The sequence below is a fragment of the Rhizobium sp. RSm-3 genome, from assembly GCF_001854685.1.
Lineage (GTDB): Bacteria > Pseudomonadota > Alphaproteobacteria > Rhizobiales > Rhizobiaceae > Rhizobium > Rhizobium ecuadorense.
This window is the reverse complement of the sequence record NZ_MAWZ01000013.1, coordinates 55,288-281,275: the sequence shown is the minus strand read 5'-3', so window position 1 is coordinate 281,275 and position 225,988 is coordinate 55,288. Positions and strand designations below refer to the sequence as shown.

The window sequence follows — 225,988 nt, the reverse complement described above, 5'->3', positions numbered from 1 at the left end:
TCGGCATCTCGCTCAAGAGGGTGCAAACCTTCATCTCGGCTGAGGGATGGTCACCGCGCCGGCTGATCGACCGCCCGGATCTTCGCGCCATGTTCGAGCCGAAACCCGAACAATTGTCGTTGCTATGATGCGCCGGGTCGTGCTTGCAGGACGCGGCGATCTTGCCGAATGGCGCGATGCCGCACGCGCCTTCGCGGCCGCCGGCATAGTGCCCGAGGAGATCGACTGGCGGGAAAAAAGCGCAGAGGCGGATCTTGCGTTCCAACGCGACGCCATGCCGCCGGCGCCTGTGACACGCAAGCCGATGACGGTGCCGCCGGCCTTTATCGAGCTTGCGGAGACGGTGCTTTGCCATTCCGACCCGGCGCGCTTCTCCCTGCTTTACCGCCTGCTCTGGCGGCTGCAACTGGACCGGCAACTGCTGGAGGTGGCCTCCGACGAGGATGTCGTGCGTGCTCGGCTGATGGCAAAAAATGTCCGACGCGACGCCCACAAGATGACGGCCTTCGTCCGATTCAAAGAGGTTGGTGCGGCAGCGGCGGGCCGCCGAAAATTCATCGCCTGGTTCGAGCCGGACCATCATATCGTCAGGCGTGCCGCACCGTTCTTCCAACGCCGTTTCACCGACATGGACTGGCTGATCGCTACGCCCAAGGGATCGGCGGCCTGGGATGGCGAACGGCTGACGATGAACGATGCGCCGTGCGAGAAGCCCAATCTCACCGATGCCACCGATGAACTCTGGCGCACCTATTATGCCAGCATCTTCAATCCGGCGCGGCTGAAGCTGAAGGCGATGCAGGCGGAAATGCCGAAAAAATACTGGAAGAACCTGCCGGAGGCCGATCTCATCCCGGGTCTGATCGCCGCTGCGGAAAGCCAGGTGCGGGCCATGGCCGCGCGCGAGGCGACGCAATCGCTGCCTTTTCACGACCGGCTGCAGGAGGCGGCGCGCAATATCCCTGCCGAACCCGAGGCGCCGGCCGGCACGCTCGAAGCCCTGCGCGCCGAGGCTGCCGTCTGCACCCGCTGTCCGCTGCACGCCAAGGCGACGCAGACCGTCTTCGGCGAGGGGCCGCGTGATGCGGCGGTGATGTTCGTCGGCGAGCAGCCGGGTGATCAGGAGGATATTGCCGGGCGCCCCTTCGTCGGTCCGGCCGGCAAGCTGCTCGATCAGGTGATTGCCGAAGCCGGCATCGACCGCTCGGCTCTCTATGTCACCAATGCGGTCAAGCACTTCAAATATGAGCCGCGCGGCAAACGCCGGATCCATCAGAAACCCAATATGGGCGAGGTGAAGCATTGCCGCTGGTGGCTGGATCTGGAACTGGCGCTCATCAAGCCGAAACTGATTGTCGCCATGGGGGCGACGGCGGTTGCGGCGCTGACAGATGTGAAAGAGCGCCTGCAGGACGTGAGGGGAAAGGCGATGGCGATCGAAGGAGGACGCACGCTCTTCGTGACGGTGCATCCATCCTATCTGCTGCGCATTCCCGACGAACGGCTGAAGGCGGAGGAAATGGTGCGCTTTCGCCAGGATATGAGGAAAATTCAGCGGCTTATGACGTCAGCCGAATAGATAGATTCTGCTTGAAGTCGCGTCACCGCTTGGCGAGCGGTGACGCTTTCTCTTTGTTCTTACGCAATTCCGGACGCAAAACCGCGGCACACTTTTGCTGGAATTGCTCCAATCTCAGGCGAAGTAGCTCTGCAGCGGCCGCACTTCGAGATTGCCGGCTTTCAGCGCCTTGATCGCCTGGGCGGCTGCTTCGGCGCCGGCCATGGTGGTGTAATAGGGCACCTTCTGCATCAGCGTCGCGCGGCGCAGCGATTTCGAATCCGAGATCGCCTTGTTGCCGTCGGTGGTGTTGATGACGAGCTGGACCTGGCGGTTGCGGATGGCGTCCTCGATATGCGGACGGCCTTCGAGCACCTTGTTGATCTTGGTGGCGGTGATGCCGTTTTCGCCGAGGAAGCGGGCGGTGCCGCCGGTTGCCAGCACCTTGAAGCCCTGTTCGACGAGAATGCGGATCGCCGGCAGCACACGCGCCTTGTCCTCGTCGCGGACGGAGACGAAGACGGTTCCGTCACGCGGCAGCTCGACGCCGGCGCCGAGCTGCGACTTGGCAAAGGCTAGCGCGAAATCGGTATCGAGGCCGATGACTTCGCCGGTCGAGCGCATTTCCGGGCCGAGCAGCGTGTCGACGCCGGGGAAGCGGGCGAAGGGGAAGACGGCTTCCTTGACGGCGATGTGCGTGAGTTTGCGCGGATCGGGCTTCTGGCCGTAGGCGGCGAAGGTCGCATCGAGTTTTTCGCCGGCCATCACGCGGGCGGCGATCTTGGCGATCGGCGCGCCGATGGTCTTGGCGACGAAAGGCACGGTGCGCGAAGCGCGCGGATTGACTTCGAGAACGTAGACGGTGCCGTCCTTGATGGCGAACTGGACGTTCATCAGGCCGCCGACATTGAGCGCCTTGGCCATCGCCTTTGCCTGGCGCTCCAGCTCGTCGAGCAGTTCGACGGGCAGCGAGCGCGGCGGCAGCGAACAGGCGCTATCGCCGGAATGGATGCCGGCTTCCTCGATATGCTCCATGATGCCGGCGACATAGACGTCGGTTCCATCAGAGAGGCAGTCGACATCGACTTCGATGGCATGGCTGAGATAGCTGTCGAAGAGCAGCGGGTTCTTGCCGAGCAGGGTGTTGATCTGGCCGGTCTTGTCGTTGGGATAACGCTGCTTGATGTCTTCGGGCACCAGTTCCGGAACCGTGTCGAGCAGGTAGGTCTGCAGCTGGCCTTCCGAATGCAGGATCTGCATGGCGCGGCCGCCGAGCACGTAGGACGGGCGCACGACCAGCGGGAAGCCGATTTCGGCGGCGACCAGGCGGGCCTGCTCGACCGAATAGGCGATGCCGTTGTTCGGCTGGTTGAGATCGAGCTTCATCAGAAGCTTCTGGAAGCGGTCGCGGTCCTCGGCAAGGTCGATCATATCGGGAGCGGTGCCGAGGATCGGGATACCGTTTTTCTCGAGCGCCTCGGCAAGCTTCAGCGGTGTCTGGCCGCCGAACTGGACGATGACGCCGACGACTTCGCCCTTTTCCTGCTCGGCGCGCAGGATCTCGATCACGTCTTCGGCCGTCAGCGGCTCGAAATAGAGGCGGTCCGACGTGTCGTAATCGGTCGAGACGGTTTCCGGGTTGCAGTTGATCATGATCGCTTCATAACCTGCATCCTTCAGCGCGAAGGCGGCATGGCAGCAGCAATAATCGAACTCGATGCCCTGGCCGATGCGGTTGGGGCCGCCGCCGAGGATGACGACCTTCTTGCGGTCGGATACTTCGGCCTCGGAGCGGGCGGCGCCGACGAAGGGCGTCTCGTAGGTGGAATACATATAGGCGGTCGGCGAGGCAAATTCGGCCGCACAGGTATCGATGCGCTTGAAAACAGGGCGGACGTTCAGGCCGTTGCGGAGTTCGGCGACCTGCTTGGGGCGCTTGCCGGTGAGCGTCGCCAGACGGGCGTCGGAAAAGCCCATGGCCTTCAGCATGCGCAGGTTCGCGGCATCCTCCGGCAGGCCGTGCTCGCGGATGCGGGCTTCCGTGTCGACGATGTTCTTGAGTTCGGCGATGAACCAGGGATCGATCTTGCAGCCCTCATGCACCTCTTCGATGCTGAGGCCCATGCGCAGCGCCTGGGCGACCATGCGCAGGCGATCCGGAGTCGGCGTGCCGATCGCAGCGCGGATCGCGTTATGGCTGGATTCGCCTTCCTCGGAATCGGGGATTTCGATTTCGTCGAGGCCGGTCAGGCCGGTTTCGAGGCCGCGCAGCGCCTTCTGCAGCGATTCGGCGAAGGTGCGGCCGATCGCCATGACTTCGCCGACGGATTTCATCGCCGTCGTCAGCACCGGTGAGGCGCCGGGGAATTTCTCGAAGGCGAAACGCGGGATCTTGGTGACGACATAGTCGATCGACGGTTCGAAGGAGGCAGGCGTCGCGCCGCCGGTGATGTCGTTGTCCAGCTCGTCGAGCGTATAGCCGATGGCGAGTTTGGCGGCGACCTTGGCGATCGGGAAGCCGGTGGCCTTGGAAGCCAGCGCCGAAGAGCGCGAGACGCGCGGGTTCATTTCGATGACGACCAGGCGGCCGTCCTTGGGATTGACGGCGAACTGGACGTTCGAGCCGCCGGTCTCGACGCCGATCTCGCGCAATACCGCGATCGAGGCGTTGCGCATGATCTGGTATTCTTTGTCGGTCAGCGTCAGCGCCGGAGCGACGGTGATCGAATCGCCGGTGTGGACGCCCATCGGGTCGATGTTCTCGATCGAGCAGATGATGATGCAGTTGTCCGCCGTGTCGCGGACGACCTCCATCTCATACTCCTTCCAGCCGAGCACCGATTCTTCGATCAGCACTTCGGTCGTCGGCGAGGCATCGAGGCCGCCGCCGACGATTTCGAAGAATTCCGAGCGGTTGTAGGCAATGCCGCCGCCGGTGCCGCCGAGCGTGAAGGACGGGCGGATGATGGCGGGCAGGCCGACATGATCGAGCGCCTGGGCGGCAATCGCCACGGCGTGGTTCATGTAGCGCTGCTTGCGATCGCTCTCGCCGAGGTTCCACTGGTTTTCCAGTTCGTCCAGCGCCTTGTCGAGGTCGGGGCCGGAGAGGCTTTCGCGCAGCTTGCTGCGCTCGGCCTCGTGCGTCTTGCGGTCGAGGTCCTTGATGTCGGTGGCGTTCGCCAGCATCGAGCGCGGCGTTTCCAACCCGATGCGGACCATCGCCTCGCGGAACAGCGCGCGGTCCTCGGCCATGTCGATGGCGGCGGGCTTGGCGCCGATCATCTCGACATTGTAGCGGTCGAGCACGCCCATGCGCTTCAGCGAAAGCGCGGTATTCAAAGCCGTCTGGCCGCCCATGGTCGGCAGCAGGGCGTCCGGGCGCTCCTTGGCGATGATCTTGGCGACGACCTCGGGGGTGATCGGCTCGACGTAAGTGGCATCGGCAAGGCCCGGATCGGTCATGATCGTCGCCGGGTTGGAGTTGACGAGGATGACGCGGTAGCCTTCCTCCTTCAGCGCCTTGCAGGCCTGGGTGCCGGAATAGTCGAACTCGCAAGCCTGGCCAATGACGATCGGTCCCGCGCCGATGATGAGGATCGATTTGATGTCTTGGCGCTTCGGCATGGGCGATATCCATTATCTAGCTGCGCAAAAAACCGGCCAGGGTGGGAGATCACCGGGTCGGGTCGCGCATTGAGGTCTTTTCAGGCTAGAAGCGGCTTATAGGCAAATGTATTTGCAAACGGAACCCCATAAATCGCGGAATCGACAGGAATCCAACACGGCATGGAAGACTATTTTCGTCAGGCACGACCATCACCCCCCGATGAACTCGCTGGAATTCCAGCCGTCGACGGATATATAGATTCTTTAGGTGCAATCGCGGGCATTGCCGGGGAGAACGAAGATGGAATGGAGAGGCCGGCGTCAGTCCGACAATGTCGAGGATCGCCGCGGCGACCCGAGCAGCGGCGGTTTCGGCCGCGGCGGTGGCTTCAACTTTCCCTCCGGCGGCGGCGTTCGCCGCGCCGGCGGCGGCTTGAGCATCGGCACGATCATCTTCCTCGTCGTGATCTATTTCATCTTCAAGATGATGGGCGTCGATTTGCTGCAGGTGCTCGAAGGCGGCGGGATGTCGAGCGGTCCGGGCTACGAGCAGAGCGAGTCACAAGGCACGCGCACGCCCGCCAATGACGAGATGACCGCCTTCATGCGCACCGTGCTTGCCGAAACCGAGGATACCTGGACGGGCATCTTCCAGGCGCAGGGCCGGGATTACGAGGAGCCGCGCCTCGTGCTGTTTTCGGGCTCGACGGCATCGGCCTGCGGCTCCGCATCGGCGGCAACAGGCCCGTTCTACTGCCCCGGCGACCACAAGGTCTATCTCGACACGGATTTCTTCCAGGAACTCTCCGACCGGTTCGGCGCTTCCGGCGATTTCGCCGAGGCCTATGTCGTCGCCCACGAGGTCGGCCACCACGTGCAGAACCTGCTCGGCATCCTGCCGAAGTTCAACGAGGCCCGCCAGCGCATGAGCGAGGAGGAGGCCAACAAGATGTCGGTGCGCGTCGAGCTGCAGGCCGATTGCTTCGCCGGCATCTGGGGCAAATTTACCCAGCAGAAGGGTCTGCTGGAGTCGGGCGACCTCGAGGAAGCGCTGAACGCCGCCCAGCAGATCGGCGACGATACGCTGCAGAAACGGTCGCAGGGCTACGTCGTGCCCGAAAGTTTCAACCACGGCACCTCGCAACAGCGCGTCAGATGGTTCAAGCGCGGCTTCGACAGTGGCCAGCTGTCGGCTTGCGATACGTTCTCGGGGCCGGTTTGAGGGCTCCCTCTTCTCCCCAGCGGGGAGAAGGTGGCCCGAAGGGTCGGATGAGGGGGCCGCACGGCACTCCCTTCATGATTGCCCTTCGCTTGCGCTCAGCGCATTCGCGGCTCTGCCGCTCACCCCCTCATCTGCCTGCCGGCACTGACCGGGGTCGAGCCGCGGGTCTCGACCCGTCCTTCGGACCCCCGCTGGGGAGAAGAGAATCGTGGCAATCGCCGCGCCCGCCGTTGAGGCATCTTCAAAATTTCCCGTTCTGCATCATCAAAAACTTTGAAATGTTCACGGATTGTTTCGGTTTCTTTTCTGAGCTATGTCACTTTCTCGGCGACGAGATCGTCTTTTCAGAACCAACCGCTGTAGAGATGCCTCATGCTTGACCCCAAATTCGTGCGTCGCGGCCTTTTCCTGGTCTTCATCATCCTCTTCCTCGACATTATCGGCATCGCCATCATCATGCCGGTGCTGCCGGCCTATCTGGAGCAGCTGACCGGCGGCGGCGTCAGCGATGCGGCGATCGACGGCGGCTGGCTGATGCTCGTCTATGCCGGCATGCAATTCCTGTTTGCGCCGCTGCTCGGAAACCTCTCCGACCGGTTCGGCCGCCGGCCGATCCTTCTGCTTTCGGTGCTGACCTTTGCGATCGACAATTTCATCTGCGGCATTGCCACCAGCTTCTGGATGCTGTTTGTCGGCCGCGTGCTTGCCGGCATCAGCGGCGGCAGCTTCGCCACCTGCTCGGCCTATATCGCCGATATCAGCACGGAGGAGAACCGGGCGAAGAATTTCGGGCTAATCGGCATCGCCTTCGGCGTCGGCTTCACCATCGGCCCTGTTATCGGCGGTGTCCTCGGCGAATTGGGCCCGCGTGTGCCGTTCCTCGGTGCGGCAGCACTCTCGCTCGTCAATTTCATCGCTGCCTGCTTCCTGCTGCCGGAAACGCTGGAGGCTAGGAATCGCCGCCGCTTCGAATGGAAACGCGCCAATCCGCTCGGCGCCTTGCGGCAGATGCGCCATTATCCGGGCATCGGCTGGGTCAGCCTCGTCATGTTCCTGTTTTTTCTCGCGCATGCCGTCTATCCCTCGGTCTGGTCCTTCGTTTCGACCTATCGCTACGGCTGGAGCGAGGGGCAGATCGGCTTGTCGCTCGGCATTTACGGCATCGGTGCAGCGCTGGTGATGGGACTGGTATTGCCGCGTGTCGTGCCTCTGCTCGGCGAATGGAAGACAGCGCTTCTCGGCCTCTGTTTTTCGGCCGCAGGGCTTACCGGCTACGCCTTCGCCTGGGAGGGCTGGGTGGTCTATGTCGTGATCGTCGCGACCGTCATGGAAAACGTCGCCGACCCGCCGCTGCGCAGCATCGCCGCCGGCAAGGTGCCGCCCTCGGCGCAGGGTGAACTGCAGGGCGCGCTGACCAGCCTCAGCAGCATCACCACCATCGTCGGGCCGCTGATTTTCACGCAATTGTTCAGCTATTTCACCCGGCCTGAGGCGCCGGTCACCTTTGCCGGCGCGCCCTATCTGACCGCTGCCCTGTTCATCCTGGTGGCCGCCGGCGTGTTCCTCGTGCGGGTTCGTGTCCGTCAGCCGGCCGATGCGCTTGAGGCGGCGGGCTGATCAATCAGGAATGCTGATGCGATGATGAATTTTTCATCATCTGCCTGTTTTGGGGTAGTTCTTCGCCGGGCTTTGATCTAAGTCCGGAATGATATTTTGCCGCGAGCTGCGGCGATGCGATTTCAATCACAGGACTAGTGTCATGGACACGCCGATCGACGCGCGCAGGCTTGCGCCGACAACCGATAATCGTTGGGGCGCACATTTCCGTGCAACGCTGGCGCTCGGCATTCCGCTGATCGGTGCGCAGCTCGCCCAGCTCGGCATCAATACCACCGACGTGATGATCGTCGGCCGGCTCGGCGCCGAGCATCTGGCGGCGATGGTGCTTTCGGCGCAGTTCCTGTTCACGATCCTGATCTTCGGTTCGGGCTTTGCCATCGCCGTCATTCCGATGGTGGCGCAGGCCTATGGCCGCGGTGACGTCGTCTCCGTGCGCCGGGCGCTGCGCATGGGTCTCTGGGTGGTGATCGCATATTGGGTCGTCATGCAGCCCGCCTTCTTCAATTCGGAGCAGATCCTTCTCTTCGCGCAGCAGAAGCCCGAGGTGGCCAGGCTCGCCCATGGCTACATCATGATCGGCCAGTTCGGCGTGCTGCCGGCGCTGCTTTTCAATGTCATGCGTGCGCTGGTCAGCGCTATCGGCAAGGCGGGCATCATCCTCAATGTCACCATCGCCACGCTGGTGCTGAACGCGATCTTCGCCTATGCGCTGGTGCTCGGCCATTTCGGCCTTCCGGCGATGGGGCTCGAGGGCGCTGCGATCGTTTCGGTCGTCGTGCAGACGGCCGGCTTTCTCTTCCTTCTCGCCTTCGTGCAGAAGCGGGAAGAGACACGCCGCTACGAGATCTTCGTGCGGTTCTGGAAGCCCGACTGGCATGCGCTGCTGGAGGTCCTCCGGCTCGGTTTTCCGATCAGCGTCACCGTGCTTGCCGAGGTCAGCCTGTTCACGGTGGCATCGCTCTTGATGGGTTATATCGGCACCATAGAGCTCGCCGCTCACGGTATCGCCCTGCAATGGGCCTCGATCGCCTTCATGATCCCGCTCGGCCTCAGCCAGGCCGCGACGGTGCGCGTCGGCGTCGCGCACGGGCAGGGGGATTATCGCGGACTGGTGCGGGCTTCGATCGTGGTGCTCATCCTTGCCTGCGCCATTTCTGCGGTGGGCTCGGTGCTCTTTGCCACCATGCCGCAATTTCTCGGCAGCTGGTTCCTCGACGTCAACTCGCCGGAGGCGCCCGCAGTGCTTGACTATGCCGGGCCGCTGATCGTCGTCGCCGGGCTTTTCCAGCTCGTCGACGGGCTGCAGGTGGTTGCCAACGGATTGCTGCGCGGCCTGAAAGATGCGCGGGTGCCGATGATCATGGCATTGATTGCCTATTGGCCGATCGGCTTCTTCCTTGCCTGGGCCTTTGCCTTCCCGCTGGGCTTCGGCGGCATCGGCATCTGGTTCGGCTTCCTCGTCGGGCTGGCGGCGGCTGCCGTCATGCTCTGCTGGCGCTTCTATCTTCTGCTTCGCCGGGAGGAGGCGACTTCAGGCGGCTGATCGGCCGTCTTTACCCTCAGGCCGCTACAGGCTTGTAACTGGCGATATCGGCTCGAATGCCGAGACGTGCGAACATTTCTTGCGGATCGAAATTTGCGGCCTTATGGGCGGCCGCCACGGCTATTCGCGCGCGTTCGACAACCTCGGTATTTTCCCATTCGGCAATCGTTACGAAATTGAATTCGCCGGGACCGGCGACCTGCTCCAATACCCTATGATCGATGAAATCTTCCTGCGCTTCCAGCAGCTTGTGGGTCATCATCACCTTGACGAGAAACTCCTCACGCGCCGCAGCCGGCACGACGAATTTGTCGACACGAAAGAAAGCTCCGCTCATCCATTTTCCCCTGCATCAGATGTCTGCCGGGAGTTTGTAATTCCTCAAGTACGGTTGAGGTCAACATGGAAGCGAAGACGTCCGGTCACTAACTTGGAATCGCGGGGCGACCACTTCCTGAAGCCGTCGTGTTCCAGAGTGACGGCATTACCTCTTAACCACTTATTGACTCACCCGCAGTTGAACAATAACTTGCTAATTTGGTCGTTGGGCTTGTCCTCACATGACGGATCAATCTCTTCAGCGTCGTCTCGCTGCCATCGTCGTTGCCGATGTGGTGGGATATTCACGCCTGATGGAGGCTGATGAAGTCGCAACGCTGGCGAACCTTAGGGAACTCCGTTCAGGCGTTATCGAGCCGGCCGTGATGCGCCACAACGGTCGCATCTTCAAGATCGTGGGCGACGGCTTCCTGATCGAATTCGGTAGCGCGGTGGATGCGGTCGAAGCAGCGCTGGAAATGCAACGGGCCAACACTACTGTCGAGGCTTCCGGAGATCGACAACTACTTTTGCGTGTAGGCGTCAATCTGGGAGATGTCATTGACGATGGTCCAGACGTCCTCGGCGACGGGGTCAATGTCGCGGCGCGCTTGGAGACGCAGGCCGCGCCGGGAGGTATCTGCATTTCAGCCGGCGTTCACGGCGAGATCGTCGGCAAGATCGGCGACCGGTTCTTCGACGCAGGCGAACGCTACCTGAAGAACCTGACCCGCCCTGTCCACGTGTGGCATTGGCCCGATGCGCTGCCGAGCATATTGCCGCTGCCCGACCGTCCCTCGATCGCTGTATTGCCGTTCACGAATATGAGTGGGGATGAAGCGGACGCGCCTTTCGTCGACGGCCTGACTGAAGACCTGATCACCGACCTTTCCCGTACGGCCGGCCTGTTCGTCATCGCGCGGAATTCCGTGTACGGCTACAAGGGCAAGCCGGTCAACGTAAAGCTGGTCGCTCAGGAACTCGGCGTCCGCTACGTTCTGGAGGGCAGCGCCAGACGCGCAATGGGCCGTGTCCGCATCAATGCCCAATTGATCGACGCGCTTGCCGGCGGGCACTTGTGGGCTGAAAGGTTCGACAGGACGGTGGAAGATGTTTTCGAATTGCAGGACGAAGTCAACGCCAAGATTGTCGAAGCCCTCGTCGGCCGGCTGACCATCCCGACGCCGCGCAATCGGCCGAAGAACTTTGAGGCGTACGATCTGTGTGTGCGCGCCCGCCTCCTGACGGAAGAGTCGCCGCAAACCGAGCGTGAGGCCTATATGCTGCTCCAGCGCGCGGTCAAGCTCGAGCCATCATATGCCGAGGCGCTCGGTCTGCTTGCCTATAACCGTTGGCTGGCCTGGACCCATTTCGGCGAGCCCGAAGATCCAAACCGTAAGATGGCGACGACATCAGCGCAGAAGGCGGTCGAGCTTGATCCCAACGATGCCGGATGCCGTTACGTCCTGGGGACTATTTTGGCCTATGAGCGGCGATGGGAGGAATCGGAGGCCGCCTTCGCCAAGGCCCTGGAACTGGACCCCAACCACGCCGACACCTGGGCCGCCATCTCTGACATCTCAGTGCTGGACGGCAGGGTTGCCGACGGACTGGCGCAGATCGAAAAAGCTCTGCGGCTCAATCCCCGTCCAGCCTGCTGGTATCTTTGTCATCTTGGACAGGCGCAATACGCCGCGCGTGACTATGAGGCGGCAAGCGCTACCCTGCGCAGGGAAGACACCTATCGTACCAACTCACGCAAATTCCTGGCTGCTACGCTTGCGCAGTTGGGCCACAGTGAGGAGGCGCGGCGAGAAGCAGAATTGTTCCTGATCGCCCACCCTCATTTCACGATCGGCCATTGGCTCAGCTCCCAGCCGCTGCGCGATGCATCTGTACGAGACCACTTTGTCGACGGCTTTCGAAAGGCAGGCCTGCCGGAGATGTGACAGCGGGTGGGAACAATCTCGACGCGTTCGAGGACTTGATCAACGGATATGCGCTGCGCGAAACGGCGGTCTGGATCGCAGTGCCAAGCTTCTTCAGACGCTCCACAAAACGCGTCAACCAGCCCGAGTCTCGCATGACTTTTCCGCTGGACCGCCTTGCATCATGGTGGCGATGAGCCCGTAGTCCAGAATGAAGACAGGATGCTTTGCGAAACATTTAAGCAGCTTCGTCGAGACATGAAGGCGACGACGCTTACTTCCGCTATCGGCGGCGCAAAGATGCCGTTACCTTGAAACTAGACAATGTCTGCTTTCCGGCAGGTGCAAGGTCTGCTCCAACGGCTGAAATGAGGGCGCGAGGCGGACGGTGTGATGGCTCCGAGTTACTCACCAACGGGTCTTTGACCCCAGACCGCCACTCCTCCGCCGCCAAACGACCAGAAGGTGGGATCGGAAAGCAGTCGCATTGACCTTGCAAACGTCGAGGGATCGATTGTTCCGGCGTCAAACATTCGCTCCTTCATCTGTTCGGCAGTGAGCTTAAAAAATTCAGCAACCGGGGATCCGCCCTGCAATATCGAATAATCGCCCTCGGCACCGACATTGGATAGGCCCATTCCCGCAATTGTTTTGGGGAGCGCCCTAGCCCAGAAGCAATCCCGTCCGGAGGCTTTGACGACTGTGTTCACCAAGGCGGTCATGAAGTCACTGTAGTCGGCGGAAGGTGATGCGTGGACTGGAAAAAAGTCGACTTCCTCCACCAGAAGCCATCCGCCGGGGCAAAGCGCTTCTACCATTCTTCGCAGCGCCTTCTCGGGGTCGGGGAGGTGATGGAGCAGCCATCTGGTATGGACAATGTCGAACCCCGTCTCAGGCAACGGATCATTCAGGATATCGTGCTGCAGCGTAACGAGGTTCGGCCGTCTGAGGTTGTCGAACAGGGCCGTGTTGATATCCGTCGCAACAACTTTGCCGGAAAGGCCGACCTTCTCGCTCAGCCAAAGGGCAATCGATCCGCCTCCGGCGCCGATCTCCAGACAACTCAGTCCGTCGCGGATGCCCAGAGCTGCGAAACGCCGCCGTGTGAAGGGGTCCAGATAGTGCTCCAGCAGTTCAAGTCGGCGTTTTGCCCTGTCCCAGGAATTGTCCAATGCATATCCGGTCATCGGTGTTCCTCCTTTGTTTCGCATGATTGCCGGCGTGCCGGCCAGCATTTTCACCGGGCTTTTTCCGAATCCTCAAAATGCCAAAGACGGCGTCATGAGCCTGCCAGAGTTTAACCCACTCCGGGTCCATTCTTGCCACAGGCGGGATGCTGCATTTCGGGATAGGCTGTCGAGATGCGTGGCGATCGCGTCATAAAATGCTGTGGAGACTACAAAGCCAAAAACAGCCAACGCTCAGAACATGCTGAGCCAAACGGCAAAGGCAATCTACTTGCGCACTGGATCACGGCATTAAGCGCAGCCATGCCCGAGTTTCAGTCCAGAGGGGTGGTCCGCTACCGTTTCTCGGCTTCGCTAGAACTGTCGGCAATATGCGATAAGTACAATCACAGGCTACCCAGTGAAATAATTCACCTAAGCTGGCACAATTTATACGGAAGTCAATATTTCGATCAGCGGAATACTGCCTAAAGCGATGTCCGTATTTAGCTGCAACACCGATTTCCGCAATTGATGCTGTGGACGGCTCCTCCGCCGGCATCGCGATGTGCCATGATTGCGGTGTTGTCAGGAACCACATGCGGTGCGAACGACCAAAACGGGGGCGCAAAGCAGCCTTGTTCTTCTATAACGAAAAAAGACCGCTATCGGCAGATAGCAGTCCTTCCTCTCATTGCTGCCTTTCAAGATTCAAGGGATTCCACATCACGCTAGCGGCTGCCGGTTTGGCGGGCACTTGCGAAATCGGCAGTTCTTGAAATCAGCGTTCGGCGAGCGCCGGTTCGCCCTTCTTCTCGCGCACCATGTTGATGAAGCGGCGGAAGAGATAGTGGCTGTCCTGCGGGCCGGGCGAGGCTTCCGGGTGGTGCTGGACGGAGAAGACCTGCTTGCCGCGCACGCGCAGGCCGCAATTGGTGCCGTCGAAAAGCGAAATGTGAGTCTCTTCAACGCCATCGGGCAGCGACTTCGAGTCGACCGCGAAGCCATGGTTCATCGAGACGATTTCGACCTTGCCGGTCGTATGATCCTTGACCGGGTGGTTGGCGCCGTGATGGCCCTGATGCATCTTCTCGGTCTTGGCGCCGAGGGCCAGCCCCAGCATCTGATGGCCGAGGCAGATGCCGAAGACCGGGATATCGGTCTTCACAAGTGTCTTGATCACGGGCACGGCATATTCGCCGGTTGCCGCCGGATCGCCCGGGCCGTTCGACAGGAAGATGCCGTCGGGCTGCATGGCGAGCACGTCTTCGGCGCTCGTTGCTGCCGGCACGACGGTCACCTTGCAGTCGAGACCGGCAAACAGCCGCAGGATGTTGCGCTTGACGCCGTAGTCGAGGCAGACGACGTGGTATTTGGCGTCCGCTGCGGCGAGTTCGCCGTAACCTTCGTTCCAGACCCACGGCGTCTCGGTCCATTGCGAGGATTGGCCCGAGGAGGCAATCTTGGCAAGGTCGAGACCTTCGAGGCCGCTCCAGGCCCTGGCTTCGGCCTTCAGCGCCTCGATGTCGAAGACGCCGTTCGGATCGTGGGCGATCACCGCGTTCGGGGCGCCGTTCTCACGGATCCAGGCGGTCAGCGCGCGCGTGTCGATGCCGCAGAGGCCGATGACGCCGCGCGCCTTCAGCCATTGGTCGAGATGCTTGGCGGCGCGGTAGTTCGAGGGTTCGGTGATGTCGGCCTTGAAGATGACGCCGACGGCGCCGTGGCGGGCGGCAGGCGTCAGATCCTCGATGTCTTCATCATTGGTGCCGATATTGCCGATATGCGGAAAGGTGAAGGTGACGATCTGGCCGAGATAGGAAGGGTCGGTCATGATCTCTTCATAGCCGGTTAGTGCCGTGTTGAAGACCACTTCGGCCTGGATCTTGCCGGTGGCGCCGATGCCCCTACCTTCGATCACCGTGCCGTCGGCAAGAACGAGCAGGGCGGTCGGCTTTTCGATTGTCCAGGGTGCTGTCGCGGTCATCTTCATCCCGTTTCCGGCGGTGGGCGCGCGTTGCCGCGCTCGTCGCCATTTGATCTCGCAGGCGTGTGGACGCGGCAATGCCGCGCGCTTCAGGCCTGATCACGAATTTTGGTGCAGGTGGCGGTAAATAGCCACGCAATCGCTGAGCGTCAATCTTTGTAACCGGGATTGCCGCCGTTTTCCTGCGCTTTATCGCGGCGACCGCGCAATTTATTTGATCCGCCGCATCAGCGTGGTTTATGAAGCGGCATCAAAACAGGAGTGAAGACCATGCTGCGCGATCAACTCGCCACCCAGCTGAAAGAGGCGATGAAGGCCAAGAATGCGGAGCGGCTTTCCACCGTCCGGCTGATTCAGGCCGCGGTCAAGGATCGCGATATCGCCAATCGCGGCACCGGCAAGGAGCAGGCGAGCGACGACGAGATTTTGCAGATCCTCGCCAAGATGGTGAAGCAGCGGGACGAATCGGCAAAGATCTACGAGGAGAATTCCCGGCCGGAGCTCGCCGCCAAGGAGCGCGCCGAAATCACCGTCATCCAGGATTTCATGCCGAAGCAGCTTTCGGACGGTGAAGTGCGCGCCAATGTGTCTGCGATCATCGCCGAAACCGGTGCTGCGGGCGCTAAGGACATGGGCAAGGTGATGGCCGCGCTAAAGGAGCGTTATGCCGGCCAGATGGATTTCGCCAAGGCGTCGGCGACCGTCAAGGAACTGCTGAGCTAACCTCAGACCACCCGTCTCGCCTGCGGCTCCTCATGGACCGCAGGCCCGAGCGCCGCTTCGGCTGCGGCATCGATAATGGCGAATTTCGCCGCCTGATAATTCCAGTATTCGAGAATGAAGCGGCGCGACAGCCAGAAGTCGCCCTTGCGGGAGGGGGCTGTCCAGCCGACGCTCTCCATGGCCGCCGCCTGGGTCAGTAGCCGCTTCAAGTGGGTGTTGGAGATCATGAACTGTTCGCGGATTTCCCTGAGCGACAGGGGGCCGACCGCGACGCGCTCGGCTGTGCGGGGAAATTCCGGAAGGCGCGAAATCAGGTAGTCCATCACCAGCCCGCCGGTATTTGCCCAGTTGAAGAGGTTGAAGGTCGGGCCGGGATTGCGCACCGCTTCGCTCCCGATGATCGCCCTGGCGATCCGCGGCTGGATCGCTGCCATCATCGCCGAGGGGTCGGCACTGACCTTGCTGGCGCGTTCACCGCCGTCGAGGTTGTCGAGGATCATCAGATGGGCGACGAGCCATCGGGTGAAATGCTCCTCGGCGGTTTCCGTGGGCTCCAGATAGCGCGTGCGTTTGTCGGGGCCGGGAACCGGCCGCAGAAAACGATAGGCCAGCATTTCCTGCATGAAGGCCGCGGCCGTATTGCGGCTGGCGATGTCGTTCCTGACGGCGAAATCGATGAAGCGGCCGGAATAGAGACCGCTCTTGCCGTCGCCGGGATGGCCATAGTGAAGCGCAAAGCCGGCATGGGCCATCAGCCAGCGCTGCTGTGCGGCGAAAATCGAGGCGATGCGCGGGCTCTCCCGATAGATCGAGAGCATCTGATCGGCGCAATGCAGGATCGCAGCGAGAAAGCGATCGTCTGCTGCAAGAGTTTCAGCGGTAAAGGCCATGTGGAAGGGGTCCAGGGAGTTCGGCGCATACTTCTTTCACGCAAGCGCCGCCTGTCAACGGTTTTGTCAATAATCGGTTAATTTCAAAAGAGAATTTGTATCAGGGGAAGGCAAAATTTAAGAAGGCAGGAGCTGGGGGCGCTCCTGCCTTCTTGCTCTTTGCTTCCGCCGGCAAACGCAGGGCCGAGGCCCAAGCCGGAGGGTATTTGCAAAGGCACCCTTGCGAAGCGGCGCCGGGGGTAGGGATGGTGCTTCGCTCGGGGATCGCTTTGTTGAGATCGAACCTATTGCGGGGCGGCGGCTTATTCAAATTACAAAAAAATAATGATTGCCGAAAATGTCGGTTTTGGAGAGGCAGAAGCGAAGACTCTGTAGGCGCCGCGACGATCGGGCCGTGCAATCGATGCACAAGACAAGCATTTGTTTTAAAACGGTTTAATTCAACCCGGCTAAAGGCCTTCACACTTGCCGAGGCAGTTGCAGCGGTGGAAATTCAGCGCTTGAACGACAATAATGTCGCACCCTGTCGCAGGGGGCGATAACGCGTTTTTGATTGGATAACCGACGCCACTGCGGACCGGTGCACTTGCCTGTGAATAGCGGGTTTTCATGACAAGTTTCGTGGCGTGAAGCGGTAAAGCAGCTTATATGGAGGCTGGCCAAGAGGTATAGATGCGCTTTTCCAACACCTTTCTCGATGATATTCGCGACCGCGTTCCGATTTCGAACGTGATTGCGCGCCGTGTCAGCTGGGATAAGCGCAAGACCAACGTGTCGCGTGGCGATTACTGGGCCTGCTGCCCGTTCCACGGCGAGAAATCGCCGAGTTTCCACTGCGAGGACCGGAAGGGCCGCTATCACTGCTTCGGCTGCGGCGTCACCGGTGACCATTTCCGCTTCCTCACCGAGCTGGAAGGTCTGAGTTTTCCCGAGGCGGTGCAGCAGATCGCCGATATGGCCGGCGTTTCGATGCCGCTTGCCGATCCTGTGATGGAGAAGCGTGAGAAGGAACGCGGCTCGCTGATCGACGTCATGGAAATGGCGACTCAATTTTTCCAGGATCAATTGCAGACGGCGAACGGGGCGAGGGCGCGCGCCTATCTGCGCGATCGCGGGCTGACCGGGCGCACCATCGAAACCTTCCGTCTCGGCTATGCGCCTGACAGCCGCAATGCGCTGAAGGAGTTTCTCGCCGGCAAGGGCGTACTCAAAGAGCAGATCGAGGCCTGCGGCTTGGTCGTTCATGAAAACGTACCGGTTTCCTATGATCGCTTCCGCGACCGCATCATGTTCCCGATCCTCTCGTCGCGGGAAAAGGTGATCGCCTTCGGCGGCCGCGCCATGTCATCAGATGCGCCGGCGAAATATCTGAACTCCAACGAGACGGAGCTCTTCCACAAGGGCAACGTCCTTTATAATTTCGCTCGCGCCCGCCGCGCCATCCAGGGGCCGGGCCGCAGCGATGCGCAAGACGACAATGCGACCGGCACCATCATCGCCGTCGAAGGCTATATGGATGTGATCGCGCTCTATCAGGCCGGCATCGAGAATGCGGTGGCGCCGCTCGGCACGGCACTCACCGAAAACCAGCTCGAGCTGCTCTGGAAGATGGTGCCGCAGCCGGTGCTCTGCTTCGACGGCGACGGCGCCGGTATCCGCGCCGCCAATCGTGCCGCCGAGCTGGCGCTGCCGCATCTGAAGCCCGGCCGTTCCGTCCGCTTTGCGCTTCTGCCGGATGGCAAGGACCCGGACGATCTCGTGCGCGATGACGGCCGCGCCCCCTTCGACAAGGTGATGAGCCAGGCAAAGCCGCTGTCGGAGATGCTGTGGAGCCGGGAGATCAACACCGGCAAGTTCGACACGCCCGAGGCGCGCGCCGAGCTCGAGGCGCGGCTGAAGCAGCTGGTCGCCGTCATTGCGGACGAGAATGTGCGCCGCCATTACCAGCAGGATATTCGCGACCGGCTGAACACCTTCTTCCAGCCGCAGTTCCAGAACCGCAGCAATGGCGAACGCCGCGGCTTCAACGGCAACGGCAATTCCCGGACGGGCCGCGACAATGCTGTCAAGGCCGGGCCGAAAAGCCCCAGCGTCATTTCCGACCGGCTCGCCCGCTCGGGCCCCGTGCGTGGCCACCGGGACAATACGGCGCTGCGCGAAAGTGTGCTGGCGCTGACCATCGTCAATCATCCGGCGCTGATGATCGACGATTATGACGAGATCGCCGCGATCGACTACGACAGCCGCGAGCTGCAGCGGCTCTGGTCGGCCATGCTTGGGGCAGCCGCTGCCGTCGCTGGCCCGCATCTGACGCGCGACTATCTGACCGAAAGGCTGGAATTCGAAGGATTCGGCCCTCTCATCAAGAGCCTCGACCAGCAGGTGCGCAATGCCAGGCTCTGGACGGCGACCGAGGAGGCGGCGATGGAGGATGCGCGTGAGGGTTATCGCCAGGCGCTCGCCTTCCACAAACGGGCAAAGGCGTTGCGCCGGCAGAAGATGGAGCTCGAACGCGAGATTGCGCTGGCGACCGAAGCCGGCGACGGCGAGGCGATCGTTCAGCTGATGCGGGCGCAGCAGGAAGTGCATTTCGAAGGAGTGCGGCTTGAGAACCAGGAGGCGATCATCGACGGCTTCGGCGTGCTTTCCGGCCGCGTCAAAGGGGCGGCGAACCACTGATGCCGCAGACCGAACGGAACGAACCGGGCTTTTCCGCCTCCGTTGCGCTGTTTTCCGCCGGCCGCGCGCCGCTCGATATTCTCAAGCAGGTCTACGGCTATTCCTCCTTCCGCGGCAAGCAGCAGCAGGTGGTCGAGCATGTGGTGTCAGGCGGCGATGCCGTGGTGCTCTTCCCCACGGGCGCGGGTAAATCGCTGTGCTTCCAGATCCCGGCACTCTGCCGTGACGGCGTCGGCATCGTCGTTTCGCCGCTGATTGCGCTGATGCGCGATCAGGTGGAGGCGATGAAGCAGCTCGGCATTCGGGCGGCTGCGCTGAATTCGTCGCTGTCGCGCGAGGAATTCGTCGAGGTCCGCCGCGCGCTTTCGGCCGGCCGGCTCGATCTTCTCTACGTCACGCCCGAACGCATCCTCACCGATGGTTTCCGCGAACTGATCGCCAACGAGAAGATCGCGCTGTTTGCCATCGACGAGGCCCATTGCGTCTCGCAATGGGGCCATGATTTCCGCCCGGAATATCGTGCGCTCGGCCAGCTTGGCGAGCAATATCCCGGCGTGCCGCGCGTGGCGCTGACGGCGACGGCCGATCCGCATACGCGCGACGACATTATCGAGCGGCTGGGGCTCGACGCTGCCCGGATCTTCACCACCAGCTTCGACCGTCCGAATATCGCTTACGAAATCGTCGAGCGCGACCAGCCGCGCCAGCAGCTGTTGCGCTTCCTGTCCGGTCACAAGGGAAACAGCGGCATCGTCTATTGCCTGTCGCGCGCCAAGGTCGAGGACACGGCCGACTGGCTGAACGGCCAGGGCGTGCGCGCGCTTGCCTACCATGCGGGCATGGACCGGGCGGTTCGCGACGCCAATCAGGATGCCTTCCTGAAAGAAGAAAACCTCTGCCTAGTCGCCACCGTCGCCTTCGGCATGGGCATCGACAAGCCGAACGTGCGTTATGTCGCCCATCTCGATCTGCCGGGATCCGTCGAGGCCTATTACCAGGAGACCGGGCGTGCCGGCCGCGACGGCCTGCCGTCCGAGGTCTGGATGGCTTATGGCATGGCCGATGTCATCCAGCGCGGCCGGATGATCGACGAGGGCGGTGCCGCCGCTGAGATCAAGCGGGTCGAGCGCGCCAAGCTCAATGCATTGCTGGCGATCTGCGAGACCGCCTCCTGCCGCCGCCAGGCGATCCTTGCGCATTTCGGCGAGGCGCATGCGGGCCAATGCGGCAATTGCGACACCTGCCTGAAGCCGGTCGAGACCTGGGAGGGTACGGAAGCGGCGATCAAGGCGCTGGCCGCGATCTACCGCACCGGTGAGCGTTTCGGTGCCGGCCATGTCGTCGATGTGCTCGTCGGCAACGTCAATGAAAAGACCGAGCGTTTCGGCCATGTCGATATGCCGGTCTTCGGCGCCGGCAAGGATATTCCGTCGCGCATCTGGCAGTCAGTCTTCCGCCAGCTGCTCGCCATGGGATTGGTCCGGGTCGATCACGAGGCCTATGGGGCGCTGAAGCTGGAGCCGGAGGCGCGCGCCGTCTTCAAGCATGAACGGCAGGTGTTCTTCCGCAAGGACCGTCCGGCCTCCGAACGGCGCACGAAGAAGGCGGAGCGCAGCGAGCGCAAATCGGGACTGTCGGGCGCCGACGGCGCTCTGTTCGAGGCGCTGCGGGCCGAGCGCATGGCGATCGCCAAATCCCTCGGCGTGCCGCCCTATGTCGTCTTTCCCGATACGACGCTAATCGCCTTTGCCACGGAGAAGCCGAGGAGCCGCAAGGAATTGCTGGCCATATCGGGCGTTGGCCAGGCGAAGCTCGAGCGTTACGGCGACGCCTTCCTGGAGATCATCCTGGCGCAGGATGGCTGAGCGGATCGGCCGATCTTCCTGCTGATCTCGGCCCAGCGGTGAAGAAGACAAGCCGGCGGCGATATGCTAACCCGAGTGCTATAAAAAACATCAGGAAGGGCCGCCCATGACTTCGCCATTTCTCTCCCATCTCAGGACCGAAATTTCGGCGCTGAAGGATGCCGGCCTCTATAAATCCGAGCGGGTGATCAGCTCCAAGCAGGCAGGCGAAATTGCCATTTCGACCGGCGAGCGGGTGCTGAATTTCTGCGCCAACAACTATCTCGGCCTTGCCGACAACGAGGAACTGGCCGCGGCCGGCAAGCAGGCGCTCGACCGCTATGGCTACGGCATGGCCTCGGTGCGCTTCATCTGCGGCACCCAGGAGGAGCACAAGCAGCTCGAGGCTCGTATCTCCTCCTTCCTCGGCATGGAAGACACGATCCTCTATTCCTCCTGCTTCGATGCCAATGGCGGCCTGTTCGAGACTCTGCTCTCCGAAGAAGATGCGATCATCTCGGATGCGCTGAACCACGCCTCGATCATCGACGGTGTCAGGCTGTCGAAGGCCAAACGCTTCCGCTACGCCAACAACGACATGGCGGCACTCGAAGAGGAATTGAAGAAAGCCGAAGGCAGCCGTTTCAAGCTGATCGCCACCGACGGCGTCTTCTCGATGGACGGCATCATCGCCAATTTGGGCGGCGTCTGCGATCTCGCCGAGAAATACGGGGCCATGGTCATGGTCGATGACAGCCATGCGGTGGGCTTCGTTGGCAGGAACGGCCGCGGCTCGCCCGAACATTGCGGCGTCGAGGGCCGGATCGACATCATCACCGGCACCCTCGGCAAGGCGCTTGGCGGCGCGTCCGGCGGTTATACCGCGGCGAAAGCCGAGGTCGTCGAATGGCTGCGGCAGCGCTCGCGGCCCTATCTGTTCTCGAACACCTTGGCACCGGTCATCGCCGCCGCCTCGCTCAAGGTCTTCGACCTCATCGAAAACGGCGATGCCTTGCGCAAGCGCCTCTCCGACAATGCTGATCTCTTCCGCGCCGAGATGACGAAGCTCGGCTTCACGCTCGCCGGCGAAGGCCATCCGATCATTCCTGTCATGCTGGGGGATGCCAAGCTCGCCCAGGACATGGCCGGGTTGATGCTGAAGAAGGGCATTTACGTCATCGGCTTCTCCTTCCCCGTCGTGCCGAAAGGCCAGGCCCGCATTCGCACGCAGATGTCGGCGGCACATTCCAGGGCTGATGTTGAGCGGGCGATTGCGGCCTTTGCTGAGGCTGGGCGGGAATTGGGTGTGATTTGAGAATGGGGGATTGCCCCTCACCCTAACCCTCTCCCCGTAAACGGGGCGAGGGGACGTGCCCTGCGAGAGGATGGTGGGGACGGAGAGGTCGCCGCGTGTCCCCTTCGCCCCGCCTGCGGGGAGAAGGTGCCGGCAGGCGGATGAGGGGCCGAAACAGGCACTGACCAAGGATACAGATATGTCGAACATGATGAAGGCGCTGGTCAAATCAAAACCCGAAGTCGGGCTGTGGATGGAGAATGTGCCGGTGCCGGAGGTCGGGCCGAACGATGTGCTGATCCGGGTGAGGAAATCGGCGATCTGCGGCACCGACGTGCATATCTGGAACTGGGACCAGTGGGCGCAGAAGACCATTCCGGTGCCGATGGTCGTAGGCCATGAATTCTCCGGCGAGATCGCCGAGATCGGTTCGGCGGTCACCCGCTATCACGTCGGCGAGCGGGTTTCCGGCGAGGGTCATATCGTCTGCGGCAAGTGCCGCAACTGCCGGGCGGGCAGGGGGCATCTCTGCCGCAACACGCTCGGCGTCGGCGTCAACCGGGCGGGTTCGTTCGGCGAGTTCGTCTGCATTCCCGAAAGCAATGTGGTGGCGATCCCGGAGGATATATCAGATGAGATCGCCGCAATCTTCGATCCGTTCGGCAATGCCGTGCACACCGCACTCTCCTTCGATCTCGTCGGCGAGGACGTGCTTGTCACCGGCGCCGGGCCGATCGGCATCATGGGAGCGCTGGTCGCCAAACGTTCCGGCGCCCGTAAGGTCGTCATCACCGATATCAATCCGCACCGGCTGGCGCTGGCGCGCAAGCTCGGGATCGACCATGTCGTCGACGCCTCCCGGGAAAATCTCGCCGACGTGATGAAGACGATCGGCATGACCGAAGGTTTCGACGTCGGGCTGGAAATGTCGGGGGCGGCGCCCGCCTTTCGCGACATGATCGACAAGATGAACAATGGCGGCAAAATCGCCATTCTCGGCATCGCGCCGGCGGGCTTCGAGATCGACTGGAACAAGGTGATCTTCAAGATGCTCAATCTCAAGGGCATCTATGGCCGCGAGATGTTCGAGACCTGGTACAAAATGATCGCCTTCGTCCAGGGCGGCCTTGACCTTGCGCCGATCATCACTCATCGCATCGGCATCGACGATTTCCGCGACGGCTTCGAGGCGATGCGCTCGGGCAACTCCGGCAAAGTCGTGATGGATTGGATGTGAGGAGGAAGACATGCTCTATGAAGGAAGCTGCCATTGCGGCAAGGTCGCTTTCGAGGTCGAAGGCGAATTCACCGAGGCGCTGGACTGCAACTGTTCGCTCTGCCGCCGGCGGGGCGGGCTTCTGGCCTTCGTGCCGCGCGACAAGCTGGTGCTGAAGACGCCCGAAGAGGATCTCTCCACCTATACCTTCAACCGGCATGTCATCCGACATCACTTCTGCGCCAAGTGCGGCATTGCACCGTTCGGCGAAGGCGTGGCCCCGAATGGCGCCGCCATGGCGTCGGTCAATCTGCGTTGCATTCCCGCAGTCGATCTCGGCGCGCTGAAGGTGACGGCCTATGATGGCGAGGCAAAGTAGCCAATATTTGGCAGGGCAGAGGCGGAATAGAGCAACGTCCGGACTGCAAAAATGGCGCGAACAACTGGCTCGGCGGGCAAAATCTTTGCTGCCCTTGTCTTTTGTTCGCCGCATCTTAAATAAGGCTTCGCAATCGCTGCCGCGGTTCAAAGCCTGTGGATAAGGCTTTTTCCGAGCTTTCGTGAGCTTTTTTTGTAGAAAAGCTTGACGAGAACAAAAAATGTGGGAATCACCGTTCGACTTGTTGAAACGGTGAACTGGGTCAAGGCGGATCGCGCAACCATGGCCGGAAATCCAAAAGCAAAAAAGCTTTGCTGTCCGATGCCGGCGATCGTGGTTAATCAGGCTTTAAATGTCATCCCGTTAGGTGGGCAAAGGTGATTCGAGGGCGGCGCGAGCGACGCGTCAGGCCCTGAGACGGCCCATTCACCGTAGCGAGATTGGATAGCGTCAGGAAGGCGACGATATAAATGGCAACCAAGGTCAAAGAGAACGAAGACGCGGAAGTCGAACGCGACGGCGCAAGCGACGGCCCTCTTCTCGATCTTTCCGACGACGCGGTCAAGAAGATGATCAAGGCCGCCAAGAAGCGCGGCTATGTGACGATGGACGAGCTCAACGCGGTCCTGCCGTCCGAAGAAGTGACATCCGAGCAGATCGAAGACACGATGTCGATGCTGTCGGACATGGGCATCAACGTCATCGAAGACGAAGAAGCCGAGGAAGCCGGTGCTTCCAGCGGCGGCGATGACGACGACGCCGGCGGCGACGAGGAGAGCGAAGGCGGCGAACTCGCACCCTCGAGCGGCACGGCGCTCGCAACCGCCAAGAAGAAAGAGCCGACCGACCGCACCGATGACCCGGTGCGCATGTACCTGCGCGAGATGGGCTCGGTGGAGCTTCTTTCCCGCGAGGGCGAAATCGCCATTGCCAAGCGCATCGAGGCTGGCCGCGAAACGATGATCGCTGGCCTCTGTGAGAGCCCGCTGACCTTCCAGGCGATCATCATCTGGCGCGACGAACTCAACGAAGGCACGACGCTGCTGCGCGAGATCATCGATCTCGAAACCACCTATTCCGGTCCTGAAGCCAAGGCTGCGCCGCAGTTCCAGAGCCCCGAGAAGATCGAGGCCGACCGCAAGGCCGCCGAGGAAAAGGAAAAGACCCGCCGCGCCCGCTCCGGCGACGACGACATCACCGATGTCGGCGGCGAGGGACTGCCTCCCGAGGAGGAGGAAGAGGACGAGGACGAATCCAACCTTTCGCTGGCGGCGATGGAAGCCGAGCTTCGCCCGCAGGTGATGGAGACGCTGGATACGATCGCCGAGACCTACAAGAAGCTGCGCAAGCTGCAGGACCAGCAGGTCGAGCAGCGCCTGTCGGCATCCGGCACGCTGTCTTCAGCCCAGGAGCGCCGCTACAAGGAGCTCAAGGACGAGCTGATCAAGGCCGTCAAATCGCTGTCGTTGAACCAGAACCGCATCGACGCCCTGGTCGAGCAGCTTTACGACATCAACAAGCGCCTCGTTTCCAACGAAGGCCGCCTGCTGCGCCTGGCCGAATCCTACGGCGTCAAGCGTGACTCATTCCTGGAACAGTATCAGGGCGCCGAGCTCGATCCGAACTGGATGAAGTCGATCGGCAATCTGGCCGCCCGCGGCTGGAAGGAATTCGCCCGCGGCGAAAACACGACGATCCGCGACATCCGCCAGGAGATCCAGAATCTCGCGACCGAGACCGGCATTTCGATTTCGGAATTCCGCCGCATCGTGCACATGGTGCAGAAGGGCGAGCGCGAAGCGCGCATCGCCAAGAAGGAGATGGTCGAAGCGAACCTTCGCCTCGTCATCTCGATCGCCAAGAAGTACACGAACCGCGGCCTGCAGTTCCTCGACCTCATTCAGGAAGGCAATATCGGCCTGATGAAGGCGGTCGACAAGTTCGAATACCGCCGTGGCTACAAGTTCTCGACCTATGCGACCTGGTGGATCCGTCAGGCGATCACCCGCTCGATCGCCGACCAGGCCCGCACGATCCGCATTCCGGTGCACATGATCGAGACGATCAACAAGATCGTCCGCACCTCGCGCCAGATGCTGCACGAGATCGGCCGCGAGCCGACGCCGGAGGAACTGGCGGAAAAGCTCGCCATGCCGCTCGAAAAGGTCCGCAAGGTCCTGAAGATCGCCAAGGAGCCGATCTCGCTCGAAACCCCTGTTGGTGACGAAGAGGATTCGCATCTCGGCGATTTCATCGAGGACAAGAACGCGCTGCTGCCGATCGACGCCGCCATCCAGGCGAACCTGCGCGAGACGACGACCCGCGTTCTCGCCTCGCTGACGCCGCGCGAAGAACGTGTTCTGCGCATGCGCTTCGGCATCGGCATGAACACCGACCATACGCTCGAAGAAGTCGGCCAGCAGTTCTCGGTCACCCGCGAACGTATCCGCCAGATCGAGGCGAAGGCGTTGCGCAAGCTGAAGCATCCGAGCCGCTCCAGGAAGCTGCGTTCGTTCCTCGACAGCTGATTTGGACAACGTCGTTCTGATTGGAAAGCCGGGCCTCGCGCCCGGCTTTTGCGTTGTGATTAGTACCAATGATCCCGGCGGCTTTCTTGTCGCTGCCTGGTGACAGGCCTATAATCCGGCCACGGGGGAAGAGATCGATCGCGACGCGCGAGCGAGGGTCGACGTATACCTGCGTAGACCGGTCCTCCGTTAGGAGGTGCGACATGACCACTTACATTCTTTTGATCAACTGGACGGACCAAGGCATCCGTACTGTTCGCGACTCGACAAAACGGCTGGACGCGGCGAAGAAACTGCTCGCCGGCGTCGGCGGCTCCTTCAACCAGTTCTATCTGACGATGGGCGGACACGACATGGTCGCCGTCTGCGAGGCGCCCGACGACGCGGTGATGGCGCATTTTACGCTGTCGCTCGCCATGGGCGGCAATGTCCGGACCGAGACGCTGAAGGCCTTTCCTGAGGCGGCCTATCGGGATCTCATCGGTTCGCTCGGCTGAATGCAATTAAAGATTGTGTATTTTATTTGTTGCATGGCTTCGGCTGTGCTGACAGTGTCGCACCGTGCTTCAATTTCCGCGGCAGGGCACCCGGCCCGATTTTAGGGCAAGCTCCATGATGAAAGCGCTCCCCAGTTTCATGATCACCGCCGATCGTCCGACGGCTGCTTCCTGACCGATGGAACTGGCGGCGGGCAAATGGGACGATGGGATCCAGCGGGGCGCGGCGGCGTCCTTCGCCTTGCATGCCGCGGCGATCCTCCTTCTCCTGCTGCTGTTGCCGAAGGCCGAGCCGCCGCTGCCATCGCCCGATGACGGTCTCTTGGTGGAGATCGTTCCGCAGCCGGTGGGAGCAGTGAAGACGGCCGAGCCGGTCAAGGCGCCTTCGCTTGAAGCGGCAAAGCCCGAAGCCGCGGCGCGCCCAGCAGAAAGGCCTGCGCCGGTTGCCAATAATGCGCCTGCTGCGGCAATCCCGTCTGTGACGCCGATCGCTCCGCCGGCGCCGAAGCCGGCTGAATTCGTCGCCGCAAGCCGGCTGTTTTCCGACAAGGTGCTGGCCGATCCGCGCAGCCGGCGCGCCCGCGAGGCGCTGCGCGGCCTTGCCGGCAGCGAGCGCAATCTGCAGCTTTGCGACCTCGAGGCGCTGGAGCAGGTCCGCCACGCGCGGCCGGATATGCGGCCCGATCTGCTCGCCCCCTATGCGATGGCGCCGGAGAAAATCAGCGGCAACAGCGTCGAGGTGAGGGGCGGGGCGTTGCGCAGCAACAGGGCATGGTACAACATCCAGTTCAAATGCGGCCTCGATGCCGGCTCCGGCAAGGTCACCTCCTTCGCCCTTCTCGTCGGCGATGCCATTCCGCAAGGCGAATGGCAGGCGCATGACCTGGTGGCCGATGACGGGGCTGCCGACCAATGACGCCGATCACGCAGTTTTTTTCCTTTGTGGCTTGATGCTGCCGGTTTTAAAGGCCACATCGCTGCTGTGACAGAAGAAGACGTGGCACCGGCGGAAACGCAGCACGAAACGGGAAAACAGCGGCCTGAAATCCGCTGGGGTGTTGTCGTGTCCGTGCTTCTGCATGTTCCCCTAGTCGCGCTTCTGATCTTCGGCCTGCCGAAGATCGAGCCGAAGCCTGCCGAAGAAGAGAGCGTGAAGGTCGAACTCGTTCCGCCGCCGGAGGAGAAGAAGCCGGAGGAAAAGCCCAAGGAAAAGCCACCGGAGCCGAAGCCGCCGGAACAGGCGAAGAAGCAGCCTCCACCGCCTCCACCTCCACCACCGCCACCACCACCGCCTCCGCCGGCGGCGGCGGCTAAGAAAACTCCCGCGCAAACGAAGCCGATGCCGACCCTGCGCCCGGTCATTGAGTTTGGCGATAAGAATAGCGGCCCCGAAAAGTCGCTGACGGGAAATTCTTCGCAAGGTGAAGCCAAACCTGCGACAACCCCGCCGCAGCAGGATTCCGAAACGGCGGAGATGCCGGCAAAGGCGGCGGCCGATAAACCTAAAACTGAGGAGCCTCCATCAAAACCCCTGCCAGATGACGTGAAGCTTCCTGAGGTTGCGACGGCGGACGTTTCGCCGGAGCGTAATGGGCCGCCGACAGACGTGTCTGGCGAAACCAATACGACGATCGAGCAGGCCAAACCGCCTGAAGAAAAGACCGCTGAGACGGCTAAAGCGATTGCTAAAAACAGCGATCTACCCAAGGCAAAAACGCTGTTTTCACAGACGGACGATGGCAGCCCGTTTGCGCAAACTGCGATCAATGGGCTTCCACGTAAAAATCGAGTGGCCACGCTTTGCACCACCGAGCTTCAGGCCCAACTTGTTCACGGTTCGCCGCGTTATTTCCCCATCTCGTTGCCCAGTTTTGGATTGCGAGCCGGCAGCATTCTCAACGTCGACGATGCGGCCTTTAGCACAGCCAAAGGCTGGTACCACGTTCGTTTCCGGTGCGAGTTGGATGAGGGAGCGACGAAAGTCGTGTCGTTTGCCCACGAAGTCGGCGGGTTGATCCCCCGCAGTCAGTATGCGAAGTATGATATTCTTGACTAGGCCTTGCGATGGGATTGCGTCTCACTGGCAACAAGCCACACGCAAGGAACCGCATCTAGCCTCTCCTCATGGCCGTGATGATACGGTGACGAAGAGGACAATGATATGTCGAACGAGATCGAGCATTTTCTTGAGCGTCAGGATGAAGCCGTGAGCGCGCTGTTCCTGGAACACAAGGGCGACGAGCTGACCGATATTCTGGTGGCGGCCCTGGAAGAGGCGTTCGAAATCCTTCTCGAAGCTGCACCCGCCGAAACCGTTCATTGACATTTTCCAAAACATTGCCGGGAGCGCTTGCGGAGCGGCTGTCCGGCTACCGGTTCGAACGCGATACGCTCGGCCGTTCCACCGCCAGCGTCTTCCGGCTGGAAGGCGAGGGGCTGCCGGTCCTCTACCTGAAGGTCGAGGCGGCGGGGCCGTTCGGCGAGCTTGCCGATGAAGCCGTCCGGCTCGGCTGGCTGAAGACAGCCGGCCTGCCGTGTCCCGAAGTGATAGCCCGGGAAAGCGACGGCCGGCGTAACTGGCTGCTGATCGGCGCCCTGCCGGGCAATGATCTTGCCAGCGCCTCGGCGCTGACGCCGCTGGTGCGGGTGGAATTGCTGGCAGCAGCGCTTTCCCGTCTCCATGACCTGCCGATCGCCTCCTGCCCCTTCGATCACCGGCTGGAGAACCGTGTCGCCACGGCCAAAGCGCGCATGCAGGCCGGCATCGTCGACGAGACCGATTTCGACGAGACGCGGCTTGGGAAAAGTGCCGCGACCCTGTTTGCCGAGCTCAAAAGCAGAAGGCCGGATCGCGAGGATCTCGTCGTCACCCATGGCGATGCCTGCCTGCCGAATTTCGTCGCTTCGGCAGAAGGGTTTTCCGGCTATATCGATTGCAGCCGGCTCGGCGTCGCCGATCGCCATCAGGATATCGCGCTCGCCTGCCGCAGCATCGCCTATAATTTCGGCGAGGTCCTGGTGCAGCCCTTCCTCGATCGTTACGGGCTGACGATGCCGGATCCGGCAAGGCTCGATTACTTCCGGCTGCTCGACGAGTTTTTCTAGCCATTGCCCCATTACCATCCGGCTGGCAGAGTGGCCGGCGATCGGAGCTGCAGGCAGATGACGGCGAAAAACCAGTTCAGGATGTTGCGCTGTCTTCTGGCGGGCGTCGAAGCGGTGGAAGCGGAAACGCATCACAGTTTTTCCAGGCACACGCATGAGCAGTTCGGCATCGGCCTCGTCTCATCAGGGGCGCAGAAATCGCTGAGCGGCCGCGGCATGGTGGAGGCTACAGCCGGCGATATCATCACCGTCAATCCGAACGAGGTGCATGATGGCGCGCCGATTGGCCAGCGGCGGTCGTGGCGCATTCTCTATTTCGATCCCGAGTTCGTCGCCGGCCTGGCGCGAGAGATCGGCGACGGCGGGGCAGGGCGATCGGAAATCCCGCATCCGGTCATCCGCAACAGGGCGATCGCCGCCCGCTTCGAGATGCTGTTTCGTGCGGTCACCGGCGATGGAGCGGCCGATTGTCTGCTCCGCGAGCAAATGCTGCTGCAGCTCGTCGCCGATGTCATGCGCGAGCGCGGCGGCAGCGACGAGCGGCCGCCGGTGCCGGCCTCGATCCGCGTGGCCCGGGATCTGATCGACGACGATCCGCTTGCCGCCGTCTCGCTCGCCGATCTCTCGCGGGAAAGCGGGCTCAGCCGCTTCCAGGTGCTGCGCGGCTTTGCCAAGGCGACGGGATTGACGCCGCATGCCTATCTCGTCCAGGCCCGCATCCATATCGCACGGCGGCTGATCGCTCAGGGAACGCCGCTTGCGGAAGCGGCCTTCGCCAGCGGCTTTGCCGACCAGAGCCACATGACGCGTGTCTTCGTGCGCAAATACGGCCTGTCGCCGCGGCTCTATGCCGGCGCTTTTCTCTGAGCGCCTGCAATTTCGTTCAAGACCCGATCCGCTCCCTGCTGTTTTCTCGCCGCGTCCAACAGGAGGCGCCGAATGTCGAAGCAGGTTCAAGGCTATCTCTATCTGGCGCTGGCCATGCTGACCGTCGGAAGCACCGTCATTGCCAGCAAGCTCATCGCCTCCGGCCTGCCGGCGTTCACCGCCACGGCATTGCGCTTCGCGCTGGCTTTTCCCGTCTTGCTGGTGCTGATGCGGGCGAGCGGCGTGCGGCTGCCGAAACTCTCCCGGCATGACCGCCTGATCCTCGTCATCCAGGCCGGCGCCGGCAGCGTCGGCTATACGACGCTGCTGATCTCCGGCCTCAGCCTGACCTCGGCGGCCGATGCCGGCGTGGTCATCGGCACGCTGCCGGTGGTCTCGGCTGCGATTTCCATTCTGCTGCTCCGCGAAAGGCCGAAGCCCGCTTTGCTTGTTGCCGTGGCGCTGGCGACGGCAGGCGTGCTCTCGATTGCCGTCACCCCGGACGCGGCCGGCGGGTCGCTCGCCGGCAATGCGCTGATCTTCTGCGCCGTCGTCTGCGAGGGGCTGTTCATCCTGCTGAACAAGAAGCTGAAGACGGAGATCCCGCCGCTTGCCCAGTCGACGCTGATGGCCGGCATCGGCTTCGCCGTCGCCGTCATCCCGGCGGTGTTCGAAGCGCCTCTCGCACCGGATATGTCCACAAGCGCCGTCGTTGCCGTCGTCTATTATGCGCTGGTGCCGACGGTCGGCGGCTTCCTGCTTTGGTACGCCGGGGCGGCAAGGGTGAGCGGCACGGAGGCTGCGCTCTTCACTGCGGTCGCGCCGGTCTGCGCCGTCATGCTGGCTTTCCTCATCCTCGGCGAACCGATCGGGCTCAACCAGATCGCCGGCATCGCCTGCGTATTGGCGGCCGTGCTCGGGCTTGCTGTTGCCGGCAACCGGGCGGCAATGAATATATCCGGAGGGAGGTAGGCCATGCAGTTCCGTCATTCCAATGCGATATGGCAGGCGTTTCCGGAGCTGCGCGCCGGCGCGCTTCATGTGGACGCTATCCATGCGGATGCCGATGTCGAGACGGCGATTGCGCGCTTCAGTGGGATTGCCGAGGCCCGGCTGGCCGCGGCGCAGGAGGGCGAATTTCCGGAAATCCAGGCGTGGCGGCGCGGCTTTTCCCGCATGGGGCTGAAGCCGACGCAATATCGCTCAGCCTCCGAGGCGCTGCTGCGCCGCTTCCGCCAGGAGCATGGCCTGCCGCGCCTGCATCCGCTCGTCGATCTCTGCAATGCGATTTCGCTCGCCTTCGCCATTCCGATCGCCGTCTTCGACACGGAACGGATCACTGATGATCTCGAGGTTCGGCGGGCCGGCGGCCACGAGACCTATCTGACCTTCGGCGGCGAAATCGAGCATCCTGAAGCAAACGAGGTGATCTTCGCAGACGGCGAGGAGAGGGCGCATGCGCGACGCTGGACGAACCGGCAGAGCGGGCTTTCGGCCGTGCGCCCGACGACGCGCTCGGTGCTGATCGTTGCCGAGGCCCTGCACACTTCTGCCGGCGAGGATATCGCCAGGCTGATCGCAACGGTCGAAGACGCGCTTGTCCGTCATTGGCCGGCGGCGCCGAAAAAGGCGATGCTGAGCCTGGCATCGCCGCGTTTCAAATTCTAATGCCTGTCGTCCGCAAAGGTCTTGGGCCGGGGGCATGCCCGCCCTATCTCGGTGAGATCGATATCTCCTGGAGACGAATCTCATGTCAGACAAATCGATCAAGATTCCCGGCCCGGATCATCCGATCACCGTCGAGCACAATCCCTGCCGCGTCGTCGTCACGCTTGGCGGCAAGGTGATTGCCGACAGCCGCGATGCGCTGACGCTACGCGAGGCCTCCTATCCGCCGGTGCAGTATATTCCACGCAAGGATGTGGAGATGTCGCTGCTGCAGCGCACCGATCATGCCAGCCATTGCCCCTATAAGGGGGACGCCGCCTATTACAGCATCATTCCGGGCGGCGAGCGCTCCAGGAATGCCGTCTGGACCTACGAGGCGCCGAATGCCGCGGTCGGCAACATCAAGGACCATCTCGCCTTCTATCCCGACCGCGTCGACGCGATCGAGGAAATGGCCTCGCCGGAGGCCGGCACCTTCTGACGGTGACAATAGCCTCGGGTGGAACCTGTTGGTTGCGGGATCGTTGACTTGATCTAGCGGGGGATGTGTCGTGCCGAAATTCTACTTTCAGCTCCTCGATCGTGATGGCGTCGGGGCGACCGAAACCGGATATGAATTCGCCTCCATCGAGGCCGCCAAAGCGGAGGCGCGCCGCGTGCTTGCGGAGATGGCCGCCGAAGGACTGCCGGCGGAACCGCTGAACATGCTGTCGGTGGAACTCTTCGACGAAAGCCGGCGGCCGCTGGCGGAAATCCGGCTGATTCTCGAGGAAATCGCCAAATAGCTTCAGCCGGCATGCCGCCTCCGATCTCGCTCGGAGCAATGGCGCGACTATGTCAAATTTAATTGCCGGCTATGAAGGCGGGTCCTAATGCATGCTGCGACATGCATAAACGAAGAGCCAAAGCCGCGTCGCGGCGACCGCTATCGCAGGACGTCGAGCCATTCATTGTTGAAGACGAGGCTGGCAACCGTCACCGGATCGCCGCTTTCGTTGCGAACGGTGACGGCGATGATGGTGCGATCCCCCGCGGGCAGTTCGTCACGGGCCACATCCAGCAGGATGCGGGTCACCTCTTTGGGAATGTCCGCGCGCGATCTGAGCTCGGTGCCATGCTCGTCGCGTGTCGGACCTTCGCCGTTATGCAGATCGAAAAAGTAGCGAGCCATGTTTCTTCCTGTGGGTCACAGGGGAAATTACAGATGAAGACAATTGTTCCCGAGGCTAGGCATTGATTCTTATAGAAAATACAGGTCGCATCGTCATGATCACCTCTTGTGCTATCGGCGGACAAGCCCGTGATTGAAGCCCTGCTGCTCAACCTTGGAAGCCGCGATGTGCTGTCGGCAGAGGAGGAAAACCTTCTCCGGTCGATCCTGGTCAAGGACCGGCACTTCGTTGCCGGAGAGGATATCGTCCCCGAAGGCAGCCGGCCGCCCTACAGCACGCTGCTGATCGATGGTTTCGCGGCGCGCTACAAGGTGATGGCCGATGGCAGCCGCCAGATTACCGCGCTGCATGTCGCCGGCGATTTCGTCGACCTGCACGCCTTTCCCGTCAAGAAGATGGATCACGGCATCGTTGCGCTGTCGGCCTGTCATGTCGCCTTCGCCGATCATGCCGATCTCAGGGCGATCACCGAGCGCATGCCGCATCTGACCCGTCTTCTCTGGCTCGACACGCTGGTCGATGGCGCCATTCACCGGGAATGGATCGTCGCCATGGGCCGGCGCTCCAAACGCGCCCATATCGCTCATCTCGTCTGCGAGCTTTTCGTGCGGCTGCAGGTCGTCAAACGGACGCGGGGCGAAAGCTTCCAGTTTCCGTTGACGCAGATCGAGATGGCCGACGTGCTCGGCGTTTCCGTCGTCCATCTGAACAAGACACTGCAGGCGCTGAGGCGCGAGGGGGTCTTCACCTGGGAGAACCGGACGATCACCATCGTCGACTGGGAGCGCCTGCAGGAAATCGCCGAATTCGACCCCGCCTATCTGACCATCGTCAAGGAGCCGCGCTGATGCCGGCCGGTGCGCCGTCATCACCGCGCGTTGCAATTGACAAACCGCTCATCGGAGCAGAACACCGTTTTGACATTCACGAAAACCTCCTGAAGGCCGCGTCTCCCATCGCCGGCCGGTGACATCGCAATGGACATATCCCAAGCCCCGCGGAGCGTTCTTCGCCACCCCGGCTATCTGAATTTCGCTGCCTCCCGCGTCTTTTCCTCGCTTGCCTTCCAGTCGATCGGCATCGCCATGGGCTGGATGATCTACGACCAGACGCACAGCGCCTTTGCGCTCGGCCTCGTCGGCCTCTGCCAGTTCCTGCCGATGGCGGTGCTGACCTTTGTCGTCGGCCATGTCGCCGACCGCTTCGACCGGCGGCGCATCGGCCTCATCTGCCAGTTGATCGAGGCGGTGACGGCGCTGGTGCTCGCGGTTGCCACCTGGCAGCAATGGCTGACGCCTTCAGGCATCCTTGTCGCCGTCACCGTGCTCGGCGCCGTCGTCGCCTTCGAGCGGCCGACCATGGCGGCGCTGCTGCCGAATATCGTGCCGGCCTCGATGCTGCAAAAGGCGGTCGCAACCTCCACCTCGATGATGCAGACGGCGCTGATCATCGGTCCCTCGCTCGGCGGCCTGCTCTACGGGCTGAACCCGGTGGCGCCCTTCGCCGTGTCGGCGCTGTTCTTTGCCGCCGCCAGCGTCAACGTCATCTCGATCCGCATGCAATGGGCGCCCGGCAAGCGCGAGAAGGTAACGCTCGCCTCGGTCTTTGCCGGCGTCGCCTTCATTCGCAGCCGGCCGGTGATGCTCGGCACGATCTCGCTCGATCTCTTCGCGGTGCTGCTCGGCGGCGCTACCGCGCTCTTGCCGATGTTTGCCCGTGATATCCTCAATGCCGGCCCGTGGGAGCTCGGGCTTCTGCGCGCCGCACCGGCGATCGGCGCGCTCGCCATGTCGATCGTGCTTGCCCGCCGGCCGCTCGAAAGCAATGTCGGGCGCAAGATGCTTGTTGCTGTCGCCGTGTTCGGCCTCGCCACCATCGTCTTCTCGCTCTCCACCAATATCGTGCTTTCCGTCGCGGCACTGCTCGTCGTCGGCGCGTCGGATACGGTCAGCGTCGTCGTGCGCAGTTCGCTGGTGCAGCTTCTAACGCCGGATGAGATGCGGGGTCGTGTCAGTGCGGTCAACTCGCTGTTCATCGGCACCTCCAACCAGCTCGGCGAATTCGAATCCGGCATGATGGCGGCAGCCCTCGGCCCGGTCGCCACCGGCATCGTCGGCGGGCTCGGCACTGTTATCGTTGTGCTCCTGTGGATGCGGCTCTTCCCGGATCTCACCAAGGTCAAGACGCTGCAGGGGTGATGCATGCATGGTGCGTTGAAAGCGGCAGCGGCTCCCGTTAGGGTCCGCGCAAATCATAATTCGGCGGGGCCGCGCGTGACGAAAACCTTTCTACCCTATGTATTGGCGGCGTTTTTCGCATCGGTGCCGGCCGCCGCACGGGCCGATTGGCAGGCTGTGGAAGAGGTGCGGCCCTATTCGATATCGGGAACGACCGGCGCCGAACTCTACGAATCGATCGGGGCGCGGGGGCCAAAGGCCGGGGTCACGGGCCGGGTGATCGCGCATACGACGTTCAAGCTGACCTGGACCCGGAAATACGAAGCGCAGGGCAATGCCTGCGTCATCACCACCAACCGGCCGAAGCTGATCATCACCTATACGCTGCCGAAACCATCGGCCGCGCTGCCGCCGGCCGTCGGCAGCAGCTGGGAGAGCTTCATCACGGGCGTGCAGACGCATGAGCGCGTGCATGGCGAGACCATCAAGGAGATGGTCAAGGAAATCGAGACGATGAGCATCGGCCTCACCGTTGCCGACGACCCCGATTGCAAGAAGATCCGCATCGAGCTGACCCGCCGCCTCGGCGAGATCTCCATGAGGCAGCGCCAGCGCGGCCGCGACTTCGACAAGATCGAAATGGGCGACGGCGGCAATATCCAGCAGCTCATCCTCAAGCTGGTGAATGGGCCGTGATTGCCTCTGCCCGGCGCTTCCTCCCTGGACCTGCCCGGCCGCTCTCCTATTTCTCTCCCCAGCGCGAGATGGATGGAGGAGGCGTGTTATGTCCTATGTCGACGGTTTCATCGTGGCGGTGCCGAAGGAGAATATCGAGGCCTACAAGAAATTCTCGACCTTCGCCGGCTCGATCTGGAAGGAATATGGTGCGCTCGAATATGTCGAATGCATCGGCGACGATGTGCCCTATGGCGAACTGACCTCCTTTCCCCGCGCCGTGCAGGCGAAAGAAGATGAGGTCGTGGTGTTTGCCTGGATCGTCTACCGGTCGCGGCAGGAGCGCGACGATATCAACGCCAAGGTGATGGCGGATTCCAGGCTCAAGGGCGACCAGTGGCAGATGCCCTTCGACGGCAAGCGGATGATCTATGGCGGCTTCGAGACGCTGATCAAGCTCTGAACCGATCCAGGCATTGACTTGGCCGTCACGGCGCGCCAACTCGCGGCGATATATTCCGAGAGGGGAGAGCGCCTTGCCACAGACGATCCTGACCCTGTCCACACGCGGACAGGGTCTCTACGAATTCACCGACCAGGCGGATGCCTTCGTCAGTGCCTCGGGGCAGGGTGAGGGGCTTCTCACCGTCTTCGTGCGCCACACCTCCTGCTCGCTGCTGATCCAGGAAAATGCCGATCCCGACGTGCAAGCCGACCTTCTCTCTTTTTTCCGCCGCCTGGTGCCGCCCACCTCCGATCCTGACATGGGCTGGGTCGTGCATCGGGCCGAAGGGCCGGACGATATGCCGGCGCATATCAAGGCGGCGCTGACGCAGGTCTCGATCGGCATTCCCGTCGCAGGCGGTCGGCTGCTGCTCGGCACCTGGCAGGGCCTCTATCTCTTCGAACACCGCGACCGGCCACACCGGCGCGAAATCGTGCTGCATCTGAGTTCGTGAAAGGATTAATCCTTCTGAATGAAAACTGAATGCCTGGTTCGAACCCCGTTCAGTTTGCAGCGTTTACTGTCGAGACAATCCCTGAAGGGAGCTTAAGCATGGCGCGCGAAAACGGCATGCGAGAGATAAAGATCAATCGACGGAGACACTTATGACGCATTTCCTCACCAAGGCTTGCCTCGCCGCAGTGCTCGCCCTCGGCGCCATTCCCGCCACCGTTTCCACGGCCGCAGCCGCAGGGCCGCAGACGAATTTCGTCGTCGAGGCGCAGTACCACCGCCCGATCCGCGGCTGCTCGCCGATGCGCGCCGTGCACAAGGCACGTTATCTCGGCCTGCGGGATGCCCGCATCACCCGCATGTCGCCGCGCGTCGTCGTCGTTGCCGGGCGCGACCGCCGCGGCTGGGACAGGATCACCTTCGCGAATGTCCGCGGCTGCCCGCTGATCCGGCGCTGAGGACTGCGCCGGCAAGCGCCGACACGGCGCTTGCCGGCCCTTTTGCCTTGACGGCGACACTTTCAGCCGCTTCTTCTCTAATCCGTATGAGTGATTCCCGGGCGGCTCGGCCGCACCGACTTTGAAACGAAAGGTTTTTCGATGATGCAGTTTTTGGCAAAGGCGGGTCTTGCCGCCATGCTGACCGCCGGCACCCTTGCCGGCACGGTGGCGCCCGCCGCCGCGCAGTTGAATATCATTATCGGCGATCAGGACCGTGACGCGCCGCGGGACTACCGCCGTCCGGCTCCGGGCTACGACCGTCCGGGCTACGACCGCCGTCCGCGCGGCTGCGATCCGCGTCTGGCCGAAGACATGGCCCGCGATTACGGCTTCCGCCGCGCCCGCGTCGTCGACGTCACCCCGCGCCGCGTCATCGTCCAGGGCTGGACACGCCGCGGCCCCGGCGAGATGAGCTTCGGCAACGTCCGCGGCTGCCCGGCTCTGCGCCGCTGATATAGATTAGAATACCGCCCCGTCTCCCCGACGCGGCGGCTACTGCATAATTCCTTAGATCGGAAACGATCTAAGGACAAAATTATGCAGTAATTCAAAGTGCTGCAGCGTCCTTTGCACGTCTGAAAGACGTGCGGCGCTGCAGAACCGCCTTTGCCCGTCTCCCCGGATCGGCAAGGGCGGTTTTGTTTTTGTGTTCGGTTTGATGACAGTTGCGCTCTTACCTGGCGCGATGCTTCGGAGCCACAAGGTTGCCCCTCACCCTAGCCCTCTCCCCGTAAAAACGGGGCGAGGGGACTTGCCACGCGAGACGTTGGTGAGGGACGGAGAGGTCGCGTCATATCCCCTTCTCCCCGTTTACGGGGAGAAGGTGCCGGCAGGCGGATGAGGGGCCGACGCGCGGCACTTTCTCATTTACTGCTCGATCGCAAACGTCACGGTGACGCTGACAGTATAATTGTTCTCGCCGCCCTGGACGGGAACCGCCGCATCTGAGGCCTCCTTCATCATCGTGGCGCGATAAACCGGCTGCGGCATCGGGCGGGGCACATTCTCGTTGATCTCGATGATGCGGCCGAGCTTGACGCCGGCGGCTTCGCTCAGCGTCTTCGCCTTCTTCACCGCTTCGGCGACGGCGTTCTTGCGCGCCTCTTCGAGGGCCGTTTCCGGCTTGTCGTTGGTGAACTGGATATCGCCGCCCTGGTTGATGCCGAGGGTGACGGACTGGTCGATCACCTGGCCGAGCTTGGCAAGATCGCGCAGCCGGACGGTGACCGAATTGATGGTCTGGTAGCCGATCAACTGCGGCGGCGGCTGCTGGCCATCGACTGGCTGCGGATAATTATATTGCGGCTGGATTGAGAAGCCGGAGGTCTGCAGATCGCGCTCGGCAATGCCGCCGTCCTTCAGCGCCTTCAGCACCTCGTTCATCGCCTTGTTGTTCTCGTCGAGCGCTTCGCGGGCGGTCTTCGCCTGCTTGACGACCGCAAGATTGACGACGGCCATGTCGGGCGCAAGCGCCGATTCGCCATCCCCCGTCACCGAAATCACCGCCTCGCGCGGCTTTGCCTCCTGCGCCCATACAGGCGCCGCACTGCCAAGCGGCAGGGCCAGAAGGGCAGTCATCAGAATGGTCTTGGAAAGCATCGGCGCCATGTTTCATTCCCTAGTTGTCGTTTCCCGGATGAACGTTCTGTCGGTTGATTGTGAAGCTATTGCGGCGGAAGAGAAGGGCGAGTGCGCATGGAGAGAAAAATGTGCGGGGGCGGGAGGAGAGGGTGTGCCGTGCCAGACCCCTCTGCCAGGCTGGGGTGAGGGTCTCCGCCTTCTCCTCCCTCATTCCTGTGCTCGTCACAGGAATCCAGTGCGCCCAAGTCTTTGGGCGCGGAAGACTCTGCTTCAGCGTAAAAAGTCATTCACCGCGCAGACGCGCGGTGGCTGGATTCCTGTGACAGGCACAGGAATGAGGGAGGAGAAGGTGACGCTCTCAGACGCCGGTAACGGCAGTGCATGACGCGTGGAGGCAGGGCAGAGGGGGCGGCCACGGCACGCCCTGACCATTCCTGCGTCTTCCCACCACCTTCCCAAATCCCCCAAACCTGCTAGCAAAGACGGCGGGTTAAGAAACAGGGGCGGACAGGCTGTGTCCGGCAAGGGGGCAGCATGCGCTTCATGACAATTCTTTCGCTCGGCTTCGCCATCGGCTTGGCGGGCTGCTCCCAGGTGGCGGAAAAAGCGGAGAATGCCGCCAACCGCTCCTACACCAGCTATGCGCTCGGCAAACCCTATGCGGAGATCGCCAATCTCGGCCAGTCGCCGATGGCGCGGCTTTCCGGTTCCGACGCCACCTATGGGCCGATGATCGGCGCGACGCCGCTGAAGAACGGCATGACGATCTACCGGCATATGGCGCCCGCCGCTAAGACCGAGACCGGCACGAATTTCGCCGGCCTGGTCGGCAGCTCCACTGTGTCGCAGAACAACCGGCTGTCCTATTTCCTGGTGGGCGCCGATGGGATCGTCAAGGATTGGGCGACGGGCTCGGCGCAGGGTAGCGCCAGCGACTGCGTGCAATATATCGGCGGCATCATCAACCGCTGCAACGACATGCGGCAGCTGCAGGCTTCGCTGGCGCTCTACGACATCAGGGTGGCAACCAAGGCCGGCCAGCCCATATCAAGCTGGGGCGAACCGGCAGCGCCCGCGGTGAACTGAGGGCGGCCGCCGACGACGAGGAAACAATGTTCGAAACGCTCGACCCCGTGCCGGCCGAAATCTCCAACGCGATATCAGACGGTATCAGTGCCATTAACGAAAACGCGCAGATCCGGCGCGAGGCCTTTGCCATCGTCTGGCGGGAGAACGGACGGCTTCTCGGCGGCATAACGGCCTCCGTTTCCTTCTCGGTGCTCTTCATCGGCAATTTATGGGTTGCGCAATCTGAGCGGCTCGGCGGCATCGGCACGAAGCTGATGGCGGCGGCGGAAGAGGAGGGACGCCGCCGCGCCGCCGTCACGGCCTGCGTCGACACGCTCTCGACCCAGGCGCCGGCCTTCTACCCCAAACTCGGCTACGTCGAATTCGGCAGGATCGGCGGGCGCGCCGAAGGCAGGCCGGTCGACAGGATCTGGTTCCGGAAGGAATTGTCCGCCGCCGCCTGATCGGAGCCGTCAGTGGCGGCTTTCCGGCGCGTCAGGCGCCGAAATCGTCCATGAAGGAGGGATGGATCGCAGGCTTGCGCTCTTCGCACGCGTCGCGAAAGCGCTGGGGAACCGCACCGAGACCGGTGACGAAACGGGTCAGGAGATTGCGGTTGAAAAGTTTCTGTATGGCACTCATGGCAGTTTACTCATTCTTTTTTTTGTTAGGCGGCAGCATATATTTTGCCCAGGCTGCCGTCGCAATGGGCAATTTTGCATGACAGTTATGTGACGGTGCATGGCTTGAGTGCAGGCCGAAAGCCAATCACATTGGCGTTAGGAGGGCGTGCCAAAGCGGGTGATCTGCTATAATTCCCCACAAATGCGCGTGATCGCGTGGTAAATTACCCCCTTCGGGCAAACCCATGTCCTCCGAAGGAGAAGCTCAGATGAACCGATTTTTCGCACTTATCGCGACCGGAACGCTGATCAGCCTTGCCACGATCACTTCGGCCTGCACCTCATCCGGAAATCTCGACCAGACCTCGTCGATCGGGGGCGGCTATTATCGGGAAGAGCTGCCGCTCAACCCGGCCTGCGGGGGTGGGTTCAGACCGAGCGACGGCCGCTCCTGCAGCTATTAAAGGCCTGCTCGGTATTGATCTGGCTACGACGTCTTCTGGATTGGCGACCGCAGATGAAATCGGGATAGCTGCCGTCACGGCGGCAGCCGATGGACGAGCAAGCGGATTGCAGTTGAGCGGTTACGACCAACTGCCTGCATCACCGCTTTGGACACTTGCTTGGCATCCAAGGTCAACACTCAGTGAAGCCCTTGCAGTCTGTTTCGCCGTTCTGCCAGCAGTTCGTTTCGAACCAAATCCCTGGCATTGTCGGAAAGACCATTCGGCCCCAACAGACCAAGCTCGGTAAACCGCGCTTCGATTTCCTTCGGAATGCTATCCGCTTCGTGTTGGCAAAGGCGCACAAGCCACTTCCATTCGTCGCTCGTCATATCCCTGTGCACGACCATGAATTGCTACCCCCTCCCGAGAACAACGACATCCACTAATAAGTACCACAACTTCTATCGAAAGGCAGGTGGCTAGGCCCTCCACCAAATCTCTACTGGTAAAAGATATTGGCTCCGCCATTCATGGATCAATCTCGCCTTTTCATGGACGAGCAGCGGGAATTTCTCCATGGAACTGCATGCTGCGTAGCAGGCACGATCTCTCACTCAACCGGATGATGGCAATCACTGGTTCGGTCTATAGTTTAAAGCAGGTTTCCGGCGGCTCCACGCGAAATAGTCGTCGATTGTAGCTCGATCCTTGATCGCTCCTATAGGTCCATGCCATCGGATGATGATTAAAAGGTAACGAACACGCGCAAAACGCTGGCAGTCGGCCTGGCCGCCATGATCGCCATGTATTTTCTCGGCGGGATGAGTGCGAGACATGAGATCTTTCCTTGGCCGCAACTTTCCGCGCTGAAGAAAATGGTTGGCGGAGGGGGGCGGTGGCTCCAAGCCGTTATACTTTCGACGACAAGCAACGACTCATCCACGGGTATCCGCGAGGGCGCAAATTCTGACGCGTTACTCATGGAGACGACCGCTTCGACGATTGCCATATCGGGGGCACAGGTGCTGAGAAAGTGTCGCGGGCCTGGCTGAACCTTCTGCGCGGCGATCCCCGCCTGGAAACCTCGCGATAGTATTCCCTGAACCGATTTTTGCGCCTTCGCGATATGGCTTTAGGCCCAGCGATGGGCGTTCTTCTAGTTATTAGAAAGTCTTTGTGTGCCGGACTATGTCGCTGCCCTTCGATCAGGGCGCTCCGGTTGGGCGAGCAGGTCCAAAAGGCTCAGAAGGCGCTGTACGACATTGCTTCAAAGAGCTGCTCAGTCGTTGTGGAGACAATCGCGGAGGATTGCAAAATCACCGGGATGACGACGCGGCAACAATCACGATGGTTTCATTTCTGTGCGCAGCCAGATCAACATGGCGATCAAGCTCAAGCCTTCAATGTAGACGGCTGCGAGCGCCAAAGTCGTACGATTGTCGTCCAGCGGGGGCAAGTGTCCGTATCAACAAACCGTGGAATTTCGAGCCTGGTGGGCCTCCTTTTCCCCGAAGTACGACCGTCGCTCATCTCACGGCATTGTCAAGAATTTCATCCAAGCGCTGCTCTCGGCGCTCTTCGGTCGAGTATCCCTTTAGGGAGCCATAAATCTCGCTCTTTAGTATCTTCCAATCCTGCATTATGATTTTGTCGGCGAAAAGCCAATCCTGAGCCATTAGAAACGCTAGCTGGAGACGAGTGACAAGGCCGTCCTCTTCCTGAATTTTGCCGGCTTGGAAGTCTTTCCGCACCGCGCGCTGCCTTTCTATTTCCTGCGTTGTAGGGGGGAATGAGGAAAAGCTGGCCCAATCCGACAGCCGATCATAGATTTGCTGCCGGCGCGGCGCATCGATCCGACTGATTATCTCAGCAAACAGGGACGCAGCAATGTGCGTGGTTGCCACCTCCTTCGGTACGCCTTTACGTCCATTGTCTCGGATCGCATCGCGGACAGCTGGGTCATTGGGAAGATGATTATTCTTGAGGAGCAAAGTCATCGCCATGACTTTGGCAAGCACTTGGTTTTCGTACGAACGCTGTTTCCACCATCGCAGGATCATCGGGTTATCTTTCGTCCGCAGCTCGTCGCTAATCGTCGCGTCTCCCAATGTTGAGCGACGACCGTAGATATTCACATATTATATGTTGCTTCCACGCGGACAAGCGGGACCGGATGTAGGGTTTGGTGAATCAACTGATTTTGCCTCGTCAACAGTCCCCAAATGGCGGCGTCCGCGCCCTCCAATAATTTTTTCGGCGGACCATTAGCGTCCAAAATCCCTCGCTGATATCCGTGATATTGGCGTAAATAGTTGTTTTGTTTGTAAAATTGGTGGGCCCGGAGGGAGCGCCCACCACAGATCAAAGGCCCTTAGAGGCGGGCTCTCGGGGACTACGAGGGGACACGATGTCCCCCTTTCTTGCCTTTACATTGCATATGAGTTTGAAAGTCTCAATAGGCGCGAGTGCTCCCCCAACTATCGTCTTCTATACAATGGCGATGATCGGTGCCGCCCGCTGAGGCTGATCATTCCGCTCAATGATTGAGATTATCTGGCCAAATAGAGGTGAAGCGTTCTTCCCGCTTTTAAGTCTATTAGAGCGGCGGGGCGTATTGTATCAATGTTTACATTGGGCATGGCGGCTGCCTGATCTAGGTGCTTCGAGGACCAATAGGGCTGGTGGACAAGTGCTGGCAGATCGACGAGTAATTAAACCAATCTTTGATTGACGCGGAGATAGAGGTGCTGCCCAAACCTGTTCATGCGTCTAATTGAGGTAGCGCTCAAGCGAACCCGGTGACATAGGCACCCAGCGCAGGTGATGTAGAGAGCCGTCATTTAAAACCTTGCTGCTGAGCCGGAAGTCGGGTCGCATTCCAACAGTTGCTACGCATCGTTGTGAGGAACCTCCCTATAGCGGGCGGTCAAAGAGCGGGCGGTGATCTGAGTTACGCAAGGGCCACACCAAGCCCACTACGCTAGATTGCTTTCTGTGGGCGATTGCCGAGCCGGCAATACGAGAAACGTCTTCTCTCGTGGAGGTTCACCACGCTATAGACACGTAGCAGTTCTTCGCACCGATTCTTTGCAGTCCGTTAATGCGAGAACCTTTATGAATGACTGGGTGACGTGACGCGCGGAGGGGCCGATGGCGAAGAATGAGCGTAGGACCGAAAACGTCGTTCGTGAAGAACTTCGTCGGTTCGGCTACTATGATCCGGCCTCTGACATACAGGTGGAAGAACAGAAAACTAACATCGCGTTGCTCCGTCGAGGGTTTAGGGTTGCTAGTAAGTCGGGAAGGGGCGGAGCGGGCTCACCCGAGTTCATAATCTCATCCCCGAGTACGCCAGACTTCGTTATCCTCGTAGAGTGCAAGGCCAGTACAAAGGACCATAGCAGCGGTGTAGATGAGGCAACCATCGCTAGCGGGGACGCCATAATCGAGGCACCAGGTGCGAAGGTTCGTCGCATCCAGCGTTACGCTGTAGACGGGATACTCCACTACTCAGCCTTAGTTGCAAAGGACATCAATGTAATCGCGATAGCGGTGAGTGGTGAGACTTTAGCCTCGTCCCGAGTCTCTGTGTTTCTTCACTCGAAGGGTGCGGTCTCACCTAAAGCGCTGGTGACGGACAAGGGTGCTTCTATCTCAGGTTTTCTGCCTTGGGACGAATTTATCAGGCACGCCTCCTTTGATGAGACGGTTCAGAGGCTTCGCTTTGAGGAGCTGATGTCCTTCTCCAGAGAGCTTCATGACTTCATGAGAGACCACGCAAAACTCACTGAGAGCGAGAAGCCACTGCTCGTCAGTGGAACACTACTCGCACTGAGAAACAGTGCGTTTGCGAAAAGTTTCGATGAGTACAAGCCTGATGAACTTCAAAAAGAGTGGATACGGGTTATCACCACTGAGATTGAGAAGGCAAAAATACCTCAGGCGAAAAAGGACAATCTATCGCAGCCGTATTCGAGCATCTCTGTTCATCCCGAACTCGGAAAGCCCACCAAAGCTTATCCTAAAGGCGTTCTTAACGAACTCATTACTCAGTTAAATGAGAAGGTGTGGCCATTCTTAGGTATTTACAACGACTACGACGTCGTGGGTCAGTTTTACGGCGAGTTTCTGAAATACACGGGTGGCGATAAAAAGGCACTCGGTATCGTACTTACTCCCCGGCATGTGACTGAGCTTTTTTCGCTGCTGGCGCACGTAGGTAAGGATGACGTGGTCCTGGATATTTGCGCTGGCACCGGAGGCTTTCTCATCTCCGCTATGCACCAGATGATGAGAGCAACGAACACACAAGACGAGCGAGACCTGATAAAAGCGCAGGGCCTTGTAGGCTGCGAGCAGCAGCCGAATATGTTTGCGCTTGCCGCTTCCAACATGATTCTCAGAGGGGATGGAAAGGCGAATCTTTATCAGGGGTCCTGCTTTGATGCGGCTATTGCTGACGCGTTGAAAAAGCACGACGCAAATGTGGGCATGTTAAACCCGCCTTTCTCACAGTCGGATGAAGATTTACACGAGCTGTACTTTACCAAACACATGCTGGACTGCCTCCGCCCGGACGGAGTAGGTATTGCTGTCGTGCCGATGTCCTGTGCGATTGCTCCTCACGCCGCTCGTTATGAAATCCTGAAGTATCATACCCTAGAAGCCGTAATGTCTCTTCCGGATGAGTTGTTTTACCCCGTTGGCACTGTCGTATGCATTATGGTCTTTAGAGCCCATAGGCCCCATGAACAGCAAAATACAAAGACATGGTTTGGCTATTGGAAAAACGACGGTTTCGTTAAGACCAAAAAGAGAGGCCGGGTTGATCTTGCCGGCCAGTGGTCAGCTATTCGAGATCACTGGGTTGATACGTTCCGAAATCGCGAAGTTCATGTCGGCGAGAGTGTAATGAAGCGGGTGACCGCCGCCGATGAGTGGTGTGCGGAAGCTTATATGGAAACAGATTATTCAAACTTAGGTCCAGAGACCTATAAGAACACCGTTAAACAATATCTCATTTTCCAGCTTATGAACGATATTCTACCCCTGCCGGAAGCTGATGAGGAGGAGCTGGCGTGAAATTGGTGAAGGTTTCGAAAATATTTGAGGTTTTTTACGGGGTAAATCTTGAGCTGAACAAGCTGACGATTGATCCAAGCGGCGTAAACTTCGTCTCGCGGACAGCTAACAACAACGGTGTGTCAGCCAAAGTGGAACTCATCGACGGATTGGAACCTATCGAAGCTGGAGTTTTGACTGTAGCGGGTGGGGGGTCCGTTCTAGAGACCTTTCTTCAGCCAGAGCCTTTCTACAGCGGGCGCGATCTCTACTGCCTTCGGTCAAAGGTAGAGCTCAGCGTCGAGCAAAAAATCTTCTACTGCATGTGTATTAGGGCGAATAAATACCGGTTTAACTACGGGAGACAAGCTAACCGCACGCTCAAGGATCTTCTAATTCCCGACGTGTCTGAAATCCCTAACTGGATCGGTGAAGAGTTTGATGGCGTTCTACGGAACTGGCACCGCCGTCTAGATGGTGCTGTGAAGCAATCGTAATCCGGACCGTAGTTCCTGACTCTCCGTTCATGTTCTGTCTGCACGCCGACGTACATATCCTGCGTCGTATGAGTATGTCCTTCCAGCTGAGCTTTGAAGGGCTCTAAGGCATGTCTAGCTGCGAGGTAATCGGGCAAGCTATATTGCCGTCGACGCCACAGCGTGTAGATGGGCAAGCTCAGGCTTCTTTATTAACCGCCATTTATTTTTCCCATCCTGTTTTATTTCGTCTGGGTTAATCTACCCAGGGTTATACCAATAGCGATTCGCAAGTCGGGGCAAACTTTGAGTGTAATTTTGAAATTTGCGCTTTCGTTCGAGGGCAACGATGCGGACGACCATCTACTTGACTTCTATGATGCTGCTGAGGCGCTGAGAGGTTTTCAGCGAAGCCTTGCGCTCACTGCTCATCTGGTCCTCAATGGAGAAATCATAACTGAAGCGCCATCCCTCAAAGGCGCGCGAGTCATGATCACTTCTCCTGAAGCGGGAAGTTGGAAAGTGATCGCTGCTATCGGAATGCTAATGTCAGGTGTTTCCGTAGTCGGTACTGCCTCGCGAGACTCTGTCTACGGTCATCTTGCCACCTCGCTATATGACTATGTGATAAATGAAAGCCTCGGTTTCCATGTCGACTTTGATAAGACTTTGGGAATGCAATACGAGGAAGAGGTGAAAAAGCGGAAAAGCATCGTACCTGTGGTCACCCAGTCACAAGCTGACTCTTTAATTGAGAAGGTTGAGCGGTCTGTAAAGCAAATGCATAGGCCGATCTATGCATCCAAAACAGCTGAACAGGCTCGCGTTGTTTCCATCTTTAAGAAACAGAAGTACCCGATCGCGGTACTTGATGCCAGTAGTTATGATTATCTTCACCTCACAACTGCGAGTCCCCACACAGAATCTTTTATCGGCAAAGTCAGCAGTTACAACATCAACACTTTCAAAGGGCGAGTTTATATCCCGAACGAACAGCGACCTGTCCCGTTCGAGCTGGACGAACGAGCAAGAGATGTCGTTACGGTTGGCCGTATAACCGAAAGCCTTCGACTGCATGCGCTCAACGCCGGTCAGCAGTTCGGACTAATAGCTTTCACCGGCCACAGGCTGGAAAGCAGTTCGGGACGATTGAAACAGGTCCTAATCACGAGTGTCTCGCAGTAAGGAGACTATTAGGCGCACTCGAATTTTGAAACTGAGAAAATTTCCGCGGAGGCATCTAACAGGTATCGCGAGCAAGTTTACCCCCATGGCCCCTCGAATCTGAGCCTTGAAGCATAGTTTGCCGATGTTGATAAAGCACTTTAGTCTCGGCATATTGCCCACAGTGGACATAAGCCCTCCAGTCCACCCCTTCGGCTCAAGAAGTAGTCAGGCAACATATTCCTGCCTATTAGGATAAAAAACTGTAGGTATCAGTCGAGCTCCAGATAGCAAAGCAGGCCGATATCAGTGGATAGTAAGTAAGTATACATAAAAATATGATCAAGAGCTTATAATAATAGTAGATAACAGGTGGAATCTGGACTGAATACTAGATATAACACTAAGTATCCTACTGGATATGTGCTAGATAAATTATTATGTGTATGACTGAGTGGTATATCATATAATATAATATACACAGTAATAGAGGAAATGACAGGCACAAGGTAGATAGATAAATTGCATAAAAATTAGAAATAATTGAATAGATAACAGCAGACTTATAAATCATAGATTTTGATTAATAGACGATATAGTATGATGTTATAAATTAATTATTTGCGGTATTTTAGTATATATTATTATGATGAGCGTATTCAAAGGCTGTCGGTAAGTCTGTTTACTAACTCAATAGTGTCCATATGGGCATAGCCTAGTTGACAACTCAATTCGGCTTAAAGCCGTGTCCACTAGGGTTGACATTGCAATGTGGACATAAGTATGTATGGACAGTACCCTAGTGAACAATGGTGATGTCCATGAAAACAGTTCTCTATGCCAGAGTGTCAACGGCTGACCAGACAATTGAACATCAGAAAGAGCAGGCTATTAGAGCTGGCTTTAAGATCGATCAGGTAGTTGCTGATCATGGTCAGTCTGGCGTAACCAGCAAGCTAAGAGATCGTCCGCAAGGCCGGAGATTGCATGATATCCTAAGGGCAGGGGACGTGCTCGTAGTACGTTGGGTGGACCGGTTAGGAAGAAATTACAGAGATGTAACAGATACCATTCGGCAGTTCATGGAAGCTGGTGTGGTCATCAAAACCGTGATCAATCAATTGGTCTTTGATGGCTCTACCGAGGATCCGATACAGCAAGCCATTAGAGATGCCATGATTGCTTTCATGGCTGCGACGGCGGAGGCTCAGGCTGAAGCGACAAAAGAAGCTCAGAAGGCAGGGATTGCGTACGCAAAAGGCGAAGGTAATCAGAAGTATAGAGGCCGAAAGCCGCAATTCAATAGAGATCAGTTTGATCGAGTGCTGGAGTTAGTCGGTAAGCATTCGGATACGGAGATCTCTAGGATGACAGGGGTCACGCGGCAAACTGTGATCCGAATTCGGGCGAAACCGGAAGAAAACAGCGCGATACTGGCGAACTGGGGAATGTGAGAGGGCTGGATGGCCTCTAAATCGGCCAGGGCGACTCATGGGCTCGTTTTTTTGCGGGAATGGGATGTTGGATGGCCTGGGCGCAGTGGAGCCACTCAGCGAGCGATTTTGGGAATATTCATAGAAACTAAAATTAAGGCTAAGCTGTTGATCAAAACGATAATACTTAGTCTTGGTCTACCGGCTAGATGCTTAGTCACAGATGTCAGCGCCTATACTTGCGCCGGCCTCCTTGGACGGTAGCGTTGATGGGATGTCGGTGACAGCTGGTTTACAACATATCTGCGTTTCGGAAATTCTATGCCGACATCGTCGGAGCCAAATTCCTAATTGATACCCGCGTTCTCACGTAAGTTTGCGAGCGGCTGTTGATAGATGCTTTTGATCGCGGCAGTTGCTGGTGCCTTCGTCACAAGATCCCGATACCAGTTTGGCATTAGAGGCGTCAGCCCGCGTCGATAGGCTTCTGCCACAATCGGAGTGCTTTTACCGTCATGTAGTGCCCGGATCTCGGTATTGACGCGCTGAATATCCTCGGTCGAGCCCATGCTTATAGTGACGTGGGCATACCTATTTGCGTTTAATTGGTCGTTGCCGTTCAACAGGGCTTCGAGAAAATAGTAAGCTCTAACAGCTTCGGTACCTGCGCCAGTGTTTAGGCGGAAGGCCTTATACGCAGCCCAACCCAAGACGGCTACGACGATAAGGGTCATCATGCGGATTGTCTCCTAGGGCGTTGGTCGCGGTACGTCCCCGCGAAAAGGCCCTTCGATCTCTGGTGATCGGGGAGGTAGTAAACCGCACAACACGGCCCTACGGCCTTTAGTTCGGAGAACCTGGACATACGCCGCAGGCTCCCCGACCATAAGGTCGAAGAGTGGTGCTGATTTGGCAGCACGATCCTAGTTGTGCGGGGTTACTACACCCCAGAGCCGCACGTACGGCCCTGCTATCTGTTTGATTCGTCGGCGGGGCTCTGTCAATAGGCGTGCAGCAAGGACACGATCCCTATATTGTTAATCTACCCAACCGAAATCGAGCTTTTGAAGAGCCTCGTTTCGTTGGGCTAGGGTATATCCCTCTTTGAAATATTGCTTCTGCGTCATTCCTTCAGGTTCGTGGCCAATAATCGCCTTCACAAGAGGGTCTGGTACATTGAGCTGCAATAGTCGCGTATTTACAGTATGCCTCAAGCTGTGGAACACCCGGGTCTTCGTCTTCAAGTTCAGATGGACAAGAAGTCTCTCGTTGAACCATCTGCTCTGCTGGCGCCCCCATCCATTTTTTATGTCATAGGTGAAGTCAGGGAACAGTTTATCAGCCTTGCGGCTGCGCAGTGCCTCTACATATTCCAATATCCCTGCTTCGATTAGACGATTGTGAATAGGCACCTGCCGTTTCGCGGCGTGCGTTTTCACACTCTTCCTGTCTCCCTCATCGTTGATGTCGAAATACCAGATGTCTGACTCTTGGCGAATGTCGCCTAAGTGTAGTTGCGAAATCTCACCCAGCCGGGCTCCGGTGTAGATACCAATGAGCGTTGCCCATTTCTGATATGGCTTGCTGACTATTCCATCGGGATTGAGTATGACGGCTCGTAAGATCGCCCCGACATCTCGGTCGGAATATGGGTCACGTTTAGAGTCGTTACTTTTCTTGCCTTGGCGAACTGACAGGCCGGCAAACAGATTGCTATCTATGTGATTGTTATCTTTGGCCCATTCAAAAAAGTCGTTGTAAGTTTGGAAATACTTGTTGAGCGTTGCAGGTTCAAGTTTCGCCACGCGGGGGAGGTTCAGGATATCGGCTAAGGGCTTGCCTCGGGTTTCTGGGTTCTTAGTTCGATTCTTAGGATAAGCTAACAGTGTATCCTTTACCGTCTTCGCGTCCCCTGCAGAGATAGCACGTGCGTCCTTCTTGGAACCTAATATCTCTTCAAGGAGTGCAAAGTGTACCGACTTTTCATATGCCGTCTTCTCCGCCCAGTTCTTCCCCACATTACGCTCTTTAGTATACGCCTCTCGTAGTTCAGCCAGCGTAAAGCCTTTGACGATTTGTTGCGCTTCCGGCAGCGACGTTTCCGTGAAGTTGAAATTTCGCAGACGCTCGTCATGCTGCAAAAGGTCAGCTAGTGCGCTTCTGTATGCATGTCGATAAGCCCTCTCCAGCAGAGTGTATCCGCTAGTGCCTGTGGTCATTTCCACACCATGCTTGGCGAGTATCGCCTGTAACTCTTCGCTGTCATCTTGCCCGTACCAGTCGGCCAACGGTACATCTTGCTCGATAGCCCGATCTACCTCGACCAGTTTGTCTTGAGCGTTTCTCAACTTGGCTGGTTCCATAGGGCCATGCGAATCAAGCTCACTCTTTCTGGTGGCTAACTGTTCGGCAAAGTGCCGCTTTAACAGCGTCCGGATATCGGCATAGTTCATTGCTGTGGCACGTCCATGATCATTAAGTCTTTGGCCTATCTGGCTTAAATATCGCGACAAACGCAACGCCTTCTGTGGCTCTCTAGTCCCCAATGAAAGCTTGATGGTGGTGGGCGTTCGTGAAGGGTGCAGCTCTTTGGGGATCGGCCAGCGAAAGAAAAAGATGCCGTTCCTTGACTTCAATAGATATGCCGGATTGAACAAACCGGTGTCTCCCTTGGATGTTTCCCCAAGAAAACCGAAATCTAAGCCTTTGATTTTAAAGGAAATGGTGGGCCCGGAGGGACTCGAACCCCCAACCAAGCGGTTATGAGCCGCCGGCTCTAACCATTGAGCTACAGGCCCTTGGCGCCGGAGGCCGGCGCCGTGATGCCGGGGCAATGGTTCCCGCAGCATCGGTTCGCTCTAACGCAAATTGCAGGGAGCCACAAGCGCAGAGCGCAAGCATCTGTGGACGATGCATATTTCATCGGTGCGGGCACTGGAACCTTCTCGCGCGGGCGACAATTACAGGGATTGGATTCGATGAAGAGGGCGATCGCAGATGGTGGCGTTGAACAGTGCCGTGGTGCTTATCGTCGAGGATGAGCCGGTGATCCGGTTCAATGTCCTCGATGTGCTCGAAGATGTCGGCCATGTGGCGCTGGAGGCGGCGAATGCGGATGAGGCGATGGTGGTGCTGAAAGGCCGGCCGGACGTCGATATCCTGTTCACCGATGTCAACATGGCGGGGTCGATGGACGGGATCCAGCTTGCCAAACGGGTGAGGGCGATGCGGCCGAATATCGGCATCATCATCACCTCGGGCATGGTGCGGCTCGACCCCATGGCGCTGCCCGCCAATACCGCCTTCCTGCCCAAGCCCTATATGCACGACGCGCTGATCTCGACGATCGATTCGCTGATGACGTGAGTTCCCGGATGATGTGACTGGCAATGCCCGATGACATGACAGGGGCGCGCAGCCGCAAAACGGGGACTGGTTTTGCGGCTGCGCGCGAGGCGCCGGGAGACATGCTCGTCTTCAGGCGTGCGGAGGGGGTCGCGCCCTCAGCTGAAGCTGCTCTTCAGCGCCTCATTCTCGTGATGAGCCTTCTTCTCGTAGATCGTGAACAGCGCCATCGAGAGGAGATAGGAGAGGAAGGGATCCCCGATCTGCGTGGCGATGTCGCGGGAGGCGAGCACATGGCGCTCCAGGGCCCCGATATCTTTCTGTATTGCGGTTTCAGCGAGGCGGTTCATGCTGCCATCTCCAGGAATTGGGTCACGACCGAGCGGGCCGGAACATGTCTGATGTAAAGGGGTAGGGTCAGGCCGAGGGCGGTGCGCATCTTGCGCAGCACACGGTCCGACACTTCGAAGGCGCCGCAGCAGACGGGGTACTTGCCGTAGCCGTCTGCGCGGCCGAGTTCTTCCACTTCGGCGCCGGCGCGCTTGTAGACGCGCTTGAGATAGGGCTCGTAGTTGGAAATCATCGTGTGGATGCCGTGATCGAGCGCGCATTCGCAAAGCGCCAGCAGCATCATCGAAAAGGCGCGGCCGGCGTCGACATTGGGGAAATCCCTGGCGATCGCCTCTTCGTCGATGCACATGCGCGTGCCCTCCCAGATGCCCGGCGCGATGAGATCGGCGGCATCCGGAAAAGTCTCGCGGAAGACATCGTAGAGAAGGGTCGGGCCGGTCGTCGGCATCAGGCGCATGCCGCCGTAAAGACGGGTGCGGCTGTCGTTGCACCAGACGAGATAGGCCGGAGCCAGCGCATCGTAGCTGTCGCGTTCGTAAGGGCCGACGACGGGAACATCCCAGCCGAGCGTATCGGCGAACACCTTCTTGCGCAGGCGAAACATCTGATCCAGTACGGCAGCGTATTTCTGGTACTCATGTGCCTGAATGATAACGAACATTTTGCCCTCCAGCGTTTGCAAGTCCGTGGAGAGCAGAATGGTCCAGGCGGGCCGGATCGAAAATTCCCTCAGATGGGCCCCCTCAGATGAGGGGATTAGCCCAAAAGTATGAGGGCTGGCGTCACGAGATGCGCCGGCCGAAGACTATGGATTGATGATGCGCAATTGCACGGCCCGCGAGGCGGCGGCCGAAATCGTGGCGCAGCCGAGCTTGAAGCGGGCGGTCTTCAGATAATCGCGGGTCGTGTGCTCGGAAATGCCGAGGATGACCGAGATATCCTTGTAGTCCTTGCCGAGTGCCGTCCAGTGCAGGCACTCGATCTCGCGCGGCGACAGGGTCGGCACCGGGTCGTTCTCGCCGTGCAGCTCGTAGACGGCCTTGCGATGGATCAGATGGGCGATCTCGATCCATTCGTTGCGGCAGCGGCGGACAAGCTCGTTCCATTCGTCGACCGGGATGCGGGCATTCACCGACAGCAGCGCGCGGCGCTGCGCCTTGTCGGCGACGGGAATGGAGTAGCCGTTGCCGCCGATGCCGTGCTTCTGCGCGTCGACCAGCATGGCATAGGCCTCCGGCGTCGGCTCGACCTCGCTCCAGTCGAAGGGCAACTGGCGTTCGAAGCCCTGCTTGACGATCGGGTCGACCTTCACATAGCTGTTCAGCAGATAGCGGGAGACCCAGGCATCCGGATAGGTGGTGCGCACGAAGGGCGAATCGATCTTGCTGGCGATCGTCTGGGCGAGGTGGTAGGTGACGAAATCGAGGCCGTATTCCGCCTGCAGAATGCGGATGGCCGCATCCACATTGGCCGCCGCCTTGATCTGTTCGAAGGCGGGTTCGAACTTTTCGCTATAGGTATTCTCGGTCATTTCCACTGCCCCAATTCCCTCAATCCTACCGTGAGGACCGTCACAAATACAAGGCATCCCCACATATGCGGGGAATGACAATCCCGGCTCCGCCTGCTAGCGCCTTTCACGAGGAGACCTCATATGGACAGCAAGAGACCCTTCGAGATTGCCGAATGCCAACAGGCCGCCAAGGGCCTGAAATCCAGCTGGCAGGACATGGCAGGCTCCGAAGCGCTGATCCGCGCCCTCGTTGCCGAACGCAACGGCGACACCCCGCTAGCCCTGTTCTGGACCGAGGTCCACCGGGCGCTTTGCGTTGATAACAACGTTTTCTGACATGGCCCGCCCCGGCGGGTGTTTCAGGCTTTTCCCGATATTGACTGGATCGGCTAGGCACCAGGATCGGCCACGGCAAGATGAAATCCGTGTCCCCTTTTCATTCTCATCCGTTTCCGATTTTGCGAAGAAAGTGTCGAGCGGCAATGCTGCGGCCGGGTAGAGGGAAAGCCGCTACTCCCTGGATTTGTGCCATTATGCTTGATGAATGGTTTCCAATGCCGGCGCTGGTGTCTCGGGAAACGGCTAGACTGTGCCATTGCTGACGCCCGCGAGCCGCACGCCCCAAGCGGCAACCTCTCTCCGACCCCATCGTGAGGTGCCCCTCAGGGGCCTCGAAGGACGAGGTCGGCCACCGGCCGCTCACTCCACCTTGATCGGCCCGCGCTTCGACAACTCCGGCAAGGCCTCGTAATCCATGGCAATCAACGCCTCCTTCTTGCGGCGCGACCAGCCCTTGATCTGGCGCTCCCGGGCGATGGCGTCGATGATGCGGTCAAGGTTTCGGTGAAGACGAGTTCGACGGGCAAGCGCTTGGCGGTGTAGCCTTCCTAGCGCCCGGCATTGTGCTCCCAGACAAGCGCCTCGATCTCCTGCTTGGTCAGCCCGGTGTAATAAGAGCCGTCGCTGCAGCGGAGGATGTAGACGGTGACTTCCATGGCGGGAGGCTAGCATGGGGGGCGAGTGGGCGGCATTTGTGCAGCCGCTAGATCGCCGAGCCACCCGTCCTCGTGGTTCGAGACGGCCCTGCGGGCCTCCTCACCATGAGGGCTAGTTGTTGTGCCGCGTGGCTGGTGGGCTGATCGGCGTGCCGAGTTTTGCAGACTGGGGCTCTGGCGTGCTGCTCCGCTCTCCGATGAGCCACAAGCCGCACCCTCTCTCCGCCCTCATCCTGAGGCGCCCCGCAGGGGCCTCGAAGGAGGAGGCCGGCCAACGGCGCCAAAGCCGATATGAGATAGAGATCAGCCAACCTTGGTCGACGGGTTGATCCAGTCCTGGCGCGGCAGTTCGGGCTTCGGCTGCTTCGGGCGAAATTTCACCAGGACCTCGCGGCCGTCGATGGAGGCCTTCGTGCGTTCCAGTGCATTGCGTTCGGCAACCGCCTGGCGCCAGTGATCGTCACCGCGCCCGTCGGGACGGCCCTGTTCTTCCCAGATCGCGTAGGCCCTTTTGCTGATCCATTCGTGGCGTCTGTCGCTCATCTATCCATTCCATGTGTGAAAGGTGTTATTCGGCAATTCTGTCCTGCGGAAGCGGTCTGTCCTGCGGAAGCGGTCTGTCGTGGCGAACGGGCAGGCGGCGCTTGGCGGCCATCAGCAGGTCGAGTTCGATCGAGGAGGGCCCGAAACGGGTGAACAGGCTTTCGGCCTGCTCGCCGCCCAGGCCGTATTTGGAAGCGAATTCGTCAAGGCTGTAAGGGCGGCCGCGCACGACCCTGCTTCGGCGCTCCGATTCACGGATTTGCGTCATTGGTGATTCCCCAGACTGTTTTTCGAAGTGTGAGAACAAAACAGATTACAGCGGCAAAAGTTCCGTGATTTTTCAGGGTTTTTTCGCCACTGCAGGGCGGTCCAGAGGCTGTGGCATGGAATTTCACGAACGGCTGCTGGTTGGAAAATTTCGCCTAAAAGACGCAAGAAAATCAGCGCGTTATGGAATTGGCTTCCGCGAGGGCCGATAAATGGGCTTTACCCCGGCGCGTTAGTCTATAGAATCAATCGTGTTAATCGGTTCGCAGGGGCAGCAAAACGCTCCGTTCCCGCGTTGGCGCGACCGATACCGGAGGACTTTGGCTTCAACCCATCAAGAGGAGACAGACATGATGAATGCCCTGCCGCCACTTCATGACGGCCACGCGCCGTTTACCCTCCAGCAGCTGTTTCGCGAAGCGCTTTATGCCTTCGAGGAATGGGACAGCGAATTGACCGAACCGATCGTGACCTACGAAGGACGGGTCGTCCCCATCGGCTTCGTTTTCGAAGCCATGCGCGAATGCACCGACATCGTGCCGATGAACATCGTCGGCGCTGTCACCGAGCGGCTGACCAAGCCGTGGGAGGGCGAAGGCCCGCTCGACCAGATGACCTTCTCGACGGCGGCGCGCGTCATGCGCGTGCTGGTGCGCAAGCGCCTTCTTGCCAACGGCACGGTCGATCTCGTCGCCGTTTCGGCTCACGCAGCCGAAGACCAGAGCCGCGACTGACGGGAAAAGGATCGCGGCCCTGGCTGCGATCCTTTTCCGCTTTCCGGCGGAACCTCGCCCCTTGCCAGCCGTTTACTGGCATGCCCGCCGCCAGTGCGGGTGAGGAATGAGCACCATGCTGAAATCCATCGTTCAAGAAATCATCGGCACGCCGCGGCGTGAGCCGGAACTTCCGCAATCGCTCGAGCAGTTTCGCGACAGGAAGCGGGTGCTGATCATCTTTGCCGATGCGCAGGACGACCGTGCCGTCATCCAGGACGAATGGCTGCGGAACGCGCATATGCGTCTCATCGAGGAAGACATCGAGGTTTTCATCATCGCCGGCGGCGGCGCTTTCTCGCTGCTCGACGACGGCTCCGAACTCGATGCCGACGATGTCAGAGAGCGGCTGCAGGGGCCGCCATCCGGTGAGTTCGGGCTGATCCTGATCGGGCGCGACGGAACCGTGAAACTGCGCTCGAGCGAGCCGAGGCCCGCGGAGGATATTTTCGCGGCCCTCGAGATGCTGCCCAAGCGGACGCCCTGGTAGGGTTCGGAACACCGCGGACGCGCGTCCGACGTCTCCTGCTTCTTAAAGCTCGAAGGCTTCCTTGAGGCCGAGGCTCTTGCGCTCGCGCAGGTCGAGATCGGTCTCGATATGGGCGATGTGATGCAGCATCAGCCGGCAGGCGCGGTCGAGGTCGCTGCTTTCGATCGCCGAGATGATCTCGCCATGTTCGGAATGGCCGCAGCTCGATGCGGTGGATTGGCCGTAAAGGGCAATCACCAGGGAGGAGCGGGCAACGAGCTCTTCCATGAAGCGCTGCATGATTGCATTGCCTGAGATCTCCGCCAGCATCAGGTGGAAATCGCCCGACGCCTTGATCTCGGCGCGGCGCGCCGTCTGGCCGCGTTCGCTCATCAGCCGCCCTTCCTCCAGCAACAGCTGTTTCAGCTGGCTGATATCATCCGCGGTCATCCGCGCCGCCGCCTCACGCAATATGCCGGGTTCGACCAGGCGGCGGGCGGAAAAGATCTGGCGGGCCTCCTCCGGCGAGGGATAGGCGACGAAGGCGCCGCGGTTCTTCTCGACGCTGACGAGGCCCTCATAGGAGAGCGCCTGCAGGGCGGCGCGGGCGAGCGTGCGGCTGACGTTGAAGAGATTGCCGACATCGCTTTCGGAAAGCTTGGTGCCGGGTGAAAGCCGGCGCTCGACGATCGCCTCGCGAATGGCGTCGCGGATCTGTTGCGCGCCGGTTTCGGCGGAGTCTTCGGCCTGCATAGCCTTGGCGGCGGATTTCATGAAATCATTCCCTGATGGCGGGCAAACCATATCCGGCTTCGCGGCAAAAGTTAAACGGAATTTGTGCCCGAAACGCCGGCGGAATTGTATACGATTTTCTGCACAAATTGAGCACGAAAGCCTAAATCATGTGCAGACACTGCCTAGCCCATAATTTTACCTCGCGGATGGATCGTCGATAAAACCGTTTTTTCACAATGGTTTGGTCGGTGAAACGGAATCTGGCACGGCAGATGCATCGTCTTTTCCAAACAGGGGAAGGCATGATGTCGAAAGCGGCAGAGATCGATATAGTATCCGTTTCGAAGGTCTATGGGGCGACAACGGCCGTCCATGCCATCAGCCTGAAAATTCCGGCCGGCGCCTATTGCTGCTTCCTCGGCCCATCGGGCTGCGGCAAGACCTCGACGCTGCGCATGATTGCCGGCCATGAGAGCATTTCGTCGGGCGATATCCGGCTCGGCAATACTGTTGTCACCGATTTTCCGCCGGCCAGGCGCGGCACGGCGATGATGTTCCAGTCCTATGCGCTGTTTCCGCATCTCGATCTCATCGACAACGTCGCCTTCAGCCTGAAGATGAAGGGCGTCGACAAGGCCGAGCGGCGGGCCAAGGCGCTCGACCTGCTGAAGCTGATGCAGATGGAGCCCTATGCCTCCAGGCGCCCGGCCCAGCTTTCCGGCGGCCAGCAGCAGCGTGTGGCGCTGGCGCGCGCGCTGATCACCGATCCGGAGGCGCTGCTGCTCGACGAGCCGCTGTCGGCGCTCGATCCATTCCTGAAGATCCGCATGCGCGCCGAACTCAAGAAACTGCAGAAGTCGCTCGGTATCACCTTCGTCCATGTCACCCACAGCCAGGAAGAGGCGATGGCGCTCGCCGATATCATGGTCATCATGAATGACGGCCGGATCGAGCAGGCGGCTGCGCCCCGCGACGTGTTCGAGAAGCCGGCAACCGCCTTCGTCGCCCGCTTCATGGGCGATCACAACGTGCTCAGCGGCCGGGTGACCTCAAGCGACAACGGCGTGCTCGTCATGACCGTGCCGGAGGGGCAGAGCTTTTCCGTGCGCGGGGCAGGCAGGGAGGTCGGCGAACCGGTCGATATCGGCATCCGCACCGACCGCGTGCGCCTGCAGGTGGCGACCGAATGGACGCTCGGCTTCAACGGCGCCGTCTCCAACGTCGAATATCGCGGCTCCTCGGTGAAGATCACCGTTATCGGCGCCGGCAGCGACGACTTCACCGTCATATCAGACGACAGCGACTATTTCGCCCGGCCGGTTTCTGTCGGCGATGCCGTTGCGCTCAGCTGGGCGCTCGAGGATGCCGTGCTTCTCGGCCGCTCTTCCGCATGAACCATCACCAACCATCCTTCCGCATCAACAAAAAGGGGAACTGACATGACGACTGAAACCACATCGACCAAGGCTGGGAAGGGTCTTTCCCGCCGCACGCTGCTGAAGACGGGTGCCGCCGCCGTCGGCGCCATCGCCGGCTCCGGCGCGATCACCGGCTTCCCGACAATCTGGGCGAAGACGAACATCACGCTTCGCCAGTTCGGCACCGGCGTCTCGAACATCAATGCCATCGCCGAAAAGTGCAAGGCCGATCTCGGCATCACGCTGGAGATGACGGCGACCGATTCCGATGCCGCCGCCCAGCGCGCCGTCACCCAGCCCGACAGCTACGACATCGCCGACATCGAATACTGGATCGCCAAGAAGGTGTTCCCGACAGGCGTGCTGCAGCCGATGGACGTCAAGAAGCTGAAATATTACGACAAGATCGTGCCGCTGTTCATCAACGGCAAGCTGAAGCCGGACAGCGTCATCGCCCAGGGCACGGCGCCGCACACGGTCGGCTTCGTCGAGGCGCAGGATTCCAAGAAATTCGCCAAGGAGCCGACGCAGTGGATGACGATGGTTCCGACCATCTACAACGCCGACACGCTCGGCATCCGTCCCGATCTCACCGGCCGTCCGATCACCAGCTGGGCCGATATTCTCGATCCGGCCTTCAAGGGCAAGACCGCTATCCTCAACATTCCGTCGATCGGCATCATGGATGCCGCGATGATCATGGAAGCCTCCGGCAAGATCAAGTATGCCGACAAGGGCAACATGACCAAGGAAGAGATCGACAAGACGATCGAATTCCTGATCAAGACCAAGGGCGAGGGCCAGTTCCGCGCCTTCTGGAAGTCGTTCGACGAGTCGGTCAACCTGATGGCCTCGGGCGAAGTCGTCATCCAGTCGATGTGGTCGCCGGCCGTTGCCGCCGTCCGCTCCAAGGGCATCGCCTGCACCTTCCAGCCGCTCAAGGAAGGCTATCGCGCCTGGGGCGGCGGTCTCGGCCTTGCCTCGCATCTGAAGGGCGCCGAGCTCGACGCGGCTTACGAGTACATCAACTGGTACACATCAGGCTGGGTCGGCGGCTATCTCAACCGCCAGGGTTACTATTCCGCCTGCATGGACACCGCCAAGAACTTCATGTCGGCTGACGAATGGGGCTACTGGATCGAGGGCAAGGCGGCGCAGGGCGATATCCTGTCGCCTGAGGGCAAGGTCATGGAAAAGGCCGGAGCCGTCCGCGACGGCGGTTCCTTCGAAGCCCGCATGGGCGCCGTCGCCTGCTGGAACTCGGTGATGGACGAAGACCGCTACATGGTCCGCCGCTGGAACGAGTTCATCGCCGCCTGATGCAGGTCGGCGTGTGCCGCTTTCCCCTCCCACAAGGGGGAGGGAGCCCGGCGAGGTTGCGGCAGAGAAACTCCCTCCCCCTTGTGGGGAGGGTTGTGGAGGGGTCTTTTTTTGAGCCCTCCCTATCCGACGCAAGGTCCGCGGTAGCCAAGGCGCTGCCGCGATTCCCTTCTCCCCGCCTGCGGGGAGAAGGTGCCGGCAGGCGGATGAGGGGCATCCCTCGTCTGCCGGAATATGGATAAAGGGAGAACCGGATATGGCAACCATCGCAGCAGATACGGAAGAGGGCAGCCACGGCGCCCGCGGCGGCCGCGCCTTCCGCCTCTCCCCCTCGGCCATCTCCTATCTCCAGGCGACGCCGCTGATCGCCATTCTCGGTTTCTTCTTCCTGCTGCCGATCGCCATGATCGCGGTCGTCAGCTTCTGGGATTATGATTTCGCCGGCCTCTATCCCGATTTTCTCACCATGAACTACACCGATACGCTCGGTTCGTGGGTGACGTGGAAGACCTATCTCAACACGCTGAAATTCACCGCCATCGTCTGGGGGCTGACGCTTCTCATCGGTTTCTGGGTTGCCTATTTCCTGGCCTTCCACATCCGCAAGACCTCGACGCAGATGATCCTCTTCCTTGTCTGCACCGTGCCGTTCATGACCTCGAACATCATCCGCATGATCTCGTGGATCCCGGTGCTCGGGCGCAATGGCCTCGTCAATTCGTCGCTGATCAAGATGGGTATCATCCCGCAGCCGATCGAATGGCTGCTCTATTCCGATTTTGCCGTCGTGCTTGCGATGGTGCATCTCTATACGCTGTTCATGGTGACGCCGATCTTCAACACGCTGATGCGCATCGACCGGTCCCTGTTCGAGGCGGCGCGCGATGCCGGCGCGTCGGGCTGGCAGGTGCTGTGGAACGTCGTCATTCCGCTCGCCAAGCCCGGCATGGCGATCGGCTCGATCTTCGTCGTCACCCTCGTCATGGCCGATTTTTCGACGGTGCAGGTGATGTCCGGCGGCCAGAGCGCCTCGGTGGCGCTGATGATGAAGAACCAGATGTCGCTGCTGCAATATCCGGCGGCGGCCGCCAATGCGGTGGTGCTGCTTGCCGTCGTGCTCTTGATGGTCGCGGCCATCCTGCGCGTCGTCGACATCCGCAAGGAGCTTTGAGATGAACCACGAAAAACGCGGCCTCGAATTCTATCTTCTGGCGATCTTCTTCGCCGTCTTCGTGCTGTTCCTCTACGGCCCGCTCTCGGCGATCCTGATCCTCTCCTTCCAGGGGCCGGACGGCGGCCTGACCTTCCCGATGAACGGCGTTTCCACCCACTGGTTCTTCAACCTGTTCGAAAAGCAGGCGGTCGGCGATTTCGGCGCCTCTTTCCGCCGTTCCTTCACCCTCGGGCTGATGGTGATGGTGGTGACCGTCACGGTGTCGCTGCTCGCCGGCCTTGCCTTCCGCCGCCGTTTCCGCGGCTCGACCGCGCTGTTCTATGCCACGGTCGCCAGCCTCGTGGTGCCGTCGATCATCGTCTCGCTCGGCATCGGCGTCGTCTTCCAGGAGGGAGGGCTGAAGCCCGCCTGGTATTCCTCGGCCTTCGGCGCGCATCTCACCTGGACGCTGCCCTTCGGCGTGCTGATCATGTTTGCCGTCTTCAACCGCTTCTCGCCGGCCTATGAGGAGGCGGCGCGCGACCTTGGCGCCAGCTCCTGGCAGACCTTCCGCCATGTCGTGCTGCCGATGATCGCGCCAAGCCTGATCGGCGTCGGCCTGTTCGGCTTCACGCTCTCCTATGACGAATTCGCCCGCACGCTGATGACCTCGGGCAGCTACAACACGCTGCCGCTCGAAATCTACGGCATGACCACCAATGTCACGACGCCGGTGCTCTATGCGCTCGGCACAGTGACGACACTGTTTTCCTTCACCATCATTCTCATCGCGCTCGGCATCATGATCATGCTCGGCCGGCGGCAGGCAAAGATCAACTGACATGCGCATTCTCATCGTCAATCCGAACACCACGGCCTCCATGACCGAGAAGGCCGCCACCGCCGCGCGCGCGGTGGCCGCGTCCGGCACGGAAATCATCGCCGCCACTTCGCAGATGGGGCCTGTTTCCATCGAAGGCCATTACGACGGGGCGCTGGCGATCCCCGGCCTGCTTTCCGAACTGAAAGAGCGGCAGGTGGCGGGCTATGACGCAGCCGTCATCGCCTGCTTCGACGATACCGGCCTTGAAGCGGCGCGCAGCTTTGCCGACGTGCCGATCCTCGGGCTTTGCGAATCCGCCGTCGCAACGGCCGGCTTCCTGGCGCAGCGTTTTACCGTGGTGACGACGCTGGAGCGCTCGCGGGTGCTGATCGACAATCTGGTGCGCCGCTACGGCATGGGCGAGCGCGCCAAGGTGCGCGCCTCCGACATTCCGGTGCTGGAGCTCGAAGATGCGGCATTGGGCGCAATCGGCAAGCTCAGGGCCGAGATCGAGCGGGCGCTTGAAGAAGACGGTGCCGAGGCGATCGTGCTCGGCTGCGCCGGCATGACAGATCTGGCGAGGGAATTGCAAGATATCTACGGCGTGCCCGTCATTGACGGCGTCGCAGCCGCCGTCAAGCAGGCCGAGGCGCTGGTCTCGCTCGGGCTTTCCACGAGCAAGCGCGGCTCCTACGCCTCGCCGCTGCCGAAAACCTTCACCGGCGCGATGAGCGCCTTCTCGCCGGCCGGCTGAGCCATGGCCGTTTCCTTCGACTTCACAGAGCTTTCCGAGCGCCAGCGTTACAAGCTGATGATCGGCACGATCATTCCGCGACCGATCGCGCTGGTGACGACGGTCGATGAACACGGACGGATCAACGCCGCCCCCTTCAGCTTCTTCAACTGCCTGTCGGCCGATCCGCCGATTCTGGCGATCGGCGTCGAGAACAATGCCGACATGTCCTTCAAGGACACCGGCCACAATATCCGCATGACCGAGGTTTTTACCGTCAATATCGTCTCCTTCGCCATCGCCGAGGCGATGCATGTCTGTGGCGCCAAATATCCGCGCGGCGTCGATGAGCTGAAGCAAGCGGGTTTGACGGCGATGCCGGGGGAGAAGGTGGCATCGCCCTATATCGCCGAGGCGCCGGCTGCCTTCGAATGCCGGCGGCATGTGACACTGGAGCTCGGGCGCTCGCGGCAGATCGTCATGGGCGAGATCGTCTATGCGCATTACCGCGACGGTGTCGTCGATCCGGAACGGCTGCATGTTGATCCGGCCGCCGTCGATGCCATTGCGCGGCTCGGTGGCGATACCTGCGCCACAACGCGCGACCGTTTCGAGATGCTGACGCCCAAGCTCTGAGCTGGGGCAGATCCAAGTTTTGCTTTACTTTTTCGCCTCTCGCGAGAATGGTCTGCAACGGATCATTGCGGCAGAGGAGCGCCTTATCATGACACTCGACGACGATCTCAACCGGATCGCGGAGCAGGAAAAAGCGCTGAGCTTCGATGCCTTCGACCTGACGACGGCATGGCAGCTCGGCAAGCTCCTGCAGGAACTCGCCACCGAGCGCGGCCTCGGGATTGCGATCGATGTGACCCTGCATTCGATGCCGGTCTTCTATGCCGCGCTGCCGGGGGTGACGCCCGATAATGTCAATTGGGTTCGCCGCAAACGCAATATGGTATTCCGCTATTTCCGCAGCAGCTATGCCTCGGGCCTGAAACTGAAAAAGGACGGCAAGACGGTCGAGGATAACGGGCTTTCCGGCGCCGATTATGCGCCGCATGGCGGCAGTTTCCCGATCAACGTTAAGGGCACCGGCTGCATCGGCGCGGTCACCGTCTCCGGCCTGCCGCAGCGCGACGACCACAATCTCGCGGTCGAGGCGCTGGCGCTGATGCTGGCGAAAGATCTGGATACGCTGCGGCTCGCGCCGCTCTGAGTGGGTTTCTGCCGTAATTTCGACAGAAAAAAGCCATGAAAAGTGCAAAATCGCGGCACCGCTCCGGTGACGCGGCCTTGTCCTGTGGGTAAGGTGCGGCATCGCCCTCCCTAACCTTCCCGGGACGCCATGATCCGCCTCTTCCTTGCGCTTGCCGCTGTTGCCGGCTTCGGCCTTCTCCTTGCCTCCTGCAACACGCTCTCCAAGGAGGAATGTGTGGCCGCCGACTGGCGGGTGATCGGCGAGAGCGACGGTGCGGCGGGCTACGAGCCGCAGCAGCGCTTTGCCGCGCATGCGAAATCCTGCGAGCGGGTGAAGATCGTGCCGGATCAGACAATCTGGTTCCAGGGGTATCAGTCCGGGCTGGTGCGCTACTGCACGCCGCTGAGCGGCCTGGCGCGCGGCCAGGCTGGCAGCGGCTACGCCAATGTCTGCCCGCCGGAAACCGCGTCAGGCTTCCTGCGCGGCTTCAATCTCGGAGCCAAGCAGCACGGGCTGCAGGAGCGCTTCAACTCGATGCAGAACGACTACAGCACCAAGGAGGCTGAGATCGACCAGCTTTCCGACAGGCTGAAGGATGCGAAGGACGGCGACAGGTCGGAATTGCGCCGGCGGATCGAGGATCTGGAAGACGACATGCACGACATCCGCCGCGACCAGCGCGACGTGCAGGACGAACTCGACCGCGTCAACGAGGATGTCGAATGGTTCCAGCGCAACCCGAGCGCCGAACTGCGGGCGCCGGGTTACTGAGCCTCAGAGCATGTCTCGCAAAAGTGTGCAGCGGTTTTGCGATAAAGACATGCGCACACAAAGACCTAAAGCGTGACAAGCGATCTGAAAGATTGCGACACGCTTTAGAGCTTGCCGCCGGCTTCGGTGATGCCCTTCGTCAGGCTGCCGGTTGCCGGGAAAAGCGGGATGAGGCAGGCCTGCAGGGCATGGTAGATGTCGCCCTTGCCGGGGAAGAGCGAATGGGCGGGAACGAGGTCCTCCGTCAGTTCCTCGTGCCAGCCGCCATTCTTATGGTCGATGAAGGCGCGTTCGATCACGTTCCAGATCTTGCGGTAGCATTCCTCGTGGTCGTCGCTCGGCAGATGCTCGTTGAGGAAGTGGGCTGCGGCAGCACCCTCGCAGGCCGGCCACCAGAGCTTGTTACGCTTGGCGGGCTTGTCGTTCCAGTCGAGCGTATAGAAGAAGCCGCCCTTGTCATTGTCCCAGCCGAGCGCCATCGACTGCTCGAAGAGCGCCTTGGCCGCATCCGGCATCCATTCGATGCGTTTGCCGCCGAGCACCCAGAGCTGCAGGATGAGGCGGGCCCATTCCAGCCAGTGGCCGGGCGTCGTGCCGGCCGGGCGGAACATTTCGTTCGGATGATAATATTGCTTGTCGAGCTTCCAGTCGGCGTCGAAATGCTCGGCGACGCGCCAGTCGACCGAGCCGGCGGCGCGGCGGATGACGAGATCGGCGATGCTTTCGGCCTTGGTGAGGTAGTCCCGGTCGCCTGATGCTTCGAAGGCGGCCATCAGCGCTTCGGTCAGGTGCATGTTGGAATTCTGGCCGCGATAGGCGCCGCCGTCGAGCGGCTGCCAGTCGGCGGTGAATTCCTCGGCGATGGCGCCGTGGCGCGGTTCCCAGAACCTGCTGTTGAGGATCTCGGTGATGTCGGACAGCATGCCGTCGGCCAGCGGATGGCCGATCGTCTTGGCGGAGGAGGCGGCCAGCAGCACGAAAGCGTGGCCATAACCCTGCTTGTTGGTATCGACCGGGCCGTCATTGTTCAGCGACCAGAAATAGCCGCCGTTTTTGCGGTCGCGATGATGGTTCCAGAGATAGTCCATGCCGTGGTCGACGAGGTCGCTCGCACCCGGGCGACCGAGCAGCGTGCCGATCGAGAAGCAATGCACCGCGCGCGCGGCGATATGGATGCCGCGCACCTGGCCCTCGGCGTCAAGCGGCCTGCCGCTGTCGTCGAGATCGTAGAAGCCGCCCTTGGGGTTCAGCGAATTATGCTGGAAGAAATCGAAGAGGCCGTTTGCCTGGGCGAGCAGCCAGCCGCGGTGATAGGCGCGGCTCGTCCAGTTTCCAAGCACGGGTGCCATGACATTTCCTCCGATTTCGTGGGCGATGCTTTTGAAATGCCTATATAGAGGCCATTCGAGTCTGTCATGGGGCCAGGCTTGCAAAGCACGAAATCGACAGGCATATATTGACATAAAGATATCTTTATGTGATTTGAACTGTCTGGTCTTACGACGTCAAGGAGCCCTCCCGTGTTCGATACTCTCTTTGGTCCGGAAACGGGCAAACGTGACGGCAATGAAGTCTTCGCAGCGCTGCGCAAAGCCGCGAGCGAACGCATCCTCGTCCTCGACGGCGCCATGGGCACGCAGATCCAGGGGCTCGGCTATGACGAAGACCAGTTCCGCGGCACCCGCTTCATCGGCTGCGCCTGCCACCAGAAGGGCAATAACGACCTTCTGATCCTGACCCAGCCGGATGCGATCGAAGAGATCCATTACAAATACGCCATGGCCGGCGCCGATATTCTCGAGACCAACACCTTCTCCTCGACCCGCATCGCGCAGGCCGATTACGCGATGGAAGGGGCTGTCTACGACCTCAACAAGGAAGGCGCCGAGATCGTCCGCCGGGCAGCACAGCGTGCCGAGCGCGAGGACGGCCGCCGCCGCTTCGTCGCCGGCGCCATCGGCCCGACCAACCGCACCGCCTCGATCTCGCCCGACGTCAACAATCCCGGTTTCCGCGCCGTCACCTTCGACGATCTGCGCTCCGCCTATGGCGAACAGATCGACGGCCTGATCGACGGCGGCGCCGACATCATCCTGATCGAGACGATCTTCGACACGCTGAACGCCAAGGCGGCGATCTTCGCCTGCGAGGAGCGCTTCGAGGCCAAGGGCGTGCGCCTGCCGGTGATGATCTCCGGCACGATCACCGACCTTTCCGGCCGCACACTCTCCGGCCAGACACCGTCGGCCTTCTGGAACTCGGTGCGCCACGCCAATCCCTTCACGATCGGCCTCAACTGCGCGCTCGGCGCCAATGCGATGCGCCCGCACCTGCAGGAGCTTTCGGGTGTGGCCGATACTTTCATCTGCGCCTATCCGAATGCCGGCCTGCCGAACGAGTTCGGCCAGTATGACGAAACGCCGGAACTGATGGCGGCCCAGATCGACAGCTTCGCCCGCGAAGGCCTGGTCAACATCGTCGGCGGCTGCTGCGGCTCGACGCCGGAACATATCCGCGCGATCGCCGAGACCGTGGCGAAATACAAGCCGCGGCCGATCCCCGAGCATCGTCCCTTCATGTCGCTGTCGGGGCTCGAACCTTTCGAGCTGACCAAGGACATTCCCTTCGTCAATGTCGGCGAGCGCACCAACGTCACCGGTTCGGCGAAGTTCCGCAAGCTGATCACCAATGCCGATTACACGGCTGCACTCGATGTGGCGCGCGACCAGGTCGAGAACGGCGCGCAGGTGATCGATATCAACATGGACGAGGGGCTGATCGATTCCGAAAAGGCGATGGTCGAGTTCCTCAACCTGATCGCCGCCGAGCCCGATATCGCCCGCGTGCCCGTGATGATCGATAGTTCAAAATTCTCGATCATCGAATCCGGCCTGAAGCGCGTTCAGGGCAAGCCGATCGTCAACTCGATCTCGCTGAAGGAAGGCGAGGAGAATTTCCTCGCCCAGGCGCGGCTGTTGCACAATTACGGTGCGGCCGTCGTTGTCATGGCCTTCGACGAGACGGGGCAGGCCGACAGCTATGAGCGCAAGGTGGAAATCTGCACGCGCGCCTACAAGCTTCTGACCGAAAAGATCGGCTTCCCGCCCGAAGACATCATCTTCGACCCGAACATTTTTGCGGTCGCGACCGGCATCGAGGAGCACAATAATTACGGCGTCGACTTCATCGAGGCGACGCGGACGATCCGTGAGCGCATGCCGCTCGTGCATATCTCCGGCGGCGTCTCGAACCTGTCCTTCTCGTTCCGCGGCAACGAGCCGGTGCGCGAGGCGATGCATGCCGTGTTCCTCTACCACGCCATCCAGGCGGGCATGGACATGGGCATCGTCAATGCCGGCCAGCTGGCGGTCTACGACAATATCGATCCCGAACTGCGCGAGGCCTGCGAGGACGTGGTGCTGAACCGCCGTGCCGACGGCACCGAGCGGCTGCTCGAAGTCGCCGAGCGCTTCCGTGGCGCCGGCGCCAGGGAAGGCCGGGTTCAGGATCTCTCCTGGCGCGAATGGAGCGTCGAGAAGCGTCTCGAACATGCGCTTGTGAACGGCATTACCGAATATATCGAAGCCGATACCGAAGAAGCGCGCCAGCAGGCCGCCCGGCCGCTGCATGTCATCGAAGGGCCGCTGATGGCCGGCATGAACGTCGTCGGCGATCTCTTCGGTTCGGGCAAGATGTTCCTGCCGCAGGTGGTCAAATCGGCGCGCGTCATGAAGCAGGCGGTCGCCGTGCTGCTGCCCTACATGGAAGAGGAAAAACGCCTGAACGGCGGCGAGGAGCGTCGCTCGGCCGGCAAGATCCTGATGGCGACGGTCAAGGGCGATGTGCACGATATCGGCAAGAATATCGTCGGCGTTGTGCTCGCCTGTAACAATTACGAGATCGTCGACCTCGGCGTCATGGTGCCGGCGACGAAGATTCTCGAAACGGCGATCGCCGAGAAGGTCGATGTCATCGGCCTTTCAGGCCTGATCACGCCGTCGCTCGACGAGATGGTGCATGTCGCGGCCGAAATGGAACGGCAGGGTTTCGACATCCCGCTGCTGATCGGCGGGGCGACGACCAGCCGCGTGCATACGGCCGTCAAGATCCATCCCGGCTACAACAAGGGCCAGGCGATCTACGTCACCGATGCGAGCCGCGCTGTCGGCGTCGTCTCGGCGCTGCTCTCGCCGGAAACGCGCCAGGGCTATGTCGACGATACAAGGGCCGAATATGCCAAGGTGGCGGCCGCCCATGCCCGCAGCGAAGCCGAGAAGGTGCGCCTGCCGCTACCGCGGGCTCGCGAGAATGCGCATAAGGTCGACTGGCCTGCCTACAAGCCGACAAAGCCGCAATTCTTCGGCACGCGGGTGTTCGAGGATTACGATCTGGCCGAGCTTGCCAGATATATCGACTGGACGCCGTTCTTCCAGACCTGGGAACTGCGCGGCCGTTACCCTGCCATCCTCGAAGACGAGAAGCAGGGCGAGGCGGCGCGTGCACTCTGGGCGGATGCGCAGGCGATGCTCAAGAAGATCATCGACGAGAAGTGGTTCCGCCCGCGCGCCGTCATCGGCTTCTGGCCGGCCGGCGCCGTCGGCGACGATATCCGCCTCTTCACCGACGAGAGCCGGAAACAGGAGCTTGCCACCTTCTACACCTTGCGCCAGCAGCTTTCGAAGCGGGACGGGCGGGCGAATGTGGCGCTCTCCGATTTCGTCGCCCCTGTCGCAAGTGGCGTGCAGGATTATGTCGGCGGCTTCGTCGTGACGGCTGGCATCGAGGAAATCGCCATCGCCGAGCGCTTCGAACGTGCCAATGACGATTATTCCTCGATCCTCGTCAAGGCGCTGGCCGACCGCTTCGCCGAAGCCTTTGCCGAGCGTATGCATGAGCAGGTGCGCCGCGAATATTGGGGCTATGCGAGGGATGAGCACCTCAGCAACGAGGATCTCATCACCGAAGCCTATGCCGGCATCCGTCCGGCGCCCGGTTATCCCGCGCAGCCGGATCACACCGAGAAGAAGACGCTCTTCAAGCTGCTCGATGCGGAACATACCGCAGGCGTGAAGCTGACGGAGAGCTACGCGATGTGGCCCGGCTCATCCGTCTCGGGTCTCTATATCGGCCATCCCGACTCCTATTATTTCGGCGTCGCCAAGGTGGAGCGGGACCAGGTGGAAGACTATGCCAAGCGCAAGGGCATGGAGGTTTCCGAAGTCGAGCGCTGGCTCGGACCGGTGCTCAACTACGTGCCGCGCAAGACCGAAGACGAAATCGAAGATGCGGCCTGATTTGGCGAGTCTTTGCAGTCGCTTGAGGCGGCGCGCTCAGGAACTGATTCAATGAATGAAAGCCGGGAAGTGATTCACTTTCCGGCGCATTTTGATGACAAATCTCGTTACTCGGCGTCATCCTCGGCCTTGTGCCGAGGATCTGCTGCCCTATCGACCGGAGGCAGATGCTCGGGACAAGCCCGAGCATGACGAAGGAGAAGTTGGCGGGCTTTGTCAGCAGTTTCCGACTTCATGCTTTTGGTACGGCTCGATAATTGCCGCGGTCAGGCTGTTTGAATTCGATAGCGGAAATGACGATGGGATGGCATTCTTAAGCCAAGTTGGCAAATGAGGCCGCCATGCAAGTGACCATCCGGGCCGCAAAGGCCAAGCTATCGAAATTGATCAATGCTGCTCTTTCCGGTGAGGACGTGGTGATCGCCAGGGGGCGCAAACCCGTGGTGAAGATCATTCCGATTGGACGGTCTTCCTTCAAAATCGGTCTGCTCGAGGGCCAAGTCACCGGAAATGGACCGGACTTTTTCGCGCCTATGAACGAAGGCGAACTCGCGGTCTGGAAGGGGAGTGAGTGAATTCGCTTCTGCTCGACAACGCTTTATTTCAGCAGTTCGCTGACGAGTTTGCGGCATCCATCTCAGCTTTCTCGACGGCATCGATGACGACGGGCAAGGCGTCGACGGTTTTGTGCGCTCGTTGCGAGGCGGCTTTCAGCCAATCATATTGCTCGGCCGACATCAGCACGAATTCGCGGCGGCCATGACAGGTGATCTCGATGGGCTCATGCCGTGCCTGACGCTGAAATTCCAGAGACGTGGTCTGAGCCATGATAGGTTTCCAGCCTTCGACATCCAAATTAAACGTATAATTCGCATAGGCTCAAGCCATCAGGTCACCCCGATCGTCAACTCCGCGACGAAATCATAGGCGTCGCCGCGATAGAGCGAGCGGGTGAATTCGACGGCGCGGCCGGAGCCGAGATAGGAGATGCGCTCGATCGACAATCCGGCGGCGCCGACGGAGACGCCGAGAAGCTGGGCGTCGGCTTCCTTCATATTGGTCGCCGAGATGCGCTGCACGGCGCGCACGGGGCGGACCTGGAGGCGTTCGAGTTCGGCGTAAAGCGAATTGGTGACGACTGAGGGATCGGGCAGGAATTCGCCGGAGACGCTGGCGTTCTCGATTGCCAGCGGCTGGTCGTCGGCAATGCGCAGGCGCGAGAGGCGCGAAACCTTCACGTCGGTGCCGAGGCCGAGAATCATCATCTCATCGGGCGAGGGGGTGTGGACGCCCTTATGCAGCCACTCGGAGCGGGAAGACATGCCGCGGCGCGCCATATCCTCGGTGAAGGAGGTGAGCTGCGACAGGCGCTGCTCGACCTTCGAGACCGGCTTGGCGACGAAGGTGCCGGAGCCGTGGCGGCGCACCAGCAGGCCGTCGGCGACCAGCTCATCGATTGCCTTGCGCACGGTGACGCGGCTGACGGCGGCAAATTCGGCGATGTCGCGTTCCGGCGGCAGCGCATCGCCGTGACCGAGCGTGCCGGTGCGCACCGCCTCTTCGAGCGTGCGGCGCAGCTTGACATAGAGCGGGCCGGTGCCGGCGGCCTGCAGGCGCTGCAGGGACAGGAGAGTGGCGAGGTCGTCGGTCATGCCGCACCTCTCTGCCCGTTGTTGAGGAGTTTCACCGCAAGTTCGACTGCACCCTGTAGCGCATCGCCCTTCGGCCTGACGAGTCGTGAGTTATAGCGTTCGGAAAGCCACGGCGCATAGGCTTCCGCAAGCCCGCCGAGCAGGCAGATCGACGGGCATTCCGGCCAGAGCAGCGCGTCAAGGCTTTCGCCGATCGCCGTTGCCGCATCCCTGACAATGCCGGCCGCGACAGCATCACCCTTGGCCGCATGTTCGAAGACGACAGGCGCGTAGCGGGCAAAATCCGTCGGTCTTGCCGAATGGGCAAATTCAACGATGCGTTCAGGATCGTTGCCGTATTCGGCCAGGATCGCTTCGGTGATTGATGAAGCCGGGCGTACGCCGTCATGGGCGAGCAGCGATCGCTCCATCAGGTCGCGGCCGAGGCGGGCGCCGCTTGCCTGGTCGCCGACGATAAAGCCCCAGCCGCCGATGCCGTTCAGCCGGCCGTTCCTGCGGGCATTATAGACCGAGCCGGTGCCGAAGGCGCCGACGATGCCGTCGGCATCGCCGAGTGCGCCCTGCAGGGCAATCAGCGCATCGGTGACAACTAGGCCTTCGGCAAAGGGCAGGGCCTTTTCGATTCGCTGGCCGTTATCGCCGACATTGGCGCCGGCGACGCCGACGACTGAGGCAACGGAGGAAACGGCTTCAGCATCGAGCCCCGCATCGCGCAGCGCCTGTCGGGCGGATTCGACGATGTTGAGAAGCGAGTTTTCCAGATCCGACAGGATGTTGGCAGGGCCTGATTTGCCGCGGCCGATGATGTTGCCGTTTCTATCCGCGACCGCTGCCCGGCAGCTCGTTCCGCCGCCGTCTATGCCGATTGCAAGCTCTGTCATCGGGCCTCCGAATACGCCGTTCCCCATGGTTTTTATTACAATACCAAAAAAATACCATTTACCAAGTGGGAATGACGGAGAAAATCAATCTTTTTATCATATTGATTTTGTTAAATAAAATTTTTAAATGAATTTTCGGAGGCTAAAAAGTTAAAATCGGCTGGACAATTGGTATTTTTTTGGCCTTAATTCGGCAAAAGGGAACAGCGCATCGAGGCCCACGAAAACCGGCAGCCAAGCCAAGCCGGAGCCGCTTCGAGGATGATCGAGAAACAGCCCGCCGGCCCGTCAGGCTGGGGGTGAAGTTCAGGTATCCATCGGCCTTTCCATCGTTTGCCGCGCCCGATGCACGTCACCGGGAGGCGGCCCGGCCGCAGGCAATCTGCCTTCGCGGTCATCGAGCTTTCGGGACCGGCAGTTGTTGGCGGTCCTCCAAGGGGCATTGGGTGTTTCCTCAGGCACGCCAACGCTTGTTTCAGATCGAAAACAGCGCCTTGTGGCGCTCAAAACACAGGAGAGGGAAATGAAAAACACTGCTCTGAAAAGCTTTCTGCTTGCCTCCAGTCTGCTGACGTCGGCAGGTCTCGTCCATGCCGCCGACGTCACGCTGACTGTGGAAAGCTGGCGTAACGACGACCTGCAGATCTGGCAGGAAAAGATCATCCCGGCCTTCGAAGCCAAGAACCCGGGCATCAAGATCGTCTTCTCGCCGACCGCGCCGACCGAATACAACGCGTCGCTGAACGCCAAGCTCGATGCCGGTTCCGCTGGCGACATCATCACCTGCCGTCCGTTCGACGCTTCGCTCGAACTCTTCAACAAGAAGCAGCTCGTCGACATCACCAGCCTGCCGGGTATGGAGAACTTCTCGCCGGTCGCCAAGGCCGCCTGGACGACAGACGACGGCAAGTCGACCTTCTGCGTGCCGATGGCTTCGGTCATCCACGGCTTCATCTACAACAAGGATGCCTTCGACAAGCTCGGCATCTCCGTGCCGAAGACGCAGGACGAATTCTACGCGGCGCTCGACAAGATCAAAGCCGACGGGACCTATATCCCGCTCGCCATGGGTACGAAGGATCTCTGGGAAGCCGCCACCATGGGCTACCAGAACATCGGCCCGAACTACTGGAAGGGTGAGGACGGCCGCGCCGCCCTGATCTCCGGCAAGCAGAAGCTGACGGATGCCGACTGGGTCAAGCCCTACGAGGAGCTTGCCAAGTGGAAGCCTTATCTCGGCGACGGTTTCGAAGCCCAGACCTATTCGGACAGCCAGAACCTCTTCACGCTCGGCCGCGCCGCGATCTATCCGGCCGGTTCCTGGGAAATCGCGCTCTTCAACACGCAGGCGCAGTTCAAGATGGGCGCCTTCCCGCCGCCGGTTCCGAAGGCCGGCGACACGGGCTACATCTCCGACCATCCCGATATCGGCGTCGCCTTGAACGCGAAGAGCACGCATGCCGAGGAAGCCAAGAAATTCCTCAGCTGGGTCGCTTCGCCCGAGTTTGCCGATATCTACGCCAACGCGCTGCCGGGCTTCTTCAGCCTGAACTCCAACCCGGTCAAGATGTCCGATCCGCTTGCTCAGGAATTCGTTTCCTGGCGCGGCCCGTACAAGTCGACCGTGCGCTCGACCTATCAGATCCTGTCGCGCGGCACGCCGAATCTCGAAAACGAGACCTGGGTGGAATCGGCCAACGTGATCAACGGCACCGATACGCCGCAGGTCGCTGCCGAAAAGCTCCAGAAGGGTCTCGACAGCTGGTACAAGCCGGCGAAGTGATGTGATGAGGGGCGGCGTGTGCTGCCCCTCATCCGGCCTGCCGGCCACCTTCTCCCCGCTCGCGGGGAGAAGGAGACTCGCAGCGACCTCTCGGTCCGATGGCATCCCAGCAGGGCGTTGCCTCTCTTCCCAGGTGGCAGAGAGTTCGGGTGAGGCGCAACGTTTTCCACCTGTGCACGCAAGCTTGCGGCCAGTGACTAGAACAGGCAAAAGCCATGAGCCCAACCGACAACGCGGCCGATATCGTCCCGATCAAGCGCCCGGTACGCTGGCACATCTTCGTTTTCATGCTGCCGGCGGTGATCGTCTACTCCGCCGTCATGGTGCTGCCGCTGATCGAAACGCTCAGGCTTTCGCTCTACAATATTGTCGACGGGCAGCCGGCCTTCGTGGGCTTTGCCAATTTCAAGGTGCTGTTCGGCGATCCACGCTGGGCGCATGATTTCTGGAACGCGCTGGTCAACAACCTGGTCTTCTTCGCCATCCACATGTGCGTACAAAACCCGATCGGTATTGCGCTTGCCGCCCTGCTTTCGGTGCCGAAGCTGCGCGGCGTCGCCTTTTACCGCACGGCGATATTCCTGCCGACGCTGCTCTCTTTCGTCATCGTCGGCTTCATCTGGAAACTGATCCTTTCGCCGATCTGGGGTGTGGCGCCCTGGATGCTCGATCTCATCGGGTTGAAATTCCTGTTCGCGCCCTGGCTCGGCAAGCCCGGCTCGGCGCTGATCGCGGTGTCGCTGATCTCCAACTGGCAATATATCGGAATTCCGATGATGCTGATCTATGCGGCGCTGCTCAGCATTCCCGAAGAGGTGATCGAGGCGGCCGAATGCGACGGCATCACCGGCTGGGCGCAGTTCTGGAAGATCAAGCTGCCGCTCATCCTGCCGGCGATCGGCATCATCTCGATCCTGACCTTCGTCGGCAATTTCAACGCTTTCGACCTGATCTATACCGTTCAAGGTGCGCTTGCCGGCCCTGATATGTCGACCGATATTCTCGGCACGCTGCTCTACCGCACCTTCTTCGGTTTCCAGTTGCAGCTCGGCGACCGCTCGATGGGCGCGACGATCGCCACGGTGATGTTCCTCATCATCCTCGCCGGCGTCTCGCTCTATCTCTTCGTCATCCAGCGGCGCATGCGTCGCTACCAGTTCTGAGGAGCGCGCATGTCCAAGGCACGCACATCTCCCATCCGCACCGGCCTCGTGCATCTGGCGCTCGGCGCCTATACGCTGGTCGCGCTGTTTCCGGTTTTCCTGACCGTGGTCAACTCATTCAAGGATCGCGCCTCGATCTTCCGCGAGCCGCTGATGGTGCCGACGCCGTCGACCTTCAGCCTCGTCGGCTATCAGACGGTGTTGGGGCAGGGCGATTTCGCCACCTATTTCCAGAACAGCTTCATCGTGACGATCGTCTCGATCCTGCTGGTGCTGCTTTTCGGCGCCATGGCGGCCTTCGCGCTTTCGGAATACCGCTTCCGCGGCAATACGCTGCTCGGGCTCTATATGGCGATCGGCATCATGATCCCGATCCGTCTCGGCACGGTTGCGATCCTGCAGGGCATGGTGGCGGCAGGTCTCGTCAACACGCTGACGGCGCTGGTCCTCGTCTATACCGCACAGGGCATACCGCTGGCGATTTTCATCCTGTCGGAATTCATGCGCACGGTTTCGGACGATCTCAAGAATGCCGGGCGAATCGACGGACTTTCCGAATATGCGATCTTCTTTCGCCTGGTGCTGCCGCTGGTGCGCCCCGCCATGGCGACAGTCGCCGTCTTCACCATGATCCCGATCTGGAACGATCTCTGGTTCCCGCTGATCCTCGCGCCCTCCGAGGCCACCAAGACGGTGACGCTCGGCTCGCAGATCTTCATCGGCCAGTTCGTCACCAACTGGAATGCGGTGCTGGCGGCGCTGTCGCTGGCGATCCTGCCGATCCTCATCCTCTACGTCATCTTCTCGCGGCAGCTGATCCGCGGCATCACGTCAGGAGCCGTCAAATGAGCCAGGATAAACCGATCCGCGTCCTCGTTGCCGGCCTCGGCAATATGGGCCGCAGCCATGCGCTCGCCTATCACAACAATCCGAGTTTCGAGATTGTCGGTCTCGTCAATCGTTCAACGCCAAAGCTGGAGCCCGAGCTGCAGGGTTACAAGATCCATCCCGACTTCACGACGGCGCTCGCCGAGCTGAAGCCGGATCTCTGCTCGATCAATACTTATTCCGACAGCCATGCCGATTTTGCGGTCGCCGCCTTCGAGGCCGGCTGCGACGTTTTCGTCGAAAAGCCGCTGGCGACCACCGTCGCCGATGCCGAGCGGGTTGTTGCGGCAGCGAAAAAGGCGGGGCGCAAGCTGGTGATCGGTTATATCCTTCGCCATCACCCGTCCTGGACGAGGCTGATCGAAGAGGCGCGCAAACTCGGCCCGCCTTATGTCTTCCGCATGAACCTCAACCAGCAATCCAGCGGCCCGACCTGGGCGACGCACAAGTCGCTGATGCGCACGACCTCGCCGATCGTCGATTGCGGCGTGCATTATGTCGACGTCATGTGCCAGATCACCGATGCGAGAGCCGTCGAGGTGCGCGGCATGGGGCTGCGGCTGTCCGACGAGATCGCCGCCGACATGTATAATTACGGCCAGCTGCAGGTGCTCTTCGAGGATGGTTCGGTCGGCTGGTACGAGGCCGGCTGGGGACCGATGATTTCGGAGACCGCCTTCTTCGTGAAGGATGTGATGTCGCCGAAGGGCGCGGTGTCGATCGTCATGGATCCGAACGCCAAGTCCGATGATATCGATACGCACACCAAGACTTCGGTGATCCGTCTGCATACGGCGGATACCGGCCCGGACGGCAAATTCATCCGGCCCGACCAGGACATGACGATGACGGGCGAGCCCGGTCATCAGGAACTTTGCGACCTGGAACAGGCCTTCGTGCTGAGGGCGATCCGCGAGGATCTCGACCTCGATCGCCATATGGCGGATGCGGTGGCGTCGCTGCGCATCTGCCTTGCCGCCGACGAAAGCGTGCGTACCGGCCAGCCGATCAGATTGTAAGGAAAAATCAGTGGGATCGCTTCAACTCAAATCCATCCGCAAGACCTATGGCACGCATGAGGTGCTGAAAGGCATCGACCTCGAGGTGAGGGATGGCGAATTCGTCATTTTCGTCGGGCCGTCGGGCTGCGGGAAGTCGACGCTGTTGCGCAGCATTGCCGGCCTCGAGGACGTTACCTCGGGCGCCGTCGTCATCAACGGCCGCGACGAGACACTGACGCCGCCGGCCAAGCGCGGCATCGCCATGGTGTTCCAGTCCTATGCGCTCTATCCGCACCTGACGGTCAAGGACAATATGGGGCTCGGCCTCAAGCAGGCCGGCACCGCCAAAGACGAGATCGACAGCCGAGTCGGCAAGGCATCGGGCATGCTGTCGCTCGCCCCCTATCTGGCGCGACGGCCGGCCGAACTATCAGGTGGCCAGCGCCAGCGCGTCGCGATCGGTCGCGCCATCGTGCGCGAGCCGGAACTCTTCCTGTTCGACGAACCGCTGTCGAACCTCGATGCGGCGCTGCGTGTCCAGACCCGCCTCGAAATCGCCCGGCTGCACCGCAGCCTGAAGGCGACGATGATCTATGTCACCCACGACCAGGTTGAGGCGATGACGCTCGCCGACAAGATCGTGGTGCTGAATGCCGGCGCGATCGAACAGATCGGCTCGCCGATGGAACTTTACAACCGTCCCGCCAATGTCTTCGTCGCCGGCTTCATCGGTTCGCCGCAGATGAATTTCATCGCGGCCGAGAAGGTCGGCGATCACAGCGCCAAGACGATCGGCGTGCGTCCCGAACATATGACGCTGTCGCGCGAACAGGGGACTTGGGCAGCGAAGGTCGTACATGTCGAACATCTCGGCGCCGACACGATCATCTATCTGGAATCCGACCAATGCGGCCTGCTGACGGCACGTCTGTTCGGCGAACACCAATATGAACCTGATGAAATCGTTTATGCGACGCCGGATCAGGCCCGTGTGCACCGCTTCGATGTGGACGACCAGGCGATCCGCTGAGCGCATGACAGAAGGAAAAGCCCTGCCAGCGCGCGGGACTTTTCGCTTTCAGTCGGCGCGCGGGCTCGATCAGCCGAGGACGGGTCGCATGAAACTCCGTTCATAGCTGACGATACTGCGGTTGCGTTTGTCGAGTTCGAAAGCGGCCTGACATTCCGGATCGCTTGCCATCCGTGTGCGATAGTCCTCGTAGGCGGCAAGGCTCGGGAATGAAAACAGCGCAATGGCAATGTTGTTGGCGCCTTCGGATGGCAGGAAATAACCGTGATGGGTGCCGCCCATCCTGTTGACGATCGGAATCCAGAGCCGGGCATATTCCTCGAATTCGGCAAGCTTGTACGGATCGATCAGATAACGCAGGTGGCAGGTAATCATTGACATATCCCATCGCTTGAAACGCCGGGCGAAGTACTGCCCCGGCTCATTTGGTTTGCGCAACTTCTGGCACCGAGCTGGGAGAGTTCAAGCGCATTGTAGTGATGGCTGCATCACGTTTGCTGACAGTTCGGCCGGTCGAACTGAAAAAGGCGCCGTTTTGGCGCCTTTTTCATGAGTGGCTTGTCAAACTTAGTCGCGGATGACCAGAAGATCGGCCGCCATGAACCGCAGGGTCACCGTTTCGCCGGCCTGCGGCGGGGTGACGCCGGGCTATTGAACATGTCGAAGGAGATGACGTTGCCGCCGACGTTCATGCGGGTGCGGATGACCGACTCCAGGAAATGGGCCGAGACGACCTGGCCGGTGATGGTCAGGATCATACCTTCGCTGCGCCGCCGGAATATCGTCGCCGCTGCTTACCGCAGAACAATTTCCTTTCTGCTCGCGTTCCGCGTCGCCCTGAGGCGGCTCTCACTTGACTCCGATATCGTAGATCGTATACGTTATTCCAAGCTCAAGAGTGTGGCGTCCCCAGCTTTGCTTTCCCGCAATTTCGGCCGCAAGATTGCTGTACGGTTTTGTCGGACTGCTCCAGCTTCGAAGAACAGGTGCGGGGAACATCAAATGCGTACATCCAAGATCGTGCATATCGTCAGCTGCCATGCGGAAGGTGAGGTCGGCGACGTCATCGTTGGCGGCGTCGCGCCGCCTCCCGGCGCAACGGTGTGGGAGCAGTCGCGCTGGATTGCCGAGGATGAGACGCTGAGAAATTTCGTATTGAACGAACCTCGCGGTGGCGTGTTCCGCCACGTCAACCTGCTCGTCCCGCCGAAGAACCCCAAGGCGCAAATGGGCTGGATCATCATGGAGCCGGCCGACACGCCTCCGATGTCCGGTTCAAACTCCATGTGCGTGTCAACAGTGCTGCTCGATACGGGCATCATTCCGATGCAGGAACCCATCACCCGCATGATCCTCGAACCGCCGGGCGGCCTGATCGAGGTCGAAGCCGAGTGCCGCAACGGCAAGGCCGAACGCATCCGCGTCCGTAACGTCCCTTCTTTTGCCGACAAGCTCGATGCCAGGATTGAGGTCGAAGGTATCGGCACGGTCACGGTCGACACGGCCTATGGCGGCGACAGCTTCGTCATCGTCGACGCGGCTTCGATCGGGCTCAGCCTTCGACCGGATCACGCGCGCGATATCGCCCGCATGGGAGTCAAAATCACCGAAGCCGCCAACGAGCAGCTCGGCTTCAAGCACCCGGGCAATGATTGGGGCCACATCTCCTTCTGCCAGATCACCGATCCGGCCGAAAAGAGGGATGGCGTGTTCTGGGGTAAGAACGCGGTCGCCATCCGTCCGGGCAAAATAGACCGTTCTCCCTGCGGCACGGGATGTTCGGCGCGCATGGCCGTGCTTCACGCAAAGGGTCAGATGAAGGCAGGCGAAAAATTCGTAGGCACCTCGCTGCTGGACACGGAGTTCCACTGCAGCATCGATAGCGAAGTCGACATCAACGGCAAGCCCGGCATCATCCCGATCATCTCGGGTCGTGCATGGGTCATCGGCACGAAGCAGGTCATGGTCGATCCGGCCGATCCGTTCCAGGCCGGCTATCGCCTCTCCGACACTTGGCCCATGGATCTCTAAAGAGACGGGGATGCCGTTAAGTAATGCAAAAGGCGCCGTTTTACGGCGCCTTTTGCGTGAGTGGCTTTTCAAACTCAGTCGCGGATGACCAGCAAATCGGCCGCCATGAAGCGCAGCGTCACGGTTTCTCCGGCCTGAGGCGGGGTGACGCCTGGGCTATTGAACATGTCGAAGGAGATGACGTTGCCGCCGACATTCATGCGGGTGCGGATGACCGACCCCAGGAAGTGGGCCGAGACGACCTGACCGGTGAGCGCGGTATCGCTTCTGACGCTGTCGGAGAGCGAGCCTGCTTCAGGGCGCAGCGCCAGCGAGATTGTCTCGCCGGCATTGTGGGCTGCGACCGACTGCTTCAGCGTGATGGCCTGATCGCCGATCTGGATGCGGTTGGCGTCGGGATCGACGACCTTGGCTTCGATGAGGTTCAGCGTGCCGACGAACGAGGCGACGAAGCGCGTTGCCGGCGTGTTGTAGATCTCGAAGGGCGAACCGATCTGGTCGGCCTTGCCGGCATTCATGACGACGATGCGGTCGGAGATCGACAGCGCCTCTTCCTGGTCGTGGGTGACGAAAACCGTGGTAATACCGAGCTGCTGCTGGATCGCGCGGATTTCCTCGCGCAGCGACACGCGGATCTTGGCGTCGAGTGCCGACAGCGGCTCGTCGAGCAGCAGCACCTGCGGCTTGACGGCGAGCGCGCGGGCAAGCGCGACACGCTGCTGCTGGCCGCCCGACAGCTGGTAGGGGAACCGGTCGGCCAGGTGATCGAGCTTGATCAAGCCGAGCATTTCCTTGACGCGGGCATCGATCTCGGGCTTTGGGGCACCGGCGACCTTGAGGCCGAAGGCGACATTGTCGTGCACCGTCATGTTGGGAAACAGCGCATAAGCCTGGAAGACCATGCCGATGTTGCGCTGGTTCGGCTTCAGCGCGCTCTGGTCCTTGCCGTTGATGGTCAGCGTGCCGCCGGTCGGGGTTTCGAAGCCGGCAATCATGCGCAGAACGGTCGTCTTGCCGCAGCCCGATGGCCCGAGAAAGGAGATGAACTCCCCCTTCTCGATATTCATGTTGAAGTTTTTGACGACCTGCACCGGGCCGAAGGATTTTTGAATGTTGTTCAGTGTGAGAAAGGACATGAGCCAGTTACCTTAAGCCTTTGCCGGGCGGGCTTTGCCGAAGCGGGAAACGAGGTTGAGCAGGCCCATGCTGAGCCAGGTGATCGAGAAGGCGATGACGGCGAGTGCCGATGGCTCATAGGCCTTGTTGGCGCCGACAAGCTGCAGGTAGGGGCCGAAGGCCGGGCGGTTGAGCAGGGCGGCGAAGGTGAATTCGCCCATGACGATCGCCAGCGTGATGAAGGCGCCCGACAGCACGCCGCTCATGACGTTCGGGAAAATGCACCTGAACATGATCGTCGTCCAGCGAGCGCCGAGGCTCTCGGCCGCTTCCGTCAGGGTGCGGACGTCGATGGCGCGCATGGCGGTATCGACGGCGCGGTACATATAGGGCAGAGACAGGGTGATGTAGGAGAAAACCAGCAGGATGTTGGTGCCGGTCGTCGAACCCGTCAGCGGCAGGTAGGAAGACGAATTGTACATCCTGAGATAACCGAAGACGATGACGATTGCCGGAATGACCAGCGGCAGCAGCGTGATGAATTCGACGACCGGGCGCATCTGCGGCAACCGCAGCCGCACCCAGTAGGCCGTCGGCACGACGAGCAGCATGCCGAAGACGATGGTCAGAAGCGCCATCATCATGGAATAGCCGAAGGTCTCGCGGAACTGGGCATCTGAGAAGACCGACTGATAGGCATCGAGGCTGTATTCACCGCGGCGCATGCGCAGCGAAAATTCAATGGTACCGATTAGCGGAATGATGAAATAGGACGCGCCCAGGATGATGGCGATCCAGGCTCCGAGACGTTGCGCTTTCATTTCTGCCACCGTTCGGCGCGCATGCGCAGCATGAGGTACAGGACATTGGAGACGCCGGTTATGACGATCATTCCGAGCGCGATGGCGTAACCGAGGTTGGCATTGTGCAGAACGTCGCCGCGGATCTGCGCATAAAGCAGGATCGGCACGATGTTCAGCGAACTGCCGGTCAGCGCGAAGGCGGTGGCGATGGCGCCGAAGGCATTGGCGAAGAGCAGCAGCGTCGTGCCGAGCAGGCTCGGCCAGAGGATCGGCAGCGCAACCATCGTCCAGTACTGGCGGTTGGTGGCGCCGAGGATTTGCGAGGCTTCGCGCCATTCCTTCTTCATGCCGTCGAGCGCAGGCGTCAGGATCAGCACCATCAGCGGGATCTGGAAATACATGTAGGTGATGGTGAGGCCGAGGAAGGACAGCAGGTTGAAACCGGTGCTGTAAAGGTTGAAATCGAACCATTCGCGCAGGAAGACTGTCACGAGGCCGGTGCGGCCGAGCGTTGCCAGAAAGGCGAAGGCGAGCGGGACGCCGGCGAAATTCGAGGCGACGCCGGAGAAGGTCAGAAGCGTCGAGCGGACGGAGGCGGGCAGGCCACCGAGCACGACGGCCCAGGCGAGAAAGAAACCGATCAACGCACCGCCGAGAGCCGACGCCACCGAGACGCGGATACTGATCCAGTAGGCGCTGATGATCGAGGGGGTAAAGAGATCGCCGATATTCTTCAGCGTGAGGTCGCCCTCGGGGGTCAGGAACGCGCCCGCCACAAGATAAAGCGTGGGGATGATCAGGAACAGCAGGGAGAAGATAATGAAGGGTGCAATGCCCAGCCAGTCGATCACGCGATCTCTGTTGATCAAGGGGGCGCTGCTCACCATAGGCGTTGAAACCGTGCTCATGGAAAAGGCTTATCCTGGGGCGTCGGAGTGAGAGAACCTCCCCGCCTTTGCGGCGGGGAGGCAGGATCGGATATTACTTGACGCTGGCGCCGACGACGGAATCCCAGTTCTTGGTGATGGCTTCCTTGCCGGCGGCCTGCTCTTCGAGCGTCGGGAAGACGGCCTTTTCATAGGCTGCTGCCGGCGGCAGCTTGTCGAGGAGGTCCTTCGGGATCTTGTTGTTCTTGGCAAGATCGTTGAAGCGGATCGGGTGGCAATAGCCCTTCAGCCAGCCGAGCTGACCTTCGTCGGAATAGAGGTATTCCATCCAGAGCTTGGCAGCGTTCGGATGCGGAGCGAAGGCTGAAATCGCCTGGACGTAGACACCGGCAACGACGCCCGTTTTCGGAACGACAACCTCGAACGGAGGATTGCCCTTGAGGCTCTGGCCCCAGGACAGGGCGTTGTAGTCCCAAGCAACGATGATCGGCGTTGAGCCCTGAGCGAACGGAGCCGCCTTGCCGACGACAGGCACGAAATTGCCGGCCTTGTTGAGTTCGGCAAAGAACTTCAGGCCTTCTTCGCCTGCCTTGGCCGCGTCACCGCCGGATGCGGAAAGACCAGCGGCATAAACGCCCTGGACAGCCTGGTTGGCGGTGCGCGGATCGCCTGCGAGAGCGACGGTGTTTGCGTAGTCGCTCTTCTTCAGGTCGGCCCAGTCGACCGGCGATTCCTTGACGAGATCCTTGTTCACGAGGAACGAGAGAACGCCGTAATAGTCGCCATACCAATAGCCTTCGGGATCCTTGGCCGTATCCGGGATCGAGTCCCAGGTGGAAACCTTGTAAGGCTGAATCAGTCCGTCCTTCTTGGCGGACGGACCGAAGGAGAGGCCGACGTCGATGACGTCAGGCGCCTGCGGGCCGGTATTGCCCTTGTTGGCCTTGATGGCTTCGACTTCATCACCCGAACCCGCATCCGGGTTCAGTTCGTTGACCTCGAGACCATACTTGGCCTTGAAGCCGGCAATGACGTCGCCATAGCCGCACCAGTCGTGCGGAAGAGCGATCGTCGTCAGCGTGCCTTCCTTCTTGGCGGCGGCGATAAGTTCAGCGCTCGGCTCGGCGGCGGCAATCGCGGTCGAAGCCACGATCATCGCAGTAGAGAGCGACAGAAGTCGAGAAATGTTAGAGATCACTGTTGTTCTCCTTCGGGTTTTCAGTGTCTGGCGATGCTGTTAATCAGCTTACATGAAGCTTGTGTGACGGCTGGATGACGTTAACTTTGCTATGAATAGCAGGCGTTTGCGACACGTGTTTTATTTGCGACGGCACTACCTGTTTCCGCGAAAATCCGTCCTTGTTTCCCCTCTGTTTGTCTTGTCCCTCCTAACCCGGTTTGCGGAAAAGTTTGGTCTGCTCGAACAAGCCCTCAAGCGTCTTCATGCGCTCCTTCGTCTCGTCCCAAGTGGAATTCTGAACGGCCTCGATGAGCGCTTCGACGATGAAGAGGGTGACGACGGAGGAATCCCAAGCTGATGGCGCCTCGATCCGGACGCGGAAGGCATGCCGGGCGAGCTTGGCGGCGGGCGAGCTCCACTGGTCGGTGAAGACGACGATTTCTGCGCCGCGTTTGCGGGCGGCAGTGGCAAGGCTCACCATCTCCTGCTCGTAGCGGCGGATGTCGAAGATGATCAGGATGTCGCCGGCATTCATGTTGAGGGCATATTGCGGCCAGCTGCTGGAGTTCGACGACAGCAGTGTCGTCGCCGGTCGAATCACCTGCATGTGGGTGAAGAAATACTCGGCAAGTGCGCCGGTGATGCGGCCGCCGACAAAATAGAGACCGCGCTTGCGATCGGACAGCAGCGAGGCGACGCTGTCGAAGGTCGCGGTGTCGAGATCGGTCAATGTCTGGCGCAGATTGCCCATGATGGCATCGGCGAAACGGTTGAGGATATGGGTGCCAGGCGCGTTCTGGGCCCAGCGGTCGTGCTTGGCGATCGGGTTGGAGATCGTCGCCTCCACCTCCAGATGCAGATGCGCCTGAAAGTCCGGATAACCCTTGAAACCGAGCTTCTGCACCATGCGCACGACGGTCGGCGTGGAAACGCCGGCATTCTCGGCGATCGTCGTGATGCTGCCGAGACCGGAAACCGGATAGTTGTCGAGAAGGCTTTCGGCCAATTGTTTCTCGGCACGCGTCAAGACCCCGAAATGCGAGTGTATGACGTCCGAAACCGTCTTCGACGCAACTGTCACTTCAATGCTCCCCGGGATGGTCTGGCGCCACTTTCCCAACCAAAGTTAACAACGCTGTCATAATCCATGTCAACTGCTGTCATGAAAAGAAATTTTCAGAGGGCGCTTGACACTGACCGAAACCTGAAGAATTCTTTTCTATAAATATTTTATTAATGGATAAGGAGTGGCGCCTTTGGTGCTGGCCCGGCCGAAAATCCTCAGCGAAGCGGACGGCGACTGCGTCGGGATCGAGCGCATCGACGGCCGGAGCCCGGTGTTGATCGTCTGCGAACACGCCTCGAACACGCTTCCCGCATCTTTCGGCGATCTTGGCTTGCCTGACGAAGCGCTTTCGAGCCACATCGCCTGGGATCCGGGGGCTCTCGCAGTCGCGCGCGGTATATCGGACGGCCTCGACGCGACGCTCGTCTACCAGCGGTTCTCACGGTTGATCTACGACTGCAATCGGCCGCCCAGTTCGCCCGGCGCCATGCCGGAGACGAGTGAGATTTACGCCATTCCCGGCAACAAGGATCTGACCGCCGAAGAGCGTCTTGCCCGTACCGACGCGCTCTACGTGCCCTTCCACGACGCCATTCGCGGGCTGATCCGCGATCGCCGGGCAAGGGGGCAGGACAGCGTTATCGTGACCATGCACAGCTTCACGCCGGTCTATCATGGCCGCGAACGCGCCGTCGAACTCGGCATATTGCACGACGAGGACAGCCGGTTTGCCGATCGCATGCTGGAGGCTGCGGCCGAAGCGCCGCTTTACAGGACGGAACGCAATCAGCCTTACGGGCCCGAGGATGGCGTGACCCACACGCTGATCCTGCACGGGCTTTCGAACGGCTTGCGCAATGTAATGATCGAGGTCCGCAACGACCTCATCACAGACGATGTCGGCCAAGGGGTCATGGCCGACTATCTAAAAGGGTTGCTCCAGCAAAGCCTGGACGCCTGACAAAAAGAAGACCCGAGGGAGCAGTCTAACTGCGAGCGTCCGCACGGCGAAAATGCCGCGGACAATTTGGCACTGAACCGGCCCGCAATCCCGCGGCCGATCGTGAACAGGGGGAAGTCATGTCTGACTATACCGATCAGGATAAGACGCAGGACGTCCATGTCCTGCACTCGATGGGCTACGCCCAGGAACTCGAACGGCGTATGAGCTCGTTCTCAAATTTTGCGATTTCGTTTTCGATCATCTGCATCCTTTCGGGCGGTATCAATTCGCTCGCGCAGGCGACGTCGGGCGTCGGCGGTGCCGCGATCGGCATCGGCTGGCCGGTCGGCTGTATCATCTCCCTGTTTTTTGCCCTCGGCATGGCGCAGATCTCGTCGGCCTATCCGACGGCCGGTGGTCTTTATCACTGGAGTTCCATTCTCGGCACCCGCTTCACCGGCTGGCTCACCGCATGGCTGAACCTGCTCGGCCTCATCACCGTTCTCGGCGCCATCAATATCGGCACGGCCCTGTTCCTCGGCGGTACGTTTGGCGCTCAGCTCGGCATCGCCGATGCCAGCGGCGTCGTCTCGCCCGGCATGCAGGTCGTTCTGGTCGTGCTCTTCACGATCGTGCAGGCTGCCATCAACCATTTCGGTATCGGCCTGACGGCAAAGCTCACCGATTTTTCGGGGACGCTGATCCTTGTGACGGCCGCCGTGCTGACGATCGCCTGCTTCTATTTCGCCCCGACCCATGACTTCTCGCGTCTATGGACGTTCACCAATTATTCAGGCGATGCCGGCGGCGGGGTTTGGCCGCAGTCGGACAGCATGTGGTATATTTTCGGCCTGGGCCTGCTTCTGCCGATCTACACAATCACCGGCTACGACGCCTCCGCTCACACCTCTGAGGAAACCAAGAAGGCAGCGCTGTCGGTGCCGCGTTCGATGGTGTCCGCGGTTATCTGGTCGTCGCTTGCCGGCTGGGTAATGCTTTCGGCCTTCGTCATCGCCATTCCCGATATGGCGGCGGGCGCAAAGCAGGGCTGGAGCGTGTTCTTCATGACCATCAACGCCATCATGCCGGCCTGGCTGGTGACGCTGCTTTACGTCGCGATCTTCATCTCGCAGTTCCTGTGCGGCCTTGCGACTGTTACGTCCTGCTCGCGCATGATCTTTGCCTTCTCGCGTGATGGCGGCATTCCGGTGGGCTCGAAAACGCTTGCCAGCGTCAGCCCGAAATTCCGCACGCCGGTTGCGGCGATCTGGACGGGTGCGGCTCTCGAAAGCCTGTTCGTCTGGGGCGCGCTGTTTATCTCGGTCGGCGAGGCAAGCCTCTATGTCACCGTGGTCAACGCGACGCTGATCTTCCTCTTCCTGTCCTTCCTCTTCCCGATCGTGCTCGGCATCTTCGCCTACGGTACCAAGAAGTGGCCGGCACCCGGACCGTGGAATCTTGGCGGCGGCCTCTACAAGGTGGTCGGCGTTCTCGCGACGCTCGGCATGATCCTCATCGTCTATATCGCGATCCAGCCGCCGAATGACAAGGTCTTCGGCATAACCGTCGCCTTTATCGTGCTGGCGATCATCATCTGGTTCGCCGTTGAAAAACGTCGCTTCCAGGGCCCGCCGATCGGCGACATGATCGCCAAACGACGGGGCGAAATCGCCGCCGCGGAAGCTGCTGTCGGCGAAACCGGCGCCGTCGCCGTCCCGGCGAATAGTTAGGCATATTGCAAGGAAACGGGGCCGCAGCCTGCGGCCCCATCACCGGTTCAACGAAAAGGCATCAGGCCCAAATCCGGCCGAGCGCATGCGATTTCGTTGCCCCGATTTTCTCAATTCCAATGTCAGGCGGATCAATCATGAGCAGCTACACATTCGACGATCTCAAGAAGGATGTTGCCGAAGGGCGCATCGATACGGTTTTGGCCTGCCAGGTGGACATGCAGGGCCGGCTGATGGGCAAACGTTTCCAGGCGGAATATTTCGTCGAAAGCGCCTGGAAGGAGACGCATAGCTGCAACTACCTGATCGCCACCGATATGGAGATGGAGACCGTCTCCGGCTACAAGGCGACGAGCTGGGAAAAGGGTTACGGCGACTATACGATGAAGCCGGATCTGGCGACGCTGCGCCGCATTCCCTGGCTCGACGGCACGGCGTTGGTGCTCTGCGACATGCTCGACCATCACACCCATGAAGAGGTTGCCCATTCGCCGCGCGCGATCCTGAAGAAGCAGGTGAAGCGCCTCGAAGACATGGGCATGAAGGCCTACATGGCCTCCGAACTCGAATTCTTCCTGTTCGACCAGAGCTACGAGACGGCGCAGGCGTCCGGCTACCGCAACCTCAAGCTCGTCAGCGCCTATAACGAGGATTACCACATCTTCCAAACCACCAAGGAGGAAGAGGTGATGCGGGCGATCCGCACCGGGCTGCAGGGCGCCGGCATTCCGGTCGAGAATTCCAAGGGCGAGGCTTCCGCCGGCCAGGAAGAAATCAACGTGCGTTATGCCGATGCGCTTGCCATGGCCGACCGGCATGCGATCATCAAGAACGGCTGCAAGGAGATCGCCTGGTCGAAAGGCAAGGCCATCACCTTCCTGGCCAAGTGGAATTACAACGCTGCCGGCAGTTCCTCGCATATCCACCAGTCGCTCTGGAGTCTCGAGGAAAAGCCGCTGTTCTTCGACCATACCGGCAAATACGGCATGTCGCCGCTGATGCATAATTACGTTGCCGGACTTCTCGCCCATGCGAGCGAAATCACCTATTTCCTGGCGCCTTACATCAACTCCTACAAGCGCTTCATGGCCGGCACCTTTGCGCCGACCAAGGCGATCTGGAGCAAGGACAACCGCACTGCCGGCTACCGCCTCTGCGGCGAGGAGACCAAGGGCATCCGCATCGAATGCCGCGTCGGCGGCTCCGACCTCAACCCCTATCTCGCCTTCGCCGCGCTGCTTGCCGCCGGCATCGACGGGATCGAGAACAAGCTCGAGCTCGAAGCCCCCTTCGTCGGCGATGCCTATGGCGGCAAGGATATTCGCGAAATTCCGCGCACGCTGCGTGCGGCAACGACCGCAATGACGGAATCGTCAATGCTGCGCAAAGCTTTCGGCGACGATGTGATCGACCATTATACCCGCGCGGCCGAATGGGAGCAGGAAGAATACGACCGCCGCATCACCGATTGGGAAGTGGCGCGGGGGTTCGAAAGAGCTTAATACGCATTTGCGGGCTTGCCCCTCACCCTAACCCTCTCCCCGTAAACGGGGAGAGGGGACGTGCCCTGCGAGACGTTGGCGAGGGCCGGAGAGGGTGCGGCTATCCCCCTTCGCCCCGTTTACGGGGAGAAGGTGCCGGCAGGCGGATGAGGGGCTATGGCCCTCGACCGAATTTTTGATCAATACGAGGACGGAAATCGATCATGGCAATGATCCAATGCATTTCACCGATTGACGGGTCGGTCTACGCCGAACGCGCCGCACTTTCGCTCGACGCTGCCAAGGATGTGGTGGCGCGGGCCCGCAAAGCGCAGAAGGCCTGGGCGAGACGGCCGCTTGAAGAGCGTGTTCAGCTTGTCCTGAAGGGTGCTGCACGGCTGAACGAGATGTCCGACACGGTTGTGCCGGAGCTTGCCTGGCAGATGGGCCGGCCGATCAAGTACGGCGGCGAATACAAGGGTTTCAACGAGCGCTCCAACTATGTCGCCTCGATCGCGGCCGATGCGCTGGCGCCTTTGGTGGTCGAGGAGAGCGACCGTTTCGAGCGCCGCATCGAGCGTGAGGCGCATGGTGTCGTCTTCGTCGTCGCGCCGTGGAATTATCCCTATATGACGGCGATCAACACGATCGCGCCGGCACTGATGGCCGGCAATACGGTGGTGCTGAAACATGCCTCGCAGACGCTGCTGGTCGGCGAGCGGCTGGTACAGGCCTTCATCGAGGCCGGCGTTCCAGAGGACGTGTTCCAGAATGTCTTCCTCGATCATCAGACGACTTCGGCGCTGATTGCCGCCGGTAGCTTCAATTTCGTCAACTTCACCGGATCGGTCGAAGGCGGGCGCTCGATGGAGCGGGCCGCCGCCGGCACCTTCACCGGGCTCGGGCTCGAACTCGGCGGCAAGGACCCGGGTTACGTCATGGAAGACGCCGATCTCGAGGCGGCCGTCGATACGCTGATGGATGGCGCGACCTACAATTCCGGCCAGTGCTGCTGCGGCATTGAGCGCGTCTATGTGCACGAGTCTCTTTACGACGCCTTTGTCGAGAAATCGGTCGCCTGGGTGTCCAACTACAAGCTCGGCAATCCACTCGATCCCGATACTTCGCTCGGGCCGATGGCGAACAAGCGCTTCGCCAAGGTGGTGCGCGAGCAGATTGCCGAGGCGGTTTCCAAGGGCGCGAAGGCGCTTGTCGACCCGAAGCTTTTTCCGCAGGATGACGGCGGCGCCTATCTCGCACCGCAGGTTCTCGTCGATGTCGACCATTCCATGGCCTTCATGCGCGAAGAGACCTTCGGTCCGGCGGTCGGCATCATGAAGGTGAAAAGCGACGAGGAGGCGCTCGCTCTGATGAACGACAGCCAGTACGGGCTGACGGCCTCGCTCTGGACCAAAGATGTCGAGCGGGCAGCGCGGCTTGGCCGCGAAATCGAAACCGGCACCGTTTTCATGAACCGCGCGGATTATCTCGATCCGGCGCTCTGCTGGACCGGCGTCAAGGAGACCGGCCGCGGCGGCTCGCTGTCGATCATCGGCTTCCAGAATCTGACCCGTCCGAAATCCTTCCACCTGAAGAAAGTCACAGCATGAGCAGCAACATCACCGCAAACTGGAGCTATCCGACATCGGTCAAGCTCGGCCGGGGCCGGATCAAGGAACTGGCCGACGCCTGCAAGAGCCTCGGCATCAAAAAGCCGCTGCTCGTCACCGACCGCGGCCTCGCCGCGATGGCGATCACCAAGAACGCGCTCGATATCCTCGAAGATGCCGGCCTCGGCCGGGCGATCTTTGCCGATGTCGATCCGAATCCGAACGAGAGGAATCTCGAGGCCGGCGTCAAGGCTTTCAAGGATGGCGGCCATGACGGCGTCGTCGCCTTCGGCGGCGGCTCCGGCCTCGATCTCGGCAAGTGCGTCGCCTTCATGGCCGGCCAGACCCGGCCGGTCTGGGACTTCGAGGATATCGGCGACTGGTGGACGCGTGCGAGTGTCGAGGGCATTGCCCCGATCGTCGCCGTGCCGACAACGGCGGGCACCGGCTCGGAAGTGGGCCGCGCCAGCGTCATCACCAATTCCGTCACGCATGTGAAGAAGATCATCTTCCATCCGAAGTTCCTGCCAGGAGTCGTCATCTCCGACCCGGAACTGACGGTCGGCATGCCGAAAATCATCACGGCCGGCACCGGCATGGACGCGTTTGCCCATTGCCTGGAAGCCTATTCCTCGCCCTTCTATCACCCGATGTCGGCCGGCATCGCGCTCGAAGGCATGCGGCTCGTCAAGGAATTTCTGCCGCGCGCCTATCGGGAAGGCACCGATCTCGAAGCCCGCGCCAACATGATGTCCGCTGCCGCCATGGGCGCGGTCGCCTTTCAGAAGGGGCTCGGCGCCATCCACGCGCTGTCGCATCCGATCGGCGCCGTCTACAACACCCACCATGGCATGACCAACGCGGTTGTCATGCCGGCGGTTCTGCGCTTCAACCGCAAAGTGATCGAAGAGAAGATCGGCCGGGCGGCGGCTTATCTCGGCATATCAGGCGGTTTCGACGGCTTCTACGACTACGTGCTGAAGCTCCGCTCCGAACTCGGCGTGCCGGAGACGCTGACGGCGATGGGAATCGCTCCAGACCGGATCGATGAATTGTCGGCCATGGCGATCGAAGATCCGAGCGCGGGCGGCAACCCAGTTGCGATGACGCTCGAAAACACCAAGGCCCTGTTCAGGGATTGCTTCTGAACTCATAAGAGCGGACCCGCAGATTGTCCCGGAAAGCCTTTGGCTTTCCGGGCTTTTTTATTTTGGGGGACATCCCCAATTTTAGGGATGTGAAAAATACCGGCTGCAATTTCGGCGCGCGTGTTTGGAATTTGTTAACCATGATTAGAAAGGATGGATTAACCGCACGATGCTCCGATGGTGCGTAAGAGAGCGATTCCGGCTCGCACCATTTCCTTCCGAGGACTGACCATGCCTGTCATCACATTCGCAAACACCAAGGGCGGCGCCGGCAAGACCACCGCTGTTCTCCTGCTCGCCACCGAGCTTGCCCGCAAGGGTTACCGTGTCACCATTCTCGACGCCGATCCGCAGCACTGGATTTCGCGCTGGCACGAGATCTCAGGTCATGTGCCCAATATTTCGGTGATCGATTTCGTGACCACCGCCTCGCTGCCGCTGCATATCAGCGAAAACAAGCACAATACCGACTATTTCATCGTCGACCTGCCGGGTGCGCGCAATCCGCTGCTTGCCACTGCCGTCGGCCTTTCCGACCATGTGCTGATCCCGATCCAGGGCTGTGCAATGGACGCGCGCGGCGGCGCACAGGTGCTCGAACTGCTGCAATATCTGGACGAGAAGGCAGGCATCAAGATCGGCCATTCGGTGGTGTTGACCCGCGTCAACTCGATGGTGACGACAAGGGCGCTGCAGCTCGTCAAGTCGCTGCTCAGCGAGCGGCACGTGCCGGTACTGGATACCGCTATCATCGAACGCTCGGCCTTCCGCGACATCTTCGACTGTGGCGGCACGCTGCACACGATCGATCCCACACGCGTCAGCAATCTCGACAAGGCGCGTGAGAACGCCACCTGTTTCGCCGAGGAAATTATGAGCAAACTGCCGGTCAGGCTGACGGCATCGCCCCGGATGGCGACGGCGGCCTGACAGGTTCCGCATCCTCAGACGAAATGCGTCCGGTTCGCCAGCGACGCATTTCGTTTTCAGGGGCTTGCGGTGCGGACGCCATTATTGAGAGAATGCGCCAGAAGGTCGGAAAGACGTCTTTTGACTCCGGCCAATTCGTCCGACATGCGATTGCGTTGCCGGGGCAAGCCGACATCGACCACTTCGAGAATGCGGCCCGGCCAAGGGCACATCACGACGACGCGATCGGCGAGAAAAGCAGCCTCTTCGATATCGTGGGTGACCAGCAGCATCGTCGTGGCATTCAAACGCCAGAGATCGATCAGATGATCCTGGAGTTCAGCGCGCGTCATCGCATCGAGTGCTGAGAAGGGCTCGTCCAATAGAAGCACGGACGGTTTCGTTACGAGCGCGCGCGCCAAGGCCACACGCTGAGCCTGCCCGCCGGACAATTCCTTGATCCAGCGGTTCTCATAGCCGGCAAGGCCGATCTTCTCCAGGGCTGCCGATACCTGCTTTTCGCGTTCGCCGCTTGCCAGATGACGCAGGCCGAAACCGATATTACCCGCGACCGTCAGCCAGGGAAAAAGCCGGGGCTCCTGGAAGACGATATTCACGAGCGCGTCCGGCTCCGTCAGCCGCTGTCCCTCCAGGCTGATCTCGCCTTGGGTGGGCGCCTCCAGGCCCGATAACAACCGCAGAAGAGTGCTCTTGCCGCAGCCCGACCCGCCGATGACTGCGATCAGTTCCCCCTTTCCGACCTTCAGGGAGAAATCTTGCAGCGCGTGCGTTCCGTTGGGATAAATCTTGGAGAGAGAGCGGATATCGAGCATGTCAGATCCCGCCCGCATGGCTGTCACGCCAGCGCAGAAATGGCGCCGTTGCGATCAGAAGCAGGCTGTCGGTCGCCTTGCCGACAATGGCAAAGATCAAGATAGCGGCAAGGATCTGATCCGGCTTTCCGAGCTGCTGACCGTCCACCAGGAGATAGCCCAGGCCCTCCGACGCGCCCATGAATTCCGCCGCGACGACGAACATCCAACCGAGACCCAGGCCAGCGCGCAGGGCAAGGATATAGTCGGGTAGAACTGCCGGCAGCAGGATCAGGCGAACGAGGTCGAAGCCGGACAGCCGGAAGACGCGGCCGACCTCGACGATGCGCCTGTCAACGCCGACGACGGCGCCATAGACCCCGAGATAGACCGGGAAGAAGACGCCGACGCCGATCAAGGCGACTTTGGAGGCTTCGAAAATACCGAACCACAGGATGAACAGCGGCACCCAGGCAATCGACGGAATGGCTCTGAGGGCCTGCAGGGTCGGATCGAGCAGGCGTGCGAGCAATCTGGAGTAGCCGGTCAGGGCCCCGAGCGCAGTCCCCGCCAGGGACCCGAAGGCAAAACCGATCGCCACTCTGCGCAGCGTCGCACCGACATGCGTTGTCAGATCTCCCGATGCCGCCAGCGTATAGACCGTATAGAGAATTTTCGAGGGCGGAGGCATCAGACGACCCCCGACCACTCCCGTGCGGACGAGGATCTCCCAGGCGGCAAACAGCGCAACCGGAAACACCATCCCAACGATCGGATGATCGAAAGGCGAGACCCGGCGCTGCCGGGTCTCCTTTGTGGTTTCGGTGTTGCGCCATGACAGCGCGATGTCCACCAACGACATGGGAATGCCTTTAGTTTTTCGTTTTGATGCATGTCGTTCTCCCGGAACCGCTGCACACTTCCGGGCGACATGCATGATGGCTTTATTGGCCCAGCGCTGCGGAGGCATAGCTGGGGTCGATCAGCGCCGACACGGTCTGTTTGACATCGACGTCGGCTTTGATGACCTCCGCCTTCTGAAGAGCAAGACCCGCAGCCTCGATCGTTTCGCGCTGGGCATCGCCGATCACGGAATAGCCGAGGTTAGTGCGCTCCAACTGGCGCTCGATCACGCTATCGGGCAGCTTGGTGGCGGCAACGAGGGCGGCTTTCAGCTTGGCCGGGTCTTTCAGAGCTTCGGTGCGGGCCTTCTCGTAGGAGGCAAGAACGCGTTTGACGATATCGGGATGCGCGGCGGCAAACTCCTCGCGCACGTTGAGAACGCCCCAGCTGTTGTTTTCCGGCTTGCGATAGAAGAGCACATCGCCGTCTTCGATCTCGGCGGAGGCCATGATCGGATCGAGGCCGGCCCAGGCATCGACGTCACCGCGCTTCAATGCAAGGCGGCCGTCGGCATGCTGGAGCAGGACGAGCGACACGTCCTTTTCAGTGAGACCCGCATCGGCAAGCGCGCGAACCAGGAAAATGTGCGGATCGGTGCCGCGCGTCACGGCGATGGACTTGCCCTTGAGGTCCTCGACCTTGGCTATGCCGGTATCCTTGCGTGTTACCAGCGCGGTCCATTCCGGACGCGAATAGACGTAGATGGATTTGATCGGATTGCCGTTGACGCGACCGATCAAAGCGGCGGCACCGGCGGTCGAGCCGAAGTCGAGAGAACCGGCATTCAGAAATTCGAGGGCTTTGTTTGAGCCTGCGGACTGGACCCAGGTTATCTTGATCCCATCCTTTTCGAACTCCTTTTCCAGGATGCCTTCATCCTTCAGGATAAGGCTGACCGGGTTGTAGGTCGCCCAGTCCACGCGAATTTCCGAGATATCGGCAGCCCGCGCCCCCGTGCCGACTGCGACCAAACCCGCAAACAGGCTCAAAGCCAGGCGAACAAACGATTTCATACGACCTCCAAAATTGTTATTTTGTTAAATCTACAGATTTAATGTCTTTTTGCGCGCTTTCAGGTTCCAAACTTTGAAACGGGGGAGCAAATTTGAACTGCCGCAGCGGCTCCCGCTAGATTGTTGTGTCAAAAAGGAAGGGCCGGGATCGACCGCGCTGCGGTCGATCCCGGCCCTTCGATATGGTTCCTCACCAGGCTTCATTCCGCCTGGAGACGCATTCCGATCAATCGACGAATTCGACCGTCACCCCCGGCTTGACCATCTTGGCAAGCTCGGTCGCGTCCCAATTGGTGAGGCGGATGCAGCCGTGGCTCTGGGTGCGGCCGATCTTGGAGGGCTCGGGCGTGCCGTGGATGCCGTAGGTCGGCTTGGAGAGCGCCATCCAAACGGTGCCGACGGGGCCGTTCGGGCCTGGCGGAATGTTGAGGATCTTGTCGTTGGCGCCCTGCTGGAAATTGATCTTCGGATTGTAGGTATAGCCGGGATTGAACGCGACGCGCTCGACCGTCACGGTGCCCGACGGCGAGGGTGTGTCGGTGGAGCCGATCGATGCCGGATAGGCGGCAACGAGATTGCCGGCGTTATCATAGGCAAAGACCTGCTTGCGGCCCTTGTCGGCGATGATGCGGGCAACCTCGCCGCTTTTCGGCTCGCCCGGATTGACGACCTTGATGACGGTGCCAGCAACGCTGAAATCGGCACCGGGGTTCATCTCCTTGAGGAAGGCCTCGTCCATGTGGAAGCGCTCGGCCAGCATTTCGGTGGTCGAGGTAAAGGCCAGCGACGGCAGCAGCGCCTTATGCGAATAGTCTTCCGGGATCTCGGCGACGTAGGGGCCGGCGGCATCGGCCGGCGTGATCGTGTAGCTGACGACCGGCAGGCCGCCGTTCATGCGCAGCTCTTCCAGAATGGCGTCGGTGTCGTTCGGGTCGAGTTTCGAGCCGGTCATCTGGTCATAGGCATAGATCGATTTGGTGACGTTCGAGCCCATATGGCCATCGATGACGCCGGGAGAGATGCCGGCGCGATCGAGGAAGACCTGCAGGGCGACAATCTCCGGCTTCGACTTGTTTTTCAGTGTGATGACGGGTTCATCAGGCGCGGCCTTGGGCGCGTCGGCGGGCGGGAGCTGCTGATCGGGATCGATCGAGGCATAATCGTCGCCGGCCTGCGGATTGCCGATGCTGTTGTCCTCGGGATAGGCTTGGCCGTCGAGCGGCTGGCGTTCGATCGCCGCATCGCGCGGGATGCCGCCGGTGACCGCGCCGCGCTCGGAATAACGCGTGTCGCCAGAGGTGTTGTCGTCGGCATAATAGGGATCGTTGCCGTTCTGGTCTGCATTGACCTCGCTCGGGCCGGGCCGCGGCGGATAATAGCCGCGGGCGCGCATCTCGGTGGCGACGACATTGCCGTAGTCGTCGATCAGCACGCGGTTGCCGCTGCGGTCGCGGGCGTAGATATAGCCGCGCGGGACATAGTCGAGGATTTCGCCGTTCGGCGTCACCAGCACGACATCGCTCTGGCGGCGGTCGCGGAACTGCTGCGCGCTTGCCTGCGGCGCTGCAGCCGCGATGGCTGCCAGCACGGCCGCAAGCGAAAATGCCGACTTCAAAAAGCGATTCACGTCTCACACCTCGAACAGGGACTGGGCCGACACACACCTGCGAATTTTGACGCTAGTGTGGAATTTATGAAAGCGTGCTGAACAAAATATGAAAATCACTAAGATTTCCTTTTACTCATAAACGTTTGCGTCCCGGTGTCAGTTCCGCAAAATCCACGGTTGTGGCAAAAGCGCAAGAGAGGAAAAGGGTTCGATTGACGAAAGACGGCGCAAAATCTAACGCTACTCGGCCGATAAGCCCCTGAGGAGACTGCGATGATCGAATTTGCCGCTGCAAGCTGGCCGCGCCTGATGCTCGATGAAACATCGGTGCTGGATATCGGCGGCTGCATCGTCGAAGGCGTCGATATCGCGCCGAAGCGCGCCATTCCCGACGATGGCGACCCGCGAATCGATCACTCGCTCGAAGGCTTCCTGTTCACCTGCGGGCCGGACCATATCCGCCACCGCCAGCCGATCGCCGGGCGGACCGACGGCAAGGTCTATCCGCTGCACGGATCGGCCTCCGGCCATGCGGCCAAGGTGCTGTGGACGAAGTTTGAGAACGGCAATGCCGAATGCCGCGCCGATATCGACATCATCACCGTCGAGGGACTGCCGCAGCGCATCGAGCGGCTGTGGCGGATCGATGGGGCGACCGGCGAGGTGCGGCTCGACGACCGGGTCGTCAATACCAGCGACCGGACGGTGCCGACCTTCCTGATGTATCACATGAACACCGGCGGCAAATGGCTGGACGAGGGCACGCGGCTGGAAGGACCGATGTTGGAGAATGGCGGTTTCCCCTGGACGTTCGGCGAGGAGCCGGGCAGCATCTTCTGCGTGCCGGCGCCGGCAACGGAGGAGGGCTTGGCGGAAATCCGCCTCGGGCCGATCGCCGCGATCGGCGGCAGGACGCTCCGCGTGCGCTTCCGCGCCGATACGCTGCCCTATCTGCAGGTCTGGCGGAACCAGAAGGCGCCGGCCCATATTATCGGCATCGAGCCGGTTTCGCATCGCTGGGTCACGCGCGACGAGCTTCAGGCGGCCGGCGAATTCAACATGCTGGCATCAGGCGAGAGCCGCAGCTATGGGCTGAGCTTTGCCTTCCTGTGAGCGAAGTGTTGTTGACGCTTGCCAAGCTGCGTCGTAGACCTTCAGCCCACCATTTTTGAGGAGACAGGACGATGGATATTCGCCAGATCGACGATGAATATTCGGTTTCGGGTCAGATCACGCCCGAGGACCTCGACGAGATCAAGGCGCTGGGGTTCAAATCGATCGTCTGCCACCGCCCGGATCATGAAAGCCCCGATCAGACGTCGTTCTCTGTCATTGAGGCGCGCGCCAAGGAGCTCGATCTCGATATCGCCCATGTGCCTGTCGGGCCGATGGGCGTGACCGAGGAAGCCGTGCAGGGTATGGTCGATGCGCTCGACGAATTCCCGCGGCCGATGCTCGGCTATTGCCGCTCCGGCGCCCGCTCGACGGCGATCTACCAGAAGACCCACCATATCCGCAGCTAAGGTCCCGTCCGGCTGCCGATTTTCCGGCGCTGCACCGCAGCGCCGCCACCTTCCATTCACTCAGGAGACTATGATGAGCATTAAGCGTATCGACGTCGGCGCGCGCATGAGCGGCGCCGTCATTCACGGCAACACGGTCTATCTCGCAGGCCAGGTCGGCGAGGGCGAAAGCGTCACCGATCAGTGCAAGTCCTCGCTTGCCGAAGTCGACCGCCTGCTGGCTGCTTCGGGCAGCAACAAATCGAAGATCCTGCAGACCCTCGTCTATCTCTCCGACATCGCTTATTTCGCCGAGATGAACGCCGCCTGGGAAGCCTGGATCGATCCGGCCAATCCGCCCGCCCGCGCCACCAGCGAAGCCAAGCTCGCTGCGCCGAAATACAAGGTCGAGTTCATCGTCACGGCCGCGATCGACTGATCGTCGCGGTAATTCTGCCTTTGAAAGCCGGTGGGGAAACCTACCGGCTTTTTGTTTGCGCGATTTCCGAGAGCGTGCGTGTCGGCGTGATCGCCTCGGGATCGAGTTTGACTTCGATAATTGCGGGCTTGCCGCTTGCGCGCGCCCGCTCGAAGGCCGGGGCGAATTGCTCGGTGCTTTCCACCGTCTCGCCATGGCCGCCATAGGCGCGGGCAAGGGCCGCGAAGTCAGGGTTGGTCAGGTCGGTGCTGCTGACGCGGCCGGGATATTCACGCTCCTGATGCATGCGGATCGTGCCGTACATGCCGTTATTGACGACGATTGCGATGATCGGCAGGCCGTAGCGGATGGCGGTGGCGAATTCCTGGCCGTGCATCAGGAAGCAGCCGTCGCCGGCAAAGCAGATGACCTCGCGCTCGGGAAACAGCTGCTTGGCGGCGACTGCGGCCGGCAGGCCGTATCCCATCGAGCCGGAGGTGGGAGCGGCCTGGGTGTTGAAGCGGCGGAAACGGTGGAAGCGGTGCAGCCAGGTGGCATAGTTGCCGGCGCCGTTGGTGAAGATCGTTTCCGGTCCGGTATTGGCTTCCAGCCACTCCATGATCGGTCCCATATGAACGGCGCCAGGACCTGTCGCCGGCGGCTTCGACCAGGAAAGATAGGCCTGGTGCATGCGCTCAGTGCGCTCCGCCCAATGCGGCTCGGCCGGCGCTTCCAGATCGGCGAGTGCGGCGACGAAATCGGCAGGAGCGGCGCAGATCGCAAGATCCGGGCGGTAGACGCGTCCGAGTTCAGAAGGATCGGGATAGACGTGCACCAGCGATTGCTGGGGGTAGGGGATATCGATCAGCGTATAGGATGAGGACGGCATTTCCGACATGCGGCCGCCGAGCAGGATCAGCAGGTCGCTCTCCTTGATCTCCTTGGCCAGAACAGGATTGATGCCTATGCCGACATCGCCGGCATAGGCGGGATGGAGATGATCGAACAGCATCTGCCGGCGGAAGGAGCAGCCGACCGGCAGTTGGAAACGCTCGGCGAAGATGGCGAAATCGGCGACGGCATCGGCATCCCAGCGCGTGCCGCCAAGGATCACCAGCGGCCGCTCGGCCTTCAGCAGTCTGATATAGAGATCGTCGATCTGGCGGCGACCGGGATGGGCCTCGACGCTGACATAGCGCTTGGCGCGGGGTGCCTCGACCTCGTCGCGCAGCATGTCCTCCGGCAGCGTCAGTACGACAGGGCCGGGGCGGCCGGAGGTGGCGATCGCGAAGGCGCGAGTGACGAATTCGGGAATGCGGGCGGCATCGTCGATCTCGCCCACCCATTTGGCGAATTCGGTGAAGGCGCGGCGGAATTCGACCTCCTGGAAGGCCTCGCGCTCGCGGGCTTCGCGCTGCACCTGGCCGATGAAGAGGATCATCGGGATCGAATCCTGCTTGGCGATGTGCAGGCCGGCGGACGCGTTGGTGGCGCCGGGGCCGCGGGTGACCATGCAGATGCCGGGTTCGCCGGTCAGCCGGCCCCAGCAATCCGCCATCATTGCCGCCCCGCCCTCCTGGCGGCAGACGACGACGTCGATCTCGCTGTCGCGCAGCGCGTCGAGGACGGCGAGGAAACTCTCGCCCGGCACGCAGGACAGACGCTTGACGCCGTTCGCCTTCAGCGCCTCGACGATGAGTTGCCCGCCTGTTCTTTTCATGACGATGCCTTCCTCTCGCGCTCGGCGAGTTCCGCCAGAATTTCTTCGGTGTGTTCGCCGAGACGCGGGCTCGGCCTGGTGTAACGCAACGGTGTCTCCGACAGCACCACCGGCGTCCTGACCCCCGGGATGACGGTGCCGGCGGCATCCGCAAGGTCGATGCGCAGGCCGCGGGCTCGTACCTGAGGGTCGGCGAACATCTCTTCGATCGTGTTGATCGGGCCGGCGGGAACCCCATTCTCCTCGCAGGCCTTCAACAGATCCGCCTTCTGCCATTTCAGCGTCTCGGTGGAGATGAGACGGCGAACCTCGCCGCGATTGGCGACCCGGGCCTTGTTGGTGGCGAAACGTTCGTCGCCGGCAATCGCATCCAGGCTGAGAATGCTGCAGAGGCGGCGAAACTGGCCGTCGTTTCCAACTGCGAGGATAAGATAACCGTCCGCCGCCGGCACGACCTCATAGGGCGAGATATTCGGATGGGCATTGCCGAGGCGGGTGGGTGCTGTGCCGGAGACCAGGTAATTCATGTTCTGATTGGCCAGCACGGCCGATTGCACATCGAGCAGGGCCATGTCGACGAGCTGGCCTTCGCCCGACTTGAGCGCGTGGATCAGGGCGGCCTCTATCGCCGAGACGGCATAGATGCCGGTGAAGATATCGGCGATCGCCACGCCCGCCTTCATCGGCTGGCCGTCCGGCTCGCCGGTGATCGACATGAAGCCGGACATGCCCTGGACGATGTAATCATAGCCGGCGAGGCTGGCGTAAGGGCCGGTCTGGCCGAAGCCGGTGATCGAGCAATAGACGAGTTTCGGGTTCACCTTGCGCAGGCTGTCGTAGTCGAGCCCGTATTTGACGAGGCCGCCGAGCTTGAAATTCTCGATCACCACATCGGCTGACGCAACCAGGCGGCGGACGAGCTCCTGGCCTTCGGGGCTTCTCAGGTCGGCGGTGACGGAGCGTTTGCCGCGATTGGCGGCGTGGTAATAGGCGGCCGAAAGATTGTCGCCGTCGGCGCCTTCGACGAAGGGCGGACCCCATTGGCGCGTATCGTCGCCGCCGTCGGGGTTTTCGACCTTGATGACGTCGGCGCCGAGATCGGCGAGTATCTGCCCCGCCCACGGGCCGGCCAGCACGCGGGCAAGCTCAATCACCCGGATGCCTGCAAGCGGGGGCCTTTTCGTGGTCTGCGTCATATTCCCTCGTCGATTTTTACGGCACCAGCGTCGCCTCAGATGTATCGGATACAGGCTTTGAAGCAAAGCGGCGCTCGCGCCAGATGATGTACAAGCCCGATGCCATGATGATGGCGATGCCGAGCCATTTGATCGCATCCGGAAAGTCGCCGAAAACCAGCCAGGCAAAGATCGTCGCCGAGACGATTTCGAAATATTGCAGCGGCGCCAGCGTCGAGGCGGGTGCGGCGCGATAGGCATAGACGCCGAAGATGCCCGCAATTGCGGCCATGGCGCCGACGCCGGCGACGTAGAACCAGGCGCTGCCTTCGGGCATGACGGGATCAAAGAGATCGGAGCCGCTTCCTTCGCCGGCAAAAAGCAGGATGGTGCAGAAGAGGAGGCCCCAGATACCCATCTGGAACTGCATCGCCCAGGGATCTTCCCGGTGCGACAGGACGCGGGTCATCAGTACGAAGGTCGCGATGCAGAGCGCGCTGACGACGGGCAGGAGGGCGATATAGCCGACCTCCTGGAAACTCGGCTGGATTATCAGCATCGCCCCGAAAAAGCCGACGCCGCAGGCGGTGTAACGCCGCCAGCCGATCGTCTCCTTGAGAAAGATGCCGCCGAGGATCGTCACCATGATCGGCTCGACGAAAAAGATCGCAATCGCGTCGGCGACCGCCATGTATTTCAGCGTGGTGACGAACGAGATCATCGAGACGGTGATGATCAAGCCGCGGATGGCATGGAACAGGCTCTGGCGCCAGGAGAAATCGGCAAAGCTGCGCCGCCATATGACGATCGGCAGCATGCATAGCGCCTGCACGACGAAACGGCCGGCGGTGACTTCAGCGGAGGGGATGGTGACGACGGCGAGCTTGGCGAAGATATCGATCAGCGGCGAGAACATCACCGAAAGGAACATCAGCGCAAGCCCCGTCGTCACCTCGGAGGCTGAGGAAACGGGGCGGGCGGAGGTGTTGCTCATGATGAAATCTCTCTGGCTCAGAATCTTGCCGTTTGCAATCTGGCGACGGCCTCGTCGCACCAGTCCGCGAAGGCGGCGGTTGCAGCATCCGCGCCGATCTCATTCAGCGTTTCGTGCCGCATGTCCTGATATATCTCAGTGCTGATACGAGAGAAACCGCTGGCTTTCAAATGGTTTGACAGCCAGAGCACGGCTTTTCCGCGCTCCGTCGCCGGGTCTTCTCCGCCGCCGACGAGGTGGATCGGCAGGTCGCGGGGCAGCCGATCCAGATGGAGCTTCTGCGGGGCGCGAAACGTCAGTTCGAAGAGGTCGAGCCAGAGCGAGACCGAGGCGTCGAAGCCGCAGAGCGGATCGGCGATATATTTGTCGACTTCATCGGGACGGCGCGACAGCCAGTCGAACTCGGTGCGGTGGGCGGGGATCGATTTCCCCCAGGCTGCGAAGGTGAGTTTCGGCAACAGGCCGCTCGGCACGTCGGAGCCCTTCAGCATGCGTTCGGCAAGCAGGATCGCCTGGGCGGCGCGGCCGGCAAGGCCGACGGCGAAATTCGAATTCCAGACGGCGACGGCGTCGAAATCGGAAGGCGCCGTGACCGCGGCATTGAGGGCGATCAGGCCCCCCATCGAATGGCCGAAGAGGATCACCGGCAGGCCGGGATGGCGCGAGAGCGCATGGGCGCGCATGGCAAGGACGTCGCCGATCACTTTTTCGACGCCGTCCCGCCGGGCGAAGCAGCCGATCGGCGCGTCGGGCGCCGTCGTCTCGCCGTGGCCGCGATGATCATGGGCGTAGACGTGATAACCGCGCGCCGCCATCGCCTCGGCAAAAGCGCGATAGCGTTTCGAATGTTCGGCGAGGCCGTGCGATATCAACAAGATGCCGCGTGCCGGGCCGGCGGCCTCGGCATGGTGATAGGCGAGCGACACCCCCGGCGCAGCGAGCCTCTGCGTTTCAGAAAACATCTGGATCCTCCCTGCCGCAACAGACCAGATCGTCGCCCAAAAGCAACATCGGTTCCTGACTTATCCGATAACAAATTGCGTTCCTGCTGCGATTCAGGGTTGCGGGCTTTTAATCTTCGTGCTTATTTGTTCCTGTATTGTTCTTTTTTGGGGGTTGAAATGAGCAGCATGCAGTTGCGTACCGCGGCGTTCGCCGTATCGATGGTTCTTGCCGGCGGCGCTTTCGCGCAGGAGGGCAGTGGGGCGACCCGCTTTATTCTTTCGGCAAGCTGGCAGCCGGCCTTTTGCCAGACAAACCAGAAGAAGGCCGAATGTGCGAGCCAGACCGGCGAGCGCCCCGACGCGACGAATTTTTCGTTGCATGGGCTCTGGCCGATGCGACAGAATTATTGCGGCGTGAGCGCCGAGCAAAAGGCCGCCGACAAGGATGGCAAGTGGAGCACATTGCCGGCGGTCACGCTGTCGGCCGAGACGCAGGCGGCGCTGGCAAAAGCGATGCCCGGCACGCAATCCGGCCTGGAACGGCATGAATGGGTCAAGCACGGCACCTGCACGAAAATGAGCGCCGAAGATTATTTCGGTGTCGGCATGCATCTGGTCGGCGCGCTCAACACTTCGGCGGTGCGCGATCTCTTCGCTGCCAATATCGGCAAGCCTGTCAAGGCCGAGGCGATCAAGGCGGCTTTCGACAAGAGTTTTGGGCCGGGTGCCGGCGACCGCGTCAAGATGAGCTGCCGACGGGTCGGCAATGTCAAGATGGTCAGCGGGTTGACGATCGGGCTTTCGGAGGCCGCCGGGGCGGCGTCGGCGAAAGGCACCGGGCTTGGCGATCTGATCCAGGGCGCGGGAAAAACGACGTTCGGCTGCGACGAGGGCGTCGTCGACGCTGCGGGCTTCTGACCGGAAATCCTGCGTAAACCGGGTTTCGGCGTTGCCCGCAGGCGCTGTTTCGCCTACATAGCGGCACGATCGAAGTTTCCCGCCCGGAGCAGCGCAGCATGGCACGTCAGTTCATCTATCATATGTCCGGCCTCAACAAGGCCTATGGCAACAAGAAGATCCTGGAGAACATCCACCTTTCCTTCTACCCGGATGCCAAGATCGGTATTCTCGGGCCGAACGGCGCCGGTAAATCCACTGTGCTGCGCATCATCGCCGGCCAGGACAAGGAGTATACCGGCGAAGCCTGGCTCGCCGAGGGTGCCACGGTCGGTTATCTCGAACAGGAGCCGCACATCGATCCCAACAAGACGGTGTTCGAAAACGTCATGGAAGGCGTTGCCAAGAAGACGGCGGTGCTCGAGCGCTATAATGAACTGATGATGAACTATTCCGACGAGACGGCGGAAGAGGGAGCCAAGCTTCAGGACATCATCGACAGCCAGAATCTCTGGGATCTGGAAAGCCAGGTCGAGATGGCGATGGAAGCGCTGCGCTGCCCGCCGCGCGACGCCGATGTCACCAGCCTTTCCGGTGGCGAGCGCCGCCGTATCGCGCTCTGCCGCCTGCTGCTTTCGCAGCCGGATCTGCTGCTGCTCGACGAACCGACCAACCATCTCGACGCCGAGACGATTGCCTGGCTCGAAAAGCATCTGCGCGACTATCCGGGCGCCGTGATGATGATCACCCACGATCGCTACTTCCTGGACAACGTCACCGGCTGGATCCTGGAACTCGACCGCGGCCGCGGCATTCCCTACGAAGGCAACTACTCCGCCTACCTGCTCGCCAAGGCCAAGCGCATGCAGCAGGAAAACCGGGAAGAGGCCGGCCGCCAGAAGGCGATCAGCCGCGAGCAGGAATGGATCGCCTCCAGCCCGAAGGCCCGTCAGGCCAAATCCAAGGCGCGTATCAAGTCCTACGAACAGCTGGTGGAGGCGGCCGAAAAACAGCGTCCCGGCGACGCCCAGATCATCATCCCGGTCAGCGAGCGGCTCGGCCAGGTGGTCATCGAGATGGAAGGCATCACCAAGGGCTTCGAAGGCCGCACGCTGATCAACGACCTGTCGATCAAGCTGCCGCCGGGCGGCATCGTCGGCATCATCGGCCCGAACGGCGCCGGTAAGACGACGCTGTTCCGCATGATCACCGGCCAGGAAAAGCCTGATGCAGGATCGGTCCGCATCGGCGAGACGGTCCATCTCGGTTATGTCGACCAGAGCCGCGATGCACTTGACGGCAGCAAGACCGTCTGGGAGGAAATCTCGGGCGGCGCCGAAGTCATCAAGCTCGGTAAGTTCGACATGAACTCCCGCGCCTATTGCGGCGCCTTCAACTTCAAGGGCGGCGATCAGCAGCAGAAGGTCGGCAACCTCTCGGGCGGCCAGCGCAACCGCGTTCACCTTGCCAAGATGCTGAAGGCCGGCGGCAACGTTCTGCTGCTCGACGAACCGACCAACGACCTCGATACGGAAACCCTGGGTGCGCTCGAAAGCGCGCTTGAGGCGTTTGCCGGATGCGCCATCATCATCAGCCACGATCGCATGTTCCTCGACCGCCTGGCGACGCACATCCTGGCTTTCGAAGGTGAAGGCCATGTCGAATGGTTCGAAGGCAACTTCGAGGATTATGAGCAGGACAAGGTCCGCCGCCTTGGTCCCGATGCCCTCAACCCGGGCAGCCAGGCCCATAAGCGCCTGACACGCTGATCGCCGCCGTTTTGCCGTCGAGAAGCCCCGGTTCTACCGGGGCTTTTTCACATTCTGTCCTGTCGCAATTTGAGCAGGCAATTTCGCTCGCGTGCGAATTGCCGCTTGTCACCGTCATCCAAATCACATAAAGATATCTTTATATCTTGATTGGATCGAAGATGAGCGAACCCTTGAAGCTTGGACTGGATGCGCTGGTGGACGTCATGAAGGCGGCCGGCGAGCCCACGCGCCTGCGTCTTCTGGCGCTTCTCGACGGCGGCGATCTGACGGTGACCGATCTTACCGAAATTCTCGGCCAATCCCAGCCCCGCATCTCCCGCCACCTGAAGCTGCTCGGCGAGGCCGAACTGATCGAACGCTACCAGGAAGGCGCCTGGGCCTATTTCCGCCTCAAGCAGGAGGGAAAGGCGGCCATGCTGGTGCGGGCCTTGCTGAAGCATGTCTCCGAGAACGATCCGACCGTGCTTCGCGACGGCGAGCGGCTGTCGCAGGTCAAGCGCCAGAGGGCCGAGCGGGCACAGGCCTATTTCAGCCGCAATGCGGCTGAGTGGGACGAGCTTCGCCGCCTGCATGCCGCCGACGAAGAGGTCGATGCCGCCGTCATTCGGTTGCTCGGCAGCCAGCCGATCGATTCGCTGCTCGATCTCGGCACCGGCACCGGCCGCATCCTCGAGCTTCTTTCCGGGCTTTACCGCCGGGCGATCGGTGTCGATGCCAGCCGCGACATGCTGAGCGTGGCGCGCGCCAATCTCGACAAGTCCCGCATCACCAAGGCCACCGTTCGTCACGCCGATATCCTGAACCTGCCGTTCGAGGCCCAGGATTTCGACCTGGTGACGATCCATCAGGTGCTGCATTTCTTCGATCAGCCGGAGATTGCGATCACGGAAGCGGCGCGCATGCTGCGGCCGGGCGGCCGGCTCGTGGTCATCGACCTTGCGCCGCACGCGCTCGAATATCTTCGCGACGAGCATGCGCATGTCCGTCTCGGCTTCTCGCACCAGGCGATATCCGACTGGCTGCACAGGGCCGGGCTCGACGTCGAGCAGGTCGTCGACCTTCATCCGGGTCAGCAAAGCGGGCAGGGGTTGACGGTCACCGTCTGGCTCGCGCGCGATCCGAGGCGCCTGATGGCTTCGCAACTAAGCGAAGGCGCCGAACCTACATTTGCCGGGAGAGTATGACATGGCTTTGAATAACGAGGCACGCGGCCGCAACATCGGGATTTCCTTCGAATTCTTCCCGCCGAAATCGGAGGAGATGGAAGGCCAGCTCTGGGAGACGGTCAGCAAGCTGCAGGACTGGGACCCGGATTTCGTCTCGGTGACCTATGGCGCCGGCGGCACCACCAAGGCCCCGACGCTAACTGCCGTCACGCGTTTCCTGTCGCAGACGCCGCTCGCCACCGCTTCGCACCTGACCTGCGTCGGTGCGACGAAGGAAGAGACGCACCAGATGATCGAGACGTTCCGCAAAGTCGGCGTCACGCATTTCGTGGCGCTGCGCGGCGATGCGCCCGGGGGCGCCGGCGCGCCCTACCAGCCGCATCCCGGCGGTTATGCCAATGCGGCCGAGCTGGTGGCCGGCCTCAAGGCGGTCGGCGACTTCGAGATTTCGGTTTCCGCCTATCCGGAAAAGCACCCGGAAAGCCGTGACACGGCTGCCGATATCGACATGCTGAAGCGCAAGGCCGATAACGGCGCCGACCGGGCGCTGACACAGTTCTTCTTCGACAACGACAATTTCGAGCGCTACCTGGAGAAGGTGCGCGCTGCCGGGGTCTCGATCCCCGTCGTGCCCGGTATCATGCCGATCCAGAACCTGACGCAGCTGAAGCGTTTCGCCGGCGCCTGCGGCACGATCATCCCGGCCTTTCTCGATGAGCGCTTCGCCGGCTTCGACGACAAGCCCGAGGAGCGGGCGAAGGTCGCAGCCGATGTCGCCGCCGAACAGATCGAGGATCTCGTCCGGCGCGGCATCCATGAGTTCCATCTCTACACTATGAACCGTGCGCCGCTGGTTTCCGCCGTGCTCGACAATCTCGGCTTTTCCCGCCGCGCGGCAAAAAGTGCGGGCGCCGCCGCCTGATCTATACGGTTGAAAAAGTGAAAAGCGCATGTCGGGCGGGACATGCGCTTTTTCATTGGCGGATTGATCAGGGGAGTTCAGGTACTACCAGTCATTCCGCTTTCGTCGGCCAGCTCAGATGAAGAGCATGGACAAGACGAAAGCAAACGCTGCACTGACCAACAGAACATTCAAGGATTGCGTGAGTCCCATGTCTGTCTCCTCGCGTTAACCGGCCAATAATATGTCTGAAATATGTCGGTTGGGAAGCGGATTCTATGCTGCGCTGCAGAAGGATGCGACGGATAAGTCGATAGGCCTCTCGGCAAGCCTTTGAAACTAATCGATTATATTCGATAATTTTTTGTTCACAGATTTTAACATGCCGTTAAATTCGGCGATGGCCGGTTTACCTATGCGCCGAAAACATGGCGAATGGCCAACTGGTTGAAAACACGTGGAATTCGCAACCGATATCAGGTGGTCTTCACCAGCAGGCGATAGGCGCGGCCGTCGAGAATGACGAGGCCGAAACCGATCAGCGCCATGCCGGCGAATTCGCCGGGTGTGAGCCTTTCGCCCAGGAAAAGCACGCCGAGAAGGATGGCGCTCGGCGGCACCAGCAGGGTGACGAGCGAGGCGTTGGTGGCGCCCGCCGCCGCCATGATCCGGAAATAGAGGATATAGCCGAAAGCGGTCGAGAGCAGCGCCAGCGCCAGGATGGCCAGCAGCGCATCGATCGGCGGCGCGGCCAGCGCCCAGGGGCGATCTGCGAGCAGCGACAGCGGCAGCGCGATCAGCGAGGAGGCGGTCAACTGGCCGGCAGCGGTGACCGGGGCCGGAACATTCTTGAATCGTTTGCCGTAGGTGGCGGCGAAACCATAGGAGATGGCGGCAAGCACCGGGAGAAGCAGCGCCCAGAGCGGTGCTTCGCCGCCGGCCGAGATGCCGGGGCCGATCAGCACGATCGTTCCGGCGAGACCGACGAGGCAGCCGGCAATCTTTGCCGACGACAGTTTCTCGTCCGAAGTGAGGTAATTGGCGATCAGCACGGTCCAGATCGGCGTCGTCGCATTCAGGATCGCCGCAAGGCCGGCGCCGATGCGGGTCTGCCCGAAGAAGATCAGCGCATGCGGCAGGGCATTGTTGATCAGCCCGAGGATCAGGAATTCGCGCCAGCGGGTTTTGAGGATCGAATAGAAATCGAAGCGGCCGGCGATATAGATATGCAGCGCCAGCGCTGCAAGCAGCAGCCTGAGGAAGACGAGGGTCAGCGGCGGCACGTGCTGGACGGCGATGCGGGCAAAGAAGAAGGAGGCGCCCCAGATCAGGCCGAGCAGCATCAGCAGGCCCCAGGTCCAGGCATTCATTCTGCTGTCCACGCCGGGTTCCTCCACCACAAGCCGCTCAGTTGCCAAAACAGGCACCGGCTTTCCGAGCTGATGCTTAGCGCAGACGGCGAACCGCGCCACCCGTTTCTTGCGAAGCGGGTGACGGTAAGGTGTCGGCGGCGATCAGAGAGCGTTGAGAAGGGCAGGCGTCGCCCAGCCGTCGGCCGGCATGCCGAGGCGCTGCTGCTCTTTCTGGATCGCGACACGCGTGCCGGAGCCGAGGATGCCGTCGATCTCGCCGACATCATGGCCGAGCGACTGCAGCTTGGTCTGCAGCGTCTTCATCTGGTCGTTGGCGAGCCCCTGCTCCGGCACGCCCTTGAGATAGGTCGGGGCGCCGGAAAGCCGCGTCCCGAAATAAGCGGCCGAAGTCGTGTAGATGAACGACTTGTTCCATTCGAGATAGATCTTGAAATTCGGGTAGGCGATGAAGGCCGGTCCCATCCGGCCCTGCGGCAGAACCAGGTCGCCTTCGAGGTTGCCGAAGGCGGTATTGTCATCGCGTGGCTTGACGCCGAGGGCGAACCAGTCGCCCGCCTTCATCGTGCCGCCAAGGCCGGATTTCTCCCAGGGCAGGTTATCGGGCAGGGTGACTTCCTGCAGCCATGGTTGGCCGCGCTCGAAGCCGAGATGCTGGATGAATTTCGCCGCCGTCAGGATGGCGTCCGGGCCGCTCTGCTTCAGGCGGACATGGCCGTCGCCGTCGCCGTCCATGCCATAGGCGATGATGTCGCGCGGCAGCATCTGCACCTGGCCGATCTCGCCGGCCCAGGCGCCGGTATTGGTGGCGGGGTCGAGATCGCCGTGCTGGACCATCTCGATGAGGGCGATCAGCTGCGGGCGGAACAGTTCCGGACGGCGGCAGTCATGCGACAGCGTCACCAGGGCGTTGCGGGTGTTGAAATCGCCTTGGACGGCGCCGAAATCGGTTTCCATCGCCCAGAAGGCGGTGATGACGCCGGCGGGAACGCCGAATTCCTGCTCGGCGCGGGCAAAGACATCGGCATATTGCTTCATCTTCTGGCGGCCGATATCGAGGCGGGCCTGGCTGACGGTGCGCTGGGAGAATTCGAGGAAGGTCTGCTTGAAGACGCCCTGGGCCCGATCCCGGCTCAGAACCTTGGGGTCGATCTCGGCGCCGGCAAGGGCGGCGTCGGCGGCTGCCGCACTTGCGCCGGCGGCAACTGCATCCTTCTTGACGCCTTCGAGGAAGGCGGAGAGATCGCCGCCGCAGGGCGCGGCCGGGGCTGCGTCCGGCGCCTGCTGGGCGGCCGCGCCGCCGGCGATGGCGAGGGCAAACAGAAGGGCGAGTGCAGAGCGGCTTGCGAGCGAGCGGTGCATGGATGCGGTCCTTATATCAAACAGATTGCCGTCGCTTTCACAGAGGAATGTGACGGAAGCAAGAAACATCATAAGACGTTACTAAGAATTTCTATCCTTGGAAACGGCGGCGACCCAATTGTTCCAGTTCTTTGCGCTGCCGGCAAAGACATTGATATCGGTGGGGCCGCTGATGCCGGGAATGACGCCGGTCGAGGTATATTGCCAGAAGGCCCAGCGGCGGTCGGAATAGGTGACCTCGGGATGTTTTGCCACCGAACGCACCCAGAAATGATAATCCTGGAAGTAGCCGGCGAGATTGTCGCGGTGAAAATCGACCGAGGTGTAGATGATCGGGCGCTTGCCGTAATAGGCCTCCAGCCGGTCCATGAAACGCTGCATTTCGGCGCGCACGGTTTCCGGATCGGGACGATAGCGGCAGGTCTTCGATTCGGCGTTCCATTCGACGTCGAGCACCGGCGGCAGGCGCATGGCCTCCTTCGGCACGTTGCGGATGAACCAGTCGGCCTGCTGATCGGCCGATGAACAGAAATAATAGAAATGATAGGGCGCGTGCGGGATGCCGGCGGCGCGGGCCTCGCGCCAGTATTCGTCGAAGCGCGGATCGACCCTGTCCTTGCCTTCCGTCGCCTTAATGAAGGCGAAGGCGACGCCGGAATTTTTCACCGTCGCCCAGTCGATATCGCCCTGCCATTTGGAGATATCGATGCCGTGGACCGCGTTCTGCTGCGGATGCTTCGGGCCGAAATCCTGCGGATCGGTGTCCTTGAAGCGCGTCTTCGGCTTGATCGATGCCGTTTCGAGATAGTCGTGGCCCGAAGAGGAGCAGCCTGCCAGGAGAATGGCCAGAGGCAGAACGCAAAACAAAAGCCGGCGCATGGGTATCCCGTCGTGAACCGAATGATCTTTTTGCCCCACAGCCTGACCTTCGAAAAAGACGAGTCGGCAGAGGATAACCCTCTTTTCATCATATCAACGTAAAAAATCGGTTAGTTTCAAGCGAATTATGAGCGCTTGCTGATAATGGCCGCCCGCCAGGCATAACCGCCGCCGACGGTATCGAATAACAATCTCGCGTTGTTTTCATGGGCTTGCGCTTCCAGGACCTCGCGCAGATCGGAGCGCGGAGTGACGTGGAATTTTGCGAGCCATGACTGCAGCATGCGGCGGAACCAGCCCGGCAGGCCTTCCTGCTGGCCGAAATCGACGATGTGCAGTTGGCCGCCGGGGTTGAGTGCGGCGATCGACGCATCGACGGCGCGCTCCCAGTCCGGGATCATCGACAGGGCATAGGAGATCAGGATACGGTCGAAGCCGCTGACGCCGAATTCGCGCGGCGTGAAGGCGGTGGCGTCGGCGACGCGGAATTCCGGGATCGTCGCCTTGGTGGCGAAGGTCCTGCGCGCCGAAATCAGCATTTCCTGGGAAATGTCGAGGCCGAACAGCTTGGCCGTCGGGAAATGCCGATGGGCAAAGGCCATGTTGCGGCCGGTGCCGCAGCCGACTTCGAGCAAGGTGCCGCCCTCGGGCACGTCGAGATTGCGGATCGTGCTGTCGCGGCCGAGAAGGTAATATTTGCGCGTCAGATCGTAGATATGGCGCTGGTACCGGTACATGCCATCCATCAGGCTGGCATGCTCGCCGCTCTTTCCTGCCGTCTCGGTGCCGACCTTGCTCACGCCTTCTTCCCGTAAATGTGGAAGCCGCCGTAGATCGCCGAGCGATCAAGCGCCGTCAGCTCGCGCGACTTCTCCTCGAAGTAATCCCACTGGTCGCGGATCGAGGGAGACAGACGGCCTTCGATGATGCTCTTTTCGGCGGCGGTGCGGAAGATCACCCGGGCGCCTTCGCGCGCCGTGCGGGTGATTTCCCGCCAGACGTCGTTCAGTTGCTCATCCGTCATCCAGTCCTGCGCGTCGAGCAGGATGTAGCGGTCGCGCGAGGCGGCCGGCTCGCGGGCCAGAAGCTCGGTGAAGCTTGCATGGTGGACGTTGACGCGGTCGACATTGGCGCGGATCACCTCGTAGTGCTCCGACTTCAGATAGGTCGGCAGTGGGCCTTCCTCTTCAGTGCCGTAGCGGCGGCCGAAGGCCTGCCAGGCGAAATAATTGTCGCGCATCGGGAAATGACAGGCGAGCTTTTCCAGGCGGTGCTTCAGCACCGGTGCGATCGAATGATCGGCTGCAAGGCTTGCGAGCTCGTCATATTGCTGCGGCGGAATGCCGAGGCCGAAGAGCGAGCTCTTGCGGCCGGTGATCCAGCGCACCACCGGCTTTTCGAACAGCGGCGCGATCTGCTCTTCGAAGAACTGGCGCTGCTCGCGGATCGAGCGGGTCTTGGTCATCTCGCGCAGCTTGACGCCATGCAGGCGGGCAAGAAGATGGGCCGCGCCGATGAAACGGCCGAGCAGACCGGTTTCGTAGATGTTGCGGTCGAAGACGGTGACGCGGCGACGGCCGAACTTGCGGCCGTTCCAATAGCTGCGCGTCGCCTCGTCGAGCTTGGCGGCGAGATGCCGGTCGTAGGCGCGGCTGTTCGACTTCTCGTTCGGCATCGCCAGGAAGCGGACGAGATCGGCATGATCCGGCAGATACTTGAAGGCGGAAAGCTTGAGACGGTTCAGCGCGATATGGTGCGGGTTGAGATCGACGACGTCGATCGAGGCCGGCGCCTTGGAGAGATAGGCGAGCATGTTGCAGCCGCCGGAGCCGATGGTGACGATGCGGTGGTTCGGCTTCAGTTCCATCGCCTGCATGTCGAGATCCGGATCCTCCCAGATCTGCGGATAGACGAGGCCGGAGAACAGAAGGCCGAAGAGACGCTCGGAAAAACCGTCCTTCGAAAAAGCCTTGTGGCGGAGAAGGGCGTCCTTGAGTTTCCGGTTCTTGCGGAAGCCGGCATCCGGTGCAAATTCTGACATGAGTCTGTCACCTTTTTAGCGTTCAGGGCGTTTAGCGCGCCACTGCTACAGTTTGATGACGTGGGCTGTGGGGCGCCGTTCGCCGGGAGGATCGCCTCCTGGTAAAGTGATCGCGAGGGCAGCTCTTCTTGGCTGCGGCCTCTTTCCGGCGCGTGCGATTCCTGCTTCTCTCCCGGCATGGAGGAATGCCATGCGATTTGTCCTGCGTATCCTGAAGGCGCTTGCTCTCCTTGTCGTGCTCGTCGTCATCGCCGTCGCCGGCTGGCTCTTCGTCCAGCCGCCGGAACTGCTGCGTGTCGGCGACGGCTATGCCGCCAAGATCGTCTGCTCCAACGTCTTCATATCAGGCCGGGAGGCCGAGGAGGTGCTCGAAGACGATGTCCAGGCGCCCGGAAATCCGCTGCTCCGGCTGATGCGCGTCAGCGTCGACCGCGACAGCGATCGCGTGACGGCGCGCTTCATGGGGCTGTTTGCGCCGAGTTATGCTCTCTATCGCGGCGCTTTCGGCTGCACGAGCGTGCCGGACGGCAATTTCGAAGCGGCGGCGAATGCAGTGCCTTTCGATGCGCCTGGTAAGGCGGAGGTGAACGAGGCGCTGTGGCCGGAGGGTGACAGTGCCGGCGATCTGCCGGACGGGAAGATCGCTGCGCTACTGGCCGATGAGAGAGTTGCCGGCCCGGCCATGCGGGCGATCGTCGTGGTGCGCAATGGCCGCATCGTCACTGAGGCCTATGGTCCCGGCTTCTCGACGAAGACGCCGCTGATCGGCTGGTCGATGACGAAGACGGTGAATGCTGCGATTGTCGGCCGGCTGATGCTCGACGGCAAGATCTCCTTCGACGATGACAATCTGCTGGCGCAATGGAAGAACGACGGGCGCGCCAGGATCAAAGTCTCCGACCTGCTTGGCATGGAGAGCGGCCTTGCCTTCAACGAGGATTATGGCGCTGTCGCCGATGTGACGCGCATGCTCTATCTCGATCCCGATATGGTATCGCTGCCGGCCAACGCGCCGATGGAGGCGGAGCCGGGCAAACGGTTCCGCTATTCGAGCGGCACGGCGGTGCTCTTGTCACGCATCTGGATGGACAGGGTCGGCAATGCCCAGACGGCCTTTTCCTATCCTGACGACGCGCTGTTTTCGCCGCTCGGCATGACGAGCGCCGTCTTCGAGCTCGATGCGCGCGGCACGTTTGCCGGAAGCTCCTATCTCTATGCAACAGCGCATGACTGGGCGCGCTTCGGGCAGTTCCTGCTGCAGGACGGCGTCTGGAACGGCCAGCGGCTGCTGCCGGAGGGTTTCGTCGGCGCCATGCGCACCCCGACGACGGCGTCGAACGGCCGCTATACGCAGGGCCAGGCCTGGCTTGCGCCCGGCGGTTCAAATGCAAAATTCGGGCTGCCGGAGGATACGTTCTGGCTGACGGGGCATGACGGGCAGAGCATGGCGATTGTACCGTCCGCCGATCTGGTCGTAATCCGGCTCGGCCTGACGCCGAGCTGGCTCGGCTATCAGCCGCAGACGCTTCTCAAGGCGGTCCTGGCGGCCTTGCCACAAGCGGGATCGCCGCAACAGCAGGCCGGGTCGCCACGGCAGAGCCAGCCGCAGCCATAGGCTCGTGATGCCGTTCGTCCATTATCGGTCTTGGTTGTATCAGTAATTGCCCTGGGCGATGTCGGTCATGCCCTTGCGCTTGGCGTCGTAATAATAGCCGCGCGCATAGAGGCGCACGGCATCGTCTTCCTTGCTGTCGGAAACGAGCCAGGCGCCGCGCAGATATTTCGCGGCGTATTTGATGTTGGTCTCGGCATCGAAGAGACCGCCCGGGGCGCCGTCATACCCCATGGATTTGGCCGTGTTGTACTTGATCTGCATGAGGCCGAAATAGCCGCGCTTGTTGTAGGCCTTGGCGTTGTAGCGGCTCTCGCGATGGACGATGCGGTGGAGCAGCGTCTCGGGAATTTCGTAGAGCTTCGAATATTTCTGAATGAGCTTGGTGACGAAGCTTTTTTCGACGGTCGGCGCATCGTCCTTGTCGTCGTCGCTGAACATCGGCGGCGCCGTCGGCGGATCGATCGGCCCGGATTCATCGAAACCGTAATCCATGCTGGCACGCGGCGTCGTATCGACTGCGGCAAGTGCCGCAAGCGCGCCGTTCTGCGGTGTCGCGGCAAAGGCAAGCTGGGTCGCCGGCTGTGCCGGGGCTCCCGGACGCGGCGTCGGCACCACGGACTGGATCGCCGTCATCTCGGGTGTCAGCGGGATTTGCGCATAGGCCGCCGGCTGCATGGTGAGATCGGTAGGCTGAGATGCTGTCACGGTCGGCATCGCCGTCGCGGTCAGGGCCGGGGATGCCTGGGGAAGAATGGCGCCGGCGACCGCCTGACCGGCCGTGCCTTCGGCTGTCGGGATTGCGGCAAGCGTGGCGTCTTCACCGGGTTTCGGCATCGGCACCACGGTCTGGGCAGCGGTCAGTTCGGCCTGGGAGGTGTATTCGACGCTCGCGCACCCGGTCATCACGCCGCAGCAGAGCACCGTAGAAACGACAAGACTGCGTTTCAGCCCGGACAATCCGATCGCTACCATTCCGTCACTTTCGTGAAATCGCGCCGCCCCGGCAGCGTTATAAAAGTTACTAAAAAGCTTAAATCCGACGACCCCATTAACCTATTCGTGGCATTCCGGCAACCACGGATTATTTCTAAGCTGCAATACGGCGATACCCCGCGGTTACGGCGCCTGCGGCGATCAATAGGGTGCCGCCGGTGCGGTTTACAGCGCGCTGGACGCTCGCCTTGCGAATCAGTCCGCGCGCGGTATGGGCGAGAAATGCGTAAGTCGAAGCGTTGAGGATCGCCAGTACGAGGAAGGTCGCTTCCATGATCGCCATCTGGCCGACGAAGGGCAGGGCCGGGTTGAGGAACTGCGGCACGAAGGCGACGAAGAAGATGATGCTCTTCGGATTGAGGGCGGTGACGACATAGGCGTGGAGGAAGATCTTGAGCGATTTCTCCTCCGGCAGGTTGTCGTTGTCGGCGACCGGTTCGCCGATGACAGGAGCCCGCCAGAGCTTGATTCCCAGCCAGATCAGGTAGGCGCCGCCGATCCACTTCAGGACCGTGAAAAGGGTGGCGGAGGCGGCGAGGACGGCGCCGAGACCGAAGAGAGACGCCGTCATCGCGGTGAAGTCACCAAGCGCCACGCCGCTCACCGTCGCAAACGCAGTCCTGCGTCCATGACCGAGCGCATAGGAGACAACGAGCAGTATCGTTGGTCCCGGTATGGCCAGCATGATGGCGGATGCGGCCGCAAAAGCGAGCCAAGCTTCGAATGACATGGTGTCTCCTCCTATTCCTCAGGAACAAGCAAAGACATCATATTAACCATCCGTCAATCACGCTTCTTTGTATTTCTGGCCTATATTGTCCATGACTTCGGCAAACCATGCCGTCGACAGGTCAAAAGCCTTGCCGCCCTTGATGCGCGGGAATTCTATAGTGCGCAATTTACCGTTTTGCGCTTCATCGTGGCCGGTGACGCCGGAGACTTTGTTGAGCGCGCTTTCGACGGCGAGATCGACCATGCTCTGGATCAGCCGGAGGTCGTCGCCGTTGGCCGGCGCCGAGCGGGCGAAGTAGCCCGATTTCTGCACGAGCGAACGTTCGGCGTTCAACAGGCTGGCGAACTGCTTCTGGAACCAGGCGCCGACATTGATCGTGTCGATCTTCACATGGCCGAAGGCGTCGCGCTTGACCGTCTCTCCGGCGGCTTCGCGCTCCGCGACGATGGCGTCGAGGCAGGCGCCTTCGGAGACGAAGACCGTGGCGTGGCCGTTGCGGTCCATGCTTTCCTTCAGGCGGGCGGCCTCGGCGTCGAGGTCGAAAGCCATCTCAGGCAGATAGACGGCGTCGATGCTCTTCAGATGCGCGTCCATCATCAGGCCGTCGACATACTGGTTGCGGCTGGTGCGCTGGAGATAGGCGCGGGCGGTGGCGGCCGTCAGCCAGCCGCAATGGCGGCCCATGACCTCGTGGATGACGAGGGTGCGGGGGGCGGCCGTCTGTTCGTTGCCGACATTGTCGAAGAAATGCGCGCCGACTTCGGCCGCCGTCCAGGCGCCGAGCGACTGGCGGATCGGCACCACGTCGTTGTCAACAGTCTTCGGCAGGCCGACGACGGTCAGATTGTAACCGTTGGCGGCGAGATAGGCGGCAAGATCGGCGGCCGTGGTGTTGGTGTCGTCGCCGCCGATCGTGTGGAGAATGGTGATACCGTCATTGGCGAGACGTTCGGCGGCCACCCGCAGCGGGTTATCGCCTTCCTTAACCAGGCCGCGCTTGACGCAATCGGCGGCATTGGTGAGCTTGACGCGGCTGTTGCCGATCGGCGAGCCGCCATAACGATGCAGCAGCGGCGCCTTTTCGCGCATCTCGCGGGTGATCTCGATGCTGTCGCCGAGCAATACGCCCTGATAGCCGGACTTGTAGGCGACGATATCGATGTCGGGAGCAATGTCGCTGTAGCGTTCGATGAGGCCGCCGACGGCGGAGGAAAGACAGGGGGCCAGGCCTCCGGCGGTCAGCATTGCGACTTTCTGCTTGGCCATGATCCCTCCTATGGCGTTTCGGTGCGGCGGCGTCAGCTATCGGCGTTGCACTGAATTCGATTCAAGCGACGCGCTTACCTCATTGTTTTCACGCATGTCGTCATCCCGGACCCGCTGCACATTTCCAGGCGACATGCATGAGCGCATGGATGCGGCAGGGAAAGGAGCCTGTAAAGTAAAGAATTTACGAAAACGCGCCTTTCTGCGGCGTGGCGACCAGAAGAGCTGATATAATCGTTTCAAGCCCGTTCTGGCTGTCGAGAACTCTTGTGGAAATTACCGGCGAGCGCGCTCCGAAGCGCAGGCGCCCGGCGCAGGAGGACGCTTTGCTGCGGTGCGACAATTACCAAATCGTGAAAACTGTGTTCGGCCCTACGACCAATAGTCGCCTTGCAAAGGCTACGATTCTTTGGTCAAGCTGTTTGTATATAAGTTGACAAGCGTGCGAGAGATTTCGATGTCCTTCTGGGAAAAACTGTTGAATGCCATTGGCAATACCGCGGGCAATGCGCTGTCTGCGGTGGTCGAGGCTATCCGAACGGTTTTCGAAGGCGATCCCGAGACCCGGCGCAAGGTGGCTTTCTCCGTGGCGATCATCGCGCTGTCGGCCAAGATGGCCAAGGCCGACGGCATCGTCAGCGAGAAGGAGGTCGACGCCTTCCGCGAAATCTTCGAATTTCCGCAGGATCAGGCGAAGAACGTCGCCAGGCTTTACAACCTCGCACGTCAGGACGTGGCCGGCTACGAAGCCTATGCCGAAAGGCTTTCGACGCTCTGCGTGACCTGTGCGGCCAATTGCACGGTGCTGGAAGACGTGCTCGACGGTCTCTTCCATATCGCCAAGGCCGATGGGCTGATCCACGAGAAAGAACTGAATTTCCTCAGCCATATCGGCGAGATCTTCCAGATGAGCGAGACGCGCTTCGAGCAGATCGCCGCCCGTCACGTCTCCACAGGCGGCGATCCCTACAAGGTGCTCGGTGTGTTGCCCTCGGACGATTTCCCGACCATCCGCCGCCGCTATCACGGCCTCGTCAGCGAACATCACCCCGACCGGCTGATCTCGCGCGGCGTGCCGAAGGAGTTCCACGTCATCGCCAATGAGCGCATGGCGGCGCTGAACGCGGCCTATGCGGCGATCGAGAAGGAACGCCGCGCCGCATGACCTCTTTCGAGGCCGACTGCGGGAGCGCCCGCGTGCAGCCTTCGCCGAACCATGGCGAGCGCGCGGGCGGGCGCCGTCCTGACATGATCCTGCTGCACTATACCGGCATGCCGACGGCGGATGGCGCGCTCGACTGGCTCTGTCGCGCCGAGAGCCAGGTTTCCAGCCATTATTTCGTGCATGAGAACGGCGAGGTGGTGCAGCTGGTGCCGGAGGTGCGGCGGGCCTGGCACGCGGGAAAGAGCAGCTGGCACGGCGAGACGGATATCAATTCGCTGTCGATCGGCATCGAGATCGCCAATGCCGGCCATCCCGGCGGGCTTCCCGATTACCCAAAAGAGCAGATCGCCGCGGTGATCGAATTGTGTCGCGACTGTGTCAAACGTTGGTCGATCACGCCGGAGCGGGTCCTTGGGCACTCCGATGTCGCTCCGATTCGCAAGGTCGATCCGGGTGAGAAATTCCCCTGGGCCGAACTCTACAGGGCGGGCATCGGGCACTGGGTCGAGCCGGCAACGATCACCGGCGGGCGCTTCTTCCAGCGGGGTGATGCCGGCCAGCCTGTCGAGGCACTGCAGTCGATGCTGTCTCTCTATGGTTACGGCACTGAAATCACAGGGCAATTTTCCGAAAAGACGGCAGGTGACGTGGAGGCTTTCCAGCGTCATTTCCGGCCCGAACGGGTGGACGGCATCGCCGATTTCTCGACGATCGACACGCTGCACCGGCTTCTATCGGCGCTGCCGCGTTATTCCTGAGCGGAAGAGCCCCGACATCAGGTGGTTTTCTCGCGGCCGTCGAGAAAACTACCTCGCCACATCATTTCCCTATTATCTCCTCATTGCGATGGTCTAAGAACGCCCGCTGAACAGCGCTCACGGCTTTTTAAAGTGTAACCACGGGCGCCAAATGAAACGATAAGAATTGCTGCGGAACACGATCAGTTCTTGATCGCGTATGACCGGATGACGGCGAGGCGCGCAGTCCTGCAATTCTATGGGTCGGAGTGATTAGACTACATGAAGAATATGATTGTTGGTGCTGCGGCATGCGTTGGTATGCTGCTGGCGGGAAATAGTTTTGCCTTGGCTGGTGATGACTGGGGTGCCAGGGCCGAAACCATCCCGCTGAAAACCGTCGATCGCCAGAGCGGCTATGCCATGCCCGATTTTTCCGCCAGCGTTCCCTATGCCGCGCTGATCAATAAATATGCTGCCGAATACGACGTACCGGTGGCGCTCGCTCAGGCCGTCGTGCGTGTCGAGAGCAATTTCAATCCGAAGGCACGCGGCAGTGCCGGCGAAATCGGCCTGATGCAGATCAAGCCCGCGACGGCGCGGATGATGGGGTATTCCGGCACGAAGAAGGGCCTGTTCGATCCGGAAACCAACATCAAATACGGGATGAAATATCTGGCAGCCGCCCATCAGCTCGGCGGCGGGCAGACCTGCAACACCATCCTGAAATACAATGCCGGCCATGCCGCCACGCGCATGAACCCGGTGTCGAAGACCTATTGCGGCAAGGTCCTGGCGATGCTCGACTGAGCTTCGCCAGACGCGTCGGGCGAAAATTCTCCCGGCATTTTTGCGATATGAATCAGGACGCTTGCCGTGATATCCCCACCTGAATCGAGGTGAGCCACCTCGAGACGAGGTTAGGCCACCTCGATGCGAGGTTAGGTATGGCAATCGATTTCAGGTTCATCATCATCGGGCGCGGCATGATGGGGGCAGCTGCTGCACGGCATCTCGCCTCGATGGCCGACGGCATCGCGCTGATCGGCCCGCGCGAGCCGGAGCAACGCAAGGCCCATCACGGGATATTCGCCAGCCATTACGACGAGGCGCGCATCACCCGCACTTTCGACGGCAATCTGGCCTGGGGAAGTTTCGCCGCCCGTGCGCTCGACCGCTACCGCGAAATCGAGGCAAGGAGCGGCATTTCCTTCTATTCGGAGGTCGGCTGCCTGTTTGCCGGTCCGACGCCAAGGGATGAGCAGGACTATATCAACCGGGCGCTAACCGTCAGCCGGACGCTCTGCAGCAATATCGAGACCATCGCGCCGTCGGACCTTGGCCAACGTTTTCCCTATCTTGCCGCCGATCCAGATTTCACCGGATATTTCGAGCGCAAGCGCGCCGGGCACATCAACCCGCGGGCGCTGGTGCGGGCGCAGGCGAGGCTTGCCGAACAGGGTGGCGTCTCGCTGATCGAAGCAGTCGCCACATCCGTGCGCGACGCCGGTTCCCATGTCGAAGTGACGGCCGGTGGCAGAAGCTACAGTGCCGAGCGCGTGCTGGTCGCTGCCGGCGGTTTCAGCAATTTCAATGCCCTGCTGCCGCGTCCCGTCGATACCAGGGTGATGGCGCGCACGGTCGTCTTCTACGAGATCGGCGCGCGCGAGATGGCGATCTTCGGCGATATGCCGTCGACGATCGTGCTCGGCGACCGGGAGGAGGATCACATCTATATCCTGCCGCCGGTGCGTTATCCCGACGGCAAGACCTATCTGAAACTCGGCGGCGACACCGAGATGCTGTCTTTCAGAGCGCTGGAGGATGTCGGCGCGTGGTTCCGTTCCGATGGCTGCGTGGCCGAGCGCGAGCATCTCGCGCGCGTCGCCCTCAAGTTGATGCCAGCGCTTGCCGGCTGCCCGGTCACCTCGGGGCCTTGCGTGGCAAATTTCACGCCGACCGGTTATCCCTACGCCGGATTTACCCAGTCGCCGCGCATCGCGGTGCTTACCGGCGGCAATTTCGTCGCGGCCAAATCTTCCGACGAACTCGGGCGATTGGGCGCCGTGCTTCTGGCCGAAGGGGCGCTCGGCGACAAGGATTTCGGCGGCGAGCTGACGCCGGTCTTTGCCTGAAAGGGAGCATCATGGCAGTCGATTTCAAATATATCGTCGTCGGCCGCGGGCTGATGGGGGCTGCGGCGGCGCGGCATCTGGCGCGACAAGTGGATGGTGTGGCGGTGATCGGCCCGGACGAGCCTGATGATCGCAAGGCGCATCAGGGCGTCTTCGCCAGCCATTACGACGAGGGGCGCATTACCCGCACCATCGACCCCGACCGCAACTGGGCGCTGCTCGCCAACCGCGCGATCGGCCGTTACCGCGAGATTTCCCGCGACAGCGGCATCGACTTCTATCGCGAGGTCGGCTGCGTCGTCGTCGCGCCTGATGGAAGCGATTATCTCCAGAGGACCCGGCAGGCGGCCGTCTCGCTTGGCGTCGAGACCAGCCTTCTCGGTGAGGCCGGGCTGAAGGCCGCCTTTCCTTTCTTCGCCTTTCCCGATGGCGCCGCCGGGGTCTTCGAGGCGAGAGGGGCCGGGCATATCAGTCCGCGCAAGCTGGTCAAGGCACAGTCGCTGCTGGCGGAAAAGGCCGGTGCCGCCGTCATTCGCGACCATGCCGTCTCGATCCGCAGCGTGGGCGGATCGGCTGTCGTCGAGACTGCCGGCGGCCGGAGCTATCGCGGCGAGAAGGTGCTGCTGGCAGCGGGCGGATTTTCCATTGCGGAGAATCTGTTGCCGCGTCCGGTTGCTATGACGGTTTATGGCCGGACGGTCACGCTTTTCGAGGTGAGCGAGATCGAGGCGGAGCGTCTTGCGACCATGCCGTCGCTCATTCTCGATGTGCCCGGCATCCATATCTACCTGCTGCCGCCGATCCGTTATCCCGACGGCAAATTCTACCTGAAGATCGGCGGCGACCCCGACGATCTGGCGCTCGGCGACGAGGCAGCGATGCGCGCGTGGTTCAAAACCGAGGGGCGCGAGACCGTGCGCGCCTATCTCAAACGTATCGTCGAAGGGCTCGTGCCCGACATGGCGCCGCTGTCGATTTCGACGGCGGCCTGCGTCGTGTCGCAGACGGAAAGCGGCCATCCGATGATCGGCTATACCTCATCGCCGGAAATCGCGGTGCTGACGGGCTGCGCCGGCACCTCTGCCAAGAGCTCGGACGAAATCGGCCGGCTTGGGGCCGAGCTGCTTTTATCAGGCAAAATCAGCGAACAGGGCTACTCCACGGATTTCACACCGCAATTTCGCTAAATAAATTTTGATTTAGGTGGCAATTGCCGTCTCTCTCGTTTATGGGAGCCCTGCCAGTTGGCTGGGCAGCCGCGCTTTACCAATGCCGAAAGGCGGTAGGGTGAGGAAAGTCCGGGCTCCACGGAAACACGGTGCCGGATAACGTCCGGCGAGGGCGACCTCAGGGAAAGTGCCACAGAAAGCAAACCGCCTGTCATGACAGGTAAGGGTGAAAGGGTGGGGTAAGAGCCCACCGCATCTCCGGCAACGGAAATGGCACGGTAAACCCCACCGGGAGCAAGACCGAATAGGGATGACGTGGCAGGCCGAAAGGCCTTCCGGCCGGTTTCCAGGCCAGTCATCCGGGTGGGTTGCGCGAGGCAGCGTGCGAACGCTGTCCCAGAGGAATGGCTGCCACGTTCCGGTTCACGCCGGGGCCATACAGAACCCGGCTTACAGGCCAACTGGCGATTAACTTTTGTGGCGTGATCAAGCCCCGATGTCAGGAATCACTTCCCGCTAAGCCGCTGAAATCGAAAGTTTTCAAGTGGATGCTCATGCAATCCGCCTGTTGAAAATTCTTTTTCCAAAAGCAGCGTTGCGCGCCATCGCGGGAGGGCGATCCTAACCCTTTGTTAAACTTAACGGCTTATAAATTTTTGATCATGCGTCTATTGCAAAATGGGCGTATCCCATTGACGCCCATATGGTCCCATGCTATCCCAAATGCGCACTGCACCAGGGCAATCACCTGCCCATTCATCGCAAAGCAAAGGCGTCTTCCTCTCCGGAAGCGTCGGAGGGGTTTTCGCTCATCCGGCTTGCGACGCTGTGCCTGATATCGGGAGTTTCGGGCGTCTTTTGGTCCGGATCCCTGCGGGAACGGATGTTTCGTGTGATGAGCCGCTTCCTTTCGAACGCGACCAACAGGATCGATGCCAAGGGCAGGGTTTCCGTGCCTTCGGCGTTCCGTTCCGTGCTGGCGCAGCGCAATGTTCAGGAGCTCTATTGCTTCCAGGACTTTGTGTTTCCGGCGATCAGCGTCGGCGGTCCGGATCTTCTCGAAAGATTCGAACGGCAGATTGCTGCGGAGGATCCGTTTTCGCCGGATGCGAACGAGATGTCGCTTCTCATTCACGGGGGCGGGGTCTTCATGAAGCTCGACGCCGAGGGGCGGCTGATGGTCACGGATTTCATTCGCGGCTTTACCGGCATCTCGGACGAAGTGACTTTCGTCGGTCGGGCGGATCATTTTCAGCTCTGGCAGCCGCAGGCTTTTGTGGCTGCGCAGGCGCAGGCACGAGGGGAGCGCAAGCTGGCGGGCAAGCGTTCCTGAAAGAACGAGGGAACGGAATGGTGGCGAATCCTGGCGGAGGTTCAACTGATGCCGGTGGCGGACCGGTTCGTCACATTCCTGTTCTTCTTGATGAAGTGCTTTCGGCGCTGGCGCCCGCGCCCGGCAAGCTTATCCTCGACGGTACCTTCGGTGCGGGTGGTTATAGCTCCGCCATTCTTGCCGCCGGCGCCGAGGTGATCGCGCTCGATCGCGATCCGACGGCGATTGCATCCGGCCAGGCAATGGTTGCCGCCCATGGTGGCCGTCTCAAGCTCGTTCATTCGCAATTCTCGCATCTTGCTGATCATGCGCCGCAAGGCGGGCTCGATGGCGTCGTTCTCGATATCGGCGTTTCCTCCATGCAGATCGATGAGGCTGAGCGCGGTTTCTCCTTCCAGAAGAACGGGCCGCTCGACATGCGCATGTCGGCCGCAGGCGTTTCGGCGGCCGATGTCGTCAATCGTGCCAAGGTCGCCGATCTCATCCGCATCTTCCATTTCCTCGGCGAGGAAAGCCAGGCGCCGCGCATCGCGCATGCGATCGAGAAGCGCCGCGAGGAAAAGCCGTTCGAGACGACACGCGATCTTGCCGGTCTCATCGAGCTGGTCACCCCGCGCAAGATGAAGGACAAGATCCATCCGGCGACACGCGTCTTCCAGGCCTTGCGCATCTTCGTCAATGACGAGCTCGGCGAACTCGCGCAGGCGCTGTTTGCGGCAGAAGCGGCGCTGAAGCCGGGCGGCCGGCTGGTCGTCGTCACTTTTCATTCGCTCGAAGACCGCATCGTCAAGAAATTCTTCTCCGACCGCGCCGGCAAGGCGTCGGGGTCGCGCCATCTGCCGGTCGCGCATGAACGGGCGGCAACCTTCGCGGCGATCGGCAAGCCGATGGTTTCGGCAAGCGAGGCGGAGGCGGAGGCAAACCCGCGTGCCCGCTCCGCCAAGCTGCGTGCCGGCCTGAGGACGGAGGCCGCCGCTGAAGCCGCGGATATGTCGCTCTTCGGGTTTCCCAATCTCGCCAGTCTCGGAAAGCTTGGAGGTTGATATGCTGAAAACGTTCGATCTCGTGCTCATCGGCGTTATGACGGCCACCGCCGCCGTCACCTACACGATCAAGCATCGCGCCGAATTGAAGCTCGAGGAGGTTCATCGCCTCGAAGCCGAGATCAAGCTCGAGGAGGACACGATCGACCTTCTCAAGGCCGACTGGGCGCTGCAATCGCAGCCGAACCGTCTGGAGCGGCTGGTCAAGGCCTATGATGACGAGTTGCAACTGCAGCCGACGCAATCGACGGCGCTGGTGCATGCCAAGGAATTGCCGATGCTGAAATCCGAGGTTCCGGTGCCCGACGTGACCGAGGCCAAGGCCAGCGCCAAGAGCGCGACCGAGGCCGGCGCTAAAGGCGCAGCCCTAGCCGGCGTGACCGTCACGACGAAAGCGCAGCCCGTTCCAAAACCCGCGCCGCGCGCCGCGGAGGAGGATGAAGCAGACGAGATCGAAACGGGGTCGGTGGAATAATGTCGTTTCTTTCCCGCATCATGGTGTTGAAGAGCCAGGCGCATTTTTCCGCCGGTGTCTATAACCGGTTCGGCGGTCCGTCGCCCGCCGGCCTGGCGATCGAGGGATCCCGCAAGAAGAAATCGGGGCAGGCAAAGAGCCGTGTCGGCTTGCTGATCCTCGGCTTCATGGGTGTCTACGTCATTATCGGCGGTCGTCTCGTCGAATATGCGATGAAGGATCAGGAGGTCGTCTCCAGCATCCTGCCGCCCGATCGGCTGATGGCCTCGCGCCCCGACATTCTCGACCGCAACGGCGAAGTGCTGGCGACCGATATTCGCACCGTCTCGCTGTTTGCCGAGCCCAACAAGATCGTCGATGCCGACGAGGCGGTCGAGAAGCTTGCGACTGTTCTGCCCGAGCTCGATGTTCGGGATACCTATAAGAAGCTCTCGGTCAAAACCTCGCACTTCGCCTGGCTGCGCCGGCAACTGACGCCGAAGCAGCAGAGCCAGATCCTGGCGCTCGGCATTCCCGGCATCGGCTTCCGGCCGGAGAAGCGCCGCTTCTATCCGGGCGGCTCGACTGCCGCACATATCCTCGGTTACGTCAACATCGACAACCGCGGCGTCGCCGGCATGGAGAAATATATCGACGACCAGGGTCTTGCCGACCTCGCCTCGGTCGGCATGACCAGCGACCAGCCGCTCGAGCCGGTGCGGCTTTCGATCGACCTGCGCGTGCAGAACATCGTCCGGGACGCGGTCGTCAACGCCGTCAACAACTTCCAGTCCAAGGGCGCCGGTGCCGCCGTCATCGATGTGCATACCGGGGAAGTGCTGGCCATGGCCTCAGCGCCGGATTTCGATCCGAACGATCCGCAGGAAGGGGCCAAGGAGGGTTGGCTCAACCGGATGACCAACGGCACCTTCGAAATGGGATCGACCTTCAAGACCTTTTCGCTGGCGATGGCGCTCGACACCGGCAAGGTGAAGATGACCGACACATTCGATGCCAGCAAATCGATCTATATCGGCGGCTTCACCATCCACGATTTCCACGGGCAGCGCCGCTGGCTGACCGTGCCTGAGATTTTCCAGTATTCGTCGAATATCGGCACGGCGCGTGTCATCGACATCGTCGGCATCGACGCGCAGAAGGACTATCTGACCAAGTTCGGTCTGCTGACCAAGATGCAGACCGAACTGCCCGAGGTGAAGATGCCGAGCCAGCCGCGGGTCTGGAAGAAGATCAATTCGATTACGATTTCCTTCGGCCATGGCGTCTCGACGACGGCGCTGCAGACAGGGGTGGCGGCTGCCGCTCTCGTCAACGGCGGCAAGCTGATCGAACCGACATTCCTGCCGCGCAGCCGCGAACAGGCCGACGAGATCGCCACGCAGGTCATCAAGAAGACGACCAGCGACGAGATCCGCTACCTGCTCGATTTCAACGGCTACAAGGGATCGGGCCGCGTCGCCCGCGTGCCGGGCTTTGCCGTCGGCAGCAAGACCGGTACGGCCGACAAGGTGGTGAACGGCCGTTATTCGGCGACTCTGAACTTCAATTCCTTCATTGCCGCATTCCCGATCAACGATCCAAGATATGCCGTGATCACCTTCTGCGACGAGCCGAAAACCGGCGAGAAGCAATATGGCGGAACGATCTCTGCCGGCACCGCAGGCCCGATCGCCCGCGAGATCATCAGCCGCGCGGCTCCCATTCTCGGCATCGAGCCGAAATTCGGGGAGGGCGGATCGGCCTTGCTGGTGTCTTATTGAGTGTGAATGAATATCGACGCCGATTCGCGAGGGGTGGACCGGCTTCAAGAGAGAAAAGTGCATTCGATGAAATTGCGAGACCTGGCCGGAGATCAGTTTCCGGAAATTGAAGCACAGCTCGAAGGCCCGGCAGGCCTGCTTGATATTTCAGGCCTGTCATCGGACAGCCGCCACGTGACGCCGGGCAATGCCTTCGTCGCAGTCGCCGGCACCAAGGCAGATGGCGCGGGCTTCATCGCCGATGCGGCCGGCCGAGGTGCAGCCGTCGCGATCGCCTCCCAGCCTGTTGATGCCTCCATCCCTGTGCTTGCGGTCAAGGAGCCGCGCCGGTTCCTTTCGATCGCCGCTTCGCGTTTCTTCGGCAGACAGCCCGAGACCATGGTCGCCGTCACCGGCACCGCGGGCAAGACCTCGGTTGCTTCTTTCACGCGGCAGATCTGGGCTCATGCTGGGCATGCGGCGGCGATGATCGGCACAACAGGTGTCGTCTCGCCGACGCGTAACGAATATGGTTCGCTGACGACGCCCGATCCGGTGTCGCTGCACAAGCTGCTCGCCGAACTTGCCGGCGAAGGTGTCACGCATGCGGCGATGGAGGCTTCCAGCCATGGCCTCGACCAAAGCCGGCTCGACGGCGTCAAGCTTGCCGCTGCCGCCTTCACCAATCTCGGCCGCGACCACATGGATTATCACCCGACGGTCGAGTCCTATATGGCCGCCAAGATGCGGCTGTTCGAGGTGCTGTTGCCGAAGGGTGCGCCGGCGGTCATCTTTGCCGACGATCCCTGGTCGGCGCAGGCGATCAAGGCCGCGGCCGATGCCGGTCATAATGTGCGCACCGTCGGGCGCAAGGGCGATTACCTCGCCTTGAAACGTGTCGAGCACTTCCGCCACAAGCAGACCGCCGAGATCCATATTGGTGGCGAAATCTTCGAAGTGGACATTCCGCTGGCCGGCGATTTCCAGGTCGCCAACGCACTGGTCGCGGCAGGTCTTGCCATGTCGACCGGCGTCGAGCCGAAAGTTGCGATGGCCGCACTCGAGAAGCTGGTCGGCGCGTCCGGCCGTCTCGAACTGGTCGGCCATACGAAAGACGGCGCGCTCGCCTATGTCGACTATGCCCATAAGCCTGACGCGCTGGAAAACGTGCTGGGCTCGGTCCGGCCCTTCACCACCGGCCGCGTCGTCGTCGTCTTCGGCTGCGGCGGCGACCGTGATCGCGGCAAACGGCCGATCATGGGCGAAATCGCCTGCCGGCTTGCCGACGTCGTCATCGTCACCGACGATAATCCGCGCTCGGAGGAGCCGGCCTCGATCCGGGCGGAGATCATGGCGGCGGCACCTAGCGCCGCGGAAATCGCCGATCGCGCCACCGCGATCCGTCAGGCGGTTGGTATGTTGCGATCCGGCGATACGCTGATCGTCGCCGGCAAGGGGCATGAAGAAGGGCAGACGATCGGCAGCGTGACCCTGCCGTTCTCCGATCATGCGGAGGTGCGCAAGGCCTTGGAGGAACTGCAATCTTGAGCTGGCTCTGGACGACCGAAGATATGATCGCAGCAATGGCGGGGCGCCCCTTCGGCACTCTGCCCGAAGGCATCACCGGCATTTCCATCGACAGCCGCTCGATTGCTCCAGGCGAAGCCTTCTTCGCGATCAAGGGCGACCGTGTCGACGGTCACGACTACGCATCGATGGCGGTGGCGAACGGCGCCTCGCTTCTCGTCGTCAGTGAGGCGAGGCTTCCCGCCATGGGCCGCCTGACGGTGCCGATGATCGTCGTGGAGGATGTGCTCGCCGCACTCGGCCGGCTCGGCCTTGCCTCGCGCGAGCGCTCCAAGGCCCGGATCATCGCGGTGACGGGCTCCGTGGGAAAGACGACCACCAAGGAAATGCTGCGGCATGTGCTGTCGCCCTCCGGCAAGGTGCATGCCTCCGTCGCCTCCTTCAACAATCATTGGGGCGTACCGCTGACGCTGGCGCGCATGCCTGACGACACGGATTACGGTGTCTTCGAAGTCGGAATGAACCATCCGGGCGAGATCCGGCCGCTGGTTGAGATGATCCGTCCCGATGTCGCCATCATCACGACGATCGCGCCGGCCCATCTCGGCAATTTCAAGAACATCAAGGAGATCGCGGCCGCCAAAGCGGAGATCTTCGAGGGGCTTGAGCCGGGCGGCCATGTCGTGCTCAACCGCGACAACGACCAGTTCAATTTCCTCGACCGCACGGCGCAGTCGCTCGGTATCGAGCATATCCATTCCTTCGGCCAGCATGCCAAGGCCGAATTCCGGCTGGCGGAATTCAACGGCGCGGACGAGAATTCGACGCTGTGGCTGACGATCGGCGGCGAGACGCTGGAGGTCGCGATCGGCGCGCCCGGCCGCCATATCGCCGAAAATGCGCTCGCAGCGCTCGGGGTCGTCAGGATCGTCGGCGCCGATATGGAAAAGGCGATCGCTGCACTGGCGACGCTGAAGCCGGAAAAGGGCAGGGGCAAGCGCCACCGGCTTTCGATGGGCAGCGGCAGTGGCAGCTTTACGCTGATCGACGAAAGCTACAATGCCAATCCGGCTTCGATGCGCGCGGCGATCGCGCTGCTGGCGGCCTCCGAGCCGACCAGCCGCGGACGCCGCATCGCCGTGCTCGGCGACATGCTTGAAATGGGCGAGTATGCGCAGAAGGTTCATACCGATCTTGCCGTGCCGCTGCTTGCGGCCGGCATCGAACATGTCTGGCTCGCAGGCGCAGAGATGGCTGCGCTCAAGGAATCATTGCCGGAAAGCGTCCATGTCGAATATCGCGAGAACACCGGCGAACTGACGGATTATGTATTGAACTCGGTCGCACCGGGCGACGTGTTGATGGTGAAATCGTCTCTGGGCATCGGTTTCGGCAAGATCGTCGCCGCGCTCCTTGACAAGTTCCCGCCATTTTCCGACACGCAACGCGAACTTTGATCGGGTAAACAAGGGGCCCTGAATGCTGATCTGGCTTGTCGAACTGTCGGAATATTTCAAATTTCTGAACCTGTTCAGATATATTACCTTCCGCACAGGCGCTGCTCTCTTCACCTCGGCCCTGATCGTCTTCCTGTTCGGGCCGACGATCATCAATTCGCTGCGCATCCGGCAGGGCAAGGGCCAGCCGATCCGCGCCGACGGACCGCAGACGCATTTCAAGAAGGCCGGCACGCCGACCATGGGCGGGCTGATGATCCTTGCCGGCATCGTCGGCGCGTCGCTGCTCTGGGCCGATCTTTCCAACGTCTACGTCGTCGCCACGCTGCTGGTGACGCTCGGCTTCGGCGCGATCGGCTTCTATGACGACTATCTCAAGGTGACGAAGCAGAGCCATATGGGTTTTTCCGGCAAGGCGCGCCTCGGCATCGAGTTCATCATCGCCGGCATCGCCGTTTATTTCATGATGCGCACCGCCCTTGCCTCGGGCGTTGCCGGTTCGACCTTCGGCTCGTCGATCGCCTTTCCCTTCTTCAAGGACTTCATGATCAATATAGGCATCATGTTCGTCGTCTTCGGCGGCTTCGTCATCGTCGGCGCCGGCAATGCCGTCAACCTGACTGACGGCCTCGACGGGCTTGCCATCGTGCCTGTCATGATCGCCGCCGCCTCCTTCGGCGTCATCGCCTATCTCGCCGGTAACGTGGTGTTTGCGAACTACCTGCAGATCAATTTCGTGCCCGGCACCGGCGAGCTTGCAGTCGTCCTCGGCGCCGTCATCGGCGCCGGGCTCGGCTTCCTCTGGTTCAATGCGCCGCCGGCCGCCATCTTCATGGGCGACACCGGCTCGCTCGCGCTCGGCGGCACGATCGGCACCGTCGCCGTCGCCACCAAGCACGAGATCGTCATGGCGATCATCGGCGGCCTCTTCGTCATGGAGACGCTATCGGTCATCATCCAGGTCGGCTTCTTCAAAATGACCGGCCGACGGGTCTTCCTGATGGCGCCGATCCATCATCACTTCGAGAAGAAGGGCTGGACCGAGAGCCAGGTGGTAATCCGCTTCTGGATCATCGCCGTCGGCCTTGCCATGCTCGGCCTCTCGACGCTGAAGCTGCGGTGAGGCGGCGATGATCCCGGTCACGACGCTCAAGGACAGGAAGGTCGCGCTCTTCGGGCTCGGCGGCTCCGGCCTCGCCACCGCCCGGGCGCTGGTTTCAGGCGGCGCCGAGGTGACCGCATGGGACGACAATCCCGACAGCGTCGCCAAGGCTTCCGCCGAAGGCATCCGGACGGAGGACCTGCACACGATCGACTGGAGCGCGCAGGCGCTGTTCGTGCTGTCGCCGGGCGTGCCGCTCACCCATCCGAAGCCGCACTGGACCGTCGATCTTGCGCGCGCCGCCGGCGTCGATGTCGTCGGCGACGTCGAGCTCTTCGTGCGCGAACGCCGCGCCCATGCGCCGGATTGCCCGTTCATCGCCATCACCGGCACCAACGGCAAGTCGACGACGACGGCGCTGGTCGCCCATATCCTGAAATCCGCGGGCTATGATACGCAGCTCGGCGGCAATATCGGCACCGCGGTCTTGACGCTCGATCCGCCGAAGGCCGGGCGCTATTACGTCGTCGAATGCTCCTCCTACCAGATCGATCTGGCACCGACCCTGAACCCGTCCGCCGGCATCCTGCTCAACCTGACGCCCGATCATCTCGACCGTCACGGCACGATGCAGCATTATGCCGATGTCAAGGAACGGCTGGTCGCCGGCAGCGATGTCGCGATCGTTGGTATCGATGACAGCCATTCGGCGCTGATTGCCGACCGCGTCGAGCGGGCGGGCGTCAAGGTGGTGCGCATCTCCCGCCGCAACGTGGTGGCATCAGGCATTTATGCTGAGGGCACCAGGCTCATTCAGGCCGCCGGCGGCGCCATGCTGCCCTTCGCCGATCTCGACGGCATCCAGACGCTGCGCGGCAGCCATAATGCGCAGAACGCCGCCGCAGCCGTGGCCGCCTGCCTTGCCGTCGGTGTTTCCGCCGACGATATTCGCGCCGGTCTTGCCTCGTTCCCCGGCCTCAAGCATCGCATGCAGCCGGTGGGGCAGCGCGGCCGCGTCGTTTTCGTCAATGATTCCAAGGCGACCAATGCCGATGCCGCGGCGCCGGCGCTTTCGAGCTATGATCGCATCTACTGGATCGCCGGCGGCCTGCCGAAATCAGGCGGCATCACGACGCTCGCTCCCTATTTTCCGCGCATCGCCAAGGCCTATCTGATCGGCGAGGCGGCCGCTGAATTCGCAGCCACCCTCGGCGAGGCCGTGCCTTACGAGATCTCGGGTACGCTGGAGCGCGCGGTCGTGCATGCGGCAGCCGATGCCGAGCGCGACGGGGCTGCTTCGGCCGTGATGTTATCCCCGGCTTGCGCAAGCTTCGATCAGTATAAGAATTTCGAAGTCAGGGGTGAAGCCTTCGTCGGACACGTGGCAGCGCTTGACGGGATCGCGATGCTGATCGGTTCGGCAACAGGAGAGAAATGACATGGTAAGCCGCGCGGAACGTGGGCCTCTGGCCGATTGGTTCTGGACCATCGACCGCTTCTTCCTGGCGATGTTCATCTTCTTGATGGGCATCGGTTTCATGCTGTCCTTTGCGGCCTCTCCTGCCGTTGCCGAGCGCATCGGGCTCGAGCCTTTCCACTTCGTCAAGCGCCACGCGGCCTTCATGATCCCTTCGATCTCCGTCATGCTCGGACTGTCGTTCCTGACACCAAGGCAAGTGCGGCGAACGGCGATCCTGCTGCTGATCGTGTCGCTCGCCATGATGGTGCTGGTGCTGTTCGTCGGGCAGGAGGTCAAAGGCGGCAGGCGCTGGATCTGGATCGCCGGCCTCTCGATCCAGCCGTCGGAATTCATGAAGCCCGCCTTCGTCGTGGTTTGCGCCTGGCTGTTTGCCGAACATGCGCGACAGCCTGAAATTCCCGGCAATCTCTTCGCCATCATCCTGTTTGCCATCGTCGCCGCCCTGCTCGTCGCGCAGCCCGACCTCGGCCAGACCATCCTGACGACGGCCGTCTGGGGCGGGATGTTCTTCATGGCCGGCATGCCATGGATATGGATCATGCTGCTCGGCATCGGCGGCGCCGGCGGCCTGCTCAGCGCCTATTACGTCTTCCCGCACGTGGCCTTGCGAATAGACAAGTTCATGACCGGCGAGGGCGACACGTTCCAGATCGACACGGCGCGCGAGGCGATCATCCGCGGCAGCTGGTTCGGCCAGGGACCGGGCGAGGGCATCGTCAAGCGCATCATCCCGGATGCGCATACCGATTTCATCTTCTCGGTCGCGGCCGAGGAATTCGGCATCGTCTTCTGCATGGCGCTGGTGGCGCTGTTTACCGTGCTGGTGCTGCGCGGCCTCTCGCATGCCTATCGCGAGCGCAACGACTTCAACCGCTTCGCCGTTGCCGGCCTGGTGCTGCAGATGGGCATCCAGTCGATCATCAATATCGGCGTCAACCTCGAGTTGCTGCCGGCAAAGGGCATGACGCTGCCGCTGATTTCCTACGGCGGTTCGTCGATGGTGGCGATCTGCGTCACCGCCGGCTTCATTCTGGCGCTGACGCGCCATCGACCGGAAAAACGCGCGCAGGACCGGAGCCTTTTCCGCGTCCCGCACGGCATGCCGGCGGAGTAAAAGGCCATGAGCAAAGGCATCGTGCTGCTTGCCGCCGGGGGAACCGGCGGCCATGTGTTCCCGGCGGAGGCGCTGGCCTTCAAGCTGAAGGAGCGCGGCTACTCGGTGCATCTCGTTACCGACAGCCGGGCCGAGCGCTATGCCGGCAAGTTTCCGGCCGAGGAGATCCATGTCGTGCCGTCGGCGACGATCGGCTCGAAGAACCCGGTTGCCGTCGCCCGTTCGCTGTGGACGCTCTGGAGCGGCATGCGGGCGGCGAAGAAGCTGATCCAGCGGCTGAAACCCGTCATCGTCGTCGGCTTCGGCGGTTATCCGACGGTGCCGCCGCTGCTTGCCGCCACACGGCTCGGCGTGCCGGCGATGATCCACGAGCAGAATGCCGTGATGGGCCGCGCCAACAAGGCCCTGGCGACACGCGTGCAGGGTATTGCCGGCGGTTTCCTGCCGGACGGGGGCGGCGCTTTCCCGGATAAGACGGTGACGACAGGCAATCCGGTCCGCCCGGCGATTATCGCCGCCGCCGAGGTGCCCTATGCACCGTCGCATCCGGGCGAAGCCTTCAATCTTGTCGTCTTCGGCGGCAGCCAGGGCGCGCAGTATTTCTCCAAGGCACTGCCGACGGCGATCAGCCTGCTCGACGATGCGCTGCGCCTGCGCCTGCGCATCACCCAGCAGGTGCGTCCCGAGGACATGGAAATGGTCGGCGGCTGCATCGCCAAGCTGGAGATGGGAGCCGATATCGCTCCCTTCTTCACCGACATGGCCGAGAGGCTGGCGAAAGCCCATCTCGTCATCTGCCGCTCTGGCGCCTCGACGGTTTCGGAGATCTCGGTCATCGGTCGGCCGGCGGTGCTGGTGCCTTACCCGCACGCTCTCGATCACGACCAGGCGGCGAATGCGGCAGCGCTGGCTGCGACCGGCGGGGCCAAGGTGATCGCCCAGTCGGAGCTTTCGCCGGAGAAGATCGCGGCGATCCTGACGGCCGTGATGAACGATCCGGAAAAGCTTTCGCACATGGCAGCGGCGGCGAAGCTCGCCGGAAAACCGGATGCGGCGAACTTGCTTGCCGACATGGTTGAGGCTATTGCCGCCGGACGGACAATAGCGGAATTCAAGAGGACACGCGTATGAAGCTGCCGAAGGCGATCGGTCTCGTTCATTTCATCGGCATCGGCGGCATCGGCATGAGCGGCATTGCCGAGGTGCTGCACAATCTCGGCCACAAGGTGCAGGGATCCGACCAGGCCGACAGCGCCAATGTCCAGCGCCTGCGCGAGAAGGGCATCGAGGTGTTCGTCGGCCACCGGGCCGAGAACCTGGGTGATGCCGAAGTCGTCGTCGTCTCGACCGCGATCAAAAAGAGCAATCCGGAACTGATCGCCGCCCGCGAAAAGCTGCTGCCGGTGGTGCGCCGCGCCGAAATGCTTGCGGAGCTGATGCGCTTCCGCAACGCGATCGCCATCGGCGGCACGCATGGCAAGACGACGACCACGTCGCTGGTCGCCACCCTGCTCGAAGCCGGCGGGCTCGATCCGACCGTCATCAACGGCGGTATCATCAACGCCTACGGCACCAATGCCCGCATGGGCGAGGGCGAGTGGATGGTGGTCGAGGCCGACGAATCCGACGGCACCTTCCTGAAGCTTCCGGCCGATGTCGCCGTCATCACCAATATCGATCCGGAGCATCTCGACCATTACGGCAATTTCGACGCCGTGCGCGCCGCCTTCCGGCAGTTCGTCGAAAACGTGCCGTTCTACGGTTTCGGCGTCATGTGCCTCGACCATCCCGAGGTGCAGTCGCTGGTTGGCCGCATCGAGGACCGCAAGATCATCACCTATGGCGAAAACCCGCAGGCTGACGTGCGCTTCACCAATGTGCGCATCGACGGCACGCGCTCGATCTTCGACGTCGAAATCCGCCGCCGCCGCACCGGCCAGGTGATCGAACTCAAGGGGCTGGTCATGCCGATGCCCGGGCGGCATAATATTTCCAACGCGACGGCGGCGATCGCCGTTGCCAACCGGCTTGGCATATCGAGCGCCGATATCGCCAAGGGGCTCGCCTCCTTCGGCGGCGTCAAGCGCCGTTTCACGCTGACCGGCGAATGGAACGGGGTGCAGATCTTCGACGATTACGGCCACCATCCGGTCGAAATCAAGGCGGTGCTGCGCGCTGCCCGCGAATCCTGCAAGGGGCGGGTGATCGCGGTCCACCAGCCGCACCGCTACAGCCGGCTGGCAAGCCTATTCGAGGAATTCGCGGCCTGCTTCAACGATGCCGACAGCATTTTCCTGGCGCCGGTCTATGCGGCGGGCGAAGATCCGATCGCCGGTATCGATTCCGTGTCGCTGGTCTCGCGGATAAAATCCGGCGGCCATCGCGACGCCCGCTTCCTCTCCGCGGCCGAGCTTCTGCCGCAGATGGTTGCGGAGGTTGCAAAGCCGGGCGATTTCGTGGTTCTGTTGGGGGCTGGGAGCATCACATCCTGGGCAGCCGCGCTGCCCAAGCAACTGGAAGGCCTATCGGGAAAGTCCGTATGAAACAGGTGAATGGGGAAAAGCTTCTCGCGTCTCTCGGAGACGGTGTAAAGGATATCCGCGGTCGCATCACGCCGGATGCCCCCATGGACCGCGTCACCTGGTTCAGGGCAGGCGGCCTGGCCGAGCTGATGTTCCAGCCGCATGACATCGACGATCTCGTCGCCTTCCTGAAAATATTGCCGGAAGAGGTGCCGCTGACGGTGATCGGCGTCGGCTCCAACATCCTGGTGCGCGACGGCGGCATTCCCGGTGTCGTGCTGCGCCTGTCGGCCAAGGGCTTCGGCTTTGTCGAGCTTGCCGGCGAAAACCGTATTCTGGCCGGCAGCATCTGCCCCGACAAACATGTTGCGGCGATGGCGATGGACAACGGCATCGGCGGCTTCCATTTCTTCTACGGTATTCCGGGCAGCATCGGCGGCGCGGCGCGCATGAATGCCGGGGCCAACGGCGTGGAGACGCGCGAGCGGCTGATCGAGGTCAACGCCGTCGACCGCAAGGGCAACAAGCACGTGCTTTCCAATGCCGAGATGGGCTATTCCTATCGCCATTCGACCGCATCCAGCGAGCTGATTTTCACCTCCGTGCTGTTCGAGGGCTATCCGGAAGAGCGGGCGCAGATCCGTGCCGAGATGGACGCCGTGCGCAATCACCGCGAGACAGTGCAGCCGGTGCGCGAAAAGACCGGCGGATCGACCTTCAAGAACCCTGCTGGCCATTCGGCCTGGAAGCTGATCGACGAGGCAGGCTGCCGCGGTCTCGTCATCGGCGGAGCGCAGATGTCGTCGCTTCACTGCAACTTCATGATCAATATGGGGCAGGCGACCGGCTACGATCTCGAATATCTCGGCGAACAGGTGCGCCGCGAGGTCTTCGAGAAAGAGGGCATCAAGCTCGAATGGGAAATCAAGCGCCTCGGTGTCTTCATGCCCGGCCGCGAAGTGCGCCCGTTCCACGGCGTCACCAGCGAATAGCTTTTATTTCACGGCAAGCTTCAGACCTTCGCGCGGCGTGACGATGGGCGACCAGCCGAGCACGTTGCGGGCGTGGGATATATCGACCTGCAGCGAACCGCAAAGACGCTGGTAGACGGCGTCCTTTCCCGTCAATCTCGCGCCCAGCTGCAGCAAGGCGGGGGGGAAAGGGAGCAGCATCGGTTTGACGCCCAACCCCGCGGCAATTCCTTCGATGAGCCCGGGAGTGGAGAGATCTTCTCCGTCGCCTGCGAGAAAGGTCTGGCCGGCCGCACCCGGATGCGTCATGGCCGTGATGATCAGATCGACGAGATTTGGAAGCGCAACCAGCGTCCGGTGGTTCTTCAGGGACGCGAAAGGGAGCGGTATCTTTTTCCTGACAAGTCCGACGAGCAGGGCGAAGTTGCCCCTGGCGCCAGGCCCATAGACGAGCGGCGGCCGAATGACGACGACTTCGATGCCGGTTCGGGCGGAGATTTCATGCAGCCCGATTTCGCTTTCCAGCTTCGAAACGCCATAGGGATCGAGCGGCATCGGCGTGTCGTCGTGGCGGAAGGGCCGGTCGTTCTCTTCACCATTGACTTTAATGCTGCTGATGAACACGAGCCTTTTTACCCCGGCGCGCGCGGCCTGCTCGGCGAGATTGAGAGTGGCGGCTGTGTTGATCCGGCGGAATTCCGTCAGTGGATCGGCGGCGCGGTCGTTCATGATATGCACGCGGGCGGCGAGATGGACGACGACATCGACACCTTCGAGTGCTAGCGCCCAGTTCGTGTCGCTGGATATTTCGATAGGGAAATGCCGCATCTCTGCCGGAAAGCCGGCGGCTGCGGATCGCGTGGTCACCTTAAGCTCCCACAGCCGCTCTCCCTGCAGTCTTTCGACGAGAGGCCCGCCGACAAAGCCGGCCGCGCCGGTGATGAGGCATCGCATGATCTGTTCCCCGCTTTACCTTGAGTGCTCCGGTTAGCCGGAAGTGCCGACCGCATCAATAAAAAAGCCGCGCCGGTGACCGTCACGGCTTCCTCGACGACGCCGACTGACTGCAGGACCTGAGGTCATCTCTTTGAGATCGAATGGTTTTTCCACGCGGCTTTTCGGGTTTTGTCGATCGGCCGGGATGTTTGCCATGACACTTTGAAGAGGCGGAGCTCGGAAAAACGAGGTGGGCGACACGGACAAATGCCGCGCCCGGGAAGATGAAGTTAACGAAAGTAAACACTTCATTAACCATAATGATGCTCTAATGCATGCAGGTCGGACAAAGGCCCGAAGCGGCGCAGACAGCTTGGCGCAAGCGTCGATTTCGAGAATGGAAGTTATTTTTGGGGGTGTTGATGAGTCGCAAGCATGTCGCTGTCCTGATGGGCGGATTTTCCTCGGAACGGCCTGTCAGCCTTTCCTCGGGAAAGGCTTGCGCAGAAGCCCTCGAAGCGGAAGGCTTCGAGGTGACGCGGATCGACGTGGCGCGCGATGTTTCCGAAAAGCTTGCAGCGCTGAAGCCCGATGTGGTCTTCAACGCGCTGCATGGACCCTTCGGCGAGGATGGCACCATTCAGGGCATCCTCGAATATCTCGAGATCCCCTATACCCATTCGGGCGTGCTTGCCTCGGCGCTGGCGATGGATAAGGACAAGGCGAAGCTTGTCGCCGCCGCCGCCGGCATTCCTGTTGCCGAATCGCAGGTGGTCAACCGTTTCGCCTTTCCCTCGACGCATCCGATGAGGCCGCCCTATGTGGTGAAGCCCGTCCGCGAAGGGTCGAGCTTCGGTGTCGTCATCGTCACGGAAGATCAGGCGCATCCGCCCCAGGTCGTCAGCTCGCCCGAGTGGCGCTACGGCGAGGAGGTGCTCGTCGAGCGCTATGTTTACGGCCGCGAACTCACCTGCGGCGTCATGGGCGAGACTGCGCTCGGCGTCACCGAGGTGGTGCCGCAGGGACACAATTTTTATGATTACGATTCCAAGTATGCGGCAGGCGGTTCAAAACACGTCATCCCGGCGAAAATTTCACCGAATATTTACCAAAAAATACAAACATTGGCTCTAAGGGCGCATCAGGCAATCGGTTGTCGCGGCGTCAGTCGGTCCGACTTTCGTTACGACGATCGTTTCTCCGAAGACGGCGAAATCATCTGGCTGGAGGTCAATACCCAGCCAGGCATGACTCCAACCTCGCTTGTGCCCGAAATGGCCGGTCATGCCGGCTATTCCTTTGGTGAGTTTCTCCGGTGGATGGTGGAGGACGCGTCTTGTTTGCGTTGACGGTCAAGAGGATAGGGCGCCCCAGCCATCATGCCGTGCTTCCGGTCATGGAAGCCGAAGAGCGATTCGTGTTGCCGCGTCCGCTGCGCCGCGTTACCCGTTTCCTGATCAGCCTCGGCAGCGGCCGCATTTATATCCCGGCCCATACGGGCACGGTTTCGGCGGTCGCTTTCCTGGCTGCAACAGGGCTTTACGGCATGTCGCTCGGTGGCCACACCGAAGCCGTTGCGCAGGCGACGACGACGGCGGCAGGTTTTGCAATCGAAGATGTGAAGGTCTCCGGCAATTCCGAGACTTCCGAAATCGAAATCCTGCAGCTGATCGGCCTCGACGGCACGACCTCGCTGGTCGCCCTCGACGTCGATGCGGCGCGCCGGAAGATCGCGCATTTGCCCTGGGTCGAGAATGTCGAAGTCCGCAAGATCTATCCGAAGACGATCGAGGTGAAGCTCAAGGAGCGTCAGGCCTATGCGATCTGGCAGCACGGGCAGGAGCTTTCGCTGATCGAAAAGAACGGCAGCGTCATTGCGCCGCTGCGCGACAACAAGTTTTCGTCGCTGCCGCTCGTCGTCGGCCGCGATGCGGAAACGGCGGCGGCGTCGCTCGACGACGCCTTCTCGAAGTGGCCCGACGTCAAGGCCCGCGTGAAGGCCTATGTCTGGATATCGGGCCGTCGCTGGGACCTGCACATGGATAACGGCGTTGTCGTCAAGCTGCCGGAAGACGGTATCGATCAGGCGCTGGCGACGCTTTCGAAGTTCGACAAGGAGCACCAGCTCCTGGAGCGCGACATTGCCGCGGTCGATCTCAGGCTGTCCGACAGAACCGCGATCCAATTGACGCCGGAGGCTGCGGTCCGCCGGCAGACGGCTGTGACGGAGCGCACGAAAGAATTGAAGAAGACGGGGCAGAATATATGAGCTTGTTCGGTTCGTCCCATTTCGGATTGCCGCGCCTGAAACCGCTTTCGTCGAAGCGGTCGCATGTCGTTTCTGTGCTCGACATCGGCTCGACCAAGGTGGTCTGCATGATCGGCCGGTTGACGCCGCGCGAGGAAAGCCAGATCCTGCCAGGCCGCACGCACAATATCGAGATCATCGGCATCGGCCATCAGCGTTCCCGCGGCATCAAGACCGGCGTGATCGCCGATCTCGACGCGCTGGAAGGCGTCATCCGTCTCGCCGTCGACGCGGCGGAGCGCATGGCGGGGCTGACCGTCGAGAGCCTGATCGTCAATCTGACGGCCGGCCGTCTCGGCAGCGACATCTACACGGCGACGATCGATCTCGGCGGCCAGGAAGTCGAGCTCAACGATCTGAAGAAGGTGTTGTCGGCGGCCTGCCAGCAGTCGCTGCGCCAGGACCGTTCGGTGCTGCATTCCCTGGCGACCGGCTTTTCGCTCGACGGCGAGCGCGGCATCCGCGATCCGCTGGCGATGTACGGCGATGCGCTCGGCGTCGACATGCATGTCGTGACGGCGGAGCGCTCGGCGCTGAAGAACCTCGAGCTCAGCGTCAACCGTGCGCACCTCTCGGTCGAGGGCATCGTTGCGACGCCCTATGCATCGGGCCTTGCGGCTCTCGTCGACGACGAGGTCGAACTCGGCTGCGCGGCGATCGACATGGGCGGCGGCACGACGACGATCTCGGTCTTTGCCGAGGGCAAGCTCGTTCATACCGATGCCGTCGGCCTCGGCGGCCATCACGTGACCACCGATCTGGCGCGCGGTCTTTCGACCCGCATCGAGGATGCGGAGCGTCTGAAGGTCGTGCATGCCACGGCCCTTTCGAATTCTTCCGACGAGCGCGAGCTGATCTCGATCCCGCCGATCGGCGAGGATGATCGCGACCAGCCGTCGCAGGTGCCGCGGGCGCTGGTTTCGCGCATCGTTTCGGCCCGAATCGAAGAGACGATGGAACTGATACGCGACCGCATCCAGCGCTCCGGCTTCAGCCCCATCGTCGGCAAGCGCGTCGTCTTGACCGGTGGAGCCAGCCAGTTGACCGGCCTTGCCGATGTGGCGCGGCGCATCCTTGCCCGCAACGTCCGCATCGGCCGTCCGATGGGCGTCTCGGGACTGCCGACGGCGGCCAAGGGCCCGGCCTTTTCGACGGCCGTCGGCTTGATGATCTATCCGCAGGTCGCGGACATGGAGACACATGCGTCACAGAGCGGCCTGCTCATGTCGCTTGGGGGAAATAACAGCCGCATAGCCCGGATGGGCCAGTGGCTGAAGGAAAGCTTCTGAAAATTGAGTAATTGGCCGGCGTGGCGATGCGGCCAGAGAGAGAAGGAACAGGTACCATGACCATCAAGCTGCAAAAGCCTGACATCACAGAGCTGAAGCCGCGCATCACCGTATTCGGCGTTGGTGGCGGTGGCGGCAACGCCGTCAACAACATGATCACCGCCGGTCTCCAGGGCGTCGACTTCGTCGTCGCCAACACGGATGCCCAGGCGCTGACCATGACGAAGGCCGAACGGGTCATCCAGCTCGGCGCCAACGTCACCGAAGGCCTCGGCGCAGGTTCGCAGCCGGAAGTCGGCCGCGCGGCCGCCGAAGAGTGCATCGACGAGATCATCGATCACCTGAACGGCACGCATATGTGCTTCGTCACCGCCGGCATGGGCGGCGGCACCGGCACAGGTGCTGCGCCCGTCGTCGCACAGGCCGCCCGCAACAAGGGCATCCTGACGGTCGGCGTCGTCACCAAGCCGTTCCATTTCGAAGGCGGGCGCCGCATGCGCCTGGCCGAGATGGGCATCCAGGAGCTGCAGAAGTCTGTCGATACGCTGATCGTCATTCCGAACCAGAACCTCTTCCGCATTGCCAACGACAAGACGACCTTCGCCGACGCCTTTGCGATGGCCGACCAGGTTCTCTATTCGGGCGTTGCCTGCATCACCGATCTGATGGTGAAGGAAGGTCTCATCAACCTCGACTTCGCCGACGTCCGCTCGGTCATGCGCGAAATGGGCCGCGCGATGATGGGCACCGGCGAAGCCTCCGGCTCCGGCCGCGCGCTGCAGGCCGCCGAGGCTGCAATCGCCAACCCACTGCTCGATGAGACCTCGATGAAGGGCGCCCAGGGCCTGCTGATCTCCATCACCGGTGGTCGCGACCTCACCCTTTTCGAAGTCGACGAAGCCGCGACCCGCATCCGCGAGGAAGTCGATCCCGACGCCAACATCATCCTCGGCGCCACCTTCGACGAATCGCTTGAAGGCATCATCCGCGTCTCGGTTGTCGCAACCGGCATCGACCGGGCGATCAGCGAAGCCGCCGAGCGCAACCTGCAGCCGGTCGCACGGCCTGCAATCCGTCCCTCCGCGGCTGTTGCTCCGGCAGCGGCCGCAGTTCAGCCTGCCCCCGTGATGCAGGCACCGAAGGCCGTGGATCCGATTGCGCAGACCATCCGCGAAGCAGAGATGGAACGCGAGCTCGAGTTCCCGGCCCCGCGTGCTAGCGCCCCGGTGCAGCAGCCGGTGGTACAGCAGGAAACCTTCCGTCCGCAAAGCAAGATCTTCGCGCCCGCACCGGAAGCTCCGGCAATGCGTCCTCCGGTGCAGCAGCAGGCTCCGGCGCCCGTTATGAGCCAGCCGGTCATGAGCCAGCCCGTCCAGCAGCAGCCGGTCCGGCAGGAGCCGATCATCCGCCAGGCGCCCGAACCGATGCGCATGCCGAAGGTCGAGGATTTCCCGCCGGTCGTCCAGGCCGAACTCGACCACCGCACGCAGCCGGCTTCGGCGCATGCAGTGGAAGAGCGCGGTCCGATGGGCCTGCTGAAGCGAATCACCAATTCGCTTGGCCGCCGCGACGACGAAGCCGTTGCCGCCGACATGACTGCCGCACCGCCGGCCGCTTCGCAGCAGCGCCGTCCGTTGTCGCCCGAGGCAAGCCTCTACGCACCGCGCCGCGGCAACCTCGACGACCAGGGCCGGGCGGTTCCGCAGGCCCGGATGATGCAGGAAGACGACCAGCTGGAAATCCCGGCATTCCTGCGTCGCCAGTCGAACTGAGCGGCTGAGTAAGCACCGTTCATGCCCGGGATCGAGGTCCCGGGCATTGCTGTTTTTCAGCCCGTGATTCGCAAGCGATTTCAATCGTGTGACTTCGTAACAAAGCGAAAGAAACAGTGATTTGGATTGGAGCGCCGGGGCACGTAAGTATGGTGCAAGGAAACTGCCCCAGGAGCCCTTTCGACGGGCTCCTTGTACAGAATGAACGATGGCCGCGCCGATTGGGCAGACCCGGTGCGGAAGAATAAAGGCAGAATTTTATGGCAATTGGCTTGCTGGGTTTTCAAACGACGGTATCGCGTCCCGTGACGCTTTCGGGCATCGGGGTCCATTCGGGTGCGAATGTTTCGATCACGCTGAACCCGGCGGAATCGGACACCGGCGTTGTTTTCCAGCGCCTGCATGCCAATGGCGACATCACCGAACTCAAGGCCGTCTCCTCGCAGGTAGGCAATACCGACCTCTGCACCGTGCTCGGTTTCTCGCCGGCCCATTCGGTCGCGACGATCGAGCATGTCATGGCGGCGATCTATGCGCTCGGCCTCGACAATGTGGTGATCGAGGTGCAGGGCTCGGAAATGCCGATCATGGACGGCAGCTCGCTGCCCTTCGTCGAGGCGATCGAGCAGGTCGGTCTGGTTTCGCTCGGCGTCAAGCGCCGCTACATCCGTATCACCAAGCCGGTGCGTATCGAGCATGGCGGCTCCTGGAGCGAATTCCGTCCCTATGACGGCACGCGCTTCGAAGTCGAGATCGATTTTGACTGCCCGCTGATCGGCCGGCAGAAATGGGCCGGCGACATGTCCGCTTCCGTCTTCAAGACCGAGCTTTCCCGCGCTCGCACCTTCGGTTTCATGCGCGATGTCGAGCGTCTCTGGGCCTCGGGTCACGCGCTCGGCTCCTCGCTCGAAAATTCCGTCGTCATCTCGGACGACAACACCGTCATCAACGTCGAAGGGCTGCGTTACGCCAAGGACGAATTCGTCCGCCACAAGACGCTCGATGCCGTCGGCGATCTGTCGCTTGCCGGCGTCCAGTTCATCGGCTGCTACCGGTCCTATCGCGGCGGTCACAAGATGAATGCCAATGCGCTGAAGGCACTGCTCGCCGATCCCTCCGCCTATGAGGTTGTGGAGACGTCGACGCCGCGCCAGCGCGTCGCCGCCCGTGAACTGATTGCGGTCAGCGCTTCGGAATTCGCTCCCTGGTCGGCATGACCTCCAGCATATTTTCAAGACCAGGCCGCCTCTTTCCCGGAGGCGGTTTTTTTATGTCCGCCGGGTCAGATGCTTTACTGCCACAGGTCGGGGAAGAAGAGGAAAAGCCGGTCATTCCCCGGCTGCTGCCACAAAAATGCGTTAATGCCTTATCATTGCGTTGCTCTTGATGCACATTTATGGCTAGAAACGCCAGCGAGGCGTGGCTGCCGTGGAGCGAGCGGCGGCAGTGGGGTTCTTTCGAATGGGTTATGCAGGATCTGAAGGTATGATGAAGACAGCGCGTGCTTTGTTCGCATCGCTTCTGGTGCTCAGCGCAGGCGCCTCGATATCCGGTTGCCAGTCGGATCCTGATATCGACATCACCAAGCTCGGCCTCGAAACCGATCCGCCTGACGTACTCTACACCCAGGGCCTTGCCAACATGAAGGCCGGCAACATGGCGGAAGCGGCGCGCAAGTTCGACGCGATCGACCGCGAGAACCCGTTCTCCGAATGGGCGCGCAAGGCGCTTGTGATGAGCACCTTCGTCAAATACCGTCAGGGCCGCCTGGACGATGCGCTTGCCTCAGGCAACCGCTATATGTCGCAATATCCGAAATCGCAGGATGCCGCCTATGTGCAGTATCTCATCGGTCTCACCTATTCCAAGCAGATCGTCGACGTGACGCAGGACCAGCGCGCCTCGGCAAAGACGATCGAGGCGATGCAGGCCGTCATCGACAATTATCCGAACTCCGAATATGTCGACGACGCGCAGGCGAAAATCCGCTTCGCGCGCGACCAGCTCGCCGGCAAGGAAATGCAGATCGGCCGCTACTATATGGAGCGGAAGGAATATCTCGCCGCGATCTCGCGCTTCCGCATCGTCGTCGAGAAATATCCGAACACCAACCAGATCGAAGAGGCCTTGGCGCGTCTCGTCGAAGCTTATTATTCCATGGGCATCGTCGACGAGGCGCAGACGGCGGCGGCTGTTCTCGGCCACAATTATCCCGACAGCCAGTGGTACGCCGATTCCTACAAGCTGCTGCAGAGCGGCGGTGCCGAGCCGCGTGAAAACAAGGGCTCGTGGATCGCTGCGGCAGGCAAGAAACTTCTTCTCGGTTCCTGAGGCCAATGCTGATCCAGCTTTCGATCCGCGATATCGTCCTGATCGAGCGGCTGGATCTTGCCTTCGAGACAGGCCTCTCTGTGCTGACGGGCGAGACCGGGGCGGGCAAATCCATCCTGCTCGACAGCCTGTCGCTGGCGCTCGGTGGGCGCGGCGACGGCGGCCTGGTGCGCCACGGCGAGGACAAGGGCCAGGTGACGGCGGTGTTCGACGTCGGCATGGAGCACGGCGCCCGCAAGCTACTGCGTGAAAACGGTATCGACGACGAGGGCGACCTGATCTTCCGGCGCCAGCAATCGGCGGACGGGCGCACCAAGGCCTATGTCAACGACCAGCCGGTCAGCGTGCAGCTGATGCGCCAAGCCGGCCAGATGCTGGTCGAAATCCACGGCCAGCATGACGATCGCGCCCTTGTCGACACCAATGCCCACCGCACCCTGCTCGACGCCTTTGCCGGTTTAACCGATGAGGTTTTGGAGGTTTCCCGGCTGTATCGCCTGTGGCGCGACAGCGAGCGGGCGCTGAAGAAGCACCGCGAGAAGGTGGAAGGCGCGGCGCGCGAAGCCGACTATCTGCGTTCCTCCGTCGAGGAACTCGAGAAGCTCTCGCCGCAGGATGGCGAGGAGGACGAACTCGCCGATAACAGGCAGAAGATGATGAAGGCGGAGCGAATCGCCGGCGATATTGCCGAGGCGTCCGAGTTCCTGAACGGCAATGCCTCGCCGGTGCCGCATATCGCCTCGCTGGTGCGCCGGCTGGAGCGCAAGAGCCATGAGGCGCCGGGCCTGCTCGAAGACACCGTGACGCTGCTCGATGCCGCGCTCGACCAGCTTTCCAACGCGCAGATGGAAGTCGAGGCGGCGCTGCGCAAGACCGAATACGATCCGAGGGAACTGGAGCGGGTGGAGGAGCGGCTTTTCGCGCTCAGGGCCGCCTCGCGCAAATATTCCGTGCCCGTCACTGAGCTGCCGGCGCTTGCCGTCCGGATGATCGCCGATCTTGCCGACCTCGACGCGGGCGAGGAGAGGCTTGCCAGGCTCGAAGCCGAGGTCGGCCTTGCGCACGAGAATTACGACGCGGCGGCGCGCTCGCTCTCCGACAAACGCCATCATGCCGGCACAGCACTGGCTGCGGCCGTCATGACGGAGCTGCCGGCGCTGAAGCTCGAACGCGCCCGTTTCATGGTCGAGATCACCACGAATGCGCAAGAGGCGCTTGCCGAAGGCATCGACGTCGTCGAGTTTCATGTCCAGACGAATCCGGGCACGCGGCCGGGCTCGATCATGAAGGTGGCTTCCGGCGGGGAACTGTCGCGTTTCCTGCTGGCGCTGAAGGTGGCGCTCGCCGATCGTGGCTCGGCACCGACGCTCGTCTTCGACGAAATCGATACCGGTGTGGGCGGGGCGGTCGCCGATGCGATCGGTCAGCGGCTGAAGCGGCTGTCGGAGCGGGTGCAGGTGCTGTCGGTCACACATGCGCCTCAGGTTGCGGCGCGCGCGGCGACACACCTTCTGATCTCCAAGGGGCCGGCGGCCGAAGGCTCCGAAAAAATCGCCACACGGGTGGCGACGATGGCGCAGAAGGACCGCACCGAAGAGATCGCCCGGATGCTGGCCGGCGCTTCGGTGACGGAAGAGGCGAGGGCGGCCGCGAAGCGGCTGCTGGCCGGCAACGGCTGATCGCCAGACCGGCGGCTGTGACATGCGCTTCGATTCACGTTATGCGAATCACTCGATCAGCGGTGATCTCTTGCCATGCGTCTTTTCCATTTCAGCGATGATCCGGATATTGCCGTGTTCGAACCGCGCCCGGTCCGCATCCCCTCCGAACGCGCAGCAGGCCGGGAATGGCTGAACGGTCCGCTCGTCTGGGCGATCGATGGCGATCATGATTTCATGTATCTCTTTCCGCGTGACTGCCCGCGCATCCTGATCTGGGCGACGCCCGAGACGTCGGAGACGGAGCGACGTCGCTGGCTTGGCGACTGGCGGGCCGCCGTCTTCGTCGAACGCCATTGGCTGAAAAGGCTCGAGGCGGAGACCATCCATCGTTATGAGATGCCGGCGGAGGATTTCGAAGACCTTGAAGATGCGGGCATGTGGGTGTGCCGCCGTCGCGTCATTCCGATGGAGCGGATTGCCATATCGCGGCTCGATCGGGAGTTTGCGCCGAGAGGGGCGGAACTCCGGGTGGTCGATAGCCTGCGGCCGCTGAAGGGCCTCTGGAACACGAGCCTGCATGTCAGCGGTATTCGGTTGCGCAATGCGAGGGATTGGGAATAGGGCGACCCGATGCTACGCATCTATGCAATGCTCCGACGTGTCAATGCATTTCAGAGAATAGAATTTGGTGCGAACGCCGGCCCCACCCTCTCTTTTCATCCGGCAATTTTGCTCTAAAAACAATGCCAGATTCTCTGGAGTGATGTTCCATGTCCATCGAAGGTTCCGCCGTCGACACGTTGACGATCGAAGAGGCTGCCGCCGAGCTTGAGCGGCTGGCCAAGGAGATCGCGCATCACGATGCGCTCTATCACGGCAAGGACCGACCGGAGATATCGGATGCCGATTACGACGCGCTGAAGCGCCGCAACGATGCGCTGGAAGTGCGGTTTCCCGAGCTGATCCGTGAGGATAGCCCGTCGCGGCGTGTGGGTGCCGCGCCCTCCGTCACCTTCTCGCCGGTTGTCCATGCGCGGCCGATGCTGTCGCTCGACAACACGTTTTCGCAGGAGGACGTGCAGGATTTCGTTGCGAGCGTCTATCGCTTCCTCGGTCGGCTGCCGGACCAGTCGATCGCCTTTACCGCGGAGCCGAAAATCGACGGTCTGTCGATGTCGATCCGTTACGAAAACGGCAGGCTGGTGACGGCCGCGACGCGTGGCGACGGCACGACGGGGGAGAATGTCACCGCCAATATCCGCACCATCGCGGAAATTCCGAGTGAGCTGCCGAAGGGTGTGCCCGCGGTGGTGGAGATCCGCGGCGAGGTCTATATGGCCAAAAGCGATTTCCTGGCGCTGAACCGGCAGATGGAGGCGGAGGGCAAGCAGACCTATGTCAATCCGCGCAATACGGCGGCCGGGTCGCTGCGCCAGCTCGACGCCAAGGTGACGGCGAGCCGGAAGCTGAAATTCTTCGCCTATGCCTGGGGCGAAATGGCGGAGATGCCTGAAGATACGCAATTCGGCATGGTGCAGATCTTCAAGAAATGGGGCTTTCCGGTGAACCCGCTGATGAAGCGGCTGAATTCGGTCGCCGACATTCTAGCGCATTACGATGAGATCGGCCTCGAGCGCCCGGATCTCGATTACGACATCGACGGCGTCGTCTACAAGGTCGACAGCCTCGAACTTCAGCAGCGCCTCGGCTTCCGCTCGCGCAGCCCGCGCTGGGCGACGGCGCACAAATTTCCGGCCGAACAGGCCTTCACCGAGGTCGAGAAGATCGAGATCCAGGTCGGCCGCACCGGGGCGCTGACGCCGGTGGCGCGGCTGAAGCCGATCACCGTCGGCGGCGTCGTCGTCACCAATGCGACGCTGCACAACGAGGACTACATCAAGGGTCTCGGCAATAGCGGCGAGCGCATCCGGCCTGAAGATCACGATATCCGCGAGGGCGATACCGTCATCGTCCAGCGCGCCGGCGACGTCATTCCGCAGATCCTCGACGTGGTGATGGAAAAACGTTTGGCTGACGCCCGTTCGTATGAATTTCCGAAAACCTGCCCGGTCTGCGGCTCGCATGCGGTGCGCGAGGTCAACGAGAAGACCGGCAAGATGGATTCGGTGCGCCGCTGCACCGGCGGCTTCATCTGCCGGGCGCAGGCGACGGAGCATCTGAAGCACTTCGTCTCGCGCAACGCCTTCGATATCGAAGGGCTCGGCTCCAAGCAGGTCGACTTCTTCTTCGAAAACGAGGATGCGTCGCTGCAGATCCGCACCGCGCCCGAAATCTTCACGCTGGAGAAGCGCCAGCAGCAATCGCTGACCAAGCTGGAGAATATCGACGGCTTCGGCAAGGTCAGTGTCGGCAAGCTCTATGCGGCGATCAACGAACGGCGCAGCATTGCGCTCCACCGTTTCATCTATGCGCTCGGCATCCGTCATGTCGGCGAGACCACGGCGAAGCTGCTGGCGCGCTCCTACGGCACATACGAAGTTTTTGCGACGGCGATGCAGGAGGCGGCACCGCTTTCCGGCGACGCCTGGAACGATCTCAACGCCATCGAGGGCATCGGCGAGGTCGTGGCGCGCGCCATGGTCGAGTTCTACAAGGAACCGCGCAATGTCGAGGTGATCACCCGCCTGCTTGAGGAGGTAACGCCCCAGCAAGCCGAACAGCCGGTCACCTCAGGCAGTCCGGTCGCCGGCAAGACCGTGGTTTTTACCGGCTCGCTGGAAAAATTCACCCGCGACGAGGCGAAGGCGAGGGCGGAAAGCCTCGGCGCCAAGGTGGCGGGATCGGTCTCGAAGAAGACCGACATCGTCGTCGCCGGCCCCGGCGCGGGCTCGAAGCTCGACAAGGCGCGCGAACTCGGCGTGCAGACGATGGACGAGGACGAGTGGCTGGCATTGATCAGCGGCTAAGGGGCTGACGGCACGCTGCCAGCCTCGTTCACTCATAACCTGAGCCGCGCCATCGTATAGGCGTCGACATACTTCCCCGATCGAAACCCAAAGGCCTTCAACAGGCCCTCCCGCTCGAAGCCAAACGTCTCGTAGAGGCCGATGGCGGCGTCGTTGTCGGTGTAGACGGTCAGTTCCAGCCGTTTGACATCCAGCCAGTCGTCGGCGGCGTCGACCATGGCGCCGAGCAGGATGCGGCCGAACCCGCGGCCGGTGAAATCGTCATGCACACCCATGCCGAGACTGGCGACGTGCTGCCTGCGGCCGGAGAGGCGGTTGAGGCCGCAATTGCCGATGATCTTGCCATCCAGGGTAACGACGAGATTCAGCGCGCCCGGCGACGGGTTTTCCATGTTTTTGCGGACCTCTTCGACCCTCTGGTACGGCGGCCGCAGAGTGCCGGCCCGATAGCCCGGCAGATTTATCAGATCGGTGATTTCCTCCGCATCGGAAAGGCGGACTGCGCGCACGAGGACGCCCTCCGGCAGGCGCGCTCGGCGGCCAGGCTCATTCTCTTCGTTTTCAGACATTGGCTGCTCTCCGTTGGTTTCAGGAGGAGAGCCGGAGTTTCTGAAAACCCTGCTCGCCTCGGCAGGGTTTTCGGGATGATCGGATCGCTGCTAACGCGCCATCGCTCCCGCATACCCTTCAAGGGTCGTGGTGTGATGAATAAGCGCTGCCATGGTCACCGAACCGATCATGGCGGCAAGTTTCGATATGTGGGGTTGAAATGTCAACCGTACGTCGTGCCGAATTTGCGCGGCCGGGAGCGGGACGGTATTTCTGTTCCCCGAAGAAACGATTCGGGTGCTGATTTGAAGACCATCGCGATTGACTTCGAGACGGCGAACGAACAGCGCGGCAGCGCCTGTTCCGTCGGCCTTGCCTGGATCGAGGAGGGCAGGGTCACGCGCGTCGAGGAGCGGCTGATCCGGCCGCGGGACATGCGTTTTTCCGGGATGAACATCGCGATCCATGGTATCCGGCCGGAGCATGTGGAGGATGCGCCCGATTTTCCCGAGGTGATGGACGAGTTCCACGAGGATATCAGCGGCGCGACGATGATCGCCCATAATGCCGCCTTCGATTTCAGCGTCTGGCGGGCGTGCCTCGATCTCTACCGACAATCCTATCCTGAATTGACCTATCTCTGCAGCCTGAAGATGGCGCAGCGGATCTGGCCGCACTTCCTCTCGCATCGGCTGAACCTGATCGCCGAGCATCTCGGCCTGCGTTTCGTGCACCACAACGCCGCCGAGGACGCCGTCGTCTGCGCGGCCGCAGCCATCGAGATGGCGAAAGCGGTCAAGGCCAATGCCGTTCACGCCATACCGGCGCTGATCGGCATGAAGCCTGGCCGGCTGACGGCGCGGGCCTACGAGCCCTGCACCTGCCGGAAGGGCTGATTGTTCTCGCCATCGGCCTTTCTTGCAATGCATCGGGACGCACTTATCTAGAAGGCGGATTATTTAGGGAGCCGCCATGTCCAAGCTGCGCAATCTTCTCCTCACCGCCTTCTCTTTCGCTGCCCTCTCCGCCGGCGCCGCCTCGGCCGAAGTCGTCGGCAAGGTCGGGGTCGACTGGATCGGCAACGACATCATCGTCGAGGCGGTCTCCGATCCGGAGGTCAAGGGCATCACTTGCCACGTCACCTATTTCGACCGCAGCCTCATCGACCGGTTCAAGAACGGCAACTGGTTCGAAGATCCCTCCAACAATTCCATCGCCTGCCGGCAGACCGGGCCGATCGAGATCGGCAATATCGACCTGTCCAAGGATGGAAGCGAAGTATTCCGCCAGGGCATGTCGCTGATTTGGAAGACGCTGGTCGTCAACCGCATCTACGACAAGACCAACGACACGCTGATCTATCTTGCCCATTCCAGGGAACTGACGGATGGCTCGGCGAAGATGTCGATTTCGACGATTCCGCTCTATGGACAGAACGTGACGTGGAAGAATGGGAAGCCGCAATAAGGCTGCAGGTTGGTGCGCAACGCGAGTTTCATCTTGAGTAGTGCATCTCTCCGAGTTCCCTCATGCCTGTGCTTGTCACAGGCATCCAGCGTGCCAAAGTCCTTGGGCGCAGGAGACTCATTTTGACAAGCGAGCCATTCACCGCGCAGACGCGCGGTGAATGGATCTCTGTGACGAGCACAGAGATGACGGAGGAGAGGGTGTGCCATGCGGCTCGGAGAGATTGGCGATGTCCTCTTCAAACAAAAAGGCCCGGACAAACCGGGCCTTCCAACGCCAGAATGGAAGAATATCAAGCCGCCTGCGTCAATTCGTCGGCGATGACGGTGTCGAGGTTCAGGAAGCAGACCATCGTCTTTTCGAGCGCGACGATGCCGCGGCAGAAGGCGCGCTGGGCTTCCGGGATGATTTCCGGCGGCGGCTGCAGGTCTTCGCTCTTGATGGTCATCATGTCGGAAACCTGCTCGACCAGCAGGCCGACCAACTTGCCGGCGATATCGGTGACAATGATCGCCGAGCGCTCGGAGGGCTCGGTCATCTTCATGCCGAGCCGGCAGGCCATGTCGATGACGGGGATGACCGCGCCGCGCAGGTTGATAAGGCCGAGCACGTAAGGCGGGGTGTGCGGCATCGGCGTCACCGGCGCCCAGCCGCGAATTTCGCGGATGGCCATGATGTCGATGCAGAATTCCTGGTCGCCCAGGTGGAACGAGACGATTTCGAGATAAGCGCCCGACTGCTTAATGGCGTTGTTGTTGTTCATGGTCAGAATTCTTCCCAGTTATCCCCGGCGGAGTAGCGATGCAGAACCGCCGTTAAATATAGATGTGACGGCTTAAGTCTTTCCTAACGATATGTATTTTGGGATTGCCCGTCGCTCTGAAGGCAAGCTATTCACAAACATCGCATTTTTGATCCGTGCTGATTTCTGCGGGCCGACTTCCGGTTGGGGCGGCCGCGGTCGATGAGACAATTAATCACGGGTCAGAAAACATATTGTTGAGTTGCGCGCCTTCGGTCGAGACTATAATCACGCCGGCAGAGGCGGGCGGCGCATCCGCCTGGATCGAGGATCTCGCCAATGAAGACATTCCGCATCGCCGTCTGGGTCGGTGTCCTGATACTTGCCGGGGTTCTCGGCTTGGTCCGGTGGTATCCTTTTAAATCGGGGGATGTGGCGGTGGAGGCCCCCTTCGGTGTTCCTTTCACCCTGGTCTCTCAAAGCGGGCAGCCGATCACCGAGCAGGCACTGCGCGGCAAGCCGACGGCACTGTTCTTTGGCTTTACCCATTGCCCTGAAGTCTGCCCGACGACGCTTTTCGAGTTGAACGGCTGGATGGAGAAGGTCGATCCCAAGGGTGACAAGCTGCAGGCCTTTTTCGTGACCGTCGATCCGGAGCGCGACACGCCCGAGATCATGAATGGCTACGTCTCCAACGTTTCCAAGCGCATCACCGGCATTTCGGGCCCGCCCGACAAGATTGCCGAGGTCATCAAGGGTTTCCGCGTCTACGCCAAGAAGGTGCCGGTCGACGAGAAGGATCCGAACGGCGATTACACGATGGATCACAGCGCCTCGGTCTTCCTGCTCGATTCGGCCGGGCGGTTTGCCGGAACGATCGCCTATGGCGAAAACCCGGACACGGCGGTAAAGAAGCTGGAGAATCTCGTCAGCAAGGGGTGATGGTTTCAGCGTGATTGGGCGCTGGCTCGACCGATGGCGGGCAACGGAAACGGGAAAGACCGCCTATCGTGAGTGAAATCCGCCTTTACGTGACGACCACTGAAACCCAGGCCGAAGAGATCCTCGACCTTCTGAGCGCGGTCTTCGGCGAAGAAGACTTTGCCATCGGCACCACCGAAATCGACGAGAAGAAAGACATCTGGGAAGCCTCGATCTATATGATGGCCGAGGCCGAGGCCGAGGTGCATTCCCGCGTCGAGGGCGCGTTGAAAACCTCTTTCCCCGATGCCCGGCTGGAGCGGGAAGTCATCCCCGATGTCGACTGGGTGGTGAAATCGCTGGAGGGGCTGAAGCCCGTCAGGGCAGGGCGCTTCCTGGTGCACGGCTCACATGACCGCGACAAGGTCCGCTCCGGCGATATCGCCATCGAGATCGATGCCGGACAGGCCTTCGGAACCGGCCATCACGGCACGACCGCCGGCTGCCTAGAGGCCATCGACGCCGTGGTGCGCTCGCGCCCGGTCCGCAACGCGCTCGATCTCGGCACCGGCAGCGGCGTGCTGGCGATTGCGGTGCGCAAGCTGAAGAACATACCGGTGCTGGCAACCGACATCGATCCGATCGCGACGCGGGTGGCGGCAGAAAACGTGCGCCGCAACGGCATCGCGTCGGGCATCGTCACTCGGACTGCGCCGGGCTTTCATTCGACGGCCTTTTCCGAGCATGGTCCCTTCGATCTCATCATCGCCAACATTCTCGCCCGGCCGTTGATCCGCATGGCGCCGCAGCTTGCGACGCATCTGGCACCCGGCGGCTCGGTCATCCTTTCGGGCATTCTCGCGGCGCAACGCTGGAAGGTGATCGCCGCCTATAGCGGCGCGCGGCTTCGCCATGTCAGGACGATTTGGCGCAACGGCTGGGTGACGATCCATTTCGATCGGCCGTGAATTTTTGGGACGATGAGGAGGCGAGTGCCTGTCTGATGGCGCATCCGACGCTGTGTTTCACTGCACCGGCGGCGAGTTTGGCGAGAACATCACCTCATTCTCCGTCATCCTCGGCCTTGAGCCGAGGACCCATGCCACTGCTGCTGATGGATGCTGCATGGATGCTCGGCTCAAGGCCGAGCGTGACGGAGCGTGGGGTCGGCGGGAGGAGCCATTCACCGTACAGACGCCTATATCAGGAACCTGTCCGCCAGCTAAACCCTACCGACGATAACAAAAAAGGCGGTGCCGATGGCACCGCCTTGGACCGGTCTATCCGGCCAATGCCCGCGAGCTCAAGGGGAGGAGCGCTCGAGCGGGCTCTACTGCATTCCAATAGGCCGGTCCGGGAGGGAGGAGACGGACGGGCTTTCAGATTTAGAACGCGTAGCTGGGAGCGCCGTTGTGGCGCGTGGCGCGCTGGCCGGCGCCGAGCAGCTTGAGGCTGTCGTCGTTCTGCGGCCGGCGGGCGCCGATGACGTGACGTACGGTCTGGCGTTCGCCAGCCTGTGCCGGGCTGCTATATGCGAAGCGCGAGAGAGAGGCGGTCATTTCAAAAAATCCTTTGTTGCAGGTTCATCGCGAACCGTTCGATGCCGCCTATATAGCTATTCTGAAAAGCCGAGGCAGAGGGTTTCGCTCATGGGAGCCATGCGGCCAATGCATAAAGCGTGCCAAATTAACTTTTCGCGTCACAGTTCTGTCAAAATATTGGGTGGCACCCAGGGTTTCGACTCGTTTCGTCGCTTTTTCTCCCCATCGGTTGAAATTTCGCTAACATGGCCGGCATCCCCTTTACCGGATTCGTCTCAATCATTCGGGTTTCCAGCATGTTCCAGTCCTTCGAAGTCACCTCCACGCCCCAATTCGGCAGGGATCGCGTATCGGCGCTGCGCGCTGCTTTCGATTCGCTCGGGATCGACGCCTTCCTTGTGCCGCGCGCCGACGAGTTCAACGGCGAATATGTTCCCGCATGTTCGGAGCGCCTGGCATGGCTGACGGGCTTCACCGGCTCGGCAGGCGTTGCAATGATACTGCGCACGCAGGCGATCGTCTTCGTCGACGGGCGTTATGTGACGCAGCTTGCCGAACAGGTCGACGGTTCGGTCTTCTCGGGCGGCGATCTCGTCAACGAGCCGCCGCATCTCTGGCTGGCCGCAAACGGAGCCAAGGGCCTGCGGCTCGGCATCGATCCCTGGCTGCATGCCGGTGCCGAGGTGCGCCGTCTGGAACGGGCGCTCTCGCAGATCGGCGGCACGCTCACCTTCCTGCCGCACAATCCGCTCGACAGGCTCTGGAGCGACCGGCCGGCCGAACCGCTCGGCGCGGTCAGCATCCAGAATGTCGCGCAGGCCGGCGTGCTGGCGAGCGACAAGATCGCCACGATCGCCGCCGATCTTTCGAAGAAAAACCTCGCCGCGGTGCTGATTGCCGATCCCTCCTCGGTTGCCTGGACCTTCAACATCCGCGGCGCCGACGTGCCGCACACGCCGCATCCGCTGGCGCGCGCCATCGTCCATGCCGACGGGCGGGCCGAGCTCTTCCTCGACAAGCGCAAGACCGGCATCGAGCCGGAGGCCTATCTCGCGCAGATCTGCACGCAGCTGCCGCCCTCGGCGCTGGAGGAAAGGCTCGCCGCCGTTTCCAGGGATGGCGGCCGTGTGCTGATCGACCCCGATATCGCCTCCTATGCGCTGGCCGAGATTATCCGCAAGGCGGGCGGCGAAGGCGTCGAGGGCGCCGATCCCGCCAAGCTGCCGCGCGCTGTGAAGAACGACGTCGAGATCAACGGCTCGGCCGCCGCGCATCTGCAGGATGGGGCGGCGATGGTGGAATTCCTCTATTGGCTGTCGCAGACGAAACCCGCGACAGTGAGCGAGATTGCCGCCGCCGAACACCTCGAAGCGGCGCGCGCCCGGGTCGGCCAAAACATGCAGAACCCGTTGAAGGACATTTCCTTCGACACGATTTCCGGCGCCGGCGAACATGCGGCGATCATGCATTACCGCGTGACGACCGAGACCAACCGGATGATCGAGGCCGGCGAACTTTTCCTGATCGATTCCGGCGCGCAATATATCAATGGCACGACCGACATCACTCGCACGGTTGGCATCGGGGCGGTTTCTGAGGAGCATCGCCGTTTCTTCACGCTGGTGTTGAAGGGTATGATCCAGATCAGCACGGCGCGGTTCCCGAAGGGCACTCGCGGCTGCGACCTCGATCCGCTGGCGCGCATTGCGCTCTGGCGGGCAGGGGCCGATTTCGCCCATGGCACCGGCCATGGCGTTGGCTCCTATCTCTCGGTGCATGAGGGACCGCAGCGCATCTCCAGGCTTTCGACGCAGGAACTGCTGCCCGGTATGATCCTGTCGAACGAACCGGGCTATTACCGGCCCGGCAGCTTTGGCATCCGCATCGAGAACCTGATCTATGTGCGCGCGGCCGAGGAGATCGACGGCGGCGATGCGGCCATGCTCGGCTTCGAAACGCTGACTTTCTGCCCGATCGACCGCAGCCTCGTCGTCCCAGAGCTTCTGACCCATGACGAGCTGCACTGGTTCAACGACTATCACCACCGCACGCGCGAGGCGCTGATGCCGCTGATCCACGACCACGATGTCAGGGCATGGCTCGAAAATGCAACGCTGCCGCTGGAATATTAAGGTAACGGCGTCTGGACGCCGGCCTCAGACGCCGGCGGTATGGCGCCAGATCATCACGGCGATCCAGGCGGCGACCAGCATCCATGTATGGGTGAAACGCAGGCCGACGAAGAGGGCGACGATCAGCGCCAGCTTCGAGTCCCAGCCGCCGATGAAGAACGCAGGTGCGACCAGCGTCGTTAGGACGGCGGCCGGCACGGCATTCAGTGCCGCCTCCATGCGCGGCGGGATGCTCCTCATCCGGGTGATGAGAATGTAGCCGCCGATGCGTGTGGCGAAGGTGGCGGCTGCGGCGGCGAGGATGACGAGCGCCATGTGAAGATCGAATTCCATGGCTCAGACCTCATGCATTTCGGATTGCAGCGCGTCGGCTTTGAGATCAGGCTCCCGCGACGGCAATGGCAGCAGGGCGGCGAGCACGATGCCGGCGGCCGCACCGAGGCTGACATGCCAGGGCGAGCCGACATAGCGATAGGCGAGCACGGAAGCCACGGCGCTGACGAGCGCCACGGGCAGGAAATTGTCGCGCTTGCGGAAGCCGAGGACGATGCCGAGGAAATAAGCCGGCAACAGGATATCGAGGCCGATGGCGTTGGGATCGCCGATGAAGCCGCCGAGCATGCCGCCGGCGACGCTGATCAGCACCCAGGGAATGTAGATGATGATGCCGAAGCCGAAATACCAGGCGAAGGTCAGCGGTTTGCCGGCCTCGCTGCGTTTCACCGCTTCGGCAAATTGCGGATCGACGAGCAGGAAGAAGGTGAAGAATTTCTGCACCGGCGTGAAATGGCCGATATAGCGCGCCAAGGCCGCCGAATAGAGCACGTGGCGGAAATTGACGGCGAGGATCGATAGCACGATCAGCCAGGCATGGACATTGTGGCCGAAGAGCTCGATGCCGACCATCTGGCTGGCGCCGGCATAGACGGTGGCGCTCATAAAGGCGACCTCGGAAAGCGACAGGCCGTTTTCGACGGCGAGCGCCCCGAACAACGCGCCAAAGGGCGCCGACGCCAGCGCAACGGCGGAGCCGCCCCGCAAACCTTCAACAAAGTCGGCGCGATTCATATGGGTGATCCTGTTGGAAATTCAGCTTTGACTTATGGTCTGTGATCTGCCGCGGCAATTGAATTTCGTTGATTGACCTATCGATTTCGCTGAAGCATCAAAACCCTGATCGCGTCGGCCAGAGAGGACCTCATGAAGAAGATCGAGTTTTCGAAGGAAGAAAAGGCTGAAATCGTTTCGCGCATCCGCGCTTATTTCGACCGGGAACTCGATCCCATCGGCGCCTTGCCGGCCGAATTCCTGCTTGATTTTTTCGCCGTGGAGATCGGGCCGTACCTCTACAATCGAGGGCTGAGAGATGCTCAAGCGGCCCTATTGAAGAGAATGGAAGACCTGGCCGAGGACATCCATCTTCTCGAGCGGGAGGAATAATCCTAGCGTCTGGGGACGGAAATCAGGGCCTTCATTTAACGCCGCAGGACATTTTTGCTTTCCAGCGTGCCACAGACCTCGTCAAACGCTTCGGCCCGGTTTCCGGGAGCGATGAGACCTACGACGCCTATGTCATGAAATAAGACGCCGGACATCAGTCGCTCTCGTTGTTCAGCGCCAAGGAGGGTGGGCGTGCGCCAAACCGACATTCCCTACGTTGTCTTTGGCGTGGGTCAGCCGGCCAGCACCTCAGCGCTGTCGATGATCGCGATGCCATGGGCGCGCATCTCGTCGATGGCGGCGGCGACGCCTTCGGGGCTGATGCCGCGGCTTGCATCCTCGATGAAGCGGACGCGAACACCAGGCATCATCTCCAGCGCGTCGAGGGCAGAGAATTTGACGCAATAGTCGGTCGCCAGCCCGCAGACGTCGAGGTCGGTGACACCCTGGTCCTCGAGGAAATCGGAAAGGCCGGTCGAGGCATCACGGTCATTGTCGCGGAAGGCCGAATAGCTGTCGATATCGGGATCCTCGCCCTTCTGCTGGATCAGGTCGATCTCTGCGGATTTCAGCTCGGGATGCAGTTCGGCATCGAGCGTGCCCTGGATGCAGTGGTCAGGCCACATCATCTGCGGCTTGCCCGACAGCTCGCCCATCTCGAAAGGCGCGGCGCCCGGATGGGCGGAGGCGAAGCTGCCGTGGCCTGGCGGGTGCCAATCCTGCGAGGCGACGATGAGGCCGTATTTGCCGCTGTCGATCAGGCTGTTTGCGACGGGAACCACCTTGTCGCCATCCGGCACCGGCAGATTGCCGCCCGGACAGAAGCCATTCTGAATGTCGACGAGCAGCAGCGCTTTCATCAAGGCCAATCCCTTCGCTTATCTCAGTGTAAGACGCCAAGCATATTGCACGCATCAACTAGTGGATTTCCCGGCGTCGGCGCGCAAGTGTTAATTCTGGTACTAGCGGTAGTAGCTGGCTGAAAAAGAATACGCTAATGCAACCATTGCGATTGTCGCGACGGCTCGCGTGTCGAAATGAAAAGGGAAGGAGGAAGCCGATTTTGCGTCTGGCGGCGGATCGAGGCTCCCCCGGCGGAGCCCCATGCCGAACTATGCCGCGGTCACGCCGTCGGCTGTGGAATCATCCGCTGCGGCGGAAGCGCCGTAGGTATTGCGGTGGGCTTGCAGGGCCGTCTGCATGTCGCTCAGCACTTTGGTGAGGAGCGGGTCGCTATCGCCTGACGCATTAATTTTGTTCGGATCGGCGGCGAGGAATTCGGACTCGGTCAATTTGCCGTCACCATTTGTATCCATCGCGGCAAAGACGCCCTTGGAATCGTCGCCGCTCGGATCGCTGCCGTCGCTCTGATCGTCGCTGCCGTCGGCCTTCTGCAGGGACAGCATCAGCGACAGGATGTCGGCGGTGATCTTCTTGGCGATATCGGCGCTGCCGTCATCGCTGTCGTCTGATGTCGCAGCCGTGCCGGATGACGAGGATTGCGATGCGGCGGCGAGCTCATCCGGGGAAATGACGCCGTCGCCATTCTTGTCGAGGCTGGAAAGCGGAGACTGGTACTGGGATAATGTGCTGCCGAGAGATGAAACACTGGTCACTTGAACCTCCTTCGAAAAGTTCGTCGTGAAGCCCGCCTTTCATGGACGGGCAGATTCCGGGCTAAGCTGATTTGCGCAATGCGTCAAAGCGACGTTTTGACACGTTAACTTTTCGGTTACCAAATATATCCTATTGGAATTATTGTATTTTTATAGGTGGGTGGGTTCGGCCGGACGGAGTTCTGCACCGGTCGCGAAAGCGAGATGCGAGGGCAATCTTGCTCCCGGCCGCGATTTCTGCCTTTCTTGCTCAGACGCAAGCCGGAAGCGAAACCATGTCCGAGGCAGAACCGAACGAGAAGATCGATGCGACGTTCCGCAACGGGTCGCTGACGGCGACCGGGATCATCCTCGGTTTCTCCCTTAATTTCATCAGCCTCTGGGTTTCCAATCCCAATGACTGGAGCCGCATCGATCTGCTGCCGATGTCGTTCCTGACCGTCGGCATCGCCATTCAGGTGAAGGTGTTTGCCGATCTCTTGGCGCGGGACTCGCTGCTTGCCGTCAAATATGACAGGTCGCGCCGGCTGTTCCTGATCGGATTGTCGATCGTCGCCATCGGCATGGGCATCGCCCTGATGAACGACATTCTCGGGCTGGGAAGCATGCGAATGCTCGGGTGAAGGTTTTCGCGTTGCGCCGGCGGATTGTCAGACGCGCTCGACGAACCCGTCCAGCACCCGCTTCTGCCCGGCCCGGTCGAACTCGATCGTCAGCTTGTTGCCTTCGATGCCGGTGATGTTGCCGTTGCCGAATTTCAGGTGGAACACGCGGTCGCCGAGGGTGAAGCGCGACGGTTCCGACGAAGTGGATTTTGCCACCAGCTCGCCGTCGATCGTCCGTCCCTTCGGGCCGCTTTCGCCATAGCCGATACGTTCGACGGCGTGGCCGGAGCGGCTGCCCCAATTGTCGCGCGTGGCGTCGGTCTTGTTGGCCTGGGCGCGTTTCCAGCCGGGGGTGGAATAGGAATTGGCAAAGGGTTCTGATTTGTCGAAGCGGGACTGGCCGTAGCCGCCGCGGCCATAGCCGCCGTAGCTCTGCTCCATTTCGGCGACCTCGACATGGGTCTCCGGCAGCTCGTCGAGGAAACGCGAGGGCAGGGTCGATTGCCAGAGGCCGTGGATGCGGCGGTTGGAGACGAACCAGATGTGGCAGCGGTGCTTGGCGCGGGTGATGCCGACATAGGCGAGGCGGCGTTCCTCCTCCAGGCCGGCGCGGCCGCTTTCGTCCAATGAGCGCTGATGCGGGAAGAGGCCTTCCTCCCAGCCCGGCAGGAAGACGGTGTCGAACTCCAGGCCCTTGGCCGAGTGCAGCGTCATGATCGAGACGGCATCGAGGTTCTCGTTGGTCTCGGCATCCATGACAAGAGAGACGTGCTCGAGAAAGCCCCGCATCGACTCGAAGCTTTCCATCGAGCGGATCAGTTCCTTCAGGTTTTCAAGGCGGCCGGGCGCTTCGGCGCTCTTGTCGTTCTTCCACATGTCGGTATAGCCGGACTCTTCGAGGATCTGCTCGGCAAGTTCGGTATGCGGTGTGTTTTCAAGCAGTTCCTGCCATCGGCGGAAAGATTGAATCACGTCGAAGAGGGCTTTGCGCGCCTTCGGCTTCAACTCGTCCGTTTCGATGATGTCGGCGGCTGCCGCAAGCATCGGGATATCGCGGGCTCGCGCGTAGTCATGCAGTGCGCGCACCGTCGTATCACCGAGACCGCGCTTCGGCGTGTTGATGATGCGCTCGAAGGCGAGGTCGTCGGAAGCTTGAGCGACAAGGCGGAAATAGGCCATGGCATCGCGGATCTCGAGGCGCTCGTAGAAGCGCGGGCCGCCGATGACGCGGTAGTTGAGGCCGAGTGTGACGAAACGGTCTTCGAATTCGCGCATCTGGAAGGAGGCGCGCACGAGGATCGCCATATCGTTCAGCAGATGTTTGCCGCGCTGAAGCTGCTCAATCTCCTCGCCGATGGCGCGGGCTTCCTCCTCCGAATCCCAGGAGGCATGCACCTGTACCTTGACGTCATCCGGATTGGAGCGTTCGGTGAACAGCGTCTTGCCAAGCCGCCCTTCATTATGGGCGATCAGATGGGCGGCGGCTCCGAGGATGTGTTCGGTCGAGCGGTAGTTGCGCTCGAGCTTGATGACCTTGGCGCCGGGGAAATCCTTCTCGAAGCGCAGGATGTTGTCGACCTCGGCGCCGCGCCAGCCATAAATCGACTGATCGTCGTCGCCGACGCAGCAGACGTTCTGCGGCTCGCCCTTGGTGCGCTGGGCAAGGAGCCTGAGCCACATATATTGCGCGGTGTTGGTGTCCTGATACTCGTCGACGAGGATATAGCGGAAGCGGCCGTGATATTCCTTCAAGAGATCCGGGTTCTTGCGGAAGATCGCGATCGGATGCATCAGCAGGTCGCCGAAATCGCAGGCATTCAGCGTCGTCAGGCGCGCCTGATAGGCGAAATAGAGGTCGCGGCCGCGGCCATTGGCAAAGGCGCGGGCATCGCCCTCGGGGATATCGGCCGGGCCGAGCCCCTTGTTCTTCCAGGTGTCGATCATGCCGGCGAACTGTTTGGCCGGCCAGCGTTTGTCGTCGAGGCCTTCGGCTTGGATCAACTGTTTGATCAGGCGGACGACATCGTCGGTGTCGAGAATGGTGAAATCGGAGCGCAAGCCGACGAGTTCGCCGTGGCGGCGCAGGAGCTTGACGCCGATCGAGTGGAAGGTGCCGAGCCAGGGCATGCCTTCGACAGCGCCGCCGACGAGCAGCGCGATGCGCTCCTTCATCTCGCGGGCGGCCTTGTTGGTAAAGGTGACGGCGAGAATCTGCGAGGGGAAGGCGCGGCCGGTATTGAGGATATGGGCAATGCGGGTCGTCAGCACGCGCGTCTTGCCGGTGCCGGCGCCGGCAAGCACGAGGACCGGGCCTTCCAGGGTTTCGACGGCTTCGGTCTGCTCGGGGTTCAGCCCGGCGAGATAATCCGGCCGGCTGCCGCCGTCGCGGGCCGCCATGGCGCGGGCGGCAATGCCACCGGTGGCGGGCGCCCTTCCGGCTGATGCGGCGGGCGGCTGCGGCTTGCGCGCCATCTCGCCCGGCTCTTCGTCGAAGAAGGGAATATCGTCGAAACTATTGCTCATGGCGCGTAATGTAGTGATTCGGGAAGGAAAGACCAGAAAAGATGTTCTGCTTTCATTCCCAAGCCGCCGCTATCCCAAGGGGTTTGCGCATGGCGGCAGGGCTGCTGGATAGGACAGCGGCGATATGAGGGAAAATTTCAGCCGCACTTTGTCGGAAGCCGCGCCGGCGGGGCGTCCTTGGATCATCGGACAGTGGTCCGGATCTGCCGTCAGCAAGGAGGCTGCATCATGACGAAGGTCGTTTCGAATCTCTGGTTCGCGGAGCAAGCGCGCGAAGCCGTCGAATTCTATGTGTCCATTATCCCGGATTCCGGCATCGGCCGCACCACCATCCTTCCGGCGGAAACGCCGAGCGGGCCTCCGGGCAGCGTCGAGCTGATCGAGTTCACGCTCGGCGACCAGGCCTTCCTGGCGATGAGAGCCGGCCCGCTCGATAGTTTCAACCATTCCTTCTCGATCGCGATTCTGTTGGAAAACCAGGCCGAGATCGATCGGATATGGGACGCGTTCCTCGCCAATGGCGGCACGCCGGAGGCCTGCGGCTGGCTGAAGGATCGCTGGGGCCTATCCTGGCAGATCGTGCCGCGCATGCTTGCCGAGATGATCGCCGACGACGACCGCGAGCGGGCCAAGCGTGTGACCGAGGTGATGCTCGGCATGGTCAAGATCGACGTCGGCGCGCTGGAGAAGGCATTCAACGGCTGAATTGCACCGGCGGGCGGATGATCGCAACGATCGACTCACGGCCGGAATGCGGCCGTTTTCAAGATGTCAGCCGGGATCGGCACATGCTGTCCCGGCATCGACTCTGGGCAGATCTGGCTGCCAATCGTCGATTTTTCCGGAACTCGAATCACGGGCGACATTGCACACCCTTTTCATCTTTCTGTCACGTCGCGAAATGTGCTGATACCGCAAGCGTGCTTTTTTCAACTATAATGTGAAACAGTTTCGTAGAGTAAAAATAACCGGTGAATGCACGTTTTTGTGCGTTGCAAGAAATAGCCGGTGAGCGTCGAATATACCTACGAAATTATTGATTCTTAGGAACGCCGTAGCCATCTCGATGGTTATACGGCTTAGAGCCTGCGGCATAAACCTTAATGGAGGTCCCATGCTGAGTGAATCCGTATTCGATGCGTTTACGCGCAGTTACGAAGCGCGCCGCGAAACCGACCTGTCGGTGCAGGAATATCTCGATCTCTGCAAAAAGGACCCGATCGCCTATGCCAATGCGACCGAGCGCCTGCTCGCCGCCATAGGCGAGCCGCAGATGGTCGACACCGCCAGGGACGCGCGCCTGGGCCGGATCTTCATGAACAGGACCATCCGGATCTATCCTGCTTTTGCCGGCTTCCATGGCATGGAGGAAACGATTGAGCGCATCGTTTCCTTCTTCCGGCATGCCGCGCAGGGGCTGGAGGAGCGTAAGCAGATCCTCTATCTCCTCGGCCCGGTCGGCGGCGGCAAGTCGTCCTTGGCGGAGCGGCTGAAGCTGCTGATGGAGGTTCATCCGATCTACGTGCTGAAGGCGGGCGACGAGATCAGCCCGGTTTTCGAAAGTCCGCTCAACCTTTTCGATCCGGAAACGATGGGGCCGCTGCTCCAGGAGCAATATGGCATCCCGATGCGGCGCCTGAACGGTTTGATGAGCCCGTGGTGCCTGAAGCGGCTCGACGACTTTGGCGGTGATATTTCCCGCTTCCGTGTCGTCAGGATACAGCCTTCGCGGTTGCGCCAGATCGCCATCGCCAAGACCGAGCCCGGTGACGAGAACAATCAGGATATCTCGTCGCTGGTCGGCAAGGTCGATATCCGCAAGCTCGAGACCTACTCGCAGAACGATCCCGACGCCTACAGCTATTCGGGCGGGCTCAACCGCGCCAATCAGGGCGTGCTTGAATTCGTCGAAATGTTCAAGGCGCCGATCAAGATGCTGCACCCGCTGCTGACAGCGACGCAGGAGGGCAACTATATCGGCTCCGAGAATATCGGCGCCATACCCTTCTCGGGTATCGTGCTGGCGCATTCGAACGAAGCGGAATGGCAGACCTTCAAGGCCAACAAGAACAACGAGGCCTTCATCGACCGCATCTGCGTCATCAAAGTTCCCTATTGCCTGCGCGTGGCGGAAGAGCAGAAGATCTACGAGAAGCTGATCGAGGGATCGGAGCTTGCGGATACGCCGTGCGCCCCGGCAACGCTTGAAATGCTTGCCCGCTTCTCGGTGTTGTCCCGTCTGCGCAAGCATGAGAACTCGACGTTCTTCTCGAAGATGCGCACCTATGACGGCGAGAGCCTCAAGGAGACCGATCCGCGCGCCCGCAGCGTTCAGGAATACCGGGATGCCGCCGGCATCGACGAGGGCATGGACGGAATATCGACCCGCTTCGCCTTCAAAGTGCTCGCCTCCACCTTCAATCACGATACCACCGATATCGGCGCCGATCCGGTTCACCTGATGTACGTTCTGGAGCAGGCGATCCGCCGCGAGCAGTTTTCCGACGATGTCGAGAAGCGTTATCTGGAGTTCATCAAGGCCGATCTTGCGCCTCGCTACGCAGAGTTCATTGGCAATGAGATTCAGAAGGCCTATCTTGAGTCCTATGCGGATTACGGACAGAACCTGTTCGACCGCTACGTTGATTATGCCGATGCATGGATCGAAGACGTTGACTTCAAGGATCCCGATACCGGCCAGCTTCTCGACCGCGAGCTCCTCAATCAGGAACTGACGAAGATCGAAAAGCCGGCGGGCATTGCCAATCCGAAGGACTTCCGCAACGAAATCGTCAAGTTTTCGTTGCGGTCGCGGGCAGCCAACGGCGGAAAAAATCCGTCATGGACGAGTTACGAGAAAATCCGGGAAGTGATCGAAAAGCGAATGTTTTCGCAGGTCGAGGATCTTTTGCCGGTCATTTCCTTCGGATCGAAGAAGGATTCGGAAACAGAGAAGAAGCATAGCGAATTCGTCTCGCGCATGGCCGCGCGAGGTTACACGGAGCGGCAGGTTCGGCGCCTTGTCGAATGGTACATGCGCGTCAAACAGGCAAGTTAATGCGGAGCCATTATGCACATTGTCGACCGGCGGTTAAATCCGCGCGGTAAAAGTCTGGAAAATCGGCAGCGGTTCCTTCGACGCATGAAGGGCGCCGTGCAGCAGGCGGTGAAACGTTCTCTGCAAAACCGAAACATTCGAGATGTGCTCGACGGCGGGGAGATCAGCCTGCCGATCGATGGAATGGCCGAACCGAGCCTGCGCAGGGGCGAGGGTGGCATCAGTGATCACATCTTGCCGGGCAACAGGGCCTTCGTCGAAGGAGACATCTTGCCACGCCCGCCAAGCGGCAGAGGCGGAAAACCAAAGGATGCCGGCGAGGGCGACGGCGAGGACGGCTTCCGTTTCGTGCTGACGCGCGAGGAATTCCTCGACGTGTTCCTGGACGATCTGGAACTGCCCGACCTTGCCAAGCGGCGTCTGGCCGAAACCGAGGAGGAAACGCCATTCCGGGCCGGCTATTCGGTATCCGGATCGCCGTCCAACATCGCCGTCGGTCGCACGACGCGGCTGGCGATGATGCGCCGCGTCGCGCTTCACCGCCCGCGCCGCGAAGAGATCGAAGCCCTGCAGCGGCAGATCGAGGAATGCGAAGACGACGAGAGCCGGCTGGCGCTTGAGGCGAAACTCAAAAGCCTGACGGAAAAAAGCCGACGCATTCCCTATATCGACCCGCTCGACGTGCGCTATCGCCGCTTCGAAAACGAGCCAAAGCCAGTGGCCAAAGCCGTGATGTTCTGCCTGATGGACGTCTCCGGCTCGATGTCGGAACACATGAAGGACCTTGCGAAACGGTTCTACCTGCTGCTCTATCTTTTTCTGTCGAAGCGGTACAAGAAAGTGGAGATCGTCTTCATCCGCCATACCGACAAGGCTGAGGAAGTCGACGAGGAAACCTTCTTCTACGGTCCGGCCACCGGCGGCACGCTTGTTTCCAGCGCCCTTGCAGCCATGCGCGGGATCATCGCGGCGCGTTTCGATCCGGCGGAGTGGAACATCTATGGCGCCCAGGCCTCGGACGGCGACAATGCTCATTCGGACGGAAACCTGAGCGGACAGCTGCTGCGCGAGATTTTGCCGCTGTGCCAGTACTTCGCCTATATCGAAGTTGGCGAAGAAGGCGGCGATTCGTCGATATCGCGTTCACCGCTCTGGATGCTCTATGACGGGATCCGCTCCGAGCTGCTGCCGCTTTCAATGCGCAAGGTCTGCCGGCGAAACGAAATATTCCCTGTTTTCCACGATCTCTTCCAGAAACGTGAGGCACAGTCGAGGGTGACGCCATGACGATGACGATGAGGCCAAGAGAACGGCTGTTGTTCGAAGGTGCCGACTGGGACTTTTCAACACTCCAGCGCATCCACGACGCCTGCGAGGACATCGCGCTTAACGAGCTCGGCCTCGACGTCTATCCGAACCAGATCGAAGTCATCACTTCGGAGCAGATGCTGGATGCCTATTCCTCGACCGGCATGCCGCTCTTTTACCGCCATTGGTCCTTCGGCAAACACTTCGCGCATCACGAAGCCTTCTACCGCCGCGGCATGCGCGATCTCGCCTATGAGATCGTCATCAACAGCTCTCCCTGCATCTCCTACCTGATGGAGGAGAATACGGCGACGATGCAGACGCTCGTCACCGCGCACGCGGCCTTCGGCCACAATCACTTTTTCAAGAACAATTACCTCTTCAAACTCTGGACCGATGCGGAGGGCATCCTCGATTACCTCGATTTCGCCAAGGGCTATATCACCCGCTGCGAAGAGCGTTACGGCGAGACCGCCGTCGAGCGGACGCTGGATGCGGCGCATGCGCTGATGTCGCACGGGGTGCATCGCTATGCGGGCAAGACCACCATCGATCTTCGCCAGGAGGAGAAACGGCAGCAGGAGCGCCGCGCCCACGAGGAGCAGATGTTCAACGATCTGTGGCGCACGGTTCCCGTCGGCAAGGCCAAAAAGACGAACGACGGCGGCCTGGAAAAGCGCCGCGCCGCACTTGGCCTTCCGCAGGACAACATCCTTTATTTTCTCGAAAAAACCGCGCCGCGGCTGCAGCCATGGCAGCGCGAGATCATTCGCATCGTCCGCCATGTCGCCCAATATTTCCATCCCCAGCGACAGACCAAGGTGATGAACGAGGGAACCGCCACCTTCGTCCATTACCAGATCATGAACCGGCTTCACGAGCGGGGGCAGATCAGCGACGGAAACTTCCTCGAATTCTTGAAGTCGCACTCCAATGTCGTGTTCCAGCCGAGCTACGACGACCGCCGGTTCTCGGGTTTCAACCCCTATGCGCTCGGCTTTGCGATGATGCAGGATATCGAGAGGATCGTCACGAAGCCGACGGAAGAAGACCGCGCATGGTTTCCCGATATAGCGGGACGGGGCGATGCGATGGCGATCCTGCGCGACATCTGGGCCAATTACCGGGACGAAAGTTTCATCAGCCAATTCCTCAGCCCGAACCTGATCCGCCAGTTGCGGCTGTTCCATCTCTACGATGATCCGGAACAGACCGAGGGGATTCTGGTTTCGGCGATCCACAACGAGCGCGGATACCTGCGCATCCGTCGCCAGCTTTCGCGCGAATACGATATCGGCTGGACCGATCCGGCAATCGATATCGTCGATGTCGACCTTGCCGGCGACCGCCGCCTGCTGCTGCAGCACATCATGATGAACGGCAGCTATCTTCAGGAAGCCGACACGAGGCTTGTGCTGCAGCATCTTGCCGATCTCTGGGGCTACGATGTGTTGCTTCAGGAAATCGATGGTTCGAACACCGTGGCGAGGGAGCACACGGCGAGCCCCCGCAAGATCGTTCAATGATCGTCGCTATGTCTCCAAGCCGCATTTGTTGCCGTCGATAGTGCGCAATTATCGATGGCAACGAAGACAAAGGCTTAGTAACCTGCCGCCGCTGCAATCGCCCATCAGTCACCCACATTCACGTTTGCGGCGACCGTCCGGGAGCGAATAGCGCGGAGACGAGGGACCATGAGTGAAACGCGGCGCAAGCTGACGACGATCTTCTGTGCTGACGTGCAGGACTATACCCGGCTGATGGGGGCGGACGAAGAGGGGACGCTTGCGGCGCTGAAGCGCTGCCGGGAGGCGATGGGGCGGCTGATCGAAAGCCATGGCGGCCGCGTCATCAATACCTGGGGCGATGGGCTGATCGCCGATTTCCCGAGCGTGGTCGAGGCGGTGCGCGCGGCCGTCGACACCCAGAACGAACTGGCCGGTTTCAACGCCCGCCGCGCGGAAGACGGCCGCATGCTGTTCCGCATCGGCATCAATCTCGGCGATGTGATCGTCGAAGGCGACGACATCTACGGCGACGGGGTCAATATCGCCGCGCGGCTGCAGGCCTCGGCTTCGGCCGGCGGCATCGTCATATCGAGCACCGTCTACGATCAGGTCCGCAACAAGGTCGCTGTCGGTTTCGAGTTTCTCGGGCCGCTGATGGTGAAGAACGTCGATGAAGGCGTGCCGAGCTATGCGGTGAAGATCGGCGATGAGGCGCCGCCTCCCCAACGACCAAGCCCGTCGCGGCCGCAGCCGGCGGCTGAGATCGCCGAAGCAAGACCGGTGCCTGCCGGACGCAGGCTGTTCGCTGTGCTCGGCGTCATCGCGGCTGTGCTGATCGGCATCAATCTTCTATCGTGGCAGGGCGTTTTCTGGGCGCGCTTTCCGGTGCTTGCGCTCGCCGTCGTCGCCGCCTTCGCCTGGAATCGCAGCCAGATCCTGTTCAACCGGAAGGTCACCTCGCTGGCGATCGTGGCGCTCGGCATGGTCGGCATCAACCTCTTCACCTGGACGGGGCAGTTCTGGGCGGTGTGGCCGATACTGGGGATTGCCGCCGTCATGGGCTTGCGATGGTCGATGCGCCGGTAAATCGGCGATCCCGGCTGCTTTTTTCAGGGGCGTCGAAGACGTTTGCGAGGTTCGCTCAAGCAAAAGTGAGCGGTCGGGTTATTCCCATTCTTTGCTGATATTACAAATCGGTAATGCCGGCTGCTTATGCTTGCCGGTAAACTGTAAACGCGCGATATTGTCGCATCAGACGGGATATTGATCCCGCGGCGCCTCTTTCGACCGACCCTGGTCCAACCTCGAGTCCCTCTGGAGACGTGAATGGCCTTCTGGAAGCAGTTGATACTTTCGCTCATCGTCATCGTTGCCGGCTTTGCCGCGTGGGTTTTTTTTGTGCCCGGCGCCGGCGAAATGATGCGCGATGCAGGTATTCCAGAGAGCATCGTTTCCAGGATCGCGCCGAAGGCTGAGGAGACGGGGGATGCCCGGGCGCAAGGCCAGCAGCGTGGCGAGGGGCAGGGAGAGGGCCAGGGACAGAACCGCCGCAAGGGCGGTGGGCGCAACGGCGCCATTCTCGTCGCGACGCAGGCCGTCGTTCAGGGCGTCGTCAACGACCGGCTGAACGCCATCGGTACCGGTGACGCGATCCGCTCGGTCGCGGTCACGCCGCAGGCCTCGGGTACGATCCGCGAAATCCTCATCAAGTCGGGCGACAGGGTGAAGGCCGGCCAGGTGCTGGCCAAGCTCGACAGCGAGGAGCAGGTGATCGCCCGCGGCCAGGCTGATGTGGCGGTCAAGGCGGCCGTCGAGAAATCCAATCTCTATCACAACATCAAATCCAGCGTGTCGCGCATGGATGTGTTCGATTCCGAAATCGCGGAGCAGGGCGCGCGGCTGCAGCTGCAGGCGGCCGAGCTCAATCTCGCACGGCGCAACATTATTGCGCCGATCGACGGCATCGTCGGCATCGTGCCTGTCAATATCGGCGATAACGTCACGACGAGCATCCCGATCGTCACGCTCGACGACCGTTCGGAAATCCTCGTCGACTTCTGGGTGCCGGAGCGCTTCTCCAACACGGTGTCGGTCGGCCAGCCGGTCGAGGCGATGTCGGTGGCGAAGCCGGGACAGATGTTTTTCGGCGTGGTCGAGGCCGTCGATAACCGCATCGACGCGGCAAGCCGTACGCTTCGATTGCGGGCCCGCATCGACAACTCTTCCGACGAACTGCGCGCCGGCATGTCCTTCAGCGTCAGCATGAAATTCCCCGGTGATAAATATCCGGCCGTCGATCCGCAGTCCGTGCAGTGGGATTCGCAAGGGTCCTTCGTCTGGCTGGTGACCGACGACAAGTCGCATAAGGTGCGGGTCAGCGTCGTGCAGCGCAACCCGGATTTCGTGCTCGTCAAAGCCGATCTCAAGGACGGCGACAAGATCGTGACGCAGGGCCTGCAGCGCGTGCGTGAGGGTGGGGCGGTGCGCGTTTCCGCCGATGTCGCCGCGAATGCGGAGGTCGCCACGCAATGAATGTGACCGAGATTCATCAGGACAGGGCCTCGGGCAAGCAGAGCTTCACCGCGCTTTTCGTTCGCCGGCCGATCCTGGCGCTGGTGTTCAACACGCTGATGGTCGTCGCCGGCCTTGCGGCTTATGTCGGCGTCGAGGTGCGCGAACTGCCGGATGTCGACCGTCCCGTCGTCACCGTCCGCACCACTTTCGACGGCGCATCGCCGCAGACGATCGACCAGGAACTGACCAAGGTGATTGAGGGCGCGGTCGCGCGCGTCAGCGGACTGAAATCGATCTCCTCGACCTCTTCCTTCGGCCAGAGCCGGGTGACGCTCGAATTCTCGGATACGATCGATCTCGCGGTCGCCGCCAACGACGTGCGCGACGCGATCGGCCGCATCACCCAAAACCTGCCCGATGAAGCGGATGCGCCGCAGATCGTCAAGGCGGATTCGGATTCCTCGGCGATCATGCGCCTTGCCGTCACCTCCACCAATCTCAACATGGACGACCTGACGCAGCTCGTCGAAAACGAGGTGATCGATCGCCTCGCCTCCGTCGACGGTGTCGCCGACGTCGAGGAATATGGCGACCAGGAGAAGGTCTTCCGCGTCGATGTCGATCAGGGCGCTCTGGCGAGCCGCGGGCTGACCATCGGCGATCTGACCAAGGCGCTCGACAATGCCGCGCTCGACGTGCCGGCGGGATCGCTGAAGAGCAATACGCAGGATATTGTGGTGCGCGCCACTGCCAACCTGCAGACGCCGGCGGATTTTGCCAACGTCATGCTGCAGGACCGCGTCCGGCTCGGCGACGTCGCGACGGTGACGCTAGGCCCACGCGACGGCGAAACGGCGCTGCGCTCGAACGGCAAGCCGGGCATCGGCCTCGGCATCATCCGCCAAGCGCAATCCAACACGCTGAACATCTCGACCGGCATCAAGGCCGCCGTCGAGCAATTGTCGAAGACGCTGCCCGAGGGCACGACGATCGCGATCACCAGCGACGACGCCGTCTTCATCCAGGGCGCGATCCACGAGGTGGTGCTGGCGCTGGTGCTTGCCGCCGTCATCGTCACCGCCGTCATCTATCTCTTCCTGCGCGACTGGCGGGCGACGCTGATCCCGGCGGTCAGCATGCCGGTGGCGCTGATCGGCACGCTGGCGGCGATCTATATGGTCGGCTTCTCGATCAACATCCTGACACTGCTGGCGATCGTGCTGGCGACCGGCCTCGTCGTCGACGACGCGATCGTGGTGCTCGAAAACATCGTGCGGCGGCGCGCCGAAGGTATGGGGCCGCGGGCGGCCGCCGTGCTTGGAACGCGCGAGGTGTTCTTCGCCGTTGTCGCGACCACCGCGACGCTCGCGGCCGTGTTCATCCCACTTTCCTTCCTGCCGGGACAGGTCGGCGGCCTCTTCCGTGAGTTCGGCTTCGTACTCGCCTTCTCCGTCGGCCTGTCGTCGATCGTGGCGCTGACGCTCTGCCCGATGCTTGCCTCGCGCATGCTGACGAAGCCGATGATCGAAGATCACGGCGCGCTCGGCCGTCTGGGCGGGGCGCTTGCCCGGCTCTACAAATGGGCGCTGCACGGATGTCTCAATGCGCCCTTCATCGTCATCCTGTTCTCGGTGATCTTTGCCGGCGCGGCACTCGTCGCCTTCTCGAGCGTCAGGAGCGAACTGACGCCGGAAGAGGACCGGTCGATGGTGATGATGCGGCTGACGACGCCGCAGGGATCGAGCCTCGAATACACCCGCGACAAGATGCAGCTCGTCGAGGAAAATCTGCAGCCGCTCGTCGACCGCGGCGATATCCGCAACATCTTCTCGATCTCCGGCCAGGGCGGTTCGCTGAACAGCGGCTTCATGGTGCTGACGCTAGCGCCCTGGGGAGAACGCCACAGGACGCAGGCGGAGATCGTCGGCGACATCAATCAGGCGGCAGCAAGGGTGCCGGCACTGCGCGGCAATGCCATCTCCTCCAACAGCCTGCGCATCCGCGGCGCCGGCAGCGGCGTGCAGATGGCGCTGATCGGCAATGATCATGAGGCGCTGACGGCGGCGGCGGCCAAGCTGGTCCAGGCACTCGACGCCACCGGCCGGTACGATACGCCGCGCCTGACCAACGAGCCTAGCCAGGCGCAGGTGTCGGTGGCGATCGACCGCGAGCGTGCCTCGGATCTCGGCATCGACATCACCGGGCTTTCGACGGCAATCCAGTCGCTGCTCGAAGGGCGCTCGGTGGTCGACGTCTTTGTCGACGGCGAGTCCTATCCCGTGCTGCTGACCTCGACGACGCGGCCGATCGACGATCCCACAGACCTCGAAAACGTGTTCCTGAAAACCGGCGACGGCAAGATCGTGCCGATGTCGGTTATCGCCACGATGAAGGAAGGTTCGGTTGCGCCGCAGCTGAACCGCGAGCAGCAGCTCGCCTCAGTCGCGATCACCGCCGGCCTGAAGGACGGCATGTCGCTCGGCGACGCGGTCAAGCAGGTGACGCAACTTGCGCAGCCGCTGCTGCCGGCCGGCGCACGCCTGCTGCCGCTTGCCGAAGCCGCGACGCTGGAGGAGAATTCGAGCGGCATGGCGCTGACCTTCGGCTTTGCCATCGTCATCATCTTCCTGGTGCTGGCGGCGCAGTTCGAAAGCGTGCTGTCCTCGCTGATCATCATGTCGACGGTGCCGCTCGGCCTTGCCTGCGCCGTCTTCGCGCTCATCATCACCGGCTCCAGCCTCAACATCTACAGCCAGATCGGCTTGGTGCTCTTGGTCGGCGTCATGGCGAAGAACGGCATTCTGATCGTCGAATTCGCCAACCAGCTGCGCGACCGGGGCGAGGACGTGCGCTCGTCGATCGAAAAGGCCTGCGCGCTGCGCCTTCGCCCGGTGATGATGACGATGATCGCCACCATCCTCGGCGGCGTGCCGCTGGTCTTTGCCCACGGCGCCGGTGCCGAAGCGCGCGTCGCCCTCGGCTGGGTGATCGTCGGCGGTCTCGGCTTCGCGACGCTGGTGACGCTGTTCATCACGCCGGTCGCCTATCTGCTGCTCGCCCGCTTCGGCAAACCGCACGCCCATGAAGAAGCGCGGTTGCACGAGGAGATGGCGGTTGCCACGCGGCCCCGCGCCGCACCCGACGAGGAACAGCTGCAAGCCGCCGAATAGGCCTCCATCCGAATTGAACACGCTGCCGGATCGCTATTCGGCGGCGTTCTTATGGTGTATGAAACCTTTTGAAATAAGATAAATTACTTCTGAAGTTTAGCCGTTTGTTAAGCATAAACGGCAATGATCGTGAGCAGCAACCGACTGGTCTTCTTCGTTTCTTGAAGGCCGCAACGCGCTGGAACCCCAGCGACCCCGGACATGAATGTCCGTGCGGCAACGGTTCATTTCTTTGTGCAGTTTGCGTCCTGTTTGCGTTTTGGAGTTTAGTTCCCGTGAGTATTTATCAGCGCGTCTCCGTGGACGCGGCGCTTCATGTGCTGCGCGATATCAACCGCAATATGACGGTTACGCAAAACCACATCACGACCGGAATGCGTGTCGCGAAAGCCGCCGACAATGGCGCCTACTGGTCGGTCGCCACCACCGCGCGCACCGACAACAAGGCTGTGTCGGCGATCCAGGATGCGCTCGGCATGGCGGCTGCGACGATGGGCACAGCCTATACCGGCGTCGAAAACGTCATCGACGTCGTCTCCGAGATCAAAGCCAAGCTGGTTGCCGCGACCGAAGACGGCGTTGACAAGGACAAGGTCAACGAAGAGATCAAACAGCTGCAGGAGCAACTGCGCAGCGTTTCGGAATCGGCGACCTTCAACAGCGACAATTGGGTGATTCTCAACAACGACGCGACGCCGACGCAGCCGCGCCAGATCCCGGCTTCCTTTATCCGCAATGCGGACGGCACGGTCTCGGTCGGCATGCTGAGCTATCACATCGACAATACGCCTGTGGGAGCGACGAGCTCCAAGGACGCGCGCTATCTGATCGACGACCGCGCCACCGGTTCCGGCGAATACGGCGTGCTGACATCGGCCTACTTCGCCACCGAGCTCGGCGCCTCGCAGAATTATGTGCTGATGGAAAGCAAGAACGGCACCACCACCGGGCAGGTGGTGATCTCGCTTTCGGACGCCACGACGCAGGGGCAGATCGGTGAAATGATCAGCGTCGTCGATGCCGCGCTGACGCAGCTGACGACGGTCGGTTCGGCCTTCGGCGCACTGGAAAAGCGCATCAATCTGCAGAACGATTTCGCCACCAAACTGCACGACAACAACACCGCCGGCATCGGCCGGCTTGTCGATGCCGACATGGAGGAAGAGTCGAGCAAGCTCAAGGCGTTGCAGACTCAGCAGCAGCTCGGCCTGCAATCGCTGAACATCGCCAATGCGACGTATGATACGGTCAGGCAGTTGTTCCAGAATTTCTAAAGGTTGTGATTGGATGCTGAGAGCGGCGCACTGCCTATCCCATTATTGATCTCCCGAGATATCGGCGGTCGATTTTGGGGCGGTGCTATCCCACTCTCCCTCATTCCTGTGCTTGTCACAGGAATTTAGTGCGCCCAAGTCTTTGGGCGCGAGAGACTTTTTCTATTGTTGTATCGAGCTATTCACCGCGCAGACGCGCGGTGGCTGGATTCCTGTGACGAGCACAGGAATGAGGGAGGAGAAGTGGGCGCTCCCAAAGATGCCTGTGGAGATGTCAGTGGCGAAGCTAGCCGCAAGCTCTGCCACTTCGCGAAAACTGGTGATATCAGCGCATTCCGGCAACATGGCTCCTATTTCGGCGACTGAAATTCCCCTATCACGAGAGCATCTTCATTTTCTTGCCGCAATCCTTGCCATTTGCTCGCATCAGCTTCGAACGGAGACCATCCTGTCCATGATCAAGAAATTCGTACTTCTGGCTGTTGCAGCAAGCTATCTCAGCGCCTGCACGACGACCGACCCCTATACCGGTGAACAGAAGGTTTCCAATACGGCGGGCGGCGCGGCGCTTGGTGCGCTTGGCGGCGCTCTGGTCGGCGTGGCTGTCGGCGGCGGTGGCCACGGCAAGCGCAACGCAGCGCTGATCGGCGCCGGCGTCGGCGCGCTTGCCGGCGGCGCAATCGGCAATTACATGGACCAGCAGGAATCCGAGCTTCGCGCCCAGCTCGAAGGCACCGGCATTTCGGTGACCCGCAACGGCGACAACATCATTCTCAACATGCCGTCGAACATCACCTTCGACGTCGACCAGGACGCGGTGAAGCCGGGGTTCTATCCGACGCTGAATTCGGTGGCGATCGTGCTGCGCAAGTTCAACCGCACGCTGATCGACGTCAACGGCCACACGGATTCGACCGGCAGCCTGCAGCACAATCAGGATCTGTCGCAGCGCCGTGCGCTTTCGGTCGCCGATTATCTCGGCGGCCAGGGCATCGACCAGCGCCGCGTCTCCGCCGTCGGCTTCGGCCCGTCGCAGCCGGTCGCCTCCAACGCCAGCGAAGCCGGCCGCGCCCAGAACCGCCGCGTCGAAATCCAGATCGCGCCGATCACACAGGGTTGAGTCGGATTTTCCGTCTTTCAAGCGGCCGGGCTATGCCCGGCCGTTTTTGTTACTGCTGCATCGTCGCGCCCTTGGTGATCTTGTCGACGATCTTCTTTTCGGCCCGTATTGCGATACCGACCACCCTGGCATCGTCGGGCGCGAATTCGGCGAAGACGGCACGGTTGGCCGCGTCGTGGCCGGTCGCAAACATTTCCTCGATGAAGAGAGAGGCGGTGATATCGCGCTCCAGCGCGCGGCGGTGGATGGCTGATATCGTCGACTCGTCGGCGGAGAGCACGATGATCGGCTGGATCGACAGCGGGTTGTAGAGATTGCCGGCGCGGTCCTTGTAGGGCTCGCCAATGATTTCGGGATGGCCGCCGGCGATGCCGGTCATCAGGAAGGCGGCGACGTTCAGCTTCTGCCAGCCGGCAAGATTGTTTCGCAGGACGACGGCAATTTTGGTATCAAACATCGGACAGTGTTTCACCTCGGGTTAGGGAGTCTCGGGCGGTTGAGCCAGGATCTACATCCGCAGGCCTTCGAAGGTCTTGAACGTTTGTGCGCGGGACCAGCCGGCAACGCCATCCTGGCGGCGCCGGCTTTTCCCGGCATCGAGCGCATCGAGGCGCAGTTTTCAGGCAATGCCTTCGAGCCGCACCGCCACGACACCTATGCGCTCGGCGTGACGCTGAAGGGCGTGCAGACGTTCGGCTATCGCGGCGAGCGGCGCTTCAGCCTGCCGGGCCAGGTGATCGCGCTGCATCCCGATGAGGAGCATGACGGCGGGGCCGGGACCGAGGACGGGCTGCACTACCGCATGCTCTACCTGGAGCCGTCGCTGCTGCTCGAATGCCTGGAGGCCGATGGCGTCGGTCTGCCTTTCGTCGACCAGCCCGTCATCGGCGATCCGGCGTTGGCGGCTGTGCTGCTCGCCGCGCTCGGCGAGCTTGACCGCGAACTGGACGAGCTTTTCGTCGACGATTTCCTCTCGCAGGTGGCGGGCGGGCTGTCCCGGCATGCGTCGATGCCGCGTCGGCTGCTCGGCAACGTCGCATGGCGGCAGGCGCGGGCGGCGCGAGATTATCTTGAGGCGCATACGACCCGCGCAGTACGCTCCGGCGAGCTGGAAGCGGTGACGGGGCTCGACCGTTTCGCGCTGTCGCGGCATTTCCGGGCGGCCTTCGCCACCAGCCCGCACCGCTATCTGCTGATGCGGCGGCTGCAGCGGGCGCGCACCATGATCGGCGCGGGAGAGGGGATTTCGGACACGGCGGCGGCGACCGGCTTTGCCGACCAGAGCCATCTCAACCGGCATTTCAAGAAGGCCTACGGCATGACGCCCGGCCAGTGGGCAACGCTGGCGCATAACCCCGCGCGCCGCCTTATACAGGGTTTTCCGCAAGGCCGGAACGACGGGCGATGAAGCGAGCGAGCGCCGGGCCGATCATCAGAATGACCAGGAAACGGCCGGTCTGCATCGCCATGACGAAGGGCACGTCGACATCGCTGGAGGCGGCGATGATGGCGACGGAATCGGCACCGCCCGGGCTGGTGGCGAGATAGGCCGTCAGCGGATCGATGCCGGCGAAGATATGAAGCGCAGCCGCCATGCAGCCGCAGAGCCCCATCAGCAGCACGATGCAGGCCGATACCCGCGGCAGGGCGCGGGCCACATGCTTAAGGATCGAGCGGGTGAAGCGCAGGCCGATGCTCCAGCCGACGAGCGCATAGGCGATGGCGAGCAGCCACATCGGCAGCTCGATCTTCAGGAGGCCCAAGCCGTGCAGAAAGGCGCCGAGAAAGAGCGGTACGATGATCGTGCCGCCCTGGATGCGCAGGCGCCGGACGCCATAGGCACAAAGGGCGGCAAAGGCGATGGTCGCGGCGAAGGCCGGCCAGTCGACCGCGGGGAAGAGGATGAGCGGCGGCGGCTCGGCGCCGTCGGCCGCCACCCAAAGGCGCGAGATCACCGAGGCGCCGACAGCGACAAAGACGACGCGCAGATATTGCATGAAGGCGACGAGGCGGGCATCGGCGCCATAGGCCTCAGACATGATGACCATGGCGGAAGCGCCGCCCGGCGAGGATCCCCAGACGGCGGTGGTTCCGGGCAGTACCTGCCAGCGTGTCAGCAGCCAGCCGAGGCCGGTGGCGATGGCGATGACCGAGAAGATGAACAGCAGGAAGAGCGGTGCGTCCTTTGCCATCGTGCCGAGAATGTCGGGCGTGATGGTGCGCGCCATCATCAGGCCGACAAGGACCTGGCCGAATTGCAGCGGCCAGGCGGGCACGCGAAGCTTTCCCTTGCCGGCGGTGAGCGCCAGCAGGATCGCAGCTGCCATCGGTCCGATCAGCAACGAGGCGGGCAGGGCAAAGAGTTCGAGGAAGATGACGAGAGCGGTCGAAAGCGCCAGCAGCAGGGCCCATTTTGGCAGGCCGGCATCGCGCAGCAGGCGGCGTGCGTCGCTGAATGGCATGATCCCCATATCTTTCCTGGCCGGTGCCATGCCCTGAGGCTGAAGATGGAAGGACGCTCCGGCATGTCGAAGAGAGGCCGGCTGCAAGGACCGGCTGGGTTCGGTATAGGCAGCAGCAATAGCGGCGGTCAATTGCGAAATCTGGCTCTTCCGCGGCCCGGAATGCGAATTCGATTCAAGCTGCCGCCTTAAGCCATTGTTTTTATGGATGAGAGACGCACATGCTCGGCGAGGAAATCGAGCAGGGCGCGCACGCGCGCCGGCAGCGGGCCGCCCTGGCCGATATAGAGGGCGTAGAATTCTTCGAGATCGCCGGGATTGGCTGCTTCGAGCACCGGCGCCAGTCGGCCGGCATCGATATCGGCGCGCACGGTGAAGGCGGCAAGCCGGGCGAGACCGGCGCCGGACAGCGCCAGATGCCGCAAGGCTTCGCCGTCTCCCACCTGTATGCCCGGCGTGATCGGGACCGTTACCGTCTCGCTCCCTTCGCGCAGCGGCCAGCCTTCGACGGCGCGGGCGTAGGAAAAGCCGATGCGGCAGTGGCGGTGGAGATCGGCGACCGTGCGCGGCTCGCCGTGATGCCTGAGATAATCGGGCGAGGCGACAATGATCTTGCCGGTGGCGCCAAGCTTGCGGGCAATCAGGCTGGAATTCTTCAAGGGGCCGGCGCGGATGGCGATGTCGGCGCGTTCCTCCATCAGGTCGACGATCGCATCGGTATGAGAAATATCCAGCGTCACGGCGGGATGAAGCGCCATGAAGGCCGGCACCAGCGGCGCCAGCACATGGTTGCCGAAGGAGCCGCTGGTATTGATGCGGATGCGGCCCGAGGCCTCCTCGCCTGATGAGGCCTGGCGCTCGGCCTCGGCGATATCGGCAAGGATGGCGATGCTGCGCTCGTAAAAGGCGCAACCCTCAGGCGTCAGCTGCAGCTTCCGCGTCGAACGATTGACAAGGCGGGCGCCAAGGCGGTTCTCCAGCCGGGCGACGAGCTTGCTGACGGCCGATGGCGTCATGCGCCGGGCCATGGCGGCCGCGGAAAAGCCGCCGCGCTCGACGACGCTGACGAAGACCTCCATTTCGCCGGAGCGGTTGATGTCCTGACGGCTCATGTTGAATTCAAGTCACAGATGATTTGCTGGCAGGCAATCTATATCACCGGGTTGCCGAGGTCTATCTCATGAAACGAAGGAGACAGATCCATGGACTACAGAAATCTCGGTGCATCCGGCCTCAGAGTGCCGGTGTTGAGCTTCGGCGCCGGCACATTCGGCGGCAGCGGCCCGCTGTTCGGCGCCTGGGGCAATACCGATGCGGAAGAGGCGCGGCGGCTGGTCGATATCTGCCTCGAAGCCGGCGTCAATCTCTTCGACACCGCCGACGTCTATTCGGGCGGCGCTTCCGAAGAGGTGCTCGGCCGGGCGATCCGCGGCCGGCGCGACGCCGTGCTGATCTCGACGAAGACGGCGCTGCCGACGGGCGAGGGGCCGCAGGACTGGGGAACGTCGCGGGCGCGGCTGATCCGCGCCACCGAGGCTGCGCTCAGCCGGCTCGGGACCGATTATATTGACCTCCTGCAGCTGCACGCCTTCGATGCCTCGACGCCGGTCGAGGAGGTGCTGTCGACGCTCGACGGGCTCGTTTCCTCAGGCAAGATCCGCTATGTCGGCGTTTCCAACTTTGCCGGCTGGGAGCTGATGAAGTCGCTCGCCGCCGCCGAGCGCCACGGCTATCCGCGTTATGTCGCCCATCAGGTCTATTATTCGCTGGCGGGGCGTGATTACGAATGGGAGCTGATGCCGCTCGGCGCCGACCAGGGCGTCGGCGCTCTCGTCTGGAGCCCGCTCGCCTGGGGACGGCTGACCGGCAAGATCCGCCGCGGCCAGCCGCTGCCTGCGGCAAGCCGGCTGCACGAAACGGCGCAGTACGGCCCACCGGTCGACAATGAGAAGCTGTTCGACATCGTGGAGGTGCTGGACGCCATCGCTGAGGAGACCGGCCGGACGGTGCCGCAGATCGCCATCAACTGGCTGCTTGGCCGGCCGACGGTCTCGAGCGTCATCATCGGCGCCCGCAACGAAGAGCAGCTCAGGCAGAACCTCGGCGCGGTCGGCTGGAGCCTTTCGAAGGATGAGATCGCAAGGCTCGACGCCGTCAGCGCCGTCACAGCGCCCTATCCCTATTTCCCCTATCGGCGGCAGGAGGGTTTTGCGCGGCTCAACCCACCGATCGTCTGAGGCGCCGGGGATGGCGGACTTGCGTGTGGCAATGGGTCTACAACAAACGGGGAATGAAATCTTCTGGCAATCTTAACTGGACAGCCGCTTTGACTTGCCGCATACCCAGCCTGCTGGATAATTCCTGAAATCGGAATCGATTTAAGGATGAAATTATGCAGTAAATTTAAAGGTCTACAGCGGCCTTCGCGCGTCTGAAAAGATGCGCGGCGCTGTAGCCTGCAGGCCACATTGTGGTTTCTGCGAAATTGCAGGGAGATCAAAGGGATGGCGCTGAAGGACGCGAAGGCCGGCACACGCAACGAGGCGGGAATATCAGCCGTGCTCGGCATTCTCAAACAAAGCTTCGGCGAGCGCTTCCAGACTGGCCAATCCTTCCGCGAACAGCATGCCCACACGACCACCTACATCCCGCCGCAGCTGCCTGATGGTGTGCTCTTCGCCGAGAGCGCCGAGGATGTGAAGGCGGCGGTCAGGGTATGTGCGACCCACAAGGTGCCGGTGATCGGCTTCGGCGTCGGCACCTCGCTGGAGGGTCAGGTCAATGCCGCCAATGGCGGTATTTCGATCGATTTCAGCCGCATGAACCGGGTGATCGAGGTCAATCCCGAAGATCTCGACTGCACCGTCGAGCCGGGTGTGACGCGTGAGGAGCTGAACATCCACCTGCGCGATACCGGCCTGTTCTTCCCGATCGATCCCGGCGCCAATGCCTCGATCGGCGGCATGGCCTCGACGCGGGCCTCCGGCACCAATGCCGTGCGCTATGGGACGATGAAGGACAATGTGCTTGCCGTCACCGCCGTCACCGCCAATGGCGAGGAGATCCGCACGGCCCGGCGCGCCCGCAAATCGTCCGCCGGCTATGACCTGACGCGGCTCTTCGTCGGCGCCGAGGGCACGCTTGGCATCCTGACCTCGGTGACGCTGCGCCTGCAGGCGATCCCGCAGAAGATCGCCGGCGGCGCCTGCGCCTTTCCGAGTGTCAAGGCTGCTTGCGACGCCGTCATCATGACGATCCAGATGGGCATTCCGGTGGCCCGCATCGAGCTGCTCGATACGGTGCAGATGCGGGCCTGCAATGCCTATTCCAAGCTTTCCTATGCCGAAAGCCCGACGCTTTTCCTCGAATTCCACGGCACCGACGAGACGGTGCCGCTGCAATCGGCAGCCTTTGGCGAGATCGCGGCGGAATGCGGCGGCGGCGAATTCCTGTGGACCGCCAATGCCGAGGAGCGGACCAAGCTCTGGAAGGCGCGCCACGATGCCTATTGGTCCGCAAGGGCGCTGGCGCCCGGGCTTGCCGCACTTTCGACCGATGTTTGTGTTCCGATATCGCGGCTTGCCGACTGTGTTTCGCAAACGCAGGCCGATATCGAGGCGCATGGACTGCTCGGTCCGATCGTCGGCCATGCCGGCGACGGAAACTTTCATGTGCTGCTGTTGTTCGATGACAAAAGCGCCGCAGACATCGCCAAGGCCGAGAGCTTCGTGCAGCGGCTCAATCGGCGGGCGCTCGACATGGATGGGACATGCACCGGCGAACACGGGATCGGGCAGGGCAAGATGGCGTTCCTCGAACAGGAGCTGGGGGGCACGGTGGATCTGATGCGACAGGTGAAACAGGCGCTCGATCCGGACGATATCTTCAATCCCGGCAAGATTTTCCACCAGGGCTGAAAACGGAATATTCTCATGAACTTGGGCCTTGCCCCCGGCATGAATAGCGCTAGTGTCGGCAACAGTATCCCGAATGGAGAATCCTTGCATTGGTAGGCCGGTTCCTCGTCTTTCTGGGGGGAGTGATCGTCGTAGCGCTGTTTGTGGCGCTGCTTGCGCCGCTGTTCATCGACTGGACGGATTTCCGCAAAAATTTCGAGGATCAGGCAAGCCGCATCATCGGCAAGAAAGTCACCGTCTACGGCACGGTGGACGCGCGTCTGCTGCCGTTTCCGTCGGTCACGCTGCATGACGTGCGCGTCGGCCAGGAAGCGGACGGCACGCCGATCGTCAAGGTCGAGCAGTTTTCCATGGATGCGGAGCTTGCGCCTTTCCTGTCGGGCGAGGCGCTGATCTTCGACATGCGCATCGTCAATCCGAAGGTGCGCCTCAGATTGCTCAAGGACGGCACGCTCGACTGGATGCGCGGCAGCCACGCCGAAATACCGGCGAAAACCGTCGTTCTCGAGAACGTGCATGTCAATGGCGGCGAAGTCGAGTTCATCGACGACCAGTCGGGCCGCTCCCGCCGGATCACAGGCCTCAATGCGGAAATGTCGGCCAAGTCGCTGGCCGGCCCCTGGCGCATCGAGGGCGATGCGGCGCTTGATGGCGAGCACGGCAACTTTGTGATATCGAGCAGCCAGCCGGACGAGAAGGGCGTGCTGCGCATGCGCACGAAGCTTTCGCCGGACAAACAGCCTGTCAGCGTCGATCTCGACGGCGAATTGAAGCTCGTCGACAGCAAGCCGAACTATCAGGGCCAGCTTTCAGCGGCGATCGAAAACCGCAACAGCGCCAGGCCTGCCAACAAGAAAGAGCAGCCGCCCCGCGTCAAGGGCCGCTTCGAGCTTACCAACGAACGCATCCGCATTCCCGAATACCGAATGGAGATCGGCCCGACGGACGATCCCTATGTCATCACCGGCGAGGCGACGCTCGACACCGGCAATGCGCCGGAATTCCTGTTGACCGCCGACGGGCAGCAGATCGACGTCAACCGCATCGGCAATCAGGGCGCGGCCGGCAAGACGACGCGCGATGCGGCGGTCTCGGCACGCCAGCGGCTGAGCTCGCTGATCGATGTCATCCGGCAGGTGCCGATCCCGCAGGTGCCTGGAAAGGCGAGCGTCAAGCTGCCGGCGATCGTCGCCGGCGATACGACGCTGCGCGACGTGCAGCTGGAGTTGGAGCCGGCCGGTACCGGCTGGATGATCGACAGCGCCACCGGCACGTTGCCGGGGCGCACGCAGGTGGAAGGCAAGGGCAAGCTCCTGCTGCAGGGCGAAGCCTCGTTCAACGGCCAGATCGTGGTGGCCTCCAGCCAGCCGACGGGGCTTGCCTCCTGGCTTGCCGGCGCGGTCGATCCGGCCATCCGGCAATTGCGGCAGGCCGGCTTTTCCGCCAATGTCAGCCTGACACCCGAATTGCAGCGTTTCGAAAATCTCGAGATCGCCATGGGACCGGCGACGCTGAAGGGCAGGCTGGAGCGGCAGGCGATCTCCGGCCAGACGCCGACGCTGTCGGTGGCGCTGAACGGCGATACGCTCGATCTCGATGCGCTGCAGGCGCTGAGCGGGCTGATGACCGGCCAGGATGCCGGCGACAACGTGCTCGACCACAAGATCGCCGCCCAGCTCAAGGCCGATAAGTTCACCGCTTTCGGTGTCGATGCCGAGAATGTCGAGACCACTTTCACCATCGCCGACGGGGCGCTTGCCGTCGACCGGCTGTCGATCAAGAATATCGCAGGCGCCGAACTGACGGCGACGGGCAGGGCGGAAGGCTCGCTGCTCGACTATAAGGGCGCCGGTGAGATCACCTTCAAATCGGCCGATCCCGGCGGCTTTTTCACCATGCTGCGCGAGCACCTGCCGCATCACCCGGTGCTCGACCGGCTGGTGCGAAATGCCGGCTGGTACGGTAATACGGCGCTGCGCGGCGCGCTGACGCTCGGCGGCGACGAGGGCGACGCGCTGACGGTGACGCTTGCCGGTGTTGCGAACGGTAGCCGCGTCAATCTCGATTACCGCATGTCCGACCTGCTGGCGCTGACCGGCAACGGGACCACGAGCCTCGAGGCGACGCTCGAAAATGCCGTGCCGTCCATCCTGTTCGGCCAGGCCGGGCTCGACCCGCTGCCCGTCGATGTCGGCGCCAACGGCCGCCTGACGCTGAAGGTGAAGGCATCGGGCAATGATCCCGCCGATGCCGCGCTGACTTTTGCCACCGACCGGACCTCGTTTACCGCCAACGGCAAGGTCGATGTCCGGCCGGAGACTTTCATGAACGGCCAGATCGCGCTTTCGCTCGACAGCGCCGATATCGATCCCTATCTCATCATGAACGGCATCGCCCTGCCGCAGACGGGAACCGGGCTGCCATTCGGCCTGCAGGTCAATGCCGGCGTCGACAGCGACAAGATCGTCTTGTCCGATCTCAAGGGCCATGCGGCCGACAACGAGTTTTCAGGCGCGCTGAGCTTCGACCGGAAGGCTGCGAAGACGACGGCGAGCGGCGAACTGACGCTCTCCAAGGCGGATGCCGGCTGGCTTGGCGAGGCGGTGTTCGGGCAGATCGTCGATCCCGCCAATGGCGCGCTGACGACGGCGCCGCTCGGGCTGCCGGTCTTCAAGGATCTCGACGTCAACGTGAAGCTGACGGCCAAGCAGTTCTGGCCCGGCCTGCCGGAAACGGCAGTCACCGACTTCACCAGCAACGTCGCCTACAAGGGCGACGAGCTGCAGCTCAACGACATGGCCGGCAGCTGGGACGGCGGAAAGCTCTCCGGCAATCTGCTGTTCACCAATGCCAACGGCACCGGCTTCCTGCAGACGAAGCTTGCGCTTGCCGATTCCGATCTTGCCGGCATCGTCTGGCTGCGCGACGGCGCACCGATCGCCAACGGCAAATTCGGATTGTCGCTGTCGATGGAAGCCTCGGGCAAGACCATCGGCGAGATCGCCAGTTCGCTGAACGGTTCGGGCGAACTGAGGCTTGGAGATAGCAGCATACGCGGGCTGAACCTCGCCATCCTTCCGCCGCTGCTTGCCGCGACCGACACGATGCAGGAGCAGATCAATGCCGGCAAGGTGCATCCGATCGTCGAGACGCTGCTCAGCAACGGAGAGGCGAAGCTGCCGCCGCTCGGCATCCCCTTCAATATCGCCGATGGGACGTTGCGCGTGCAGAATGTCGCCGTCGCCAACGATCTCGCCCGCATCACCGCCGATGCGCAGATCGCGCTGCCGGAGGAACGGATCAGCGCAACGTTGGGCGTCGGGCTCATTCCGGGCACGGAAGCGCTTTCCGGCGCGGAGCCGGCGCTCAGGCTGAATTTTTCCGGCATGTTGCCGTCGCCCGGCAAGACGATGGATGTGACCGATATCACCAGCTATCTGTCGCTGCGCGCCTTTGAGCGCGAGCGCCGGCGCGTCGAGCGGCTGCAAGCCATCGTACTTGAAAAGCAGCGGCTGCGCCGCGAGGCGGCCCTCTACCGGTTCAACGACGCCGAGCGCGTCAGGGCGGCCGAAATCGAACAGCAACGGCAGGCGGAGGAAGAGCGGCTGCGCGCATTGGCGCAGGCAGCGGCTGCGCAGAAGGCGCTCGCCGAAGCGGAGGCGGCACGCGCAGCCGAGGCCAAAGCCAAGGCGGATGCGCAGGCGAGGGCTGCCGCCGAGGCGGAAGCGGCGCGGCGCAGCGGGCCGCCCGGTTCGCTCAATTTCGACCAGGTGCCGGGCGTTCAGGCGCAATGAATATGCGCGGGATTCGATTACAGCGCGCGGCGTAAATCGAGTCCGATTTAAGGACTTATGCCGCAGCGCCGGCTTTCGCCCAGGCGAGTACATGCAGCCGGAGTGCCGAGGACAGGTTGCTGTCCGGCGGCCGATGATCATCGATCTCCGAAATCAGCGCGGCGAGCGGCATTGCGCGGCCTGCGGCGATCGTCTTCAGCTCAGCCCAGAACTCGTCTTCGAGGGAAAAACTGGTGCGATGGCCGTGCAATGTCGCAGAATGCTTGCGGATCATGAAGCGGCATCTCGGTTTGGTTTTCGCGGATTGATTCAGTAAAGCCGCATAAGTGGCTGATCTTGGAATCGATTCCGACTCTTCAAGTTCTGCGTGAAAGTGTCAGGCTCCGTCGTCATCCGTCTCGATCCGGCCGGCGCGATGAGCCTTGTCGGCCTTCTCGTTCAGGCTGCGGGTGAGCTGCTTTTCGGCCTTGGTTCGGCCGAAGGAAATGCGGTTCTGCTCGGCCTGCGCCTCCTTTTCGGAGCGGGCCTGCTGCTTGCGGAATTGGCGCAGATTGACGATTTCGGCGCTCATGCGGGGCCTGAATCCTTATGAAAAAGGGAGGCCTGGCCTCCCTTTGAAATCACTGCTTCTTGCGGAAGGAGTCGAGCGAGACGACCGAGCCCGGCTTCTTCTCTTCGCCATCGGCGGGTTTTGCGGCCGAGGCCTCTTCGGGCTTTCCTGCCGCGTCGACGGGATAGGCTGTGATCTCGCCTGACGGCAATTCCTCGCCATCGGCGAGCGGCACGTCGAATTCGAGCTCGAAGTTGACGGAAGGATCGTAAAAGCCGCGGATCGCATTGAACGGGATGACCAGCTTTTCCGGAACGTCGGAGAAGGAAAGGCCGATCTCGAAATGCGTCTCGGTGATCTTCAGGTCCCAAAACTGATGCTGGATGACAATGGTCATCTGCTCGGGATATTTCGACTTCAGGTGCTGGGAGATGCGTACGCCGGCGGCACCCGTGAGGAAGGTGATGAAGAAGTGATGGTCGCCGGGCAGACGGCCCGTCGCTCCGACTTCCGCCAAAACCTTGCGGATGACGCCGCGAAGTGCATCCTGCGCCAGAATGTCGTAGCGGATATGATCCTGCCCCATGCTTTTCCTGTCTTTCGTCGGTTCGGAAGTCTTTTCACAAGGTTATATGCCACGTCCGGGCGCCTTGGGAAAGACCGGAGCCGAGTCACGTTTTTCAGCAGCATACATGATTTCGGCGGCAGGGAGAAGGTGAAGGCTTCTGTTGCCAGGTGCCTTCGGACCCCGCCTAGAGGTGCGAACCACTAGGGCTTTGATTGAAGTGTCACACCGCGATTAAGCAGCGAGACGAGCTTCCGCATAGTTGTCGTTTGCAACTACAATTTTAGCCCGATAACGGCGGTACAATGCCGAGCAAAAAGACGATCTTTACACCCTTGTCGATCCTGTTTCGCCCCCATCAAAAGCCGGCCTTCGTGGCCGCCGGTTTTTGGTGGAGGCGCCGGGTACCGCCCCCGGGTCCAATAGGTTTATTACACCGCTCGTTTATCGCCATAGCCGGCCCGAAAGCCGGCAGGGGTGATATAGTGGTTTCCTCAGCCCAAGGAAAGGGCCAACGTCATAAAAGCGTAATGCACCGCATCAGAAACATTGGGAAAATGCCCGCCGGTGACTGGTTTCCTGCTGCTGGTAGCATAAATTAGGTCAAACGGAATCAGCGCGCCATGAAGCAATATCTCGATCTCCTCAACCATGTGATGGAAAAGGGCTCCGACCGGGGCGACCGCACCGGCACCGGCACCCGCTCGGTGTTCGGCTACCAGATGCGCTTCGACCTGCAGGAAGGCTTTCCCGTCCTCACGACGAAGAAGCTGCATCTGCGCTCGATCATTCATGAGCTTTTATGGTTCCTGAAGGGCGAGACGAATATCCGCTATCTCAAGGAGAACGGCGTTTCCATCTGGGACGAGTGGGCCGACGAAAACGGCGATCTCGGCCCGGTCTACGGCGCCCAATGGCGCTCCTGGCCGGCGCCTGACGGAGGCCATATCGACCAGATCGCCAATCTCGTCAAAGGTATCGTTAACAACCCGAATTCGCGCCGCCACATCGTCTCTGCCTGGAATCCGGCCGAGGTCGACGAGATGGCGCTGCCGCCCTGCCATTGCCTGTTCCAGTTCTATGTTGCCGAAGGCAAGCTCTCCTGCCAGCTCTATCAGCGCTCGGCCGACATCTTCCTCGGCGTGCCGTTCAACATCGCCTCCTACGCGCTTTTGACGATGATGGTGGCTGAAGTCACCGGGCTGAAGCCCGGCGATTTCGTCCACACGCTGGGCGACGCCCATCTCTACCACAACCATTTCGACCAGGCGAAGCTGCAGCTGGCGCGCCGGCCGAAGCCGCTTCCCTTCATGCGCATCAATCCCGACGTGAAGGACATATTCGGCTTCACTTTCGACGATTTCGAGCTGATCGGCTACGAGGCCGATGCCAGCATCAAGGCGCCGATCGCCGTCTGATCCGGGACATTCCATGGCCGATATCCGCAGGACCATTATCGCCGCCGTTGCCCGCAACGGCATTATCGGCAGCGACGGCGACATGCCCTGGCGGTTGTCGAGCGATCTCAAGCGCTTCAAGGCGCTGACATTGGGCAAGCCTGTGGTGATGGGCCGCAAGACCTATGAATCGATCGGCAAGCCGCTGCCGGGGCGGCCGAACGTCGTCATCTCCAGGCAGGCGGCGATAGACCATCCCGATGTCTCCATGGCGCATTCGCTGCCGGAGGCGATGACGTCTGCCGAAAGGCTGGCGCGCGAAACCGGTGTCGACGAGATTTGCATCATCGGCGGCGGGCAGGTCTATGCCCAGGCGATCGGCCTGGCCGACCAGATGTGCATCACCCATGTCGAGGCCGATCTCGACGGAGATGCATCGTTCCCTGCGATCGATCCCGACATCTGGCGGGCAGGGGAGCCTATCGCGGTTCCAGCCGGCGAGAAGGACAGCTATCCCACGCGCTACGTCGTCTATGAGCGCCGACACGCCTGAAAATGAACTATTTTCCAATTAAATTGACCAAGTTTCTCACGTTGCGTTGAAAGCCGATGCGGCGATACCTATAACGGTCACCAACGCATCCACCGGTCAGCCCCCACGGTTCCGGATGCGTGGAAGACTTAACGAACAACGAGGTTTTGATGCCCTGGAGCAATCAGAATGGCGGCGGCGGCCCTTGGGGCGGCGGCGGCGGTAATAATCAGGGACCATGGGGCCAGGGGCCGAACCGCCCGCGGGGCGGTGGCAGCGGCAAGGGCGGACCGCCCGATCTGGAAGATATCATCCGGCGCGGTCAGGACCAACTGCGCAACATCGTTCCCGGCGGTTTCAACGGCGGCGTGGCGGTGATCGTCGCGGCGGTCGTTGCGATTTTCTGGCTGATCCAGTGCGTCTACGTGGTGCAGCCGGATGAACGCGGCGTCGAGCTGCGCTTCGGCAAGCCGAAGGAAGAGATTTCGATGCCCGGCCTGCATTTCCATTTCTGGCCGATGGAATCCGTCGAGACGGTCAAGGTGACCGTGCAACAGCTGAATATCGGGGCGACGTCTGCTTCGTCCTCGAACGGCCTGATGCTGTCCAGCGACAAAAGCGTCATCAATGTGCAGTTCGCAGTGTTCTACACGGTCAGCGATCCGAAAGCCTATCTCTTCAACGTCGAAAATCCGGCAGAGACCCTGCAGCAGGTTTCCGACAGCGCCATGCGCGAAATCGTCGGGCGTCGTCCGGCGCAGGACGCCTTCCGCAGCAATCGCCAGCCGATCGAAGTGGATGTGCTCAATATCGTCCAGGATACGATGAACCGCTACGGCGCGGGCGTGACCGTGACCGGCGTGACGATCCAGAACGTGGCGCCGCCGCGCGAGGTCGCCGATGCCTTCGAAGAAGTGCAGCGTGCCGGCCGTGACCGCGACAGCACGATCGAAGATGCCAACCGCTACACGAACCAGAAGCTCGGCCAGGCACGAGGCGATGCGGCGCGAATCCGTGAAGATGCGGCCGCCTACAAGAACCGTGTCGTGAAGGAGGCGGAAGGTGAGGCGCAGCGCTTCACTGCGATCAACGACGAATATACGAAGGCTCCAGAAGTGACCCGCAAGCGGCTGTTCATCGAAACGATGGAACAGGTGCTGAAGAGCTCGAAGAAGGTCATCATCGACGAGAAGCAGGGTGTGTTGCCCTATCTGCCGCTCAATGAGCTCGGCAAGCCGGCGCAGCAGGGAGGTTGAACCATGACATCGAACAGACTTCCCATCATTCTCCTCATCCTCGCCATCCTGCTGGTCGGGCTTTATTCGTCGATCTTCGTCGTGAATGCACGCGAGCAGGCGATCGTCGTCCGCTTCGGCCAGATCCAGTCGGTCAAGACCGAACCCGGCATCTATTTCAAGCTGCCCTTCGGCTTCATGGATGCCGACCGCGTCCAGCTTGTGGAAAAGCAGGCGCTGAGGCTCGATCTCGATAATATCCGCGTTCAGGTTCAGGACGGCCAGACCTTCGACGTCGATGCCTTCGTGATCTACAATATCTCGGATGTTCGCCGCTTCCGCGAAACGGTGTCGGGCGATCGCGAGGCCGCGGAAGCGCGGCTGAGGGCGCAGCTCGATTCATCGCTTCGCCGCGTCTACGGCCTGCGCGACTACAATGCCGCGCTCTCGGAAGAACGTGTCGCGATGATGCTGGAGATCCGGGACGACCTGCGCACGGATGCCGAAAATCTCGGCCTGCATATCGACGATGTTCGCATCCGCCGCACCGACCTTTCTCCCGAGGTCGCGCCCAACACCTATAACGCCATGCGCTCGGAACGCCTGGCCGAAGCCGAGCGTATCCGCGCGGAGGGTAATGAAGAAGGCCAGCGGCGCCGGGCCGTCGCCGACCGCCAGGTCGTCGAGTTCACCGCGGGCGCCCAGCGCGACGCGGAAATCCTGCGCGGTCAAGGCGATGCGGAACGCAACCGCGTTTTCGCCGACGCCTTCAGCAAGGATCCGGCTTTCTTCGAGTTCTATCGCTCGATGGCCGCCTACTCGTCAGCGCTTTCGTCGCAGGATACGACGCTGGTGTTGTCGCCGAATACGGAATTCTTCCGCTATTTCGACAATGCCGCCGGCGCTCTGCAAGCGCCGACAAATCCGGCCGCGGCAGTTCCCGGCGCGGCTGCTCCCGCAGCACCCGCCCAGCCGGCGAACTGACGGCAAGGAGTGCCATTCGCATCCCGACAATCCTGAAAGGGCCGGCCCGAGTGCCGGCCCTTTTTTCGTGGAAAGGTCGAGATAATCAGGCGTTTGCGAGGGTACGTCATATTGCACGGGGATTTCGCGAAAAGGTGATTTCGCCCTCCATCATTCCGCCTTATGCTGGTGCTCAATGTGCGCATTTACCCCTTATGAGGAAGCTTGATGGCCCCCACGAATCGCTCGCCCTTCAGACGAACGCTCGCGCTTATGGCCAGCGCTGCAATTCTTGCGCATGCCGGCATGAACGGGGTCGCCTATGGGCAAACCGCGCCTGATACGACAGCGCCAGGAGTTGTCGCACCCGCTCCGGCTACTCCGGAAACGACTGCTCCTGCACCCACGCCGCCTGCAGCCGCTGCGCCGCAGCCGGCCGCACCAATTCAAGCCGGAGTGCCGAACAACGGTCCGGCTTCGGTCGCGGATCTGGCCGAGGGGCTGCTCGACGCCGTGGTCAACATCTCGACCTCGCAGAACGTGAAGGACGACGAGGGCGTCGGCCCGGCGCCGCGCGCGCCCGACGGCTCGCCGTTCCAGGAATTCTTCAACGACTTCTTCGACAAGAAACAGGGCAATAAGGGCGGCAATCACAATGTCAGCTCGCTCGGCTCCGGCTTCGTCATCGACCCGACCGGCTATATCGTTACCAACAACCATGTGATCGAGGGCGCCGACGATATCGAAGTCAACTTCGCCAATGGTTCGAAGCTCAAGGCAAAGCTGATCGGCACAGATACGAAGACTGACCTTTCGGTGCTGAAGGTCGAGCCGAAGACGCCGCTGAAGTCGGTAAAATTCGGCGATTCCAGCACAATGCGGATCGGCGATTGGGTGATGGCGATCGGCAATCCGTTCGGCTTCGGCGGTTCGGTGACGGTCGGCATCATTTCCGGACGCGGCCGCAACATCAATGCCGGCCCTTATGACAACTTCATCCAGACGGATGCAGCGATCAACAAAGGCAATTCCGGCGGGCCGCTCTTCAACATGAAGGGTGAGGTGATCGGCATCAACACGGCGATCATTTCGCCGAGCGGCGGCTCGATCGGCATCGGCTTCTCGGTACCCTCCGAGCTTGCCTCCGGCGTCGTCGACCAATTGCGCGAATATGGTGAGACGCGGCGCGGCTGGCTCGGCGTGCGCATCCAGCCGGTAACGGACGATATTGCCGACAGCCTCGGGCTCGACAGTGCCAAGGGCGCGCTGGTTGCCGGCGTCATCAAGGGCGGCCCCGTCGATGACGGTTCGATCAAGGCGGGCGATGTCATTTTGAAATTCGACGGCAAGACCGTCAGCGAAATGCGCGATCTGCCGCGCGTCGTGGCGGAAAGCACGGTCGGCAAGGAAGTCGACGTGGTGGTGCTGCGCGACGGCAAGGAGCAGACCGTCAAGGTGAAACTCGGCCGGCTCGAAGACAGCGATCAGGCGGCGGCATCCGGCGATGCGGCGCCCGACGGTTCGCAGGATGACGGCGTGATCACCCCGGATCCCGACGAGAACAACGACATGGACCAGCCGGATTCCGGCGATCAGGCCCAGCCCGCACCGGGTGCACCGGCGCCGGACCAACATCAGGGCCAGGTGTCACCGGATGCATCAACGCCGAAGAATGTGCTCGGCCTGTCGCTGTCGCTTTTGAGCGCCGAGACGCGCAAGGCTTTCGGCATTGCCGAGAGCGTCGACGGTGTCGTCGTGACGGAGGTGACGCCCGGCTCCGCCTCGGCCGAAAAAGGGCTGAAGCCCGGCGATGTGATCGTCGAGGTGGCGCAGGAGTTCATGAAGTCGCCGGACGCTGTCGCCGCCAAGGTGAAGTCACTTAAACAGGAAGGCCGCCGTAACGCCCAACTGATGATCGCATCGGCGAATGGCGATCTGCGATTTGTGGCGGTGCCGATGGAGTAGGGGAATTGCGGCGGTGATTTGATTGGCCGCTGCGGTTTCTACCCCTCGTTCCCGTGACAAGCGCTGGACAAGGAAGGAGAGGGCGTGCCGTGTGGTACCCCCCTCTGCCCTGCCGGGCATCTCCCCCACAAGGAGGGAGATCGCAAGCGGTCTGCGCCCCCTGCCTATCTACCGTTTCGTCGTGCTGGATGCTGATTATTTGGGGAAGCGGGTGCGCCCAGCCGATCTCCCCACCTGTGGGGGAGATGCCCGGCAGGGCAGAGGGGGGCGGCCACGGACACGCGGGTGAAGGCGGAGAGTGTGTGCCGTGTCGGCTTCAACCCATTATAAAATCCGTCTTCCGGTAACCTTGAATATAGAGCAGCGCCGTCAGGTCGCCGTGGTTGATGCGCATCTGCGCCTCGGCGGCAACAGCCGGCTTGGCGTGGAGGGCGACGCCGGCGCCGGCGAGGTGCAGCATGCCAAGGTCGTTGGCGCCGTCGCCGACGGCGATCGCATCTTCAGGCGAAATGCCGAGGCGAGCCGAAATCTCGTTCAGAGCATCGACCTTCGCCTGCTTGCCGAGGATCGGTTCGGCGACGAAGCCGGAGAGGATGCCGCCGTCTTCGAGCAGCGTGTTGGCGCGGTTCTCGTCGAAGCCGAGTGTGGCGGCGATGCGGCTGGTGAAGACGCTGAAGCCGCCGGAGACGAGGGCGGTGTAATGGCCTTTCGACTTCATGGTGGCGATCAGTTCCGGGCCGCCCGCCGTCAACGTGATGCGCTTGGCGATCACTTCGTCGACGACCGATATCGGCAAGCCCTTCAACAGGGCGACGCGTTCCCGCAAAGCGGGCTCGAAAGCGATCTCGCCGTTCATGGCGCGGGCGGTAATGGTCGCCACCTTCTCCTTCAGGCCGACTTCGGCGGCGAGTTCGTCGATGCATTCCTGGCCGATCATCGTCGAATCCATGTCGGCGATCAGCAGTTTCTTGCGGCGGCTCTCCTGCTCCTGAACGACGAGGTCGATCGGGGCGCCTGATATGACGGCGAGAATAGTGGCCTCGGCGGCTTGCGCATCCGTGCCGTCACGCAGCGCGATGTCGCAGGCGATGCCGTCGGCCAGCCAGTAGAGGCCGGAAGCATTCACCGCTTCGGCCGTCTGTTCGGCGATCTTGGGTGTCAGCACGGGATTTGACGGATTGGCAACAAGCGTGGCAACGAGAGCCATGATGGAAAACCTTCTGAGCACAGTGAACGCGATCCTGATAACCGGGCCGACCGCCAGCGGCAAGTCCGCGCTCGCCGTCGAATTGGCCAAGCGCCATGGCGGCGCGGTCGTCAACGCCGACAGCATGCAGGTCTACGATACGCTGCGGGTGCTGACCGCGCGCCCGTCGGAAGAGGAGATGCAGGGCGTGCCGCATCATCTCTACGGCCACGTGCCTGCGGGTGCGGCCTATTCCACCGGCAGCTGGCTGCGCGATGTCTCGGCGCTGCTGCCGGCGCTCAGGGCCGCCGGCCGGCTGCCGGTCTTCGTCGGCGGCACCGGGCTTTATTTCAAGGCGCTGACCGGCGGCCTCTCCGATATGCCCGAGATACCCGAGGCGCTGCGGGAGGACCTGAGGACACGGCTGCTGGAGGAGGGGCCGGAGGGGCTGCATGCCGAGCTCGCCGAGGCTGATCCCGCCATGGCGGCCAGTCTCAACCGCCAGGACGGGCAGCGCATCGTCCGGGCGCTAGAAGTGATCAAGGCGACGGGACGGTCGATCGCCGATTTCCAGGGCCGGTCGGGACCGGTGGTGATCGACGCCGCCCAGGCTCGCAAGATCGTCGTGCTGCCGGACCGGGCGGTGCTGCATCAGCGTATTAACGGGCGTTTCGAAAAGATGCTGCGCGAAGGCGCGGAAGACGAGGTGAGGGCGCTGCTTGCGCTCGACCTGCCCGCCGAGGCGCCCGTGATGAAGGCGATCGGGGTACCGCAGATCGCGGCGATGCTGAGCGGCGAGATGACCCGCGACGAGGTGCTGGAGAAGGGTGCTGCGGCGACCCGGCAATATGCCAAGCGTCAGATGACATGGTTCCGCAACCAGATGGACGGGAACTGGGAGCGGCTGACGCTTTAGCTGGCGGCGAACCCGTCAGGCGCCGCACTTGTGCTGGGCATCGGGCAGAATCCAGCTTTCATGGGTGCGGCCGTTGGTGACGAGGAATAGCCTCCCGCCCTCGTCGGGGCTGCAATCGCGGTCGATCTCGACCAGGCACATGGTGACCAAATCTCCGGGCTTCGATCTGATCAGCGCTTCCTCCCTGTTATAAGAGACCTGGTAGCCGTCATTGGCATAATCGATACCCGTGCCGTTATCGAAGTCCGCATCGTCAGCCGCGCTGCCATTGTCGAGGCGGGGATGGACTTCAAGAACCGATGTGGTCGCACAGCGCCCGGCCTTCTCAGGGATCGCGGTCGCCTCGGGCAACTTGCTGCCTGCAAGAGACTGGGCTGAAACCCCCTGCATGAAATCGGTTTTGTCAGGCGAGATATTCCAGAGGACGGCGAGATAGGCGCTCAGAATGCACGACCTGTCGTCGCCGCAATCGCGCCGATCCGCCAGGAAATTGCGGGCCGTATGGACGTTATCCTCGTCGGGCGCTGCTTTTTTCTGAGCGGCATAGCGTTGGTTGAAAAGCTCGTCGAGCCGGGAGAGCTGGCTGTCACCGCAGACGTCTTTTCATCGGCGCTGCCCGCCTTGGAGCAGTCGAAGCCGGCAGCCCCCGCCGCCGTCGCGAGAAGAACGCCGACGCTGAAGACAATGATGAAGTTCAAGATGGATTTCACGATCGCCCTCTCCGAAAAGCTGCCGTCTCCCACGGCGCAACGCACATTCGCATCAGGGCGCGGACTCATCAATGCGTAGCCGTCAGTTCACATCGCCCCACCGGCCTCTATGTCGGGGGCGCCGCTGGCATAAGGCCGTGACGGCGCATGATTTCCGCGATCTTGGCCCGGTCCGGCGGACCACCGTTCGCTGCGTTGAGCACCGCGAAAGCCTCGCGGAAATACTCCGGTCCGATCGCCGCCGGCGTGACCACGCAGAGCGCCTTCACGTCTTGGCTGCCGTTGTTGTCGAACCGATGGACGGCGCCGCGCGGAATGCAGAGCGCTTGCCCCGGCCCGACGTCGATCTGTTTTCCGTTGACCGTCCAGGTCAGCACTCCCTCGAGGCCGTAGATCGTCTCTTCGTAGTGGTCGTGGCTGTGCGCCGGGGCCGGCAGTCGTAGCGCGGCCGGGACCATGAGCTCGAAGGCGGCAACGCTTCCGTTCGAGTTGTCCGCAGTCAGCAGGAAGCGAACCGCGAACCCTTTGGTGCCAATGGTTTCATCGGAAGGATTAACGCGAGGATCGATGGTTCTCTGTGGCATTTTGGAAATTCCTCCGGTAAACTACATTTACTACTTAGCAGTAAACTCAATTTACCGGATCGTCAATGCCGCCATCCATGAAGGCTTGCCAGTGAGAACCGAAGACATGCTGATCGGCGCCCTGCTGCGCGTGCCGGCCCAAGCGATCCAGCGCCGGCTGATCAAAGGACTGAACGCCGCCGGTTTTGACGAGCTGCGTCTGCCGCATATGGCGGTCCTGCAGTTTCCAGGGCCGGACGGAGCACGGCCGGGCACGATCGCCGAGCGCTCCGGCATGAGCAAGCAGGCGATCAACCAGCTGCTCCGCAGCCTCGAGGGTTTCGGCTATATCGTCCGCTCCGACGTTCCGGGTGAAGCCAGCGCGCGCATCGTCCGGTTTACCGAACGTGGACACGCCGCATTCTCGAAGATGGTCGACATCTTGCGCGACATCGAGGACGAGTGGCGCGCTGAGCTTGGGCCGGAGCGTTTCGCCCAACTCAAAGCGCTGCTGTTTGTCGTCTGGGACAGTCCATTGGCGCGCTAGCCGAAGCCATTTGCAAATTCCTCACTCTTTCACAGCGGCATATGTCCGCTTGTCTGCCGTTTCACGCAGCCTCAGCAGTCTGACGAGTTCGCCGACCGCGGCCTGCAATTGCTCCGGCAGAAATCCGCCGAAGCCCAGCATCAGGCCGGGGCGCGCCGGCTGCGTGGCATACATCGGGGAGATTGCCCGCACCGCGAGGCCGACCGACAGGGCACGGGCTGCGAGCTGCACGTCGTCGGCCCCCTCGGGCAGCCACAGAAGAATGTGCATGCCCTGGTCGCTCGGCTGAATGCGGCATCGCTCAGGCAAGGTCCGCTCGAGGCTTGCGAGCAGGATTGCGCGGCGTTCGGCATAGAGGCCGCGGATGCGGCGGATATGGGCTTCGAAATAGCCTTCCCTCATATAGGCCGCCAGAACGTGCTGTTCTGCGGTCGGCGAGTGCCGGTCGAGAATGGCGCGCGCGCCGGCGAAGGCTTCCGCGAGCGGAGCAGGGGCGATGACATAGCCGAGGCGCAGCGATGGAAAAAGCACCTTGCTGAAGGTGCCGAGATAGACGACGCGAGAGGGACGCAAGCCCTGCATCGAGGGGAAGGGGTGTCCGGCATAAGGCAGCTCGCTGTCGTAATCGTCCTCGACGATCCAGGCGCGTTTTTGATCGGCCCAGGCGATCAGGGCGTTGCGGCGGGCCATGCTGAGCGGCATGCCGACCGGATATTGATGCGAAGGGGTGACGAAGGCGGCGCGCGCCTGTGGGCAGAGTTCGAGGCCGCGTTCCACGTTCATTCCCTGCGCATCGACCGGGATGCGGTGCGTCCGTACGCCGAGATCGTCGAGCACCGCCGTGAGCCCGGGATAGGCCGGATCCTCAGCCCATGCCGGATCGTCGCGCGACAGCAGTACACGCCCCGCCAGGTAGAGGCCTTGCTGGGTGCCCGACGTGACGATCACCTGTTCCGGTTCGCAGTGAACGGCCCGTGCGCGGCGGACGTGGTCGGCGATAGCGACCCGCAGTTCGTACAGTCCCATCGGATCTTGATAGCTCGCGGGGGCTGCCGCTTTCGATGCGCGCACGCGATTGCCGAGGCGGCGCCAGTTGTCGTCGGGCGCGATGCCGGAAGCCGGGACGGCGATGGCGAAGGGAATGGGCGGGTGGGGGATGAGCGCGCGGGCGATCGATATCAGCCGGGCCGCCGGGGACGGCAGGTCGATGGCATCGGCGCCCGGCGGCGCTGCCGGTGCGGGCGGAAACGCCGGCGTCGTGTCCACCAGGGCCGAGACGACACGGGTTCCGGCCCCGACCTTCGCTTCGAGATAACCTTCGGCTGTCAGTTGATCGAACACCCCGACGACGGTTCCGCGGGCTATCTTCAAGGACGCAGCAAGGGTGCGCGTCGAAGGGAGGCGCTCCCCCGGCCTGAGTTCTGCGCTTGAGATCGCGCTGCGCAGGGCCTGGGCAAGTTGGCGGCCGACATCGGCCGTTCTGTCGATGGCTTTGAGCGATGGGATCTCGATGGAGCTGCGCCGCTTGGACATGACAAAATGGCCCATGAAAATTCTTGAAAATGGTGCTTCATGATGGACCAATTTTCGAGGAGAAGGAAGCGAAGTGGATGTTTCCGGAAAGAATGAAATGCAGGATCTTCTCGTCGTCTATATCGCCTATGTCATCGCGGCAGGCAGTCCCGGGCCAAGCAACATGGCCATCATGAATGTAGCGATGCGCCAAGGGCGGCGGCCGGCCCTGGCGCTTGCCGCCGGGGTGATAACGATGTCGACATGCTGGGGGCTGATCGCGGTCACGGGCATCTCGACACTGCTTGTCCGCTATGCCCACGCGCTGCTGGTCCTCAAGATCGCAGGCGGCGTATACCTCCTCTGGCTCGCCTGGAGAGCGGCCCGCTCGGCCGCCGCCCCGGATGCGCCGGCGGATGAACTCGCCCAGCCTGCTGCGGAGCTCGGCGTGCTCTATCGCCGCGGGATCCTGATGCATCTCGGAAACCCGAAGGCGGTTCTGGCCTGGGTCGCGATCATGTCGCTCGGTCTTAAGCCTGGCGCCTCGCCCGAGACGGCCGTCACGGCGTTTGGCGGATGCGTGCTCCTCGGGATCTCGATATTTTCCGGCTATGCCGTGCTGTTTTCGACGGCGCCGATGGTGCGCGGCTACGCGCGGGCGCGCCGCTGGATCGAGGGAAGCCTCGCCGTCTTCTTCGCGGGCGCCGGATCGCGCCTGCTGTTCTCCCATTGACCGCTTTTCTCAGGATCGCATCATGTCTTCAGTGTCTCCGTTTCATGGCCTTTCGGCTTTTCCGCCAACCCCCGCCGACACGGATGGCCGGGTGAACACCGAGGCCCTTTGCCGCCTTCTCGAGCCTTTGCGTGATGCGGGCGTCGCCTCCATCGGTCTTCTCGGCAGCACCGGGATCTATGCCTACCTCACACGCGAGGAACGGTTGCGGGCCGTCAGGGCGGCGGTCGAATGCGTTAAAGGGCGTATTCCCATCGTCGTCGGTGTCGGCGCTCTCAGGACAGACCACGCCTGCGATCTTGCGAGGGATGCCGAAATGGCCGGCGCGGATGCGCTTCTGCTGGCGCCGGTCTCTTATACGCCTTTGACCCAGGAGGAAGCCTACCAGCATTTCCTGGCGGTCACGAAGGCGGCGGCGCTGCCGCTTTGCATCTATAACAATCCCGGCACGACTCACTTCACCTTCAGCCATGAGCTTCTGCAGCGCCTCTCCGATATCGAGACGATAGGGGCGGTGAAGATGCCGCTGCCGGCCGACGGCGATGTGCGAGGGGAACTCGCGGCATTGCGTGGAAAGACCGATCTCGCGATCGGTTATAGCGGTGACTGGGGTGCGCCCGAGGCGCTGCTCTCAGGCGCCGATGCCTGGTACAGCGTCGTCGGCGGCTTGCTGCCGCGCACGGCACTTGCCTTGACCAAGGCGGCGACGGCAGGCGACGGCAATGAGACGCGCAGGCTCAATGGGCTGCTTGAGCCGCTTTGGAAGATGTTCAAGGAATTCGGAAGCATCCGTGTGGTCTATACCTTGGCCGAGCATCTTTTGCTGGTCCAAGCAGAGCTGCCGCGGCCTCTCTTGCCACTTGGGCCGACGGAGCGGCAGCGTGTGCTCGACGTTGCCGAGCCGCTCGCAGCCCTGGAGCGTCAATCCTTGTTGTAGAGGCTGCTCAGCGGTTTTTTCAGGATGCTTTCGCGTAGCGATGTGCCGGGCTCCCTGCGAGTGACCGCGGGCTGATCCGTTGGCGGTGCCGGCCGGGGAAAGACCGGTTCTTCGCGGCGCATCTCGCGGCGGAGCGCGTCCAGCCGGGGATCGATCGCCGACGGCGCGGCGGGGTCGAGCCGCGGCGCCTGCGGCAGCAATTCGCGCCGGTAGGATTCGAGCGGGGCGGATGGCGGGGCAGGCGAGGCATAGGGCTTGTCGTCGATATCCTCGTCGGTCGCATCAACCTCGTCGGGGGCTGGCGCTGATGCGGCATAGCTCTGCTGGAAATTCGAAATGTCGGGTCCGACGGTCACCGCCCGCATGCGGGTGACGATCTTGCGCAGATCGACCGTATCCGGATCTTCCTCGCTGTGTTTGCTGTTGGCGCTGGCAGCCTTCGGCAGCAGGCTCTCGTCGACGCGGGAAAAGCGCATGCGCATCGGCACGCTGATCGCCTCGCCGAAGGCGATCGCCTCGCCATTGCCGATCGAGGAGATAAAGCTCGTGGTCGAGATCGATGAGTTCGGGATGGCCGAGCGGATGATTTCCTGGTCGCGGTCATTGGCGAGGCGCATGGCAAACAGCGTCGAGCACTGCGACAGGATCGTTTGGTCGAGTTCGCCCGGCCGCTGGGTGATGATCCCCAGCGAGACGCCGTATTTGCGGCCCTCCTTGGCGATTCGGGCGATCGCCTGGCGCGTCGGCACGAAGCCGAGGGTCGGATCGGAGGGGATATAGCGGTGGGCTTCCTCGCAGACGACGAGCATGTGGATGGCGCCTTCGCTCCACAGCGCCACCTCGAAAGCCATGCGGCAGAGCACGGAGGCGACCGAATTGACCACCTCGGAGGGAATGCCGGCCAGCTGGAAGGTGCAGATCGGCCGGTTTTCGCCGGGAACGCGGAAGATTTGCGCGATGGTCTCGGTGATCGTGTCGCTGATCGTGTTGTTGGAGAACATGAAGTGATAGCGCGGATCGTTGATCGCGGCGATGAGGCGCATCTTCAGCGACCGCAGGAAAGGTTTTTCGGTGCGGCCTTCCAGGCGGCCGATGCGCTCGTCGATCAGCGCCAGCAGATCGGCCATGCGGTAGGGAACGGGGGTGTCCGCGGTGATCGAGCTCTTTTCCGTGGTGCGGCGCACCAGCGAGTTGTCGCTGCCGCGGAAAGCGCGCTTGGCTTCCGGCAGGATATCGCGCAGCATGTCGAGTTCCTCAGGCACCGGCGGGCGGCCGCGAAAGACGACTTCGGCGAATTCCTCCAGCCGCATCAGCCAGAAGGGCAGGTCGAGCGTATCGGTATCGATGGTGACGGCGTGCTTGGGAAATGCGGCGGCGAATTCGTTGTGCGGATCGAGGATCAGCACCCGCAGCTTCGGGTTGGCTGCGATCGCCTTATGCAGCAGCAGCGACACGGCCGTCGACTTGCCGACACCGGTGGAGCCGACGACGGCGAAATGTTTGGAGAGCATCGAGGGGATGTGGATCGCGGCATCGATGCTTTCGTCCTGCGTCAGCTTGCCGATGACGGCGGTCGTATCCTCTCCGGCATCGTAGATGCGCACCAGGTCGGCGGCGCGGATGCGGTGGGCGATGGCGCCGAGATAGGGATAACGCGAAATGCCGGTGGAGAATTCCTCGCGCCCGTCCTCGTCGACACGGACTTCCCCGAGCAGCTCGGTCTCGATCTTGAAATTATTGTCCTCGCCTTCGCCCCAGGCATGGCTGCCAGTGTTCATCTGATAGACGAGGGCAACGACGCGGTTGCGGCCGACGCTGATGGAAATCAGCCGGCCGACGGACCAGAGTTCGGTAAGATCGGTGCCGCCCTGTTCGGCGACGGCGGCAATTGTTGCCCTGGATCCGCTGCACGCAACGACGCGGCCGAGAAAGCGATTTCCCGGCGCATGGCCATCGCGGCGGTCATGCTCGCCTGCCTTGCCAGACACGCGCAAGTCGTTGTTGAGCACAGGGCTACTCCCTACAATGGGGCTTAATAATAAAGTCCATCCTTTAACAAATCCTTCAAACCATGGTTTTTAGACGGTAAAGGAGGGCGGATGGATTTTTATTGCGGCATGCGTTGACGCTGCGAAATTTTCTGTCTATCACTTCCGACCATGAAAATCGCAACGGCTCTTATCGTGGTGGGAAAGCGCATGGGCAGGATGGTGTAACCATCCGGCGGTAGCCACCCATGCGCTAGATGACAGGCTCCTCCGGGGCCTTTTTTTATGCCCGAAATTCGGGCTTCCGGCCACAAACGCAAATCCCAGCATAAACGGAACAGACAGATGAGCACGGACAATCAGGCGGCAGGCAATCGGATGACGGGAGCGGAGATCGTTCTCAAGGCGCTGAAGGACAACGGCGTCGAACATATCTTCGGCTATCCCGGCGGCGCGGTTCTGCCGATCTATGACGAGATCTTCCAGCAGGAAGAGGTCAAGCACATCCTCGTCCGTCACGAGCAGGGGGCAGGCCATGCGGCCGAAGGCTACGCTCGCTCCACCGGCAAGGTCGGCGTCATGCTGGTCACCTCGGGTCCGGGCGCCACCAATGCGGTCACGCCGCTGCAGGACGCGCTGATGGATTCGATCCCGCTCGTCTGCCTGACCGGTCAGGTTCCGACCCCACTGATCGGCTCCGATGCCTTCCAGGAATGCGATACGGTCGGCATCACCCGGCCCTGCACCAAGCACAACTGGCTGGTCAAGGACGTCAACCAGCTCGCCGCCATCATTCACGAGGCCTTCCGCATCGCCCAGTCCGGCCGTCCGGGCCCCGTCGTCGTCGATATTCCGAAAGACGTGCAGTTTGCGACCGGCACCTATACGCCGCCCGCCGATTACACGATCCAGAAGAGCTATCAGCCGAAGATTCAGGGCGACCTCAACCAGATCCATGCAGCGATCGAGCTGATGGCGACTGCGCGCCGTCCGATTATCTATTCCGGCGGCGGCGTCATCAATTCCGGCCCCGAGGCCTCCAAGCTGCTGCGCGAGCTGGTCGAACTCACCGATTTCCCGATCACCTCGACGCTGATGGGCCTCGGCGCCTATCCGGCTTCGGGCAAGAACTGGCTGAAGATGCTCGGCATGCACGGCTCCTACGAAGCCAACATGGCGATGCATGACTGCGACGTCATGGTCTGCATCGGCGCCCGCTTCGACGACCGCATCACCGGCCGCCTCAATGCCTTTTCCCCGAATTCGAAGAAGATCCATATCGATATCGATCCGTCTTCGATCAACAAGAACGTCCGTGTCGATATCGGCATCCGCGGTGATGTCGGCCATGTCCTCGAAGATATGGTCCGCCTGTGGCGGGCGCTGCCTAAGAAGCCGGAGAAGAACCGCCTCGAAGACTGGTGGACCGATATCGCCCGCTGGCGGGCGCGCAACTCCTTCGCCTATACGAGGAGCAATGACGTCATCATGCCGCAATATGCGCTGGAGCGGCTTTATGCGCATACCAAGGACCGCGATACCTACATCACCACCGAAGTCGGCCAGCATCAGATGTGGGCGGCGCAGTTCTTCGGCTTCGAGCAGCCGAACCGCTGGATGACATCGGGCGGCCTCGGCACGATGGGCTATGGCCTGCCGGCGGCCCTCGGCGTGCAGATCGCCCATCCCGACAGCCTCGTCATCGACATTGCCGGCGACGCCTCGATCCAGATGTGCATTCAGGAAATGTCGGCGGCGATCCAGCACGATGCGCCGATCAAGATCTTCATCATGAACAACCAGTATATGGGCATGGTGCGCCAGTGGCAGCAATTGCTGCACGGCAACCGCCTGTCGAACTCCTATACCGAGGCGATGCCCGATTTCGTCAAGCTGGCGGAAGCCTATGGCGCCGTCGGCCTGCGCTGCGAAAAGCCCGATGAACTCGACGACGCCATTGTGGAGATGATCGAGGTCAGGAAACCGGTGATCTTCGATTGCCGGGTCGCCAATCTCGCCAACTGCTTCCCGATGATCCCCTCGGGCAAGGCGCATAACGAAATGCTGCTGCCTGATGAAGCCACCGACGAAGCGGTCGCCAATGCGATCGACGCCAAGGGCCGCGCGCTCGTCTGACATTTTTAATTTGCGCATAATCCTTTCCGAAAATCGTTTTCGATTTTCCGGGTTATGCGACAGGGAAGAGGAAACTCAAGACCATGAACGCACATCTACAGCCCACGGGCTCCGCCTACTTCATCTCGCCGGAAACGGCGGCCATCGAAAGCCACACGCTTTCCATTCTTGTCGACAACGAGCCGGGCGTTCTTGCCCGGGTCATCGGCCTGTTTTCCGGCCGCGGCTACAATATCGAGAGCCTGACGGTCTCCGAGACCGAGCATCAGGCGCATCTTTCCCGCATCACCATCGTCACGCGCGGCACACCGCACGTGCTGGAGCAGATTAAGGCGCAGCTCGAGCGGATCGTGCCGGTGCACCGCGTCGTCGATCTGACGGTGCGCGCCCGCGAGCTCGGCCAGGAGCGGCCGATCGAGCGCGAGGTGGCGTTGGTCAAGGTGGTCGGCGAGGGCGAGATGCGCGCCGAGACGCTGCGCCTTGCCGATGCCTTCCATGCCAAGGTGGTGGATGCGACGATCGATCACTTCATTCTGGAGATCACCGGCAAGTCCTCGAAGATCGACCAGTTCGTGGCGATCATGAAACCGCTCGGCCTCATCGAGGTCTGCCGCACCGGCATCGCGGCGATGAACCGCGGCGCGCAGGGGATGTAAGTCCGGCACTGCAGTAGCGCCGAAAGCCGCTGGAGATCAAAGCATCTCCAGCGGCTTTTTCTTTGCCGGCGGCGGGAAGGCGGCGTCGAGTGCCTGCCAGTCCTCATCGGTGATCTCAAGCGAAACGCAGTCGCGATTCTCAGCCGCGCGTTCGGCATTCGACGTTTTCGGGATGACGATGACGCCGTCGCGTTCGAGCAGGAAGGCCAGCGCCAGCTGGGCGGGTGTTGCCTGATAAGCCTTGGCGATGCGGATCAGTTCGGGATGGTGCAGGATATGTCCCTGCTCGATCGGTGAATAGGCCATGACGGGAATGCCGCGGTTCTGGCACCAGGGCAGGAGATCATATTCGATGCCGCGGCGGGAGAGATTGTAGAGCACCTGGTTGGCCGCGACGTTGGCGCCGTCGGGAACCCTGAGCAGCTCCTCCATGTCGTCGGTATCGAAGTTGGAGACGCCCCAGGCGCCGATCTTGCTTGAGGCTTTCAGCATTTCGAAGGCGGCGACGGTCTCGGCAAGGGGATAGTTGCCGCGCCAGTGCAGGAGATAGAGATCGATGCGGTTGGTGCGGAGCCGTTCGAGACTGCGCTCGCAGGCTTCGATCGTGCCTTCCAGGCTGGCATTCCAGGGATAGACCTTGCTGACGATGAAGACCTCGTCGCGCCGTCCGCTGATCGCCTGGCCGACGATCTCCTCGGCGCCACCGTCGCCGTACATTTCGGCGGTGTCGATCAGCGTCATGCCGAGATCGATGCCCGCCTTGAGGCTTTCAATCTCCATCTTTGCATGGCCGGCATCCTCGCCCATGGCCCACGTTCCCTGGCCGAGCGCCGGCACTTCCGTGCCGTTCGGGAATTTGACGGAGGGGATAGGGTCGTCCTGCATGTTTTTCTTCCTCCGCAAAAGATTGGGCCGTGTCTCCATCTTTCAAGTAATCCTGTCACCATGACAATGATGCAATGGCATGGGTGGTTTTGGACAGTTATGCTGACCTAAATAAAAGGCCTGCGGGAAAAGCCGGTCTCGGGAGGTCGCATGCCGCTGGATACGCTTTTCGCCCTCGTTCTCTTTGCCTTCACGACGTCGATCACGCCGGGGCCGAACAATATGATGCTCTTCGCTTCGGGCGTGAATTTCGGCTTCCGCAGGACGATCCCGCATATGTTCGGCATCGGTGTCGGGTTCTTCTCGCTGCTCATCGGCGTCGGCCTCGGGCTCGGCGCGGTGCTGCATACGATGCCGGCCGTCTATACGGCGTTGAAATTAGCCGGTGGCGCCTATCTCGTCTGGATCGCCTGGAAAATCGCCTCGTCGCGGTCGATCAGCGAAGGCAAGAGCGCCGTCGAGCCGATGTCCTTCTTTTCGGCGGCGGCCTTCCAGTGGGTCAATCCGAAAGCCTGGGTGATGGCAGTCACCGCGATGGCGACCTATACCAATCCCGAGCTCTATCTCGTCAGCGTGCTTCTCGTCGGCCTCGCCTTTGCGGCGGTCAATGTGCCGAGTGTTTCGACCTGGGCAGGCTTCGGCTCGGCGCTCAGGGAATGGCTTTCTGATCCGGTGCGGCTGAAATGGTTCAATATCAGCATGGCGGTGCTTCTGGTGGCGAGCCTCTGGCCCATGCTAAAATAAGGCGATCGACGGTTTTGTCAGCATCAGCCAGAAAATGCCGATGACGGCTGAGAAGGCCGGAAAGCCGAAAGCGAACCAGACGCGGTAGAGGCTGAAATAGGCGGGCGGCAGGGCGCCTCCCGATGCTGCGGCGGCGCGGGCGAGATCGCGCAGCCGGATCTGGATCCAGACGACCGGCAGCCAGAACAGGCCGGTGACGACGTAAAGCAGCAGCGACAGCGCGATCCAGCCCTCCGACAGGTCCCAGCCGATCGAGCGGGCAAGGAGATAGCCTGTCACGGGCTGGAAAATGGCGGCCGTCGCCGTGAAGATCGTATCGGCAACGACGACGGTTCCGGCGACATGGGCGATCAGGACGGGATCGCGCGTGCGATGCGCCATCGCCATGAAGAAGGCGATGCCGGCACCGGTGCCGAAGAGCACGGTCGCGCCGATGACATGGGCAAGCAGCAGCCATTCCTCGAGCATCAGCGTTCATCCAGGATGGCAAGCGCCGTCAGCGTCAGCAGGATCGACGGCAGCACCTTGACGAGGGGCCCAAGCGGATCGAGCCAAAGCGTCGGTTCGAGCAGGCTGGCGCCGGTGAGATAGGCGAAGGAGACGGCGAGCATCCCGAGAAGGGCGCGTCTGGCGAGTGGACGCACAAGCACGGCAGCGCCGAGTGCGGCGTCGATCAGACAAGTCGCAAGCGTCAGCGCCGTTGCCGCCGCTTCGGGCATGAACGGCAGGAAGTGGGCGGATGTCTTTTCCAGCGCCAGCAGCGGGATCAGGCCGGAGAGCAGCCAGAAGGCGGAGAGGCCTGATATGACGAGCGGTTTCAGGAGATAGAGCCGGGCGAACCAGAGATCCTGCACGCCGGAGGGATTGGCCGAGAGCATTGCCGCCGCCGATGTCGCGACGATGCCGCTTTCTCCTTTCGCGCTTCGGATGCCCTCCGACATCACAGTCATCGCCGTCGAGCGCAGTGGCGAACGCCAACCGAGCAGCCCTGCTATATCGGCAAGCCACGTCACGGGCTTCGCAAGCCATGGAGCAAGGGAAAAGACGCGGGCGGGCGGCAGGCCAAGCCATTGCCGGTGAAGGCTGACGAGATCGGCGAGCGTCAGAACCTCGTCGGCGGCAAGATCGATATCACCCCGGAGGCCGCCTGCGACCGCCCGCGATACGGCTTCCGCCACATCGTCCACCGACAGCGTTTCGATCTGGCTTTCGGCATAGACGAGCGGCAGCGCCAGGGGGAGGGCGGCAAGCGCCCGAAGCAGAGACGAACCGCCATGGGCATTGCGGCCGAGAACGAGGGCAGGGCGCAGGATGAGGCAAGGCAGGCCGCTTGCCGCCAACGCCTTGTCGGCTCGCCGCTTGGTAACCAGGAAGGGCAGGTCGCCCGCAGCACCCGCCGTCCTTGCCGATATCTGGACGATCAGCGGACGGGAGCGTTTCGCCGCGGTGTAGAGCGCCAACATCGCCTCGGCTTGCGTGGCGGCCAGATCGTCCGACAGGCCGTCCTGCAGCGCGCCGGCGCAATTGACGACGGCATGCTGGTCTTTGAGGATCTCGTCCCAGTCCTCAGGCTTCGTTATGCGGGAGAGATCGGCACGGCGCCAGTTGATCGCCGGCTGTTTCAGGCGGGCACGCGTGGGATTGCGGCCAAGCCCGGTCACGGCATGCCCATCGGCGACGAGCCGGGCCGCGACAACGGAGCCAATGAAGCCGGTTGCGCCGAGAATCAGAATGTTCATGGCGGGAGATTAACCGAAAAGATCAGGGCGCATAGAAGGGCTTGGCGGGGTTGTGGTGTGTGGTAGAAAGAGCGGTGAATATTTCCACGAAGGATGTTTGAGGGAGAGCGAGGCCTCGCCTCATCTCCCCTTCTCCCCATCGGGGAGAAGATGCCGGTAGGCAGATGAGGGGGTGAGCGGCGAAGCTGCGAATGCACTGAGCGCAAGCGAAGGGCAATCATGAAGGGATTGCCGTGTGGCCCCCTCATCCGACCCTGCGGGCCACCTTCTCCCCGCTGGGGAGAAGAGGGTGCAAGGGGCTGACCTTACCCATCCTTCGGCCGCGCGAGAGTAAGTGGGGCGCCTATCCGCGTTCCGAGAGGATATTGCTATGCACGACGACGACCACGACCATCACCACAGTCACGGGCACCACCACGACAACCACTATTCCGACATGCAAGCCCGCGTCAAAGCGCTGGAAACGCTGCTGACGGAGAAGGGGCTCATCGACCCTGATGCGATCGATGCGATTGTCGAGACCTATGAGACGAAGGTGGGGCCGAGGAATGGCGCGCATGTCGTCGCGAAAGCCTGGAGCGATCCTGATTTCGCCGACTGGCTGAGGCGCGATGCGACGGCGGCGATCGCCAGTCTCGGTTATACCGGCCGGCAGGGCGAGCATATGCGCGCCGTCTTCAATACGGCCGAGACCCATAATCTCATCGTCTGCACGCTCTGCTCCTGTTATCCCTGGTCGGTGCTCGGGCTACCGCCGGTCTGGTACAAGGCGCCGGCCTATCGCTCGCGCGCCGTCATCGATCCGCGCGGCGTGCTTGCCGAATTCGGGCTGACGCTACCGGAGGAGAAAAAGATCCGTGTCTGGGATTCGACGGCGGAGCTGCGTTATCTCGTCATCCCCGAGCGGCCGGAAGGCACGGACGGAATGGACGAAGCCGCACTTGCCGGTCTCGTCAGCCGCGATGCGATGATCGGCACGGCGGTCGCCGGCAGCCCGGAGGCTCTGCCATGAACGGACCGCACGATCTCGGCGGGCAGATGGGCTTCGGGCCTGTTGCGCCCGAGAAGGACGAGCCCTATTTCCATGCCGAATGGGAAAAGCGGGCGCTCGGCATCACGCTTTCCTGCGGCGCTTTCGGCGCCTGGACGATCGATGAAAGCCGGCATGCCCGCGAAAACATTCCGCCGGCCGATTATCTCGCTGCCAGCTATTATGAGATCTGGATCCGCGGCGTCGAGACGCTGCTCGCACGACACGGCTTTGCCACGCGCGAGGAGCTGCTCTCCGGGCGAAAGCTGCAGGCAGGCACGGTGCCGAAGCGGGTGCTGAAGGCGGAGATGGTCCCGAGCGCGCTGGCGAAAGGCGGGCCTTGCGATCGTCATGTGGAAACCGCCCCGCGCTTTGCGGTCGGCGAGACGGTAAGGACGAAGAATTTCAATCCGGCCACCCATACACGGCTGCCGCGTTATGCGCGCGCCAAGACAGGCGTCGTCGAGGCTGTGCAAGGGGCTTTCGTCTTCCCCGACGACAATGCGCATGGCCGAGGCGAAAATCCACAATGGCTCTATACCGTCGTTTTCGACGGCGGCGCGATCTGGGGCGAGGGAGCGGATCCGTCGCTGACGGTCTCCATCGATGCGTGGGAGAGTTATCTTGAGCATTTGTGAGACGCCGTCTCAGCTGGCGCAGTTGCCAGGCTTGCCGAGGTCGCCGGAGGGCGGACCGGTTTTTCCCGAGCCTTGGGCGGCGGACGCTTTCGCCATGACGGTGCATCTGCATGAGAGGGGGCTGTTCGCCTGGGGCGAATGGGCCGAAGCCCTGTCTAAGGAGTTGCATAAGCCCGGTCGTGCCGAAGATGGCAGCGATTATTTCGACGGCTGGGTGGCGGCTCTTTCCGAACTGCTCGTCAGCCGCGGCATAGCGGATGCATCTGTCATCCTCGACCTGCAGCAGAGCTGGCAGCGGGCCGCGGAAGCCACGCCGCACGGGCAGCCGATCGAACTCGCCAACGATCCAAAGCGCTGACCTTCACGATGGAAACTGCCTGTAGCATTCCTCGGCCACACTACGCAGAGTTTCACGCGTGATTTCGCCGGTGACGGCATAACCGAGTTCGCCGTCGATCCAGTAGAAGGTCTCGAGATTGCCCGATGAGGCGAAGCGGAAACTCGTCGTGCGGTTTTCCGTGTTGCGGCCGACGATGACTGTCAGGCGCTCGCCGGCCTGGTTCTCGTACATGAACATGGCGCCCGGCCTGTCATCGACCGGCAGCAGGCGGCCGCCGACCAGCTTGAAGCCGAGCGGCTGCAGGTTCGGGATCTTCAGGTTCTGGATGGCGAGGCGCTTGCCGAGCCAGGTGGCGAGATGGGCTTCCTCGTCGGCGAAGACCTCGACCGGGTGGCGAACCTCGGCGGCATAGACCATGAACGCGGTCTCAGCCTGCTTCGGCAGGGTTTCGGAACCGGCAAGCTGCAGTTCCGGCCTTTCCAGCAGTGCCGGGCCGTAGTGGCCGCTGACGGCGCCGAGCGCGAAGACGACGAGGGCCGCGGCGGCGACCGTCAGGCGTCTCCACGCCGATGAAACGGTGCGGGGGGGTGATAGGAGCAGGATGTCGGTGTCCTTCGCCTGCTCATATCCTGAAAACAGCGACCGGATACCGCTATTCTGCGCCTGCCATTCGGCGACCAGCGCCGCCTCGTCGGGATTGTCGGCAAGATAAGCTTCGACGCGGGCACGCGCGGTTTCCGGCAACTGGCCGTCGGCATAGGCGTGGAGATCGGCTTCGGTGACGATCGGGTTGGTCTCGTTCATTTCGGTCTCCGAAGCGTAATGACGTTGTCGGCTTTCAGCCGCTCGGCAACGCGCTGGCGGGCACGCGACAGCCGGGACATGACGGTGCCGATGGGGATATCGAGCGCGGCGGCGACTTCGCCGTAGGTGTATCCCTCGATGACCACGAGCATCAGCACGGCGCGGTGCTCCTGCGAAAGACTGTTCAGCGCATCGTCGAGCCGGGCACGCGCCAGCGGATCGGCCGGCGGTTCGGGGGCGGCGATATCCTCGGCGGCGTCGAGTTCGACCAGGCCGTCGCGTGCCTTGCCGCGCCGGCCGTTGCGGTAGAGATTGGTCATGATGGTCAGGACCCAGCCGCGCAGATTGAGGCCGCGCCATTGGCCGCGGCGCGCCAGTACCTTCTCGACGCAATCCTGGAGCAGATCCTCGCCATCGGCATCCGAGCGCGTCAGGCTGCGCGAATAGCGCCTGAGCGAGGGGAGGAGGGCCAGGATCTGGCCCTCGAAACTTTCAGGTGCGGGTGTCTTCACGCCAGCTCTCTTGTCATGAAATCAGGGCTTGGCAAGGTCCCAGTTGCCGCCGACGCCGTCGCCGGTGATGTCGCCCGCCTTCTTGTCCTTGACCCAGTAATAGAGCGGCATGCCGTCCTTGGCCCATTGCTTCGTGCCATCCTTACGATCGATGATCGAATATGCACCATCGGCCTTGGCATCGGAAGCGGCCATCAGCGGCGGCCAGTTCTTGGCGCAGTCGTCGTTGCAGTTGGAAACGCCCTTGGCGTCCTTTTTGAAGGTGTAGAGGGTCATGCCGTTTTCGCCGGCAAGAACCTTGCCCTTGGCGGATTCGACTTCCTTGACAGGAGCGGCTGCGAAAGCAGCGGTCGCGGCGAGGGCGGCGGCGGCCAAGACGGACAGGAATTTCGCGGATGTCATGATGTCTCTCCTTGAGATTGGGCACGCAATTTCGCGATACCTGAGATGAGACACGAGACGCGGCGGTTTTATTCCCGACGCATGGAAAGTTTTATGGCAGGAGGCGTGCCGGAGCCCGTGCCGACATTCCGCGGGCAGGGGCGAAGGCCGGTTTGCGCGGTCATTTACATCACGCCTATTTGCGGATAGTGTATATCCTTAATTCCGTTCGCAGAACCAGTATTACGCGAGTTGCTGAATGATCCTGAAAAGCCAGGTCGAGTGGGCGCTCCATTGCTGCGCCATTCTCGCGGGCCTGCCCGAAGGCAGGTATCTCTCCACCAAGGCGCTCGCCGAGCTTCATGGCCTGCCGAAGGAATATCTTTCCAAGGCGCTGCAGAGCCTTTCGCAGGCATTGCTGGTCGATACCACGCTCGGCCCGAGCGGCGGCTACAGGCTTGCCAGACCCTCGTCCGAGATCAATTTCCTCGATATCGTCGAGGCGGTCGAGGGCAAGGCGCGCAGCTTCACCTGCACGAACATCCGTGACAACAACCCCTGCCGGCCGGCCGGCTATTGCGACAGCAAGCCATGCGCGGTCGCGCGCGTCATGTGGGAAGCTGACGAGGCCTGGCGGAATACGTTGAGAGCCGTCCGGCTCTCCGATCTCGTCGATACTCTGTCCGAGGAAGTGCCGGCCGATATCTGGCGGAGCACATTCCAATGGGTGCTCAAGCGCACCGGCTGACCAGGAAAGATTCTATGCCCTGAAGATGGTCCTGATGGTTTTCAGAATGGCGTGCGCGCTGTGGGCGGGTTCCGCGGGCAGGGCGGCGCCGTTGCGAAAGCGCTCCGCGCGGCTGGCGAGATCTTCGGCGATTTCTTCCGCCAGCGCCGGACGCTCGTTCAGCAGCGGCGCGAAGGCCTGCTGATCGATTTCATAGACGGTCACGGGGGTTAGAGCCTCCAGGGTGCAGACTTCCTGCATGCCGGCGAGCAGTCCGGTCTCTCCGAAAAAATCACCGGGCGCGAGCCGCCCGCGCTCCCCATCTCCCTGCCGCGCCGCGATAATACCGGCCCGCAGCATCATCAGAGACGGCAGCATTTCGCCCTCCTGCACGATCACGTCGCCCTTGCGGAATTCACGCACGGTGGTGGTCTCGGCGAGTTTTTGCTTTTCATCTGAAGTCAGCGTCGCAAAGATCGGAATGGCCTCGATCAGTTCGAGCGGCGTCACGCGCGGCGGTCGTGCGCTCTCTTCGGTCGGCAGATCGCCCGTCAGGACCGAGGCCGCCGCCGGAACGGCGAGAAGCAGGCCGGCCGATTTGCAGTGGCGATAGACGAGATCGAGCACCTCGTTTCGCGCCAGCACGCGCTGGCTTGGGCTCTTCACCCGGAACTGCAGTTCGACCTCCAGCGCTGTCGCGTCCAGCCCCTTCAACGCAACGACCGGCGGCGGTTCGCGCACGATGGAATTGCAGCTTGCAAGCGCCGTTGTCATGACTTGGCGAACCGATGCCGGCATCCGCGTCGGGGCGATGCGGATGGTGAGGATCAGCAGATGGCTCTCGTCCGGCCGGCTGACATTCGTCAGTCCGAGCTTGGCCAGAAAACTGTTCGGCAGAACGACGATGTTGTTGGCGCTGGTCAGGATATGCGTCGCGCGCCAGTTGCTCTCGACGACGCGCCCTTCCGTGCCGTCGCTCAAAAGAATCCAGTCGCCGATGACATGGGGCCGGCCGAGTGTCAGCGCGATGCCGGAGAAGACGTCGGCGAGCGTATTCTGCAGTGCAAGGCCGAGAATGATGGCGACCACACCCGAGGTCGCAACGAGGGTGCCGATCGGCACCCCGAAGATGAAGGCCAGAACCGACAGCGCCATGCCGATATAGACGACGCCGATGACGAGATCCTGCAGCAGGCGGGCCTCGCGCGGACTGCCTTCCAGAACCAGATACAGCCTGATGAAACCGATGGCGGCCCATGCCAGGTGAATCCACCAGAGCGTTTTCGCGACGATGACGAGAAGAGCCTGCGGGTCTTCCGAGCCATATCCCTGAAAGCGGTGGGGTTCGATGCCGCTGTGGACGAGGATCAGCGTCATCACGCCGAAGAAGAGGATCTGCACCACCAGCCGGGTCGTCGGCCGCTGGCTGGAGAGGAAATACCAGACGACGATACCGGCGAAGCCGACTGTTATCAGGGATATCAGAGGCTTGCCGAAGAGTGCGTCGTAGATCATCTCTCTGTCTCCGGGAGGGGCGGCGGGCGATACATGATTGAGCATGTCTGCCGCCCGCGCAAGCATTGGCCCTGCGCGGACGAGTTTGGCGGCGCCTTACTTCTTGAGGGGATAGGTCAGTTCCTTTTGGTTGGTGTCGACCACGAACACGGCGAGCAGGCGGGCGGGCTTCGTTTCGCTGCCATTGGCGCTGACCCCGTGGCGGTCGCCCGGCATTTCCGAGAAACTCTCGCCGGCATGATAGACTTTGACCGGGCCGTCATTGACCTGGCTGCGAATCGCGCCTTCGAGCACGTTGGCGTAGATGAAGGCGGAGTCGGGATGGGTGTGGCCCTCGGAGAAACCGCCGGGGCCGTATTCGACCAGCACGCCCTTGATGCTCTTGCCCGGCACGTTCGGCAGTTCGTGTTCATAGACGAGCGTCACCTTGGCGGACTTGCTGCTGTCGTAGGCTGAAGCGCCGGTGGCTGCCAGAAAGGCGAGGGCGGCGGCGAAGAGTGATGCTTTGATCATGGGAATCTCCATCTTTGCTGGGGTGGCAGGACGCGTCCCAGTGGCCGCGTCCTCGGGGCAAATCACTTCGGCCGGGCGGATTTTACGAACCATTGTTCGAAGGTGATCGAACCCAGCCGCGGCTTGTCGTCGGAAACGAGCGACTGGTCGTTGAGCCGGACGCCGAAATATTTCGCTTCCGGATCGGCCTCGACGGTGCGTGGATCGTTCATGGCCTTGAGATATCGGGCGACCAGTTCGCTCAAGCGCGCCCGTTCCGGACCTGATATCTCGACGGTGGCGTTCGCCGGCGCGGAGAGCGCCACGTCTGCCATGGCGTCGGCGACATCGTCGGACGCAATCGGCTGCACATAGGCCGGCGACAGGCGGACTGTCTGGCCGACCGTACCCGACTGGGCGATACCGCCAAGGAATTCCATGAACTGCGTCGAATGCACGATAGTGTAGGGAATGCCCGACGCTCTGATCTGCTTTTCCTGGGCGAGCTTGCCACGGAAGTAACCGCTGTCCTGCAGCCGCTCGGTGCCGACGACAGAGAGCGCGATATGATGCTTCACGCCGGCAATTTTCTCGGCGGCGAGAAGATTGCGCCCCGAGGTCTCGAAGAATTCGAGCACGGCCTTGTCTTCGAAGGACGGCGAATTGGCAAGGTCGAGCACGATTTCCGCAGCCTCGAGCGCCTCTGCCAGCCCTTCTCCCGTGATCGTATTGACGCCGGAGTTCGGCGAGGCGGCAATCACGTCATGCCCCTTCTGGCGCAGGCGTTCGACAGTCTTCGAACCGATGAGGCCTGTTCCGCCGATGACAACGATTTTCATAACAGATCTCCGTTCGCCGCCGGGATGCGGCGGCGTCAAAGTTGAATCTTCTCAATGAATTGTGAGGGTTAGTTCAGGCCAGCCTTGTCGAGGCCGTAGGCCTTGTCGGCCGAACCGGGGACGGTCTTGAAGCCGACATTGACGCGGTTCCAGGCATTAATGGCCATGACGACGAAGGTCAGGTCGGAGATTTCCTTTTCGGAAAGCTGGCCGCGCACCCGTTCATAGATCTCGTCGGGAATGCCGCCTTCGGGAAGTTTCGTCAGGGCTTCGGTCCAGGCAAGGGCGGCGCGCTCGCGGGGAACGAAGAGGTTCGATTCCCGCCAGATGGCGATGTGATGGAGCCGCAGTTCCGTCTCGCCGTGGATCTTTGCCTGCTTCACATGCATATCCAGACAAAAGCCGCATCCGTTGATCTGCGAAGCGCGGATTTCGATCAGGGCCTGGAGCTTCTCGTCGATCACGCTGCTGCGCAATGCCATGCTGAATTCCATGAACTTCTTGAAAAGCTCGGGGGACTGCTGGGCGTAGTTCAATCGCTGGCTCATCTCATTTCTCCTCTAATTAAGGATATTTTATATCCTTATGGATAAAAGATATCCTTAATTGCTGGACTGTAAAGCCATTGCAGCCTAGTCTGCCTGCATAAAGCCTATGCGCAAAAGTATGAGGGGGCGGGGATGGATATCGTTTCGGCATTGCGGAGCTTCCAGCGCGTCGTGGAGACGGGCTCGTTTTCGGCGGCTGCACACGATCTCGACGTGACGCAGCCGGCGGTCTCGCGGCAGGTCGCAGCCCTCGAGGGCCATTTCAATACGCGCCTCCTGCACCGCACCACGAGCGGCCTGTCGCTGACGGCGGAGGGGGAACGCATGCTGCCGATGGCTCTAGGGATTCTCGAAGCGGTGGAGGAGCTCGGTGATGCGACCAGCTCTGAGGGCGCGATGGCTTCAGGGAAGGTTAGGCTCAGTGTTCCGGCACCGCTCGGCCTCTATCTCAGCGAGCGGCTCGGCGATTTTCTCGCCGCCCATCCGAAACTGTCCGTCGAGCTGCTCTTCAGGGAACAAAGCTCCGATATGATCGAGGAGCGCCTCGACCTCGAAGTGCGTCTCGGCTCGGTCGCCGACAGCAGCCTCGTCTGCCGGCGGATCGGCTGGACGACGGCCTTCCTCGTCGCGTCTCCCGCCTATCTCGCGCGCAAGGCCGCCCCGCGCACACCCCGGGATATCAAGGACCATGAATGCCTGTGCTACAACAGGGCCGGCGATGTCGCGACATGGTCGTTCTCCAACGGCTCGGAAGACATTTCGGTTCGGATCTCGCCGCGGCTGACCGCCTGCAGTGCCGTCGCCATTCACAGGGCAGCCATTGCCGGCGCGGGCCTGGCGGTGCTTTCTCACATTATCGCCGTGCCAGACATCGCCGCCGGCCGGCTGATCCCCGTGATGGAGGATTTTCAACCGAGCCGCCTGCCGATCACCGTCGTCTACCCCTCGCGGCGGAACATGCCGCTGCGCGTCAGGACGGTTCTGGATTTTTTGACCGACGCCATCGGGCAGGACCCGTCGATGTGCGCGAGCGGCATGGACCGGCAGTGGAACGGATGATCGTCCGGCCCAAGCGATTTGCGGTTTTCCGCCTTGCCTAACGCGCGCGAATCCTGCCAAGTCCTGCGATCATGCAATTTGCGCCGCAACAAGACGAAGCCCTCAAGGCTGTTTCGAAATGGCTGAATGAAGGGCGCTCGCCGCTCTTTCGCCTGTTCGGCTATGCCGGAACGGGGAAGACGACGCTTGCCAAGCATTTCGCCGAGAATGTCGACGGCGACGTGCTGTTTGCCGCCTTCACCGGAAAGGCGGCGCAAGTGCTGCGTTCGCGCGGCGCCTCCAACGCCAAAACGATCCATTCGCTGATCTATCGTCCGCGCGGCGAGGAGGCGGTGGAGGACGAGGAAACTGGCAAGACCTCGATCGCGCCGATGTTTTCGATCAACCGGCAGAGCCCGGTCGCGAAAGCGGCGCTGATCATCGTCGACGAATGCTCGATGGTGGACGAGGCGCTCGGCAAGGATCTGATGAGCTTCGGCACGCCGATCCTGGTGCTCGGCGATCCCGGCCAGCTGCCGCCCGTCAGCGGCGGCGGATACTTCACCAATCAGGATCCGGATTACCTGCTCACCGATATCCACCGGCAGGCGCGCGACAATCCGATCATCAAGCTCGCCATGCAGGTGCGCGAGGGCAATGAGGTGATGTATGGCGATTACGGCACGGCCAAGGTGATCTCGAAGAACGAGGTGACGCAACAGCTCGTGCTCGATGCCGACCAGGTGCTGGTCGGCACCAACAGGACGCGGCGGCGCTACAATCAGCGTCTGCGCGAGCTGAAAGGCTTCAATGCCGAATATCCGCAGACCGGCGACAAACTCGTCTGCCTGCGCAATGATCCGGCCAAGGGCCTGCTCAACGGCTCGCTCTGGCAGGTGATGACCTCGTCCAAGGAAACGACGAAGCCCGGCATCAACCTGCTGGTCCGGCCCGAAGACGACGACATGGATCGGGGGGCGGCCAAGATCAAGCTCCTGAAACAGGCCTTCGAAGATGTCGAAGGCGAGATCCCCTGGAACACCCGCAAGCGCTATGACGAGTTCGACTACGGCTATGCGCTGACCGTTCACAAGGCGCAGGGCTCGCAATGGAACGACGTCGTGCTCTTCGACGAGAGCTGGGCCTTTCGCGATACGCGGGAGCGCTGGCTCTATACGGCGATCACACGCGCGGCGGAGACGCTGACGATCGTGCGCTGACCTCGATCGCGCCTCGCGATCTGGGGCGGGAGACGACGGTGGCGGCCGTCGGGGCGCGTATCGGACTATGCCTGCACGATTCCCAGCAGGACGGCCTTGGCGATCGCCTGGAAGCGGTTGTTGGCGCGGAATTTCAGGATGATTCCGGCTTCGAGATCCCTGGTCTCATCATGCTTCAGGTCGAGTGCCCGGGCGATCCGCTGGGTGGAATAGCCCTCCGCCATCAGCTCCAGGCAACGCCGCTCTTGCGAGGTCAGGCTTGCGCTGTCCTGGTTGTCGTTGAGCGGTGGCTCTTCGATATTGTCGTCGTAATCCAAGAGGTCGCCCACCTGCTGGAGCTGGCGGTGCAGCGTCGACATCTCGGCCGTCAGCTCGCGCTTGCGCACCTGCAGCGCCTCGCGGAACATCGCCTCGGCTTTTTCCTGCGAATCGGCCTTGCGAAGCTCGTCCATCAATTCCTGGATGACGGCGATCGGCATGCCGGTCTCGCGGCAGACGGTGATCACAGCCATGCGCATCACGTCGTCCTGGCCGTAGACCCGCATCAGGCCGATGCGATTGGCCGAAATCAACCCCTTTTCTTCGTAGAAATGCAGTGTCCTGTGCGTAACGCCGAATGCGTTGGCCATATCGGCGATCGGCACCGGACCGTCCGGTAGATCCGGCGGCAGCGCGGCCGAAGGCAGAAACCGGTATTTCGACCGGGCCTCCGAAGCGATACCGGCGGCAGCAAACAGGCGTTTGGAACCGTCTGGCATGAACCCTCCTAGGGCATAGTGTTGCACCTCATGCGGATTTGCCAGTTGCTTCCCAGGCGCGGCGAGTGGGGTTTTCCTCTGGGCGTTCTTGTCATTGGGAAAAGAAGCAGTACGCGGCGTACGTTTACGCGATACAATGTCCACGTTATGCGTGAACGATCTTTTTTATAAGTGCTAAAAGTAATCTCTTTTAAATGGGATAGCAACGTAACGACCGGATTTCTGGGTGTGCTGCAGCAAAACATGCGCTGCATTGCAGCGTGGGTCGACCGTCTTCACGGGTGACGGGAATTACTATTTGCGGTACGCGGGGAGGGGTAATGCCCCCGCCGACAGCAATGTTCATCAACGATCGACATCGCATCCATCTGCGAATCTCGTTGGTCATCTCAGGGCACTTGGCTTAAAAGCAGGGCCTCTGTTTCAGCACCGATGGATATCAGCCATGCCCACCAAGCTCTCCGTGAACCTCAACGCCATCGCCATGCTGCGCAACCGGCGCGACCTGCCATGGCCGAGCGTCGAAGCGCTCGGGCGAATAGCGCTTGCCGCGGGTGCCAGCGGCCTGACGGTGCATCCGCGCCCCGACCAGCGCCACATCCGCTTTTCCGACCTGCCCATCATCCGCAACCTGATCGACGACGAATTCCCCGAGGCCGAGTTCAATATCGAAGGTTATCCGACGGAGGAGTTTTTTGACCTCTGCGCCGGAGCAGCACCGGAGCAGGTGACGTTGGTGCCCGACGATCCCGCGCAGGCGACCTCGGACC

General features: G+C 61.6%; 212 protein-coding genes, 1 tRNA gene, 2 other RNA genes and 3 pseudogenes (2 of these 218 running past the window's edge). 138 read left to right on the top strand and 80 right to left on the bottom strand.

Going from position 1 to position 225,988, the window contains the following annotated elements; all coding sequences use genetic code 11:
- Positions 1-128, top strand: partial view of a putative DNA modification/repair radical SAM protein gene (locus tag BBJ66_RS14545; RefSeq protein ID WP_071087850.1) — the 3' portion only. 1,105 nt of this gene lie to the left of the window's left edge; the window shows 128 of its 1,233 coding nt (coding positions 1,106-1,233); the start codon falls outside the window, past its left edge; it ends in the stop codon at positions 126-128.
- Positions 128-1,579: a UdgX family uracil-DNA binding protein gene (locus tag BBJ66_RS14540; protein ID WP_071088130.1), complete on the top strand. Its 1,452-nt coding sequence runs from the start codon at positions 128-130 to the stop codon at positions 1,577-1,579. Before BBJ66_RS14545 ends, BBJ66_RS14540 begins: the two co-directional genes overlap by 1 nt.
- A 114-nt stretch (positions 1,580-1,693) precedes the next feature.
- On the opposite strand, the gene carB is transcribed toward BBJ66_RS14540, so the two are convergent.
- Positions 1,694-5,182, bottom strand: coding sequence for a carbamoyl-phosphate synthase large subunit (gene carB, locus BBJ66_RS14535; RefSeq protein ID WP_071087848.1), 3,489 nt, complete (start codon positions 5,180-5,182; stop codon positions 1,694-1,696).
- A gap of 283 nt (positions 5,183-5,465) precedes the next feature.
- Here carB and ypfJ point away from each other — a divergent pair, with 283 nt between their 5' ends.
- The 3 genes from ypfJ (at position 5,466) to BBJ66_RS14520 (ending at position 9,549) form a co-directional block, all read left to right on the top strand.
- Complete coding sequence (ypfJ, locus tag BBJ66_RS14530) at positions 5,466-6,386, top strand: KPN_02809 family neutral zinc metallopeptidase (protein ID WP_049736241.1); 921 nt, start codon at positions 5,466-5,468, stop codon at positions 6,384-6,386.
- A 372-nt stretch (positions 6,387-6,758) separates the two neighbouring features.
- Complete coding sequence (locus BBJ66_RS14525) at positions 6,759-8,003, top strand: TCR/Tet family MFS transporter (RefSeq protein ID WP_071087846.1); 1,245 nt, start codon at positions 6,759-6,761, stop codon at positions 8,001-8,003.
- Positions 8,004-8,145: 142 nt separating this feature from the next.
- Positions 8,146-9,549 carry an MATE family efflux transporter gene (locus tag BBJ66_RS14520; protein WP_071087844.1) on the top strand — a complete coding sequence of 468 codons (1,404 nt, stop codon included), beginning with the start codon at positions 8,146-8,148 and terminating at the stop codon, positions 9,547-9,549.
- Between the two features lie 16 nt (positions 9,550-9,565).
- On the opposite strand, the gene BBJ66_RS14515 is transcribed toward BBJ66_RS14520, so the two are convergent.
- Entirely contained in the window at positions 9,566-9,886 is a 321-nt protein-coding gene (locus BBJ66_RS14515; RefSeq protein ID WP_071087841.1) for an antibiotic biosynthesis monooxygenase, read from the bottom strand.
- Between the two features lie 223 nt (positions 9,887-10,109).
- On the opposite strand from BBJ66_RS14515, the gene BBJ66_RS14510 reads away from it, so the two are divergent.
- A complete protein-coding gene (locus tag BBJ66_RS14510) occupies positions 10,110-11,816 on the top strand; it encodes an adenylate/guanylate cyclase domain-containing protein (RefSeq protein WP_071087840.1) in 1,707 nt (568 codons plus the stop codon).
- Between the two features lie 383 nt (positions 11,817-12,199).
- Here the strand turns inward: BBJ66_RS14510 and BBJ66_RS14505 are convergent, their stop codons facing one another.
- A complete protein-coding gene (locus BBJ66_RS14505; protein ID WP_083335565.1) occupies positions 12,200-13,030 on the bottom strand; it encodes a class I SAM-dependent methyltransferase in 831 nt (276 codons plus the stop codon).
- Positions 13,031-13,742: 712 nt separating this feature from the next.
- Complete coding sequence (gene carA, locus BBJ66_RS14500) at positions 13,743-14,948, bottom strand: glutamine-hydrolyzing carbamoyl-phosphate synthase small subunit (protein WP_071088129.1); 1,206 nt, start codon at positions 14,946-14,948, stop codon at positions 13,743-13,745.
- Between the two features lie 270 nt (positions 14,949-15,218).
- Here carA and BBJ66_RS14495 point away from each other — a divergent pair, with 270 nt between their 5' ends.
- The gene (locus BBJ66_RS14495; RefSeq protein WP_071087836.1) at positions 15,219-15,671 is read left to right on the top strand and encodes a GatB/YqeY domain-containing protein; all 453 of its coding nucleotides are present in this window, start codon (positions 15,219-15,221) and stop codon (positions 15,669-15,671) included.
- A gap of 2 nt (positions 15,672-15,673) precedes the next feature.
- Here BBJ66_RS14495 and BBJ66_RS14490 read toward each other — a convergent pair whose 3' ends face one another.
- Entirely contained in the window at positions 15,674-16,561 is an 888-nt protein-coding gene (locus BBJ66_RS14490; RefSeq protein WP_071087834.1) for a hypothetical protein, read from the bottom strand.
- A 672-nt stretch (positions 16,562-17,233) separates the two neighbouring features.
- Between BBJ66_RS14490 and dnaG the strand changes: the two genes are divergently transcribed.
- The 16 genes from dnaG (at position 17,234) to BBJ66_RS14415 (ending at position 33,423) form a co-directional block, all read left to right on the top strand.
- Positions 17,234-19,240: a DNA primase gene (gene dnaG / locus BBJ66_RS14485; protein ID WP_071087832.1), complete on the top strand. Its 2,007-nt coding sequence runs from the start codon at positions 17,234-17,236 to the stop codon at positions 19,238-19,240.
- Positions 19,240-21,105, top strand: coding sequence for a DNA helicase RecQ (gene recQ, locus BBJ66_RS14480; RefSeq protein WP_071087830.1), 1,866 nt, complete (start codon positions 19,240-19,242; stop codon positions 21,103-21,105). Before dnaG ends, recQ begins: the two co-directional genes overlap by 1 nt.
- A gap of 106 nt (positions 21,106-21,211) precedes the next feature.
- Entirely contained in the window at positions 21,212-22,399 is a 1,188-nt protein-coding gene (locus tag BBJ66_RS14475) for a glycine C-acetyltransferase (RefSeq protein WP_071087828.1), read from the top strand.
- Between the two features lie 178 nt (positions 22,400-22,577).
- Positions 22,578-23,615 carry an L-threonine 3-dehydrogenase gene (gene tdh, locus BBJ66_RS14470; protein ID WP_071087826.1) on the top strand — a complete coding sequence of 346 codons (1,038 nt, stop codon included), beginning with the start codon at positions 22,578-22,580 and terminating at the stop codon, positions 23,613-23,615.
- Between the two features lie 10 nt (positions 23,616-23,625).
- Entirely contained in the window at positions 23,626-23,973 is a 348-nt protein-coding gene (locus BBJ66_RS14465) for a GFA family protein (RefSeq protein ID WP_049736252.1), read from the top strand.
- Between the two features lie 470 nt (positions 23,974-24,443).
- Complete coding sequence (gene rpoD, locus BBJ66_RS14460) at positions 24,444-26,501, top strand: RNA polymerase sigma factor RpoD (protein ID WP_049736253.1); 2,058 nt, start codon at positions 24,444-24,446, stop codon at positions 26,499-26,501.
- Positions 26,502-26,704: 203 nt separating this feature from the next.
- Positions 26,705-26,998, top strand: a complete 294-nt coding sequence (locus BBJ66_RS14455) for a GYD domain-containing protein (RefSeq protein ID WP_071087824.1) — start codon at positions 26,705-26,707, stop codon at positions 26,996-26,998.
- A gap of 178 nt (positions 26,999-27,176) precedes the next feature.
- Entirely contained in the window at positions 27,177-27,914 is a 738-nt protein-coding gene (locus tag BBJ66_RS14450) for a DUF930 domain-containing protein (RefSeq protein ID WP_049736255.1), read from the top strand.
- 24 nt (positions 27,915-27,938) lie between these two features.
- Complete coding sequence (locus tag BBJ66_RS14445; protein ID WP_071087822.1) at positions 27,939-29,054, top strand: DUF930 domain-containing protein; 1,116 nt, start codon at positions 27,939-27,941, stop codon at positions 29,052-29,054.
- Between the two features lie 105 nt (positions 29,055-29,159).
- A complete protein-coding gene (locus BBJ66_RS34955) occupies positions 29,160-29,321 on the top strand; it encodes a hypothetical protein (RefSeq protein WP_003593186.1) in 162 nt (53 codons plus the stop codon).
- Positions 29,318-30,103 carry an APH(3')-II family aminoglycoside O-phosphotransferase gene (locus BBJ66_RS14440; protein WP_083335564.1) on the top strand — a complete coding sequence of 262 codons (786 nt, stop codon included), beginning with the start codon at positions 29,318-29,320 and terminating at the stop codon, positions 30,101-30,103. The genes BBJ66_RS34955 and BBJ66_RS14440 overlap by 4 nt, the downstream gene beginning before the upstream one ends.
- 57 nt (positions 30,104-30,160) lie before the next feature.
- On the top strand, positions 30,161-30,970 hold the full coding sequence (locus BBJ66_RS14435; protein ID WP_071087820.1) for an AraC family transcriptional regulator: 810 nt from the start codon (positions 30,161-30,163) through the stop codon (positions 30,968-30,970).
- A gap of 72 nt (positions 30,971-31,042) precedes the next feature.
- Entirely contained in the window at positions 31,043-31,942 is a 900-nt protein-coding gene (locus BBJ66_RS14430) for a DMT family transporter (protein WP_071087819.1), read from the top strand.
- Between the two features lie 3 nt (positions 31,943-31,945).
- A complete protein-coding gene (locus BBJ66_RS14425) occupies positions 31,946-32,638 on the top strand; it encodes a B3/B4 domain-containing protein (protein WP_071087817.1) in 693 nt (230 codons plus the stop codon).
- Between the two features lie 82 nt (positions 32,639-32,720).
- On the top strand, positions 32,721-33,119 hold the full coding sequence (locus BBJ66_RS14420; RefSeq protein ID WP_071087815.1) for a DUF427 domain-containing protein: 399 nt from the start codon (positions 32,721-32,723) through the stop codon (positions 33,117-33,119).
- A 70-nt stretch (positions 33,120-33,189) separates the two neighbouring features.
- Positions 33,190-33,423 (top strand): DUF6894 family protein, encoded by a 234-nt coding sequence (locus tag BBJ66_RS14415; RefSeq protein ID WP_003565354.1) that lies wholly within the window; start codon positions 33,190-33,192, stop codon positions 33,421-33,423.
- 140 nt (positions 33,424-33,563) lie between these two features.
- Here BBJ66_RS14415 and BBJ66_RS14410 read toward each other — a convergent pair whose 3' ends face one another.
- Entirely contained in the window at positions 33,564-33,809 is a 246-nt protein-coding gene (locus BBJ66_RS14410; RefSeq protein WP_049736263.1) for a DUF6894 family protein, read from the bottom strand.
- A gap of 129 nt (positions 33,810-33,938) precedes the next feature.
- Here BBJ66_RS14410 and BBJ66_RS14405 point away from each other — a divergent pair, with 129 nt between their 5' ends.
- The 7 genes from BBJ66_RS14405 to BBJ66_RS14375 all read left to right on the top strand — a co-directional run bounded on the left by BBJ66_RS14405 (position 33,939) and on the right by BBJ66_RS14375 (position 38,573).
- Positions 33,939-34,658, top strand: coding sequence for a Crp/Fnr family transcriptional regulator (locus BBJ66_RS14405; RefSeq protein ID WP_071088125.1), 720 nt, complete (start codon positions 33,939-33,941; stop codon positions 34,656-34,658).
- Between the two features lie 129 nt (positions 34,659-34,787).
- Positions 34,788-36,008, top strand: coding sequence for an MFS transporter (locus tag BBJ66_RS14400; RefSeq protein WP_071087812.1), 1,221 nt, complete (start codon positions 34,788-34,790; stop codon positions 36,006-36,008).
- A 3-nt stretch (positions 36,009-36,011) separates the two neighbouring features.
- Complete coding sequence (locus BBJ66_RS14395; protein WP_083335563.1) at positions 36,012-36,683, top strand: DUF922 domain-containing Zn-dependent protease; 672 nt, start codon at positions 36,012-36,014, stop codon at positions 36,681-36,683.
- An 88-nt stretch (positions 36,684-36,771) separates the two neighbouring features.
- On the top strand, positions 36,772-37,125 hold the full coding sequence (locus tag BBJ66_RS14390) for a DUF1428 domain-containing protein (RefSeq protein WP_071087808.1): 354 nt from the start codon (positions 36,772-36,774) through the stop codon (positions 37,123-37,125).
- Between the two features lie 73 nt (positions 37,126-37,198).
- On the top strand, positions 37,199-37,621 hold the full coding sequence (locus BBJ66_RS14385) for a secondary thiamine-phosphate synthase enzyme YjbQ (protein ID WP_071087806.1): 423 nt from the start codon (positions 37,199-37,201) through the stop codon (positions 37,619-37,621).
- Positions 37,622-37,772: 151 nt separating this feature from the next.
- Positions 37,773-38,078 (top strand): hypothetical protein, encoded by a 306-nt coding sequence (locus tag BBJ66_RS14380; protein ID WP_049736269.1) that lies wholly within the window; start codon positions 37,773-37,775, stop codon positions 38,076-38,078.
- A gap of 141 nt (positions 38,079-38,219) precedes the next feature.
- A complete protein-coding gene (locus tag BBJ66_RS14375) occupies positions 38,220-38,573 on the top strand; it encodes a hypothetical protein (RefSeq protein WP_049736299.1) in 354 nt (117 codons plus the stop codon).
- A 414-nt stretch (positions 38,574-38,987) separates the two neighbouring features.
- Here BBJ66_RS14375 and BBJ66_RS14370 read toward each other — a convergent pair whose 3' ends face one another.
- A complete protein-coding gene (locus BBJ66_RS14370) occupies positions 38,988-39,728 on the bottom strand; it encodes an SIMPL domain-containing protein (RefSeq protein WP_071087804.1) in 741 nt (246 codons plus the stop codon).
- Positions 39,729-40,235: 507 nt separating this feature from the next.
- Here BBJ66_RS14370 and BBJ66_RS14365 point away from each other — a divergent pair.
- Positions 40,236-40,787 carry a hypothetical protein gene (locus BBJ66_RS14365; RefSeq protein WP_071087802.1) on the top strand — a complete coding sequence of 184 codons (552 nt, stop codon included), beginning with the start codon at positions 40,236-40,238 and terminating at the stop codon, positions 40,785-40,787.
- Between the two features lie 26 nt (positions 40,788-40,813).
- Positions 40,814-41,233 carry a GNAT family N-acetyltransferase gene (locus tag BBJ66_RS14360; RefSeq protein WP_071087799.1) on the top strand — a complete coding sequence of 140 codons (420 nt, stop codon included), beginning with the start codon at positions 40,814-40,816 and terminating at the stop codon, positions 41,231-41,233.
- A 31-nt stretch (positions 41,234-41,264) separates the two neighbouring features.
- Here BBJ66_RS14360 and BBJ66_RS34950 read toward each other — a convergent pair whose 3' ends face one another.
- Positions 41,265-41,411 (bottom strand): hypothetical protein, encoded by a 147-nt coding sequence (locus tag BBJ66_RS34950; RefSeq protein ID WP_190238003.1) that lies wholly within the window; start codon positions 41,409-41,411, stop codon positions 41,265-41,267.
- A gap of 250 nt (positions 41,412-41,661) precedes the next feature.
- Between BBJ66_RS34950 and BBJ66_RS14355 the strand changes: the two genes are divergently transcribed.
- Positions 41,662-41,856: a hypothetical protein gene (locus BBJ66_RS14355; RefSeq protein WP_003593214.1), complete on the top strand. Its 195-nt coding sequence runs from the start codon at positions 41,662-41,664 to the stop codon at positions 41,854-41,856.
- 179 nt (positions 41,857-42,035) lie between these two features.
- Here BBJ66_RS14355 and BBJ66_RS14350 read toward each other — a convergent pair whose 3' ends face one another.
- Positions 42,036-42,245 carry a hypothetical protein gene (locus BBJ66_RS14350; protein ID WP_071087797.1) on the bottom strand — a complete coding sequence of 70 codons (210 nt, stop codon included), beginning with the start codon at positions 42,243-42,245 and terminating at the stop codon, positions 42,036-42,038.
- A 387-nt stretch (positions 42,246-42,632) separates the two neighbouring features.
- Between BBJ66_RS14350 and BBJ66_RS35855 the strand changes: the two are divergent.
- Positions 42,633-42,778, top strand: a pseudogene (locus tag BBJ66_RS35855) (sialate O-acetylesterase); the annotation flags it as partial.
- A gap of 586 nt (positions 42,779-43,364) precedes the next feature.
- Here BBJ66_RS35855 and BBJ66_RS14340 read toward each other — a convergent pair.
- The gene (locus tag BBJ66_RS14340; RefSeq protein ID WP_244511676.1) at positions 43,365-43,973 is read right to left on the bottom strand and encodes a hypothetical protein; all 609 of its coding nucleotides are present in this window, start codon (positions 43,971-43,973) and stop codon (positions 43,365-43,367) included.
- Positions 43,974-44,988: 1,015 nt separating this feature from the next.
- On the opposite strand from BBJ66_RS14340, the gene BBJ66_RS14335 reads away from it, so the two are divergent.
- The 4 genes from BBJ66_RS14335 to BBJ66_RS14320 all read left to right on the top strand — a co-directional run bounded on the left by BBJ66_RS14335 (position 44,989) and on the right by BBJ66_RS14320 (position 49,993).
- Positions 44,989-46,920, top strand: a complete 1,932-nt coding sequence (locus tag BBJ66_RS14335; RefSeq protein WP_071087791.1) for an HsdM family class I SAM-dependent methyltransferase — start codon at positions 44,989-44,991, stop codon at positions 46,918-46,920.
- The gene (locus tag BBJ66_RS14330) at positions 46,917-47,396 is read left to right on the top strand and encodes a restriction endonuclease subunit S (RefSeq protein WP_190238002.1); all 480 of its coding nucleotides are present in this window, start codon (positions 46,917-46,919) and stop codon (positions 47,394-47,396) included. The genes BBJ66_RS14335 and BBJ66_RS14330 overlap by 4 nt, the downstream gene beginning before the upstream one ends.
- Positions 47,397-47,681: 285 nt before the next feature.
- Positions 47,682-48,560 (top strand): DUF7946 domain-containing protein, encoded by an 879-nt coding sequence (locus tag BBJ66_RS14325; RefSeq protein WP_128146102.1) that lies wholly within the window; start codon positions 47,682-47,684, stop codon positions 48,558-48,560.
- 800 nt (positions 48,561-49,360) lie between these two features.
- A complete protein-coding gene (locus tag BBJ66_RS14320; RefSeq protein WP_071088123.1) occupies positions 49,361-49,993 on the top strand; it encodes a recombinase family protein in 633 nt (210 codons plus the stop codon).
- A gap of 326 nt (positions 49,994-50,319) precedes the next feature.
- Here BBJ66_RS14320 and BBJ66_RS14315 read toward each other — a convergent pair whose 3' ends face one another.
- The 3 genes from BBJ66_RS14315 to BBJ66_RS14305 all read right to left on the bottom strand — a co-directional run bounded on the left by BBJ66_RS14315 (position 50,320) and on the right by BBJ66_RS14305 (position 52,770).
- A complete protein-coding gene (locus BBJ66_RS14315) occupies positions 50,320-50,709 on the bottom strand; it encodes a hypothetical protein (RefSeq protein WP_071087787.1) in 390 nt (129 codons plus the stop codon).
- A gap of 300 nt (positions 50,710-51,009) precedes the next feature.
- Positions 51,010-52,629 carry a site-specific integrase gene (locus BBJ66_RS14310; RefSeq protein ID WP_128146101.1) on the bottom strand — a complete coding sequence of 540 codons (1,620 nt, stop codon included), beginning with the start codon at positions 52,627-52,629 and terminating at the stop codon, positions 51,010-51,012.
- Positions 52,630-52,694: 65 nt separating this feature from the next.
- Positions 52,695-52,770 (bottom strand) — tRNA-Ile (locus BBJ66_RS14305).
- Positions 52,771-52,969: 199 nt separating this feature from the next.
- On the opposite strand from BBJ66_RS14305, the gene BBJ66_RS14300 reads away from it, so the two are divergent.
- Positions 52,970-53,338 carry a response regulator gene (locus tag BBJ66_RS14300; RefSeq protein WP_049736277.1) on the top strand — a complete coding sequence of 123 codons (369 nt, stop codon included), beginning with the start codon at positions 52,970-52,972 and terminating at the stop codon, positions 53,336-53,338.
- A gap of 137 nt (positions 53,339-53,475) precedes the next feature.
- On the opposite strand, the gene BBJ66_RS14295 is transcribed toward BBJ66_RS14300, so the two are convergent.
- The 3 genes from BBJ66_RS14295 to BBJ66_RS14285 form a co-directional block, all read right to left on the bottom strand.
- Positions 53,476-53,667, bottom strand: coding sequence for a hypothetical protein (locus tag BBJ66_RS14295; protein WP_003593249.1), 192 nt, complete (start codon positions 53,665-53,667; stop codon positions 53,476-53,478).
- A complete protein-coding gene (locus BBJ66_RS14290) occupies positions 53,664-54,329 on the bottom strand; it encodes an acyl-homoserine-lactone synthase (RefSeq protein WP_071087784.1) in 666 nt (221 codons plus the stop codon). Before BBJ66_RS14290 ends, BBJ66_RS14295 begins: the two co-directional genes overlap by 4 nt.
- 144 nt (positions 54,330-54,473) lie before the next feature.
- Positions 54,474-55,199 (bottom strand): LuxR family transcriptional regulator, encoded by a 726-nt coding sequence (locus BBJ66_RS14285; RefSeq protein WP_071087783.1) that lies wholly within the window; start codon positions 55,197-55,199, stop codon positions 54,474-54,476.
- Between the two features lie 123 nt (positions 55,200-55,322).
- On the opposite strand from BBJ66_RS14285, the gene BBJ66_RS14280 reads away from it, so the two are divergent.
- Positions 55,323-55,517 carry a hypothetical protein gene (locus BBJ66_RS14280; protein WP_049736280.1) on the top strand — a complete coding sequence of 65 codons (195 nt, stop codon included), beginning with the start codon at positions 55,323-55,325 and terminating at the stop codon, positions 55,515-55,517.
- Positions 55,518-55,880: 363 nt separating this feature from the next.
- On the opposite strand, the pseudogene BBJ66_RS14275 reads toward BBJ66_RS14280, so the two are convergent.
- The 3 genes and pseudogenes from BBJ66_RS14275 to BBJ66_RS14265 all read right to left on the bottom strand — a co-directional run bounded on the left by BBJ66_RS14275 (position 55,881) and on the right by BBJ66_RS14265 (position 56,987).
- Positions 55,881-56,176, bottom strand: a pseudogene (locus BBJ66_RS14275) (GIY-YIG nuclease family protein).
- Between the two features lie 303 nt (positions 56,177-56,479).
- Entirely contained in the window at positions 56,480-56,719 is a 240-nt protein-coding gene (locus BBJ66_RS14270) for a DUF2934 domain-containing protein (RefSeq protein WP_071087782.1), read from the bottom strand.
- Between the two features lie 25 nt (positions 56,720-56,744).
- Positions 56,745-56,987 (bottom strand): hypothetical protein, encoded by a 243-nt coding sequence (locus BBJ66_RS14265; protein WP_071087781.1) that lies wholly within the window; start codon positions 56,985-56,987, stop codon positions 56,745-56,747.
- Positions 56,988-57,336: 349 nt separating this feature from the next.
- Here BBJ66_RS14265 and BBJ66_RS14260 point away from each other — a divergent pair, with 349 nt between their 5' ends.
- Positions 57,337-57,720, top strand: coding sequence for a hypothetical protein (locus BBJ66_RS14260; RefSeq protein WP_049733707.1), 384 nt, complete (start codon positions 57,337-57,339; stop codon positions 57,718-57,720).
- 115 nt (positions 57,721-57,835) lie between these two features.
- Positions 57,836-58,249, top strand: a complete 414-nt coding sequence (locus BBJ66_RS14255; RefSeq protein WP_049733721.1) for a DUF4174 domain-containing protein — start codon at positions 57,836-57,838, stop codon at positions 58,247-58,249.
- A 42-nt stretch (positions 58,250-58,291) separates the two neighbouring features.
- Here BBJ66_RS14255 and BBJ66_RS14250 read toward each other — a convergent pair whose 3' ends face one another.
- On the bottom strand, positions 58,292-59,002 hold the full coding sequence (locus BBJ66_RS14250; protein ID WP_071087780.1) for a GntR family transcriptional regulator: 711 nt from the start codon (positions 59,000-59,002) through the stop codon (positions 58,292-58,294).
- A gap of 266 nt (positions 59,003-59,268) precedes the next feature.
- On the opposite strand from BBJ66_RS14250, the gene BBJ66_RS14245 reads away from it, so the two are divergent.
- The 8 genes from BBJ66_RS14245 to BBJ66_RS14210 all read left to right on the top strand — a co-directional run bounded on the left by BBJ66_RS14245 (position 59,269) and on the right by BBJ66_RS14210 (position 66,382).
- Positions 59,269-60,357, top strand: coding sequence for an ABC transporter ATP-binding protein (locus tag BBJ66_RS14245; RefSeq protein WP_071087778.1), 1,089 nt, complete (start codon positions 59,269-59,271; stop codon positions 60,355-60,357).
- A gap of 45 nt (positions 60,358-60,402) precedes the next feature.
- Positions 60,403-61,701, top strand: coding sequence for an ABC transporter substrate-binding protein (locus BBJ66_RS14240; RefSeq protein ID WP_071087776.1), 1,299 nt, complete (start codon positions 60,403-60,405; stop codon positions 61,699-61,701).
- Between the two features lie 256 nt (positions 61,702-61,957).
- A complete protein-coding gene (locus BBJ66_RS14235) occupies positions 61,958-62,872 on the top strand; it encodes an ABC transporter permease (RefSeq protein ID WP_049733703.1) in 915 nt (304 codons plus the stop codon).
- Position 62,873: 1 nt separating this feature from the next.
- Positions 62,874-63,695 (top strand): ABC transporter permease, encoded by an 822-nt coding sequence (locus BBJ66_RS14230; RefSeq protein ID WP_049733702.1) that lies wholly within the window; start codon positions 62,874-62,876, stop codon positions 63,693-63,695.
- Position 63,696: 1 nt separating this feature from the next.
- The gene (locus BBJ66_RS14225; RefSeq protein ID WP_071087774.1) at positions 63,697-64,431 is read left to right on the top strand and encodes an aspartate/glutamate racemase family protein; all 735 of its coding nucleotides are present in this window, start codon (positions 63,697-63,699) and stop codon (positions 64,429-64,431) included.
- A gap of 3 nt (positions 64,432-64,434) precedes the next feature.
- The gene (locus BBJ66_RS14220) at positions 64,435-65,046 is read left to right on the top strand and encodes a flavin reductase family protein (protein ID WP_071087772.1); all 612 of its coding nucleotides are present in this window, start codon (positions 64,435-64,437) and stop codon (positions 65,044-65,046) included.
- An 88-nt stretch (positions 65,047-65,134) separates the two neighbouring features.
- Positions 65,135-65,629, top strand: a complete 495-nt coding sequence (locus BBJ66_RS14215) for a heme-degrading domain-containing protein (protein WP_071087770.1) — start codon at positions 65,135-65,137, stop codon at positions 65,627-65,629.
- Between the two features lie 129 nt (positions 65,630-65,758).
- Positions 65,759-66,382 carry a DUF2799 domain-containing protein gene (locus BBJ66_RS14210; protein ID WP_071087768.1) on the top strand — a complete coding sequence of 208 codons (624 nt, stop codon included), beginning with the start codon at positions 65,759-65,761 and terminating at the stop codon, positions 66,380-66,382.
- 104 nt (positions 66,383-66,486) lie between these two features.
- Here BBJ66_RS14210 and BBJ66_RS14205 read toward each other — a convergent pair whose 3' ends face one another.
- Entirely contained in the window at positions 66,487-67,731 is a 1,245-nt protein-coding gene (locus BBJ66_RS14205) for an AGE family epimerase/isomerase (RefSeq protein ID WP_071087766.1), read from the bottom strand.
- Between the two features lie 171 nt (positions 67,732-67,902).
- Here BBJ66_RS14205 and metH point away from each other — a divergent pair, with 171 nt between their 5' ends.
- Together metH and BBJ66_RS14195 are read left to right on the top strand one after the other, a co-directional pair.
- Complete coding sequence (metH, locus tag BBJ66_RS14200; RefSeq protein ID WP_071087764.1) at positions 67,903-71,676, top strand: methionine synthase; 3,774 nt, start codon at positions 67,903-67,905, stop codon at positions 71,674-71,676.
- Positions 71,677-72,017: 341 nt separating this feature from the next.
- Positions 72,018-72,251 (top strand): type II toxin-antitoxin system Phd/YefM family antitoxin, encoded by a 234-nt coding sequence (locus BBJ66_RS14195; RefSeq protein ID WP_071087762.1) that lies wholly within the window; start codon positions 72,018-72,020, stop codon positions 72,249-72,251.
- 28 nt (positions 72,252-72,279) lie between these two features.
- Here the strand turns inward: BBJ66_RS14195 and BBJ66_RS14190 are convergent, their stop codons facing one another.
- Genes BBJ66_RS14190 through BBJ66_RS14180 form a run of 3 tightly spaced genes read right to left on the bottom strand, consistent with a single transcriptional unit; the run spans position 72,280 to position 74,209 of the window.
- Positions 72,280-72,504 carry a type II toxin-antitoxin system prevent-host-death family antitoxin gene (locus BBJ66_RS14190; protein ID WP_071087760.1) on the bottom strand — a complete coding sequence of 75 codons (225 nt, stop codon included), beginning with the start codon at positions 72,502-72,504 and terminating at the stop codon, positions 72,280-72,282.
- A gap of 59 nt (positions 72,505-72,563) precedes the next feature.
- Complete coding sequence (locus BBJ66_RS14185) at positions 72,564-73,328, bottom strand: GntR family transcriptional regulator (protein WP_071087758.1); 765 nt, start codon at positions 73,326-73,328, stop codon at positions 72,564-72,566.
- A complete protein-coding gene (locus tag BBJ66_RS14180) occupies positions 73,325-74,209 on the bottom strand; it encodes an N-acetylglucosamine kinase (protein ID WP_049733693.1) in 885 nt (294 codons plus the stop codon). Before BBJ66_RS14180 ends, BBJ66_RS14185 begins: the two co-directional genes overlap by 4 nt.
- A 523-nt stretch (positions 74,210-74,732) precedes the next feature.
- Between BBJ66_RS14180 and BBJ66_RS14175 the strand changes: the two genes are divergently transcribed.
- The 5 genes from BBJ66_RS14175 to BBJ66_RS14155 all read left to right on the top strand — a co-directional run bounded on the left by BBJ66_RS14175 (position 74,733) and on the right by BBJ66_RS14155 (position 80,074).
- The gene (locus tag BBJ66_RS14175) at positions 74,733-75,992 is read left to right on the top strand and encodes an ABC transporter substrate-binding protein (protein WP_049733692.1); all 1,260 of its coding nucleotides are present in this window, start codon (positions 74,733-74,735) and stop codon (positions 75,990-75,992) included.
- Positions 75,993-76,207: 215 nt separating this feature from the next.
- On the top strand, positions 76,208-77,155 hold the full coding sequence (locus BBJ66_RS14170; RefSeq protein ID WP_071087756.1) for a carbohydrate ABC transporter permease: 948 nt from the start codon (positions 76,208-76,210) through the stop codon (positions 77,153-77,155).
- Between the two features lie 9 nt (positions 77,156-77,164).
- The gene (locus BBJ66_RS14165; RefSeq protein ID WP_064839783.1) at positions 77,165-78,004 is read left to right on the top strand and encodes a carbohydrate ABC transporter permease; all 840 of its coding nucleotides are present in this window, start codon (positions 77,165-77,167) and stop codon (positions 78,002-78,004) included.
- Positions 78,001-79,062, top strand: coding sequence for a Gfo/Idh/MocA family protein (locus tag BBJ66_RS14160; protein WP_071087754.1), 1,062 nt, complete (start codon positions 78,001-78,003; stop codon positions 79,060-79,062). Before BBJ66_RS14165 ends, BBJ66_RS14160 begins: the two co-directional genes overlap by 4 nt.
- Before the next feature lie 10 nt (positions 79,063-79,072).
- A complete protein-coding gene (locus BBJ66_RS14155) occupies positions 79,073-80,074 on the top strand; it encodes an ABC transporter ATP-binding protein (protein WP_071087752.1) in 1,002 nt (333 codons plus the stop codon).
- 69 nt (positions 80,075-80,143) lie between these two features.
- Here the strand turns inward: BBJ66_RS14155 and BBJ66_RS14150 are convergent, their stop codons facing one another.
- Both BBJ66_RS14150 and BBJ66_RS34150 read right to left on the bottom strand, forming a co-directional pair.
- Positions 80,144-80,449 carry an NIPSNAP family protein gene (locus BBJ66_RS14150; protein WP_071087751.1) on the bottom strand — a complete coding sequence of 102 codons (306 nt, stop codon included), beginning with the start codon at positions 80,447-80,449 and terminating at the stop codon, positions 80,144-80,146.
- A gap of 192 nt (positions 80,450-80,641) precedes the next feature.
- Positions 80,642-80,820: pseudogene (locus BBJ66_RS34150) on the bottom strand (ABC transporter ATP-binding protein); the annotation flags it as partial.
- A 256-nt stretch (positions 80,821-81,076) separates the two neighbouring features.
- On the opposite strand from BBJ66_RS34150, the gene BBJ66_RS14145 reads away from it, so the two are divergent.
- On the top strand, positions 81,077-82,105 hold the full coding sequence (locus BBJ66_RS14145) for a trans-3-hydroxy-L-proline dehydratase (protein ID WP_071087749.1): 1,029 nt from the start codon (positions 81,077-81,079) through the stop codon (positions 82,103-82,105).
- A gap of 74 nt (positions 82,106-82,179) precedes the next feature.
- Here BBJ66_RS14145 and BBJ66_RS14140 read toward each other — a convergent pair whose 3' ends face one another.
- The 5 genes from BBJ66_RS14140 to BBJ66_RS14120 all read right to left on the bottom strand — a co-directional run bounded on the left by BBJ66_RS14140 (position 82,180) and on the right by BBJ66_RS14120 (position 87,172).
- Positions 82,180-83,241: an ABC transporter ATP-binding protein gene (locus BBJ66_RS14140; RefSeq protein ID WP_049733685.1), complete on the bottom strand. Its 1,062-nt coding sequence runs from the start codon at positions 83,239-83,241 to the stop codon at positions 82,180-82,182.
- Between the two features lie 12 nt (positions 83,242-83,253).
- On the bottom strand, positions 83,254-84,042 hold the full coding sequence (locus BBJ66_RS14135; protein ID WP_003593296.1) for an ABC transporter permease: 789 nt from the start codon (positions 84,040-84,042) through the stop codon (positions 83,254-83,256).
- The gene (locus BBJ66_RS14130) at positions 84,039-84,932 is read right to left on the bottom strand and encodes an ABC transporter permease (RefSeq protein WP_049733684.1); all 894 of its coding nucleotides are present in this window, start codon (positions 84,930-84,932) and stop codon (positions 84,039-84,041) included. Before BBJ66_RS14130 ends, BBJ66_RS14135 begins: the two co-directional genes overlap by 4 nt.
- 73 nt (positions 84,933-85,005) lie before the next feature.
- The gene (locus tag BBJ66_RS14125) at positions 85,006-86,109 is read right to left on the bottom strand and encodes an ABC transporter substrate-binding protein (RefSeq protein WP_049733683.1); all 1,104 of its coding nucleotides are present in this window, start codon (positions 86,107-86,109) and stop codon (positions 85,006-85,008) included.
- A gap of 190 nt (positions 86,110-86,299) precedes the next feature.
- Positions 86,300-87,172: a MurR/RpiR family transcriptional regulator gene (locus BBJ66_RS14120; RefSeq protein ID WP_049733682.1), complete on the bottom strand. Its 873-nt coding sequence runs from the start codon at positions 87,170-87,172 to the stop codon at positions 86,300-86,302.
- Between the two features lie 175 nt (positions 87,173-87,347).
- On the opposite strand from BBJ66_RS14120, the gene BBJ66_RS14115 reads away from it, so the two are divergent.
- The 6 genes from BBJ66_RS14115 (at position 87,348) to BBJ66_RS14090 (ending at position 94,999) form a co-directional block, all read left to right on the top strand.
- Positions 87,348-88,118: an N-formylglutamate amidohydrolase gene (locus BBJ66_RS14115; protein WP_049733681.1), complete on the top strand. Its 771-nt coding sequence runs from the start codon at positions 87,348-87,350 to the stop codon at positions 88,116-88,118.
- 119 nt (positions 88,119-88,237) lie between these two features.
- Entirely contained in the window at positions 88,238-89,830 is a 1,593-nt protein-coding gene (locus tag BBJ66_RS14110) for an amino acid permease (protein WP_071087747.1), read from the top strand.
- 137 nt (positions 89,831-89,967) lie between these two features.
- On the top strand, positions 89,968-91,332 hold the full coding sequence (locus tag BBJ66_RS14105) for a glutamine synthetase family protein (RefSeq protein ID WP_071087745.1): 1,365 nt from the start codon (positions 89,968-89,970) through the stop codon (positions 91,330-91,332).
- 203 nt (positions 91,333-91,535) lie between these two features.
- Positions 91,536-92,921 carry an aldehyde dehydrogenase family protein gene (locus BBJ66_RS14100; RefSeq protein WP_071087743.1) on the top strand — a complete coding sequence of 462 codons (1,386 nt, stop codon included), beginning with the start codon at positions 91,536-91,538 and terminating at the stop codon, positions 92,919-92,921.
- Positions 92,918-94,069: an iron-containing alcohol dehydrogenase gene (locus BBJ66_RS14095; RefSeq protein ID WP_049733677.1), complete on the top strand. Its 1,152-nt coding sequence runs from the start codon at positions 92,918-92,920 to the stop codon at positions 94,067-94,069. Before BBJ66_RS14100 ends, BBJ66_RS14095 begins: the two co-directional genes overlap by 4 nt.
- Positions 94,070-94,300: 231 nt before the next feature.
- Positions 94,301-94,999 carry a ParA family protein gene (locus BBJ66_RS14090; protein WP_064839762.1) on the top strand — a complete coding sequence of 233 codons (699 nt, stop codon included), beginning with the start codon at positions 94,301-94,303 and terminating at the stop codon, positions 94,997-94,999.
- A gap of 56 nt (positions 95,000-95,055) precedes the next feature.
- Here BBJ66_RS14090 and BBJ66_RS14085 read toward each other — a convergent pair whose 3' ends face one another.
- From BBJ66_RS14085 to BBJ66_RS14070, 4 genes are all read right to left on the bottom strand, one after another.
- A complete protein-coding gene (locus tag BBJ66_RS14085; protein WP_049733675.1) occupies positions 95,056-95,811 on the bottom strand; it encodes an ABC transporter ATP-binding protein in 756 nt (251 codons plus the stop codon).
- A 1-nt stretch (position 95,812) separates the two neighbouring features.
- Positions 95,813-96,652, bottom strand: coding sequence for an ABC transporter permease (locus BBJ66_RS14080; RefSeq protein WP_071087741.1), 840 nt, complete (start codon positions 96,650-96,652; stop codon positions 95,813-95,815).
- A gap of 82 nt (positions 96,653-96,734) precedes the next feature.
- Positions 96,735-97,706 (bottom strand): aliphatic sulfonate ABC transporter substrate-binding protein, encoded by a 972-nt coding sequence (locus BBJ66_RS14075; protein WP_049733673.1) that lies wholly within the window; start codon positions 97,704-97,706, stop codon positions 96,735-96,737.
- Between the two features lie 226 nt (positions 97,707-97,932).
- Positions 97,933-99,333, bottom strand: coding sequence for a L,D-transpeptidase (locus tag BBJ66_RS14070; RefSeq protein ID WP_071087739.1), 1,401 nt, complete (start codon positions 99,331-99,333; stop codon positions 97,933-97,935).
- Positions 99,334-99,588: 255 nt separating this feature from the next.
- Here BBJ66_RS14070 and BBJ66_RS14065 point away from each other — a divergent pair, with 255 nt between their 5' ends.
- The 3 genes from BBJ66_RS14065 (at position 99,589) to BBJ66_RS14055 (ending at position 101,256) form a co-directional block, all read left to right on the top strand.
- The gene (locus BBJ66_RS14065; protein WP_071087737.1) at positions 99,589-100,428 is read left to right on the top strand and encodes an aldose 1-epimerase family protein; all 840 of its coding nucleotides are present in this window, start codon (positions 99,589-99,591) and stop codon (positions 100,426-100,428) included.
- Between the two features lie 71 nt (positions 100,429-100,499).
- Positions 100,500-100,838 carry a TIGR01244 family sulfur transferase gene (locus BBJ66_RS14060; RefSeq protein ID WP_049733670.1) on the top strand — a complete coding sequence of 113 codons (339 nt, stop codon included), beginning with the start codon at positions 100,500-100,502 and terminating at the stop codon, positions 100,836-100,838.
- A gap of 73 nt (positions 100,839-100,911) precedes the next feature.
- Positions 100,912-101,256, top strand: coding sequence for a RidA family protein (locus BBJ66_RS14055; protein WP_049733669.1), 345 nt, complete (start codon positions 100,912-100,914; stop codon positions 101,254-101,256).
- A gap of 40 nt (positions 101,257-101,296) precedes the next feature.
- Here the strand turns inward: BBJ66_RS14055 and BBJ66_RS14050 are convergent, their stop codons facing one another.
- From BBJ66_RS14050 to BBJ66_RS14035, 4 genes are read right to left on the bottom strand one after another with little or no spacing between them, the layout of a single operon-like run.
- Positions 101,297-102,955 carry a thiamine pyrophosphate-binding protein gene (locus BBJ66_RS14050; protein WP_071087735.1) on the bottom strand — a complete coding sequence of 553 codons (1,659 nt, stop codon included), beginning with the start codon at positions 102,953-102,955 and terminating at the stop codon, positions 101,297-101,299.
- A complete protein-coding gene (locus BBJ66_RS14045; RefSeq protein ID WP_049733667.1) occupies positions 102,952-104,151 on the bottom strand; it encodes a CaiB/BaiF CoA transferase family protein in 1,200 nt (399 codons plus the stop codon). The genes BBJ66_RS14050 and BBJ66_RS14045 overlap by 4 nt, the downstream gene beginning before the upstream one ends.
- Positions 104,152-104,167: 16 nt before the next feature.
- The gene (locus BBJ66_RS14040; protein ID WP_071087733.1) at positions 104,168-105,124 is read right to left on the bottom strand and encodes a DMT family transporter; all 957 of its coding nucleotides are present in this window, start codon (positions 105,122-105,124) and stop codon (positions 104,168-104,170) included.
- Positions 105,125-105,141: 17 nt separating this feature from the next.
- Complete coding sequence (locus BBJ66_RS14035) at positions 105,142-106,086, bottom strand: alpha/beta fold hydrolase (protein WP_071087731.1); 945 nt, start codon at positions 106,084-106,086, stop codon at positions 105,142-105,144.
- 159 nt (positions 106,087-106,245) lie between these two features.
- Between BBJ66_RS14035 and BBJ66_RS14030 the strand changes: the two genes are divergently transcribed.
- The 4 genes from BBJ66_RS14030 to metF all read left to right on the top strand — a co-directional run bounded on the left by BBJ66_RS14030 (position 106,246) and on the right by metF (position 110,825).
- Entirely contained in the window at positions 106,246-106,986 is a 741-nt protein-coding gene (locus BBJ66_RS14030; protein ID WP_071087730.1) for a ribonuclease T2 family protein, read from the top strand.
- Positions 106,987-107,084: 98 nt separating this feature from the next.
- Positions 107,085-108,734 (top strand): energy-dependent translational throttle protein EttA, encoded by a 1,650-nt coding sequence (gene ettA, locus BBJ66_RS14025; protein WP_049733663.1) that lies wholly within the window; start codon positions 107,085-107,087, stop codon positions 108,732-108,734.
- Between the two features lie 161 nt (positions 108,735-108,895).
- Positions 108,896-109,921: an ArsR/SmtB family transcription factor gene (locus tag BBJ66_RS14020; RefSeq protein ID WP_049733662.1), complete on the top strand. Its 1,026-nt coding sequence runs from the start codon at positions 108,896-108,898 to the stop codon at positions 109,919-109,921.
- A 1-nt stretch (position 109,922) separates the two neighbouring features.
- A complete protein-coding gene (metF, locus tag BBJ66_RS14015; protein ID WP_049733661.1) occupies positions 109,923-110,825 on the top strand; it encodes a methylenetetrahydrofolate reductase [NAD(P)H] in 903 nt (300 codons plus the stop codon).
- A 455-nt stretch (positions 110,826-111,280) separates the two neighbouring features.
- Here metF and BBJ66_RS14010 read toward each other — a convergent pair whose 3' ends face one another.
- The 5 genes from BBJ66_RS14010 to BBJ66_RS13990 all read right to left on the bottom strand — a co-directional run bounded on the left by BBJ66_RS14010 (position 111,281) and on the right by BBJ66_RS13990 (position 116,456).
- Positions 111,281-112,186: a DMT family transporter gene (locus BBJ66_RS14010; protein ID WP_071088121.1), complete on the bottom strand. Its 906-nt coding sequence runs from the start codon at positions 112,184-112,186 to the stop codon at positions 111,281-111,283.
- 132 nt (positions 112,187-112,318) lie between these two features.
- Entirely contained in the window at positions 112,319-113,536 is a 1,218-nt protein-coding gene (locus tag BBJ66_RS14005) for a lytic murein transglycosylase (protein WP_049733660.1), read from the bottom strand.
- An 81-nt stretch (positions 113,537-113,617) separates the two neighbouring features.
- Complete coding sequence (locus tag BBJ66_RS14000; RefSeq protein WP_049733659.1) at positions 113,618-114,415, bottom strand: glycoside hydrolase family 25 protein; 798 nt, start codon at positions 114,413-114,415, stop codon at positions 113,618-113,620.
- A 125-nt stretch (positions 114,416-114,540) separates the two neighbouring features.
- Positions 114,541-115,215, bottom strand: a complete 675-nt coding sequence (locus BBJ66_RS13995) for a class I SAM-dependent methyltransferase (RefSeq protein ID WP_054182675.1) — start codon at positions 115,213-115,215, stop codon at positions 114,541-114,543.
- The gene (locus BBJ66_RS13990; RefSeq protein ID WP_071087728.1) at positions 115,212-116,456 is read right to left on the bottom strand and encodes a DUF3419 family protein; all 1,245 of its coding nucleotides are present in this window, start codon (positions 116,454-116,456) and stop codon (positions 115,212-115,214) included. Before BBJ66_RS13990 ends, BBJ66_RS13995 begins: the two co-directional genes overlap by 4 nt.
- A 190-nt stretch (positions 116,457-116,646) precedes the next feature.
- Here BBJ66_RS13990 and BBJ66_RS13985 point away from each other — a divergent pair, with 190 nt between their 5' ends.
- Positions 116,647-118,071, top strand: a complete 1,425-nt coding sequence (locus tag BBJ66_RS13985) for a serine hydrolase domain-containing protein (protein WP_071087726.1) — start codon at positions 116,647-116,649, stop codon at positions 118,069-118,071.
- A 39-nt stretch (positions 118,072-118,110) separates the two neighbouring features.
- On the opposite strand, the gene BBJ66_RS13980 is transcribed toward BBJ66_RS13985, so the two are convergent.
- The 3 genes from BBJ66_RS13980 to BBJ66_RS13970 all read right to left on the bottom strand — a co-directional run bounded on the left by BBJ66_RS13980 (position 118,111) and on the right by BBJ66_RS13970 (position 121,063).
- Entirely contained in the window at positions 118,111-119,043 is a 933-nt protein-coding gene (locus BBJ66_RS13980) for a lytic transglycosylase domain-containing protein (RefSeq protein ID WP_071087724.1), read from the bottom strand.
- Between the two features lie 115 nt (positions 119,044-119,158).
- Positions 119,159-119,794 (bottom strand): LysE family translocator, encoded by a 636-nt coding sequence (locus tag BBJ66_RS13975; RefSeq protein WP_049733654.1) that lies wholly within the window; start codon positions 119,792-119,794, stop codon positions 119,159-119,161.
- A 57-nt stretch (positions 119,795-119,851) separates the two neighbouring features.
- Positions 119,852-121,063, bottom strand: a complete 1,212-nt coding sequence (locus BBJ66_RS13970; RefSeq protein WP_049733653.1) for a pyrophosphate--fructose-6-phosphate 1-phosphotransferase — start codon at positions 121,061-121,063, stop codon at positions 119,852-119,854.
- Between the two features lie 457 nt (positions 121,064-121,520).
- On the opposite strand from BBJ66_RS13970, the gene BBJ66_RS13965 reads away from it, so the two are divergent.
- The 18 genes from BBJ66_RS13965 to murB all read left to right on the top strand — a co-directional run bounded on the left by BBJ66_RS13965 (position 121,521) and on the right by murB (position 141,053).
- Positions 121,521-122,228, top strand: a complete 708-nt coding sequence (locus BBJ66_RS13965; RefSeq protein WP_049733652.1) for a J domain-containing protein — start codon at positions 121,521-121,523, stop codon at positions 122,226-122,228.
- On the top strand, positions 122,225-122,986 hold the full coding sequence (locus BBJ66_RS13960) for an N-acetylmuramoyl-L-alanine amidase (protein WP_049733651.1): 762 nt from the start codon (positions 122,225-122,227) through the stop codon (positions 122,984-122,986). Before BBJ66_RS13965 ends, BBJ66_RS13960 begins: the two co-directional genes overlap by 4 nt.
- 261 nt (positions 122,987-123,247) lie before the next feature.
- Complete coding sequence (locus BBJ66_RS13955) at positions 123,248-123,775, top strand: lytic transglycosylase domain-containing protein (RefSeq protein ID WP_054182679.1); 528 nt, start codon at positions 123,248-123,250, stop codon at positions 123,773-123,775.
- 137 nt (positions 123,776-123,912) lie between these two features.
- Positions 123,913-125,100: an NAD(P)/FAD-dependent oxidoreductase gene (locus BBJ66_RS13950; protein ID WP_049733649.1), complete on the top strand. Its 1,188-nt coding sequence runs from the start codon at positions 123,913-123,915 to the stop codon at positions 125,098-125,100.
- 11 nt (positions 125,101-125,111) lie between these two features.
- Complete coding sequence (locus BBJ66_RS13945) at positions 125,112-126,287, top strand: NAD(P)/FAD-dependent oxidoreductase (protein WP_071087722.1); 1,176 nt, start codon at positions 125,112-125,114, stop codon at positions 126,285-126,287.
- Between the two features lie 53 nt (positions 126,288-126,340).
- An RNA gene (gene rnpB, locus BBJ66_RS13940) (RNase P RNA component class A) lies at positions 126,341-126,738 on the top strand.
- A 426-nt stretch (positions 126,739-127,164) separates the two neighbouring features.
- Complete coding sequence (gene mraZ, locus BBJ66_RS13935) at positions 127,165-127,602, top strand: division/cell wall cluster transcriptional repressor MraZ (RefSeq protein ID WP_024320776.1); 438 nt, start codon at positions 127,165-127,167, stop codon at positions 127,600-127,602.
- A 17-nt stretch (positions 127,603-127,619) separates the two neighbouring features.
- The gene (gene rsmH / locus BBJ66_RS13930) at positions 127,620-128,645 is read left to right on the top strand and encodes a 16S rRNA (cytosine(1402)-N(4))-methyltransferase RsmH (RefSeq protein ID WP_071087720.1); all 1,026 of its coding nucleotides are present in this window, start codon (positions 127,620-127,622) and stop codon (positions 128,643-128,645) included.
- A gap of 1 nt (position 128,646) precedes the next feature.
- Positions 128,647-129,120: a cell division protein FtsL gene (gene ftsL / locus BBJ66_RS13925; protein ID WP_071087719.1), complete on the top strand. Its 474-nt coding sequence runs from the start codon at positions 128,647-128,649 to the stop codon at positions 129,118-129,120.
- Positions 129,120-130,880, top strand: coding sequence for a peptidoglycan D,D-transpeptidase FtsI family protein (locus BBJ66_RS13920; RefSeq protein WP_049733644.1), 1,761 nt, complete (start codon positions 129,120-129,122; stop codon positions 130,878-130,880). The genes ftsL and BBJ66_RS13920 overlap by 1 nt, the downstream gene beginning before the upstream one ends.
- Before the next feature lie 6 nt (positions 130,881-130,886).
- Positions 130,887-132,407 (top strand): UDP-N-acetylmuramoyl-L-alanyl-D-glutamate--2,6-diaminopimelate ligase, encoded by a 1,521-nt coding sequence (locus tag BBJ66_RS13915; protein WP_190238000.1) that lies wholly within the window; start codon positions 130,887-130,889, stop codon positions 132,405-132,407.
- On the top strand, positions 132,404-133,843 hold the full coding sequence (locus tag BBJ66_RS13910) for a UDP-N-acetylmuramoylalanyl-D-glutamyl-2,6-diaminopimelate--D-alanyl-D-alanine ligase (RefSeq protein ID WP_071087717.1): 1,440 nt from the start codon (positions 132,404-132,406) through the stop codon (positions 133,841-133,843). Before BBJ66_RS13915 ends, BBJ66_RS13910 begins: the two co-directional genes overlap by 4 nt.
- Before the next feature lie 22 nt (positions 133,844-133,865).
- The gene (gene mraY / locus BBJ66_RS13905; protein WP_049733642.1) at positions 133,866-134,966 is read left to right on the top strand and encodes a phospho-N-acetylmuramoyl-pentapeptide-transferase; all 1,101 of its coding nucleotides are present in this window, start codon (positions 133,866-133,868) and stop codon (positions 134,964-134,966) included.
- 7 nt (positions 134,967-134,973) lie between these two features.
- Positions 134,974-136,383 (top strand): UDP-N-acetylmuramoyl-L-alanine--D-glutamate ligase, encoded by a 1,410-nt coding sequence (murD, locus tag BBJ66_RS13900; RefSeq protein ID WP_071087715.1) that lies wholly within the window; start codon positions 134,974-134,976, stop codon positions 136,381-136,383.
- Position 136,384: 1 nt separating this feature from the next.
- Positions 136,385-137,539: a putative lipid II flippase FtsW gene (gene ftsW / locus BBJ66_RS13895; RefSeq protein ID WP_049733640.1), complete on the top strand. Its 1,155-nt coding sequence runs from the start codon at positions 136,385-136,387 to the stop codon at positions 137,537-137,539.
- A gap of 6 nt (positions 137,540-137,545) precedes the next feature.
- On the top strand, positions 137,546-138,670 hold the full coding sequence (murG, locus tag BBJ66_RS13890) for an undecaprenyldiphospho-muramoylpentapeptide beta-N-acetylglucosaminyltransferase (RefSeq protein ID WP_071087713.1): 1,125 nt from the start codon (positions 137,546-137,548) through the stop codon (positions 138,668-138,670).
- Complete coding sequence (gene murC, locus BBJ66_RS13885; protein ID WP_071087711.1) at positions 138,667-140,082, top strand: UDP-N-acetylmuramate--L-alanine ligase; 1,416 nt, start codon at positions 138,667-138,669, stop codon at positions 140,080-140,082. Before murG ends, murC begins: the two co-directional genes overlap by 4 nt.
- Complete coding sequence (gene murB / locus BBJ66_RS13880; RefSeq protein ID WP_003593364.1) at positions 140,079-141,053, top strand: UDP-N-acetylmuramate dehydrogenase; 975 nt, start codon at positions 140,079-140,081, stop codon at positions 141,051-141,053. The genes murC and murB overlap by 4 nt, the downstream gene beginning before the upstream one ends.
- A 3-nt stretch (positions 141,054-141,056) precedes the next feature.
- On the opposite strand, the gene BBJ66_RS13875 is transcribed toward murB, so the two are convergent.
- Positions 141,057-141,986, bottom strand: coding sequence for a UDP-glucose 4-epimerase family protein (locus tag BBJ66_RS13875; RefSeq protein ID WP_049733637.1), 930 nt, complete (start codon positions 141,984-141,986; stop codon positions 141,057-141,059).
- Positions 141,987-142,390: 404 nt separating this feature from the next.
- On the opposite strand from BBJ66_RS13875, the gene BBJ66_RS13870 reads away from it, so the two are divergent.
- From BBJ66_RS13870 to ligA, 9 genes are all read left to right on the top strand, one after another.
- On the top strand, positions 142,391-143,317 hold the full coding sequence (locus BBJ66_RS13870) for a D-alanine--D-alanine ligase (protein WP_049733636.1): 927 nt from the start codon (positions 142,391-142,393) through the stop codon (positions 143,315-143,317).
- A complete protein-coding gene (locus BBJ66_RS13865; protein ID WP_049733635.1) occupies positions 143,305-144,237 on the top strand; it encodes a cell division protein FtsQ/DivIB in 933 nt (310 codons plus the stop codon). Before BBJ66_RS13870 ends, BBJ66_RS13865 begins: the two co-directional genes overlap by 13 nt.
- Positions 144,234-145,565 (top strand): cell division protein FtsA, encoded by a 1,332-nt coding sequence (gene ftsA / locus BBJ66_RS13860; protein ID WP_003565034.1) that lies wholly within the window; start codon positions 144,234-144,236, stop codon positions 145,563-145,565. The genes BBJ66_RS13865 and ftsA overlap by 4 nt, the downstream gene beginning before the upstream one ends.
- A 56-nt stretch (positions 145,566-145,621) precedes the next feature.
- Positions 145,622-147,337, top strand: a complete 1,716-nt coding sequence (gene ftsZ / locus BBJ66_RS13855) for a cell division protein FtsZ (protein ID WP_049733633.1) — start codon at positions 145,622-145,624, stop codon at positions 147,335-147,337.
- 260 nt (positions 147,338-147,597) lie between these two features.
- Positions 147,598-148,554 carry a UDP-3-O-acyl-N-acetylglucosamine deacetylase gene (gene lpxC / locus BBJ66_RS13850; RefSeq protein ID WP_049733632.1) on the top strand — a complete coding sequence of 319 codons (957 nt, stop codon included), beginning with the start codon at positions 147,598-147,600 and terminating at the stop codon, positions 148,552-148,554.
- Between the two features lie 244 nt (positions 148,555-148,798).
- Complete coding sequence (locus BBJ66_RS13845; RefSeq protein WP_018242851.1) at positions 148,799-149,668, top strand: outer membrane protein assembly factor BamD; 870 nt, start codon at positions 148,799-148,801, stop codon at positions 149,666-149,668.
- 5 nt (positions 149,669-149,673) lie between these two features.
- Positions 149,674-151,347, top strand: a complete 1,674-nt coding sequence (gene recN / locus BBJ66_RS13840; protein WP_049733631.1) for a DNA repair protein RecN — start codon at positions 149,674-149,676, stop codon at positions 151,345-151,347.
- Between the two features lie 75 nt (positions 151,348-151,422).
- Complete coding sequence (locus BBJ66_RS13835) at positions 151,423-151,950, top strand: DUF6886 family protein (RefSeq protein WP_049733630.1); 528 nt, start codon at positions 151,423-151,425, stop codon at positions 151,948-151,950.
- 149 nt (positions 151,951-152,099) lie between these two features.
- Positions 152,100-154,256, top strand: coding sequence for an NAD-dependent DNA ligase LigA (gene ligA / locus BBJ66_RS13830; RefSeq protein WP_049733629.1), 2,157 nt, complete (start codon positions 152,100-152,102; stop codon positions 154,254-154,256).
- A 32-nt stretch (positions 154,257-154,288) separates the two neighbouring features.
- Here ligA and BBJ66_RS13825 read toward each other — a convergent pair whose 3' ends face one another.
- Entirely contained in the window at positions 154,289-154,825 is a 537-nt protein-coding gene (locus BBJ66_RS13825) for a GNAT family N-acetyltransferase (RefSeq protein ID WP_049733628.1), read from the bottom strand.
- A 285-nt stretch (positions 154,826-155,110) separates the two neighbouring features.
- Here BBJ66_RS13825 and BBJ66_RS13820 point away from each other — a divergent pair, with 285 nt between their 5' ends.
- Together BBJ66_RS13820 and BBJ66_RS13815 are read left to right on the top strand one after the other, a co-directional pair.
- Positions 155,111-155,701, top strand: a complete 591-nt coding sequence (locus BBJ66_RS13820) for a 3'-5' exonuclease (protein ID WP_071087708.1) — start codon at positions 155,111-155,113, stop codon at positions 155,699-155,701.
- 76 nt (positions 155,702-155,777) lie between these two features.
- Entirely contained in the window at positions 155,778-156,272 is a 495-nt protein-coding gene (locus tag BBJ66_RS13815) for a CreA family protein (RefSeq protein WP_071087706.1), read from the top strand.
- Between the two features lie 292 nt (positions 156,273-156,564).
- On the opposite strand, the gene BBJ66_RS13810 is transcribed toward BBJ66_RS13815, so the two are convergent.
- Positions 156,565-157,035, bottom strand: coding sequence for a chemotaxis protein CheW (locus BBJ66_RS13810; protein WP_003541378.1), 471 nt, complete (start codon positions 157,033-157,035; stop codon positions 156,565-156,567).
- A gap of 318 nt (positions 157,036-157,353) precedes the next feature.
- On the opposite strand from BBJ66_RS13810, the gene BBJ66_RS13805 reads away from it, so the two are divergent.
- Positions 157,354-157,956 (top strand): SCO family protein, encoded by a 603-nt coding sequence (locus BBJ66_RS13805; RefSeq protein ID WP_049733625.1) that lies wholly within the window; start codon positions 157,354-157,356, stop codon positions 157,954-157,956.
- A gap of 68 nt (positions 157,957-158,024) precedes the next feature.
- Positions 158,025-158,903: a 50S ribosomal protein L11 methyltransferase gene (locus BBJ66_RS13800; protein ID WP_071087705.1), complete on the top strand. Its 879-nt coding sequence runs from the start codon at positions 158,025-158,027 to the stop codon at positions 158,901-158,903.
- A 417-nt stretch (positions 158,904-159,320) separates the two neighbouring features.
- On the opposite strand, the gene BBJ66_RS34945 is transcribed toward BBJ66_RS13800, so the two are convergent.
- On the bottom strand, positions 159,321-159,494 hold the full coding sequence (locus tag BBJ66_RS34945) for a hypothetical protein (RefSeq protein ID WP_167347783.1): 174 nt from the start codon (positions 159,492-159,494) through the stop codon (positions 159,321-159,323).
- Between the two features lie 278 nt (positions 159,495-159,772).
- On the opposite strand from BBJ66_RS34945, the gene BBJ66_RS13795 reads away from it, so the two are divergent.
- Positions 159,773-161,608, top strand: a complete 1,836-nt coding sequence (locus BBJ66_RS13795) for an aminopeptidase P family protein (protein ID WP_071088115.1) — start codon at positions 159,773-159,775, stop codon at positions 161,606-161,608.
- Positions 161,609-161,632: 24 nt separating this feature from the next.
- Here BBJ66_RS13795 and BBJ66_RS13790 read toward each other — a convergent pair whose 3' ends face one another.
- On the bottom strand, positions 161,633-161,941 hold the full coding sequence (locus tag BBJ66_RS13790; protein WP_049733623.1) for an AzlD family protein: 309 nt from the start codon (positions 161,939-161,941) through the stop codon (positions 161,633-161,635).
- Positions 161,942-161,944: 3 nt separating this feature from the next.
- Positions 161,945-162,676 carry an AzlC family ABC transporter permease gene (locus BBJ66_RS13785; protein WP_071087703.1) on the bottom strand — a complete coding sequence of 244 codons (732 nt, stop codon included), beginning with the start codon at positions 162,674-162,676 and terminating at the stop codon, positions 161,945-161,947.
- 132 nt (positions 162,677-162,808) lie between these two features.
- Here BBJ66_RS13785 and BBJ66_RS13780 point away from each other — a divergent pair, with 132 nt between their 5' ends.
- Entirely contained in the window at positions 162,809-163,048 is a 240-nt protein-coding gene (locus tag BBJ66_RS13780) for a DUF2164 domain-containing protein (RefSeq protein WP_071087701.1), read from the top strand.
- Between the two features lie 233 nt (positions 163,049-163,281).
- Here the strand turns inward: BBJ66_RS13780 and pncA are convergent, their stop codons facing one another.
- Together pncA and BBJ66_RS13770 are read right to left on the bottom strand one after the other, a co-directional pair.
- Entirely contained in the window at positions 163,282-163,908 is a 627-nt protein-coding gene (pncA, locus tag BBJ66_RS13775) for a bifunctional nicotinamidase/pyrazinamidase (RefSeq protein WP_071087699.1), read from the bottom strand.
- A gap of 252 nt (positions 163,909-164,160) precedes the next feature.
- The gene (locus BBJ66_RS13770; RefSeq protein WP_071087697.1) at positions 164,161-164,664 is read right to left on the bottom strand and encodes an EF-hand domain-containing protein; all 504 of its coding nucleotides are present in this window, start codon (positions 164,662-164,664) and stop codon (positions 164,161-164,163) included.
- Positions 164,665-164,939: 275 nt separating this feature from the next.
- Here BBJ66_RS13770 and BBJ66_RS13765 point away from each other — a divergent pair, with 275 nt between their 5' ends.
- Positions 164,940-165,287, top strand: coding sequence for a hypothetical protein (locus tag BBJ66_RS13765; protein WP_071088113.1), 348 nt, complete (start codon positions 164,940-164,942; stop codon positions 165,285-165,287).
- 27 nt (positions 165,288-165,314) lie between these two features.
- Here BBJ66_RS13765 and BBJ66_RS13760 read toward each other — a convergent pair whose 3' ends face one another.
- The gene (locus BBJ66_RS13760) at positions 165,315-167,792 is read right to left on the bottom strand and encodes an ATP-dependent helicase (protein ID WP_071087695.1); all 2,478 of its coding nucleotides are present in this window, start codon (positions 167,790-167,792) and stop codon (positions 165,315-165,317) included.
- A 228-nt stretch (positions 167,793-168,020) separates the two neighbouring features.
- Between BBJ66_RS13760 and BBJ66_RS13755 the strand changes: the two genes are divergently transcribed.
- From BBJ66_RS13755 to BBJ66_RS13710, 9 genes are all read left to right on the top strand, one after another.
- A complete protein-coding gene (locus BBJ66_RS13755) occupies positions 168,021-168,497 on the top strand; it encodes a VOC family protein (protein WP_071087693.1) in 477 nt (158 codons plus the stop codon).
- Positions 168,498-168,906: 409 nt separating this feature from the next.
- Positions 168,907-170,850, top strand: a complete 1,944-nt coding sequence (locus BBJ66_RS13750; RefSeq protein ID WP_049733616.1) for a PrkA family serine protein kinase — start codon at positions 168,907-168,909, stop codon at positions 170,848-170,850.
- Positions 170,851-170,862: 12 nt separating this feature from the next.
- Positions 170,863-172,137, top strand: coding sequence for a YeaH/YhbH family protein (locus tag BBJ66_RS13745; protein ID WP_071087691.1), 1,275 nt, complete (start codon positions 170,863-170,865; stop codon positions 172,135-172,137).
- Positions 172,134-173,684, top strand: coding sequence for a SpoVR family protein (locus tag BBJ66_RS13740; protein WP_071087689.1), 1,551 nt, complete (start codon positions 172,134-172,136; stop codon positions 173,682-173,684). Before BBJ66_RS13745 ends, BBJ66_RS13740 begins: the two co-directional genes overlap by 4 nt.
- A gap of 168 nt (positions 173,685-173,852) precedes the next feature.
- On the top strand, positions 173,853-174,752 hold the full coding sequence (locus tag BBJ66_RS13735) for an adenylate/guanylate cyclase domain-containing protein (RefSeq protein WP_071087687.1): 900 nt from the start codon (positions 173,853-173,855) through the stop codon (positions 174,750-174,752).
- 240 nt (positions 174,753-174,992) lie between these two features.
- Complete coding sequence (locus tag BBJ66_RS13730; RefSeq protein ID WP_071087685.1) at positions 174,993-176,198, top strand: efflux RND transporter periplasmic adaptor subunit; 1,206 nt, start codon at positions 174,993-174,995, stop codon at positions 176,196-176,198.
- Entirely contained in the window at positions 176,195-179,350 is a 3,156-nt protein-coding gene (locus BBJ66_RS13725) for an efflux RND transporter permease subunit (protein WP_071087683.1), read from the top strand. The genes BBJ66_RS13730 and BBJ66_RS13725 overlap by 4 nt, the downstream gene beginning before the upstream one ends.
- 275 nt (positions 179,351-179,625) lie before the next feature.
- Positions 179,626-180,624, top strand: coding sequence for a flagellin N-terminal helical domain-containing protein (locus BBJ66_RS13720; protein WP_071087681.1), 999 nt, complete (start codon positions 179,626-179,628; stop codon positions 180,622-180,624).
- A gap of 454 nt (positions 180,625-181,078) precedes the next feature.
- On the top strand, positions 181,079-181,744 hold the full coding sequence (locus tag BBJ66_RS13710; RefSeq protein WP_049733608.1) for an OmpA family protein: 666 nt from the start codon (positions 181,079-181,081) through the stop codon (positions 181,742-181,744).
- A gap of 49 nt (positions 181,745-181,793) precedes the next feature.
- Here BBJ66_RS13710 and BBJ66_RS13705 read toward each other — a convergent pair whose 3' ends face one another.
- Entirely contained in the window at positions 181,794-182,201 is a 408-nt protein-coding gene (locus tag BBJ66_RS13705) for a DUF2000 family protein (protein WP_049733607.1), read from the bottom strand.
- 39 nt (positions 182,202-182,240) lie between these two features.
- Here BBJ66_RS13705 and BBJ66_RS13700 point away from each other — a divergent pair, with 39 nt between their 5' ends.
- Complete coding sequence (locus BBJ66_RS13700) at positions 182,241-183,152, top strand: AraC family transcriptional regulator (RefSeq protein ID WP_071087677.1); 912 nt, start codon at positions 182,241-182,243, stop codon at positions 183,150-183,152.
- Here BBJ66_RS13700 and BBJ66_RS13695 read toward each other — a convergent pair.
- Positions 183,112-184,206 (bottom strand): AbrB family transcriptional regulator, encoded by a 1,095-nt coding sequence (locus BBJ66_RS13695; protein ID WP_071088111.1) that lies wholly within the window; start codon positions 184,204-184,206, stop codon positions 183,112-183,114. The two genes, BBJ66_RS13700 and BBJ66_RS13695, sit on opposite strands and share 41 nt — an antisense overlap.
- A gap of 188 nt (positions 184,207-184,394) precedes the next feature.
- Complete coding sequence (locus tag BBJ66_RS13690; RefSeq protein ID WP_071087675.1) at positions 184,395-185,318, bottom strand: LysR family transcriptional regulator; 924 nt, start codon at positions 185,316-185,318, stop codon at positions 184,395-184,397.
- A gap of 90 nt (positions 185,319-185,408) precedes the next feature.
- On the opposite strand from BBJ66_RS13690, the gene BBJ66_RS13685 reads away from it, so the two are divergent.
- From BBJ66_RS13685 to BBJ66_RS13675, 3 genes are all read left to right on the top strand, one after another.
- Positions 185,409-186,443 carry an aldo/keto reductase gene (locus BBJ66_RS13685; RefSeq protein ID WP_049733604.1) on the top strand — a complete coding sequence of 345 codons (1,035 nt, stop codon included), beginning with the start codon at positions 185,409-185,411 and terminating at the stop codon, positions 186,441-186,443.
- A 267-nt stretch (positions 186,444-186,710) separates the two neighbouring features.
- Positions 186,711-188,123 carry an FAD-binding oxidoreductase gene (locus BBJ66_RS13680; protein WP_071087671.1) on the top strand — a complete coding sequence of 471 codons (1,413 nt, stop codon included), beginning with the start codon at positions 186,711-186,713 and terminating at the stop codon, positions 188,121-188,123.
- A gap of 89 nt (positions 188,124-188,212) precedes the next feature.
- Positions 188,213-191,917 (top strand): AsmA family protein, encoded by a 3,705-nt coding sequence (locus tag BBJ66_RS13675; RefSeq protein ID WP_071087669.1) that lies wholly within the window; start codon positions 188,213-188,215, stop codon positions 191,915-191,917.
- A 55-nt stretch (positions 191,918-191,972) separates the two neighbouring features.
- On the opposite strand, the gene BBJ66_RS13670 is transcribed toward BBJ66_RS13675, so the two are convergent.
- The 4 genes from BBJ66_RS13670 to ssrA form a co-directional block, all read right to left on the bottom strand.
- Positions 191,973-192,191 (bottom strand): ribbon-helix-helix domain-containing protein, encoded by a 219-nt coding sequence (locus tag BBJ66_RS13670; protein ID WP_049733601.1) that lies wholly within the window; start codon positions 192,189-192,191, stop codon positions 191,973-191,975.
- A 102-nt stretch (positions 192,192-192,293) separates the two neighbouring features.
- Entirely contained in the window at positions 192,294-192,488 is a 195-nt protein-coding gene (locus tag BBJ66_RS13665) for a DUF4169 family protein (protein WP_049733600.1), read from the bottom strand.
- Positions 192,489-192,537: 49 nt separating this feature from the next.
- On the bottom strand, positions 192,538-193,053 hold the full coding sequence (locus BBJ66_RS13660; protein ID WP_049733599.1) for an SspB family protein: 516 nt from the start codon (positions 193,051-193,053) through the stop codon (positions 192,538-192,540).
- A gap of 128 nt (positions 193,054-193,181) precedes the next feature.
- Positions 193,182-193,544: a transfer-messenger RNA gene (gene ssrA / locus BBJ66_RS13655) on the bottom strand.
- A 111-nt stretch (positions 193,545-193,655) separates the two neighbouring features.
- On the opposite strand from ssrA, the gene BBJ66_RS13650 reads away from it, so the two are divergent.
- The 5 genes from BBJ66_RS13650 (at position 193,656) to BBJ66_RS13630 (ending at position 199,124) form a co-directional block, all read left to right on the top strand.
- Positions 193,656-194,450 carry a thymidylate synthase gene (locus BBJ66_RS13650; RefSeq protein ID WP_071087667.1) on the top strand — a complete coding sequence of 265 codons (795 nt, stop codon included), beginning with the start codon at positions 193,656-193,658 and terminating at the stop codon, positions 194,448-194,450.
- A gap of 13 nt (positions 194,451-194,463) precedes the next feature.
- A complete protein-coding gene (locus BBJ66_RS13645; RefSeq protein WP_071087665.1) occupies positions 194,464-194,982 on the top strand; it encodes a dihydrofolate reductase in 519 nt (172 codons plus the stop codon).
- 149 nt (positions 194,983-195,131) lie between these two features.
- On the top strand, positions 195,132-196,217 hold the full coding sequence (hflK, locus tag BBJ66_RS13640) for an FtsH protease activity modulator HflK (RefSeq protein ID WP_071087663.1): 1,086 nt from the start codon (positions 195,132-195,134) through the stop codon (positions 196,215-196,217).
- 3 nt (positions 196,218-196,220) lie between these two features.
- The gene (gene hflC, locus BBJ66_RS13635) at positions 196,221-197,180 is read left to right on the top strand and encodes a protease modulator HflC (protein WP_071087661.1); all 960 of its coding nucleotides are present in this window, start codon (positions 196,221-196,223) and stop codon (positions 197,178-197,180) included.
- Between the two features lie 207 nt (positions 197,181-197,387).
- Entirely contained in the window at positions 197,388-199,124 is a 1,737-nt protein-coding gene (locus tag BBJ66_RS13630; RefSeq protein WP_071087659.1) for a Do family serine endopeptidase, read from the top strand.
- Between the two features lie 316 nt (positions 199,125-199,440).
- Here BBJ66_RS13630 and serB read toward each other — a convergent pair whose 3' ends face one another.
- Positions 199,441-200,331, bottom strand: a complete 891-nt coding sequence (serB, locus tag BBJ66_RS13625; protein WP_071087657.1) for a phosphoserine phosphatase SerB — start codon at positions 200,329-200,331, stop codon at positions 199,441-199,443.
- Between serB and miaA the strand changes: the two genes are divergently transcribed.
- Positions 200,330-201,226: a tRNA (adenosine(37)-N6)-dimethylallyltransferase MiaA gene (miaA, locus tag BBJ66_RS13620; RefSeq protein WP_083335561.1), complete on the top strand. Its 897-nt coding sequence runs from the start codon at positions 200,330-200,332 to the stop codon at positions 201,224-201,226. The two genes, serB and miaA, sit on opposite strands and share 2 nt — an antisense overlap.
- A gap of 15 nt (positions 201,227-201,241) precedes the next feature.
- Here the strand turns inward: miaA and BBJ66_RS35290 are convergent, their stop codons facing one another.
- From BBJ66_RS35290 to BBJ66_RS13610, 3 genes are all read right to left on the bottom strand, one after another.
- On the bottom strand, positions 201,242-201,616 hold the full coding sequence (locus BBJ66_RS35290) for a hypothetical protein (protein ID WP_244511675.1): 375 nt from the start codon (positions 201,614-201,616) through the stop codon (positions 201,242-201,244).
- Between the two features lie 50 nt (positions 201,617-201,666).
- Positions 201,667-201,924: a hypothetical protein gene (locus BBJ66_RS35285; RefSeq protein WP_244511674.1), complete on the bottom strand. Its 258-nt coding sequence runs from the start codon at positions 201,922-201,924 to the stop codon at positions 201,667-201,669.
- A gap of 119 nt (positions 201,925-202,043) precedes the next feature.
- Positions 202,044-202,520 (bottom strand): cupin domain-containing protein, encoded by a 477-nt coding sequence (locus tag BBJ66_RS13610; RefSeq protein ID WP_049733590.1) that lies wholly within the window; start codon positions 202,518-202,520, stop codon positions 202,044-202,046.
- Between BBJ66_RS13610 and BBJ66_RS13605 the strand changes: the two genes are divergently transcribed.
- Positions 202,504-203,046, top strand: a complete 543-nt coding sequence (locus BBJ66_RS13605; protein ID WP_244511673.1) for a MarR family winged helix-turn-helix transcriptional regulator — start codon at positions 202,504-202,506, stop codon at positions 203,044-203,046. The genes BBJ66_RS13610 and BBJ66_RS13605 overlap by 17 nt on opposite strands.
- A 21-nt stretch (positions 203,047-203,067) precedes the next feature.
- On the opposite strand, the gene pdxR is transcribed toward BBJ66_RS13605, so the two are convergent.
- Positions 203,068-204,579, bottom strand: coding sequence for a MocR-like pyridoxine biosynthesis transcription factor PdxR (pdxR, locus tag BBJ66_RS13600; RefSeq protein ID WP_190238007.1), 1,512 nt, complete (start codon positions 204,577-204,579; stop codon positions 203,068-203,070).
- A 97-nt stretch (positions 204,580-204,676) separates the two neighbouring features.
- On the opposite strand from pdxR, the gene BBJ66_RS13595 reads away from it, so the two are divergent.
- Positions 204,677-205,291, top strand: coding sequence for a LysE family translocator (locus tag BBJ66_RS13595; RefSeq protein ID WP_071088109.1), 615 nt, complete (start codon positions 204,677-204,679; stop codon positions 205,289-205,291).
- 22 nt (positions 205,292-205,313) lie between these two features.
- Positions 205,314-206,228 carry a dihydrodipicolinate synthase family protein gene (locus tag BBJ66_RS13590; RefSeq protein ID WP_049733587.1) on the top strand — a complete coding sequence of 305 codons (915 nt, stop codon included), beginning with the start codon at positions 205,314-205,316 and terminating at the stop codon, positions 206,226-206,228.
- On the opposite strand, the gene BBJ66_RS13585 is transcribed toward BBJ66_RS13590, so the two are convergent.
- Entirely contained in the window at positions 206,213-208,237 is a 2,025-nt protein-coding gene (locus BBJ66_RS13585; RefSeq protein WP_049733586.1) for an ATP-binding protein, read from the bottom strand. The two genes, BBJ66_RS13590 and BBJ66_RS13585, sit on opposite strands and share 16 nt — an antisense overlap.
- 324 nt (positions 208,238-208,561) lie before the next feature.
- Here BBJ66_RS13585 and BBJ66_RS13580 point away from each other — a divergent pair, with 324 nt between their 5' ends.
- Both BBJ66_RS13580 and ilvN read left to right on the top strand, forming a co-directional pair.
- Entirely contained in the window at positions 208,562-210,352 is a 1,791-nt protein-coding gene (locus BBJ66_RS13580) for an acetolactate synthase 3 large subunit (protein ID WP_082336841.1), read from the top strand.
- An 83-nt stretch (positions 210,353-210,435) separates the two neighbouring features.
- Positions 210,436-211,008 (top strand): acetolactate synthase small subunit, encoded by a 573-nt coding sequence (gene ilvN, locus BBJ66_RS13575; RefSeq protein ID WP_003593459.1) that lies wholly within the window; start codon positions 210,436-210,438, stop codon positions 211,006-211,008.
- A gap of 36 nt (positions 211,009-211,044) precedes the next feature.
- Here ilvN and BBJ66_RS13570 read toward each other — a convergent pair whose 3' ends face one another.
- Positions 211,045-211,893 carry an aldo/keto reductase gene (locus tag BBJ66_RS13570; protein ID WP_049733585.1) on the bottom strand — a complete coding sequence of 283 codons (849 nt, stop codon included), beginning with the start codon at positions 211,891-211,893 and terminating at the stop codon, positions 211,045-211,047.
- A gap of 150 nt (positions 211,894-212,043) precedes the next feature.
- On the opposite strand from BBJ66_RS13570, the gene BBJ66_RS13565 reads away from it, so the two are divergent.
- Positions 212,044-212,637 carry a LysE family translocator gene (locus BBJ66_RS13565; RefSeq protein WP_049733584.1) on the top strand — a complete coding sequence of 198 codons (594 nt, stop codon included), beginning with the start codon at positions 212,044-212,046 and terminating at the stop codon, positions 212,635-212,637.
- Here the strand turns inward: BBJ66_RS13565 and BBJ66_RS13560 are convergent.
- The gene (locus tag BBJ66_RS13560; protein WP_049733583.1) at positions 212,629-213,105 is read right to left on the bottom strand and encodes a DUF2269 family protein; all 477 of its coding nucleotides are present in this window, start codon (positions 213,103-213,105) and stop codon (positions 212,629-212,631) included. The two genes, BBJ66_RS13565 and BBJ66_RS13560, sit on opposite strands and share 9 nt — an antisense overlap.
- Complete coding sequence (locus BBJ66_RS13555) at positions 213,105-214,376, bottom strand: SDR family oxidoreductase (protein WP_049733582.1); 1,272 nt, start codon at positions 214,374-214,376, stop codon at positions 213,105-213,107. Before BBJ66_RS13555 ends, BBJ66_RS13560 begins: the two co-directional genes overlap by 1 nt.
- A gap of 370 nt (positions 214,377-214,746) precedes the next feature.
- On the opposite strand from BBJ66_RS13555, the gene nthA reads away from it, so the two are divergent.
- Genes nthA through BBJ66_RS13540 form a run of 3 tightly spaced genes read left to right on the top strand, consistent with a single transcriptional unit; the run spans position 214,747 to position 216,402 of the window.
- Positions 214,747-215,388: a nitrile hydratase subunit alpha gene (gene nthA / locus BBJ66_RS13550; protein ID WP_049733581.1), complete on the top strand. Its 642-nt coding sequence runs from the start codon at positions 214,747-214,749 to the stop codon at positions 215,386-215,388.
- Positions 215,385-216,044 carry a nitrile hydratase subunit beta gene (nthB, locus tag BBJ66_RS13545; RefSeq protein WP_049733580.1) on the top strand — a complete coding sequence of 220 codons (660 nt, stop codon included), beginning with the start codon at positions 215,385-215,387 and terminating at the stop codon, positions 216,042-216,044. The genes nthA and nthB overlap by 4 nt, the downstream gene beginning before the upstream one ends.
- Positions 216,031-216,402: a nitrile hydratase accessory protein gene (locus tag BBJ66_RS13540; RefSeq protein WP_049733579.1), complete on the top strand. Its 372-nt coding sequence runs from the start codon at positions 216,031-216,033 to the stop codon at positions 216,400-216,402. The genes nthB and BBJ66_RS13540 overlap by 14 nt, the downstream gene beginning before the upstream one ends.
- A 3-nt stretch (positions 216,403-216,405) precedes the next feature.
- On the opposite strand, the gene BBJ66_RS13535 is transcribed toward BBJ66_RS13540, so the two are convergent.
- Genes BBJ66_RS13535 through BBJ66_RS13525 form a run of 3 tightly spaced genes read right to left on the bottom strand, consistent with a single transcriptional unit; the run spans position 216,406 to position 218,102 of the window.
- Positions 216,406-217,188 carry an anti-sigma factor family protein gene (locus BBJ66_RS13535; protein ID WP_049733578.1) on the bottom strand — a complete coding sequence of 261 codons (783 nt, stop codon included), beginning with the start codon at positions 217,186-217,188 and terminating at the stop codon, positions 216,406-216,408.
- Complete coding sequence (locus BBJ66_RS13530) at positions 217,185-217,700, bottom strand: RNA polymerase sigma factor (RefSeq protein WP_049733577.1); 516 nt, start codon at positions 217,698-217,700, stop codon at positions 217,185-217,187. Before BBJ66_RS13530 ends, BBJ66_RS13535 begins: the two co-directional genes overlap by 4 nt.
- Positions 217,701-217,721: 21 nt before the next feature.
- Positions 217,722-218,102, bottom strand: coding sequence for a COG4315 family predicted lipoprotein (locus tag BBJ66_RS13525; RefSeq protein WP_049733576.1), 381 nt, complete (start codon positions 218,100-218,102; stop codon positions 217,722-217,724).
- 238 nt (positions 218,103-218,340) lie between these two features.
- On the opposite strand from BBJ66_RS13525, the gene BBJ66_RS13520 reads away from it, so the two are divergent.
- Complete coding sequence (locus BBJ66_RS13520; protein WP_049733575.1) at positions 218,341-218,829, top strand: RrF2 family transcriptional regulator; 489 nt, start codon at positions 218,341-218,343, stop codon at positions 218,827-218,829.
- Between the two features lie 12 nt (positions 218,830-218,841).
- Here the strand turns inward: BBJ66_RS13520 and BBJ66_RS13515 are convergent, their stop codons facing one another.
- The 4 genes from BBJ66_RS13515 to BBJ66_RS13500 form a co-directional block, all read right to left on the bottom strand.
- Positions 218,842-220,323: a mechanosensitive ion channel family protein gene (locus BBJ66_RS13515; RefSeq protein ID WP_071087651.1), complete on the bottom strand. Its 1,482-nt coding sequence runs from the start codon at positions 220,321-220,323 to the stop codon at positions 218,842-218,844.
- 96 nt (positions 220,324-220,419) lie between these two features.
- Positions 220,420-220,836, bottom strand: coding sequence for a cupin domain-containing protein (locus BBJ66_RS13510; protein WP_071087649.1), 417 nt, complete (start codon positions 220,834-220,836; stop codon positions 220,420-220,422).
- Positions 220,837-220,898: 62 nt separating this feature from the next.
- On the bottom strand, positions 220,899-221,654 hold the full coding sequence (locus BBJ66_RS13505; protein WP_071087647.1) for an SDR family oxidoreductase: 756 nt from the start codon (positions 221,652-221,654) through the stop codon (positions 220,899-220,901).
- A 68-nt stretch (positions 221,655-221,722) separates the two neighbouring features.
- On the bottom strand, positions 221,723-222,202 hold the full coding sequence (locus BBJ66_RS13500; protein WP_049733572.1) for a carboxymuconolactone decarboxylase family protein: 480 nt from the start codon (positions 222,200-222,202) through the stop codon (positions 221,723-221,725).
- A gap of 132 nt (positions 222,203-222,334) precedes the next feature.
- Between BBJ66_RS13500 and BBJ66_RS13495 the strand changes: the two genes are divergently transcribed.
- Both BBJ66_RS13495 and BBJ66_RS13490 read left to right on the top strand, forming a co-directional pair.
- Positions 222,335-223,261 carry a LysR family transcriptional regulator gene (locus BBJ66_RS13495; RefSeq protein ID WP_049733571.1) on the top strand — a complete coding sequence of 309 codons (927 nt, stop codon included), beginning with the start codon at positions 222,335-222,337 and terminating at the stop codon, positions 223,259-223,261.
- A 71-nt stretch (positions 223,262-223,332) separates the two neighbouring features.
- Entirely contained in the window at positions 223,333-224,460 is a 1,128-nt protein-coding gene (locus BBJ66_RS13490; RefSeq protein WP_071087645.1) for an ATP-dependent DNA helicase, read from the top strand.
- 65 nt (positions 224,461-224,525) lie between these two features.
- Here BBJ66_RS13490 and BBJ66_RS13485 read toward each other — a convergent pair whose 3' ends face one another.
- Complete coding sequence (locus BBJ66_RS13485; RefSeq protein ID WP_071087643.1) at positions 224,526-225,218, bottom strand: MerR family transcriptional regulator; 693 nt, start codon at positions 225,216-225,218, stop codon at positions 224,526-224,528.
- Positions 225,219-225,663: 445 nt separating this feature from the next.
- Between BBJ66_RS13485 and BBJ66_RS13480 the strand changes: the two genes are divergently transcribed.
- Positions 225,664-225,988 carry the beginning of a pyridoxine 5'-phosphate synthase gene (locus BBJ66_RS13480; RefSeq protein WP_071087641.1) on the top strand. Its footprint extends 428 nt past the window's final position, so the window shows 325 of its 753 coding nt (coding positions 1-325); it begins with the start codon at positions 225,664-225,666; its stop codon lies beyond the right edge, outside the window.

Coding starts and splice junctions, on each gene's coding strand:
- BBJ66_RS14540 (WP_071088130.1), top strand. CDS start 128: ATGCGCCGGGTCGTGCTTGCAGGACGCGGCGATCTTGCCGAATGGCGC.
- carB (WP_071087848.1), bottom strand. CDS start 5,182: ATGCCGAAGCGCCAAGACATCAAATCGATCCTCATCATCGGCGCGGGA.
- ypfJ (WP_049736241.1), top strand. CDS start 5,466: ATGGAATGGAGAGGCCGGCGTCAGTCCGACAATGTCGAGGATCGCCGC.
- BBJ66_RS14525 (WP_071087846.1), top strand. CDS start 6,759: ATGCTTGACCCCAAATTCGTGCGTCGCGGCCTTTTCCTGGTCTTCATC.
- BBJ66_RS14520 (WP_071087844.1), top strand. CDS start 8,146: ATGGACACGCCGATCGACGCGCGCAGGCTTGCGCCGACAACCGATAAT.
- BBJ66_RS14515 (WP_071087841.1), bottom strand. CDS start 9,886: ATGAGCGGAGCTTTCTTTCGTGTCGACAAATTCGTCGTGCCGGCTGCG.
- BBJ66_RS14510 (WP_071087840.1), top strand. CDS start 10,110: ATGACGGATCAATCTCTTCAGCGTCGTCTCGCTGCCATCGTCGTTGCC.
- BBJ66_RS14505 (WP_083335565.1), bottom strand. CDS start 13,030: ATGCTGGCCGGCACGCCGGCAATCATGCGAAACAAAGGAGGAACACCG.
- carA (WP_071088129.1), bottom strand. CDS start 14,948: ATGACCGCGACAGCACCCTGGACAATCGAAAAGCCGACCGCCCTGCTC.
- BBJ66_RS14495 (WP_071087836.1), top strand. CDS start 15,219: ATGCTGCGCGATCAACTCGCCACCCAGCTGAAAGAGGCGATGAAGGCC.
- BBJ66_RS14490 (WP_071087834.1), bottom strand. CDS start 16,561: ATGGCCTTTACCGCTGAAACTCTTGCAGCAGACGATCGCTTTCTCGCT.
- dnaG (WP_071087832.1), top strand. CDS start 17,234: ATGCGCTTTTCCAACACCTTTCTCGATGATATTCGCGACCGCGTTCCG.
- recQ (WP_071087830.1), top strand. CDS start 19,240: ATGCCGCAGACCGAACGGAACGAACCGGGCTTTTCCGCCTCCGTTGCG.
- BBJ66_RS14475 (WP_071087828.1), top strand. CDS start 21,212: ATGACTTCGCCATTTCTCTCCCATCTCAGGACCGAAATTTCGGCGCTG.
- tdh (WP_071087826.1), top strand. CDS start 22,578: ATGTCGAACATGATGAAGGCGCTGGTCAAATCAAAACCCGAAGTCGGG.
- BBJ66_RS14465 (WP_049736252.1), top strand. CDS start 23,626: ATGCTCTATGAAGGAAGCTGCCATTGCGGCAAGGTCGCTTTCGAGGTC.
- rpoD (WP_049736253.1), top strand. CDS start 24,444: ATGGCAACCAAGGTCAAAGAGAACGAAGACGCGGAAGTCGAACGCGAC.
- BBJ66_RS14455 (WP_071087824.1), top strand. CDS start 26,705: ATGACCACTTACATTCTTTTGATCAACTGGACGGACCAAGGCATCCGT.
- BBJ66_RS14450 (WP_049736255.1), top strand. CDS start 27,177: ATGGAACTGGCGGCGGGCAAATGGGACGATGGGATCCAGCGGGGCGCG.
- BBJ66_RS34955 (WP_003593186.1), top strand. CDS start 29,160: ATGTCGAACGAGATCGAGCATTTTCTTGAGCGTCAGGATGAAGCCGTG.
- BBJ66_RS14435 (WP_071087820.1), top strand. CDS start 30,161: ATGACGGCGAAAAACCAGTTCAGGATGTTGCGCTGTCTTCTGGCGGGC.
- BBJ66_RS14430 (WP_071087819.1), top strand. CDS start 31,043: ATGTCGAAGCAGGTTCAAGGCTATCTCTATCTGGCGCTGGCCATGCTG.
- BBJ66_RS14425 (WP_071087817.1), top strand. CDS start 31,946: ATGCAGTTCCGTCATTCCAATGCGATATGGCAGGCGTTTCCGGAGCTG.
- BBJ66_RS14420 (WP_071087815.1), top strand. CDS start 32,721: ATGTCAGACAAATCGATCAAGATTCCCGGCCCGGATCATCCGATCACC.
- BBJ66_RS14410 (WP_049736263.1), bottom strand. CDS start 33,809: ATGGCTCGCTACTTTTTCGATCTGCATAACGGCGAAGGTCCGACACGC.
- BBJ66_RS14400 (WP_071087812.1), top strand. CDS start 34,788: ATGGACATATCCCAAGCCCCGCGGAGCGTTCTTCGCCACCCCGGCTAT.
- BBJ66_RS14395 (WP_083335563.1), top strand. CDS start 36,012: ATGCATGGTGCGTTGAAAGCGGCAGCGGCTCCCGTTAGGGTCCGCGCA.
- BBJ66_RS14390 (WP_071087808.1), top strand. CDS start 36,772: ATGTCCTATGTCGACGGTTTCATCGTGGCGGTGCCGAAGGAGAATATC.
- BBJ66_RS14380 (WP_049736269.1), top strand. CDS start 37,773: ATGACGCATTTCCTCACCAAGGCTTGCCTCGCCGCAGTGCTCGCCCTC.
- BBJ66_RS14375 (WP_049736299.1), top strand. CDS start 38,220: ATGATGCAGTTTTTGGCAAAGGCGGGTCTTGCCGCCATGCTGACCGCC.
- BBJ66_RS14370 (WP_071087804.1), bottom strand. CDS start 39,728: ATGGCGCCGATGCTTTCCAAGACCATTCTGATGACTGCCCTTCTGGCC.
- BBJ66_RS14365 (WP_071087802.1), top strand. CDS start 40,236: ATGCGCTTCATGACAATTCTTTCGCTCGGCTTCGCCATCGGCTTGGCG.
- BBJ66_RS14360 (WP_071087799.1), top strand. CDS start 40,814: ATGTTCGAAACGCTCGACCCCGTGCCGGCCGAAATCTCCAACGCGATA.
- BBJ66_RS34950 (WP_190238003.1), bottom strand. CDS start 41,411: ATGAGTGCCATACAGAAACTTTTCAACCGCAATCTCCTGACCCGTTTC.
- BBJ66_RS14355 (WP_003593214.1), top strand. CDS start 41,662: ATGAACCGATTTTTCGCACTTATCGCGACCGGAACGCTGATCAGCCTT.
- BBJ66_RS14350 (WP_071087797.1), bottom strand. CDS start 42,245: ATGGTCGTGCACAGGGATATGACGAGCGACGAATGGAAGTGGCTTGTG.
- BBJ66_RS14335 (WP_071087791.1), top strand. CDS start 44,989: ATGGCGAAGAATGAGCGTAGGACCGAAAACGTCGTTCGTGAAGAACTT.
- BBJ66_RS14320 (WP_071088123.1), top strand. CDS start 49,361: ATGAAAACAGTTCTCTATGCCAGAGTGTCAACGGCTGACCAGACAATT.
- BBJ66_RS14315 (WP_071087787.1), bottom strand. CDS start 50,709: ATGATGACCCTTATCGTCGTAGCCGTCTTGGGTTGGGCTGCGTATAAG.
- BBJ66_RS14300 (WP_049736277.1), top strand. CDS start 52,970: ATGGTGGCGTTGAACAGTGCCGTGGTGCTTATCGTCGAGGATGAGCCG.
- BBJ66_RS14295 (WP_003593249.1), bottom strand. CDS start 53,667: ATGAACCGCCTCGCTGAAACCGCAATACAGAAAGATATCGGGGCCCTG.
- BBJ66_RS14290 (WP_071087784.1), bottom strand. CDS start 54,329: ATGTTCGTTATCATTCAGGCACATGAGTACCAGAAATACGCTGCCGTA.
- BBJ66_RS14285 (WP_071087783.1), bottom strand. CDS start 55,199: ATGACCGAGAATACCTATAGCGAAAAGTTCGAACCCGCCTTCGAACAG.
- BBJ66_RS14280 (WP_049736280.1), top strand. CDS start 55,323: ATGGACAGCAAGAGACCCTTCGAGATTGCCGAATGCCAACAGGCCGCC.
- BBJ66_RS14270 (WP_071087782.1), bottom strand. CDS start 56,719: ATGAGCGACAGACGCCACGAATGGATCAGCAAAAGGGCCTACGCGATC.
- BBJ66_RS14265 (WP_071087781.1), bottom strand. CDS start 56,987: ATGACGCAAATCCGTGAATCGGAGCGCCGAAGCAGGGTCGTGCGCGGC.
- BBJ66_RS14260 (WP_049733707.1), top strand. CDS start 57,337: ATGATGAATGCCCTGCCGCCACTTCATGACGGCCACGCGCCGTTTACC.
- BBJ66_RS14255 (WP_049733721.1), top strand. CDS start 57,836: ATGCTGAAATCCATCGTTCAAGAAATCATCGGCACGCCGCGGCGTGAG.
- BBJ66_RS14250 (WP_071087780.1), bottom strand. CDS start 59,002: ATGAAATCCGCCGCCAAGGCTATGCAGGCCGAAGACTCCGCCGAAACC.
- BBJ66_RS14245 (WP_071087778.1), top strand. CDS start 59,269: ATGTCGAAAGCGGCAGAGATCGATATAGTATCCGTTTCGAAGGTCTAT.
- BBJ66_RS14240 (WP_071087776.1), top strand. CDS start 60,403: ATGACGACTGAAACCACATCGACCAAGGCTGGGAAGGGTCTTTCCCGC.
- BBJ66_RS14235 (WP_049733703.1), top strand. CDS start 61,958: ATGGCAACCATCGCAGCAGATACGGAAGAGGGCAGCCACGGCGCCCGC.
- BBJ66_RS14230 (WP_049733702.1), top strand. CDS start 62,874: ATGAACCACGAAAAACGCGGCCTCGAATTCTATCTTCTGGCGATCTTC.
- BBJ66_RS14225 (WP_071087774.1), top strand. CDS start 63,697: ATGCGCATTCTCATCGTCAATCCGAACACCACGGCCTCCATGACCGAG.
- BBJ66_RS14220 (WP_071087772.1), top strand. CDS start 64,435: ATGGCCGTTTCCTTCGACTTCACAGAGCTTTCCGAGCGCCAGCGTTAC.
- BBJ66_RS14215 (WP_071087770.1), top strand. CDS start 65,135: ATGACACTCGACGACGATCTCAACCGGATCGCGGAGCAGGAAAAAGCG.
- BBJ66_RS14210 (WP_071087768.1), top strand. CDS start 65,759: ATGATCCGCCTCTTCCTTGCGCTTGCCGCTGTTGCCGGCTTCGGCCTT.
- BBJ66_RS14205 (WP_071087766.1), bottom strand. CDS start 67,731: ATGGCACCCGTGCTTGGAAACTGGACGAGCCGCGCCTATCACCGCGGC.
- BBJ66_RS14195 (WP_071087762.1), top strand. CDS start 72,018: ATGCAAGTGACCATCCGGGCCGCAAAGGCCAAGCTATCGAAATTGATC.
- BBJ66_RS14190 (WP_071087760.1), bottom strand. CDS start 72,504: ATGGCTCAGACCACGTCTCTGGAATTTCAGCGTCAGGCACGGCATGAG.
- BBJ66_RS14185 (WP_071087758.1), bottom strand. CDS start 73,328: ATGACCGACGACCTCGCCACTCTCCTGTCCCTGCAGCGCCTGCAGGCC.
- BBJ66_RS14180 (WP_049733693.1), bottom strand. CDS start 74,209: ATGACAGAGCTTGCAATCGGCATAGACGGCGGCGGAACGAGCTGCCGG.
- BBJ66_RS14175 (WP_049733692.1), top strand. CDS start 74,733: ATGAAAAACACTGCTCTGAAAAGCTTTCTGCTTGCCTCCAGTCTGCTG.
- BBJ66_RS14170 (WP_071087756.1), top strand. CDS start 76,208: ATGAGCCCAACCGACAACGCGGCCGATATCGTCCCGATCAAGCGCCCG.
- BBJ66_RS14165 (WP_064839783.1), top strand. CDS start 77,165: ATGTCCAAGGCACGCACATCTCCCATCCGCACCGGCCTCGTGCATCTG.
- BBJ66_RS14160 (WP_071087754.1), top strand. CDS start 78,001: ATGAGCCAGGATAAACCGATCCGCGTCCTCGTTGCCGGCCTCGGCAAT.
- BBJ66_RS14150 (WP_071087751.1), bottom strand. CDS start 80,449: ATGATTACCTGCCACCTGCGTTATCTGATCGATCCGTACAAGCTTGCC.
- BBJ66_RS14145 (WP_071087749.1), top strand. CDS start 81,077: ATGCGTACATCCAAGATCGTGCATATCGTCAGCTGCCATGCGGAAGGT.
- BBJ66_RS14140 (WP_049733685.1), bottom strand. CDS start 83,241: ATGTCCTTTCTCACACTGAACAACATTCAAAAATCCTTCGGCCCGGTG.
- BBJ66_RS14135 (WP_003593296.1), bottom strand. CDS start 84,042: ATGAAAGCGCAACGTCTCGGAGCCTGGATCGCCATCATCCTGGGCGCG.
- BBJ66_RS14130 (WP_049733684.1), bottom strand. CDS start 84,932: ATGAGCACGGTTTCAACGCCTATGGTGAGCAGCGCCCCCTTGATCAAC.
- BBJ66_RS14110 (WP_071087747.1), top strand. CDS start 88,238: ATGTCTGACTATACCGATCAGGATAAGACGCAGGACGTCCATGTCCTG.
- BBJ66_RS14105 (WP_071087745.1), top strand. CDS start 89,968: ATGAGCAGCTACACATTCGACGATCTCAAGAAGGATGTTGCCGAAGGG.
- BBJ66_RS14100 (WP_071087743.1), top strand. CDS start 91,536: ATGGCAATGATCCAATGCATTTCACCGATTGACGGGTCGGTCTACGCC.
- BBJ66_RS14095 (WP_049733677.1), top strand. CDS start 92,918: ATGAGCAGCAACATCACCGCAAACTGGAGCTATCCGACATCGGTCAAG.
- BBJ66_RS14090 (WP_064839762.1), top strand. CDS start 94,301: ATGCCTGTCATCACATTCGCAAACACCAAGGGCGGCGCCGGCAAGACC.
- BBJ66_RS14085 (WP_049733675.1), bottom strand. CDS start 95,811: ATGCTCGATATCCGCTCTCTCTCCAAGATTTATCCCAACGGAACGCAC.
- BBJ66_RS14080 (WP_071087741.1), bottom strand. CDS start 96,652: ATGTCGTTGGTGGACATCGCGCTGTCATGGCGCAACACCGAAACCACA.
- BBJ66_RS14075 (WP_049733673.1), bottom strand. CDS start 97,706: ATGAAATCGTTTGTTCGCCTGGCTTTGAGCCTGTTTGCGGGTTTGGTC.
- BBJ66_RS14065 (WP_071087737.1), top strand. CDS start 99,589: ATGATCGAATTTGCCGCTGCAAGCTGGCCGCGCCTGATGCTCGATGAA.
- BBJ66_RS14060 (WP_049733670.1), top strand. CDS start 100,500: ATGGATATTCGCCAGATCGACGATGAATATTCGGTTTCGGGTCAGATC.
- BBJ66_RS14055 (WP_049733669.1), top strand. CDS start 100,912: ATGAGCATTAAGCGTATCGACGTCGGCGCGCGCATGAGCGGCGCCGTC.
- BBJ66_RS14050 (WP_071087735.1), bottom strand. CDS start 102,955: ATGAAAAGAACAGGCGGGCAACTCATCGTCGAGGCGCTGAAGGCGAAC.
- BBJ66_RS14045 (WP_049733667.1), bottom strand. CDS start 104,151: ATGACGCAGACCACGAAAAGGCCCCCGCTTGCAGGCATCCGGGTGATT.
- BBJ66_RS14040 (WP_071087733.1), bottom strand. CDS start 105,124: ATGAGCAACACCTCCGCCCGCCCCGTTTCCTCAGCCTCCGAGGTGACG.
- BBJ66_RS14035 (WP_071087731.1), bottom strand. CDS start 106,086: ATGTTTTCTGAAACGCAGAGGCTCGCTGCGCCGGGGGTGTCGCTCGCC.
- BBJ66_RS14030 (WP_071087730.1), top strand. CDS start 106,246: ATGAGCAGCATGCAGTTGCGTACCGCGGCGTTCGCCGTATCGATGGTT.
- ettA (WP_049733663.1), top strand. CDS start 107,085: ATGGCACGTCAGTTCATCTATCATATGTCCGGCCTCAACAAGGCCTAT.
- BBJ66_RS14020 (WP_049733662.1), top strand. CDS start 108,896: ATGAGCGAACCCTTGAAGCTTGGACTGGATGCGCTGGTGGACGTCATG.
- metF (WP_049733661.1), top strand. CDS start 109,923: ATGGCTTTGAATAACGAGGCACGCGGCCGCAACATCGGGATTTCCTTC.
- BBJ66_RS14005 (WP_049733660.1), bottom strand. CDS start 113,536: ATGCACCGCTCGCTCGCAAGCCGCTCTGCACTCGCCCTTCTGTTTGCC.
- BBJ66_RS14000 (WP_049733659.1), bottom strand. CDS start 114,415: ATGCGCCGGCTTTTGTTTTGCGTTCTGCCTCTGGCCATTCTCCTGGCA.
- BBJ66_RS13990 (WP_071087728.1), bottom strand. CDS start 116,456: ATGTCAGAATTTGCACCGGATGCCGGCTTCCGCAAGAACCGGAAACTC.
- BBJ66_RS13985 (WP_071087726.1), top strand. CDS start 116,647: ATGCGATTTGTCCTGCGTATCCTGAAGGCGCTTGCTCTCCTTGTCGTG.
- BBJ66_RS13980 (WP_071087724.1), bottom strand. CDS start 119,043: ATGGTAGCGATCGGATTGTCCGGGCTGAAACGCAGTCTTGTCGTTTCT.
- BBJ66_RS13975 (WP_049733654.1), bottom strand. CDS start 119,794: ATGTCATTCGAAGCTTGGCTCGCTTTTGCGGCCGCATCCGCCATCATG.
- BBJ66_RS13970 (WP_049733653.1), bottom strand. CDS start 121,063: ATGGCCAAGCAGAAAGTCGCAATGCTGACCGCCGGAGGCCTGGCCCCC.
- BBJ66_RS13965 (WP_049733652.1), top strand. CDS start 121,521: ATGTCCTTCTGGGAAAAACTGTTGAATGCCATTGGCAATACCGCGGGC.
- BBJ66_RS13960 (WP_049733651.1), top strand. CDS start 122,225: ATGACCTCTTTCGAGGCCGACTGCGGGAGCGCCCGCGTGCAGCCTTCG.
- BBJ66_RS13955 (WP_054182679.1), top strand. CDS start 123,248: ATGAAGAATATGATTGTTGGTGCTGCGGCATGCGTTGGTATGCTGCTG.
- BBJ66_RS13950 (WP_049733649.1), top strand. CDS start 123,913: ATGGCAATCGATTTCAGGTTCATCATCATCGGGCGCGGCATGATGGGG.
- BBJ66_RS13945 (WP_071087722.1), top strand. CDS start 125,112: ATGGCAGTCGATTTCAAATATATCGTCGTCGGCCGCGGGCTGATGGGG.
- mraZ (WP_024320776.1), top strand. CDS start 127,165: ATGAGCCGCTTCCTTTCGAACGCGACCAACAGGATCGATGCCAAGGGC.
- rsmH (WP_071087720.1), top strand. CDS start 127,620: ATGGTGGCGAATCCTGGCGGAGGTTCAACTGATGCCGGTGGCGGACCG.
- ftsL (WP_071087719.1), top strand. CDS start 128,647: ATGCTGAAAACGTTCGATCTCGTGCTCATCGGCGTTATGACGGCCACC.
- BBJ66_RS13920 (WP_049733644.1), top strand. CDS start 129,120: ATGTCGTTTCTTTCCCGCATCATGGTGTTGAAGAGCCAGGCGCATTTT.
- BBJ66_RS13915 (WP_190238000.1), top strand. CDS start 130,887: ATGAATATCGACGCCGATTCGCGAGGGGTGGACCGGCTTCAAGAGAGA.
- mraY (WP_049733642.1), top strand. CDS start 133,866: ATGCTGATCTGGCTTGTCGAACTGTCGGAATATTTCAAATTTCTGAAC.
- murD (WP_071087715.1), top strand. CDS start 134,974: ATGATCCCGGTCACGACGCTCAAGGACAGGAAGGTCGCGCTCTTCGGG.
- ftsW (WP_049733640.1), top strand. CDS start 136,385: ATGGTAAGCCGCGCGGAACGTGGGCCTCTGGCCGATTGGTTCTGGACC.
- murG (WP_071087713.1), top strand. CDS start 137,546: ATGAGCAAAGGCATCGTGCTGCTTGCCGCCGGGGGAACCGGCGGCCAT.
- murC (WP_071087711.1), top strand. CDS start 138,667: ATGAAGCTGCCGAAGGCGATCGGTCTCGTTCATTTCATCGGCATCGGC.
- murB (WP_003593364.1), top strand. CDS start 140,079: ATGAAACAGGTGAATGGGGAAAAGCTTCTCGCGTCTCTCGGAGACGGT.
- BBJ66_RS13875 (WP_049733637.1), bottom strand. CDS start 141,986: ATGCGATGCCTCATCACCGGCGCGGCCGGCTTTGTCGGCGGGCCTCTC.
- BBJ66_RS13870 (WP_049733636.1), top strand. CDS start 142,391: ATGAGTCGCAAGCATGTCGCTGTCCTGATGGGCGGATTTTCCTCGGAA.
- ftsA (WP_003565034.1), top strand. CDS start 144,234: ATGAGCTTGTTCGGTTCGTCCCATTTCGGATTGCCGCGCCTGAAACCG.
- ftsZ (WP_049733633.1), top strand. CDS start 145,622: ATGACCATCAAGCTGCAAAAGCCTGACATCACAGAGCTGAAGCCGCGC.
- lpxC (WP_049733632.1), top strand. CDS start 147,598: ATGGCAATTGGCTTGCTGGGTTTTCAAACGACGGTATCGCGTCCCGTG.
- BBJ66_RS13845 (WP_018242851.1), top strand. CDS start 148,799: ATGGGTTATGCAGGATCTGAAGGTATGATGAAGACAGCGCGTGCTTTG.
- recN (WP_049733631.1), top strand. CDS start 149,674: ATGCTGATCCAGCTTTCGATCCGCGATATCGTCCTGATCGAGCGGCTG.
- BBJ66_RS13835 (WP_049733630.1), top strand. CDS start 151,423: ATGCGTCTTTTCCATTTCAGCGATGATCCGGATATTGCCGTGTTCGAA.
- ligA (WP_049733629.1), top strand. CDS start 152,100: ATGTCCATCGAAGGTTCCGCCGTCGACACGTTGACGATCGAAGAGGCT.
- BBJ66_RS13825 (WP_049733628.1), bottom strand. CDS start 154,825: ATGTCTGAAAACGAAGAGAATGAGCCTGGCCGCCGAGCGCGCCTGCCG.
- BBJ66_RS13815 (WP_071087706.1), top strand. CDS start 155,778: ATGTCCAAGCTGCGCAATCTTCTCCTCACCGCCTTCTCTTTCGCTGCC.
- BBJ66_RS13810 (WP_003541378.1), bottom strand. CDS start 157,035: ATGAACAACAACAACGCCATTAAGCAGTCGGGCGCTTATCTCGAAATC.
- BBJ66_RS13805 (WP_049733625.1), top strand. CDS start 157,354: ATGAAGACATTCCGCATCGCCGTCTGGGTCGGTGTCCTGATACTTGCC.
- BBJ66_RS34945 (WP_167347783.1), bottom strand. CDS start 159,494: ATGACCGCCTCTCTCTCGCGCTTCGCATATAGCAGCCCGGCACAGGCT.
- BBJ66_RS13795 (WP_071088115.1), top strand. CDS start 159,773: ATGTTCCAGTCCTTCGAAGTCACCTCCACGCCCCAATTCGGCAGGGAT.
- BBJ66_RS13790 (WP_049733623.1), bottom strand. CDS start 161,941: ATGGAATTCGATCTTCACATGGCGCTCGTCATCCTCGCCGCCGCAGCC.
- BBJ66_RS13785 (WP_071087703.1), bottom strand. CDS start 162,676: ATGAATCGCGCCGACTTTGTTGAAGGTTTGCGGGGCGGCTCCGCCGTT.
- BBJ66_RS13780 (WP_071087701.1), top strand. CDS start 162,809: ATGAAGAAGATCGAGTTTTCGAAGGAAGAAAAGGCTGAAATCGTTTCG.
- pncA (WP_071087699.1), bottom strand. CDS start 163,908: ATGAAAGCGCTGCTGCTCGTCGACATTCAGAATGGCTTCTGTCCGGGC.
- BBJ66_RS13765 (WP_071088113.1), top strand. CDS start 164,940: ATGTCCGAGGCAGAACCGAACGAGAAGATCGATGCGACGTTCCGCAAC.
- BBJ66_RS13760 (WP_071087695.1), bottom strand. CDS start 167,792: ATGAGCAATAGTTTCGACGATATTCCCTTCTTCGACGAAGAGCCGGGC.
- BBJ66_RS13755 (WP_071087693.1), top strand. CDS start 168,021: ATGACGAAGGTCGTTTCGAATCTCTGGTTCGCGGAGCAAGCGCGCGAA.
- BBJ66_RS13750 (WP_049733616.1), top strand. CDS start 168,907: ATGCTGAGTGAATCCGTATTCGATGCGTTTACGCGCAGTTACGAAGCG.
- BBJ66_RS13745 (WP_071087691.1), top strand. CDS start 170,863: ATGCACATTGTCGACCGGCGGTTAAATCCGCGCGGTAAAAGTCTGGAA.
- BBJ66_RS13740 (WP_071087689.1), top strand. CDS start 172,134: ATGACGATGACGATGAGGCCAAGAGAACGGCTGTTGTTCGAAGGTGCC.
- BBJ66_RS13735 (WP_071087687.1), top strand. CDS start 173,853: ATGAGTGAAACGCGGCGCAAGCTGACGACGATCTTCTGTGCTGACGTG.
- BBJ66_RS13730 (WP_071087685.1), top strand. CDS start 174,993: ATGGCCTTCTGGAAGCAGTTGATACTTTCGCTCATCGTCATCGTTGCC.
- BBJ66_RS13725 (WP_071087683.1), top strand. CDS start 176,195: ATGAATGTGACCGAGATTCATCAGGACAGGGCCTCGGGCAAGCAGAGC.
- BBJ66_RS13710 (WP_049733608.1), top strand. CDS start 181,079: ATGATCAAGAAATTCGTACTTCTGGCTGTTGCAGCAAGCTATCTCAGC.
- BBJ66_RS13705 (WP_049733607.1), bottom strand. CDS start 182,201: ATGTTTGATACCAAAATTGCCGTCGTCCTGCGAAACAATCTTGCCGGC.
- BBJ66_RS13695 (WP_071088111.1), bottom strand. CDS start 184,206: ATGCCATTCAGCGACGCACGCCGCCTGCTGCGCGATGCCGGCCTGCCA.
- BBJ66_RS13690 (WP_071087675.1), bottom strand. CDS start 185,318: ATGAGCCGTCAGGACATCAACCGCTCCGGCGAAATGGAGGTCTTCGTC.
- BBJ66_RS13685 (WP_049733604.1), top strand. CDS start 185,409: ATGGACTACAGAAATCTCGGTGCATCCGGCCTCAGAGTGCCGGTGTTG.
- BBJ66_RS13680 (WP_071087671.1), top strand. CDS start 186,711: ATGGCGCTGAAGGACGCGAAGGCCGGCACACGCAACGAGGCGGGAATA.
- BBJ66_RS13670 (WP_049733601.1), bottom strand. CDS start 192,191: ATGATCCGCAAGCATTCTGCGACATTGCACGGCCATCGCACCAGTTTT.
- BBJ66_RS13665 (WP_049733600.1), bottom strand. CDS start 192,488: ATGAGCGCCGAAATCGTCAATCTGCGCCAATTCCGCAAGCAGCAGGCC.
- BBJ66_RS13660 (WP_049733599.1), bottom strand. CDS start 193,053: ATGGGGCAGGATCATATCCGCTACGACATTCTGGCGCAGGATGCACTT.
- BBJ66_RS13650 (WP_071087667.1), top strand. CDS start 193,656: ATGAAGCAATATCTCGATCTCCTCAACCATGTGATGGAAAAGGGCTCC.
- BBJ66_RS13645 (WP_071087665.1), top strand. CDS start 194,464: ATGGCCGATATCCGCAGGACCATTATCGCCGCCGTTGCCCGCAACGGC.
- hflK (WP_071087663.1), top strand. CDS start 195,132: ATGCCCTGGAGCAATCAGAATGGCGGCGGCGGCCCTTGGGGCGGCGGC.
- hflC (WP_071087661.1), top strand. CDS start 196,221: ATGACATCGAACAGACTTCCCATCATTCTCCTCATCCTCGCCATCCTG.
- BBJ66_RS13630 (WP_071087659.1), top strand. CDS start 197,388: ATGGCCCCCACGAATCGCTCGCCCTTCAGACGAACGCTCGCGCTTATG.
- miaA (WP_083335561.1), top strand. CDS start 200,330: ATGATGGAAAACCTTCTGAGCACAGTGAACGCGATCCTGATAACCGGG.
- serB (WP_071087657.1), bottom strand. CDS start 200,331: ATGGCTCTCGTTGCCACGCTTGTTGCCAATCCGTCAAATCCCGTGCTG.
- BBJ66_RS35290 (WP_244511675.1), bottom strand. CDS start 201,616: ATGCAGGGGGTTTCAGCCCAGTCTCTTGCAGGCAGCAAGTTGCCCGAG.
- BBJ66_RS13605 (WP_244511673.1), top strand. CDS start 202,504: ATGGTTCTCTGTGGCATTTTGGAAATTCCTCCGGTAAACTACATTTAC.
- BBJ66_RS13610 (WP_049733590.1), bottom strand. CDS start 202,520: ATGCCACAGAGAACCATCGATCCTCGCGTTAATCCTTCCGATGAAACC.
- pdxR (WP_190238007.1), bottom strand. CDS start 204,579: ATGTCCAAGCGGCGCAGCTCCATCGAGATCCCATCGCTCAAAGCCATC.
- BBJ66_RS13595 (WP_071088109.1), top strand. CDS start 204,677: ATGCAGGATCTTCTCGTCGTCTATATCGCCTATGTCATCGCGGCAGGC.
- BBJ66_RS13590 (WP_049733587.1), top strand. CDS start 205,314: ATGTCTTCAGTGTCTCCGTTTCATGGCCTTTCGGCTTTTCCGCCAACC.
- BBJ66_RS13580 (WP_082336841.1), top strand. CDS start 208,562: ATGAGCACGGACAATCAGGCGGCAGGCAATCGGATGACGGGAGCGGAG.
- ilvN (WP_003593459.1), top strand. CDS start 210,436: ATGAACGCACATCTACAGCCCACGGGCTCCGCCTACTTCATCTCGCCG.
- BBJ66_RS13570 (WP_049733585.1), bottom strand. CDS start 211,893: ATGCAGGACGACCCTATCCCCTCCGTCAAATTCCCGAACGGCACGGAA.
- BBJ66_RS13565 (WP_049733584.1), top strand. CDS start 212,044: ATGCCGCTGGATACGCTTTTCGCCCTCGTTCTCTTTGCCTTCACGACG.
- BBJ66_RS13560 (WP_049733583.1), bottom strand. CDS start 213,105: ATGCTCGAGGAATGGCTGCTGCTTGCCCATGTCATCGGCGCGACCGTG.
- BBJ66_RS13555 (WP_049733582.1), bottom strand. CDS start 214,376: ATGAACATTCTGATTCTCGGCGCAACCGGCTTCATTGGCTCCGTTGTC.
- nthA (WP_049733581.1), top strand. CDS start 214,747: ATGCACGACGACGACCACGACCATCACCACAGTCACGGGCACCACCAC.
- nthB (WP_049733580.1), top strand. CDS start 215,385: ATGAACGGACCGCACGATCTCGGCGGGCAGATGGGCTTCGGGCCTGTT.
- BBJ66_RS13535 (WP_049733578.1), bottom strand. CDS start 217,188: ATGAACGAGACCAACCCGATCGTCACCGAAGCCGATCTCCACGCCTAT.
- BBJ66_RS13525 (WP_049733576.1), bottom strand. CDS start 218,102: ATGACATCCGCGAAATTCCTGTCCGTCTTGGCCGCCGCCGCCCTCGCC.
- BBJ66_RS13520 (WP_049733575.1), top strand. CDS start 218,341: ATGATCCTGAAAAGCCAGGTCGAGTGGGCGCTCCATTGCTGCGCCATT.
- BBJ66_RS13515 (WP_071087651.1), bottom strand. CDS start 220,323: ATGATCTACGACGCACTCTTCGGCAAGCCTCTGATATCCCTGATAACA.
- BBJ66_RS13510 (WP_071087649.1), bottom strand. CDS start 220,836: ATGATCAAAGCATCACTCTTCGCCGCCGCCCTCGCCTTTCTGGCAGCC.
- BBJ66_RS13505 (WP_071087647.1), bottom strand. CDS start 221,654: ATGAAAATCGTTGTCATCGGCGGAACAGGCCTCATCGGTTCGAAGACT.
- BBJ66_RS13500 (WP_049733572.1), bottom strand. CDS start 222,202: ATGAGCCAGCGATTGAACTACGCCCAGCAGTCCCCCGAGCTTTTCAAG.
- BBJ66_RS13495 (WP_049733571.1), top strand. CDS start 222,335: ATGGATATCGTTTCGGCATTGCGGAGCTTCCAGCGCGTCGTGGAGACG.
- BBJ66_RS13490 (WP_071087645.1), top strand. CDS start 223,333: ATGCAATTTGCGCCGCAACAAGACGAAGCCCTCAAGGCTGTTTCGAAA.
- BBJ66_RS13485 (WP_071087643.1), bottom strand. CDS start 225,218: ATGCCAGACGGTTCCAAACGCCTGTTTGCTGCCGCCGGTATCGCTTCG.